Origin of the sequence: Massilia sp. TWP1-3-3 (assembly GCF_049897805.1) — a bacterium.
Lineage (GTDB): Bacteria > Pseudomonadota > Gammaproteobacteria > Burkholderiales > Burkholderiaceae_D > Telluria_A.
In genome coordinates this window covers 57672-286191 of sequence record NZ_JAFCWX010000002.1, presented here as the reverse complement: position 1 = coordinate 286191, position 228520 = coordinate 57672, and the positions used below count along the sequence as shown (strand labels likewise).

Below are 228520 nucleotides of genomic sequence, written 5' to 3'. Positions count from 1 at the left end.
GGAACGAGCCCAGGATCGAGCCGATGCCGCCGATGATGATCATGAACAGGATGCGAAACGACAGGTCCAGGTTGTAAGCCTCCGGTTCCACCGTTCCCAGGTAAGCGTAGGCGTACAGGGCGCCCGCCACGCCGCAGTAGAACGAACTGACCGCAAAGGCCAGCAGCTTGGTGCGCATCGGCCTAAAACCGATGACTTCGGCCGCCACGTCCATGTCGCGCACCGCCATCCACGAGCGGCCCACGTTCGAGCGCACCATGTTCTTGGCCAGCAGCGCCATGAGCGCCACGATGGCCAGTACCAGCAGGTATTTGCTGGCCGGCGAATCGAAGCTGTAACCAAGGATGACGATCTTTTGCGCCGTGATCACGCCCGAGCTGCTGTAGTTGGTCAGGTAGGGAATCTTGGTCAGGCACCAGAGAACGAAAAACTGGGTGGCCAGCGTGGAGGCGGCCAGGTAAAAGCCGCGGATGCGCAGCGACGGCAGGCCAAAGGCGATGCCCACCATGGCCGCCGCCAGGCCGCCCAGCACAAAGGCGAGCAGCATCGGAATGCCGGGCAGGCGCGCGATGAAGTTAAACGAGGCAAACGCGCCCACCGCCATGAAGGCGGCGCTGCCGAGCGAGAGCTGGCCCGCGTAGCCGGTCAGGATGTTCAGGCCGAGTGCGGCCAGCGCAAAGATCAGGAAGGGGATCAGGATGGCCGAGAGCAGATAAGGGGAGGCGAGCAAGGGCACTGCCACCAGCGCGGCGAGCAGCAGGGCGGCGAGGGCCACGCGGTCCTGGCGGATCGGGAAGACTTGCCCGTCGGCCTGGTAGCTGGTCTTGAATTGTCCGGCTTCACGGTAAAACATGGGTCAAATTCTCCGGATGATTTTTTCGCCGAACAGGCCCTCGGGCCTGACCAGCAGGAACAGCAGCGCCAGCACATACGGGAACCAGCCTTCGATGCCGCCGCCGACCATGGGGCCCAGGTACACTTCCGCCAGTTTTTCGGACGCACCGATGATCAGGCCGCCCACGATGGCGCCGGGAATCGAGGTAAAGCCGCCCAGGATCAGCACCGGCAGCGCTTTTAACGCAATGAAGGTGAGGGCGAACTGCACGCCATTGCGCGCGCCCCACAACAGGCCCGCCACCAGCGCCACCAGCCCGGCCACCGACCAGACCACGGCCCAGATCTGCTGCAGCGCAATGCCCACCGCCTGCGCGGCCTGGTGGTCGTCGGCGACGGCGCGCAGGGCGCGGCCCACCTTGGTTTTAGAAAACAGCAGCGCCAGCGCCGTGACCAGCAGCGCGCAGATACCGGCGGCGGTGACGTCGAACTGGGAGACGATGATGTTGTAGTGCTCGAGCAGGTAAGGGATCGGGATGTCTTCGATCGGCAGGTCGAGCTTGTGCACTTGCGAGCCCCACAGCAGCTGGGCCAGGCCTTCGATGAAAAACGCCAGGCCGATGGTGGCCATGAAGAGGGTGATTTCGGACTGGTTGACGAGCGGGCGCAGCACCACGCGTTCAATCGCCAGGCCAAGGGCGACCATCACGACCATGGTAATGGGGATGGCCAGCCAGATCGAGATGCCGAACTTGTCGATCATGCCCACGCAGGTGAGGGCGGCGAAGAACACCATCGCGCCCTGGGCGAAGTTGAAGACGCCGGAGGCCTTGTAGATCAGGACGAAACCGATCGCCACCAGCGCGTACATCACGCCGGAGAGGAGGCCACCGATTAACACTTCGAAGAAAAAGCTCATTGTTGATCCTGAACGGGAATGCGGAGCGTTTCGTCGGCAGGCAGCTTGCCGCCTGAAACCCCGACTCCACCTCCCAAATAAGCGTCAATCACATCCTGATTGCCCCGCACCTCGTCGGGCGTGCCATCCCCGATCTTGCGCCCGTAATCGAGCACCACCACCCGGTCTGATATATCCATCACCACCCCCATGTCATGCTCGATCAGTACGATGGTGGTCCCGAACTGGTCGTTCACATCCAGGATAAACCGGCACATATCCTGCTTTTCCTCGACATTCATTCCCGCCATCGGTTCGTCGAGCAGCAAGATATCCGGCTCGGCCGCCAGGGCCCGCCCCAGCTCCACGCGCTTTTGCAGCCCGTACGGCAGGCGGCCCACCGGCGTCTTGCGGATCGCTTGAATTTCCAGGAAATCGATGACCTGCTCGGCCTTTTCGCGGTGCGCGATTTCTTCGCGCCGGGCCGGGCCCCAGTACAGCGCCTGCATCAGAAAATTCGACTTCATCTTCAGGTTGCGGCCCGTCATGATGTTGTCCAACACCGTCATGCCCTTGAACAGGGCGATATTCTGGAAGGTGCGCGCAATGCCCGCCTTGGCCGCGCCGTAGCAATCCATATTGCGCCGCTGCTGGCCATGCAAGATGATGTTGCCCTTCTGCGGCCGGTAGACGCCATTGATCACGTTGAGCATCGAGCTCTTGCCCGCCCCGTTGGGCCCGATAATGGCGCGAATTTCATTGCGGCGCACGTCGAACGAAATATCGGTGAGCGCCTTGACGCCGCCAAACGAGAGCGAGATATTTTGCAGCTCGAGGATCACGTCACCGGTGACGCGTTCATTCATGTTCATCACGCCGCCCTCGCCACGGATGGATACGTGGTGGCGCCGCAGATGCGCAGCTCGGCGCTGACCAGTCCCACGCGCCCGTCTTCGAACTTGACCTGGGTGGCGATGAACTGGCTGGCCTTGTCTTCGTACAGCGCGTCGATCAGCACCTTGTACTTGACGGCGATGAACTGGCGCCGCACCTTGCGCGTGCGGGTCAGTTCGTCGTCGTCCGGATCGAGCTCCTTGTGCAGGATCAGGAAGCGGTGCACCTGCGTGCTCGCCACCAGCGGCTCGGCCGCCAGGTCCGCATTGACTTGCTCGATGCAGGTGCGAATGAGCTGGTACACCGCTTCGTGCGCTGCCAGTTCGGTATAGCTGGAGTAGCCGATATTGCGCCGCTCGGCCCAGTTGCCGACCGCTTCCATGTCGATGTTGATGAACGCGCAGACCTGTTCGCGGGCGTCGCCAAAGGCCACCGCCTCCTTGATGAAGGGGAAGAACTTCAGCTTGTTTTCAATATAGTTGGGCGCGAAGATGGCGCCCGTGTTCATCCGGCCCACGTCGGCGGCGCGGTCGATGATCTTGAGGTGGCCCTCGCCATCAAACACGCCGGCGTCGCCGGTATGAAAGTAGCCGTCCTGGTCGATCACTTCGCCCGTGGCGTCGGGCCGCTTGAAGTAGCCGGCCATGGTCGAAACCGAGCGCACCAGCACCTCGCCGTTGGCGGCCAGTTTCACCTCCACTCCCGGCGCCGGCAAGCCCACGCTGTCGAACTTGATGTTCCCGTCCGGCTGCAGGCATACGTAGGCGCAGGTTTCGGTGGAGCCGTACAGCTGCTTGAGATTGACCCCGATCGAGCGGTAAAAGCGGAACAGGTCGGGCCCGATGGCCGCGCCGGCGGTGTAGGCCACCCGCACCCGCGACAGGCCCAGCACGTTTTTCAAAGGGCCATACACCAGCAGGCGCCCCAGCGCATACAGCATGGCGTCGGCCACCGGCACTGGTTTACCGTCGAGGATGGCCGCGCCGCTGCGCTTGGCAACGGCCATGAAATAATGGAACATGCGGCGCTTGATGGCGCTCGCGTCTTCCATGCGGATCATCACCGTGGTCAGCATGTTCTCGAACACCCGCGGCGGCGCAAAATAATAGGTGGGGCCAATTTCGCGCAGGTCGATCAACACCGTGTCGCCCGACTCCGGGCAGTTGACCGTGAAGCCCGCCACCAGCGCCTGCGCTAGCGAAAACAGGCAGTCGCCCACCCACGCCATGGGCAGGTAGGACAGGATGTCTTCGTGGTCGGTCAGCTTGTCGAAGGCCACTGCGCCCGTGCCGGCCGCCAGCAGCGCGGCGTGCGACTGGCATACGCCCTTTGGTTTGCCCGTGGTGCCCGAGGTGTACAGGATGATGGCGATGTCGCTCCCTTGGCCGGCGGCGACGGCGGCGTCGAATGCGCCGGGATTGGCCAGGTCCCACGCGCGGCCCAGTTCCTGCAGGCGCACCAGCGAAACAAGCGATCCTGGCGACCCTGCGCCATAACGCCGCATGCCGCGTTCATCTTCATAAGCGATATGGGCAATGGCCGGGCACAGCGACTGCAGTTCGCGCAGCTTGTCGACCTGTTCCTGGTCCTCGACAACGGCAAAGGCGATCTCGGCGTCGTTCAGTACGTACGCCATGTCGGCGGCCGGCGCATCCTGGTACAGCGGGACCGGCACGCCGCCCAGGCACTGCGCGGCCAGCATCGCCCAGTAAAGGCGCGGGCGGTTGTCGCCGATGATGGCCAGGTTCATGCCGCGCTCAAAACCGAGCGCGGCCAGCCCGCAGGCCAGTTCGCGCACTTCGGCGCTCACCTGCGCCCAGCTCCAGGTCTGCCAGATGCCGAGGTGTTTTTCGCGGAAGGCCGGCCTGCGCGGGCGTACCCGGCCGTGCGCCAGCAGGCGTCGCGGAAAGGTGTCCTGTTGCATGCCGTCGTTTGTCTGCACCCGCTTCTCCTCTGATCTACCCTGGTGCCGGGCGATTGTGTGTGATGATATTAGCTTGCGTTTGATTCGCGCGTTGTCTTTTGAACGACAATTGCACCACTTTCGATGTTGCGCCGCACAATGACAGAGACCACACAGACCTTGATCGACCATCTACGTTCCACCATCTGGGCGCGTTGCTTGACCTGCCTCGAAATGGCGCGGGTCGAAAGAGATTGCGTCGAGCAGTTCGTGCCCAAGGGCGGCTTTGTCTGCAAACGCGGCGAGGTGCTTGACCACTGGACCGGCATCATTGACGGCCTGGTGAAGATCAACAATTGTTCGTCGGAAGGCAAGAGCGTCACCTTCGCCGGCGTGCCCGCCGGCGGCTGGTTCGGCGAGGGTTCGCAGCTCAAGGACGAGACGCGCAAGTACGACGTGGTGGCGCTGCGCGCCACGCGCGTGGCGCGCCTGCCGCGCGCCACGTTCGAGTGGCTGCTCGAGGTCAGCCTGCCGTTCAACCGTTTTTTGCTGATGCAGCTGAACGAACGGTTAAGCCAGTTCATCGGCCTGGTCGAAAACGACCGCACGCTGGACGTCGACACCCGCGTGGCGCGCTGCCTGGCGGCGATGTTCAACGCGCATCTGTATCCGGGCCTCGAAAAGGAAGTGCAAATTTCGCAGAAAGAGGTCGGGTATCTGTCGGGTGCGTCGCGCCAGCGCGCCAACCAGGCCTTGCAGCTGCTCGAGCGCGAAGGCTTGCTGCGGCGCGACTATGGCGCCATCCGCGTGTTCGACCTGGACGGGCTGCGCCACTTCCAGGCGTGAACGGCTCGCTTTTGGGGTTATGATTGAGGCGACGCCGCCATCCTAAATAATTTATGACTACCACTTCGCCAGACCGCGACGCCCGCCTTGCCGCATTGCGCGCCGCCATGCAACACGAACACATCGATGCGCTGATCGTTCCTTCGGCCGACCCGCACCTGTCCGAATACCTGCCCGGCCACTGGAAGGGGCGCGAGTATCTATCCGGCTTCACCGGCTCGGTCGGCACCTTTATCGCCACCGCCCATACGGCCGGGGTCTGGACCGACGGCCGCTACTGGACGCAGGCCGAGACCGAGCTGGCCGGCACCGACATCGCGCTGATGAAAATCCCGTCCGGCGCCAGCCTGCTGCACATCGACTGGCTCGCCTCGCACATGGCCCCGGGCCAGACGGTGGCGGTCGATGCGCGCGTGCTCGGCCTGGCCAGCGCGCGCTTGCTGGCCGACGCCATGGCCGCGCGCGGCATCACGCTGCGCACCGACATCGACCTGCTCGAGACGGTCTGGCAAGCGCGCCCGGGCCTGCCGGCCGAACCCGTGTACGAGCATGTGGCGCCGTACGCCGTCCTTGAGCGCGCCGCCAAACTGGCCGCCGTGCACGAAGCGCTCGTCGCGCTGCGCGCCACCCACCATTTCATCTCCACGCTGGACGACATCGCGTGGCTGTTCAACCTGCGCGGCAGCGACGTCACCTACAACCCGGTGTTTCTGGCCCACGCCCTGATCGGACCGCAGGGCGCAACGCTGTTTGTCGGCGACGGCAAGGTCAGCCCCGAGCTGCGCTTGCGCCTGATGGCCGACGGCGTCGAGGTTGCGTCCTACGCCGACGCGGTGGCCGCCTTGCAGCACCTGGCCGCCGGCGTAGTACTGCTGGTGGACCCGCGCCGCATCACTTCGGGCATGCGCGGCGCCGTGTCGGCCGAGGTCAGGGTGATCGAAGCGATCAATCCCAGCACGCTGGCCAAATCGACCAAGAGCGAGCCGGAAGCGGCCCACGTGCGCGCCACCATGGAGCAGGACGGCGCTGCCTTGTGCGAGTTTTTCGCCTGGCTGGAGTCGCAGCTGGCCGACCCGGAGCGCGCGCCGCTGACCGAAACGGCGATTGACGACCATATCACGGCGGCGCGCTCGCGCCGGCCCGGTTTTGTCAGCCCGAGCTTTGGCACCATCGCCGGCTTTAACGCCAACGGCGCCATCATGCATTACCGCGCCAACCCTGACACCTGCGCCGTGATCGAAGGCGACGGCCTGCTGCTGATCGACTCGGGCGGGCAGTACCTGGGCGGCACCACCGACATCACGCGCGTGGTGCCGGTGGGCGCCGTTACCAGCGCGCAGCGGCGCGACTTTACGCTGGTGCTCAAGGGCTTGATCGCGCTGTCGTCGACCCGCTTCCCGCGCGGCACCCGCTCCCCGGCGCTGGACGCGATCGCGCGCGCGCCGATCTGGTCGGCCGGCGTCGACTACGGCCACGGCACCGGCCACGGCGTGGGCTTTTTCCTGAATGTGCACGAAGGGCCGCAATCGATTTCGGCCACCACCATGCCCGAGGCGCACACCGCCATGGAACCGGGCATGATCACCTCGATCGAGCCGGGCATCTATCGCCCCGCGCGCTGGGGCATCCGGATCGAGAACCTGGTGCTCAACCGCAGCGCGGGTGAAGGGGAATTCGGCGAATTCCTGTACTTCGAAACGCTGACGCTGTGCCCGATCGACGCGCGCTGCCTCGACCTGGCGCTGCTGCGCGCGGACGAAATTGCCTGGCTCAACGACTACCACGCCGTGGTGCGCGCGCGCCTCGCGCCGCACGTGAGCGGATCGGCCGCAGCCTGGCTGGAATTGCGCACGAGGGCCATCTGATGTCGACCGCTCGTTCAACCCGCGCCAGCAACGCCGTCGACCGCCTGAAGGTTCGCAGCGGCAACGCCGGCTACTCGATGGCGCGCACCGGCGAAGGCTTGTTTTCCTTGTCCGAAGCGCCCGGCGAGCCGCCGCTGTGCGCGCCGCTCGAGCTCGACGAATTTGTCGCCTTTGTCAACAAGCTGGGGCCGCAGGTGGCGCGCCGCGTCAGCAAGTTCGACGTCGCGTTTGAAAAGCAGCTGGTCAAGAAAAAACCTGAATGACAGCTGTCGCTGGAGGAAACCCATGCTCACGTCCGACCTGATCGCGGCCTACTGGTCGACACCGGAAATCGTCACCAACCTGGTGATTTTGCTGCACCTGGCCGGGGCCCTGATGCTCGGCTTGTTGGTCGGCTACGAACGCTCGTATCACGGGCGCGCCGCGGGCATGCGCACCTACGGCCTGGTGTGCATGGCCTCGACCGCGCTGACCATCGTTGGCGGCTATCCCGGCTTCTGGTTCGGCGGCAGCGGCGCGGCCTTGATGACAGCGGCCGATCCGACCCGCATCATCCAGGGCATTGTCACCGGCATCGGGTTTCTGGGCGCTGGCGTGATCATGCGCGAAGGCTTCAATATCAGCGGGCTGACGACGGCAGCGTCGATCTGGACTTCGGCGGTGATCGGGATCCTGGTCGGCGTCGGCTTTTACCTGGCGGCGATGGGGCTGGCGTTTTTCTCGGCCATGGTCATGATTTATTTGTCCAAGATCGAAGCCTGGCTGCCGTCGCGCCATGCGGTGGCCATCACGATGCGCTTTAAAAAGGATTACGTGCCGCGTGAAGATGCGCTGCGCACGATCGCGCTGGCGCGCGGCTACGCGATTGCCGGCGGCTCGCTCTACATCAGCAGCGCCGCCGGCACGCAGGAATGGCGCTTCGTGGCGCTGGCGCTGTCCAAAAAGAGCGGAGCGTCGCTGGCCGAACTGGCCAAGGAACTGGCGGCGTTTGCCGGTATCGACAGCTTCCAGGTATCGCACGCCCGCAACTGATGTTGCGAACAATACCCACCGAGACCGCCATCATGACAGCACAGGACGTACTTGATTTCTGGTTTCTCCCGGCCGGCGACCCGGCCTTTGGCCAGCAGCGCGCCGTGTGGTTCCGCAAGGACGACGCCTTCGATGCCGCCATTGGCACGCGTTTCGGCGGCCTGATCGAACAGGCGCTGGCGGGCGGCCTGCGCGAGTGGGACGGGCAGGGGCCGGCCGGCACGCTGGCGCGCATTTTGGTGCTCGACCAGTTCACGCGCAATGCCTGGCGCGGCACCGCCGCCTCGTTTTCAGGCGACGCGCTGGCCTTGGCCGCGGCGCAGCAGATCGTCGACAGCGGCGCCGACCAGGCCTTGCTGCCGGTGCAGCGCTGGTTTGCCTACATGCCTTTCGAGCACGCCGAAGACGCGCGCATGCAGGAGCATTCGGTAGCGCTGTTCGAGGCGCTGGCGCAGCACAATGCAGGCTTTGAAGGCGTGCTCGATTACGCGCACCGCCACCGCGGCGTGATCGCACGTTTTGGCCGCTTCCCGCACCGCAATGCGATTCTCGGCCGCGCCAGCACGGACGACGAAGCCGCGTATCTGGCGCAGCCCGGCGCCGGCTTCTAATGGTGCCCACACTGAACATTGTCGGCGCCGGCAAGGTGGGGCGCGTGCTGGGCCGGCTGTTTGCCGCGAGCGGCGCTTTCAGCGTGCAAGATGTGCTCACGCGTTCGCAGGGCAGTGCTGGCGAGGCAACCAGGTTCATTGGCGCCGGGCGGGCGGTGGCGGGCCTGGACCAGATGCGCGCGGCCGACGCCTGGATGCTGGCCGTCACGGATGACCAGATTGGGCCTGTCTGCGACCAGCTGGTCGCTGCCGGCCTGCTTGGCGGCGGCGTGTTGTTTCACTGCAGCGGCGCCAAGTCATCGCTGGACCTGCAGCTGGCGGCGGAGGCCGGCGCGGCCACGGCCAGCGTGCACCCGGTGCGCAGCTTTGCCGATCCGGCGCAGGTGGCTGAACGTTTCGACGGTACCTTTTGCGGCATCGAAGGCGATGTGCGCGCGCTGGCGCTGCTTGGCCCCGCGCTGGCGGCCATCGGCGCGCGCGCGGTGCCGATCGATGCGGCGGCCAAGACGGTGTATCACGCGGCGTCGGTGTTTGCCTCCAATTATCTGGTGACGGTGATGGATGCGGCACTGCGCGCTTACCAGGCGGCGGGCATGTCCGAAGAGACGGCGCGCGCGCTGGCCGGGCCGCTTGCCACTGAGACGCTGGAGAACGTGCTGCGCATGGGGGCGGGCAGGGCGCTCACCGGCCCGATCGCACGCGGCGACATGGCGACCGTGGCGCGCCAGCAAAGCGCGCTCGATGGCTGGGATGGCGCGACCGGGGAGCTGTACCGGGCGCTGGCGCTGGCGACGGTGGACTTGGCGCGCCGTGCGTCGCCGGGCGTGTAGAGGCAATTCATTCGGGTTACTGCGTAGCGCGGCAATGCCGGGGCCAGGTGGATGCTGGCGTTGGCGCAATGCGCTGCGCTTTTGCGCCCGACGTTTCGCGATTGTCGGAAAATTAAAACAATTGCGCGGCGCTGTCTTGCACGTAGGAGGCATTGGTGTAGTTGCGCCCCCCGTGCTTGGCGCCGTACAGCGCGTCGTCGGCCCGCGTAAAAAAGCTGTTCTCGCTTTCGTTGTCGTGATACTGCGCCACGCCCAAGCTGATGGTGACCATGAATTTACCCCCCGGCAGGCCGAAATCGTGGTCGGCCACGCGCCGGCGCAGGTTTTCGGCCACGCCGATCGCGGCGCTCAGCTTGCAGTCGCTGAGCAGCACCAGGTATTCCTCGCCGCCCCAGCGCGTGACGGCGTCGCTCTCGCGCACCACGTCGAGCGCGATCTCGGCCACCTGCCGGATCACGGAGTCGCCCACCATGTGGCCAAAGGCGTCGTTGACGCCCTTGAAGTGGTCGATGTCGAACAGGATTGCCGACAGCGGCCGCCGGCTGCGCTTGCTCATCAACGTGGTCTGGCGAAACAGCACCGCCAGCGCCTGCCGGTTCAGCAGTCCAGTCAACGCGTCGGTGCTGGCCATCTTGTGCAGTGCGCGCTGGAAGCGGTTGACCGTCAATAGCGTCACCACCAGCACCAGCAGCATGACGCCGAAGCTGACGGCAAAGTTGATCGCGAAGATGCGCGTGAGCGGGTCGATGTTGCCGCTGACATTCTGTTCCACCACCAGGTACCACTTTAGTTCCGGCACGTAGCGCGAGTTGACCAGCACATCGGACTTGCCGTTGCGGTACGCCAGGCTGGTGGGCTCGGTGCGCCGGTTCAGGATGGCGGCGGCGATGTCGCGCATGCCGCTGCGGGTGGTCAGATGGCCTTCATCGACGGCCACGGCGGCGCCCGAGAGCACCACCTTGCCCGCGCCATCGACAAAATAAATGCTCGCGCCATAGCGCGCCTGGTAGCTCGAGAGTACTTGGTTGAGCGTTTCAAGCGTGACCGAGACGCCGGTTACGCCGACGAACTTGCCTTGCGCATCAAGCACGCGGTGGTTGATGAACAAGGTAGGCAAGCCCGAGTAGCGGGTCTCGACGTCGACGTTGGTTTCGAATTTCTCGCCTTTCATGGTTTTCATGCGGAAGAACCAGCGATCCAGCGCTCGCCCTTCCTGCAAGTCGTCGGGCGGCCCATAGGTGTGGTACAGCTTGCGGCTGGCGTCGGCCCCGATGAAACTGCCCACGATGGCGTACTTGCGCTTGATGCCGGACAGGTAGTCCAGGATGGCTGCCTCATCTTTTTCGCCGCTCCTCATCCAGTCGACCATGCGCGGATCCTGCGCCATCATGGACGAAATGAAGACGGGGTACAGGATGTCTTTCTGCAGCCCCGAATGGATGATGTCGCCCGTCAGCGGCAAGGCTTGCTCCGAGATGCTGTGTTCGATCGCTTGACGCGAGGCCATGTAGGCGGCAAACGAGGTCGTCAGGAAGCCGCCGACCAGTATCAGCGTGATCCAGCCCAGCAAGCGGTAATTCGCTGCAAACAGGCGCATGGCGGCCACTTCATGTTGAATTGACGTAAATCAAACTCCGAGTATGACCCAGAGCCAAATGTGGGGCAATGCAATGTTGCCGGATGTGTTGTTTAAATGCCTTGAGGAAATTATTTAACCTTGTCGAAACGCTTATCGCCGGATGAGCGCGAGCGCCACGGACGGGCAAAAAGATGCAAGGATGCATCGACAAACACAAAAATTCCCCATAAGCTAGGTCGCTTGCCATGCCTGCGCGACACTTGCCAAAATGGCAGGGTGCGCGGCCGAAGGCTTCACTGGGTAGGGGGAGACTGGTATGTTATTTCTGAAAAGCACGTCCGTGACCAAGGCGCCGGGCATCTATGAAGTGGACCTGGCCGCCAAGCCGCCCGGCAAGACCTTCGGCATTTTCATGGCCACCGATCCGTCCAATCCGCCCACCGCCATCATCGATGCGTTGTTGGGGATGGGATTTCACAATACCTATCAGCAGGCGTACACGCACAAGGACAAGGGCAAGGTGCTCGACATGCACTACCAGAAAAACGGCAGCGACCTGTTCAACGGCTGGAAGACGGAAGAGTGCGCCGCCAACCTGGCCGCGATCGAGGCCCTGTTTGCCACCATCGACATCAAGCTCACCCCCCGCGTGATGACCTTGGCCGAGGCCTACGCATAGTGCTTCAAGCTGCGTGGGTCAAGCTGCGTGGGTCAAGCTGCATGGGTCAAGCTGCATGGGTCAAGCTGCATGGATCAAGCAACATCGATGTGATACAGCGACCACGGGCAGCCGCCAAAGCGCTGCGCCAGCGGCCTGGCCGCCAGTTCGGGCACCCTGTCCGCATCCGGGATTGCCCATAGCGGCCCCAGGCCGCCGAGCGCCATCGGCTGACCATCCAGATGGGTGGCCACGATAAAGCGCTGCGCGCGCGCCTGCGCCACCGTCAGCGCCGCAACGTAGCCGTCGACCCCCCGCAACAGCAGCTGCACACCGCCGGCCGGGCGCGCGCCAGCGATGGCCAGCACATCGGTCAACAGCGGGCCGCGCAGCACGTGGACTTTGGCGTCGTATTCCAGCGTGGTGCGGTTTGTCGTGGCCGGCAGTGAGAGCAGGGACGCAAAATCAAAGGTGCGCGCCGCCGCAAATTGCACTTTTTGCTTGAACATCATCAGGTCGCGGGTGGGATCAACTGCGCCGCGGTTGGCGCGCGCGATGGCGCCGCTGACGGTCAGTAGAGCGGGTCCGGCCGTCGCGGGCGCCGATGCCGGGGCTGCGGCGGAAAAAGGTGCGCTCGCAGCGAGCGCGGCGCCCATGAACTGGCGTTTATCCATGAGAAAATAGGGTCCGGTTGACGTTTTCCCATGATAGCGCTTTCTTATGGACCTGTTTTCCCCAACTGCAGCCCTGACCCCCATTCCCCTGGAAGACGGCGAACTGTCGATGCTGACCCAACTGCCGCTCGGCCTGGATAATGCGGCCGTGATGGCGCGCCTCGTGGCCGAGACCGACTGGCGCGAAGAATCGATCACGCTGTGGGGCAAGCAATTCCTGCAGCCACGGCTGACCGCCTGGCACGGCGACGCGGGCTACGCCTATTCGGGATTGACCATGACGGCGTTGCCGTTTACACCGTTACTGGCGCACATCAGGCAAGCGGTAGAGGCTGCAACGGGACGGCGATTCAATAGCGTGCTGCTGAACTATTACCGGAACGAGCGCGACAGCATGGGCATGCACAGCGACGACGAAGCGGCGCTGGGACCGGCGCCGGCCATCGCGTCGCTCAGTTTCGGCGCCACGCGCACGTTCATCTTGCGCCACAAGGGCAGCAAACGCACCGTCAAGCTCGATTTGACCGACGGCTGCCTGCTGCTGATGGCCGGCGCCATCCAGGCCAACTGGTCGCACGGCATCAACAAGACTACCCGCTCACTGGGGCCACGGCTTAACCTCACTTTCCGCTTTATCTGCTAACTTCTGGCAATTTCTAATAATACATATGCATATATTTCTGACCGGAAAGTCATTTATTTGCGCTTTTCCTTACATTTGCTTACGTTTTTTACGGATTGAGCATGCCATTGCACTTTTGACGATGCTATCTTGGCTACCTCGCGATTCATTGTGAATTGCGGACCAGACGGTTTTAAAAAAAGGATCCGAACATGAAAAAGCTTATTTTTGCAGTACTGGCCGGCGTGGCCGCCATGAGCGCAGCTCAGGCACAACAAATTTCCAGCCCGTACATTGGTCTTGGCGTTGCCAGTGCAGACCATGACTTCAAGATCGGCGCGGCCGGTTCGAGCAGCTCGGACGGCTGGAAAGCATCGGGCAAGATTTTCGGCGGTTTTGACGTGAACCCGATGTTCGGCGTCGAGGCAGGCTACACCGACGTGCGCAAGGCTGACCACACCTACACCATCGGCGCCACCACCGGTTCGGCCACCACGGAAGGCAGCCGCTCGTACCTGGCAGCCAAGGCAACTATGCCAATGAACGATGGGTTCTCGTTGTACGGCAAATTGGGCGTGGGATACAGCAAGACTAAGATGCGTTCCACCACGCTGGGCAATGCCAACGACAGCGACACCGAGGTGTACGCCGGCCTGGGTGGACAGTACAAGATCAGCGACAAGGTTGCGCTGTCTCTCGAGTATGAGCGCTATGGCAAGAACAAGGACTTTGGCGTGAAGGCGAACGCCGTCACCCTCGGCGCCCGTTACAGTTTCTAAGGTGTTGAAACGCTTTAGCTGAACGCTCTAGCCGAAACGCTCTAGCCGAGAAGCTCCTTGCCAGTCTAACTGGCGTCGTCAAAAAAAAGGCCCTGCGGGGCCTTTTTTGCGTGCGCGTCCGGGATCAATCCGGCGGCGGCGAAGCGATGCACCGACGACCAGGGCCAGTCGGCGGCAGCGGCGCATATGCCGTGGGCGACGGGGTTGGCATGGACATAGTCGACCAGCGCACGGTACTCGTCATCGGTGGCGATGCGGCGTGCGCGGTAGTGGCGCTCCCAGATGGCGTCGGTGGCGCGCGGTGCCCTGGCCTTGCGCACGGCCTTGGAAAAGGCAATCTTGACGGCGCGCCAGCGGCTGGCGCAATCATGGTCGCCCGGGGGCAGCGTCCAGATGGCGTGCGAATGATTGTGCAGCACGACCCAGGCGTCAACGTGGAAGGGCCGTTTGCTGCGCGCGAGCCGGATTGCTTCGCCAAAGGCGGAGATGTGTTCGGTCAGCAGGGCGCTGTCGGGGTCGGACAGGCGCACGGTGAACAAGTAGCTGTGGCCGGGAACGCGATTGTGGCGGTAAGTGCTCATGCCGGCCAGTGTGCCGGGAGAGTGGGGATGGGGCGCCGATTCGGTCAATCGGGTTGGGGGAACGAATCAGCCCCCGCAGCGTCCTCGCGTCGTCGCGAGGACGCGAGCAACTGCGCTGAACCCTTACACCGTCAGCGGCTTGTAGCGAATCCGCTTCGGCTTAGCGCCTTCTTCGCCCAGACGCTTCTTCTTGTCGGCTTCGTATTCCTGGTAGTTGCCGTCAAAGAAAGTCACCTGCGAATTGCCTTCAAACGCGAGGATGTGCGTGGCGATCCGGTCCAGGAACCAGCGATCGTGGGAGATCACCATCACGCTGCCTGCAAATTCAAGCAGCGCATCTTCCAGCGCCCGCAAGGTTTCCACGTCCAGGTCGTTGGACGGTTCATCGAGCAGTAAGACGTTGCCGCCCTGTAGCAAGGTCTTGGCCAGATGCAGACGGCCGCGCTCGCCGCCGGACAGGTTACCCACGATTTTCTGCTGGTCCGATCCCTTGAAGTTGAAGCGGCCCAGGTAGGCGCGCGAGGGCATGTCGAAGCGGCCCACGGTCAGCATGTCGGCGCCGCCCGCAACATCGTCGAACACGGTCTTGGTATTGGTCAGGTCGTCGCGCGTCTGGTCGACGATCGACACGCGCGCCGTCTGGCCGATCACCACCTCGCCGCTGTCAGGCTGCTCTTTGCCCGTAATCATCTTGAACAAGGTCGATTTACCGGCGCCGTTCGGGCCGATGATGCCCACGATCGCGCCCGGTGGAATGACGAATGACAGGTTGTCGATCAGCAGGCGGTCGCCAAACGCTTTCGATACATTCTTGAATTCGATGACGTCATTGCCCAGGCGCTCTGCCACGGGAATGAAGATCTCGGACGTTTCGTTGCGCTTCTGGTACTCGTGCTCGGACATTTCGTTAAAGCGCGCCAGGCGGGCCTTGCTCTTGGCCTGGCGGCCCTTGGGATTCTGGCGCACCCACTCCAACTCCTTGGCGATGGTTTTCTGGCGCGACGATTCCGTCGCTTCTTCCTGCTTGAGGCGCGCGCCCTTTTGCTCGAGCCACGAGCTGTAGTTGCCCTTCCATGGAATGCCATGGCCGCGGTCCAGTTCCAGGATCCATTCGGCAGCGTTGTCGAGGAAGTAGCGATCGTGGGTGATGCCCACCACGGTGCCCGGAAAGCGCAGCAAAAATTGCTCGAGCCAGTCCACCGACTCGGCATCGAGGTGGTTGGTCGGCTCGTCGAGCAGCAGCATGTCGGGCTTGGAGAGCAGCAGGCGGCACAGCGCCACGCGGCGCTTTTCGCCACCCGACAAGATGCCGACCTTGGCGTCCCACGGCGGCAGGCGCAGCGCGTCGGCGGCCATTTCCAGCTGCAGGTTCAGGTTGCCGCCGTCGGAGGTCGAGATGATCGCTTCCAGGCGCGCCTGTTCTTCGGCGAGCGCGTCAAAGTCGGCGTCTTCGTCGGCATAGGCGGCGTACACGGCTTCGAGCTTGGCTTGTGCTTCGAACACTTCGCCCAGGCCCGATTCCACGATCTGGCGCACCGTCATTTCCGGATCGAGTTCGGGTTCCTGCGGCAGGTAGCCAATGTTCAGGCCCGGCATTGGCACGGCTTCGCCCTGGATGTCGGTGTCGATGCCAGCCATGATCTTGAGCAAGGTCGATTTGCCGGAGCCGTTCAAGCCCAGCACGCCAATCTTGGCGCCGGGGAAGAAGGACAGGGAAATGTCCTTCAGGATCTGGCGTTTAGGTGGGACGATTTTGCCCACTTTGTTCATGGTGTAGACGTAATTGGCCATTAAGGACTCTCGGGGATTAAACGGAAGGTCAACAGGATACAATAAATGGGCCGTCGATTGGCCTTTTCACCTCGATTTCACTGCGGCAGCCCATTTCCGGCAGGTCCTGGGCGCCGGCAAAACGATGGGCTTGCCGAAAGGTGGAAGTTTCCAATAATAAATATTGCTCGCTTGACAGATGAACCCGTGGCATGATCGATGCATTCAAAAAAGCATGGAGTGCGCGATGATCATCTGGGGTAAGAAAGCCGTGTATCGCCACCTGGGCTATGTGGCGGATTTCTGTCCGATTTGCCTTTGCGCCGCGCCGTTTTCGCTGGAACGGGTCGGTATGGCCGGGCACATCTATTACATTACCGCCGGCGAGGGCGACCTGGTGGGGTACCAGCGTAACTGCCTCGCTTGCAATGTGCTGCTGAACGCCGTCCCGGATCGCTACGCCACGTTCGCGAAAAAAGTCGAGCCAATGCCCGAGCTGATCAGGCAAACCTTCCCCAGGCTGGCCGAGTTCCACAAGGATCGCCTGGTGCTCGAACACCAGGTCCGCACTGCGCTGTCGACCATTGCGGAGGACACGCGCCGCAGCCTGATCATGGAGCCTTTCCAACTCCTCGCGCCCAAGGTCGTCACTTACTTCGCCGCCACCCACTTTGAAATGGGCCGCACCTTCATGCGGCGCGAAATTGTTCCCGTGCTGGCCAAAACGCTCGCGCGGCTGCGCCCGACCGAGCAGGAACTGCAAGCCGTGCTGACCAGGCTGGCGCAGATGCGCGAAGTCATCGGCTCGCGGCTCAAGCTGGCCGACCTGATGGCGGGACTGGACAGCGTCCGCGCGCACACCCCGGCCGGCGGCGGAACGGTGTTCGGCACGCGCGACAGCGCAAATCCTTATGCTCACGCCGGCGCGACCATGCGGGCGCCGGGAATGCGCGCCGGCGGCGCTTTGCTGCCGTATGAAAAGGCAGCGCGCATTTTCACCGTGCTGGCCTGGATAGAGGTGGCCGGAATCGTTTTGCTGGGAGGTGGCGAACTGTTTTCAGGCAAGCCGCTGAGCCACGAGTTAATGTGGGTCATGGCTGTCCTGACCGGCGTGACCGGGGCGATGTTTTATGCAAGCGCGGAAATCAAGCGCCATACCAAACTCGGGCGCATCCTTGGCATTGTCCTTGGCTCCCTTCTGCTGTTTTGGTTTCCCATTGGAACGATCATTGGGGCCAGCGCCTTGTGGTATCTGATCAAAGGCTGGGGCGACGAGGAAAGCGCGGCACAGACGGCGTAAACCAGGCGACCAGCGCGCGACAAGTTCTCAGCCATCGCGCTTTCCTTGCGGCGTCTTAATTTTTGCCGAGAGTAAGGCAAGCTCAGGCTACAATGCTGTTATTGCTTCTTTTGCATCATTGCTTGGGAGCGCAACCGGCACCTGTGGAGTCGCAATGAGAATGTCCTGGAAACTGTGCGTGCTGCTGCTGGCGAGCACCCCTGCCGTCGCGCAAACGATTGTCGCGCCGGGCGGCGGCTGGAATCGCAGGGGCCTGGTCGACAAGACCGATGACGCCACGCTGGCCTACCCGTATTCGCCGATCGACCGCGGCGCCCAAACCAAGCGCAACATGATCAAGGGGAAGATCGCGGCGGCCGGCGGCAAACGGCTGCACCAGCTGATCGTCAACGGCAATCCGCTGCCGTTGCAGACCGATGCGCAGGGCAACTATGCACGGCCGTACCGTTTCGGCGCCGGCTCCAACAGCGTGGAGATGCGCTCGCCGGACGGCAAGTCGCTCAGCCGCGTGCAATTTTACGAAACCGACCAGACCCAGCCCAAGCCGGCAATCCGCATCATTTGCGCGTGGGACGACGTCGAGGCCGAAATCGACATGCACATCATCACCCCTGACGGCCAGCACGCGTATTTTGGCCATCCGGTGCTGACCAACGGCGGCGGGCTCGACGTCGACAGCGTCGACGGACCGGGGCCGGAAATGTTCACCATGGCGTCGCCCCAGCGCGGCGCTTACCACGTGTATATCAATTACTGGGGCAAGCTGGGCGCCAACGGTTACCACTTCGATGAAACCAACCGCAACATGCAGATCATCACGGCGCGCCTGACGATGGTGTTCAACGAAAACACGGCGCGCGAAAAACGCGAAACGCTGGTGCTGCCGCTGCGCAGCATTGGGGACTTAATGCTGGTGAAGTCCTTCGTCTACTGATACGCATTGCTGCTCGGGTCTACGCGAATCGGTTCAGGATATTGCCGTCGTATTGCTCGGGCCACGCGCCCTCTACCTGGTTGGCTTTGAGGATGATGCGCTCGATAATCAGCGCCGCAGTTCCGGAGACCTCGGCCGGCTTGATGTAGCCTTTCGCAACAAAATGCTGGCACAAGTCTTTCAGCTTCATCGCCGGTCCTCCCTCATAGCTTACCTGGGTATCTTCTTCGTCCTTGAACAGCTCGTCGAGCGTCTTGATGCGTTTTTCCGACCAGTAAATATTCGGCGCGTCAGCCTCGCCGGGCAGCGCTTTCTTGAAAATCTTCTCGTTCCTTACCGTCGGATTGGCCGTGGGGATGCCCTCCGCGTTTTTGGTCTGCAATTTCTCGAGCTGCGTCATCAACATGTCTTCGCCGCCAGCCACCATGAAAGCCGGATAGATGCCATCGTTTTTCTTGCGAAACGGTGCCTTGATCGAGACAAATTGCTGGATCGGTGCGAACGGGCTTGGGCTCGGTTGGGCGCTCGCACCGGCAAAGTCGATCGTGCTGTTCCTGGCAGGCAGATCTTTCTTTTTAACCGAGAGGGCTTGTTGCTGTTCGTTCAGTACTTCACCGGGAACACTTTTTCCTTTCGGCAGGTCCCGGGTATAGGTGCCGGTGAGCTGCTCGGACGTGGAAGGAATCTTCGCTTCCCGCTTGGGAAAGCCGACTCCGTAGCCGATGACAGGTTTTTTTTGCGTCCGGTGCAATTCTAGAACTTTGTTCGTGACATCCGACGAGCTCGGTCTCGTCATTTCCGTGGCCACCACGTCCTGATCCATCATGATCAACCGTTGCGGCGCATATGGCAGGCAATCGGCATACGACAACACGGCAGCGCGCGCAGCGCCAAAGCCCGTCAGCTGGCCCCCGTCCCACCCGACCAAAAACAGGTTGCGGTACTGGCCAAATTGCGCGCTCAAGGTTTTGCGGTAAGTGTTGTAGTCGCTATTGTGGACGAACAGATAAACCGGTTCGTTGCGCGCGGTAGCGGGATGCCAGGCCAGCGTATAGCCACGGGCTTGCTCAAATTCTTGCTTGATCCGCTGGGCATTGCCGCCACTGAGCACGAAGATGGGAACGTTATGCGGCCTGAGGTTTCGCTCGCGCATCTGGTCGTGTCGAAACGAAAACCAGGCCGCCGTATCCAGCATGTCGTTGCGAACGAGCGCGAGTCGCTGGCAACTTGCGATCCGTCGTTCGACGATGGCCAGCATTTCCGCCTTCTCGCCCAGCGGCGTTACCTTGGGAAACATGACCGGCGTATACTTCGATGCCGGACGTGTTTTCTCGTTCATCCAGGCTGGGTTTTGTTTCAGTGAGATCGCCATCTTGTCTCCCGCAGACGTGACTTGCTTCGTGACGCGCGACATGCCGTGGTGCGCGAATCCACAGTCGCGACGCTGATCCCTGAAACAGCCTGGTCAGCGTGGCATGCGGGAAACGGTGGCCTTGATAGGGTGGTTTTGGCAACCTTTCTCCGCTATCGGCAATGATGCGCTTTCATCAATGTGCTGTCAACGCAAGATCTTGCTGCGGGGATTTGTCTGCTAGCGCGATCAAATTCAACGATTGCAACGGCCTTTTCAGCGCGCCGTTTCAGCGACCGGCTGCAGCTGCGGCGCCTTGCGCCTGCCCATCAAGAGCCCCTCTGACGCATACAGCGCCAGCGCGCCCCAGATCAGCGCAAAGCCGACCAGCCGCGCCGCGGTAAAAGCTTCGTGGAACATGAAAATTCCCAGGCTTAGCTGGATGGTCGGCCCGATATACTGCAGCAGACCCAGCACCGACAGGGGAATCTTGCGCGCGCCCGAGGCAAACAACAGCAGCGGGATCGCCGTAATGGGCCCTGACGCCACCAGCAACCAGCGTGTGGTGTTCGACGTGGTCGTGATAAAACTGTTCTGGTCGTGCAGCGTCAGCCACACCAGGTAGGCCAGCGCGAACGGAAACAAGACCATGGTTTCAAACGACAAGCCCTCCAGCGCACCGAGCTTGGCCGTTTTGCGCATCAGTCCGTAGCCGCCGAACGACGCTGCCAGCGCCAGCGCAATCCACGGCATGTGGCCCGCCTGCCAGGTCAGCCACAGCACGCCGAGGGCAGCGATGCCGATGGCCGCCCACTGTCCCTTGCGCAGGCGCTCCTTGAGCACCAAATAGCCGAGCATGACGTTGACCAGGGGATTGATGAAGTAGCCCAGGCTGGCGTCGATCACGTGGCCATTGTTGACGGCCCAGATATACAACAGCCAGTTTCCGCTCAGCAGCACCGAGCTGACGGCAAAGCTGGCCATGACGCGCGGCGCGCGGCGCAGTTCGCTCAGCCACTTCCACTGGTGGCGTACGGTCAGGATGATGGTCAAAAACAACAGCGACCACAGCACGCGGTGGATCAGGATTTGCAGCGGCGAAACGTCGCTGATGGCGTGAAAATACAGTGGAAACAGGCCCCAGCAGAGAAACGCCAGGCCAGCAGAGATGACGCCGGTGCGCATGATAAGCATTCAATCATTCATTGGACAAACATTATGGCCTCTTTGCACGCGCTTTGCTGGCGTCTCCTGGAAATGGGACTTCCCCAATGAAAGTGGTAAAGTCCTGACATTATTTATCCCACTGGACCAACTGGTGTCGTTAACGCAACGGAATTGCGCTTGCTTTTTAGCTTGCCCTATTCTATTGTGCAACGCACCAAAACTAGCATATGGTGCGACCTTGACCTCTGAACACAAGAAAAGCAGCCTGGCGGCGATGACCTTGTCCGCCGTCGGCATCGTCTATGGCGACATCGGCACCAGCCCGCTCTACACGCTGAAAGCCATTTTCGATCCCGAACATGGCCTGGCGCTCAATACGCCCAATCTGCTGGGCGTGATTTCCCTTATTTTCTGGGCGCTGACGCTGATCGTGTCGCTCAAATACGTCACGCTGGTACTGCGGGCCGACAACCGCGGCGAGGGCGGCATCATGGCACTGATGGCGCTGGCCTTGAATTCGGTGACCAAGAACTCGAGCTGGTATCTGCCGTTGATGGTGGTCGGCGTCTTTGGGGCCACCATGTTTTACGGCGACAGCGTGATCACGCCGGCCATTTCCGTGCTCGGCGCGATCGAGGGTCTGGAAGTGGCCGCGCCGGGCATGAAATCGTACGTGGTGCCAATCACCATCGCCGTGCTGATCGCGCTCTATTCCTTGCAGCGGCGCGGCACGGCCGGCATCGGCCGCTGGTTCGGCCCGGTCATGCTGATCTGGTTCATCGCGCTGGCCGTGATGGGGGTGATGCATATCATCAAGGCGCCGCAGATCGTCGCCGCCCTCAATCCGTGGCATGCCTTGCGCTTCATGATTGAAAATAAATTCACTGCCTTTGTTGCGCTGGGCGCCGTCGTGCTGGCCATCACCGGCGCCGAAGCGCTGTATGCCGACATGGGTCACTTTGGCAAAAAACCGATCCGCGCCGCCTGGTTCATGGTCGCCTTTCCCGCGCTGGCGCTCAATTACCTGGGCCAGGGCGCCTTGCTGATCAACGACCCGGCCGCCATCAGCAACCCCTTCTTCAACCAGGTCGGCGGCTGGGCCATCTATCCGCTGGTCGTGCTTTCCACCATGGCAGCCGTGATCGCCTCGCAGGCAACCATCTCGGGCACCTTTTCGATGACCAAGCAAGCCATCGCGCTGGGCCTGTTGCCGCGCATGCGCGTGCTGCACACGTCGGAAAGCGAAATCGGCCAGATTTACATCCCGGCCGTCAACTGGCTGCAATTGTCGATCGTGCTGCTGGCCGTGCTCATTTTCCAGTCATCGGACAATCTGGCCGGCGCCTACGGCATCGCGGTCACCGCAACCATGTTCTGCACCACGGTCCTGACGTTTTTCGTTACGCGCTACCGCTGGAACCTGCCGCTGGCGCTGTGCTTTGGCGCGACCGGGTTTTTCATGATTATGGACATTGCGCTGTTCTCGTCGACTTCGCTCAAGCTGTTCCACGGCGGCTGGTTCCCGCTGCTGCTCGGCGCCATCCTGTTTACCGCGATGATGACGTGGAAGCGCGGGCGCCAGCTGGTGTTCGAGAACCTGCAAAAGCACGCCATTCCGCTTGAAGAATTCCTGCAGTCGCTGTTCGTGGCCCCGCCCACGCGCGTCTACGGCACCGCCATTTTCCTGCGCGGCGAGAGCGACGGCGTACCGCATGCCATGCTGCATAACCTTTCGCACAACAAGGTGCTCCATGAGCGCGTGGTGTTCCTGACGGTGCACATGGTCGAAGAGCCGTGGGTCGCGCCGGCCGAGCAGACCAAGGTCGTCACGCTGGGTCACAACTGCTACCAGATCAACGTCTTCTACGGTTTCAAGGACGAGCCGGACATTCCCAAGGTACTGTCGTATTGCGAGAAGGACGGCCTGGTGTTCGAGATGCTCGACACCTCGTTCTTCATCGCGCGCCAGACCGTCATCTCGACGCCGGGCGCGGGCATGGCGCCGTGGCGCGAGCACGTGTACGTGGCCATGTCGCGCAATGCCAGGGGCGCGGCCGACTACTACCAGATCCCGACCAACCGCGTCATCGAACTGGGAACCCAGGTAGAAATTTGAGACAAAGCTTATACACACTGCGCGTAGCCAGGGGAGTGGTTCATGGGTACACTGCCCAGGCGCTCGCTTTACAGCCACCCCTTCGCAGCCATCCATCCAAGGACACCCATGAAATTCAAGCTTTCCCTGATCGCCGCCATGCTCGCCGTCGCCACCTTGACCGCGTGCGGCGGCGGTTCGGATCCGGCCCCGGCGGCCCCTACCGTATTTAGCCCTGCCACGCTCTCCACCAACGATACCCTGGTGGGCAGCGGCGCCATCGCAGTTCCCGGCAAGACGGTCAAAGTCCATTACACCGGCTACCTGTACAACACCACCGTCGCGTCCTTCAAGGGCACCCAGTTCGAAACCTCAATCGGCGGTGTCCCGTACCAGTATCTGGTCGGTAAAACGGGCGCCGGCGGCGTGATCGCCGGCTTCGACCAGGGCGTCACCGGCATGAAAGTGGGCGGCAAGCGCACCGTGATGATTCCGGCCAGCCTGGCTTACGGCGCCACCGCCAGCGCCAAGATCCCGGCCAACTCCGGCCTGGTGTTTGACCTGGAGCTGGTCGAAGTCCAGTAAGCATCGCGTCAAGCACGCAGCGCCAGCGCCGGGGCGATCCGCATCGCCGCCAGCGTGTGGCGCGTGGTGGCCGCCAGCGCCACCAGTGCGGCAAACGCCAGCGCGCCGGCCAGCGGCCACCAGGCCATTGGCGCGCGCTCGACAAACCATAGCAGCTACGCGGCGCGACCGGCAAAGATCGGCAGCCGGGTTCTGGTGCGCTTGTTCGATCGTCACAGCGAGATCGGCAACCGGCACATCCCGGCCTTGCTGCGCACCAACCCGCGCGCGCAGCGCCCCGCCCCCCGCCCCGTCCTTGCGCTGGAACAAGCTTTACAGCTTCTTCCAGTAGTTCTGGTGAACTCCGCCAAAAATGAGTGTCTGACAAAGTAGGACAACCTCCTTTTAACAGACTCATAACAAGGAATCGCCATGCATGCATGCAACTGCCACAAGACGCTCGATGAGCTACCGTCTCAGACAAGGGAATTGCTCGACCAGGCGGATCTGAGACGACCGCTACTGATCGTAAGGGAAATTGGCCGCTTCATCCATAGGGGGCATGAGGCCCTCAAGCGTGACGAACTCTCTGCGGCGCTGGGCATCGATGGCGGCTCTGCCGATCGCCTCAGCGTTCAGCGAGAAATGGACCAGGCGCGCAGGTGCGTGACTGCCCTGTCGGTGGAGATGGCAAAAAAAAGTAATGAGCGGGAGGCGGCGGCCCAGTGGCACGCGAGGAATCGGGACGCGACCGAAGGCGCTCTGCGCGGGGTGCGCGACATGTTCGTCAATTCCTTACGCGAATCGGGCCTGCCTGCCCAGGACGCGCTTGAAGGGCTAGGCATCTGGGACGCCACGGTGAGCACCTTGCGTGACCGTGGCTTTGCAGCACTGCTTGGTACGATCGACACTCGTTGCCAGGAACTCGAAGCCGCCTTGCAGGAGGGAGAAGACTGGGGCCGAAAGCCTCATTCGCCGATTGAAACATGGCAGTGGATCGTTATCGCAATCATTCTCGTCATTGCCGTTGCCCTTGTTATCGTGTGCCTGATCTGGTTCGGATGTTCCTGGTTCTATTACATTTTTGTGGGCGCGTGCTTTGCCACCGGCGCCTTCGGCGGCTGGGCAGGGCTTTGCGCCGGTTTTGTCTTTTAGCCAAAATGTTTCGTAAGCTATGACGACGGTGACGACTCATTGACGCCGGACCTTTTCGGCAGCGATCGCGACGGTTGGCGACCAAGCGGCCAGGTCCCGGCAGATCGAACGTGACGTGAAAAACGAGTTCATCCGATAGGTTATGCACGCAGCGCCAGCGCCGGGGCGATCCGCATCGCCGCCAGCGTGTGGCGCGTGGTGGCCGCCAGCGCCACCAGTGCGGCAAACGCCAGCGCGCCGGCCAGCGGCCACCAGCCCATTGGCGCGCGCTCGACAAAGCCTGCCAGGTAGCGCTGCATGACCACCGCGGCCAGCGGCAAACCGAGCAGCGCCCCAGCGCCGATCAGCGCCGCATATTGCTTGCCCAGCAAGCGCGCAATGGCGCTGCGGCTGGCGCCATGCAGCTTGCGCAGCACGATCTCGCGCGCGCGTCGCTGCACGCTGTAAGCTGCCAGCACGTAGATCCCGAACGCGGCGATCAGCAGCGCCACCACGCTGGCCGCGCCCAGCAGCTTGGCCAGGCGCACGTCGTCGGCGTAGCCTTCCTCGAAATAGCTGGCCGCGCGCCGCAGCGCGAACAATTCGTTTGGAAACTGGCGCCGCCACAGCGGCTCAATGAGCGCCGCCAGCGCCGCGCTGCTCAAGCGCGAGCGGATCGTCAGCGCCTGTTCGGCGTCCGGCAGCGACATCGGATAAATCATCGGCTCGGCCGCGTCGCGCAGCGTCTGGTCGCGCACTTCAGGCACCACGCCGATGATGCGCATCTTGCCCCCGTCCAGGCCCTGGCCAAGCGCCTCCTGCGCCGATGCAAAGCCTAGTGCGCGCACCGCAGCGAGGCTGATGACGACGTTCCCGGTGCCGGGTTCGGACGGCTGGTCGATGGCCGGATCGAACACCCGGCCGTGCAGCGGCTTCACGCCGAACACCTTGAAAAAGCCGGTGCTGACCGGCTGGAAGCGCATCGGCACTTCGCGCCCTGCGCCCACCTTGATGGCGCCGGCCCACTTCATGACGCCGGTCGCGCCGATCGGCGAGGACGTTGCGGCCACGCCCTCCACGCCGCTCAGGCGCGCCAGCGCTTCGCGCATTGCCAGGCGCTGAGGGGCGGTGGCGTCGTCGGGAAGGCGCGCCACGTGCAGCGGCAGCGGATCGAAACCGGGATCCATGGCGGCGGCGAACGAGGCTTGCCACGCGATCGCCACGGCACTGCTGCTTAAGGCGATGGCGGCGCCAAACTGCAGCACGCTGAGCGACCGGCGCAGCCACAGGCCGCGCCGGTTTTCGGCGTTGCCGCGCCCGGCCAGCGCATCGACCGGGCGCAGGCGCAGGGCAATGCAGGCGGGATAGGCGCCGCTGGCCAGGCCAATGCCCAGGGCCAGCGCCAGCGCCCCCGCGCAGGCGCCCAGGCCCAGGGCGCCGCCGAGGTCGCGGTCGACCAGTGCCGAAAACAGCGGCAGCAGCAGCCACGCCAGCAGCAGACCGAGGGCGCCGGAGAGCAGCGCCACCACCACCGATTCGGCCAAAAACAAGCCGGTCAGGCGCCAGGCGCCGGCGCCGAGCATTTTGCGCATGCCGATCTCGCGGTCGCGCCGCAGCGTGCGCACCGTGGCCAGGTTGATGTAGTTGGCGCTTGCCAGCGCCAGGATCAGGAGCGCCACCGCGCCCAGCGCCAGCACGATACGGCGCTCGCCATGCGGTCCGTCCAGCCTGCCTTGCGCCATGCCGGCGTCGAAGTAGCTCTCGCGCACCGGGCGCAGGCGCACCTCGGCCACATGGCCCATGCGTTTCAGTTCATCTTGCCCGACCATGCTGGTCCAGGCAGAGCGGTCGAATTCGCCCTGTAGAAAGCCTTGCAGGTCGGCGGCGCTGCTGCCCGCTCTCAGGCGCACATAGATTTTGCCGCCGGTGCCGGTCCAGGCGTGGAGCATGGCGTCGCGCTTTTTTTGTGGCCACAAGGCGCTGGCGGTGCCGGCCAGCGTGCGGTAGGGCAGGGTGGTGTTGGAGGGGGGATCGGGCAACAGCGCCAGCACGCGATAGGGCAGGCCGTTGATGCGGATGACCTTGCCCACCACGCCAGCCGCGCTGCCAAGGACGGCCTGCGCTTGCGCGACGGTGAGGGCGACGGCGTCCGGCCGCGCCAGCGCCGCGGCCAGGTCGCCCTCGAGCGCGGCCACGCCGAACATGGCGGGAAAGGACGCGTCGACCAGGATCGCTTCGCCGCGCTGCCTGCGCGCGCCTTTGGCCGAGTTGTCGAACAATGCGTCGAACACCACGTCGAGCGGCACGGCGACGCTGACCTGGCTGGTCATGCCGCTGCGCAGCGCGCTGGCGGCCGCCGGCAACGGCATCGGCTCGCGCCACACGGGCGTGGGGAACAGATTGATACGGTGCTGCATGATGTGCACCTGGGCGGCGTCGGGCACCGCGCTGTCGTAGGAGTAGCAGTAACGCACGTAGGCAAGCAGCAGGAAGCAGACCGCAAAGCCGACCGCCAGGCCCGCGCTCACAACGGCCGAGTAGACCGGTTCGGCCAGCAGCAATCGCCAGCCAATTTTAAAATCATGCAGCGTCACGGCGCGCCTTTTTACGCCGCGCGCAGCGCGTCGACTATGATGCGCCCGTCGAGCAGGTGCAGCGTGCGCGAGGCTTGCGCCGCGTGCGATGGCGAGTGGGTCACCATCACCACGGTGGTGCCTTCGGCGTTGATGGTGCGCAGCAATCGCATGACTTCGTTGCCGTGCGCGGTGTCCAGGTTGCCGGTCGGTTCATCGGCCAGCAGCATGGCGGGACCGGCCACCAGCGCGCGCGCGATCGCCACGCGCTGCTGCTGGCCGCCCGACAGCTGCGACGGGCGGTGCTCGGCGCGGTGCGCGATGCCGAGTTTTTCCAGCATGGCGCGCACGCGGTCGCGCCGTTCGGCGGCCGGGGTGCCGGTGTATTCGAGCGCCAGTTCAACGTTCTCGAACACGGTCAGTTCCTCGATCAGGTTAAAGCTCTGGAAAATGAAGCCCACGCGGCCGCGCCGCAGCAGGTTCAGTTTCGCTTCGCTCCAGCCGGCCACGTTCTGGCCTTCGAACCAATATTCGCCGCTGTTGGGTACATCCAGCAAGCCTAACAGGCTGAGCAGGGTCGATTTTCCGCAGCCGGAAGGCCCGGTAATGGCGACATATTCGCCGGCATCGATCTCGAGGTCGATGCAGTCGAGCGCCGTGGTCTGCACTTCGCCTGCCACGTGGATTTTGGAAACGCCTACAAGTTTGAGCATGCTGATGGTCCTTTGGTTTATTTGGTAAGTTGCAGGCGTTCAGCCTTGCCGTAGGCGGCGTAGCTTGACACGATGACCTGGTCGCCGGGCGCGAGACCCGACAAAATTTCAATCTGGCTGTTGCTGCGCCGGCCCAGGCGCACGTTGCGGCGCTGCGCGTCCTGCCCATTGGCGGCCAGCACAAACACCCAGGCGCCGCCGGTGTCGTTGACAAAGGCGCCGTTGGGCAGCAGCAGCAGCGCGCCGGCCGGTTCCCCCAGCGTGATCTGCGCGTCCAGGCTCTGGCCGGGACTGAGCACGCCCGGCTGGCCCTTGGCAAACACCATCTCCACCGTGAAGCGGCCTTCCTTGATCTGCGGGTAGATGGTGCTGACCGTGACCGGCCAGGTGGCGTCGCCCTGCCTGACCGTGCCCTGGCGTCCGACAGCGACCCGGTTCAGGTAAAACTCGTCCACCTGCGCGGCCAGCTTGAAGCGATTCGGGTCGTCAATGCGGCCGATGTGCTGGTCGGTCTGGACGGTCTGGCCGACCTGCAGGCGAAAGCCGGTGAGCATGCCGGCTCCGGGTGCGCGCACGGCCAGCGCTTCGACGGTGGCGCCCACCAGCGCCAGCCCGGAACTAAGTTCCCGGGTGGCTTTTTCAAGCTGCGCCAGCGCGTCGCGCTTGACCTTGACTTCGGCGCTGCTGGCCTCGCGCTCAAGCGCCACCGCATGGCGCTGCTGGGCCACGCGGTCGTGCGACTCTTCCAGCGCAACGCTGGAAATGAAGCCATCGGCGGCAAGCTTGAGATTGCGCGCGTGCTGCTTGTCGCCCTGCGCCAGCGCGAATTCAAGCTCGGACAGGCGGCGCCGGTGTTCGCTCTGGCTCGCTTCCTGGGCCAGGCGCAGGTTCGACAGGTTGGAAATCTGCTGCGCGTGTTCGGCCTGGCGCGCCAGCAACTCCAGGTTGCGCTGCGGGTTCGACAGGCGAAACAGCAGTTCGCCCTTGGCGACCATGGCGCCGTCGCGGGCCACGACTTCCTCGACCCGGCCCGATTCGACCGAGTCGAGGATCACGGAATTAAGCGGCTCGGCGGTCGCGCGCACCACGATATCGTCGCGGAACACACCTTTTTCGACGGCGGCGATACGCGCATCCTGGCCGGCCACTTGCAGGCCGCGCGGCAGCAGGCTCCACAAGATGGCGCCGGCGATGGCCACGGAAACGATGGCGCTGCCGATGACGGCGTAGCGCTTGCCGCGCCGGCGCGGGATGTTCCGGTCCATGGCGGCGCCGCTGTTGGCGTGTTGTGGGGGTAGTCTGTCCATGCCGCTGGCATTGCAAGGGCCGTGCCATGGCAAAATTCAAGGGCTTGGGTGCGTTTTCAGGCACAACTGTCCGCTTGTGAACAGGTGCACTTGTTCACAAGCGGACAGTCCCATCTTGCCGGTCGCGGCGCCGGCCGCTGCTGCTAGAATACCGGCGCAATCCCGCTTCTCTAACCCATGCCTGCGATGGCCGACGCCGCCTACATCCTGATCCTCGACGACGACGCCGACGTTGCCTGCGCCGCGCAGATGCTGCTGCGCCGGCGGCACGGCACCGTCGCCACGCTGGACGGCCCGGCCGGCCTGCCGGCGCTGCTGGCGGCGCGCATGCCCGACGTGGTGCTGCTCGACCTGAACTTCACGCCGGGGCGGATTGACGGCGCCGAGGGCCTGGCCACGCTCGACCTGCTGCGCGCGCAAGCCAATGCGCCGGCGGTCATTGCGTTGACGGCCTATGCCGACATTCCACTGGCAGTGATTGCGCTTCAGCGCGGCGCCAGCGATTTCATTACCAAACCGTGGGACAACGCGCGCCTGGCGGCCGCCGTCGACAGCGCGCTGGCAAGGCGCAGCGCGGCGCGCCCGTCCGGCGCCACTGCGCCCTTGATGGGCGAATCGGCCGCCATGCGCGCTGTCAAGGCGATGGTGGCGAGCGTGGGGCCGACCGAAGCGAACGTCATGATCCTGGGCGAAAACGGCGTCGGCAAGGAGCTCGTCGCGCACGCCATCCACCAGGCGTCGCGCCGGGCCGGCGCCACCTTCATGGCAGTGGACATGGGCGCACTGCCCGAATCGACCTTCGAGAGCGAGTTGTTCGGCCACCGCAAGGGCGCCTTCACCGACGCCCGGGCCGACCGCGCCGGGCGCTTCCAGGCCGCGCGCGGCGGTTCGCTGTTCCTCGACGAGATTGGCAACATGCCGCTGGCCGGCCAGGCCAAGCTGCTCACGGCGCTGGAGCGGCGCGCGGTCACGCCGGTCGGGGCCGACCGCGCCGAAGCGGTCGACGTGCGCGTGATCAGCGCCACCAACCTTGACGAAGCACGCCTGTTCGACCCGGCCGTGTTCCGTCCCGACTTGCTGTTTCGCTTGAATACCATTGTGATCCGGGTGCCGCCGCTGCGCGAACGGCGCGACGACATTCCCGCGCTGCTGCGCCACTACCTGGCCGCCTACGAAGGCCAGTATGAGCGCGCCGCGCGCGTGTTGGAAGCGGGCGTGCTCGAACAGCTGTGCGCCTACGCGTGGCCGGGCAATGTGCGCGCACTGCGCCACGCCTGCGAGCGCGCGGTGATTCTTGGCGCCGGCGCCGGCTACGTGTTTGCCGATTTTGGCCTGGCCGCGGCGCCGCCCGTCGCTGCGCCCGGCTGCGGGCGCCGGCCGGCAAGCGCGGACGACTTCAAGCTCGGCGCGCTGGAACGCGACACGATTGCCGCAGCGCTCGCGCAAAGCTGCGGCAACATCAGCCAGGCCGCGCGCATGCTGGGCGTAAGCCGCGCGGCGCTGTACCGCAAGCTGGGCAAGCATGGCATCTGAGCGGGGCTTCAGGGCGCCCTCGCTGCTGCTGCTGGTGCTGCTGGCGCTGCTGGCGATGGCCGGCACGCTGGCGCTGGCCGCCGGCGCCGGCGCGCTGCGCGACTCGCCACGGCTGGCGGTGCTGTGCATGCTGGCCGCCGTGGCGCTGGCGCTGGTGGCCTGGCGCGCGGTGGCCGCGCTGGGCGCGCGCGGCGCTCGCCCCGCGGCCGGCAAATCGCCGGCGCTGGCGCTCGAGCAGCAAACCCTGCTCGACAATGCACTCGCGCTCGAAGCGCGCCTGGAGCACGCCCCGATTGCCCTGTTCCGGATTGACCTGGCGCCAGGCGCGACGGCGCTCGTCTGCGCGCTCAACGCCAATGCGCGCCGGCTGGTTGCGCCCGGGCGCGCCACCGACCCGGACGACTTGTACCGCCAGCTGATCGCGCAACCGGTTGACCGGCGCAGCATGATCGGCTTTGACACCGAGCGCGGCGTCGAGCGCGCGCTGGTGGCCGTGTCGGCGCTGTCGGTGCGCGGCAGCGCCCAGCGCCTGGTCGCGCTGATGCCGGTCGAGAGCGAGCTCGAAGCCGAGGCGCTGAACGCGTGGCGCCAGCTGGTGCATGTGCTGACCCATGAAATCATGAATTCGCTCACGCCCGTGGCCTCGCTCTCGCGCACCGCCTACGATTTGCTGGACGACTTGCGCGAGCACTTGCCGGCCGACGTCAACACCGACCTGGCGGTGGCGCTGGACGCGATCAGCCGGCGCGCCGGCAGCCTGGTCGAGTTCGTGGGCAGTTACCGCAGCCTGTCGAACGTGCCGCCGGCGCGCGCCGAGCTGCTGGCCTTGAGCGAACTGTTCGAACGGGTGGCGATCCTGGTGGCTCCCGCCTGGCGCGCGCGCGGCGGCAGCGCCAGCTTCTCGGTCGAGCCGGCGTCGTTGGTGCTGATGGTGGACGCCGGCCAGCTCGAACAGGCGCTCATCAACCTGCTTGGCAATGCCTTTGAGGCCACGGCCCAGGTAGCGGGGGCGCACGTGAACGTGAGCGCCCGCCTGGGCCGCGGCGCGCGCTTGCGCATCGACGTGGTGGACAACGGTCCGGGCGTGCCGGACGCGCTGATCGCGCATATTTTCACGCCCTTTTTTACGACCAAAAAGCAGGGCGGCGGCATCGGCCTGGCGATGGTGCGGCAGTTGATTCATTGTAATGGCGGTACCGTGCGGTACGCCAAATCCATCGGCCCCGGCGCGCGCTTTGTGATCACATTTTGACAACGTTGCCGTCGGCTGATCTTGCGCAGAAGCCGGCGCGGTGAATGGCACATCCTTTATGCTCCACGGGACAAAGGACCAGACCATGCTTTCGAAAAACACTATGCTGGCGCTGTTGCTGGCGCCCATGCTCGCCGCCGCGCTGCCCGCCGCCGCCGCGCCGCGCTATACCGTGACCGCTCTGCCCGAGGGCACCACCCCGCTCGGCATGAACAACCGCGGCCAGGTGGTCGGCGCGCTTGGCAGCGACGGCTTCCTGTGGTCCGGCGGCACCCTAGTCACACTGGGCAATATGGGCGGGACTTTTGGCCGGGCCACGGCCATCAATGACAGCGGCGTCGTGACCGGCTATGGCGACCGGGCCAATGGCGATGTGCAGGCGTTTCGCTACAGCGGCGGCGTGACAACGGCGCTCGACATCTTCGGCGCGCGCGGCAGTTACGCGATGGGGATCAGTAGCAATGGGCAGGTCGTGGGGCAGTATTTCGCGCAGGAGAGCGGCGCGTTTTCGACCATCGGCGGCGTGACGACCGATATTGGCGACCTGGGCGGCGGCTTCGCGGGCGCCAACGCGGTCAACAGTGCCGGCCACGTGGTCGGTTTTTCGGCATTGGACGACGCGCCCTTTCACGCGCACGCGTTTTTGTACGCGGACGGCGTGATGCAAGACCTGGGCGCCTTTCCGGACGCCAGCCTGAGCGAAGCGACGGCCATCAATGAATTCGATCAGGTCGTCGGGCAGGGCTGGGTGCAGGGACGGTTCCACGCTTTTTTGTACCAGGGCGGCGTGCTGCACGACCTGGGCACGCTGGGCGGGGGTGAAAGTTTTGCCTACGATATCAATGCCAGCGGGCAGATTGTCGGCTATTCGCAACTGGCCGGCGACGTCGATACCGCCGCATACCTGTGGGATGGCGTGTCCATGCTGGACTTGAACGCGCTGATCGATCCGGCCGGTGGCTGGACGCTGTTGCAGGCGAACGGGATCAACGACAGCGGTCAGATTGCGGCCTATGGCTGCCGCGGCGACGTGTGCGGCGCCGTGCTGCTCGATGTCGCGGCGGCGGTGCCCGAACCCGGGACCTTCGTGTTGTTGCTGATCGGACTGGGGATGCTGGGTTGGCGCCGGGTCCGTTAAACGCCGGCCACTGGGTTGCTCAAACGTCCACAATGGTGGCGGCGGGAAGGCGAGCGGAATTGCATAAATTCCAATATTTAAGCATAATATCGGAACTCTAAAAATGCACATCTGAAGGCTATTTCTCATATGAATAACGATACTGCTCTCTACGCGCAACTAACCGACATCTTGCGCGACGTATTCGATGACGACACCATAGTCGCCTCGCCTGAACTGACTGCCGCGCAGGTGGAGGGGTGGGACAGTATGGGCAATGTCCGCTTTTTCCTCGCCATCGAGCAAGAATTCAAGCTGCGGTTTAACGCCAGCGAGATCGGTGGCGTCAAAAACCTGGGCGAACTTGCCGCCTTGATCTTGAAAAAAAACGCCCCCCGCTAGGCTGCATCCTGCCCGCGGAACCCACGCGTCCTTGTGCGGCGCTAGCCAAGAGTTTCCCACGACATGAATCTGATCGACCTTCCCTGGCTGGCTGCGCCATCCACCTCTTTTCGCAGCGATGTCCAGGCGCTGCGCGCTGCATCGGGGGCCGATGCCAACGCCGATGCCAACGCTCTGCGGCGCCTGGCCACCGCGCGCCTGAACCTGACGCAATTAAACAGCCTGGCGCGCGCCATTCCCCAGCCTGACGATGCGCCAACTCTGCCGTGGATAAAGCTGGCAATCCTGTCGAATGCCACGGTCGACCTGTTGCCGCCGGCGCTGCGCGCCACCGCCCCACGCCACGACCTGTGGCTCGACGTGCAAACCGGCCACTTCGGCAGCTACGTGCAGGACGCAGTCGACCCGGCCTCGGTCATCAATGCGCGCGGCAACGACTTCGTGTTGCTCGCGCTGGACCACCGGGCGCTCGGCGTGCTGCTTTGCCCAGGCGCGCCGGAACAGGCCCAGGCCATTGTTCAGGCCGCGTTCGATACGATCGCCGGACTGGTCGAAGGTTTGCGCGGCGCCGGCGGCGCCACCGTCATCGTGCAGACGCTGCCGGCATTGCCCGAGACGCTGTTCGGCAGTTTTGAGATGCGCGTTCCCGGCACCGCCGCGTGGCTCATCGAGCGCATCAACACCATGCTGCGCGAAACGCCGATCGCGGGCACCTTGCTGTTCGACGTCGCCCATCTGGCCAACGCCGTGGGACTGTCGCACTGGCATGACTGCGCCTTGTGGTACACCGGAAAGTTCGCCTTTTCCCACGACGTGCTGCCCCTGTATGCCGATCACTTGTGCCGCCTGCTGATGGCGGCCCGCGGCAAGGCCAGGAAATGCCTGGTGCTCGACTTGGACAACACTTTGTGGGGCGGCGTCATCGGCGACGATGGCATGGCCAATATCGTGCTCGGCCAGGGCAACCCGGTGGGCGAAGCTTACCTGGCCGTTCAGGCTGCCGCGCTGGCCCTGCGCGCGCGCGGCATCGTGCTGGCGGTGTCGTCCAAGAACGATGAGGCGGTCGCGCGCCGCGTATTCAAGGAACACCCGGACATGCTGTTGCGCGAAGAGCATATCGCCGTCTTCCAGGCCAACTGGCAAGACAAGGCAAGCAACCTGCGCGCCATCGCCGAGGCCTTGAATATTGGCTTGGACGCGCTGGTTTTCCTGGATGACAATCCGGCCGAGCGCCAGCAGGTCAGGCTGGCCCTGCCGATGGTCGCGGTACCGGAAGTGCCTGAACAGCCCGAGGCCTTTGCCAGCATTTTGATGGCGGCCGGTTACTTTGAAACCGTCCAGTTCACCGCCGAGGACAGCGAACGCGCCAAACAGTACGAGGCGAACGCCGTGCGCCGCGCCGTACTGGGCGACGCCAGCAATCTGGAAGACTACCTGGGCTCGCTGGAAATGGTGGCCGAGATTTCTGCCTTTGACGACGTGGGCCGCGCCCGCATCGCGCAACTGATCAACAAGACCAACCAGTTCAACCTGACCACGGTGCGCCACAGCGAGGCCGATGTGGCCCTGATCCAGGACGATCCTGCCCGCCTTGGCCTGCAAGTGCGGCTGCGCGACCGGTTCGGCGACAACGGCATGATCGGCATCGTGATCTGCAGCTGCCAGGGCAATGACTGGAACATCGACACCTGGCTGATGAGCTGCCGGGTGCTCAATCGGCGCGTCGAACACGCCGTGCTCGACACGCTGGCCGGTCTTGCGCAGGCGCGCGGGGTGCAGCGCTTGATCGGCATCTACGCGAAAACCGAACGCAATCAGATGGTCAGCGAGCACTATCAGCGCCTCGGCTTCACGCTGGCCGACAGTAACGAGACGGGTTCGCGCTGGGCGCTTGAACTTGCCGCCTACCAGCCACTCCAGCCGCCCATCGAGATCCGCCTCGGTCCCACCTTGCTGGCGCACTGACGGGCGCGGCCCGCACTTTCATGCTCTTTAACTCGTATCTTTTCATTTTCGCGTTCTTGCCGGTGGCCGTCCTCGGTTACATGGCGGTCAACCTGCTGTCCTCGCGAAAACTCAGCCTCATGTGGCTGGTGCTGGTGTCCATTGTTTTTTATGGCATCTGGAATCCGGTCAGCCTGCTGATCATTGCGCCCTCGATCGTGCTCAACTACGTGGTGGCGCGGTGGATGCAGCACGCCATGCGCCGCAATACCGAAGCGGGCGACCGGCTGGCCAATGCGCTGGTGATTGCCGGACTGGTGTTCAATCTCTGCTTTCTCGGCTATTTCAAATACAAGAATTTCTTTTTCGATTCCTTGAATGAACTGGTCGGCACGCAATTGGTGCTGGCAGCCGTGATTTTGCCGCTCGGAATTTCTTTCATTACGTTTCAAAAAATTGCCTTCCTGGTCGACACGCGCGCCGGCGTGATTGAAAAGTTCGACCTGTTCGACTTTCTGGTCTTCGTATTTTTCTTTCCGCAACTAATTGCCGGTCCCATCGTGCACTACCGCGAAATGATGCCGCAGTTCGAGAATATCAAGTCGCGCATCGACCCGCATGACGTCGCCGTCGGCGCGGGCCTGTTTGCCATGGGCCTGTTCAAAAAGGTGGTGCTGGCGGACGGGGTGGCGGCCTATGCAACGCCCACGTTCGACGCCGCGCTGCGCGGCGAGCCCATCAGCTTTCTGGCTGCGTGGATGGGCGTGATGGCCTATACGTTTCAGATTTATTTCGACTTTTCCGGTTATTCGGACATGGCGATCGGCCTGGCGCGCCTGTTTGGCATCCGCCTGCCCTTCAATTTCAATTCGCCGCTCAAGTCGTCGAGCATCATCGAATTTTGGAGCCGCTGGCACGTGACGCTGACGCGTTTTCTTACGGCCTACGTCTACACCCCGGTCGTGATGCAGTTGACGCGCAGCCGGATGCGCTCCGGCAAACCGGTGTTGGGACGCAAGAAACCGACGGTGAGTGCCTTCGTCGCGCTGATCGCCGGGCCCACCGTCCTGACCATGTTCCTGTCCGGCTTCTGGCACGGCGCCGGCGCCACCTTCCTGGTGTGGGGCTTGCTGCACGGCGCGTATTTGGTCATCAACCATGCATGGCGCCAGTGGCGGCCAAGATGGAATGGCGCCGCCTACGACCGGATCATGAAGCCGCTCGGCTGGTTTCTCACGTTCGTGTCGGTGCTGGCGGCAATGGCGTTCTTTCGGGCCAAGACGGTTGCCGCTGCAATGGGCCTGATCGGCGGCATGGCCGGCTTGCATGGCATTTCCATCCCCCAGTCCATCCTGAACCGGGCCGGTTCCGTGGGACACATGCTCAGCACTGTTGGCATCGCGGGCGATCCAAGCTCAGGCAATACCTTCATGTATGCCTGCCTGTGGCTGGTCACCCTGTTTGCCATCGTGATGTTCCTGCCCAATTCGCTGGAAGTGTGGCGTCAGCATGAGAGCGCCTTGTATTTTGGCCCGGCGCCCGAAAAAGCTGTCCCTGTGCCTGGGCCTGTGGCCCGCGCCTTGGACTTCAAGGTGCAATGGAACAAACGTTGGGCCTTCACCAGCGCCATGCTGCTGGTCTTTGGCGTTCTCGGTCTCAATCGCGTGAGCGAGTTTTTATATTGGCAGTTCTGAACATGCGCCCTAGCCGTTTTAGCATCTTGATCCTTGTCTTTGCAATGGGCATTGCGGCGCTGGTCGCCGGCTTTAACATGGCGGTCGATCCCTACCTGTTTTTCGGCATGCCGCGCAAACCAGGCTTTAACCAGGTCAAGCCTGCGGTCGACACGCACGAACGGCTGATGAAAGCCTACGATGCACCGCGCAAGCTGGCGCGCACCGTGATCTTGGGCAGCTCGCGCACCGACATTGGCCTGGCGCCGCAACACGCGGTGTGGTCAAGCCAGTATCGGCCCGTGTACAACCTCAGTCTGGCGGGCAGCGGCTTGCGCAGCGGCCTGCTGTACCTGCGCCACCTGGTTGCGGCGCGGCCGGTGGCTGAGGCGCCCCGTACCGTGGTGGTGGGCCTGGACTTTGAAGCGTTTCTGTACAAGCCGCCCGCCCCCGGTGTGGCGCACCCGGTCGCGGTGCGCGGCGAGGTGGAGCAGCGCCTCCTGGTCCAGGACGACGGCAGCGCCAACCCCGAACGGGCCGTGCGTCGCCTCAAGGACTTTGGCGCCGCGGCCCTCTCGCTTGACGCGATCGCCGACAGCGTCGCCACCATCGCCGCCAATCGCCTGGCGGGCGGCACCGACATGGCGCCGGACGGCCATTTTTCGGAGGCCGGCTTCCGGGACACTACCGCCGCCGACGGCGTCGCCGCGCTGTTTGCGCAAAAAAACGCCGCGACTACGACGCAATTTTCAACCCCGCACCAAGTGCTCAGCGACGTGGCCGGGGGGCCGATTCGTGAGCTGCAAACCGTGCGCGACTTGCTCGCATTCGCCAAACAGCACCACATCACGGTGATGCTGGCAATCCAGCCGGCGCACGCCTCGCGCCTGAACCTGCTCACGCAAATGGGTTATTGGCCTGACTATGAACGGTGGAAACGCGATCTGACGCTGCTGGTGGACGCTGAACGCAGCGCCGACACAGAGGTGACGTTATGGGATTTTGGCGGCTACGAGCAATACGCGCGCGAACCGATTCCCGCTGACGGCGACCGCAAAACGCGCCTGGCCTGGTTTTGGGATCCGGTGCATTACACGAGCGCGCTCGGGGACCTGATGACCGGACGCATGCTGGCGGCGCCCGGCTCGCCCGACTTTGGCGTGGTGCTCACGCCGGCCAACCTGGAGCAGCGCCTGCTTCAGGTGCGCGAAAACCAGAAGCTTGCGGCCCCTGCGGGCACATGACGCGCACTGAAAAAACAGACACTAGCGCAGCATGTCGACGTGGATGATGCCATCCTCGTCATACGGCTCTGAAAACGTCACGAAGCCATACTGCGCATAAAACTTTTCAAGGTAGCGCTGGGCGCCGATCCGGATCCGGTGCCCGGGATGCTGGCGCTCGGCGAGGGCTATGCCTTGCGCGAGCAGCTCGCGCCCGATCCCCGTGCCGCGCGCCAGCGGCGCCGTCAGCACCCGTCCCAGCGACATTTCGACATACTTGGCGCCCGGCGCGAGCACGCGCAGGTAGGCCGCCAGAACGCGCTTGCCGTCGATGACGCGCCAGCCGAGCAGGTGATGGGCGTCCTGGTCCAGGCCGTCCAGGTCCGGATACAGGCAAGCTTGCTCCAGGATGAACACGTCCTGCCGCGTTTGCAGCACCTCGTACAAGGCTGCCGCCGGCAAGTCGGCAAAGGCACTCCACTGCCATTCGGTCATGCTGCTTTCCTTCATACCGCAGTCTCGAAACCTTCGAGCACATTGACGACATTGATGCCGATTTCCGCGACCGCGTAACCGCCTTCGAGCACAAAAGCCGTTGGCAGGCCAAGGTACGCGATGCGTTCGCCAATGCGCAAGAAATCCGCGCTTTGCAGTGTGAATTTTGACAGCGGATCGCCGGCGAAGGTATCGACCCCGAGCGAGACCACCAGCGCGTCCGGCGCAAAGCTCCCCAGCTTGATGCAGGCCGTCTCGAGCGCCGCGAACCACTGCGCCGTGCTGGCGCCATGCGGCAGCGGCAGGTTCATGTTGTAGCCAAGGCCGGCGCCAGCGCCGGTTTCGTCGGCGTGGCCAAGGTAAAACGGATACTCGCTGCGCGGGTCGGCGTGGATCGAGATGAACAGCACGTCGTCGCGCTGATAAAAGATGGACTGGGTGCCGTTGCCGTGATGGTAGTCGATGTCGAGGATGGCGACCTTTTTTGCGCCGTCGTCAAGCAAGTGCTGCGCCGCCAGCGCGGCGTTGTTCAGAAAGCAGTAGCCGCCGAAAAAATCGGCCCCGGCGTGGTGCCCGGGCGGGCGCGTGAGCGCAAAGGTGCTGCGCTGCCCGAGGTTGAGCGCATGCGCGGCATTGATGGCGCAGTCGGCGCCGGTCTTGGCGGCGATCCAGGTGCCGGCGGTGAGCGGCGTGCCCGAATCCATCGAGTACAGTCCCATGCGTGCGGCAAAATTGTCAGGCTCGATATCGTGCCGGTGGCCGCGGATCGGCCATACCGACGGGAACACATCGCGCTGTGCATTGGCCAGCTCGAGCGCGCACCATTGGCTCCACGCGCTGCGCAAAAAATGCAGGTAGCGCGGCGTGTGGATGCGTTCGAGCGAGGCCAGCGAAGCGCCGTGCGGCGTGACGACCTGGCCTAGGCCGCGGCGCTCGAATTCGGCCAGCACCATGTCGGCCCGTTCCGGCTTTTCGAAGCACGGCACCTGTTCGCCGCGAAACATCTCGTACTGGCCGCGGTGCTGGCCGTGGTGTTCGTTGTAAAAGGTGAGCACGGCCGTCCTTAATGTGTAGCGCGCATCACTCGCAGCACAGCGTGCTGGTGTTGTAGGCGCCCACGAAGTCGTCAAAGCTGCCGCCGGGGGCTTTTTCGATGGCGGCCTGTTCCGCTAGCGAAGCGGCGGCCATCTCGTCGAACATCGCTACTTCGGCGCTCATGAGCGGGCTTTCGCGAAAGTAGGCGGCATGCAGTTCGCTCTGGCGCAAACCGAAGGCGGCGGAGGAACCGAGTTCGCGCACTTCAGCGAGCACGCGCGCCGACGGCGTGAGCGCCGGATTGGCGATCTTGGCTGCCTGCGCCGCCATCGACGCGGCGTGCACGCCATCTTCGTTGTGCTGCTCGTCGAGCAGGGCGGCCACCGGCGCGATGCGCGCGAGCAGCTCGCCCGCCCACGCCTGCAGCGTGATTTCTTCGCCGCTCCTGGTCAGCGTCAGGCCCGGACAGCGCCCTTCCTTGACGGTGCGCGAGAAATTGCGCGCGTGGATGCGGCTTTCGTCGGCGTCGATCGCGGGGCTGTCGTCGAGCGCGCAAAACAGCAGGAAGGCATCCATGAAGCGCCCGGTTTCGACACTGATGCCGATCGGCTCGAACGGGTCGACGTCGAGGCAGCGCACTTCGATGTACTGCACGCCGCGCCGGCACAGCGCCTGCACCGGCCGCTCGCCGGTACGGATCACGCGCTTGGGGCGGATGGTCGAATAGTATTCGTTCTCGATCTGCAGCACGTTGGTCGAGAGCTGTATCCATTCGCCGTCGCGCTTGGTGCCGAGCGCCTCGTAGGCCGGGTAGGGCCGGTTGACCGCGTCCATCAGCGTGCTCACATAACTGTCGAGCGAATTCTCGTGGGGCGTCAAGCCCGACTGCGCATCGTTCTGGTAACCCAGGTCGCTCATGCGCAAGCTGGTGGCGTACGGCAGGTACAAGGTGTCGGCGGAGAGCGTTTCAAGCTTGTGTTCGCGCCCGCGCAAAAAGCCGGTGGACAGGGCGGGCGAAGCGCCGAACAGGTACATCAGCAGCCAGCTGTAGCGGCGAAAATTGCGGATGGTGGCGATGTAGTTTTCGGACTGGAAGTCGCGCAGCGGGCGGCGCCGTTCTTCGGAAACGCCTTCGTCGGCGGCGAACAGCTGCCACATTTTCTCGGGCAGCGAATAGTTGTAGTGGATGCCGGCGATGCACTGCATCGCTTTGCCGTAGCGTAGCGCCAGGCCGCGCCGGTACACGTGCTTGAGCATGCCGATGTTGGAGCTGCCGTACCAGGCAATGTCGATCTCTTCTTCGGACGGCAGCTCGCAGGGCATCGACTCGCTCCACAGCATTTCGTCTTTCATGCGCGCGTAGGCGAAGCGGTGGATCGCATCGAGCTTGTGCAGCGTGAGGCCGATATCGTTTTCGGCCGGGGTGATGAATTCGAGCAGGGCTTCGGCGTAGTCGGTGGTGATTTGCGGATGCGTCAGCGCCGAGCCGAGCGGCGCCGGATGGGGCGTGCGCGCCAGGGCGCCGTGGCGGTCCACGCGCAGCGTTTCGCGTTCGATGCCGCGCAGGCCTTGGCCGAGCAGGGCGCGGTGTGCGTCATCGTCGAGCAAGGCCAGGCGGCGGGTCAGTTGGTTCGACACGGTGAATCCTTTCTAGTACTGCCAAATAGGTGTGCTGCAATACAGTGTGTTGCAATAAGGGTGTAGCAAAAAATGTGCTGCAATCAGTGTGCTGCAACAGGTGTGCTGCGAGATTAACCGAAAAACGGCAACTGCGCCGGGGAGAGATGTTTTCTAGTTGATCGCCACTGCCGGTTTTTTGAGCAGGGCGGCCGCCAGCCACTGGTCGACCTGCTGTTCAAGAATCGGCAAGGGCAGCGGACCATTATCCAGCACGGCGCCGTGAAAGCGGCGCACGTCGAAACGCTCGCCCAAGGCCGCCTTGGCCTTGTCGCGCAAGGCGCGGATCTTGAGCTGCCCGACCTTGTAGCCGAGCGCCTGGCCCGGCCAGGCGATGTAGCGGTCCACCTCGAGCTCATTGTCGCTGGCCGCGTTGGCCGTGTGCGCGGCCATGTAGTCGAGCGCCTGCTGGCGCGTCCAGCCCTGCGCATGGATGCCGGTGTCGACCACCATGCGCACGGCGCGAAACAGTTCGGCGTTCAGGTGGCCGAAAGCGGAGAAGGGATCCTTGAAAAAACCCAGTTCGGGGCCGAGCGTTTCGGCGTACATGGCCCAGCCTTCGCCAAAGGCGGCGTTCCAGCCAAGGCGGCGGAAGGCGGGCAGATCGCCCAGCTCGCGCGCGCGCGCCACCTGCATGTGGTGGCCGGGCAGCGCCTCGTGCAGGGTCAGCGTTTCCATCTCCCACAGCGGGTGCGTGTCGAGGCGCGACGTGTTCACGACAAAGGCGGCCGGGCGGTCGGCGGTGCCGGCCTCGTACCACGCCGCGCCCATGTCTGCCGCGCCAAAGGCGCTGGCCGGCTTGACCAGCAGTTCCTGCGCCGGGACGCTGGAAAACAGCCGTGGCAGCGCATCGCCGGCGCGCACCATCAGGCGCCGGTAGCGCGTGAGCAGCACGTCGGGGGAGCTGGCGAACAGGCGAGCGTCCGTGCTGGCAAAGGCGGCAAATTCGGCGAAGGAACCTTTGAAGCCGGTGCGCCTGATTGCAGGCGGCATCAGGGCCTCGATGCGTGCCACTTCAGCCAGGCCGAGCTTGTGGATCTCGAGCGGCGTCAGTTCGCCCCCCGTGTACTGCGCGGCCAGGAAGGCATAATAATCCTGCCCGCCGGGCGAGGCGCTGGCGGCAATCGTGTCGCGCGCGGCCGGCAGGTACTCGGTGCGCATGAATTCTTCGAGTTCGCGCAAGGCCGGCATGACCTTGGTGCGCAGCGTGGCCGGGCCGCTGGCGGCGAGCGCGTCGCGCACTGGTTTGTCGATGGTGGCCGGGATCTGGCGAAACGGTTGGCCAAGCGCGCCGCTGACGGCCGTTTCGCGCAGCAGCTTGAGCGTGGCGGGCACGTTGCGCACGGTCGCCTTGGGCGCGACCCAGCCGGTGCGCATGCCTTCGCGCAGCTGCTCGGTGAGGCCGGCGATATGGGCGGGCAGGGCGTCGAGTCGGCCCAGGTAGTTGCGGTAGTCGGTTTCGGTGGCGAACGGCATCTGCGCGACCGTTTGCGCGAAATTGACGTGGATGCCCTGCTGGTTGCTCAGTGGCTCGGTCATGAAGGGCGCAAACGAGGCCGCGCGCAGCAACTGCTCTTTTTCGTAGATGAACAGCGTGAGCGAGAGGGCGGTTTGGGGGGCCAGCTTGTCGCGCTCGAACAGGCGGGCTTGCTCGAGCATCTTGCGCTGCCAGGCGATGGCGGCGCGGCTGGCCGCCAGCGTGGTGTCGGTCAGGAAGGCGTTGTAGCGGTAGTCGCCCACGGTGGTGGCGTATTCGGGCTGGTTTTGCATGCGCCACTGCCAGTCGGCATCGAACAGCGACTTGGCCTGCTGGTCGGCCTCGTTGCCCGCTAGTGCCAGCAGGGGCACGAGCAACACGACAGGTAGGGCGAACAGTAGGCGCATGTGCAGGCTCCGGGGCTGGGTAGCCATTTTAGCAAAAGCGGCGCGCGCGGGCCGCCCGCTTCGCTCAAGGAGCGCGGCCGCCGCTGGCGCGTTCGATGCCGGCCAGATCGCGCCAGCTTTGCACGTCGCTGTAGCCATGCTCCTGCAACAAGTGGCGCACTTGCGCAGCCTGGTCGTAGCCATGTTCCATCAGCAACCAGCCTTGCGGCGCCAGGTGGGCGGCGGCGCCGGCGGCGATGATGCGCAGCGCCGACAGGCCGTCGGCGCGGTCGGTGAGCGCGCCCAGCGGCTCGAAGCGCAGGTCGCCGTTGGACAGGTGGACGTCGCCGCTGGCGATGTAGGGTGGATTGGAGGCGATCAGGTCGAACGTTTCGCCTTGCACGCCGGCGAACCAGTCGCTTTGCAGCAGGCGCACGGCGGCGCCGTGGACCGCAGCGTTGGCGCGGGCGACGTCAAGCGCCGCTGCGCTGACGTCGAGCGCGCTGACGATGGCGTCGCGCCGCGTGTGCGCGATGGCGACCGCGATGGCGCCGCTGCCGGTGCCCATGTCGAGCGCGCGCCCCTGTGGTGGCAGGCGTTCGAGGACTAGTTCGACCAGCAGTTCGGTGTCCGGACGCGGGATCAGGACCGCGTTCGTGACCTGGAAATCGAGGCCGAAAAATTCACGCTTGCCCACGATGTAAGCGATCGGCTCGCCCTGCAGGCGCCGTTCGACCAGCGTTGACAGGGTGGCCGCTTCCGCTTCGCTCAGGGTGCCTTCGGACTGGGTGATCAAGCCCACGCGGGTGATGCCAAGCGCGTGGCACAGCAGGATGCGGTTTTCCAGCGCGCCGAGCGGCAGCGCCGTTTGCAAAGAGCCGATGGTGACGCCGGCGGCGATCATGCGCGCCGGCGCACCAGGGTGAACAGCAGGCCCGCGACCAGCAGGGCGAAGGCCACCGCCGACCATTGTGGGAGCGACAAGCCCACGATCAGGTCGCCGGCTGCTTCGCACAGGCCGTCGGCCTGGAACAGCCAGGGCATGGCGGTGGCGGTCGGGATCTTGTTGAGGAAGGTGGTGGTGGGGTCGATGCCGCATGAGAAGCCGGGATTGGCCAGCACGTAGAGGTGCTTGGCGACGGTGTAGGCGCCGCCAATGGCGCTGGCCAGCGACAGGACGAGCCAGGGTTTGTCGTTCCTGGTGAAGGCGGCGGTTAGCGCGAAGACGCCCGTGAAGAGGAAGGCGTAGCGCTGGATCACGCACAGGGGGCAGGGCAGCATCAGCTTCACGTGCTGGAAGTAGAGCGCGCCGCCGATCAGGGCGAAGCAGGCAAGGGCCATGGTGAGCAGGAGTTGGCGGTTATTTGGCATGGTTTCGCGTCCGGGTTCAGATTTGGTATTGTATTCGTACGGGCTTGATGCGGGCTTATTGCTGGCTTAAGTGGCTGCGCTTGGCGGAATGCGCTTCGCTTTTCCGCCCTACGGTATGGGCACGGTTGGCGGAATGCGCCGCCGATGCCACGAACCGTAGGGCGGAAAAGCGAAGCGCATTCCGCCGTGCGTCGCCGATACCTTTGACCGTAGGGTGCAACCCCAAGTGTCGCGCGCATTGCGCCATGCGCCGCCGAGTCCTCAATCGCCCAGCGCCGCCAGCAGCTCCGCCTGGTGCTCCGCGGCCAACGCATTGGTCAGCTCCGTCAAATCCCCATCCATGATGAAATCAAGTTTGTACAAGGTCAGGTTGATGCGGTGATCCGTCATTCGCCCTTGCGGGAAGTTATAGGTGCGAATGCGCTCGCTGCGGTCGCCCGAGCCGATCAGGCTTTTGCGCGTGGCCGCTTCCTTCGACTGCTGCTCGCGCAGCTGCACGTCCTTGATGCGCGCGGCCAGCACCTTGAGCGCCGACGCCTTGTTCTTGTGCTGGCTGCGGTCATCCTGGCATTCAACCACGATCCCCGTGGGCAGGTGGGTCAGGCGCACCGCCGAATCGGTCTTGTTGATGTGCTGTCCACCGGCGCCCGACGCGCGGAAGGTATCGATGCGCAGGTCGGCCGGATTGATGTTCACGTCCTCGACTTCATCGGCTTCCGGCATCACCGCCACCGTGCACGCCGACGTATGAATGCGCCCCTGTGTTTCAGTGGCCGGCACGCGCTGCACGCGGTGCCCGCCCGACTCGAACTTGAGCTTCGAATACACGCCGTTGCCCACCAGGCGCACGATCACTTCGCGGTAGCCGCCCAGGTCCGAGGCTGATTCGGAGACCATCTCCACCTGCCAGCGATTGCGCTCGGCGAAGCGGCTGTACATGCGCAGCAGGTCGCCGGCGAACAGCGCCGACTCGTCGCCGCCGGTGCCGGCGCGGATCTCCAGGAAGATGTTGCGCTCGTCGTTGACGTCCTTTGGCAGCAGCATTTTTTGCAGGTCGATTTCGAGCTGGGCCACGCGGCCCTTGGCGCCTTCGATTTCTTCTTGCGCGAACTCTTTCATGTCCGGGTCCGACAGCATCTCCTGCGCTTCATCGATGTCGGCCTGGGCCCGTCCGAAGTCCTGGTACAGGGCCACCAGCGGGCCGATCTCGGCATGCTCGCGCGTCATCTTGCGGTAGCTGTCCATGTTCGAGGTCGCGCCTTCGTGCATGAGCAGTTCGTCCAGTTCGACGAGTCGGTTGGCCAGTTGGTCCAGCTTGGCCAGCATGGATGGTTTCATAGGGTGCTCTGAAATAGGTGACGGGGATGACGAACCGCAGCCGCAATCGGGCGGCGCGGCGTTCTGAAACGGGGAAGGGCCGCTAACGGCGGCCGCGAAACAGCTGCGGCAGCAAGGACGCGAGGCGGGCGCGCTCGTCGCCCTGGGCGCGGTGCAGCGCTTGCTGCGGGCCGTGCAGGAACTTGGCGGTCAGGCCGCGCGAGAGGGCTTCGAGCACGGCTTCGACGTCGTCGCCGCGCGCCAGCATTTTTTTGGCGCGTTCCAGTTCGAACAGGCGCATCACTTCGCTGTTTTCCTGCAGGTCCTGGATCACGGGGACCATGGCGCGATCATCAATCCAGTGCATGAAGGACTGGACGCGCGTTTCAATGATGGCTTCGGCCTGGGCCACGGCGGCCTGGCGACTTTCGAGTCCGGTTTGCACCACGTTGCCCAGGTCGTCCACGGTGTACAGGAACACGTCGTCGAGGCGGCCAACTTCAGATTCGATATCGCGCGGCACGGCCAAATCGACCATGAACATCGGCTTGTGGCGGCGCGTCTTGATGGCGCGCTCGACCAGCCCCAGGCCCAAGAGCGGCAACGTGGAGGCGGTGCACGAGATGACGATGTCGAACTGCGCCAGCTGGTCCGGCAGCGCGGCCAGGCGGATCGCCCGGCCGTTGAAGCGGTGCGCGAGCGCTTCGCCGCGTTCCATGGTGCGGTTGGCGATGGTGATGCTTTTCGGGTTTTGCGCGGCAAAATGGGTGGCGCACAGTTCGATCATTTCGCCGGCGCCGATGAACAGCACGTGCTGCTCCGAGATCTTGTCGAAGATGCGTTGCGACAAGCGCACTGCGGCGGCCGCCATCGAGACGCTGTGGGCGCCGATTTCGGTGGTGCTGCGCACTTCCTTGGCCACTGAAAAGGTGCGCTGGAACAGCTGGTGCAAATAGGTGCCCATGCCGCCGGCTTCGTCGGCCACGCGCACGGCGTCTTTCATTTGCCCGAGGATCTGGGTTTCGCCCATGACCATGGAATCGAGCCCGGACGCGACGCGAAAGGCATGGCGCACCGCTTCGCCCTGGGGCAGCATGTACAGGTGGGGACGCAGTTCGGCGTAATTGAGCTTGTGGTAGTCGGCCAGGAAATGGGCCGAGGCGTCGATCGGGTTGTCGATCAGGCTGGCGGCGTACATTTCGGTACGGTTGCAGGTCGACAAAATCGCCGCTTCATCGCTGCCGCGCGGATCGATGCCGGCAAACCAGCCACGCGCAGCCCGTACCGCCTGACCGAGCTGGTCAGGACCGAACGCCAGTTGCTCGCGAAGCGAGACCGGTGCGGTGGTGTGATTGAGGCCGACGGCGAGCAGTTGCATGGCTATTCAGTGTACGGATGGGTGGCAACATTATACCGTGATAGGTCAAGCTATTCGGGGAAATGGGGAATGTTGGTGCAGTGGGGCAACTTCGAGCATCGTCACCGCGCCTTCCAGGATCAGATTGCGAACATATCCCGCTGCAGTTTTTGGGCGCAAAATTGAGCGCCAGCTGCCACCTCGCGCTTGGAGCGCTCACCGTTGTTGGCCAGCATGTCCTCATAGGTTCCGGCCACTGCGATGTTTTCCGGCTGATGCACGCAGACCCCCGAGGCAACGCTCTGCTTGGTCTTGTTGTCGATCAGCGTAGCGACGACAATGAAGGAGACGCGGTAGCGGGACGGCGCCGTCATGTAATTTGCCATGAGCAAATTGCGCGTCGACACTTGCAAGCTGTAGTCGGCGAGCGCTTGTCCCCGCGTTGCAATTTCAGCCAAGCTGCTCATCGGTTGCGACAGGACAGTGCTTGACGTTTTCGTGTTGTAGCGAGCGGCCAGCCTTTCTGCCAGCGTGGCCGAGATCGCCATGCCAGGGTCTTCAACATCAAAAGCCGCGGTGCCGCCCGCCTTGGCGCCACTTGCAGCTGCCGCAACCCCGCCAAGCAGGCCAAGCCCGACGACTGCAGCTGATGCCGGCGTGACCATCATCATCTTGATAGGAGGCGGAAACGCGCGCACGACGGTTTTGCCTTGCAAGGCACTAATACTGCCCTGATCGAGGGTTGGCATCGCGCAGCCTGCCAGCAGCGCAATGCAGGTACTTACGGCAACTGTTTTATGCATATGAACTCCGCTTGTCGTGGTGGTGTTGACCACGAGTATAGGCTTGCCGAGCAGAAATGCGTAGAAATGCGTGGAAATGAACAATTCGATGTGGGTAGTGACGCGATAAGCTATCGCTGCAAGAAATCCTTTAACGCCCGGAACTACGCGCCGAGTTTCTCGAGCCGGTAGCCGTAGCTGTACACCGGCACCAGCCTGAATCCGTTTTCAGGACGCAGCTGCAACTTGTTGCGTACACGCGATACGTGGGTATCCATGGTCCGGGACGGTACGACTGTCTCCCTGATCCACACCGCCTCATGAATATACGCGCGCGACAAGGGCCGGCCGATATTCCTGAAAAACAACAGTGCGAGGTAAAACTCCTTGTGCGTGACATCGATCACGGCGCCGTCCATCAGCAGGCGCCCGGGGCGAGTCTCGAAAATGTAGGGGCCGAACTGCAATTGTTCGGCGCCATTCTGGCTCGGGTACGCGCGCCGCAGCAAGGCTTGCACGCGCGCCACCAGTTCCCCGCGTCGCAGCGGCTTGATCATGTAGTCGTCCGCGCCCGCGTTGATGCCGGCGACGATGTCGTCCTCGGCGGAACTGCTGGTGAGGAACATCATCGGCGTTTGGGTCGACATTTTTTCCTTGGCCCGGCGCAGTACTTCGCCGCCGGTCAGGTCGGCGACCTGCCAGTCCAGGATCAGCATGTCGAAGCTGTCCTTGCGCAGGTGCGCCAGCATGTCCTTGCCGCTTTCATAGGTCTGGCAGCTGTGGCCAGCCGATGTCAATACCTGGCAGATGAGGTCTGCCTGGCTGCGGTCGTTGTCGAGGACGGCAATTCTCATGATGGCCAATGCTGTTGAATGTAAAACGCGTAGGTAAGACCAGACCTACAGTTATAACTGATTAGTTACTCAGAATATAACAGACTTTTACTAACTGACACGAGTGCAGCACTACAATTTACATTCAGCAACATCTTGCCTGCTGTGTTCTCGATTAATTGATTACACGTTACACTTTAAAAACTCGCAATTCAATGGCCTTTTTGCGTCTTTTAGGAAATTTATTTTAGAGAAGGAATGCAATGAACGTCGATTGGACTTTAATACCTGATACCCCGAAACATATCGAGGACACGCGCGAGCGTTGCCGTCGCCTGGTGCGCAGGCGCGCGGCCATCTCGGCCGGCGTGTCGGCGGTGCCGATTCCCGGCGTGGACGTGGTGTCGGACCTGACCTTGTTCAAAAAACTGGTCGATGACGTGAACAGCGCGTTCGGCCTCACGCCCGAGCAGATCGACCGCTTGCAGCCGAGCCACAAGCTGATTGCCTACAAGGTGGCGGTCGGCGTCGGTGGTGTGATGGTGGGCAAATTTGTCACCCGGGAACTACTGATGCAGATCTTCAAGCGCGTGGGGCTCAAGTACATGGCCAAGTCGGCCTCGCGCTTTGTGCCCATTGCCGGGCAGATTGCGTCGGCGGCGATCGGGTTTACGATGTTTCGCAAGCTCGGGTACGAGCATGTGGAGGCGTGCGCGCAGGTGGCCAATGAGTTGATTGTCGTGCGGCCGTCGTAACGCGTTCGTTCCGGGCGGCGCTTGGCGGAATGCGGCTTCGCCTTTTCCGCCCTACGCTTAGAGGTAAACGTAGGGCGGAAAAGCGTAGCGCATTCCGCCATGAGCCGCTCATCGTAGGGGCTCGGCGCCCCCGCGACAAAAGCGTAGCGCATTCCACCATGAGCCGCCATTAACGTGCGTCCGGCAACCCCACATTCAGGTCGTCGACGGTACGGCGCGCGAGGCACCGCGACAAAAGCGCAGCGCATTGCGCCATGCGCCGCCATGAACACCATTAAGCGTCCGGCAACACCACATTCACTTCCAAAACTTCAAGGTTGCCCTGCCGGTCAAGCGAGAGCTTGATGTCGTCGGCGCTGACCTTGGTGTACTTGGAAATCACCTCGATCAGCTCGCGGTGCAGCGCCGGCAAAAAGTCCGGGCCGCCGCGATGTCCGCGCTCGCGCGCGATGATGATCTGCAGCCGTTCCTTGGCCGCCGTTGCGCTCTTGGCTTGCTTGTTTGGGAACAGGAATGAGAGCAGCGCCATATCACTTCGCTCCAAAAATACGCTGCAGAAAGCCCGGTTTTTCGTAGTTGGTAAAGCGCAGCGGCAGCTCTTCGCCCAGGAAGCGCGAAATCACGTCCTCATACGCTTCGGCCACGTCGGTGCCCTTGAAGTGGATCGCCGGATTGCCCTGGTTCGATGCATGCAGCACCGACTCGGACTCGGGAATGATGCCGATCAGCGGAATACGCAGGATTTCCTGCACGTCCTGGTAGGACAGCATTTCGTCCGCTTCCACCCGTTTTGGCGAGTAGCGCGTGATCAACAGGTGTTCCTTGACCGGCTCGGCGCCGGTTTGCGCGCGGCGCGACTTGGCCTGAATGATGCCCAAGATGCGGTCCGAATCGCGCACCGACGACACTTCCGGATTGGTCACGATGATCGCTTCGTCGGCGAACGTCAAGGCCATCAGCGCGCCGTGCTCGATGCCGGCCGGCGAATCGCAGATGATATATTCGAAACCCATGTTGACCAGATCGTTGAGCACGCGCTCCACGCCTTCTTCGGACAGGGCGTCCTTGTCGCGCGTTTGCGAGGCCGGCAAAATGAACAGGTTGTCGCAGTGCTTGTCCTTGATCAGCGCCTGGTTCAGCGATGCTTCGCCGTTGATGACGTTGATGAGGTCATACACCACGCGCCGCTCGCAGCCCATGATCAAGTCCAGGTTGCGCAGGCCGACGTCAAAGTCGAGTACCGCAGTCTTGTGGCCGCGCATGGCCAGGCCAGTGGAAAAACTGGCGCTGGAAGTGGTTTTTCCGACGCCGCCCTTGCCGGACGTCACAACAATAATTCTTGCCACAGATAAATCCTTTATGAAATCTCGGATCAGGCGCGGTTAGCCGGACTGAGCGATAGTATATCGATCCGGCCGCCGATCAAGCGAATTTGCGCCGGCTGGCGAGCCAGCGTTGGCGGGAAGCCCTCGTCGAAGGTGCGGTAGACGCCGGCGATGGACACCAGCTCCGGCTGCATCGACAAAGCGAAAATGCGGGCATCGGCATTGCCGGAGGCGCCGGCCAGGGCGCGTCCGTTGAGGGCCGCGTAGATATGGATGCTGCCGTCGGCGATGACTTCGGCGCCATTGTTGACGGTCGCGGTAATGATCAGGTCGCAGCCGCGCGCATACACGCGCTGGCCGGCGCGCACCGGGGTGTCGATAATCATGGTGCCGGGGGTGAGCACGGCGGTGGCGGGCGCCGCCACCGGTGCGGACACCGCGGCTGGCGGGGCCGGGATCGGCGCCGGCGCTGCCATCAGGGCGGCCGGTGCTTCCGATTCTTCGCGCGGCTTGATGCCCGATACGCCGTCGTCGAGCGAGAGGCCGTGGGCGCGGATTGCATCGCCCATCAGGCTGGTGGCGCCGCGCACGGCGACCGCGTTCAGACGGTATTTTTTCAGGACCGCGACCAGCTTGTCCCACTCGATGACGGGCGCGATTTCGGCGATCGTGGTGACGTCGATCACGGCGAATTCGTCTTCGAAGAAATCGGCCACGCCGCCCGTCATTTGCTTGAGGGCCGCGTCGATTGCCAGCGGGTCGGCCGAGTACAAGATCGTGGAGATCGCGACGACGGTGGAGATCTTGATTTCGATGGGCAGTTGGGACGGGCTTTTGAGCATAAACGGATCGTGAGATATGGGCTAACATCGCCCAAAGTGGCGCAGAACTCGTGCATTCTACTTTGAAAATTGCTGGATGGGGAGTATCGGGATGAATGTTCCGCGAGGCAATAAATTCAGGCCTGGAAGAATGGTGTAAATGGTTTGCCTGGTTGGAAACGGAAGGAGCCGGGAACCGGTGCAGGGGGAGCTGGGAAGCGGGAAGGGCGGTCAGTGGGCTTGCATGAGCAGTATTTTTGGCAATGGCAGGAGTGGCGGCAGCAGCATCGCGAACATGCGCAATACCCACCCATCGTCCTCGCGTTCGCGAGGACGATGTAGTTAACTATTTCGATGTAGCGCCTTATTTCGATGCGAGCAATTATTTATTTGCGATTTGTACAGTGCGCATATCAAACACTGCTCAAACACGCATCCGGTGCGCTGCCGCCACCATGTTCGCCAGGGCCGTTTCCGTCTCCGCCCACCCGCGCGTTTTCAGCCCGCAATCGGGATTGACCCACAGCTGCGCCTTCGGTATCACCAGCGCCGCCTTGCGCAGCAGCCGCTCCATCTCGTCCACCCCCGGCACGCGTGGCGAATGAATGTCGTACACCCCCGGCCCGATCTCGTTCGGATACTGAAACTTGCCGAACCCGTCGAGCAATTCCATGTCCGAGCGGCTCGTTTCGATCGTGATCACGTCGGCGTCGAGCTCTGCGATCTGCGGCAAAATGTCGTTGAACTCGGCGTAGCACATATGGGTGTGGATCTGCGTCGCGTCGCGCGCAATGCTCGCCGTGATGCGAAACGCGCGCGTGGCCCACGCCAGGTACTCGTCCCAGCGCGCGCGCCGCAGCGGCAAACCCTCGCGCAGCGCCGGCTCGTCGATCTGGATGATGCCGATGCCGGCGCGCTCCAGGTCCCCCACCTCGGCGCGCATGGCCAGCGCGATCTGCAGCGCCGTCAGCGAGCGCGGCTGGTCGTCGCGCACGAACGACCATTGCAGGATCGTCACCGGCCCGGTCAGCATGCCCTTGACCGGCTTGTGCGTCACGCTTTGCGCATGTACGGTCCAGGCCACCGTCATCGGCCCCGGGCGCGCCACATCGCCAAAAATGACTGGTGGCTTGACGCAGCGCGATCCGTACGACTGCACCCAGCCAAAGCGGGTAAAGGCAAAGCCGTCCAGCTGCTCGCCGAAATACTCGACCATGTCGTTGCGCTCGGCCTCGCCGTGCACCAGCACATCGAGCCCCAGCGCTTCCTGGCGCTTGACGGCGTCGCTGATTTCGGCGCGCATCGCGCTGTCGTAATCGACGGCGCTGACCGTGCCGCCCTTCCAGCCGGCGCGCGCGGCGCGAATTGCCGCTGTCTGCGGGAACGAGCCAATGGTGGTCGTCGGAAAATCAGGCAGGCGCAGGCGCGCGCGCTGCACCGCCTGGCGCTGCGCAAAGGGCGAACGGCGGCGGTCGGCGTCAAGCCCGAGCGTGCCGAGCGCCTGCGCAACAGCATCGCTGTGGACGCGTTTGCTGCGCGCGCGGCTGGCGAGCGCTTCACGGGCGGCGCTCAAGGCTGTGGCCGCATCGGCGCCGTCGCCCGTCAGCGCCGCCTTCAGCGCGGCCAGTTCCTGCAGCTTTTCGTCGGCAAACGCCATCCACGACAGCAGCTCGGCGTCCAGATCGCTCTCGCCCGCCAGGCTGAACGGCACGTGCAGCAGCGAACACGACGGCGCGAGCCACAGTTGACCGCCGCGGCGCTCAAGCAGCGGCTGCAGCACGCTGATGGCCTGGTCCAGGTCGGTGCGCCAGATATTGCGCCCATCCACAATGCCAACCGACAGTATTTTGGGCACCGGCAACCAGTCGCACACGCTGACCAGCTCGTGGCGCGCGCGCACGCCGTCGACATGCAGGCCGGCCACCGGCAGGCGGCACGCCAGGCTCAGGTTTTCTTCCAATGGCGAAAAATACGTCGCCAGCATCAACTGCGCGCCGGACTGGCTCAGTTGCCAGTAGCACGGCTCAAAGGCGTTGCGCCAGCTGGCGGGCAAGTCCAGGCCCAGGATCGGCTCGTCGAGCTGCACCCAGTCGGCGCCCGCGTTTTTCAGTTGCGAGAGCAGCGCGCAGTAGGCGGGCAGCAGCTTGCCCAGCAGGTCGAGCCGGTCGCAGGCGCCATCCTTGGCCTTGCCCAGCCATAAGAAGGTCAGCGGCCCGATCAGCGCCACCTTGACCGCGTGGCCGAGGGCCCGCGCTTCGGCGACTTCGGCCAGCAGGCGCCGGGCGTCCAGCGTAAAGGTCGTGGCGCCGGAAAACTCGGGCACCAGGTAGTGATAATTGGTGTCGAACCATTTCGTCATGTCCAGCGCGTGGCCGCTGTGGGCGCGGCCGCAGCAATCCGAATCATGCTCGCGAGCGCCGCGCGCCATGGCAAAGTAACGCTCCAGGGCGGTGTCGCCGCCGTCAAAGCCAAAGCGCTCTGGCTCGCAGCCGAACAGCTGGATATGATTGGCCACTTGGTCGTAGAACGCAAAGTCACCCACGGTGACCAGCGCGAGGCCGGCTGCCGCCTGCTGCTGCCAGTGGCGCTGGCGCAGCAGGCGGCCCGTTTCTTCCAGTGCAGCGGCGTCGCTGGCGCCGCGCCAGAACGATTCGAGCGCTGTTTTCAGTTCGCGGCGCGCGCCGATGCGGGGAAAGCCGAGTGTGTGGGTGTGGATGGTAGGCATGGTGTCATTGGCATGTAGTTATCAATGACTAAAGTGTGGTGCAAACGGGCGTATAATCAAAACGAAAGTTTTTGTGCGTCACCATGAAAAGGATTAATACACCCGCATGCTTGAGCTTCGCCATCTCCGTACCTTGAGTGCCTTGCAGTCAGCCGGCAGCCTGGTGCGCGCCGCCCAGTTGCTGAACTTGACGCAGTCGGCGCTGTCGCATCAGATCAAGCTGATGGAAGAGCGCTACGGCGCCCCGCTGTTTGAGCGCAAATCCGTGCCGATCGCCTTTACCGCCACCGGCGCGCGCCTGCTGGCGCTGGCCGGCACCGTGCTGCCCGCAGTTGAGCAGGCCGAACGCGACGTGGCGCGCCTGTCGCAGGGCGACCAGGGCCAGTTGCGCGTGGCGCTGGAGTGCCACACCTGCTTTGACTGGCTGATGCCGGTGATGGATGCCTTCCGCCAGCGCTGGCCCGAGGTCGAGATCGACCTGGTGTCCGGCTTCCATAGCGACCCGGTCGAGTTGCTGCGCTCCGGCGAGGCCGACCTGGTCATCGGTTCGGCCTGTGGCCCCGGATTCACTGTATTCCCCTTGTTCCGCTTTGAAATCCTGGTGTTGCTGGCGCAAAAGCACCGCCTGGCCGCGCAGCGCCGCCTGGAGGCTGCCGACCTGGAAGGCGAAACCGTCATCACTTACCCGGTTCCTGAGGAGCGCATCGACCTGATCCGCGAAGTGCTGCGTCCAGCGGGCGTGCGCTTCGAGCGCCGCACGGCCGAACTGACGGTGGCCATTTTGCAGTTGGTAGCGAGCCGGCGCGGGGTGGCGGCGCTGCCCAACTGGGCCATCAAGAATTACGTCGACTACGATTACGTGCTGGCCAAGCCGATCGGCGCCAATGGCCTGTGGAGCGACGCTTTTGTTTCCGTGCCGCCCGCCCTGGCGTCCAAAGCCTTTGTTGCCGACTTCGTCAGCGTGATCCGCGAACAATGCGCGCGCACGCTCGACGGCATTCAATTGCTCAGTTAGGGGTTTCGCGCAAGCACTTTGCGCAATAAGCACGATCGTTCTTGAATGAATATGCTGATAAGATTGATTTTGATCAAACGTAGGGCGTGCGCTGAAACCTAATATAGCGGACTTTGTTGCGCGAGTTGGCGTCTAAGTCTGGTAGTCCGATAGAGGAACACATGTTTTCAGCAGCAGACATCACCCCGTTTTTCCCCCGGCCACCGTCGCAATCCGGCGCTGGCCTGAGGCGAGCGACCATGGCCCGGCCGACCCCGGATTGCCTGGCAACGCGAAATTGCAGCACCCAGGCAGTGCCGACGCAGTAACTTATTGTGTATGGCCGCCCGCCGCCCGTCCGGGCAGCAGGCGGCACAATTGAAACCACGCTGGCCCTGGCGGCCGGCACATCGGAGATTCACATGGAAGACGTCGTAATCGTGGCCGCTGGCCGTACCGCAGTTGGTAAATTTGGCGGTGCACTGGCAAAAATCCCTGCTGCCGAACTGGGCGCCCACGTCATCAAGCATTTGCTGGCAAAAATCGGCCTGGACGGCGCCAGCGTCAATGAAGTCATCATGGGCCAGGTGCTCACCGCCGGCGCCGGCCAGAACCCTGCGCGCCAGGCCGTCATCAAGGCGGGCTTGCCGGACATGGTTCCCGCCTTCACCGTCGGCAAGGTGTGCGGCAGCGGCCTGAAGGCCACCCACCTGGCCGCCCAGGCCATCAAGTGCGGCGACGCCGACATCATCATCGCCGGCGGCCAGGAAAACATGAGCGCCTCGCCGCACGTGCTGCCAGGTTCGCGCGACGGTTTCCGCATGGGCGAAGCCAAGCTGGTCGACACCATGATCGTCGACGGCCTGTGGGACGTCTACAACCAGTACCACATGGGCATCACGGCTGAAAACGTCGCGAAAAAATACGATGTGTCGCGCGCCGCGCAAGATGAATTCGCGCTGCAGTCGCAGCTCAAGGCCGAGGCCGCGCAAAAGGCTGGCAAATTCAAGGATGAAATCATTCCTCTGGAAATTCCGTCCAAAAAAGGCGCCATCGTCTTCGATACCGACGAGTATCCAAAGCATGGCAGCACGCTCGAGTCGCTCGCATCGCTGCGCCCGGCGTTCAACAAGGACGGCAGCGTCACGGCCGGCAACGCGTCGGGCTTGAACGACGGCGCCGCCGCCGTCATCATGATGTCCGCCTCCAAGGCCAAGGAACTGGGTTTGACGCCGCTGGCGCGCATCAAGGCGTACTCGTCGGCCGGGCTGGACCCGACCATCATGGGCATGGGCCCCGTGTCGGCCACCAAGCTGTGCCTGCAAAAGGCTGGCTGGAAGCACGAAGACGTGGACCTGATGGAAATTAACGAAGCGTTCGCCGCGCAAGCCATTGCCGTCAACAAGGAAATGGGCTGGGATACCAGCAAGATCAACGTCAACGGCGGCGCCATTGCGCTGGGCCACCCGATCGGCGCATCCGGCGCGCGCGTGCTAGTCACGCTGCTGCACGAAATGATTCGCCGCGATGCCAAGCGCGGGCTGGCCAGCCTGTGCATCGGCGGCGGCATGGGCGTGGCGCTGGCAGTCGAGCGCGATTGAACAAGCAACTTAGTGTAAAACTACAAGTAGTTTTGGTTGGCAATTGGTAGAAAACAACAGGAGAAGACAATGGCTAGAGTTGCATTAGTAACCGGCGGTATGGGCGGTTTGGGTGAAGCTGTCTGCATCAAGCTCGCGGCGCTGGGCTACAGGGTCGTGACGACCTACTCCCCTGGCAACACGAAGGTGGACAGCTGGCTGGCCACGACCAAGGACATGGGCTTCGACTTCAAGGCCTATGAGTGCGATGTGGCCGACTACGATTCGGCGCAGGCGTGCATCGCCAAGATCCAGGACGAAGTCGGCCTGGTCGACGTGCTGGTCAACAACGCCGGCATCACGCGCGACATGACGTTCAAAAAAATGGACAAGCCGAACTGGGACCTGGTCATGGCGACCAACCTCGATTCCGTGTTTAACATGACCAAGCCGGTATGCGATGGCATGGTTGAGCGCGGCTGGGGCCGGATCATCAATATTTCGTCGGTCAACGGGCAGAAGGGCGCCTTCGGCCAGACCAACTATTCCGCGGCCAAGGCCGGCATGCACGGCTTCACCAAGGCGCTGGCGCTGGAAGTGGCGCGCAAAGGCGTGACCGTCAACACCATTTCGCCAGGCTACATCGGCACCAAGATGGTCATGGAGATTCCGAAGGAAGTGTTGGACAGCAAGATCATCCCGCAAATTCCGATGGCGCGTTTGGGCAAGCCGGAAGAAGTTGCTGGTCTGGTCGCGTACTTGTCGTCCGATGAAGCCGCTTTCGTCACTGGCGCCAACATCGCCATCAACGGCGGGCAGCACATGTCGTAAATGGTCGATGGAATACGCGCGTATTCCATCATTCCACGTAGGGCGGAAAAGCTCCGGGCTCTGAGTTCCCCTCGCATTCCGCCATGCATGCGTCAACGCGACGCGAACATGGCGGAATGCGAGGGGAACTCAGAGCCCGGAGCTTTTCCGCCCTACGATTTCACGCCCTACTGTTCTATTCATCGGAGACCTGTTCTTGAACCTGATTTTTCGCACTGCGTCGGCGGCCGACATCCCCGCCATGTCGGCAATCCGCCTCGCCGTCACCGAAAACCGCCTCTCCGATCCATCGCGCATCACCCCGGCCATGTACCACGACTACCTCGACCGGCTCGGCAAGAGCTGGGTCTGCGAAGCTGACGGCGTCATCGCCGGCTTTGCCGCCGCCGACAAGACCGACGGCTCCATCTGGGCGCTGTTCGTCAGCCCCGGGCACGAAGGCCACGGCATCGGCAAGCGCCTGCTAGCGCTGATGGCCGATTACCTGTTTGTCCTCGGCCACGATAGAGCCGTCCTCACCACCAGCGCCGACACGCGCGCCGATACGTTTTACGCGTCACAGGGATGGGAACGTGGGAAAATGAAGAACGACGTCGACGTCCACTATTCTCTTTCCAAGCCGCGGGAGCCTTCCCATGTTCACCCTGCCTAAAGGCGGCCTTGCCCTCGCCGCCCTCGACGAACAATTGCTCCAGCCTGGCGTGAAAGGCTTGCCCATCACCGAGCCGCTGCGCCAGGGTGCGATCGGCGTGCAAGGCTGGAACATCCTGCGCGCCGACACCAGCTTCCCGGTCGCCGTCCTCAAGACATCTGCCCTGCGCCACAACCTCGACTGGATGCGCGAGTTTTGCGCCCGCTACGGCGTCATGCTTGCCCCGCACGGCAAAACTACAATGTGCCCGCAGCTGTTCGGCGCCCAGCTTGCCAACGGCGCCTGGGGCATGACGCTGGCCACCACCACCCAGGTGCTGCTGGCGCACCGCTTTGGCGTGCGCCGCGTGCTGCTGGCCAACCAGCTGGTGGCCAGGGCCGACATCGACAGCGTGCTGCGCCTGCTGCGCGAGGACCCCGATTTCGAGTGCTTTGCGCTGGCCGATTCGCCCGCCGGCGTGCAGCGCCTGGCAGCGGCCGTGGCCGCCCATCCGCTGCCAAGGCCGCTGTCGCTGCTGGTCGAAATGGGCATCGCCGGCAAGCGCGCCGGCTGCCGCAGCATGGACGACGCGATGGCCGTGGCGCGCGCGATCGCCGCCGCGCCGGGCCTGCAACTGGCCGGCATCGAGGGCTACGAAGGCTTGCTGGTTTCGCGTGAGCGCCGCGCCGACGTGCTGGCGGTCGACGCCTTTGTGGCGCAGCTGGTGGCGCTGCTGCGCGAGGCCGACAACGAACGTTTGTTCGGCGGCGACGCCATTGTGCTCTCGGCCGGCGGCTCGGCCTACTTCGACCTGGTCGCGCGCGGCTTTGCCGGCGTGCAGGGCGCTTCGCTGCCCGTCACGCCCATATTGCGCAGCGGCTGCTACCTGACCAGCGACCACGGTTCCTACCAGCGCCTGCTGGCTGAACTGGGCGAGCGCGAAGCGCTGGCCGATGGCCTGCAAGGCGCGCTGGAAGTGTGGAGCATGGTGCAGTCGCGCCCCGAACCGACGCTGGCCATTCTCACCATGGGCAAGCGCGACGCCTCGTATGATGTGGAGCTGCCCATCGGGCTGGTGTCGCACCGGCCCGGGCCCGGCCTGCCGCAAGCGCTGCCGGCCGGCTGCGCCATCGTCAAGATGAACGACCAGCACGCGTACCTGCAGCTCAGCGCCGGCCACGCCATCTGCGACACGCTGGCCGTGGGCGACCTGGTCGGCTGCGGCATTTCGCACCCGTGCACCACCTTCGACAAGTGGCCGCTGCTGCTCGCCGTCGACGACACCTACAACGTGCGCTATGGCGTGAACACCTTCTTTTAGTACGCTACAATTTGCGTCTGCCACCCTGTGAAAGAGTCCATGTCCGCCACCTTGCCCGCCCTGTTCGCGCCCATCGCACCGCTACGGCATGGCATGCTCGAGGTGGACGACGTGCATACCCTCTACTGGGAAGAAGTGGGCAACCCGGCCGGCATTCCGGTCGTGTTCCTGCATGGCGGGCCGGGCGCCGGGCTGTCGCCGCAGCACCGCCGCTTTTTCGATCCGCAACACTACCGCGTGATTTTGTTCGACCAGCGCGGCGCCGGCAAGTCCACGCCGCTGGGCGAGTGGCGCAACAACACCACCCAGCTACTGGTGCAAGACATTGAAACGCTGCGCGTCAAGTTCGGCGTCGAGCAGTGGCTGGTGTTCGGCGGCTCGTGGGGTTCGACGCTGGCGCTGGCTTACGGCCAGGCCCATCCCGAGCGCTGCCTGGGCTTCATCCTGCGCGGGATCTTCCTGTGCACCGCCGCTGAAATCGACTGGTTCCTGCACGGCGTGCGCTGGTTCTACCCGGAGCTGTACGACGAATTCGTGGCGCCCATTCCCGAAGCCGAGCGCGGCGACCTGCTCAAGGCCTACACCAGCCGCATGCTGTGCCACGACCCGGCCGTCTACTGGCCCGCCGCGCGCGCCTGGAGCCGCTTCGAGGGCCGCCGCGTGTTCCTGCTGCCCCAGCCCGAAGAATTGGCGTCCGACACGCTCGATCTGGGCGTGGGCCGGCTCGAATCGCACTACATGGCCAACCTTGCCTTCCTCGAAGAAGACCAACTGGTGCGCGACGTGGGCCGTATCGCGCACCTGCCGGCGGTGATCGTGCAGGGCCGCTACGACGTGATCTGCCCGCCGCTGTCGGCGTATCGGCTGCACCAGGCCTGGCCCGGCTCGCGGCTGAACATGATTGCCGACGCCGGCCATGGCGCGCTTGAAAAGGGCATTTCGGGCGCGCTGGTGGCGGCCACCGAGCAGTTCAGGCGCGGCCGCGCATTTGACTAACAAACCGCTTGCGGTGCGCCCTGATACACTAACGCCCTCATTGTTCAAACAGAGCCGCAGGCATTACCATGAATATCCAGATTAGCGATATCGGCCACGTGATCCAGCTGGCCATCGCTCCCGTTTTTTTGCTCACCGGCGTGTGCACCATGCTGATGGTACTGACCAACCGTCTGGCGCGCATCATCGACCGTACCCGCACGCTCGAAGACCGGCTCGACATCGCCTACCATGAAGCCTACATGGGGGAGCTGGACGTCCTCTACAGGCGCTGGCACCTGATCAACTTCGCCATTGCGCTGTCGACCGCTTGCGGGCTGGTGATCTGCCTTGTCATTGCGCTGCTGTTTTTGGGCGACACCACCAACCTGCCGCTGGACCGCTACATCGCGGCCCTGTTCGTGGGTGGCATGATCACGCTGATCGGCAGCTTTGTGTACCTGCTGCGCGAAATTTTCGTCGCCTCCAAGACCCAGCGTTCGCGCCGCCACGTGCGCGCCGCCAACTGAAAAAGACCGAGTACCTTATGCACGACTACAAACGACCACCCACACTGCACCGCTACGCGCCGCGCGCCGAACTCGAACTTGCGCTCACGGCCGGGCAGTTCCGCCTGGTCCCGACCAACAACTGCCTGACGCTGTCGTTCTCGCAGGTGTGGGACAAGGCGCTGTTCGATCTGCTCGCGCCGGCCGACTGCTGCCTGGTCATCCACAACAGCGAAGAATTCGGCGAGCGGCTGCACCGCGCGGTGCAGCGCACGCTTCCAAGCTGGGCGGGAATCGATGGCGCGGTCGAATACGGCGTGCGCGCCGCGCTCGGCGCCGCCTTCACCAAGACCAGCGCCGAAGCGCATGAGCAGGAGTGGCAGTTCGCCTGGCGCGCCATGGCGCCGCAAATGAGCCTCAATCCGGTCACGGTCAAGATCGGCAGCATCGAGAGCTTTGCAGAACTGCGCGAGCGCGACTTTTACGCCGCTTGAGCTTATTCCGGCGCCTGGTCGAGCCGCTCGAGTACTGCCTTCATCATGCGCTCGATGTCGCGCCGGATGATGTTTGAGCCGAGCATGCCGGGAACGTAAAACTTGGGCACCATCTTGCCCGTGTAGGCCACGCGCGTGCCGCCATCCGGCAGCGCGGTCAACTCCCAGCGGCAGGAATAAACTTTCATGTCGCCCGTCACCAGGCTGATGTCGATCGCCGACATCGGTTCCTCGGTCGCCTGCACCACCAGGTGAATCGGGCGCGTGAGGAACAGGAAGCGCGCCACCCCCGCCTGTTCGATAATGGCCCGGTTGCCGGTGCGCGACATCACCTTGTTCTTTTTCAGGTCGGGCACAAACTCCGGCATGGATTCGTAATCGGTAAGCACCTTCCAGACGTGCGCGGGAGAGGTTTTTACCGTGCCGCTGGCGGCCACCTCGAACACTTGCTCGCCCGCCGCGTCCACGCGCGTGACGAGGACCTCGGGCAGCACCGGCTGCGCCATGGCCGGCATGGCGAGGACGAACAGCAGGCAGAGAAGGGTACGAGTCAGCATGGCCTCAGACTACGGTAAAGGCCGCACGCTGACAAGCGCGTGGCGCAGCAAGCGTGCGCGCCCTGTTGTGACCTTATTGACATGCTTGTCATGAAGGTCACGCCGGCTGCCAGAGGCGGCAATAAATTAGAACCCTGTGTCTACAGAAGTAGGTTTTAATGCTGGATCGTCGATTCAACCTATAACTACAATGACCACACAAGCCTACCCCCACTTGCTCGCTCCCCTCGACCTGGGTTTTACCACCTTGCGCAATCGCGTCATCATGGGATCGATGCACACGGGCCTGGAAGACCGCTTCTTCAATTACGGCAAACTGGCCGAGTTCTATCGCGAGCGGGCCAAGGGCGGCGTGGGACTGATCGTCACCGGCGGCATCTCGCCCAACCGCCAGGGCTGGCTGCTGCCCTTCGGCGGCACGCTCAACTTCATCGGCGACGTCTATAACCATCGCCGCGTCACCAAGGCCGTGCACGAAGAAGGCGGCAAGATCCTGATGCAGATTTTGCACTCCGGCCGCTACGGCTACCAGCCGTTCGTGGTGTCGGCCTCCGGCGTCAAGTCGCCGATCTCCAAGTTCAAGCCGAAGGCGCTCACCGAAGCGGGCATCGAAACGACCATCAAGGATTACGCACGCTGCGCCAAGCTGGCAAAGATGGCCGGCTACGACGGCATTGAAGTGATGGGCAGCGAAGGCTACCTGCTCAACCAGTTCCTGTGCGGACGCACCAACCTGCGCCAGGATCGCTGGGGTGGCTCGATCGAGAACCGCATGCGCCTGCCGGTCGAAATCATCAAGCGGATCCGCAAGGCGGTGGGCAATGACTTCATCATCATGTACCGCCATTCGCTGCTCGATCTGGTCGAAGGCGGCAACACCTGGGAAGAAGTGGTCACGGTGGCGCATGCGCTCGAGCAGGCCGGCGTCACCATCCTCAATACCGGCATCGGCTGGCATGAGGCGCGCGTGCCAACCATTGTCACCTCGGTTCCGCGCGCGGCCTTTGCCAGCGTGGCGGGGCGCCTGCGGCGCGAAGTGAAAATTCCGGTAGTCGCCTCCAACCGCATCAACATGCCGTATGAAGCGAACGACATCATCGAACGCGGCGACGCCGACATGGTATCGATGGCGCGCCCCTTCCTGGCCGATGCCAATTTCGTCATCAAGGCCGCGCAAGGCCGCGCCGACGAAATCAACACCTGCATCGGCTGCAACCAGGCCTGCCTGGACCACACTTTTTCAAACAAGCGCGCCAGCTGCCTGGTCAACCCGCGCGCCTGCCACGAAACGGAGCTGGTGTACGCCAAGGCGGCCCGTGCGCGCAAGGTGGCCGTGGTCGGCGCCGGGCCTGCCGGCCTGTCGGCCGCCACCGTGGCGGCCGAATGCGGGCACCAGGTCACGCTGTTCGACTCGAGCGACAGCGTGGGCGGGCAGTTCAAAATCGCCATGCAAATCCCGGGCAAGGAGGAATTTAGCGAAACGATCCGCTACTTCAGCCGCAAGCTGGAGCTGACCGGGGTCGACGTTCGCCTGGGCCGGCGCGTCACGCGCGAAGAGCTGCTGGCCGGCGGGTATGACGACGTGATCGTCGCCACCGGCATCAAGGTGCGCATGCCGCCGATCGCGGGCATCGGGCATCCCAAGGTGCTGTCGTATATCGACGTGCTGCAAAAGAAGGTCGCGGTCGGCAAGCGCGTGGCCATCATCGGGGCCGGCGGGATCGGTTTTGACGTGGGCGAATACCTGCTGCACAATCCCGCCCACCCGCTGCCGGTGCCGGTGGCCGAATGGTGCGGCGAGTGGGGCGTGGACCTGAACGCCACCACCAGCGGCGGCCTGGTCAAGGCTGTGGATGCGGAACCTGTGCGCCAGATTTTCCTCATGCAGCGCAAGGCCAGCAAGCTGGGAGCGGGCCTGGGCAAGACATCGGGCTGGGTGCACCGCGCCACGCTCAATCGCAATGGCGTGGTAATGATGGCCGGGGTCACGTACGACAAGATTGATGACCAGGGCATCCATGTGACGGTGGGCGGCGAGGCGCGCCTGATCGTCGTCGACCATGTCGTCATCTGCGCCGGCCAGGACAGCCTGACCGAACTGATGCCGCCGGAAGGCACCACCGGCGGGCCGCGCTTTCACAAGATCGGCGGCGCCGCGCTGGCGGCCGAACTGGACGCCAAGCGCGCCATCAAGGAAGGTGCGCAGCTGGCGGTGAGCTTGTAGATTGCGCTGGGGGCACGAGAACGATGTAACTCGGCTGCCTGGCTTTACCCGCGGTTTTTTCGGGACTGGGCGTAGGTCGGATTGCGCTTACGCTTATCCGACCTACGCTCCTCACGACTTGCAGGCGCCTCACCAACCCAATTTACTTCTTGCGTACCACAACGCAGCCAATCGAATACCCCGCCCCGAACGAGCAGATTACCCCGTGCGCGCCGGCCGGCATGTCGTCCTGGTACTTGTGAAAGGCGATGATGGATCCGGCCGACGAGGTGTTGGCATAGGTATCGAGAATCACCGGTGCCTCGGACGGCGCGGCGTCGCGCCCGAGCAGCATGCGCGTGATCAGCAAATTCATGTTCAGGTTGGCCTGGTGCAGCCAGTAGCGCGACACCTGCTCGATCTGCAGTCCGGCCTTGGTGACCGTGTCGCGAATCATCTCGGCGGCCATCGGACACACTTCCTTGAACACCTTGCGGCCCTGCTGGCGAAACAGCTTGTCCGGCTTGCCCACGCCCGCTTCGTCGAAACGGTTCATGAAGCCGAAGTTGTTGCGGATATTGTTGGAAAATTTGGTCTTGAGCTTCGATTCGAGGATCTCGAACTGGTGCGCGCTGGTGGCCGTGTCGGCCGCCTCGATGACGATCGCGGTGCAGGCGTCGCCAAAAATGAAGTGGCTGTCGCGGTCGCGAAAGTTCAAGTGGCCGCTGGTGATCTCGGGATTGAGCACCAGCACCGCGCGCGCCTGCCCGCTTTGCACCGCCGCCATCGCGGTCTGGATGCCGAAGGTGGCCGAGGAACAGGCCACGTTCATGTCAAAGCCGTAGCCGTCGATGCCCAGCGCGTCCTGCACTTCGACCGCCATGGCCGGGTAGGCGCGCTGCAGGTTGCTGCAGGCAACGAGCACCATGTCGATGTCGGCCGCCGTGCGGCCGGCCCGTGCCAGCGCTTCGCGCGCCGCCGCCACGCACATTTCAGCCTGCAGCGACAAGACCTCGTCGCCCCGCTCTGCAATGCGCGCCGTCATGCGGGCCGGGTCCAGGATGCCGCTCTTTTCCATCACGTAGCGCGACTTGATGCCCGACGCTTTTTCAATGAAGCCGGCGCTCGAGCCTTCGATCGCGGCCAGTTCTCCGGCCGCGATGGCCACCGCATTGTCGGCATTATAGTGTTCGGCGTAAGCGTTAAAGGCGACGACCAATTCTTCGTTCGAGATCGAATCGGCTGGCGTGAAAAGGCCAGTGCCACTAATGACGACTTGTTTCATAGCAAACTTTCAAATGGGATAAAGCCGGGCTGCCCCGGCACACCTGATTCTACACAATGGCGGGGGCAGGGCGGCAAAAGCGGCGCTATAAGGGCTTAAGGTTTGAGCGGCGCCTTGTCGACGTGGGCGATGGCGCCGCGCGCAGCGCCGTGCGAGAGCTGCATTGGCAAGCCCTTGAGGTGGTTGATTGCCTGGCGCAGCTGGAAGTCGTCGGCGCTGCCGTATTCGAGCACCTTGCGCCCGCGCTCGGCGGCCACGACGCGCATCTGTTCTTCGAGTTCGTCGTTGGCGTTTTTCGCCTCTTCCTTGTCGCGATCATTGGACAAGTGTTTTTCAAGGTCCGCTTCGCGCATGCGCAAGCCGTTCATGCCGTCGCCGTCGGCGTTTTCATCGACCAGAAAGTCGGGCACGATGCCCTTGGCCTGGATCGAGCGCCCCAGCGGGGTGTAGTAGCGCGCCGTGGTCAGCTTGACGGCGGTGTCGTTCGAGATCGGCCGGATGGTCTGCACCGAGCCCTTGCCGAAAGTGCGGCTGCCGATGATGGCGGCGCGCTTGTAGTCCTGCAGCGCGCCGGCCACGATTTCGGACGCCGAGGCCGAACCGGTATTGACCAGCACCACCATCGGGATTTTTTTCAGCGCCGCCGGCAGGCGCGCCAGCGCATCGCTGTCGCTGCGCAGCGCATAGTGTTCCGGGGTGCCGTAAAAACGCTCCTTGGAGCTGGCCAGCTGGCCGTTGGTGGAAACGATTTCCGCATCCTTGGGCAAAAACGCGGCCGACACGCCAATGGCGCCTTGCAGCAGGCCGCCGGGGTCGTTGCGCAGGTCCAGCACCAGACCCTTGAGCTGCGGGTCCTGCTTGTACAGCGCGCTGATCTTGGCCGCCATGTCGTCCAGCGTGGGTTCCTGGAACTGCGAGATGCGCAGCCACGCATAGCCCGGTTCGACGATGCCCCCCTTGACGCTTTTCTGGACGATCTGCTGGCGTACGATGGCAAACTCGAGCGGCGCCGGCGCATCCTTGCGCACGATCGTCAGCACCACCTCGGTATTTGGTTCGCCGCGCATTTTTTTCACGGCTTCGTCGATCGGCAGGCCCAGTACCGGCGTATTGTCGATGCGCGAAATCAGGTCGCCCGCCTTGATGCCGGCGCGGTAGGCCGGCGAATCCTCGATCGGGGTGACGATCTTGATGTAGCCCTCATCGCTGGGGCCAATTTCGATGCCCAGGCCGACAAACTTGCCCTCGGTGCCTTCGCGCAGCTCGCGGTAGGCTTTCTGGTCCAGGTAGGCCGAATGCGGGTCGAGCGAGGCGACCATGCCGGAAATGGCGTCGGTGAGCAGCTTTTTATCCTGCACCGATTCCACGTAGTCGCTCTTGATCAGGCCATACACGTCGGCCAGCTGGCGCAGCTCTTCCATCGGCATCTCGGAGCCGACCGGCTTTTGGGCGATCGCCGAAAACTGCATCGAGACCGCCATGCCGGCGATCAGGCCGATGCCGACCAGGCCGGAATTTTTCAGTGTGCTACCCATCGAATCACCTGCTCGCTGCCAGAAAGTTAAGTTTGCCCGCGCCAAGGGGTGGCGTTGAGTCGAGTATAAACCTGAATCCGGCACGCACGTGTCCAGCGCGCAACTGCCGCCATGCATATACATATGTCTGGCGTGGCAGAGTGTCTCTATTGCCCATCATTCCTGCCAGATTTTGCATCTGGCAGCGTAAAAAGCGCGTTCGCGCGAGCGCGCGCCTGAGGCATGGCGCTAGAATGTCGCGACTACAACTTTTCCAAGCGGCAGTCTGAGTTGCCGTGCACCAGCATCCAATCATTCATCAAGAGCATCGTACCCAAAAGGAACATTGTGAACCGCTACCTCCTCTCTACCCTGACCCTGAGCCTGATGACGGCCTTTGCCGGCGCCGCCGAACCGGTTGCCGCGGCGGCCAAGGCGCCGCTGTCGGGCATCGACAGCCAGCACATCGACCCGACCGTGCGCATCCAGGACGATTTTTTCTCGCACATCAACGGCAAGTGGATCAAGAACACGGAGATCCCGGCCGACAAGTCGAGCTGGGGTTCGTTCGGCAAGCTGGCCGACGACACCCAGCCGCAGGTACGCGCCATCATTGAAGCGGCGCAGGCCGACAAGACCCAGAAGGCCGGCTCCGAAGCGCGCAAGATCGGCGACCTGTACGCCAGCTACATGAACGAGAAAAAGCGCGACGCCGCCGGCTACAAGCCGCTCGGCAAAGAGCTGCAGCAAATCCGCGGCATGCGCGACAAAAAGGCAATTCCAGCCATGATCGCGCACCTGACCGAGATCGGCGTCTCGGCCCCTTACCTGGTCTACATCGAACAGGACGGGCGCGAGTCGACCCGCTACACGGCCAGCATCCGCCAGAGCGGCCTGGGACTGCCTGACCGCGACTACTACCTGAAAGCGGACGACGTCAAACTGGCCGACGCCAAGGCCAAGTACGAAACGCTGGTCGCCACCATGCTCGGCATGGTCGGGCGCAAGGGTGGCGCGGCCGCCGCCAAAGACATCATCGGCCTGGAAACCGAACTGGCCAAGGTCCAGTGGACCAAGGTCGAGAACCGCGATTCGGTCAAGGGCTACAACAAGCTTGCCCTGGCCAAGCTGGGCGAACTGACCCCGGGTTACGACTGGAAGTCGGCGCTGGCCGGCAGCGGCATCGGCGCCAAGGTCGACTACGTCATCGTCAACCAGCCGAGCTACCTGAAGGGCTTTAACGAGGTGCTGGCCAAGACCGACCTGGCAACCTGGAAGTCGTATTTCGAGTGGCAACTGGTGCGCGCCTATGCGCCTTACCTGTCCAAGCCTTTTGTCGATGCGCGGTTCGCGTTTTATGGCACCGCGTTGACCGGCGTGACCGAGAACCGGCCGCTGTGGAAGCGCGGCGTGAGCGTGGTCGAAGGCGCGATGGGCGAAGCGGTCGGCAAGCAGTACGTGCAGCGTCACTTCCCGGCCGAGCGCAAGGCGCGGATGGAAGTGCTGGTCAAGAACCTGCTGGCCGCCTATCGCCAGAGCATCGACACGCTCGACTGGATGAGCGCGGCGACCAAGAAGGAAGCGCAGGACAAGCTGGCCAAGTTCACGCCCAAGATCGGTTATCCGAACAAGTGGCGCGACTACAGCGGCCTGGCCGTCTCGCGCGACGACATCGTGGGCAACATGATGCGCGCCGAGCGCGCCGACTACAGGCGCGAAGTGGCCAAGCTGGGCAAACCGATCGACCGCGAAGAATGGGGTATGACGCCGCAGACGGTGAACGCCTACTACAACCCGGCGATGAATGAAATCGTGTTCCCGGCCTCGATCCTGCAGCCGCCGTTCTTTGACATGACGGCCGACGACGCGGTCAATTACGGCGCCATTGGCGCGGTGATCGGCCACGAGATCAGCCACGGCTTTGACGACGAAGGCAGCCAGTACGACGGCAACGGCAACCTGCGCGACTGGTGGACGGCCGAAGACCGCGCCAAGTTCAAGGCCAAGACCGACATGCTGGTCAAGCAGTACGGCGCCTACGAGCCGCTGCCTGGCTACAAGGTGAATGGCGAACTGACCCTGGGCGAAAACATCGGCGACAATTCGGGCGTGGCCATTGCGTACAAGGCGTACAAGCTGTCGCTGGGCGGGCAGCCGGCGCCGGTGATCCAGGGGCTCACGGGCGACCAGCGCTTCTTCATGGGTTTTGGCCAGGTATGGCGCATCAAGATGCGCGACGCCCAGCAGATCGTGCAGGTCAAGACCGACCCGCACGCCCCGGGCAAGTACCGCGCCAACGGCACCATGATGAACCAGCCGGCGTTTTACGAAGCGTTTGGCGTGAAGCCGGGCGACAAGATGTATCTGGCGCCGAAAGACCGGGCCATCATCTGGTAAGCAGCAATGAGTGACGAAAAGGCCGCGCAAGCGGCCTTTTTTCATACAGTTGTGATTGGGACATGGGGCCGCCCCCACATCGTCTTCGCGTGCGAGGGTGTAGTAAAACGCGTGGAAATCAGGACCGTAGGACCGTAGGACCGTAGGTCGGAAAAGCGTAGGCCTGGGCGGCCCCCTTTTCCGACAGGAGCCGTCGACGGCGCTTGTCGGAATGCGCTTTCGCTTTTCCGACCTACCACTTCTGCTACAGCCGCGTGCGCGAAGTCGATGTTGCAGGCAAAAAAATACCCCCCGCGAGGGAGGTATGAAAAAAGGGCCATGAACTCCCTTTGCTGTTCTGCAGTCCAAAGCCACACCCATCGGCTCCGGCAACATAGGCATTTTGGCACGCCATTCTTATGCCATCCTTAGGATGGCACCCGAAAGCGTGGCGCGGTTGCCGCTTGCCCCCGCGCGCACTTATACTGATCGAGCGCCGGGGTCGATCCGACAGGCGCGCCGTGCCGCGGCCACCGCCGCGTATTTACAAGCCTTACAAAGGACCACTGTGAAACGCTACCTCCTCTCTACCCTGACGCTCAGCCTCATCACCGCATTCGCCGGCGCCGCCGACGCGCCGCCCAAGGCCGCATTGTCGGGCATCGACAGCCAGTACATCGACCCGGCCGTGCGCATCCAGGACGATTTTTTCGATCACCTGAACGGCAAGTGGCTCAAGAACACCGACATCCCGGCCGACAAGGCGCGCTGGGGCGCATTCGACAAGCTGGCCGACGACACCCAGCCGCAAGTGCGCGCCATCATCGAAGCGGCGCAGGCCGACAAGAAAGCCAAGGCCGGCGTCGATGCGCGCAAGATCGGCGACCTGTACGCCAGCTACATGGATGAGAAAAAGCGCGAGCAGCTCGGCTACAAGCCGCTGGCGCGCGAACTGGCCGCCATTCGCGCCATGCGCGACAAAAAAGCCATTCCCGCCCTGATCGCGCACCTGGGAGAAATTGGCGTGACCACGCCGTACGCCGTGGGCGTCGAGCAGGACGGGCGCGAATCGACCCGCTATGCGGTGGGCGTGTACCAGAGCGGCCTGGGCCTGCCGGACCGCGACTATTACCTGAAAAAAGACGACGCCAAGATGGCCGACGCCAAGGCCAAGTACGAAATGCTGGTCGCTGCCATGCTGGGCAAAATCGGCCGCAAGGATGGCCGGGATGCTGCGCGCGCGATCGTGGCGCTGGAAACCGAACTGGCGCAAGCCCAATGGACCAAGGTCGAAAACCGCGATCCCGTCAAGCGCTACAACAAGGTGGCCATTGCCAAGCTGGGCGAGCTGACACCGGGCTACGACTGGAACGGCGCACTGGCCAAGGCGGGCGTGGCCAGCAAGACTGACTACGTGATCGTCAAGCAGCCCAGCTACCTGACGGCCTACAACAGCATGCTGGAAAAAACCGACCTGGCCACCTGGAAGTCGTACTTCGAGTGGCAGCTGGTGCGCCGCTTCGCGCCCTACCTGTCGAAGGACTTCGTGGACACCAGCTTTGCTTTTTACGGCACCACCTTGTCGGGCGTGACGGAGAACCGGCCGCTGTGGAAGCGCGGCGTGAGCGTGGTCGAAGGGGCGATGGGCGAAGCGGTCGGGCGCCAGTACGTGCAGCTGCATTTCCCGGCCGAGCGCAAGGCGCGCATGGAAGTGCTGGTGAAAAACGTGCTCGAAGCGTTCCGCCAAAGCATCGACACGCTCGACTGGATGGGCCCGGCCACCAAGCAGGAAGCGCAAGCCAAGCTGGCCAAGTTTTCGCCCAAAGTGGGCTACCCGAACAAGTGGCGCGACTACAGTGCGCTGAATATCGCACCGGGCGACCTGGTGGGCAACGTGATGCGCGCCTCCGCCTTCGAGTACCAGCGCGGCGTGGCCAAGCTGGGCACGCCGATCGACCGCGAAGAATGGGGCATGACGCCGCAGACCGTGAACGCTTACTACAACCCGGCCAAAAACGAAATCGTGTTCCCGGCCTCGATCCTGCAGCCGCCGTTCTTCGACATGGGCGCCGACGACGCGGTCAACTACGGCGGCATTGGCGCGGTGATCGGCCACGAGATCAGCCACGGCTTTGACGACTCGGGCAGCCAGTACGACGGCGACGGCAACCTGCGCGACTGGTGGACGCAAGACGACCGCGCCAAGTTCAAGGCCAAGGCCGACGTGCTCGTCAAGCAATACGGCGCCTTCGAGCCGCTCCCCGGCTACAAGCTGAACGGCGCACTGACGCTGGGCGAAAACATCGGCGACAATTCCGGGCTGGCGATTGCCTACAAGGCGTACAAGCTGTCGCTGGGCGGCAAGAGCGCACCCGTCATCGACGGCTTGACGGGCGACCAGCGTTTCTTCATGGGCTGGAACCAGGTGTGGCGCGCAAAGATCCGCGACGCCGAGCAGATCAGCCGCATCAAAACCGACACCCATTCTTCGGGCAAGGCGCGCGCCAACGGCACGGTGATGAACCAGCCGGCGTTCTACGAAGCGTTCGGGGTCAAGCAAGGCGACAAGATGTACCTGGCGCCGAGCGAGCGCGTGACGATCTGGTAATCGCCGCAGCGATTGCAAAAAAGGCCACGAAAGTGGCCTTTTTTGCGGGTGCGGCGCAAGTGAACCCATCGTCATCTCCGGTACAATATCTGCACATTTACCACTTGGAATGACTCGATGGAAAGCTTACTCTGGGCAATCGACCTGATCGCCGTCACTTACCTGTGCTACTGGGCGCTCAGGCAAGATAGCCTTCCCGAGGAAGCGCCGCAGCCGCCGGGCGCGCCCAAAGGCAAGAAGTAAGGCATGCGCGACATTTTCTTCCTGGGCATCTTGCCGCTGATGCTGTACGCCATGACGCGCCGCCCCTTCATCGCCCTCGGCATGTGGATCTGGACGGCGATGTTTTTTCCCAATGCCTGGTTGTACGGCTTTGGCAATGCGATCCGCTACAACGTGATTTTCACCGCGGTCGCCATCGGCGGCTACCTGATGACCAAGGACAAGCCGAAAGCCGTTTTCGGCAGCCTGGGCATGCTGATTTTCCTGTTTTTTGCCTGGACGACCCTGTCGACCATCATGACCGAGGGCGCGCCCGAAGTCGCCTGGGAATACTGGTTCCGCTTCCTCAAGATCGTGCTGCTGTTCCTGTTTGTGGTGCTGATCATCGACAAGAAGCTACATATCGACTTTTTCCTGTGGTGCGTGGTGATGTCGATCGGGTTTTTTGGCGGCCTCGAGGCGCTCAAATATATCGCCTCGGGCGGTGGCCACCACATCGAAGGCTTTGCCGGCCATGTGCTGGGCGACCGTAACGAACTCTCGCTCGCCTTCGTGATCACGCTGCCGATCTGTTTTTACCTGCTCCAGCAATATGGCGCCAAGGGCATCGTCATCCGGGTCGGCCTGCTGGGACTGATGGGCCTGCTCGTAACGGCGATTGTCGGCACCCAGTCGCGCGGCGGCTTTGTCGCCCTGATCGGCCTGGGAGCCTATTTTTTCGTCAAGAGCGATCGCAAGATATTGCTCGCCATTATGGTGTGCATCCTGGTGGCGGGCCTGTCCACCATGGTGTCCCAGGAGTGGGTCTCGCGCATGGACACCATCGGCGAGGCCAAGGAAGATGCCTCGTTCATGGGCCGGGTGGTGGCCTGGAAGCTCAGTTTCATCATGGCCGCCCACCATCCGTTTCTGGGCGGCGGCTTCAAGGCGCTGGAAAATCGCGCCGTGTGGGCCGAGCTGGCCCAGCACTTCTTCGACTTCTCGTTTTTCTACAGCGGGGACGCGCTGCCCAACGTGAATTTGCCGCGCGCGGCGCACAGCGTCTACTTCCAGGTGCTGGGCGACCATGGTTTTGTCGGCCTGGCCTTGTATCTTTCATTCCTGGCCCGTGCGTTCATCACCGCGCGCAAAGTCACCCGCACGGCGCGCAAGCACCCGGCCACGGCATGGATCGCCAACCTTGCCACCATGCTGCAGCTATCGCTGTTTACCTTCTGCCTGGGCGGCGCGGCGCTCAGCTTTGCCTATTTCGAGCTGATCTATGCCATTTGCGGCATCATCCTCGTGCTCGACACGCGCATCCTGCCGCGCGCCCTCAAGCTGGCCGCCGTCGCCGAGTCGGCCAAGGAACCAGCGCTGGCTGCGGCCCGGGCCTGAGTTTTTATTGCGCAAACAGCGCCGGGTTGGCGGCGACACAGGCGGCCCGTTCGCGCGCCATGCGTGCATTGTTGGCATCCAGATTGGCCGCAGTGAGCGCAAAACCGAACGTCTCGCCCTCGGGCGAGGGTGCGCCCCCGACCGCGCCCACGGGCGCGAGCATGCGGGCGAACATCAAGTGGCCGAGCGCTTCCTTGAAGTGCCCGCCCTCCCAGTACCATTCGGTGTTGGTGTTGCGGTCGCCCTTGGCGGGGATCGCCTCGCACTGGCGCGCGCCATAGCCGCTGAAGTCCCACAGGGCCACGCGCGCTGTCGGATGGTCGCGCTGCAGCGTTGCCAGGCGCTCGGCCAGCAGCGCCTTCCAGGCATCGAACAACGCCCGCTTGCCCGCTTTCTCGAGCAGGAACAGCAGCTGCGCATGGTAAGGGTAAATCACCAGGTCGATGCGCGCTTTGGCGCGCACCGCCTGTTCGAGCACGCCGCCGAGGGCATCCCACTCGCGCGAGCTGTGGCCGGCGTTCGACACCAGGGCGCCCGGCATGCGCTCGAAGCGCTCGGCATAGTCGGCCGCGCGCTGGCGAAACAGCGGATAGTAGCCTTCCTCGCGCGCCAGCTGGCGATACTCCCTGAGCGGGTTGAAGCCCTTGTCGCTCATGCTCAAGGCATCGGCTGCGCCCTGCATGCGCACCGTCTTGACGGCATCGATCACCGAGTCGACCGAGAACAGCGTGTCGAAGCGCCACGGCAACTCGGCCAGCAGGCCGCTCTGGCGCGCAGGCGGCGCCAGGGCAGCGGGCGCGGCCGGGTCCACGGGAAAGTCGAGGAAATCGACGCCAACGATGACATGTTTCGGATGCTGGCCGGCTGCAGCGAGCGCGCCGAGCTGTTCGCGCGCCGTGTGCAGGCGCGTGCCGGCCAGCGCCAGGTTGTAAGGCGACAGGCCGGTCGCGGCCACCAGCGGGTCGTCGGGGTTGAGTCCGATTTCCGCGCGCGAATTGCCCAGGATAAGCAGCTCGGCGTGCGCGGCGCGCGCGTTGGCGGTCTTGATTTCGTACTGGTAGCGCTGCGGCTGGGTCTTGTCGGCATTCAAGCCGGGCCGTTCGGGCATGCAGTACAGACGGTAGGGATCGATGGCGACGACCAATGCCGCGCAGGCCAGCGCGCCGCACAAGGTGGCGCCGCCGGCGATGGCCAGGAAGCGCCGGAATTGGCCAGGTGTTGCCATCGGTGACTCCATCAGAATTGGAAATAGAGAAATTCGGCGGGCCGGCTCAGCGACAGCAGGCTGGCCACACATAACGCGCCTATCCACAGGGCCCAGGCCGTCGACGCTCGCCAGTGCAGCGCGCGCCGCGCCAGGCCGAGCGGCGCGCTGGCCGCGTAGTCGAGCGCCGGATCGAAGCGGTCCATGATCTGTTGCGTGTTGGGGAACAGGAAGGCCAGACCCGCGCCCACGGTCACCCAGCTCCAGGTTTCCATGAAACGGCTGCCGCCGCCCAGGTAAAAGGTGACGCCGGCGCGCTCGAGCAGCGCCTGGCCTGTCCCCAGGTAGTTGCCGATCGATTCTGGCAGGCCGACGCCATAGACGCCAAACAAGCCCTGCACGATGGTGGCTGCGCGGCTAACGTCGGCCGCGCGGAAAAACACCCAGGCCACGCACACGGCGATAAAGGTCAGCGCCACCGACGCTGCGCGCATGCCGCGGTGCGAGCCGTCCAGGCCGAGGCGGGCGGCCACGCCGGCCCATGCATGGTTGAGCATTAGGTAGGCGCCGTGGAGGAAACCCCAGACCACGTAATTCCAGCCGGCGCCATGCCACAGGCCGCCGAGCACCATCGTGGTCATCAGGTTCAGGTAGCGGCGCGCGGGGCCGTGGCGGTTGCCGCCCAGGGCGATATACAGGTAGTCGCGCAAAAAGCGCGACAGCGTCATGTGCCAGCGGCGCCAGAATTCGATGATGTTGTGGGACTTGTAGGGCGAGTTGAAGTTGAGCGGCAAGCGGATGCCGAACAGGCGCGACAGCCCGATCGCCATGTCCGAGTAGCCGGAGAAGTCGAAATACAGCTGGAAGGTATAGGCCAGCACGCCACCCCAGGCCAGCAGCAGCGACGGGGTGTCGGCGCCATCGAAGAAAAAGCCGGCGTGCGGCGCCAGGTTGTCGGCGATGAGTACTTTCTTGGCCAGGCCGAGCGCAAAAATCGACAGGCCGACGGCCAGATTGGCGCTGGAGGGCCGGTAAGTCTGGTCGAGGTCGAACTGGGGCATCATTTCCTTGTGATGCAGCACGGGACCGGCAATCAAATGCGGGAAATAGGTGACGAACAACAGGTAGTGGACGAAGCGCACTTCGCTGACCTTGCCGCGGCTGGTGTCGACCAGGAAGGCGATCTGGGTAAAGGTGAAGAAGGAAATGCCGATCGGCAGCACTAGGTGGAGCAGCGGCAGCACCGGCAGGTAAGCCGCCGATACGCGGTTGACGCTGTCGATGAAAAAATCGGCATACTTGAAGTACGCCAGCAGCGCCAGGTCGAGCGTGACGGCCAGCGCCAGCAAGCGCGCGCGCGCGCTGCCCTGCGCAGCGCCGATGCGGGCGCCGGCCCAGTAATTGAACACGATCGAGCCCAGCAGCAGCGGAATGTAGGCCACGCTCCACCAGCCGTAAAAAAACAGCGAGGCGGCAGCCAGCCAGCCGGCGGCCCAGCCCTTGCCCACCCGCGCGAACGCAAAAAAGCCGATGAAAACCACGGGCAGGAACAGGAACAGGAAGCTGAAGGAATTAAAGAGCATGACGGTGCGCGGCAGCAGGAGGCGCCCGGGCAAGGCGGCGTCGGAAAAAGTCCAGACTCTACCAGAGTGCTTGCTTATACGAAAAACCTTGGACGGCAGCCGTGCGCGCCCCAAAAGCATCCAGGGGGCGCGATGTGCATCGGCCCCCTGGTGGGTACTGCTGTGGTGCCGGGGCTTGTGCCGGTCAGCGCGGCACGATCGCGAACTGCGGACCCAGACCGTAGTTTGGCTTGATGGTGCGTGCCATGAAAACGCTCCAGGCTGCGCTGCCCGGGCTGCCGCCGACGTCGGCGGCGTAGGCCAGGGCCGGCTGCAGGTTGGACGGGTAGCCGGTATGGACGCCCGCATAGCCGGTCATTTCACCCACCTTCAGTCCCAGCGACGTGGCCATTGCGCTGCTGTTGCAGGCCAGGGCGTTCTCTGCGGCGGTGTTGCTGGCTGCATAGGCCTGGCCGATTGTGGCATACAACGGCGTGGCCGACGTATCGCGCACTTTCAGGGCGTAGATGCCAGCCTTGATCCAGCAGAAATTCTGGCCCGTCATGCGCGAGATCGGGAACGTGGCTTTCCACTTGAGCAGCGGCAGCGCCCTGGTGTAACCGAGTTCGACGGCGTGGCCGATGGCGGAGGTGAAGAAGTCGTCCATCCACGGCGCCAGGCCGGTGCCATTGTTGTATTCGACTGCGTAGCCATTGCTCACCACGCCAAGCACATTGTCGCTGCCGGTCACATAGCGGGCGCTGTACCAGTCGATATTGTTTTGCAAGAAGCCTTCCAGTTGTTTCTTGAGCGGATCGGTATCGGGCGAAATATACGCCGCTTCAGCCAGCGTGCGCATGCTCCAGGCCTGGCCGCGGACCTGGTCCGACTTGAACAAGCCCTTGCCGAATTCCCGGTAACCCGGATTGCTTGAAAACGTATTCCACATGGCCCAGAACTGCAATTCTTCCAGGTAGTAATAGTCGCCGGTGACCAGATAGGGCAGGTAGGCAAAACCGGCCTGGTGCGACGAGTCGTGCATGTTCGGCGTGGCGCAGCCCGTTGCCGTGGCGCACACCGGGAAGGCTTCCCATTGCTTGGTGATGGGATTCGCCGTGTCCGGAGCATGGCCGAGCACCGTCATGTACGGGTAATCAGCCAGGCTGACGGGGCGGCCGGTGTTCTTGTCGCGGTAGTGTGCAGACCAGCTGCCGGCCAGGTCGGCGGTGGCCAGCGTGACGTCCTTGAGGCGCTTGTCCATGCTCAGCAAGTAAGTGGCGCTCCAGCCGGGCATGATGCCCAGATCGTCGCGGCCACCGGTGGTCGGCATGTAGGGATTGGCCAGGCCAACGGCCATTGGCTCGCTGCGGGCGGGCGTCAGCGCGGCTTTCCAGTCTGCCAGGCGCCCTTCGGTAAATTTTACGCTCTGGTCGTAATTGGGCACGGCCCGGGTGCTGATCAGGTACGCGGTGTTGTGCTCGATGTGAACCGCCGGCTCGGCGCCCCACCAGAACACCTTGCGCCAGCGCGCATGGTTCAAGTGGGTCAGACCAGGCTTGGCATACACGCTCTGGCCGCCCACCATGATCTGGGCGTCGTACAGGAAATTTTGCGGCTTCGGCTCGAACGCCCAGGCGTTTTCCACCGTCACGTCGACCCGTGCCTGGGCGGTGCCAAAGCCGCGGATGGCGAAACGGGCCGTCAGATGCGGGTGAACAGTGCCTTGCGCGGTGGTCAGCGGGCCGGACACCAGCCATTCATTGGCGACCGGTCCGGCCAGCCAGCTGGTGTACTTGCCCGAGCGCAGCAAGGCGTCGGCCGAGGCGCTGTAGCGCTGGCCGTCCAGGTCCGCATGCACGGCGGCCGTAAAGCCGGCCTGCAGCAGTGCGGCAGGGGTCGTGGCCGTGGCCGGCGCGGCGGCGTCGATTTTTTCCAGGTTCAAGGTGACGTTTTGGCCGGCGGCCAGGCGCGGCAGGCTGGCCGAGACGATCGCGTGGCGCACCGAACCGTCGGCATGGCGCGCCTTGACGTCGAGCTGCAGCGGCACGGCCGTGCCGTCGGCCAGCTTGCCGGCCAGCGTCTGAGCGGCGCCCAGATCGCCCACGGCAAACACTTGGCCGAAGGTGACGGCGACGTTGGACTGCTCAAGCGCCGTGGTGTTCTGGATTTTGACATTGGTCACAACCGGGCCCGTTTGGGCGACCGTGACAGGGGGCTTGCGCGGCGGCAACGGCGTGCCGGGATCGACCACGCTGGCGGCAAGCGGCGTGCTCTGGGCGGGCGTGGCGTTCAGCGCCGGCGCGCTGGCGCTGGACGGCTCGGCGGCAGGTGCCGGTGCCGCAGGGGCCAAGGTGGCATCCGTGCCGGCCGAAGCGCCGGTCGCGAGCACGGCTGGGGCAGAGGACTGCGCCGAGGCACCGCCACCGCCACCGCCACCGCAGGCGGTCAGGGCGGCGCTGGACAGCAACAGCATGAGCAAACGTGAAGTGGGGGTAGTAGTAGACATGGTGTGTATCCCGGCAGGCAAAGGTAAGGTCTAAAAAAATTCCGTAGACCAACTTTAACCCGTGCAAGATGTTGCCGTAGAGAATTTAGTTCTCTTGGGCAAAATAAATTCCGGAATACAACACAAAATTATCGCGATGGCAGCGAAATTGCCCGTCAAACAAGCAAAAATGCCGGTATTTTCTGCGATGTTGGCGACATTGTCATGCTTCTTGATACGAGACAAAATTGTTTTTAAGCTATGCACCTCTGCCGTTTTGATTGCAATAAAGACAGCAGAGATGACTTGCGCGCCATATTGCTTAACGCGGCACGATGGCAAATTGCGGACCTTCGCCGTAGTGCGGCTTGACTGAACGCCCCATGAATACGCTCCAGGCCGCTGCACCGCTGCTCCCGCCGACGTCGGCGGCGTACGCCAGCGCCGGCTGCAGATTGGACGGGTAGCCGGTATGAACACCCGCGTAACCGGTCATTTCGCCGACCTTTTGTCCCAGGGACGCCGCCATCGCGCTGCTGTTGCAGGCCAGGGTGTTGAACTGGGCATCGTTGCTGGCCCGGTAAGCCTGGCCGATGCTGGAATAAAACGGCACGCCCGACTTGTCGCGCACCTTGAGTGCGTAAATGCCCGCCTTGATCCAGCAAAACTGCTTGTCCGTCATGCGCGAAATGGGAAATTTGGCTTTCCATTTCAACAGGGGCAGCGCGTTTTTGTAGCCGAGATCGACAGTGTGTCCGATGGCCGACGTAAAGAAGTCGTCCATCCACGGTGCCAGGCCGGTCCCGTTGTTGTATTCGACTGCGTAGCCATTGGTCACCACGCCAAGCACATTGTCGCTGCCCGTCACATAACGGGCGTTGTACCAGTCGATGTTATTTTGCAAAAAGCTGTCCAGCTGTTTCTTGAGCGGGTCGGTATCGGGCGAAATATACGCCGCTTCAGCCAGCGTACGCATGCTCCAGGCTTGGCCGCGGACCTGGTCCGACTTGAACAAGCCCTTGCCGAATTCCCGGTACCCGGGATTGCTTGAAAACGTGTTCCACATGGCCCAGAACTGCAATTCTTCCAGGTAGTAATAGTCGCCCGTGACCAGGTAGGGCAGGTAGGCAAAACCGGCCTGGTGCGACGAATCGTGCATATTCGGCGTGGCGCAGCCCGTGGCGCTGGCGCACACCGGGAAGGCTTCCCATTTCTTGGTCAGCACGTTGAGGGTGTCGGCTTCATGGCCGAGCACCGTCATGGCAGGGTAGTCGGCCAGGCTGACGGGGCGCCCGGTTTGCTTGTCGCGGTAATGCGCAGACCAGCTGCCGGCCAGGTCGGCGGTGGCCAGCGTGACATCCTTGAGGCGCTTGTCCATGCTGAGCAGGTAGGTCGCGCTCCAGCCGGGCATGATGCCCAGGTCGTCGCGTCCACCCGTGGTGGGCATATACGGATTGGCCAGGCCGACGGCCATCGGTTCGCTGCGCGCGGACGTGAGCGCCGCCTCCCAGCCGGCCAGCCGCGCTTCGGAGAACTTGACGCTCTGGTCGTAATTGGGCACGGCGCGGGTGGCGATCAGGTAGGCAGTGTTGTGCTTGATGTGAAGCGCCGGTTCGGTACCCCACCAGAATACCTTGCGCCAGCGCGCATGGTTCAGGTGATTCAAGTTGTTCTTGGTGTACACACTGTGGCCGCCGACCATGACTTGGGCGTCGTACCGAAAATTTTGCGGGTTTGGCTCGAACGCCCAGTCGTTCTCCACCGTCACGTCCACACGCGCCTGCTTGTTGCCGTAGGCGCGGATGGCAAAGCGCGCGCTCAAGTGCGGGTGAGCCTTGCCGGCGCTGGTGGTCAGCGGGCCGGACAGCAGCCATTCGTTGGCCACCGGACCGGCCAGCCAGCTGGTGTATTTGCCCGAGCGCAGCAATGCGTCGGCCGAGGCGCTGTAGCGCTGGCCGTCCAGGTCGGCATGCACGGCGGCACTAAAACCTGCCTCCAGCAGCGCGGCGGGCGTGCCAGGGGCGACGGCAGCCCCGGCGCTGGTGCGTTCGAGCAGCAGCAGGCTGGTTTGCCCGCCACTCAGGCGGGCGAGCTTGGCCGACACGATCGCGTGGCGCACCGAACCGTCTGCATGGCGGGCTTTGACGTCGACCTGCAGCGCCAGCGCGCTGCCGTCGGCCAGCTTGCCCGTGATGCTCTGGCCGGCCGGTACTTGGCCGGGCGCAAACACTTGGCCGAAGGTCACGGCCACGCCGTTCTGGTCTTGCTTTTGCAGGTTTTGCAGGCGCACGTCGGTGATGCTGTTCGCATTCGCAGGCGGCATTACCGGCGGCGGCGTAACAGGCGCCGCTGGCGGCGGCGGAGTACCGGCCGGCGGCGCGCCACGGGGAGGCGGCGGCGCCAGCACGACCGGCGGTGGCGTCGTGGCGGGCGGCGTGCCCGCGGGTTGGGCAGCGCCGGCCACGGTCGAGGGCGGCAATTGCGCAGGGCGTCCCCCCGTTGCCGGCATTGAGACCATGGTCTGGGCCAGGATCACCGGCGCGGCTGCGGCGGGGTTGCCGGAGTCTGCACTTTTGCCGGACGCATCGTCACAGCCGGAGAGAACAGCGCTGCACAGCAGCATGGTGAGCAGGGCGGACAGCCCGGTGGGGGATTTTCGCATCATATTTCCATTCAGCATTTATAGAGTGGTTCACGACAGCAACCTCCATCGCGCCCCCCCATTTTTCTAAAAAAGTCGGCAGGAAATTTCACGCGTGCAGCTTGGCAGAGATCACAAACGTTTTATACAGACTTTGCTGGTAAAAGTCGCTATCTGTGTGCTAATTTCTTCCATTTAGCCAACTAATAACACCTGAAAATGTTTCTTCGCAGAAGATTTTTCATCGACGGAGGGTATTATAGTGTTGAAAAGCACAGAAAAGATACCGAAAAGATTTCACTCTACATATGGTTGAGCAGTGCGGCAGCCGCGCTGCAAGGTGATTCAAGGGGATATGCACGGGCGAAAAAAAACCGCCGGGAAGGCGGTTTTTGCGGCAGTGCAAGACTTACTTGGCGGCAGCGGCCATATGGTCGACTGCAGCCTTGACTTCGTCATCGGTCGCGCTCGAGCCGCCTTTTGGCGGCATCATGCCGACCTTGCCGGCAAAGCCCTTGATTGCATGCTCGTACAGAACTGGCGCGCCTTGCTTGATGCGCGGCGCCCAGGCGGCCTTGTCGCCGAATTTTGGCGCGTTGGCGACACCGCTGGCGTGACAGGCGGCGCAATTGGCGGTGTAGATTTTCGCGCCGTCAATGGCGGCGGTCTTGACTGGCTCGGCCGGGGCTGCTGCTGCCGGTGCTGCTGCTACCGGTGCTGCTGCGGCCGGTGCTTCGGTCGCTGCCGGCGTGGCGGCTGCGGCAGTTGCGGCGGTTGCATCAGGGGCTGCAGTGACTACCATGGCTGGCACCGCTGGCTCCTTGAACGTTGCGCCGGCTTTGTTAGCCATGAAGACCACGGCGCGCGCGACTTCCACATCGTCCAGGTCAGGGTTGCCGCCGCGGGCCGGCATGGCACGGATGCCTTCGATGGCGTGCTTGACCAACAAGTCGTAACCTTGGGCGATACGGGGGCCCCAGCTAGCGGCGTCGCCGAATTTCGGTGCGCCGGCGGCGCCTGATGCGTGGCAGGCCGCGCAGTTGGCGGTGTAGACCGCCTCGCCGGCGAGCAAGACCTTCGGTGCGTTGGCATCCTTGAGCATGAAGCCCTGGTCGGCCGCGGGACGCAGGCGCTCGGCGATCGCTTCCGGCGCCTGGCTATCGGTGCCGGCGCCAGTCAGGCGGCTCGTTGTTACGAACTCGACCAGCAGGATGATGCCGATAACGGTCACCAGGAAAAAGCCGGCCACGGCAGCGACGAGCTGCTTTGGGGTCCGGATTGCGGATTCGTGTTCGTTGTGTGCGTCGCTCATGATGTCCTTAGTGCTATTTTTCGAAACCTGCAGGCCGGTGGTAGCCGCACTGATTCATGCAAATACCCGCCAAACCCGCGATTATAGACCCAAAGCACCTCTTTTGGAACGCTATTCCACCTCGGTGCGACACTTTCCATGGACGCAGACACAGAAAAACTGTATCCTTCGCTTCACTTCAGACATTCCCCTCATGCGGCTGTAGCTCAGTGGATAGAGTATTGGCCTCCGAAGCCAAGGGTCGTGGGTTCGATCCCCGCCAGCCGCACCACAATTTCTCCTTTAAAATCAAGTGGGTACATCGTTTCGCGCTGTGCTTATTTGCATTTCATTTCCGCCGCTATTTTTCTAGGTAAGCGATAAGTAAGCACTTTCCGTGCGGACACACCTTGCGTGTGTTACTGCTGGCTGAGCGGTTGCATGCCCGTGCGGAAGGGGGCGCGATTTAGTCGTTCTTGCTATACGCTCAACAGACGTGTACCTTTCAGATAGCGCGCTTGATCGCGCTGGAACTGTAGCGGCTAGTGTCGCTGAGGAAGAAAAATGGACGACGACGAATACGAATTTTGGATAGATGCTTACACGCCCGAAACCATCCCAATGGAGCGGTTGGCGAAGTACCTTTCCGCGCTCTCGAAGATGCTTGGGCATACGTCGAGCGTTCACTTTGATCGGCTTGAAACGGGCAGTACCAAGACTCTAATGCTTGTGCAAGGTGAGGATGCGCCGAAGGTGTTTGGGCGCGTGGAGCATATCTCTACGGGGCAAGCAGCGAACGATGCTACGGCGGCTTACGACGAGGTGAATAATCTGCTGCGCGATGACGGCGCAATTGGCAGGCTGAGTAGGAAAACGCCTTACGCGCAAAGCTCAGCTCTAGTGTTGACGTTCATGGGTCGGGACTTACCGAAGCCTCCAACTTATGGGCCTTTTTCTGAGGAAGCCGTGGTAGAGGGTGAGCTAGTCAGAATCGGCGGCAAGGATAAGACCGCACATGCTCAAATTGTCGATCCTGAAGGTAAAACTTGGTCGGGCGAGATGGACAGAGATTTGGCGCGTGACATGGCCCAGTACCTCTACAAGGGAACCGTGTTGCGGGTGCGCGGGGATGCACGTTGGGAGCGGCTGGAAAACTCTTCTTGGCATCTGATGGCCTTCAAGATTAAAGGCTTCGATGTGCTTGCTGACGACACGTTAGACGAGGCGACACAACGGCTGCGTAGCCTTAAAAAAACAGATTGGGATAGCGTCGGTGACGTTGATGCGTTTATTACTGCCTCGCGCGGGGAAAGTGACGGGTTGCACTGATGGTCGTCTTTGATAATTCAATTCTGGTGCTTGCTTTTGACGAAAATGCCAATCCTCCGACTGACCCGGCGACCGACGAATTATTGACGGAATGTGCGGCGCGAGTGGATTACTTGATTAAGTCCTTGAGCAAGGCAAAAACGAGGGTGCTAATTCCTACGCCCGTAATGGCAGAGTATTTGGTTCGAGCTGGGGTGGACAGGGATAAGCGCCTAGCCGAACTCACAAGTTCGCGTGTCTTCGTCATCGCACCGTTCGATATTCGAGCCGCTGTGGAGTGTGCAGGCATTGAGGATGCAGATTACGCCAGACTTCGTGTAGTGCCGGAAAGTGAAGTAAAAGCAAAAGTGAAATTTGACCGGCAGATTATTGCTACGGCTATCGCACGCGGTGCCACTGTCATTTACACCGGGGATATTGGACTCGCTTCCCGCGCTAAGCGAAACAACATTGAAGTTGTGATGACGTGGGAGCTTCCTTTGCCGCCTGTCGATCCTCAGTTGAAATTTGAATACGGGGATGATTCAGAAGAGGGCGCGCAGCGTTCGTTAGCGGCTTCCCCTGAGTGGGGCAGCTACTAAAAAAATTCCTGGGACTTGGGTGCTACCGGGCAGGCCATTGCACAAAACGGGAAAGTATCTACAGGGCCGTATGTCCACCGCGTTATTTAACAGCGCGGGACAGTGGCCGCAATGGCGCTGGGCTGGCACTTGGCCCCGCTTTCTGGCAGTGACGCCGTGGCGGGGCTGTAATGGCTTAGGCTGCTGCCTTGAGGATACGGTAGACCGAGGCGATGCCGATAGAGCAGGCGGCGGCGATGTCCTGCTTGGTTACGCCCTTAGCGTGCAGGGATAAAACTTTAGCTGCCTGCGCCTGTGCTGTCGGGGCGCGGCCCGTGTACTTGCCTTCGGCCTTAGCGGCTGCGATGCCAACCTTCTGACGCTCTAGCATGTTCTCGCGCTCGAACTGGGCGATGCTTCCGAACAGGTTGAATGTCAGGCGTCCGTTTGGCGTGCTGGTGTCCACGTTCATATCCAGAATGCGAATGGATGCACCCGCAGCGGCAACGGCTGCTTCGATTTCGATCATGTGAATCATTGACCGGGCTACCCGTGACAGGCTGGTGAATACCAACACATCGCCCTTGGTCAGCTTGGCTAACACCTTAGCGAACTCAACGCGGTCAGCCATCTTGACGCTGCTGATTTGCTCTTGGTAGATAGTCTGGTCGGTGCAACCCGCTGCCTTGAGCTTGGCTACTTGGTCAGCCAGTCCGGCTACCTGTTCAACCGTCGATGTTCTTGCGTAGCCGTAGGTGGTCATGGTGAGAGCCTTTTACCAAGTGAATTCAGATGCAGTGATAATATCACTAGACTCTGGAGTCTACAAGACCGATGATAGGTTTTATCGCTGCTTCCGCACACTCTCTTTGTCCCCTGCCCATGTGATAGCATCGGCAAACACGTTCCGCACTGTTGTCGCAGTAATTGTTCCTGTCTCTGTGCTTAGGTGGGCGCAACAGTCCAGCACCCTAATTTTCACGAAATCTGATAGGAGACTCCATGAGTCGGCGCGACAATTTTTCCACGCGAAATGGCCATGGGCCTGACCTCAACACGCCGATCACGATGAGGAACGATGTGCCAGACGATTTGCGCGGATTCCTTGTTGACCTGGCCTATGAAAATGGAATCAAGCATGACGCCCTACGCTCGATGGTGTGCCGGCGACTTCGCGTAGCCCCGGACACTCGAAATAACTGGGGGCCGGACAACGTAGATCGTGAAATTAGAGATCTACTAGTGGCCTGCCCTTGGTTCGACATCTACGACCTTATTGAGGTTGTCGCTCTCCATCTCGAAACCGACAACTATCGGGAATACGGTGCTGATTTCGAGAACGAGATAAACGAATTTTTTATAGCGCGCGGCGTTGGCTGGAAGCTCGAAAAAGGCAAAATCGTTTTTCGCGGAGACGAAGGATTGGATCGCATCTTGGCCGTCGCGGCAACTACCGAAAATTTGAACGGATACTTGACGGCGTCCAATGAGTTGCATGAAGCGATAAAAGATCTTTCAAGAAGGCCGACTCCAGATGTCACGGGTGCGATTCAACACGCGATGGCCTCGCTTGAATGTGTTGCTCGTGATTTGACAGACAGCAAGGAGACGCTCGGTGCCTGGCTAAAGCGGAATCGAGAAGCGTTTCCGCCGCCGCTCGCAGATATCACGGATAAGTTGTGGGGGTATGCCTCAAATCACGGAAGACACTTAAAGGAAGCTGAGGCGGCCAAGCTGGAAGAAGCTGAGCTTATTTTGGGCATATGCGCGACCTTAGGGAGCTACCTTGCAAACAAAGGAAAAGCACTTGCAAACTTGCAAGGGAATGTCTTCCCGCCCGTTGGATGGCCTTCCTGAAGGCGTAGTATCGGAACGCTGTCGGTGACCCTGCGGCCCCGACAGTCATTAGCTGGGTTAGCCTGTGCCTGCAGCACAGTTCAACTCCATTCGACACAATTCAAGCGATCATCTGCAGGGCCTGCTCAAGCGCCTTTTCCTTAATCGCCGCACCCTGTCCAAACCAAGCTGACTCCAAGCGGTGATCTGAACTGACTGCTCGCCGTTGGTGGTCAACGAATTCGGTAACAGCGTTTAGTAGACCAAACGCGGTCCCTTTCGACGATGCGAGTTCCGCGCCTCTACCATGCCCTGTTGGCGCCGACACCAAATTGACCCAGGCGGTCGAAATTCGTTGACCCAGGGAATTCGCCCAAACGCAGGCGCCACGCTGCTCCCGGCGGCAGCGCCAGCGTCAGGAACAATCGGCGCTGTGGGTAAATTTGGTGTCGGCGCCAACAGCCAGGATGAAAGATTGGAGGCTGAAGTGACTGAATGGCTTGATGTTTGCATTTTGTCGTAAGATTCATCCATGGGGTGAATTCTGAAGCAAAAATCAAACATCCAAATTTTCATGTTTGCTTTATGTTGTAAAATTTAACCATGAGACCAAATTCTCGACATTCGTTACTCAAACTGCTCCTTCAAGGGTTGCATCACGGGCAACCCTTTGGATTGTCCGAGCTAGCGGGATATGGGGTATCTCCAGCCTTGGCCGCCAAGTATGCGAAGAACGGCTGGCTGGCGCGCTTGGAGCAGGGGACCTACGCATATCCCAACGACACCTTACAGCTCGACGACTGTCTGTTGTACTTGCAGAAGCGCAGCCCCGGCCTGCACGTCGGTGGAAAGACCGCACTTTCATGGCAAGGAATACGTCATAACGTTAGTTCTCGTTCAAGAATCCAATTGTGGGGAACCCAACGTCTCACGCTGCCAGATTGGTTCACTTCGCGTTTCCCAGCGCGCTACCACCAACGCGCATTGTTTGATGTAGACTTGCTCAGGCCGCTTCTCGACGACGAGGGATATGCACTGGTTTCGGACCATGCTGCCGGTCTGTACGTTTCGACCCGCGAACGCGCGCTGCTGGAAGTCTTGAACGAAGTCGGTGTTACGCAGGACTTGGAGGAAGCGACACACTTATTCGAGTCCTTTTCCAGCATGCGCCAGGAAGTGGTCGGCGCACTGTTGGCGGCATGCACTCGCATAAAAACTGTTCGTTTGTTTCTGCAGTTTGCGCAACAAACAAATGCCATTGATGTCGTTGCCCTGCGCGAGCGATTTAGCATGAAGCTTGGAAGCAACACGCGGTGGACGCGCCGTCTTCAGGACGGCACTCGCCTTACGATAAAGTAATCATGCTCGACGCCATTTATATCAACACTGTCCAATTGCTGTTGGACGTAATTCCGGACGTTTTCGTCGACTGAGGCAGAACCGCCTTCACTTGAGGTCCTGCTGGAAACGCGAAGCCGGCTGCGCCGCGACATGATGGAAAAATAAACGAGCCACCATCGCGAGTTCCTGGTCAGCCTGGCCGATGCCAATCCAGACTGGACCCTCTTGTCGAATCCGGATGTCCAGACGCTTCCGGCCCTGCGATGGAAGTTGGAGAATCTGACGCGGTTCAAGAAGAGCCAGGCAAAGAAGAGCGCAACCCAAGTCGCCGCGTTGAAGGCACTTCTGTCGGCCGAGAAAGACTCCGGCTAGAAGATGGGGAGAAATCTTGGGGAGAAATTGGGAGAAAACAGGGGTATTTTCATCCCATTGGTGCCCATTGTCGCCTTTTGTTGCATTATTGCCTTATTTGCCTTATGTTGCCGGTTGCTATACTCCGTAGAATCAAGGAGTTGCAGCAACAGCGCGGCTTCTCCATAGATGAGCGGCATGGCCTCCGAAGCCAAGGGGCGTGGGTTCGATCCCCGCCAGCCGCACCAGTTTTCTTCATCGCCATCTTCATTTTCTAGCTCGGCAGCGTAGCGTCGCGCTTTCGCGCCCCCAGTCCGCTGCGCACGCAACTCATGCCCTTTTGATAGCGAAACGCGCTCGTGCCTACCCGGTTAATGCTACAGTCCATGCTGTATTTTTTTCCTGTTCCGGATCACCGCGTGCAGGTAAACTTTTCAACCAGACAGGAGCGGCAATGACGGATGTGGCGGCGATACAGGAACAGGCGGCAGGCGCTGCCGATGCATTGATCAAGCAACTGGCGCCGGCGCTGCCCGACGTCCGTGCCCGCATCGCCGACTTCATCCGCGCCTGCGAACCGCTCGGCCCGCTCGACCATTACAAGGTGTTTCCCGCTCCCGCGCAAGCCATTGTCGCCGCCGTCGCCCAGACCCACGACAGCGCCACGCTGCGCCGCTTCCTGCGCGCCGTGCTTGCCAGCGCCGTGCTGCAGACCGTCAACGGCGCGCGCTTTCGCGCCTTGCCGCCCCGTACCGCCGCCAACCAGGCGCGCCACCTGCTGCGCATTGCCCAAGATGCCGACGCGCAAGCACCGTGGCTGGCGCTGGACCAGGACTTGTTCCAGAAAGAATTCGGGCTGGCCACGCTGCGCCTGTACGCGGCCGGCTCGCAGCTGGTCGACTACCGCTGCGGCGTGCCGCGCTCGACCGTGCTGGCCGAGGGCATGGCGCGCGCATTGCCCAAGCTGCTGACGATGGTAAAGCTGGGCGGCTTTCGCCCGTACTTCCAGATCCACACCCACAAGTTCAACCTCGACGCCTTCCATGAAGCCGGCTGGGAAGAGTGCTACCTGTGCTGCGCCGAGCTGTACGCTGTGCACCCGGAGGTGCTCGGCATGTACGGCAGCAGCTGGTTCTACGATCCGGCGCTGGCGACCATCAGCCCGCGCCTGGCTTACCTGCGCGATACGCCGGGCAATAACGGCGCCGCGCTGATGTTCGTCGTCAAGGGCGGCGACGCGATCAACAATGCCACCGCCACCTCCACCTCGCGCCGCCAGCTCTACGAGGAAGGCAAGTACGCCCCCACCAACTACATGCTGGTCTGGGGCCGGGATGCGCAGCGCGCCTGGGCCGCGCGCCGCCTCGCCGCTCAGGCTGGCTGAAGCGGATGCGCTTTGCGCAGCAACTCTGAAAAGCCGCTCATCTCCGCCTCAAAGTCCAGCATCGCGATGCTTTCGCCATCCAAAAAACGCGGCAGGTAGTGGCTTTGCGTGGCGCTGGCCTGCGTGATCAGGCCCGGCAGGCAGGTGGTGCCTGTAAGAACGCCCAGCCGTTCCAGCACGGGGGAAGCGGCCGCATCGAAATTGCCGCTCGGGTAGCAATAGTGGGTCGGCCTGGGCAGGCCGGCGCCGACGATCGTGTCGCTGCACTGGCGCAAGTCCGCTTCAAACGCGGCCGGGTCGCCCGCCGGGTACAGGTGGACGTGGCCGTGCAGCTCGACCGTGCAACCCTGTTCCGCCAGCGCCAGCAATTGCGCTTCTCTCATGTACTCGAAGCGGCGCGTGGACAGCGCCAGCGCGCTCGACGGCACCTTCAGGCAACTGGCGAGCTGCTCGAGCATGGCGTGTTTGGTGTCCCGCTGCGGCAAGCTGGCGTCGATTGCCGCAACAATGCGGTTGGCCGCCGCGTTGCGCTGCGCCGGGGTGCCCAGTTCGACGCTGCCGTCGGCGCTGCCCAGGCCGTGCAGCTGGACCGACTGCAGGCCCGACTTCCAGATCAGGTAGCGCACCGCCACCGAGGGAATCGCCCACCCTTCCAGGTAGTGGCTGGTGCACAGGTACAGCGACGATGGAATGCCCAGCTTGCCGAGCACCGGCACCAGTTCGCTGGCGGTGGAATACCAGCCGTCGTCAAAGGTGATGGCGGTGGTCAGCGCCGAGCGCGCCGCCGCCGGCCGGCGCGCGCTGGCGGCAGCTTCGGCCAGCGGCACCAGCGTGAAGCCCTTGCGCTTGAGCCATTGCATGCGCTGCGCCAGCATGGCCGAGGAACAAAATAGTTTGGGGTTGTAGCTGCTTTCGTCGCCCAGGCAGCCGCCGTGGTAGCACAGGATGCGCACCTTGGCCGCGGTCAGGCGGCGGCAGGCCGCAAACAGGCCGAGCGCGCGCGCCAGCCAGAATACCGTCAGTTTGATCTTGTTCATTGTCGTTCGCGGCAGGACGGCATGGCTGCTCGGGCAGCAAGGGTCCGGCGCGCGCAAAAAAGTGGTGGGTGGGAGCGCCACCGGCGCACGGGCGCCGGCGGCTCAGTATACCCGAGCGCCGCTAAAATGCTTTTTTGATCACGCCCGGCAAGGCTGCGGTGCTGCCGCCATCTTGCCTCAAGCGCTTTTGCTCTGGCGCGCCAACATCCAGCGACCCCATTTGTCGTGCGCGACCTGGGCCGCCATGCGGGGCAGGGCTTGCCACAGCGCGCCCTTGAGCAGCGTGTTGGCAGGCGCCAACGCCGGCAGCGACGCCGCCGCGTGCGCCAGGCCGCAAGCTTCGAAGCGGTCGTCATTGTCGTGCAGAAATTCGCACAATTGGACCAGGCGGCGCTGGGTCAGGTCGTGCCGCCGGTTCTGCTCGAACGTTTTGTCTTTGTTGTGCACGTATTCGAACGGATGGGTCAGCACCACCACCAGCGGAATGCCCGCCGCGCGCGCTTTTTCAAGCAGGCTGCGCGTTTCGGCAAAGCTGGAACCGGCAATGGTCAGCGATTTGATGTGGCGCTTGTTGCCTAGCGTCCAGTCGGAAAACGTCAGAACCGGAAATTCGCGCACCCCGTGCCGCTCGTGCTGGCCGCTGTACAGCGTGTAATGAGCGTCGCCGCTGTCGTAAATGGCCACCCCCACATTGGAACTGTAAGGAATGCCGGTCTGTGCCAGTGCCTGGTACAGGTTGTCGTCGTGTTGCAGGTTACCGCTGCGAAAGGCGAGCGGACGCGGTACGCCCCACTCGCTGAACGTGGCAATGCCTTGTTCGATCAGCGCTACCGAACTTGCCACGCTGCGCGCCTTGAAGTCATCGCGCCCGCGCATATTGCGCGACTGGTCCCACCAATCCGCATGCGCAAACAGCGACCAGCCGGGATGGGTATGGAGCTGCACTTCGTGGCCTTCGGCATGGATCTGGCGCGCGATCGGGCCCATGGGGTCGTTCTTGAACCAGAAACGGTGGACGGTCTCGACGAAAAACGTGGCTTGCACATGGTATTTGGCAAACGTTTTGAGCATGAATCCCAGGCCTTCGGACTTGCCGTCGACATTGCACCACACCAGCGGCTCGGCCACCGGACGCCGCTCGGGGTTCGTAAATGCACCAGCAATGCTAAATTCGGTATCGATGGTGATGCAAACACGCGTGCGCATGAGAAATTGGTAGAGAGAAATAATGATGAATGGTAGCACATCATTCTTTGCGCCGACACAAGGTGTGCGTACAAGATCAATATATTTTTAACAATGAAAATACACGTTTGATGCTGTGAACCTGGCAGGCTGCGAACCGGCAGCCATCGGGGCGGCATTAATTATTTGTTAAGCGAAAAGAGCAAATATGGTATCCTTGAAAACCTTGTGGACGCGGCAAACCGCCATGCGACGTTGATTTTGGATTCCTTATGCACAAGTTTGCCTCCCCCCCTCTCCGCCAGCACCCGCACCCAAGCGCAAGCGACGATTTGCCCGAACTTGCCCTGTCCATCGTTGTCCCGGTCTATAACTCCGCAGTCACGCTCGCGCAGTTGCATGAGCGCTTGAGCGCCGTTCTTGGTCCTCTCAGGCAGCCCTACGAAATCATCCTGATTGACGACGGCAGCCGCGATGGCTCCTGGGCCGCGCTCGAAGCATTGCGCCTGCGCGATCCGGTTCATGTCGTTGCCGTGCAGCTGATGCGCAACTATGGCCAGCACAATGCGCTCATGTGCGGGCTCGACATGGCGCGCGGCGCCGTCATCGTCACCATGGACGACGACTTGCAAAATCCCCCCGAGGAAATCCCGAAACTGTTGGCCGCCATCGGGCAAGGCGACCTCGACCTGGTGTACGGCTGCCCGGACGACCGCCAGCATGCGGGTTGGCGCAATCTTGGTTCGGCCATCGTCTGGCATTTCTATCGCACCGTGTTTCGTAATCCGGTCACGCCCACGCCGTTTCGCGCCATGCGCCACCAGCTGGCCAAGAGCGTCATGTTCTACAACCTGAACTTCACCTACCTCGACGGGCTGCTGGCCTGGTGCACCAGCCGCATCGGCGCCGTCGACGTTGCCCACCATGCGCGCGCGGAAGGCAAGTCGAATTATTCGGTCAGCAAATTGCTGGTCCTGGCGCTGAACCTGTACACCAATTTTTCGCTGCTGCCCTTGCAGCTGGTCAGCGCCATCGGCCTGCTGACCGCGTGCTCCGGCTTCGCGGTCGGCTTTTACTACCTGCTGCAGTATTTGGTGTCGAACATATCGGTGCCCGGTTTCGCCTCCACCATCATCGCCGTGCTGATACTGGGTGGGGTGCAGTTGCTGGCGCTGGGCGTCATTGGCGAGTATCTGGGCCGGCTGCACCTGAACGTCAACCGCAAGCCGCAGTTCGTGGTCCGGCAGCGCAAGGCAGGGGTGGCGGCGGCCGCCATGGCGGAAGTGGAGGCCGGACATGCATAAGCGGATCGACACCCCTGCGCGGATCGACACCCCTGCGCGGATCGACACCCCTGCGCTGATCGACACCCCTGCACGCGTCGTGCGCAGTGCTGAGGCGCGCACGCGCGTGCTGGCGATGGACGCCCGGCCCGGCTTTACGCTGCCAGCGCCGTCGATGGCGTTTCGCTGGGTCGGGGCGTAAGCGGTGGTGCTTACGCTGGTACAGCGCCAGCTGCTGCGCTACGCGGTGGTCGGTGTCGCCTCCAACCTGCTCTGTTACGCGCTCTACCTGGGCCTGACGTGGCTGGGCATGGATCCCAAGCTGGCCATGTCGATCCTGTACGGCCTGGGCGTGCTGCAGACCTTCTTTGCCAACAAGCAGTGGACGTTCGAGCACGGCGGCGCCAAAGGCGCCGTGTTCTACCGCTACTGCACCGCCTATGGCCTTGGCTACGTATTCAATCTGGCGGTGCTCTACCTGCTGGTTGACCGCATGGGCTACCCGCACCAGCTGATCCAGGCCGGCATGATCGTGGTGCTGGCCGCGTGCCTTTTTCTCGCTCAAAAATTCTGGGTATTTCGCGCCCCGGCGCACGCCGCCACTCTCAAGGAATCACCATGAAAATTCCCTTCAATAAGCCCTACATGACCGGCAAGGAACTGTGGAATATTTCGCAGGCCCACGCCAGCGGTCACCTGGCCGGCGACGGCGCTTTTACCAAAAAATGCAGCGCTTGGCTCGAGCAGCGCATCGGCTGCCAGAAAGCGCTGCTGACCCATTCGTGCACCGCGGCGCTTGAAATTGCCGCGATGCTGGCCGACCTGCAGCCGGGCGACGAAGTCATCATGCCGTCGTACACCTTCGTCTCGACCGCCAACGCCTTTGTGCTGCGCGGCGCCGTTCCCGTGTTCGTCGATATCCGCGCCGACACCATGAACATCGACGAGAACAAGATCGAGGCGGCCATCACGGCGCGCACCAAGGCCATCGTGCCGGTCCACTACGCGGGCGTGGCCTGCGAGATGGACGCCATCATGGACATCGCGCGCCGCCACGACCTGCTGGTCATCGAAGACGCGGCGCAAGGCATCATGTCGACCTACAAGGGGCGTCCGCTCGGTTCGATCGGGCACCTGGCGGCGCTGTCGTTCCACGAAACGAAAAACATCATCTCCGGCGAGGGCGGCGCCTTGCTGATCAACGATCCGCGCTTCATCGAGCGCGCCGAAGTCATCCGCGAAAAAGGCACCAACCGCAGCCAGTTCTTCCGCGGCCAGGTCGACAAATATACCTGGGTCGATGTCGGCTCGTCGTACCTGCCGGGCGAAATCGTGGCCGCCTTCCTGTGGGCGCAGATGGAGGAGGCCGATATCATCAACCGGCGCCGGCTCGAGATCTGGGCCAATTACCACCAGTGGTTCGCCAGCCTGGAAAAAGCGGGCAAGGTGGTGCGCCCGACCGTGCCGCGCGAATGCACGCACAACGCGCACATGTACTACCTGCTGCTGCCCGACCTGGCCACGCGCACGCGCGTGATCGCGCGCCTCAGGGAGCGCGGCATCCAGACGGTGTTCCATTACATTCCGCTGCATTCTTCGCCCGTGGGCCGCGAGCTTGGCCGCTCCGCCGACGACATGCGCCACACCGACGCCGCCGGCGAGCGCCTGCTGCGCCTGCCGCTGTGGATCGGGCTGGAAGAGCAGCAGGCCGAGGTGATCGCCGACATCATCGGCGCCATCGAGCAGCACTGACGGCGCCGGCGCCGCTGCCGGAACTGCAGGAACTGCCGTTCTTTTAGCCGCCCTGGCCCCCGCTCGGCTTCCATAATTGCAGCGTCACCGTCTTGACGTTGCGCCCGTCGCGCGCGGCGGGGTTGGCCAGCGTGACCGAGCCGGCCGGCACATGCGAAGCGGGGCCAAGGCGGCGCGCCAGCATCGCTTGCCAGCCGTCGATGCCGCGCGCCTTGTAGTCGGTGGTCAAGAGCCAGGCGCTGCGCAGGTGGGCGGCATCGATTTTCTCGATCGTCCGGGCCGAACCGGCCGTGCTGCCTTCAAAGCCCGCAACCAGCCATGGCGTGCCCAGCGGAACGGCGCCAAGCGCGTACACCACGCCGGGGCTGTCGGCAAAATCGAGCATGTCCTCGCCCGCGCGCATACCTGCGGCCTGCGCCATGGCGCCGAGCTGGCGCAGGCCGTCGGCGCTGCGCGGGTCAAGCAGCAGGGTGCCGGTTGCCACCGCGGCGGGACTGTTTTGCGCGCCCAGCGCGCTGTACTGGCGGTAGGTGTAGGCCGCATCGGTGAGCGCGAGCACTTGCGTGGTCAGCGCCGGTGCGCACAGCAGGCAAGCACTGGCCGCCAGCGCGCCGGCGTTGAGCAGGCCCTGGTGGTGCAGGCGGTACAGCAGCAGGAACACCGCGCACAGGGCGAACATCGAAGCAATCGCGCTATGGCGCAGGATGGGCATGTTGGTGCCGAAGGAAAACGCCAGCGGCAAGGTGAACAGCAACAGCAGCAGCGCGGGACGCGCGCGCTCGGTGCGCTGTTCCAGGCTCCACAGGCCCAGCGCCGCCAAGGCCAGCACCTGCAGCCAGATCGAACCGCGATGGTCTAGCGTGATCGCCAGCGCGGCCGCGCCCACCAGCAGCAGCGTCAATGCCGAGACGGCGCCCGCCGTGGCGGTGCCGAGCCGGCGCCGGATCAGGAAAAACAGCAGGCCCGCCGCCAGCAGCAAAAGCCCGCTGCGCATGAATTCGCGCTGCACGTCCCAGCTGACCGACTTGGCCAGCCACACGACGCCGTAGCCGCCGCGCATGCGGGTAATCTCGATGCCTTCGCGCAGCGACGCCAGCCAGCCAGGGAACTGGGCGGCGAGCAGGATAAAATTAATCGCAAAGCCGGCCGTGATCAATCCCGCCATCGCCAGCAGGCTGTTCCACTTCCAGGCGCGATTGACGGCGCCGTAGAACAGCAGATGCACCAGCAGCACCAGCAGCGCGCTGGTCGCTTTGGACAGAAAGCAGGCGCCCAGCGCCAGCCCATACAGCAGCGGCGCCAGACGCGGCGCCTTGCCTGCTGCCTGCTGCGCGATCGTGCGCAGCAGGCAGGCCGTCATGACGGCCATGGTGGCAAGCGAGAGCAGGTTGTAGGAGGGCGCGCGCAGCGTGGTCAGGAATCCGAAGTACAGCATCGAGGCCGCCATCGGCCCGGCCAGCCGGGCGCAGCGCTGCCAGCGCGTGGCGTCCTGCCGGGGCAGCGAAAAGCGCAGCACGGCATGCATCAGCAAGGCGCTGCTGGCCAGCACCAGCGCCAGCGACAGGATGCGGATGCCGGCAATGCTGTGGCCCATGGCGCGAAACGGCCACTCGAAATAGGCGCCAAAAAACGTGACGGTGCCGGTGAACTGGCGCCAATACAGAAAGTTGTGGAAGTAATAGGATTCGTCGGTGAAATCGAAGCCGCGCGGCGCCATCCAAACGTACAACGCCACTTGCACCAGCAGGATCAGCAGTGCGGGCAGGGCCCAGCGCGCCAGACCCGGCGCAGGGAGCCGGGAAGGGGCTGGCGTAGGGACTTGCGACGGGACGGGCGAAGGGAGCGGGCCGGAGCGTCGGGCAGGGGAATCGAGGATCATCGGGTCACTTTATACGGTGCGAATTGCAGTTCCGACATGATACAGAGCGCGCTTCGGTCGAGGCGTGTTTTTATCACAATTGCATGGCTATCTGTTACTCATACTGCCAATGTTTTGATATGATCTGCCCCGCGTCGCCTTACGATCCTCGCAACATGACGCGCGGGGTCAAGCACGTTGCACGTCTGTCAAGCGGAACGGCAGTCCCATCCGAAAAATGATAAAATCGCACTCCTCCGAGAGCCTCGCGCCTTCTCATTGCGCGCAGCGGCACTAACGGTCTCTAGGCGCGCTTGCCGGGGCCAGTGGTTGACAACAAGCCAGTTACAGCGCCTGCCTGGCGCGTGGACCGGACCGAAAGTTCATCCATGAATCTTGCTGCCCGGTACAGCGTTGTGCGGACGTACAGTGATGTTTTAACAATGCTCTTGCGGGTATGTTGTTTCTCCTGAACAAAATTAGTTGCTTCAATTGAGCGTCGCTTGTTGGTGTGATATATTCTAGTTGTTATAATTGCAAAAATTTTCTTATACGGATGCGAACATGAAATCAAATGACGTCGTTGCAGTAGTTGGACTGGGCTATGTTGGCATGCCGCTGGCAGTAGAGTTCGGAAAAAAGCGGACAACGATCGGATTTGATCTTTCGGCCAGCAAAATTGAAAGCTATCGCAATTTCATCGACCCGACGGGCGAGCTGTCGACCAGCGAATTGCGCGCCGCCTCCCAGCTGACGGTCGGCACCGACCCGGCGGCGCTGAGCGACGCCAAGTTCATCGTGGTGGCCGTGCCGACCCCGGTCGACATCGCCCACAACCCCGACTTCACGCCGCTGGCCGGCGCCAGCAAGACGGTCGGCCTGCACATGAAAAAGGGCGCCATCGTCATTTTCGAGTCCACCGTGTACCCGGGCGCGACCGAAGAAGTGTGCATCCCCATCCTCGAGCAGCATTCCGGCCTGAAATGGAAAGAAGACTTCCACGTCGGCTTTTCGCCTGAGCGCATCAACCCGGGCGACAAGGAACACACCTTGACCACGATTCTCAAGGTGGTCTCGGGCGACGACGCCGAAACGCTCGAGCTGGTGGCCGAACTGTACGAGTCGATCATCACCGCCGGCGTGCACCGCGCCTCGTCGATCAAGGTTGCCGAAGCTGCCAAGGTCATCGAAAACACCCAGCGCGACCTGAACATCGCCCTGATGAACGAACTGGCTATCATTTTCGACAAGATCGGCATCGACACGCTGGAAGTATTGAAAGCGGCCGGCACCAAGTGGAATTTCCTGCCGTTCCGTCCGGGCCTGGTGGGCGGCCACTGCATCGGCGTCGATCCTTACTACCTGACGCACAAGGCGGAAATGGTCGGCTACCACCCGCAAGTCATTCTGGCCGGCCGCCGCATCAATGACGGCATGGCCAAGTTCGTTGCCGAAAAAACCGTCAAGTCGATCATCGCCGCCGGTTTCCACGTCAAGGGCGCCAAGGTCAACGTCATCGGCCTGACCTTCAAGGAAAACTGCCCCGACCTGCGCAACTCCAAAGTGGCCGACATCGTCTACGAACTGCAATCGTACGGCGTGGACGTGCGCGTCTACGACCCGGTCGCGTCGAACGCCGAAGCGCAGCACGAATATGGCATCAAGCTCGACAGCTGGGAAGACTTGCCGCAGGCCGATGCCATCGTCGCCGCCGTGCCGCACAAGGAAATCCTGGCCCGTCCGCTGGCTGACCTGACCGCCAAGCTCAATCCGAACGGTTGCTTCATCGACGTCAAGTCGCAGTTCGACAAGGCGGCGCTGGTGGACGGCGGATTCTCCGTCTGGCGCTTGTAATAGTGCCCCTCCCTTTCGATTGCGTTGCCAGGAAAGTACCGACCAGTGAATAAGTTTGCCGAACTTCAATTGCATTTGCGCGACAACGCGTATCACTGGCTCGTGACCGGCGCCGCCGGCTTCATCGGTTCGAACCTGGTTGAAGCGCTGCTGCGGTTGAACCAGCGCGTCACCGGCCTGGACAACTTTGCCACCGGCCACCAGTACAATCTCGACGAAGTGCGCTGCCTGGTGGGCGACGCCGCCTGGCAGCGCTTTACCTTCATCGAAGGCGATATCCGCCAGTTCGCCGATTGCGCGCGCGCCTGCGAAGGGGTCGACTTCGTGCTGCACCAGGCGGCGCTGGGTTCCGTGTCGCGCTCGATCGCCGACCCGATCACCAGCAACGACGTCAATATCACGGGCTTTTTGAACATGATCACGGCGTCGCGCGACGCGAAAACGCGCCGCTTCGTCTACGCCGCTTCCAGCTCCACCTATGGCGACCATCCGGCCTTGCCCAAGGTCGAGTCCGTCATCGGCAATCCGCTCTCGCCGTACGCGGTCACCAAATACGTCAATGAACTGTTCGCCGATGTGTTTGCCCGTTGTTACGGGATTGAAGCGATCGGCCTGCGCTACTTCAACGTCTTCGGTCCGCGCCAGGACCCGCACGGCGCTTACGCCGCCGTGATTCCCCAGTGGATTGCCGCGCTGATTGAAAACCGCGACCTGTTCATCAATGGCGACGGCGAAACCAGCCGCGACTTCTGCTTTATCGACAATGTCGTGCAAGCCAATTTGCTGGCGGCCATGTCGCCGGCCGCGGCCGCCAACCAGGTCTACAACGTGGCGCTCAACGAGCGCACCAGCCTGAACGAACTGCACCAGATGATGTGCGCGCTGCTGCGCGAGCGCTATCCGCATGTCGAAGGGCACCGGCCCCATTTCAAGGATTTCCGCGCCGGCGACGTACGCCACTCGCAGGCCGACATTTCCAAGGCTGAAACGCTGCTCGGCTTTGCGCCCACGCACCGGATCGGCGAAGGCCTCGAACAGGCCCTGCAATGGTACATCGCGCACCTCGACCGGGCGCTCTAGTTCCAGGCAACAGTGGGCAGGGCGCCATGCGTCCCCCAGTAGGCATTAAGAATTGCGGAGGAAAGCGTGTTAAAGATTTCTAATCACTACGTCTCGAAGATAGTGTTTTTCCTATTGTTCGTCGAAGTGCTGGTACTGATCGGTTCGGCATACGCCGGCGCTGCCGTACGCGTGCTGAATATGGCCGAAGGCACCACGGCGCCGGAGTTTCCTCACTTTTTCCTGTCCGCACTCGCGTTTGCCTGCGCCATCATTTTTTCGATGAGCGCCATGGGCCTGTACCAGCTCAACTTTACCGAAGGCTTGCGCGACCCGTTTTTCCTCAAGCTGATGCCCGCCTTTGTGATGGGCTTCGTGATCCTCACGCTCATTTTCTACGTGCTGCCGGACCTGCAGATCGGGCGTGGTGTGCTGGCGGCCGTGTTTACGATTGCCGCAGGCGGCATCTTTTTGGCGCGCATGGTGTTTTTCAAGACGTCCGAATTGCGCTTCCTGGAAACGCGCATCATCTTTTTGGGCGGCGGGCCGCTGGCCAAGGAATGCTCGGACCTGGCCATTCATAACACCGGCTACCACCGCTACGACATTGCCGGCTATGTCGCCATTCCTTCCGAGGAATGCTGCGTGCCGCTGTCGCAGGTGCTCAAGGTGCGCGACGGCGAGTCGCTCTCGACGCTGGCCATGGCCCACAATGTCGAGGAAATCGTGGTGTCGGTGCAAAACCGGCGCGGCGGCTTCCCGATCAAGGAACTGCTCGACTGCAAGCTGCAAGGCATCAAGGTGACCGACGCCGCCAATTTTTTCGAGCGCGAAAGCTGCCAGATCCGCGTCGATTCGCTGCAGCCAAGCTGGCTGGTGTTTGGCGGCGGCTTTGACCAGAGTTTCATCCGTACCTTCATGAAGCGCGGCTTCGACCTGATCTGCAGCGGCGGCATCTTGCTGGTGGCGTTTCCCGTCATGGTCGTCACCGCCATCGTGATTTACCTGGAAGACCGTTCGCCCATCTTTTACCAGCAGGAGCGCGTGGGCCTGGACGGGCACAGCTTCAATGTGCTGAAATTTCGCAGCATGCGCAACGATGCCGAAAAAGGCGGCAAGCCGCAGTGGGCCGCGCAAAACGATCCGCGCGTCACGCGCATCGGGAACTTCATCCGCAAGACCCGGATCGACGAACTGCCGCAAATCCTGAACGTGTTCAAGGGCGAGATGAGCTTTGTCGGCCCGCGCCCGGAACGCCCATATTTCGTCGAGCAGTTGATTGAAGTGGTGCCTTACTACAACGTCCGCCACAGCATCAAGCCCGGCATTACCGGCTGGGCACAGGTGCGCTATGGCTACGGCGCTTCTGCGGACGATGCGTTGCAAAAACTTCAATATGACCTGTATTATGTGAAGAACAATAGTTTATTCCTGGACATCCTGATTCTGATTGATACGCTCAAGGTCGTACTGTTCCGCAGCGGTCGCTAGTCGGTCGCTAGTCGGTCGCTGGACGATTGCCAGACGTTCGCTAAATACAGGGACATTTTAATTTCCGCTGCGGTTCTGACGGATGGTGCACATTGAGCAGTATCGCTTCCTACAGCTACCTGGTAGCCGCCCTTGCATTCCTGGTCCTGTGCGTCATGCTGATGACGCGCTGGCGCAGCCGTACCCACGCCACCTCGGTCACCATCGCCGCCGTCGCCAGCCTGTTCTGGAGCGCCGCGCTGGCATGGCAAGCCGACCAGGGCGACTTGCCAGCCTGGTCGGCCTGGACCGATTCCTTTGAAGTGCTGCGCAACGGCGCCTGGTCCGCCTTTCTCATCGTCCTGATCGGCAGCTACCGTGACCCAGACAGCCGCCTGCCGCTCAAGCTGCAGGGCTGGGTGCTGGCGATCTTTTCCTTCTATGTGCTGTTCTTCCTGGGCACCGTGGCCGGGGTGTGGCACCTGACGTCGCTCAGCGAGACGGGCTTGATGCCGAGCGTGACGGCGCGCGTGGCGCTGGCCGTGCTGGGCATCGTGCTGGTCGAGCAGCTCTACCGCAACAAGTCGCTGCAGGAACGCTGGGCCGTCAAGTTTGCATGCCTGGGCATCGGCGCCATGTATGCGTACGATTTTTACCTGTTTTCCAACACCATGCTGTTCCACCAGGTGGACCCGGACATCTGGGCCGCGCGCGGCGTCATCAATGCGCTGACCGTGCCGCTGGTGGCCATGTCGATCGCCCGCAGCGCTTCCTGGTCGTCGGAACTGGCGCTGTCGCGGCGCGTGATGTTCCATACCGCCGCGCTGTTCGGCTCGGCCATCTACCTGCTGGCCATGGGCTCGGCCGGCTACTACCTGCGCTTTGTCGGCGGCAGCTGGGGCACGGTGATGCAGGTCGCGTTTTTGTTCGGGGCGCTGGTGCTGCTGGTGGTGATCCTGTTTTCAGGCACCTTCCGCTCGTGGCTGAAGGTCTTCATCAGCAAGCACTTTTACCGCTACAACTACGACTACCGCGAAGAATGGCTGCGCTTTACCCGCACCCTGTCCGAAAGCGGTCCGGGGCTGGGCGTGCGCACCATCCAGGCCGTGGGCGAACTGGTCGAAAGCCCGGGCGGGGTGCTGTTCATCCGCCGCGATTCGGGCCTGTACGAACCGCAATCGTACTGGCATGTGCCGGTCGAAAACATCAGCGAGCCGGCCGATTCGCCGTTTTGCCAGTTTTTGGAAAGCAAGCAGTGGGTGGTCGACCTGAACGAATACGCCGAGCGGCCCGAGCTATATGACGACATGCCGCTGCCCGCCTGGCTGACCAGGTTCGCCCGCCGCTCCTTGGTGGTGCCGCTGATCATGCAGGGCAAGCTGTTCGGCTTCATGCTCCTGATGCGCCCGCGCAGCCCGGTGGCGCTGAACTGGGAAGTGATCGACCTGCTGAAAATCGCCGGCAACCAGGCCGCCAGCTACCTCGCCCAGCAAGACGCGGCCACCGCGCTGATGGTGGCGCGCCAGTTCGAGTCGTTCAACCGCATGTCCACCTTTGTGGTGCACGACCTGAAAAACCTGGTCTCGCAATTGTCGCTGCTCATTCCGAACGCGGAAAAGCACCGCAACAATCCGGAGTTCCAGCGCGACATGCTCGACACCGTGACCCACTCGGTGCAAAAAATGAAGCTGCTGCTGCAAAAGTTGAGCCGCAGCGAGTCGCCCGTCCACATGGCCCCGCTGGCCATCGACAAGGTCTTGATCCAGGCGGTGGCGCTGAAGGCCGCGTTCGAGCCGCACCCGGTGCTGGAATTGCTCGATGCCGGCATGAAAGTGCTGGCCGACCGCGAACGGCTCGAGCGCGTGCTCGGCCACCTGATCCAGAACGCGATTGAAGCCACGCCCAAGGATGGGAAGGTGGCCATCAGCCTGCGCCGGCGCGACGACAACGTGCTCATTACCATTGCCGACACCGGCGAAGGGATGAGCGAGGAATTCATCCGCGAGCGCCTGTTCAAGCCGTTCGAATCGACCAAGTCGGCCGGCATGGGCATCGGTGTTTTCGAAAGCCAGGAGTACATTTCGGAATTGGGCGGTAAAATCGAGCTCGTCAGCGAAGTTGGCGCCGGTACCACCTTTTATGTAAGTTTGCCGCTCCATCAACACCAGGCGCAAACGCTCGATATTGCCGTCTGACGGCCAGAAAGACTGCTGTGACTACGACCAAACAAAAACTGCTCATCATCGAAGACGACCCGGGCCTGCAAAAGCAGCTGCGCTGGAGTTTCGACGCCTATGACGTACTCGTCGCGGGCGACCGCGAGAGCGCGCTGGCGCAGATCCGCCGCCACGAGCCGGCGGTGGTCACGATGGACCTGGGCTTGCCGCCCGACCCGGACGGCGCCACCGAAGGCCTGGCCACCTTGCAGCAAATCCTGGCGCTGGCGCCCGCCACGCGCGTGATTGTCTTGACCGGCAACCAGGACCACGCCAACGCCGTCAAGGCCATCGCGCTGGGCGCCTACGACTTTCACCAAAAGCCGTGCGACAGCGAAGTACTGGGCCTGGTGCTGCAGCGCGCGTTTTTTTTGCATGCGCTGCAAAAGGAAAACCAGCGCATGCTGGCGCAGCAGGCCGATTCGCCCATGGCCGGCCTGATCACGCGCGACGCCGGCATGCAAAAGGTGTGCCGCAACCTTGAACGGGTGGCGCCCACTACCGCGTCGGTCATGGTGCTGGGCGAATCGGGCACCGGCAAGGAAGTGCTGGCGCGCGCGCTGCACAACCTGTCGCCGCGCGCGAATAACCGCTTCATGGCGATCAACTGCGCCGCGATTCCCGAAAACCTGCTCGAGAGCGAATTGTTCGGCTACGAAAAAGGCGCCTACACGGGCGCGGCCAAGCAGACCAAGGGCAAGGTCGAACTGGCCAACGGCGGCACCTTCTTCCTCGATGAAGTGGGCGACTTGCCGATGGCGCTGCAGGCCAAGCTGCTGCGCTTTTTGCAGGAACGCGTGATCGAGCGCGTCGGCGGGCACGAGGAAATTCCGGTCGATGTGCGCATCGTTTGCGCGACGCACCAGAACCTCAAGGAGCTGACGGCGGCCGGGCGCTTTCGCGAAGACTTGTATTATCGCCTGTCCGAAATCGTGGTCACCATCCCGCCGCTGCGCGCGCGCCTGGGCGACGCGGCGCTGCTGGCGCACCACTTCAAGAACAAGTTCAGCGCCGCCGAATCGCGCTCCGGCCTGCATTTTTCTAGCGAAGCGATGACGGCGATCGAAACCTACGGCTGGCCGGGCAATGTGCGCGAAATGGAAAACTGCATCAAGCGCGCCGTGATCATGGCCGACGGCCCGGCAATTCAACCCGACGACCTGGGCCTGGCCGCCGCCGCTCCCGAAGACGAGCCGCTCAACCTGCGCCAGGTGCGCGACGAAGCCGAGTACAAGGCGCTGGTCAAGTCGCTGGCGCGGGTCGACGGCAATATCGTCAAGGCGTCCGAGCTGCTCGGCATCAGCCGCCCGACCATGTATGACCTGATGGCGCGCCATAACATCAAGAACGGCGACTAGCATGGCGCGGCGCGCGCTGCGGCTGCTGGCCGGCTGCGCCCTGATCGGCGTGCTCGCTGCCGGCGCCGGCGCGCTGTACCTGCAGGACAAGGGCATCACGCCGCGCGCGCTGGCGCCCTACATCGACAAGCGGACGTCCGGCCACAATCCAACCATCGAGGGTGTGGGCCAGTGGTCGGCCGCGGCGCTGGTGCGGCTCGACCGGGGCGAGTCCCGCCTACCCGTGGCCACCTTTGCGGCCATCGGCGCGCGCGCCGCGCTGCCCTTCGCCGGCGCAGCGGCGCAGCGGCGCATCGTGTCCACCAGCGACGAGGTAAGGCGCGCCATCGCGGCCGCGGCACCGGGCGACGTCATCACGCTGCTGCCGGGGCGCTACCAGTTCGCCGGCGCGCCGCTGTATGTCAGCCGGCCGGGCACCGCCGGCGCGCCCATCGTGCTGCGCGCCGAGCAGGCCGGCAGCGTCACGCTTGAATTCGCGCTGGTGGAAGGCTTTATTGTCAGCGCCCCGTACTGGCATTTTGAAAACCTGGCCATCCGCGGCGTCTGTCTCGAGCAGGCCCAGTGCGAGCATGCCTTTCACGTGGTCGGCGCGGCGCATCACTTTGAAGCGCGCAATAACACCATCACCGACTTTAACGCCCACTTCAAGATCAATGGCGACCAGCGCCTCTTTCCCGACCATGGTTTGATTGACGGCAATACGTTGCGCAACGCCAGCGCGCGCAGCACCAGCAGTCCGGTGACGCTGGTCGACCTGGTGGCGGCCAGCGGCTGGACGATCCGGCGCAACCTGATCGCCGACTTCATCAAGAGCGGAGGTGACCGCATCAGCTACGGCGGCTTCGTCAAGGGCGCCGGATCGGACAACGTATTTGAGCAAAACGTGGTGCTGTGCGAAGACCGGCTGCGCGGCGCGCCGGGGCAGCGGGTTGGCCTGTCGCTGGGAGGCGGGGGCACCGGCAGGCAGTACTGCCGCGACGGCAGGTGCATCACCGAGCAGGATCGCGCCATCGTGCGCGCCAACCTGATCGCCAGCTGTTCGGACGACGGCATTTATTTGAACAACGCGGCCGCCAGCGAACTGCTGCACAACACGCTGATCGATACCGGCGGCATTCAGGCGCGCTTTGCCGGCACCAGTGCCGACGTCGAGGGCAACCTGGTTGACGGCGACATCCGCAGCCGCGACGGCGCCTTGCTGCGCCTGAACGACAACCTGTCTACGCCGATCGCGCTGCTGTACACGGGTTACCATGCGCAGCGGCGGCTGTTTGCCGACGATTTTCAGTGGAAGCAGGCGCCGCCCCGGCGCGCCAAGGTCGACGAACTACCGCCGGACCTGTGCGGTGGAACGCGCCCGGCTGCGCCAAGCTACGGCGCATTTGAAGATATTAGCGCCTGCCAGAAGTAGATCTGACCGGTTCAGTAGAATTACATCGTCCTCGCGCACGAGGCTGTTGCAAAACGCTTTAGGACCAACTCGCCACTCAAAAATCGCAACATTTGGGATTCTGGAGACCTAAACAACATCGTCCTCGCGAAGGCGGGGACCCATAGAACGGATGCCAATCCCTCCCTTAAAATCAAGTAGTTACAGTAACCAGATTGATTCAAGGAGAACATGACTCGTCGGTTCTATGGGTCCCCGCGTGCGCGAGAACGATGTTGGTTGTGGTTTTCGAGTTACCAGGCGCATTCAATTCCAGGCGCGCAGCCACTCGGCCGTCCACTGCGCCACTTGGTCATGCCAGACGCGGCGCGAGCAGGTATGGTCGGCCTTGGGCAGCAGGCGCCGCGTGATGCGCGGCGCGGCCATCAGGCCGCTCCACTTGGGCGACTGCGCGACAGCGGCGAATTCCTGCGCCGTCAGGTCGGCCCCGCTCAGAATCACCAGCACCTTGCCGGTAAAACGGTCCAGCCCTTGATGCATGCGGTCCGGCAGAGCGTTCGAAGCCGGCGCCTTGCGCGCGCTACCCAGCAGGCCGGTAAACGAGCGCGCGGCGGCGCGCACGTCAAAGCGGCCACTGGCGATTTTTTTCCACAGCGCGCCTTGCAGCAGCCGGTCGCGGTAGTAGTGCTTGAGCGTGGCCTTGGCCGCGCCGCTGTCGGTGCGCACCCAGGGATTGAGCAGCACCAGGCCGGCCACGCGCGCGTCGCCCGCTGCGTACAGCGCCGCCGCCGACGCCGCGTCGCACAGGCCCCACAGCACCACTTCGCGCACCGCCGGCGCGGCGGCCAGGAAGGCGTCGATGGCGGCGCGCAGGTCGTCGCCCACGTTCTCGAAGTCGCGCATCTCGCCTTCGCTGTCGCCCATGCCGCGGTAATCGAAGCGCATCGCCGCAATGCCTTGTTCGGACAGGCTGCGCGCCAGCAGCGTGAACTGGCGATGGCTGCCGGCGCGATATTGCGGACCTCCAACGACGATCAGCACGCCGCGCTTGTGGGGCGCTGCGGGCAGGTTAACAACGCCATACAGCCAGTTGCCGGCGCAGGCAAACACCAGGGCGCGCTGTTCAGTCATGGGCCAACAAGCTGCAGGTGGCGGCAATCAGCTCGGGACACTCGGTGATTTCCTGGGTTGACCAGAAGGAGGTTGCTGCCACCTTGTGCAGCGCGGGCGCCGCGCCCAGGCGCGTCCATTCAGCGGCCACGCGCAGCGCCGCCGGCGTGATGGGCCGTTCGGCGGCGGCGACGATTTCGATCCAGTTTACGGGGCAACTCGGTAAAAACCGTATCACATCGAGCGCGTCAATTGCCTTTACAAGTTCCGGCGCCAGCACGTAACCGGCCACCTCGAACGCCTCGCCGGCCAACAGGCGCGCGCGCAGTTCTGCGGTGCCTTCGGACGCCCCGTCCAGCATGGCGCCGGCCACGCGCAGGCGCAAAAACTGGGTCATGAAGGCGGCGCCTTGCAGCACCGGCTGCCACAGCACCAGTTGCGCCACTGGCTGGGTGCGCGCGCAGTCGAGCGCCAGCAGCGCGCCCAGGCGCAAGCCCCACAGCCCGACCGGCATCTGCAGGCGTTCGCGCAGCCAGGCGCTGGCGGCCGCCACGTCGTCCTGCCAGCGTTCCCAGCGCGCGTCGGCAAATTCGCCGCCGCTGTCGCCGCAACCGTGCAGGTCAATCTGCAGCACGCCGTAACCAAGCGCTGCCAGCGCGCGCGCCTGCAGGGCCGCCATGCGGCGCGACTTGTTCATTTCTTCGGCAAACGGATGGATATAGACCAGCCCACCGCGGCACGCGCCCTGCGGCGCGTGGTACAGGCAAAAGCGTTCCCCGTCGAGGAAGAACGCTGCAGCCGGCGCGTGCTGCGGCATGCTCACCCGAGTTTTTGCGCCACGAACGCGGCCAGGCTGCCCAGCGTGTCGAACGTTTCGGCGCTGATTTCATCGTCCTGCACGGCGATGCCGAAAAGCTCTTCGAGCGCGGTAATCACGTTCACAACCGCCATGGAATCGAGTTCGGGAAGGCTGCCCAGCAGGCGCGTTTGCGCGTTCATTGCGTGGCCCTGTTCGCCCAGGTTCAGGATGTCGATCAGGATCTGCTTTACGTCGTCAAGGTACATGGTGTGCTTTCAAGGTGCGCGACTGCCAGCGCGCATGGAGACGGGCCAGGACCGGCCAGCGGTAATAATTGACATGGTATAGAGTGCGCACCTCATCCGTCCAGCGGGTGTGCCATTCCATCACCTTGCCATAGAATTCAAGGCGCGCAAAACGGCCTTCGTCGAACAGCTGGCGGCACGCTTCTTCGCGCATCAGCAGCGTTGGCGACAGGTTGCCCGGCACGCTCTCGTCATAGCTTGTTTTCAGCACGATGATCTGCGCGGCGTCTTCGATGCACAGGTCCATCGCCACCAGCCGCTCGCCAAACCAGTAGCGGTAAATGCTGCCTGCACCGCGCCGGCAAAAGCCTTCGAGCATGGCCTGGTAGTAGCGGCCCTGCGCATTGTCGGCGGCCACCGCAGTGCCGCCGCCGGCTTTCCAGCCCGCGCTCTCGAGCCGGCCATAGTCGGCCACGGCGGCGGCCACCTCGCCCGGCAAATGGCTCACCTGCAGCCGCAGCGCCACGCCTTCCTTGTCCAGCCGCGCGCGCTGTTTTTTCAGGTTGGCGCGCAGGTTCTTGCCGCGCCCATTCCAGTAATTTTCAAAACTGCCGGCCAGCGTGATTTTGGCGGTGTCGATGTAGCTTAGGGTGCGCAGCTTGCCGCCTTCGGCGGGGCGCGGCAGCAGGTCGGGATCGCACTGGGTCAGGCCAAACAGCAACGCCGGGCCGGGCAGGGCGGCGACCAGCGACGCCAGCAGCGGTTCGAGCGCCAGGCCGCTTTCCTGCAGCCACAGGCCAATCGGCGCCTGGGCCGGCTGGAACAGCGCCCAGCTGCCGCGCCCGCGCGCCTCGACCAGGGCCATGGCCACGGTTCGCCCGTCATGCGCGCAGCTGGCCAGGTATTGGCGGCCGGTGCCAAATTCGGTAATCAAGGGCTGCACGAATTCCACTGCCAGCATTGGGGAGGCCTGGCAGCGCGCGTGCAGCGCGGCCCACTCTGCAGGCAATTGCGCCGCCTTGACGAGCGACCATTTCATGCGGCGAGCGCGGCGCGGATCGCGACCGTCATCCACGCGACTTCGTCGGCGCGCAGCTCCTGGTGCACCGGGAAGGCAATCACCTGGCGCGACAGGGCCGCACTGTTGGCGCACATCTCGGCGCCCGGCCACAGCGTTTCGGCAAAGCGCGTCATGGGCACGCGGGCCGCGAGCAGGCGTTCAAACAGCGGCTGGGGCGCGTCTACCAGCAGCGGAAACAGCCACGGGCAGGCGCCGTCAGGCAGGGCGGCAAACAAGGGGCGGCAGCCGGGCAGGCCGACCAGCGCCTGCTGCAGCTGCAGGTAATTGGCGCGCCGGCGCGCGACAATGCGCGCGTGCGAAGCGTGCGCGATCACGGTGCGCGAAAACCACGATGCGCGCTTGTCCAGCCAGCGCGCATCGAACTCATAACTGCTGTCGGACGACGAGGGCGTCAGCGTGCCTGTGAGCGCGGGCGCGGCGCGCTGCTTGAGACGGCCCCACAGCGCCGCCTTGAGCTTGAGCGGCAGCCAAAGCAGCGCGTGCACCAGCGGCAGGCGGCCATACGCAAAGCTGTTTTCCAGCGCGTTCAGGCAGGCTTTCACTTCGAAACCCTTGCCCGCCGAGACCGTGGGCGGGGTGCGCAGAACGTGGCGCGCCGAGACCAGGCAGCCGCCTTCGTAGATGGGAAAAAACTTCATGCTGCTGGCAATGGCGTAGTCGCCCCAGTAGCCGGCCGGTTTGCCCTCATGCTCGCCAAAAAAACAGTGGGCGCAGTCTTCAAGCAGAAATAGTGCGTCCTTGTCGCACAGCGCGCGCAGCGCAGCCATGTTCTGGGCGATACCGAAGTAGTGGGTGACCATCAGTACCTTGACCGTCGCGTCGAGCCGGGCGGCGATGTCAGCCAGGTCAACCTGCGCATCCGGCCCGACCTTGTAAAAGACCACGCGCGCGCCGCAGGCCAGCACCGGCGGGATCATCGACATGCTGTGGTATGCGGGCACCAGCACCGTGTCGCCGGCGCCCACGTGCATTTCGCGCAGCGCCAGCGCAATGGCGATGCGCCCGCTGGTAACCATGCGCACGTCACCGGCGCCCAGCACCGAAGCGGCGGCCGGCCGGTGCGGCGCCCCGAAGGTGCCGCGCGCGAGCACGGGCGCAAGCGGGGCGCGGGGTTTGATATCATTCGGCGTGGGCATGGTGGAAGTATAAACGGTGCACCGCAAATCAACTGTTAAGATTGCAGCCCATTGCGGCGACATTACAAGGTTTTAATGAGCGAGCTGCTTCACGACTTTATCTTCCGCGCGGCCCGGCAATTTCCGGCCTCGGAGGCGCTCGTGCATGGCGCGCGCAAGCTCAATTACGTGCAGCTGGCGCAAGCGGTCGATGGCGCGGCGCGCTCTCTGCTGGGCGCCGGCGTCCAGCGCGCCGCCCGCGTGGCCGTGTACCTCGAAAAACGCATTGAAAACGTGGCCGCTTGTTTTGGCGCCGCTGCCGCCGGGGCCGTGTTCGTGCCGGTCAATCCGCTGCTCAAGGCAGCCCAGGTGGCCTATATTCTGGGCGACTGCAGCGTCAGTATTTTGCTTACTTCCTGCGAGCGCCTGCGCCTGCTCGCGCCGGTGCTGGCCGACTGCCCGAGCGTGCATACCGTGTTTGTGGTGGGCGACGGCGAGCCAATCGACATTCCCGGCATCGCGGTGCGCGCGTGGGAAGGCGCGCAGGCTGCAACCCTGCCCGCGCATGTTGTCATCGACACCGACATGGCGGCTATCCTCTACACCTCGGGCAGCACCGGCAACCCCAAGGGCGTGGTGCTTTCGCACCGCAATATGGTGGCCGGCGCCGTCAGCGTGGCCGGCTATTTGGGAATGACCGCGCGGGACCGCATCCTGGCGGTATTGCCCTTGAGCTTCGACTATGGCTTCAGCCAGCTGACCACCGCCTTTCACGTGGGCGCCTGCGTGGTGTTGATCAACCACCTGTTCGCGCGCGATATCGTCAAGGCCGTGGCCGACGAAGCCATCACCGGCCTGGCCGCCGTGCCGCCGCTGTGGATCCAGCTCTCGCAGCTGCCTTGGCCCCCCGCTTGCACGCTGCGCTACCTGACCAATTCGGGCGGGGCCATGCCGCGCGCCACCGTGGACGCGCTGCGGGCGGCCTTGCCAAACGCGAGCCTGTTCCTGATGTACGGACTGACCGAAGCGTTCCGCTCCACCTACCTGCCGCCGTCGGAACTGGATCGCCGGCCCGATTCCATGGGCCGCGCCATTCCCAACGCCGAAGTGCTGGTGGTGCGGCCTGATGGCACAGTGTGCGACGCCAACGAGGCGGGTGAGCTGGTGCACCGCGGCGCGCTGGTGGCGCTGGGCTACTGGAACGACCCGGCCAAGACGGCCGAACGGTTCCGGCCCGCGCCCGGCCAGCATCCCGCGCTGCCGCTGCCCGAAATTGCCGTCTGGTCGGGCGACACCGTGCGCCGCGACGAAGAAGGCTTTTTGTATTTCGTGGGGCGCGGCGACGACATGATCAAGGTGTCCGGTTACCGCATCAGCCCCACCGAAATCGAGGAAGCGATCCACGCCGCGCAACTGGTGGCCGAAGTGGCCGCCTTTGGCGTGGCCCACCCCGTGCTGGGCCAGGCGATCGTGGTGCTGGCGGTGGCGCGGGATAGCCAGGAGGTGAGTATTGCCGCGCTGCTCAAGGAGTGCCAGCGCCGCCTGCCGGCCTACATGGTGCCGGCCCATATCGAGATTCGCAGCGAGGCGTTTCCGCGCAACCCGAACGGCAAGATCGACCGCAAGCTGCTGCGCCAGACTTGTTCCACGCTTTTTGAAAGTCCCACCCCATGAACGGTCGCAATTTATGAGTGCGAAGCCGGTGCACGCGCCGCAAACCCAGTTCCCCGTCGTGGACGACTGCCTGCAGGTAGGCGGCATGCCGCTCACGCGCCTGGCGCAGCGCGTGGGCAGCACGCCGTTCTATGCCTATGACCGCTCGCTCCTGAGCGAGCGCGTGGCGCTGCTGCGCGCGGCCCTGCCGCCGGCGCTGGCGCTGCACTATTCGATCAAGGCCAACCCGATGCCGGCGCTGGTGCAGCACATGGCCGGCCTGGTCGACGGGCTCGATGTTGCGTCTGGGGGCGAAATGAAAGTCGCGCTCGACACCGGCATGGACCCGGCGCGGGTCAGTTTTGCCGGGCCCGGCAAATCCGAGGCGGAACTGGCGCAGGCGCTGGCCGCCGGCGTGTGCGTGAACCTGGAGTCGGCGCGCGAAATCGGCATCCTTGCGCGCCTGTCGCAAACGCTGGGTATGCAGGCGCGCGCCGTCTTGCGCGTCAATCCGGACTTCGAGCTGCGCTCGTCCGGCATGAAAATGGGCGGCGGCGCCAAGCAGTTTGGCATCGACGCTGAAGAAACTCCGGCAATGCTGAAACTGGCCGCCGGCGAAGGCATGGCGGTGCTGGGCCTGCAGATTTTCAGCGGCTCGCAAAGCTTGAAGGCCGACGCCATCATGGAAGCGCAGAGCCGCACCGTGGAACTGGCGCTGCGCCTGGCGGCCGACGCGCCGCAAGCGCTGCACCAGTTCAATATCGGCGGCGGCTTTGGCATCCCGTATTTTCCCGGCGAGCGCGCGCTGGAGCTGGCGCCAATCGGCGCGCACCTGGCGCAACTTCAACAGCAAGTACTGAGCGCGCTGCCGCAGGCGCAGCTGGCGATCGAACTTGGGCGCTTTTTGGTGGGCGAGGCGGGCGTCTACGTGGCGCGCGTGATCGACCGCAAGGTCTCGCGCGGGCAGGTGTTTTTGGTGACTGACGGCGGGCTGCACCACCACCTGGCGGCGTCGGGCAATTTTGGCCAGGTGATCCGTAAAAATTACCCGGTGGCGGTCGGCAACCGCATGGCCGCGCCAAGCGACGCCCCGGCCTACGTGGTCGGTCCCCTGTGCACCCCGCTCGACCTGCTGGCCGACAAAATGGACCTGGCCCACGCCGAGGTGGGCGACCTGATCGTCGTGTTCCAGTCGGGCGCCTACGGCTTGAGCGCGAGCCCGGTCAACTTCCTCAGCCACCCGGCCGCGCAGGAAGTGCTGGTCTGACGCTGCTGCTATAATTTGCGCTGCCAATTTCAGCACTTCCAGGACCATTCGCCGTGCACAGACCCACCATTTCGGTCATTATTCCGACTACCTGCGAAGCGCGCCGGTGGGACTCGCTGCAGCGGGCCATCGCCGGGATCCTGGCGCAGGAACAGGTTGACGCTGGCCTGGTCGTGGTCGTCAACGGCGAGCGTTTCGCGCCCGATTGCGTGGAGCTGCTGCGCGCCATGCAAGGCGTGCGCGTGCTGTACCAGGCCGAAGGCAGCGCGCCGCTGGCGCAGCGCCTGGGGCGGCAGGCGGTCGAGACGGATTTTTTCTGTTTTCTCGACGACGATGACGAGTATTTGCCGGGCGCGCTGTGGCGCCGCGTGCAACCGATGCTGGCCAGTCCGGAGATCGGCTTTACTGCCTCGAACGGCTACCGGCTCAAGAATGGGCAGGAAACGCTCGCCGTGCAGCGCGCCGACGCCGTGATGGCCAACCCGTTGGCCGCTTTATCATCTGAAAACTGGCTATCCTCGTGCGGCGGGCTGTTTCGCTCGGCGCAGGTGACGGCCAAGTATTTCGACAATCCGGCGCCGTTTTACGAGTGGACTTACCTGGCCTACAAGCTGGCGCGCGATTTTAAAATGGCATGGGTGGCCGAGCCGACTTTCCGCATTCACGATACGCCGGCGTCGCTGTCCAAGTCGGATGCGTTCCGGGCGTGCGAAGCGGATGTGTTGAAGCGCATCCTCGCACTTGGCTTGCCGGCGCCTGTTGCGCGCGAGGTGCAGGAAAAGCTGGGCCGCACCTATCACGACCTGTCGAGCGACAATATCGCGCTGGGCAGGCGCGGGCCGGCCTGGCGTTACCACATGATCAGCCTGGCGCACCGCGGCGGCTGGCGCTATCTTTTATATACGCGCAAGCTGTTGACGCCTCGTTAGAGGCTGTCGCCAACACGCAGAGGAGCGTAGGTCGGATAAGCGTCCGCGCAATCCGACGTGCGTCAACGCGACGCCTGTCGGATTGCGCGACGCTTATCCGACCTACGCTTCTTGCTCCTTTAGGACCGGGCACCCGGAGCCAGGCTAAGCTTGATACCAACCTTGCCCAGCACTTGTTCCAGCTTGAGCACGCAAAAATGCTCAGGCCCTTCCGGGGCGCCGGCCATGCGCCACAGCAGGTAGATCGCCGCGCCGTACACCAGCGCGCCAACCGCCACGCATAGCAGCAGGGCCAGCATGTAGTCGAGCGTCACCTGGCGCAGCGTGAAGGTGCTCTTGAGCAGCAGCACGACGCCCGCCATCAGCAGCCCCGCCAGCAGCGGGCGCACCAGCTTTTTCGCGAACTCGGTGCCCGACAGGTCCAGGCAGCGGGCAATCAGCATCTGGTTGACCGGCACCATGATGATGATGGTCCCCAGCGACGCCCAGGCCGCACCCAGCACGCCCCAGTAATACACCGATGGAATGAGCAGCACCAGCACCAGCACGGCTTGCACGGCGCCAATGATGGTGACCAGGCGCATATTGCCTTGCGCAAGATAGACGTAGCCAATGTTGGTCTGCACCGCCTGGATCACGCCATACACGGCCATGACTTGGATCACCGGCACCGCATCCATCCATTTCCAGCCGAGCACCGTGGGCACCAGCAAGTCGGCCACGGCCATGATGCCCAAGCCCGCAGGCACCGCAAACAGAGCGATCGAGGAAATCACTTTCAGGAAACTGTTGCGCAGCACCGCCAGGTCGGTAGCAGCCTTGGCGTAGCCGGGAAAGGCGGCGCGGTTGATGGGGGCGACCAGTTCCGTGGTGGGCATCGAGGAAATTTCCGCCGCGACGGAATACACGCCCAGCGTCTGCGAGCCGGCAATGCGGCCGATGCAAAATTGCGCGGCGTTGTTGCGGATAAAGGCCATCAGGTTGTTCAAGACCAGCCACTTGGAGCTGTGGAACAACTCGGTTTTCGCCGCCAGCGACAGGCGCGGCCGGTAGTCGCTCACGACATACGACATCACGAACGAGAGGATGGTACCGGCCAGCTGCCCGTACACCAGCGCCCAGTAGTTTTGCATGTACAAAGCAAGGGGAATGGTGACCAGCACCGTCGACAAGCGCTTGCTCAGCAAAAACTTGAATTCCTGGTCGAAGCGCATTTCGCGGCGGAAAATCACGGGCCCGATATTCGCCCAGCCTTGCACGGCAAAAGCAAACGCGAGCACGTAGACCACCACTTGCAGGCGCGGTTCGTGGTAAAAATTGGCTGCGGGTATTGCCAACAAGGCCAGGATGAAGGCGCAAGCGGTGGAAAACAAGGCCGTGAAGGTCCAGGCGGTGTCAAATTCGTTGCGCCCGGCATGCGGGTTGCTGATCAGGCTGACGTCAAAGCCGAAGGAAATGAGCAGTTCGAGCGCGCTGATCAGAATCATCGCCATGGCGACCAGGCCAAAGTCGGCCGGCGAGAGCATGCGCGCCAGCACCACGGTGCTCAGCAGCCCGATGACCTTGTCGGACATCTTGAAGGCAAGCATCCAGGCCGCGCCCCGCGCGATTTTTTTATCAATATCAGTCAATGGGAACGCTGCCTTTCGTAACCTGGTTGAGCACCTGCGCCAGCTGGCTGGCACGGTGCGTGCGCGAGGACGAGGCAATCAGCGCCTCGGTCGCGACATAGGCCTGGCCGGCGCGGATCTGGCCGAGCAGGCGTTCGAGCACCGGGACGATGGACGCGCTGCTGTCCATCTGCGCAATGGCGTCAAAGCCGGCCGTGCGCAGCACGCGCGCCGTCTCGCCGCTGGTGTCTACCAGCCCCAGAATTGGTTTGCGGGCGCGGAAGTATTCGTAGATCTTGGCCGGGATCTGGGTGTTGAAGGGCGTACCCTGGAACACGATCAGGCCGTCGGCGGCCAGCATTTCCTGCAGCGCTTCGCGGTACGGCACCGACGGCTCGACCTTAACGATGTCGCCCACCTGGTATTTGTCCACCAGCGCGCCCATGGCCGCTACGTCGCCCGGGGCGCGCAGCACCACGCGCAGCGATGCCGCACAGAGTTTGCCTTCGCCGCGCAGCGTGGCCAGCGCCGCCAGGAATGGCGACGGGTCGCGCCCGCCGTCATACAGCACGCCGCTGTGGATCAGCGTCAGGCGCTCGCCCGGCACGGTTGCCACCGGCACGGCGTCGCCGAAACCGTCTTCGTCGTAGCCGTTCTCGATGACCGAGAATTTTTCAGGGGGCAGGCTGGGGAAGCGTTCGCGGTACGAGACCATCGCGCTGTGCGTGGTAAACACGGCCGCGCTGCAGCGCGTGATGGTCTGGCGTTCGATCCAGCCATACACGGCGCGCTGCGGTTTGGACACCGGGTACGAGCTTTGCAGCATGGGGTCGCGAAAATCCGCCACCCACGGCAGGCCCGTCACGCGGTGCAGGGCCAGCGCGATCAGATGCGAGGTGGCGATCGGGAAGGTAGACCAGAGCACGTCCGGCTTGTAGGTACGGATCAGCGACAGGCCGGCCGGCACGGCCGCGAACCACCATGAGATCCAGCGGTCCGGCAAGGCCAGCGCTTCGGGGTAGCGGCCCTTGATGCCCAGGTGGCGCTTGGTGTCGAGCGCAAAGGCGCGCCGCACGACCAGGTTCTTGGGCACGCTGGCCAGCTGCGAGGCGTTTTTTTCGTTGTAGGCGCGCGGGCTGGCCGAGAGCACCATCGGTTCCCAGCCGTTGTGGCCCAGGTGGCGTGAAAACGACAGCGTGCGCTGGATGCCGCTGCTCGCCGCCTGCGGCGGGAAGTGGAAAGCGGTCAGTAAAACTCGGTGGGTCATCTGCGGTGTTCCGGGGTGCGGTGCCTGCCCGGCTTCGTGCGCGTCGGCGCGCCGGGTCGTGGTATGGATGTCGTAGTCGGGATAGCCGGCACTGGCCGGATGGCGCTCGTCCCAGCCCAGCCAGCGGATCAAACGCAGGCCGAACAAAAAAGGCGTCTTGTCCCACGGCCGGCTGCGCGGCAGCTGGAAGCGGTCGGCGCCGCTGGTTACCGCGCCAATGGCCGTGGTAAAGGCGGCCGAAAACCCGGCTTCCTTGGCCATTTGCGTGTGGCGCTGGTCGTAGTCCTTGCCGACCTTGCCGTTCGGGTAGGCGAACAGCTGGACCGGTTTGCCGATGATCGCTTCCAGTTCCTTTTTGCCGCCCGCGATTTCAAGGCGCGAACTGTCGTCGGTCAAGCTGGTGAGGATCGGATGCGAGATGGTGTGGGCGCCGATCTCGATGCCGGCGCGATCCAGGTTGACCACCATCTCGGGCGTGAGCATGAGGTCGTGGTCGAGGTCTTCGCCGACCAGTACTTCGAGCCGCTTGATCAGGTCCAGGCGCGCCTGCGGCGGCAGGTACTTGGATGCTTCGGTCAGCTTGCCGACGGTTTGCTGGCGGTCGCCCAGGCTGGCCAGAGAGTAAGCGCCCAGGCCCAGTTCGCGCAGGTCCAGCTGCCCGGCCGGCAGGTTCTGCACCGCTTCGATGATGCGGTCGTTCCACATATTGCCGCCACCGACATAGCCGCTGGTCACGAACACCGTGGCCGGCAGCTTAAATTGCTTCAAAATCGGCAGCGCCAGGTCGTGCACCGAGCGGTAGCCGTCGTCAAAGGTGATGCACACCGCGCGCGGCGGCATGCGCGCCGTGCCAAGCATGGCAATGGCCTCCGACAGCGGCAGCACATTGAAGCATTCGGCCAGCAGCTGCATTTGCCAGCGGAAGGTGGCCACGTCCGGTTCCGATTCGAGCAGCGGATCTTTTGCTTCCAGAATGCGGTGGTAATTGACCACGCACACGCGCCCCTTGCCCACGCCGCCCGGTGCGATTGCGTCGCCCAGCGTGCGGATCAGGCGCCGGCCGGCGCGCGCGCTGAAGGAATCACGCATAAGCGGCGGCCCCTTTGGCGGCGAGTATGGCGCGAAACAGCGCAAGCTGGCCGGCGGTGGTGTCGTCCCAGCTGAAACGCTCGGCATAGCGGCGCGTGGCGGCGCGGTCGGGGTAGTTGGCGCGCAGCGCGCGTACGGCCGCAGCCAGGCCTTGCGGCGTGCGCTCTTCCATCAGCAAGCCCGCTTCGGGTGCGGCCACCACTTCCGGCGTGCCCCACACGCGGCTGGCAATCACCGGCGTGCCGCACGCCATGGCTTCTAACAGGACGTTGGCCCAGCCTTCGCGTTCGGACGGCAGCACCAGCGCGTCGGCGGCGCCATAGTAGTCGCGCAGTTGCGACTGCGGCAGCGCGCCCAGCATGCTCAAACGGTCGCTCACTTTCAGCTCGCGCGCGAGCTGCTCGAGCATGCCGCGGTTGGGGCCATTGCCGGCGATGAGCAGGCGCACGTCCGGCAGTTCGGCCAGCGCGGCCACGGCCAGCTGCTGCGCCTTGACGGGCACCAGGTGGCCCACGGCCAGCAGCGTAAAACCGGGGAGGCCCAGGCGGGCGCGCACTGCTTCGCGCTCCACCGGCTGGAACAAGTTCAGGTCGACGCCATTGCGCAAGGACGTCACGCGCGCCGGATCGACGCCCAGCGCAATGACTTCGTCGCGCAGCGCGTGGCACACGGTGATCACGCCGGCGGCGCGCTTGGCGGCCCACATGATCATCTTGCGCGGCAGGGGAAAGCCGGGCAGCTGGGTAATGTCGGAGCCGCGCGCGGTGATCACCACCGGCTTGTTGAAGTATTTGCCCAGCATGGCCGCAGCCACGCCGTCCGGATAAAAATAGTGCGCGTCGATCAGGTCGAAGTCGAAGCCTTCGTCGAGCAGGCGCGCGACGCTGGCGCGCGCGCCGGCCGCCAGCAGCGCCGGCGCGATGTTCATGCCGATTTTGGGCAGCGTCAAGTAGCGCGGGTGCTGCGCGGCAATGCCACTGCGCGTTTCGCTGGCCGGCACCTTGCGAAACTCGGTGTAGTGGCCGGGGAACCAGGGCACGGGCGCCACCACGCGTGATTCGACCTGGCCGCTGGCGACCAGGTGGCGCAGGCGTGTTTCAACGAAAATCCCGTGGCCGGGCTTTTCCGTGTTGGGAAACAGCGTGCTGAACGTCAGGATCTTCATGCGGTGGGCAATCCCGTCAGGCCGCCATAGATTTTTTTGTAGCGCGCCACGCTGATGGGCCAGTTGCGCTCATTTTCCACAAAGGTGCGCCCGTTGGCGCGCAGCGCCGGCCAGCTCTCTTGCGCGGCCAGCAGCGCGCCCACGTTGTCGGCCAGCGACTGCGGGTCGTCCGCCTTGAACAGCACGCCGGTCTTGCCATGCTCGATCAATTCCAGGTGGCCGCCCACGTCGGACGCGGCCAGGACGCGGCCCTGGGCCATCGCTTCCAGTGGCTTTAATGGCGTGACCAGGTCGGTCAGGCGCATCGACAGGCGCGGGTAAACCAGCACGTCGAGCAGGTCGTAGTACTGCTGCACCTGCTCGTGCGGCACGCGGCCCGTGAAGACGACCTTGTCGGCGATGTTCAGTTCCGTCGCCAGCTGGCGCAGCTGCGCGTCCTGCGGGCCGCCGCCAACCAGCAGTACGCGCAGGTTTGGCAATGTGGCCAGCATGGCCGGCACGGCGCGCAGCAGCACGTCCAGGCCTTCATAGGCATAGAACGAGCCGATGAAGCCGATCAGGCGCATGTCCTGCAGGCCAAGCTTGTGCTTGAGCGCGAGGTCGGCCACGCCGCCCACGGCAAACTTGTCGATGTCGACCGCGTTCGGGATCACCGTCACCTTGTCGGCGGGGATGCCGCGCGCGACGATGTCGCGCCGCAGGCCTTCGCAGATAGTGGTCACGGCGCTGGCGTTTTTGAGGGCATAGGTTTCGAGCGCGCGCGTGAGCTTGTAGCGCAGGCCGTTTTCCTTGGCCGTGCCATGGTCGACGGCGGCGTCTTCCCAGAAAGCGCGCACTTCGTACACCACCGGGATACCGAATTTTTTACCGGCGCGCAGGGCGGCGATCGCGTTCAGGCTGGGCGAATGCGCGTGCAGCACGTCGGGCTTGATCTGCGGGATGATCTGGCACAGGCGCTGTTCCAGGCCGTCGATGACTTCCTTCTGGTTGAGCACCGGCAGCTTGGCCAGAAAGCCGTCGCTGCGCGGCGTGCGGTAAAAGTGCAGGCCGTCGACGTCTTCTTCCAGCGTGGGGTTCGCCCCGCCGCCCTGCTTGGAGCCGGTCACGTGGAACGTCTCCCAGCCGAGCGCCTGCTGCTCGCGCAAGATGGAGCGGGTGCGAAAGGTGTAGCCGCTGTGCAGCGGGATCGAGTGGTCCAGTACGTGCAGAATGCGCATCAGTGGCTCCCCGCCGCGGCCGATGCCCCGTTCTTGCGCAGGAAGGCTTCGAACATCAGTACTGACCACAGCGATACGGTGTGGTCCTTGGCGCCGGATTGGTGCTGATCGATCATTTGCTTGAGGTAGGTTTCGTTAAAAATGCCGGTTTCCAGCAGCGCCGGATTGAGGACGGCGCGGCGCATGGATTCGCGCAGCGGGCCGCGCAGCCAGGCGCCCAGCGGGATCGAAAAACCCATCTTTTTACGGTACAGGATGTCGTCCGACAGGTAGGGTTTCAGGGCCTGCTTGAACACGTGCTTGCCTTCGCCGTTGCGCAGCTTGGACGAGGAGGGCAGCCCCGACACCCATTCCACAAACTGATGGTCCAGCAGCGGCACCCGCACTTCAAGCGCGTGCGCCATGCTGGCGCGGTCGACCTTGGTCAGGATGTCGCCCGGCAGGTAGGTCTTCATGTCGATGTACTGGATGATCGAGAGCGGGTCGTCGGTCGGCGCATTGGCCGCGTGGCCGCGCATCACTTCAATCGCGCGGTAGCCCTGCAGGCGGGTGCGGAAGGCGTCCGAGAACAAATTGTCGCGCACGCGGTCAGCCTGGATCGACACGCCATGGAAGTAGCCCTCGACCAGGTCGCGCGCCAGCGCTTCAAAGGTGGTCTTGGCGCGGAACATCTGCGGCGCCCAGTCAGCTTTTGGATAGACTTTGCCGAGCATGCCAAACAGCGGTTTGCGCAACGTGAGCGGCATCATCGAGCGCACTTTTTCTTCGCCCATCGCAAAGCGGTGGCGGCGGTAGCCGGCAAAGTTTTCGTCGCCGCCGTCGCCTGACAGCGCCACCGTCACGCGCTTTCGTGCCAGTTCGCAGACCCGGTAGGTGGGAATGGCCGAACTGTCGGCATACGGCTCGTCGTACAGCGCGGCCAGGGTGTCGATCAGGCCATAGTCGTCGGTGTCGACGATTTCGCGCTGGTGGTTGGTATGGTATTGATCGGCCACCTGCTGCGCATACACCGACTCGTCGAAGCTGGTGTCGTTAAAGCCGATCGAGCACGTGTTGACCGGTTCGCGCGACAGGCCGGCCATCATCGCCACCACCGCGCTCGAATCGACGCCGCCCGACAAAAAGGCGCCTAGCGGTACGTCGGCGATCAGGTGGCTAGCCACCGCTTCGCGCAGGCGCACCACGAGTTCTTCTTCCATCTCTTCGTCGCGCATCGGTGCGTGCGGCGTGAACGGCACGTCCCAGTATTTTTTTGGCGGCGGCGCGGCCTGGCCGACTCTCAGCGTGAGCGTGTGGCCCGGCATGAGTTTGAGTGCACTGGTGAAGATGGTGCGCGGCTCGGGCACGTAACCGTAGGCGAAATAGTCTTCCACCGCGCGCGGATCGATCTCGCGCGACAGGTTCGGCAGGCACAGCAATGTTTTCAATTCGGAGCCGAAGGCGAGCATGCCGTCAGGCAGAAAAGCGTAGTGCATCGGCTTGATGCCGAGCCGGTCGCGCGCCATGAACAGCACTTGGGCATTGCGGTCCCAGATGGTGAAGGCGAACATGCCGCGCAGGCGCGGTACGCACGCTTCGCCCCACTGTTCCCATGCGTGGACGATGACTTCGGTGTCGCAATGGGTGCGGAAGGTGTGGCCGAGCGCTTGCAGTTCGACCATCAGCGCCTGGAAATTGTAGATCTCGCCGTTGAAGACGACCACCACGCTGTGGTCTTCGTTGAATAGCGGCTGCTGGCCCGACGCCAGGTCGATGATCGACAGGCGGCGGTGACCAAAGCCCAGGCCCGGCTCAAGATGCAGGCCGCCTTCGACCGGGCCGCGATGGAACTGCGACTCGTTCATCCGGTGCAGCGTGGCGCGATCAATCTCGCGCCCGCCGCGCATGTCAAATAATCCGACTATTCCGCACATGGTGTAATGGTTTCTTTCAGGTTCAATTTGGTTTTGCGTAGTGCATCGTACAGCGCCACATAGGCCTGCACCATGGCGCTCACGCTGTTGTGCGCTTCGATGCGTAAGCGCGCGGCAGCGCCGTGGCGCGCAGCCAGCGCGGCGTCGCCGGCGTAGCGCGCCAGTGCGGCGGCCATGGCGGCGCTGTCGCCGGCCGGCACCAGGGTGCCGGACACGCCATCGTCGATCAATTCGGGAATCCCGCCCACCGCCGTGGACACCACCGGCAGGCGGCACGCCATTGCTTCGAGCAGCGTGACCGGCGTGCCTTCGGCAATCGACGAGAGTGCAAACAGTGAAAAGCCGCGCATCAGGTCCGCAATGTCGCTGCGCGCGCCGGCCAGCTGCACCACGTCGCCGATGCCGGCAGCGGCCACTTGCGCCTCCAGCTTGGCGCGCAGCGGGCCGTCGCCGACGATCACCAGGCGCAATCGCTCATGCTGGGTTGGCAGCAGCGCGCGCAAGGCAATGAAGGCGTCGATCAGGCCGGCCTGGTTTTTCACATCCTGGATGCGGCCCACGGTGCCGATCACAAAATGCGCAGGCGCTGCAAGGTCAAGGGCGGGCCGAAAGTGCTCGGTATCGACGCCGTTGTTGATCAACTCGACCTTGGCGGGCGCAATGCCGACCACGACTTTCAGCCAGCGCTGCAGGTCGAGCGAGACCGGTACATAGCGGTCGACAAAAGGCGACATCAGGCGCCGCAGCAGGTTGTGCTTGCGGTTCAAGCCTTGCGGGTCGCCGGCGTCGCGGCCATGTTCGGCATGGATGCGGATCGGCACCCCGGCCAGCGCCGCCGTCACGCTGTATTCGATGGCCGACAGATTGTAGGTGTGCAGGATGGCCGGGCGCAGGCGGCGCAGCAGCTTGAACAGCGCCGCGTGCGTGCCCAGGCCCAGGCCCGGTGCCTTGTTCAGCGCGTACAGTTCCACGCCGGGCTGGGTGAGCTTGTCGGCAAAGGCGGTGTAGTCGGTCAGGCAGACGATCGCGTGCCGGTATTTGTGGGCCGGCATGCGGTTGATGCAGTCAACCAGCAGCGTCTCCAACCCGCCGAAATCGAGCCGGTAAATCAGGTGCACGACCAGGCTGGCCTGGCCGTCGGGGGATGCTTCCAGCTTTGCCCCCATCCTAGTGGCTCCTGGCGCTTGCCAGCGACGTTTCAATGGCCGGCAGGTTGGCCTCCAAAAAGGCGTGCAGCGCCTGGCGGGCGGGCTCGGGCTGCTCGCCGTACGGGGCCGACACCAGCACGGCAGCGCCGTCGTCGCTGCCAAACATCAGCTTGACCTTGGCCTGGCGCAGCTTGCCCAGGTAAGCGTTGGTGACCGGCTGGCCGTCGATCCAGAGCCAGTGCCAGACCAGGAAGTTACCCGTCGGACCCTGCATGCGCGATTCGTGCAGCACCAGGGTGCGCGCGCCGAACTGCTCGCTGCGCAGCGCGCCGCCGGCCTCGTGGAATGCATCCTTTTCACCGGCCATGCGGTTGCTCGAACTGATGACGGCCTTGTCGCGCGTCTGGTTGCGGTAGTACCGGACCTTGAGCGCGACCGGTGCCAGGCCGGCTTGGGCAAAGGCGCCGCTGTAGGTGTCGTCGGCCGGCAGGTAGAACGGCAGCCAGGTGTTAAAGGCCGGCGCCGCAGTCCAGGTTCCGGCGACGGCGATGGCGCCCAGCTTGGCCGGGTTCGGGTTGTGCGTGGCGGCGTCGTTGTACTTCACAAAAACAGGCCACAGCGCACACGCAGCCACCACGGCCAGCGCCATGTTGCGCAGCGCGCCGGGGCGGGTGGCGGGGGCGTGGGCGGCGGCGCTGAGGGCCTGCGCTTCGGCGTCGGTGTCCTGGCGCCAGTAGCTGCCGACCCAGAACATCAGGAACATCACCAGGCCAAAAAAGATCCAGCCGTAGATCAGGTGGTCCACGCCGGTAGCCAGCGCCATGTCGCTGTAGTGGCCGATCATGACGATCATGTAGGCGCGCAAGCCGTTGGCCAGGATCGGCATCAGGATCGACATGATGATGAACACTACCCGCCGCGTGGTGGAGCGGTAGGTCAGATAGGCGTACAGGCAGCCGATGGTGACCGAGGAAATCAGGTAGCGCACGCCGCTGCAGGCGGTCACCACCGACCAGCTGCCGGTGGGCAGCTCGAAGCGGGTGCCGTTGCGCAGCACGGGAATGCCGGTCGCCTGCACCGCCCAGACGGTAAAGTCGGCGGTAAATTCAATCAGCGGGCCGATGAAGATTTCACCGAACGGCACGGCGAACAGCAAAAACAGCAGCGGAAAGGCGAGCGACCAGGCCAGGCGGCGCCCGAACATGGCCAGCGCGATGACAGGGAACATGGCCACGAAAGCGTACTGCGCGACCACCTGCACTTCGCCCATGCGGGCCAGCATCCAGCCGGCGCCGACCAGCAGCAGCAGGCCGACGGCCGGCCACCATGGCGCGGGCGGCAGCGCCGCAAAATTGGCGCGCCGGCGCCACACCAGCCACAGGCTGATCGGGACGATGATGTAGCCGTGGGCAAAGGTCTCGGAACTGTTCCAGACCTCGACGATGGATTTGGCGGTTGCAAAATAGAACAGGAACGGCGCTAGGAAGGCGAGCGCGATCAGCAGCAGGGCCGTGGTCGGCAGGGCGCGGCTTGCGTCCTTGTCCCTGGCGGCGGTGTCGGTCATCAGCATTCGAGCCTCGCTTCGATGCGCGCAAGGTTGCTTGGCCAGCTGTACTGATGCTCGACCTTGGCGCGCGCGGCGGCGCCCAGGCTGGCGTCTGGCGTCTCGAGGCCGAGCAGGCCCGTGATGGTGGCAATAAACGCGTCGGCGCCGTCGGCCAGCAGCAGTTCACTGCCGGGCGTCGCTTCGATGCCTTCGAGCGCTTGCGGCGAGACGATCACGGGACGGGCCATGGCCATCGCTTCAAGTACCTTGTTCTGAATGCCGCGCGCAATGCGCAGCGGGGCCACGGCGATATCGGCGTGGTGGATGTACGGCCGCACGTCAGGCACGGTGCCGGTGACGATCACGCCTGCCTGCTGCGCGAGCGCCTGCACGGCGGCGGCCGGGCGCGCGCCGACGATGCAAAAGCGCAGCTTCGGCATGGCGGCGTGCAGCTTGGGGAAGACTTCGGCGGCGAACCACTGCACGGCGTCGATATTCGGCCAGTAATCCATGGCGCCGGTAAAAACCAGCACCCGTTCATCCTTGCCATAAGGGCGCTCGTACTGGCGCTCGGGCGAAAAATAGTCGGTGTCGACGCCATTATTGAAAAAGCCGATCTTGGCGTCGCTCTCGGGCGCCAGCGTGCGAAACAGGTCGGCCTCGGGGCTGGAGACGAACAGCGCGGCGTCGCACGTCTTGGCGACGTGGCGCTCGTAGGCCAGCAGGGCGTCGGCCTCGTGCCGGTACAGCCAGTTCATGGGCCAGGACTTCTTGCCGGCGTACTGGCGCCACTTGTCGGAGTCGACGTCGCACAGGTCGACCACGCGACGCGCCTGCGGATACTTTTCCGCGTACTGCGCCATGGGCGAGGAAAACACCATCACCCGGTCGATCTTGTGCTCGCCCATGGTGCGCGCGACCCAGGCGTGCATGCCGGCGTCGCGGTAAAAGTCATACGACAGCGAGCGGCCGGCGATCAGGCCGACCAGGCTGCGCAATCGCCCGCCCAGCCAGCCCAGCTTGGCGAAGTGGCTGGTGGTGCACATGGCCTTGACGGTCGGCACGTGCTGCCAGTCGTCGGGGTCGTCGACAAAGGTTGCCAGGTGCACTTTGTAGTGCTGCGCCAGGTGCTTGAGCAAGTGGTAGGAGCGGATCTTGTCGCCCTTGTTGGGCGGGTAGGGAATCCGGTGGAGCAGCAATAACAGGTTTTCCACGGAATCAGCCCAGGTTCCTGACGATGAACGGGCCAAGGAAATTGGCCAGCCCGATCGGCATTTTTTTCCACATCTTGATGAACAGCTGGTATTTCGGATTCAAGGGATTGTTGTCCGGCAGTTCAGGCGCCGCATACAGGCGGTATTCATACTCGAGCGGGGTGGGCGCAAAGCCCCAGTTCTTCTTGAAGTCGAAGGCGCCCGTGCCCAGCTTGCTGCGGCCAAAGTCGAAGATGCGCACGCCGCGCGCGGCGGCGGCCTGCATCAAGTTCCAATACATGAAGTCGTTGCCGGCGGTTTCGCGCGCGGCCGGCATGCCGCCGCCGTAGTAAGGCAGTACTTCGTCGCGGAAGTAAAAGCTCATCACGGCGCCGATCAATTGTTGTTCGCGAACGATGATGCGGATTTCACACTCGTCGCCAAACACTTCCTTGATGATGGAAAAGTATTTTTTTGGGAAAACCGGCGTGCCCAGGCGGTGAACGCTGCTCGCGTAGCAGGCAAAGAAACGGTCCACGCCCTGGTCGATTTTGCCCGTCAGGCCGAGCTTGATGCCCTTGCGCACCATGGCGCGCTGCTTGCGCGGAATGGCGTTCATGTTTTCTTCATCGTCGCCCGAGATTTCTTTGCGGAACGTGACGTACAAATCCTTGCGCAGCCACTTGCTGTCGTCGGCGTGGGCCGGCACCAGGTTGCGCATTTCAAGGTGGCCCACGCCCAGCTGGCGCGCGAGCTGGTCGGCGGCGTTGTCGAGCAGGGGACGGGCCGCATCGGCGGTGGCGACGATGCCGCCCAGTACGCAAAACGGCAGCGAGCCCAGCCAGTGGCCGAACATGCGGCTTTTCATTTGCGCCAGTGGCAAGATGCCGACGATGCGGCCGTCCTGCTCGGCGTAGTAAAACCAGGTCTTGTGGCCGTAGGTGCGCTCGATGATGGTTTGCCAGCCGGCGCGGTGGAAAAAAGTGGCGTCCGGCGTGGCCGCGACAAAGGCGTCCCAGCGCGCGTAGTCCTTCGGCTGCAGCAGGTGCAGCGTGGTGGTGGCGGTGGCAGTGTCAATCATGGTGCTCATGCTGTTACCTTCGCGGCGGGCGCGAGAAAAATGTTGTCCATGCGGTCCCAGGAAAAGTCGCGCGTCAAGGCCTTGATGCGCGCTTCGGTGCGGCCCAGGTTGACGTAATGGCGAAAGCGCGACTTGATGTCGACACCGTCCGGCCTTGGCTGGCCCGGGTCGAGTTCCCACGGGTGGAAATAGAAAATAGCCGACTCGTTTTCTTCGGCGTTGACCTTGCGCATCATCCAGCGCGACAAGGCGTACGGAAACAAACGGAAGTAGCCGCCGCCGCCGGCCGGGAGGTTGCGCTGGCCCAGCTTGACGGTGGTGATCGGAATTTCCAGCAAGCCATCGGCGCCGTTCGGATAAAACGCGAAGCGCGGCGCGTCAGGCATGCCGTAATGGTCGTGCTCGACGGGGTAGATACTTGAGCTGTACTGGTAGCCGGCGTCCAGCAGTGCGTCCAGCGCCCACAGGTTGGCGGTGCCGATCGAAAAGCTGGGCGCGCGGTAGCCGCGCACGCGCTGGCCGGTCAAGTCTTCCAGCAGCTTTTTGCTGCTGGTGATGTCTTGCGTGAATTCGGCCAGGTTCTGGTCGGACGCGCGCAGGTGGCCGTAGCCATGGCTGGCCACTTCATGGCCGGCGGCGGCGATCCGCTTGACCATCGCTGGATAGCGTTCGGCGATCCAGCCCAGCGTGAAAAAAGTGGCCAAGACGCCGCCGTCGGCCATCAGCGCCAAGATGCGTTCGATGTTCGCCTCGACCCGGCATTCGCGCGCAGGCCAGCTGGCGCGGTCGATGTGGGGCGCAAAGGCGGACACCTGGAAATAGTCTTCGACGTCGCACGTCATGGCGTTACGAATCGGCGCGCCAGGTGCGCGCAGTCGGGCAGGGGCTAAGATCATTATTCGTTATTGTGGTTAAGGGGCGTGTTGGCCCCGGCCGGTGTGGCCACGAGTTTTTTGAGGATGTTCAGGACGGACACCACCGACTTTTCCAGGCGCATCAGGCGCTCGTCCATCAGCGGGTTCGATTCCGCCGTCGCCACCGGCGCCTGCGCCGGAGCGACCGGGTTGGCGGCGTTGGCGGCATTGACGATGTCGGCCGGGGTGGTCGGCAGTTCAAATTCCTGGGCGATGTCGGCGATCACGGCATTGACTTCGGCTTCGTCGAACGCATGCAGCTCTTCCAGAAAGCCCATCAGCAGCAAACGGTCGCACAAGGTGTTGACCTTGCGCGGGATGCCGCCGCTATTGTGAAAAATTGCCGCGTGCGCCGCGCTTGAAAAGGCCGGGTCGCCTTTCCAGCCGACGGTGCTCAGGCGGTGTTCGATGTAGGCGCGCGTTTCCTCGGCGTCCATCGGGCCCAGATGGTAGCTGGCAATGACGCGCTGGCGCAGCTGCTGCATGCCGGGGCTGTGCAAGGTGGTGCGAAACTCCGGCTGGCCGATCAGAAAGGTTTGCAGCAGGCACTTGTCGTCGGTCTGGAAGTTCGACAGCATGCGCAGTTCTTCGACCGTGCCCGGTTTCAGGTTTTGCGCCTCGTCGACCACCAGCAGCGCGCGCTTGCCCTGCTCGTCGGACAGGCGCAGGAATTTTTCCAGGCGCGTGAGCAGGTCGGCCTTGCTGACGTTTTCGTAGGGCAGGCCAAAGGCCGACACCACCATGCGCAAGGTGTCGTCCGAGTCGAGGTGGGTATTGACGATGTGGGCGGCGACGATTTGCTCGGACGGCAAATTGTTGAACAGGTTGCGCACCAGCGTGGTCTTGCCCGCGCCTACTTCGCCGGTAATGACAATAAAGCCTTCGCCCTGCGACAGGCCATACTCGAGGTAAGCCATGGCGCGCTTGTGGCCCTTGCTTCCGAAAAAGAAGTGCGGGTCGGGGCGCAGCCGGAACGGTTTGGCCGAAAGGCCATAGAATGATTCATACATCGCGTAGTCGACTCCGCTATAACTGCATGTTGAGAGAAACCGACAACGCGTTTTCGGTGTATCTGGCGCCGGCCGTCAGACCCGAGACACCGCTCACGCGGCGCAGTTCGGCCGAGGCGGCGGTGTTGCGGCCGAGCTGGTGGCGCAGCGTCACGCGCGCCGCCCTGGAACGGGCCTTGAAACCGGTGGTGATCGATTCGTTGTCGGTAATGTCGGCCGCCAGGTTCAGGCTCGAGCGCGGCGACAGGCGATAGCTGGCGGTGGTGCTGAGGCCGACCTGGTTGACGTTGTCATTGATGGTGTCCACCGGGTTGCCCAGCAAAGCGCTGTCGACTCCGCGCACCGACAGCGCTTCGCGCCGCAGCTTGAACAAGGTGACCACGGCGGTGGTGCGCGCCGCGCGCAGCGACATGCTCGCGCGCAGCTGCTTTTGCAGCGAGTAGCGGTTGCTGAAGAAATTCACGTTGTTCAGGTAGCCGGGCGCAATCACTGGCGGCGGCGCGATCACCGGCGGGGCGTCGGGGGTGAACAGGCCGCCCAGGTCGGCCGCGGTGCTGCCGCCGGGTACGCCGCCGGGTACGCCGGGAAGCGGGATGACGGTGCCGGGGAACACGCTGCCGGCGCGCAGGAAGCTGGCGCGCGTGGTGATGACCGAGTCGTCATAGCTGATGTCCCACGAGGTGCGGCGGCTGCGGTGCAGCGCCCTGAACGAGCGGCTCGGGCCGTAATAGCGGTGGCCGGCGCTGGCTTCGACGCTGGTGCGCGCGCTTGGCGTCCAGCGCAAGCCGCCACTGCCCCCGCCCCCGCCATTGGCGCCGCCGACCGCTTCGTAATCGTAGTCGTCGTAAAAGCCGGCTGCGGTCACGGCCAGGGTCGGGCGCAGCTGGTAGCTCAGGTTCAGGCTGGCCATGCGGATGGTGCTGTCGTTGCGGACCCTGTCGTGAATTTTTTGTTCGGACGCGGCCAAGCTCCAGCCCAGGTCATCCCAGTGGCGGCCGCTGGCAAGGCGAGCCGAGAGCGTGTCGCCGGTGGTGCTGCCCAGGCCCGAATTGCCGGCATCGACCGAGTCGTGCAGGTAGCGCAGTTCGGAGCGGGCGATGCGTCCGAAGCGGTTCACGATGTAGGGGCTGACTTGCCAGGTGCGCACGTTGGCGCTGTTGGTGTTGGCGTACTCGTTGGACGACACTTGCGGGCCGAACGGGGAAATGCTTTGCAGGCGCATGCTGGCGCTGCCGTCGACAAATACCATGTCGTCGACCAGCTCGGCCTTGGCGGCCGCGTTCAGCTGGCTCGACGAACGGCGCGTGCCGTAGTCCGCGCCCGTGTGGGCGTACAGGTGCGCCTGGTACTGGCCGTTAAGCTTCAAGCGGCGGCCCTTGTGGCTGACCACCACGCCCGGCGAAATATCGGTCATGAACTGGCCGTGGGCGCGGTTCGACGGCTGCAGCGTGACGTTGTCGCTGTAGGTTTCGCGCACGTCCAGCGTGGGCACGATGTGCCAGTTGTTGTAGCTGGTCTTGGCGACGTCGAGCCCGGCAATGCCGCGCTGGATGCTGTCGAGATCGACCGCGCGCGCGGCGGGTGCGAAGCACATGGCCGAGAATGCCGATATAGCCGATATAGCCGACAGCGCCGACAGCGCCAGCGGACGTCCCCAGGCCAGTGCGACCGCGCGCGACAGCTTAGCCATAGTGGTAGTCATACGTTTCTTCCACGCCAGGAAATTCGCGCGTCTTGTTATAGATCAGATTGACGTTGGCCAAGCCGTCAAGCTGGCGCAGCGATTCCTTGACCGCGTGCTGGGTCGTGGTTTCGGCTTCGACCACGACCACGATCTGGCCCATGTGGCTGGCCAGCACGTGCGCTTCGCTCGTGAGCAGCAGCGGCGGCGAATCGAAAATGACGATCCGGTCCGGATAGCGGTTGGCGATTTCCGTCACAAAGGCGCTCATCGTCTGGCTGGCCAGCAGCTCGGTGGCGCGCGCATTGCTCGCGCCCGCCGGCAGGATGCTGAGCGTATCGACGTTGGTGCGCAGCATGACGTCGCCCATGTCAACTTTGTCGTCGAGCAAAATATCCATCAGACCGCGCTGGGCCGGCAGGCCGAGCACGCGCAACACGGAAGGGCGGGCCACGTCGGCGTCAACCAGCAGCACCGTGTGGTCCAGTTCCATGGCAATGCTCATGGCCAGGTTGATGGCGCAGTAGGTCTTGCCTTCGCCCGGCAGCGAGCTGGTAATCATGATCAGGTTGCCCGGCTTGTCGCCCGGCTGGCGCTCGGCAAAGGCTTTCTTGATCAGGGGACGCTTGATGATGCGAAAGTCTTCCAGCAGCGCCGTGCGCCCGCTGGCGGCGGTGACCATGCCGGAGTCGCGCATGTGCGCCAGATCGAGTTCGATCCGCTTGGCGCCCTGGCGCGGGGGCGCGGGCGCCTCGGCTGCGGGTGCGACGGGAACGGGCCCTGCTGGCGTTGCGGGAACGAACGCCGCTGGCGCTGCGGCCACCGCGGCGGCGCTCGCTGCTGCAACTGCCGTCTCGGGCGGCGCTGCCATCTCGCTGGCGGCCGCGCTGGCCAGGGCTGCGTGTTTCTGGTCCAGCGAACGCTGGGCTGCTTTTTCGATAATGCTCACAATATCCCCCGGTTACTTCGGTTAGACCAGAGGTCTGATGAGTATGGCCGCCATCACGGTGCCGTAGGCGCCGAACAGCCCGAACACCGCGGCCGCCAGGCCGTACAGGCGCTTTTTCTGGCGCGCTTTCTGGGCCGGCGTCCAGTTCATGCTGATCGAACCGAGAATCGGTACGCCCGTCACGTCGCGCAGCGCGGCCTGGCTGAGGAAGGTCGGACGGAATTGGCTCATCAGCAAGGCGACGCCCAGGCCGGCGCCCAGCGCCATCACAAACACGACCGAGAACAGGCGCGCGCGATTCGGGCCGACCGGCTTGGACGGCACGGTGGGCGGGTCGATCACGCGAAAGGTCAGCATGTCGGTGGCCGAACTCAGGTCGCCCGACAGCTTGGCCGATTCGCGCCGCTCCACCAGCTTCTGGTAATTTTCTTTGTTGACCGTATAGTCGCGGTTCAGTTGCGAGAGCTGGGCTTCGACTTCCGGCGCGGCCGTGCTCTGGGACTGCATGCGCGCCACGCGCGACTGGTATTCGGCGACGCGCGCGCGCAGCGAAGCCACGTGCGCTTCAGCTTCGGACAAGGAAATTTTCAAGGTTTGCAGCATCGGGCTGTAGCTCGCGCCCGGATCCGAACTTGGCACGCGGGTGCGCGCTTCTTCGCGCTTTTGCGCCTGCAACTGGGACAACAAGCGCTTGGCGCTGATGATGTCTGGGTGCGCTTCGGTGTATTGCATGTGCAGCGCGTCGAGGTTTTTGTTGACGGCCGCGATGCGTTCGTCGAGCTCGGGATTGGCCATCATGGCCGGCTTGCCCGGCGTGCCGCCGCCGCCGATCTGGCGTACGATCGCGTTGCGCGCCTGCTCGGCTTCGTTCATCTCAAGGCGTGCCTGGCTGAGCTGGTCGGTGGCGGCCACCACGCTGCTCGAATAATCGTTGCCGCCGCGCGGCAGCAAGCCCATGTTCTTGATCTTGAAATCCTTGAGCGCGTTTTCGGCCGCGCTCAGCTTTTCTTCATACGACTTGATTTGCTCGTCGATGAATTGCACGGCCTTTTCGGCATCCTGCTTCTTGCCGCCGAAACTGCCTTCGACGAAAATGGTCAAGAGCGAGCGCACCACTTCCTTGCCCAGCTTGGGGTTGGGGTTGTTGTAGGTGATGGTGTAGATGTCGTCGCGCTCGGTGCCGAGAATCTTGATGTTCTCGATCAGCTCGTCGATCTTCTTTTCTTTTTGCTTGGCGTTCTGGTTGGTCAGGTCCAGGTCGACCATGCCCATGACGCGCTCGACGTTGGGACGGCTGATCAGGGTGCGGCGCATGAACATGACCTGGGTGTCGAGGTTGGGCAGGGTGGTCATGCCGGCCAGCAGCGGCTTGAGCACGCTCTGGGTATCGACATACACGCGCGCCGACGCCTGGTAATCGTTGGGGAGCGAATACACAACGCCCCAGCCGACCAGGGCCACGACCCAGGAAATGGCAATCGCGTACCAACGGTACTTGCCAATCGCCTTTAAAAAAGTCAGTATTACGGCTGTCAGTTCTGCCATCTTGTCAATCTCGCCATCAAAGAATGCTGGAGCAGGCGCGTGCGCCCGGCTGGGTTGAAATACCGGCTATCATCGCCTGCACTGGGAAGCAATTGCAATTGCGCTGGAAAATTTCGGTAGAGCTTGCCTGCGATAACTTGCGCCATCCCATCTTGCTGCTAGGTTGCCGCGTGCTAAGTATTCAGGCGTTTCGCGCGTTGTTTAAATAGCAGCTTAAGTGTCGCATGATACAACAAGACGATGCTTTCGATTAATCCTAACGAATCTTCCCCAGCCTGCGGTCCAGCCCGAAAAACCACCTGGCAGCGACTCCGGCGAAGCCAAAATGCCAACATTGTATTGTCGTGCAACCAAAAGCGCCATATATAATGCAGAATCGACCAGAGACAAGCTCAGCTGGCGATCAATCAACTAGCGGTAAATGCTTCCGCCCCCAGCCCACTCAGGAGAATACGCCAATGCCACTTCGACTGCTGAGTTTGTGGTTGTTCTGTTGTGTTCCATGTTGTGTTCTTACATCCGCCGTCGCGGCCGATTTTCCGCACACCATTGCCAGCGTTAAAAAATCCCTGGTCGCGGTCGGCACTTCGCAGAAAACCCGCTCGCCCGCGGTGCGTTTTAACGGTACCGGCTTTGTCGTCGGCGACGGCTTGTCCGTCGTCACCAATGCGCACGTGCTCCCCGCCGCGCTGGACGGCGAAGCCTTCGAGACCTTGGGCATTGTCATTGCCCACGGCGAAGAATTTGAATTTCGCCAGGCGACGGTGGCGGCGGTTGACCGCGAACACGACCTGGCGCTGCTGGTGTTCGCGGGCGCGCCGCTGCCGGCGCTGCAGCTGGGCGAACCGGCCCAGATGGCCGAAGGCAGGGAGCTGGCGTTCACGGGCTTTCCGCTGGGCATGGTGCTGGGACTGCATCCGGTGACGCACCGCGCGCTGCTGTCGGCCATTACGCCGGTGGTCATGCCTTCGCTCACCTCAGGCAAGCTGGGCGCCGGCGCCATCGTCCAGCTCCAGCGCGCCCGCTTTCCCGTCTACCAGCTCGACGCCACGGCCTACCCCGGCAACAGCGGCTCGCCCCTGTACGACCCGGAGACGGGCATCGTGTATGGCGTCATCAATATGGTGTTCGTCAAGGGCTTAAAGGAGAGCGCCATTACCAGTCCGAGCGGCATCACTTACGCCGTGCCGGCGATGCATGCGCGTGAATTGATGCAACCCAAATCGGCGGCCGGGAAATAATTCTGCCGTGCGGTGAGGCGAAGAGCGCAGTGTTTGGTTTACAATAGCGCAGGATTTGCTATTGAAAAAACAATTGAATAATGGAAACTATTTCGTTCGGATGTAGTTTCAATGTACACAACACTCCGGCAGGGCTTAGCGCCGCTGTCGCAACGAGGACTGCCATGCATAACACGACCAACAACAAGATCAATGTGACTGCGTTTACTAGTTTTAATCCCACCATCAAACGCCTGGCCTGCATGGCGCTCGCCCTGTCGGCCCTGGTGCTGAGCGGCTGCGCGTCGCGCGCACCCATGGTCAATGCCGCCGACAACTCGACCGCGCCCCAGCACGATTACCTGATCGGCCCCGGCGACAGCATCAGCATCAATGTCTGGCGCAATCCCGAAGTGTCGATGGCGGTGCCGGTGCGCCCCGACGGCAAGATCACCACGCCGCTGGTCGAGGACTTGCAGGCGTCCGGCAAGACCGCCACTGAGCTGGCGCGCGACATTGAAAAGGCGCTCGGCAAGTACATCCAGCAACCGGTGGTGACGGTGATCGTGACCGGCTTTACCGGCACCTACGGCGAGCAGATCCGCGTGATCGGCCAGGCCGCCCGTCCGCAGGCGCTCGCCTACCGGCGCGACATGTCGCTGATGGATGTGCTGATCGCCGTTGGCGGCGTGACGGAGTTTGCCTCGGGCAACAAGGCGAGTGTCATCCGCAAGGTCGATGGCAAGCTGCAGAAAATGCCGGTGCGCTTGAACGACCTGATCAAGGAAGGCGATATCTCGGCGAACATGTCGATGCGCCCCGGTGATGTGCTTGTCATTCCAGAAAGTTTCTTTTAAGATTACACTCTCGCTGTCGGGCAACTTTACACTTGTCCGCGCCGGCGCCTTGGGTCAGTCTGCACAAGCTGGCCATCCTTTGCCGTAACTTGTTGATTTTAATCAGCTACTGCATGCGCCAGTGTTGTCATGGAATGAAGCTTGCTTACTTCCAGGAAAAATATTGCACCTGCCGTCAGGCAGTGTCTCGCTTTCATGCTTGCCGCGACGGCTTGCGCACTTGAGGAAATGCACCATGGTCAAACGCGATTCACCAGACGACAATGCGGGCGCGAACGCACAAGCCGACATTGCCGCGTTGACGCCGCAAGGCGCGGCGCGTCGCCGCGTGGCGGGATTGGGTGTATCGGGTGTCTTGATGACCGTCGCCAGCAGCGGCGCGATGGCCCAGGTGGTGTGCAAGTCGCCGTCGGGCGCGCTGTCGGGCAACTTGAACAGCCATGCGCCGGAATTGACCTGCGCCGGCGCCAAGCCCGATTGGTGGGCCAAGCATTTGCCGTCCAACGTCAAGGCCAATACCAAGTTCTACAAACTGTTTCCGACCAACGACAAGGTCGGCAACATGAATCTGTCCACCGTGCTGGCCGAGCGGGCCCATAACGGCACTGCCAGCGTACCGGCGCTGATCCTGGCGACCTGGTTCAACGTCACGGTGTCGCCGCCGAAGGTGACGGTCATGACGGCGCAAGCGGTCAAGGACATGTGGGCCAACTACGATCGCAACAATCCGTTTTATCGTCCGGGCAATGGCAGCCAGGTCTGGACCAGCGAACAGCTGGCCGACTACCTGCGTTCGACCCAATACTGATGACGCCGGCGGCGCGCGCCCGGTAGGGGCCGTCCATGCGCATGTGGCAACTCAGGCCCGGCCAAACCCTGCGCGCGCGCCGGTTTGGCGATGAAACCGTCCTTTTCAATGACCTCTCGGGCGACACCCACCTGCTGGGCGACAGCGCCATGCACCTGCTCGGATTGCTTCAGACGGCGCCCCGGTCGCAACAGCAAGAGCAATTGCTCGACGCGCTGTGCGACGTACTCGGGTGCGCGCGCGGCCCCGCCGTCGACGCCGATGCCGGCGCCGTGCTCGCACAGCTGGCGGCGCTGTCGCTCATTGAGCGCGCCTGATGGCCACCGTTTCGTCGCTGAGCGCCGCCGAACTGCGCGGCCGCCTCGCCGGCCCCGGCATCTACCTGCGGACGGGCAGCTTTGTCACGCTGCTGCGTTCGTCCGTGGCGCACGTGGCTGACGGCATCGGTCTCTTGTACGCCGACTATCCGCTGCAGGACGCGCCCGGCTTTGCCGATTTTCATGTCAACCTGGACCAGGCGGGCGGCCTGCGGCGCTGGTTCAGGCGCCAGGTTGTTTTCAAGAATGACGGCCACGCCCCGTTCAAGCCGCTGCCGCTGGACCAGGCCTTTCCCATGTTCGAATGGTCGATGAACTGGTGCGTGTCGAGCCGCGCGCACGACTGCCTGATCATCCACGCCGCCGTCATCGAACGCGACGGCGTGGCCGCGCTCTTGCCGGCCCCGCCCGGTTCGGGCAAGAGCACGCTGTGCGCGGCGCTGGTGCTGCGCGGCGGCTGGCGCTTGCTGTCCGATGAATTGACGCTGGTGCGCCTGAGCGATGGCTTGATCGAACCGCTGCCGCGCCCGGTCAGCCTGAAGAACGCGTCGATCGAGGTGATCCGCGCCTGGGCGCCAGAAGCTGTGTTCAGCCGCGCCGTGCACGACACCAACAAGGGCACCGTGGCCCACGTCAAGGCGCCGTCGGCCAGCGTGGCGCGCGCGCACGAGGCCGCCCGCGCCGGCCTGATCGTGTTTCCGCAGTATGTGGCCGGCTCGAGCGCCGTGCTCGAACCCATGGCCCGGGGGCGCGCTTTCATGCAGGTGGCCGACAACGCCTTTAACTACAGCACGCTGGGCGGCGCGGGTTTTGATGCGCTGGGCGAGCTGGTCGCCGGCAGCGCCAGCTACCGCTTCCGCTACGCCAGCCTGGACGAGGCCATCGACACCTTTGCGCGCCTGGCCGCGCTCGCTGCATGAGCGCGGTGATGGCCCCGCCGCTGCTGGTGACGGTGCTGCGCGCGCCAGGCAGCATGGCGCACCTGGCGCTGCCCGAGTGGGACTTGCTGCTGCGCCAGGCGCTGGCGGCCAACCTGACGGCCACGCTGTACTGCCTGGCGCTGGAGCATGGGTTGCTGGACGCCATCGCGCCCGCACCGCGCCGCCACCTGGCCTGGGCCGGTACGCTGGTCAAGCGGCACGGGGAGGGCGTGCGCTGGGAAGTGGACCGGATCGGCGCGGCGCTGGCCGCCATCGAGGTGCCGCTGTTGCTGCTCAAGGGGGCCGCTTATGTGATGGCGGACTTGCCGCCGGCGCAGGGGCGGCTGTTTTCGGACGTCGACATCCTGGTCCCAAGGGAAGACATCGACCTGGTGGAATCGACGCTGATGCTGGCCGGCTGGTTTTCGCAGCACCAGGATGCCTACGACCAGCGCTACTACCGGCTCTGGATGCATGAAATTCCGCCCATGCGGCACATGCAGCGCGCCAGCATGATCGACGTGCACCACGCGATTTTGCCGCTGACGGCGCGCGCGCGGCCGGACCCGGCCAAATTGCGCGCCGCCGCCGTTACGCTGGCAGGGCAGGGTGCAGTGAAGGTGCTGGCGCCGGTCGACATGGTGCTGCACAGCGCCACGCACTTGTTTTATGACGGGGAATTCGACAAGGGCTTGCGCGACCTGCTCGACCTGCACCGGCTGCTGCTGCACTTCGGGGCCGCGCCGGGTTTCTGGGAACTTCTGGCGGCGCGCGCGCACGAACTGCAATTGGGCCGGCCACTGTTTTATGCGCTGCGCTACTGCGCGCGCGTGCTGGAAACGCCGGTGCCGGCGGCCGTGGGCGCCGCGCTGGGGCCGGCCGCGCCGAATGCAGCCTTGCTGGCGCTGATGGACGCGCTGTTTTTGCGCGCCTTGATGCCGGCGCACCCGAGCTGCAGCGGCCCGCTCTCCGGTCTGGCACGCCGGCTGCTGTACGTACGCGGCAATTGGCTGCGCATGCCGCCGCTGCTGCTGGCGCGCCATTTGTTTCACAAGGCATTCATTTCGCCCAAGGACGGTTCCGGCTGAGACCCGTACCGTTGGCGAGGCCGTTAAAAAAAAGGTTGGCTACCGTGTCGGGAATGGCCGCAGGCGCCTGGGCGGCCCCCTTCTCCGATAGGAGTCGTCGACGGCGCTTGCCTCAGAACCGTACCGTTGGCGAGGCCGTTACAAAAGGGTTGGCTACCGTGTAGGTCGGAAAAGGCCGCAGGCCGCATTCCGACAGGAGCCGCCGACGGCGCTTGTCGGAATGCGGCCTTTGGCCTTTTCCGACCTACGGGACACTACGGGACACTACGGGACACAGTGTGCGCTGTTACGCCAAGCTTTACAGCTGCTTGAGCAGTGCGCGCGCTTCGTCCATCTGGGCGAACGGCTTGCCGTCGGCCAGTGCCTTGTCCAGTTCCTTGCGCGCGCGCGCCTTGTCGCCCGACTTGTTCAAGGCCCCCGCCAGGTGGTAACGGATGTCATTGGCCTGCGGCGCCTTGGCGGCCGCTTTTTCCAGCAGCGGCAAGCCGCGCTTGACGTCGCCCTGTTCCACCAGCATCCAGCCCAGCGTATCCATCAAGGCGGCATTGTCGGGCGCGATTTTATTGGCCTGTTCGGCGGTCGGCAGTGCGCGCGGATCTTTTTCCTGCTGGTAGGCCCAGGCCAGGTTGTTGAGCACCAGCGGGTTATCCGGGCTGCGCTTCAAGATGGCCTCGAAATTGGCGATCGCCGCCTTGTACTGCTTGGCCGCAAGCTGGGTTTCGGCCGCGTACAGCATCACGGCCGGCTCGCCCGGCTTGTCCTTCAGGTACTGGGTCAGCTGGACGTCCGCTTCCTTGGCCTTGCCGTTCTGGCGCAAGGCCTGGTTCACCTTGAGCATCAGCTGCGCCGACTTGGCCAGGCCGTAGGCTTGCTGGTAAGACTTGAGCGCCAGCTCCGGCTTTTTTTGCGCCTGCAGCAAGTCGCCTTCGACCGCGTAATATACGGCGCTGGACGGCTCTTCCTTCTGCAGGCGGTGCACCACGGCCAGCGCTTCGTCCGGCTTGCCGCGGCGCAGTTCCAGGTCGACCAGCGCCAGCTTGGCCTGGACGTTAGCCGGTTCGAGGGCGATGGCGCGCTTGATGTCGTCGGCGGCCAGCGCTTCATTTTTAAGCAGCATGTGCACCGACGCCAGGCGCAGCTGGGGCTTGGCCGACTTCGGCAGCAGCGCGGCCAGCTTGCTGTAGGTTTCGAGGGCGCCGGCGGCGTCATTGTTGGCCACCTGCGCCTGGCCGAGCATGTCGGCCAATTCCGGATTGGTCGGGTTGGCGACCTGCAGCTTGCGCACCAGCGTGAGCGCCTTGGCCTTGTCGCCGCTTTTCATGTAGTAGGCCGCCAGGCGCATGCCAGGCTCGGGCGTGTCCGGGTTTTCGGCGGCGGCGCGCTCGAGCCAGACCAGCGCTTGCGGCATGTTGCCTTGCGAGCCGGAAAGTTCGGCCAGCGCCGTCATGGCGGCGATATTCTTTTTGTCGAGCGCGACAAACGCTTCCAGGCGCTTGCGCGCGTCTTCAGGCTTTTTATCGGCCAAGTCCATCTGGGCCAGGTTGGAGACGGGCGCAAAGTAGCTCGGCTGCAGCTGGGCGGCGCGGGCAAAGGCGGTGCGCGCGGCCGGCATGTCGCTACGCGACAGGTGCACGCCGCCTTTCATGTTTTGGACCAGCGCGTTGTCGGGCTGTTCCTTTTCCAGCGCCAGCACGGCGGCCAGGGCCTTGTCGTACTGCTTCATGCCAAGCGCGGTGCGCACCAGCGTGATGCCGGCCGCCTGCGATTTAGGGTCGAGCGTGGTGGCCAGTTCCATCTCGGTGACGGCTTGCTCTTTCTGGCCCTGGGCCAACTTGCTCATGCCGAGCGAGGTGCGCAACGCCGCCGCCTTGGGCGCGAGCACGGCGGCGCGGGTGAAGTATTCCTCGGCCTTGCCGAACTCGCGCGCCTGCATGAACGATTCGCCGGCCAGCGCCAGCAGTTGCGGGTCTTCGGACGGCAGCTTGAGTGCCGGCGCCAGCGTGGCGGCGGCCTCGTCCGGGTGGGCCGCGCGCAGCTGGGTGGTGGCCAGCAGCTTGCGTGCGTACAAGGTGTCGGGGAATTTCTCGAGGTATTTCTTGAGGTGCTGTTCGGCCTGCTCAAGCTGCCCCAAGTTCAGTTCGATGGCGCCCGACAGCAGCACGCTGGGCATGTGTTCCGGCACGCTGCGCAGCACCTTTTGCACCGCTTCCAGCGCGACTTCGTTTTTGCCCTGCGTAAAGTCGAGCAAGGCTTGGGTGTAGGTGACGATCAAGCTGTTCGGGGTGGTCTTTTTGGCCGCGTCGATGTCGGCCTTGGCCAGGTCGAACTTGCCCATGCCAATTTCGAGGTACGCCTTTTCAAGGTGGGCGCTGCGGTGCGCCGGGCGCAGCGCGAGCACCTGGTCGTAGGCGGCGAGCGCGTCGGCCTGCTTGCCCTGGCGCGTGGCCAGCATGGCTTTGAACATCCACACGTCCGGGTTCTTGCCGTCCTTGGCCAGCGCCTGGGCGGCGTAGCGCTCGCCCGCCTCGGTATCTTTGATGGTGAACGCATGCGAGGCCAGGCCCAGCAGCGCGGCGCTGTCGTCCGGCTTGGCCTTGAGGACGGCCTCGAACGCTTCCTTGGCCTTGTCGGGCTGGTTCAGGGCCAGAAAAGCGTTGCCGCGCTGGACCAGCAACGGCGCGCCGGCGCTGGCGGCGGCGGCATCGGTTTCGGTGACCAGCTTCTGAAATTCGCCCTGCCCCAGCAGCGCCGTGGCCAGGCCCGGCAGCACTTGCGCCGCGGGCGCGCCCAGGCTGGCCGCCTTGCGCAATTCTTTTTCGGCCGAGGCGCTGTCGCCCATCTCGTTGTAGAGCGCGCCCAGCGACAGGCGGATCGTCGCATCTTCGGGGTTCTTGGCCGCCGCATTTTTCCACTGGATCAGCGCGGCCTTGTTATCGCCTTTTTGCTGGTAGCTCTTCGCTTCGCCAACCAGGGTGGCGGCCGAATCGGCACGGTGGCAGCCCCCCAGCGTGGCGAGCAGCACGGCGCTCGAGACCAGGGCAGCGGTGAGGGTCAGCTTGTGTGCGTTACGCGGCATGTTGCATCCTTGAATATGTAGCGGGAATCGGTCGAGCCAGCATAGTGACATGGGAGCTGGTTAAAAGGCAACAGCATACGCAGGCGTGCGCGTATGCACGCTGGGTTGGCGCTGGGTTGGCGCTGGGTTGGCGCTGGGCTAAGCCGCTAATCTGCTAATTCGCTACTCCGGCTTGCGCAGGCGGCCGAGCAAGGCTTCGACGCTTTCGCTGACCGGTAGCCCGTGGCGGCGCAGCAATTGCAGGTGCAGCACCAGGTTTTCGAGCACCAGCTTGGCCGACACCGCCAGCAGCGTGAGCAGGCGGTCTTCGGTGCTGAAGTTTTCCATGGCGCCGGCCATGTCGCACAGATGCGCAGCCACCAGCTGGCGCAATTCCTGTTCGCCGAAGGGCAGGTCGGCGAAATCGATGGGGTCTTCCGTTTCCACTTCCAGCATCAGGGCGGCGAGTTCTTCAGGTTTGATGGGCATGGCGCTCTCCGGTTTGCAAGGAACATCCGCGTTGGAATCTTGTTATGCCCCATTCTAGGGCAATCGGCGACAGGCTCGCCGATCCGCGCTAGAATCGGGCCATGGCGGGATTGATTTTTACGCAACAGTTAGCCCGCTTTACCGCCGTGCCGCAGGTTGACACTGTGGGGCCGACGCTGCGCGCGGGCCTGGAGAGCGCGTTTGCCGCCAATCCGTTGTTGCGCGGCTATGTGCTCGACGAACAGGGCCACTTGCGCGAAAACGTTGTTGTTTTCATCGATGGGCGTCGCTGCGCCGAACGGGTATTGCTGGCCGATGCGCTGGCCCCTGATTCCACCGTGTATATATTGCAGGCACTTTCCGGAGGCTGACATGGAGGCTGACATGAGCGATCGGGCATTCCTTTCGACCCGCAAGGGCTTGTTCGAACTGGTGCGCGGCAGCGCCGGCTAAGCTGTGGAAGCGCGCCATTTTCTGGGCGAACCGGTCGCGGTCGCGCTGTCCGACGGGCGCGACGGCGCGCTGTACGCGGCGCTCAACCTGGGTCATTTCGGGGTCAAGCTGCATCGCCGCGACGTGGGCGGCGCGTCCGGCAGCAACGCCGGCTGGACCGAGATTGCCACCCCCGCCTATCCTGTCAAACCGGACGACAGCGCCGACCCGCTCGAGTGGAAAAACAAGCAGATCTGGGCGCTGGCAGCGGGCGGGGCCGATCAGCCGGGCGTGCGGTGGGCAGGCACGCTGCCCGGTGGCCTGTTCAGGTCGAGCGACCGCGGCGACTCGTGGGAACTGGTGCGCGCACTGTGGGACGTGCCGCAGCGGGGCGAATGGTTCGGCGGCGGCTACCACGTGCCGGGCATTCACAGCATCAGCGTTGACCCGCGCAACAGCGCGCGCGTGCTGGTGGTTGTGTCGTGCGGGGGCGTGTGGCGCACCGAGGATGGCGGCGCGAGCTGGGTCGTGTCGTCCACCGGCATGCGGGCCGACTACATGCCGCCCGAGCTCAACGAGAACGAAGCGGTGCAGGATCCGCACCGCGTGGTGCGCTCGGCGGGCAGTCCCGACGTCTTGTGGTGCCAGCACCATACCGGCATCTGGCGCTCAAGCGACGGCGGTCGGCGCTGGGAAGAAACCACCGGCGTGCCGGTCTCCAACTTCGGCTTTGCCGTGGGCGGCCCATCCGCACGACGGCAACACGGCCTGGTTCGCGCCGGCCGAAGCGGACCAGCGCCGCATTCCCGTCGACTGCGCGCTGGCGGTGACGCGCACGCGCGACGGCGGGCGCAGCTTCGAGGTCTCGCGCGCCGGCTTGCCGCAGCAGCAATGCTACGACCTGGTGTACCGCCACGGCCTGGCCGTGTCCGGCGACGGCAACAGCTTGCTGATGGCCTCGACCACGGGTGGTGTGTGGGTGTCAAGCGACGCGGGCGAGAGCTGGCAGACGGTGTCGAGCATGATGCCGCCGGTGTATGCGGTCTGCTTCGCGGCGTCGAACTGAACGACACTGTGGTGGCGGCGCTACATGCGTCATTCTGGGGATTTTTCGCGGGCACGGGCGTTTTTGGCGCTTTGAAACCGGTTTGGGGTCATTTTTGCACCACAGCCGGGATTGCATGACGCTCATGGAAAACGGCGATGCCATTTGTTGGTGCGTGGCAACTTATTATGTGTTTGCCGTATATCCGATATTGAAACAATCAATGAAACATTAATGCTGCGGTGCGGTATCTTTTAAATCGTCTGCTGACCCCAGCGACGATTCTGGAGCATGTGCTCTTCGAATCTTATCCAGATTCCCAGGAGGTTTTATGTTGTCTACCAAGCCACGCGCCGCCCTCGCCACCGTCGTCGCCGTTTTCGCCGTCCTGTCCCTAAGCGCCACCGTGCCCGCCATGGCAGCGGGCAGCAGCGCGCCACGCATCAATCAAGCCGACTGCGAAGCGCCGTACTTTCCTGCTCGCTGGCACGATGACGCCGATGGCGCCAGCGTCGTGGTCGGCTACCTGATCGGCGCCGACGGCAAGGTCATCGACTCGAAAATCGTCCAGTCCAGCGGCGTGGCCCATATCGACCGCGCATCCGAACGCGCCGGCGCACGCTGCACCTTCGTGCCGGCCCAGGGCCGCACCGTTGAAGCGGCATGGACCAAAGTAAAATATGCATGGGTTGTCAACTGAGTGTCGCCGCTGTAACACCGGTCGGCTAGTCCCTGGCGGACCTTGACTGACCGGTGAGGGTGGGGCGTTGCTATAATTGCAGGCTATGTCCACATTGCCCATGCAAGCGACGCCATGAACTTGAAGAGCCTTGCCCGAAATCTCGGTATATCAAAGACCACCGTCAGCCGCGCTTTGAATGGCTATCCTGAAGTGAATGTGCTCACGCGCGAGCGTGTCATGGCCGCCGCCAAAGAGGCCGGTTACGAACCCAATCCCATGGCGCGCAGCCTGGCCGTGGGCCGCACCAATGTGTTCGGCATCATCTATCCGCTGCTGCCCAGCGACCTGGGCGATCCGATGTTCCTGGACGTGGTCGGCGGCATGTCGGCCGCGCTTGAAAAGTGCAAGATGAACCTGATCATTGCGCCCGTCTCCCAGCAAAATGAGTTGCCGTCTTACGAACAAATGGTGCGCGGGCGCCGCGTGGACGGCCTGGTGGTGAGCCGCACACTCGTCAACGATGAGCGCATTGCTTACCTGCTCAAGAAGAACTTTCCCTTTGTCGCCCACGGCCGCACCGAGGTCGACCAGCCCTACGCCTGGTTCGACTTCGACAACCAAGCGGGCATCACACTGGCTTGCCGCCACCTGCTGGCGCTGGGCCACCAGCGCATCGCCATGGTCAGCGCGCCGCTGGCCTTCAATTTCGCGCGCCAGCGGCGTGACGGTTTTCTGGACTGCATGCGCGCCGCCGGCCTGGCGGTCGATCCGGTCCACCTGGCCGACAACACGCTCGACCGCCGCTCCGGCTACCAGGCCATGCAGCAATTGTTGGCCAGCTCGCCCCGTCCCAGTGCCGTGATCGTCGACAACCATTTGTCCGGCGTGGGCGCGGTGCGCGCGCTGCTTGACGCCGGCATTGCCATCGGCGAGGAAATATCCGTCATCGTCTGGGGCAGCGTCGAAGATTCGCTGGTGGGCTCGAACGTCACCACCATCGACCAGCCCGACAGCGACAAGGCCGGCGCCCTAATGGTCGAGATGTTGCGCGCGGTGGTGGGCGGTGCCGATCCGGCCAGCCTGCACGTGCTGTGGCAACCGACGCTGCTGGCCGGGCAGACTGTGGGACCCTGCCCGCAGCGATTTTGTTGACCTCGCTGCTAACACTACTGCTGCCGCTGTTCTTGCTGACCGCGCTGGGCTGCGCGCTGGCCCGGACGCGCTTGCTGGCGCCCTCCTGGCAGGCGGACTTGACCGAGCTGACCGCCAAGGTGTTCATTCCCGCCTTGTTGTTCAGCGGCGCCAGCAAGAACGGCATTCCCGCCTCCATGTCGTGGCAAACCCTGGCCGCTTTTTTCATTCCCTTGCTGCTGCTGTTTTTGGCGGCCGCCTTCGGCCTGCGGCGCCAGCGCGCCGGCGCCGCGCGCGCGCTGGCGGCCACCTATTCAAATACCGTGTTTGTCGGCATTCCCGTGCTGGCCCGATCGTTCGGTCCCGACAGCCTGCAGTACGCCTTTCCCGTGATCGCTTTTCACAGCCTGGTCGCGTTTACCTTGTATTACCTGGCCGCTTCCCACGCGAGCGGCGCCGCCAAACTGTCCGCATCGCTATGGAACGTGGTCAGCAATCCGATTGTCGTGAGCCTGATGCTGGGACTGGCCTGCAATGGCGCCGGACTGGCGCCGGCCGCGCCGCTGGCGGCGGTCCTGGCGCTGCTGGCCGGCGCCGCGCTGCCGTGCGCCTTGCTGGCGCTGGGCGCCTCGCTGGCGACGTTTCGCGTCGATCACTGGCTGGAGACGGGCGCGACCGTGGCCGCCAAGCTGCTCCTGCTGCCGGCCTGCGTGCTGGGCATGGCGCTGCTGGCGTTTGGTCTGCCGCCGGCGGCGACCTCGGTGCTGGTCGTGATCGCCGCCTGCCCGGTGGGCGTGAACGCCGCCGCGCTGGTGCAGGCCGACGGCGAGGACGCGGGCGTGGTCAGCTCGGCCATTTTGCTCTCGAGCGTACTGTGCATGGCCACCCTGCCATTTTGGATCTGGATCGTAAGCGCCTTGTAGAAGGTAATTACCATCGATTACAATCAGTGACGGTAATTACTTGAAAGCGCGTTAAACCATGGTAAAGCCTGAACAAACCATCAGCTGGCACTACCCCCGTTCCGACCTGGCCGCCAGTTACCTGGACACGCTGCAGGCGGGCTTGATCTCGTCGATAGTGCTGTTTGCCCCGCGCCGCAAGGGCAAGACGGAGTTCGTGCTGGAAGACTTGCTGCCTGCGGCCGAGGCGGCAGGCTACCGCACCGTGTACTGCAGCATGTGGCAAAACCGGTCCGACCCGCTCGGCTCGCTGCTGCTGGCGCTGACCAACGCGGCCAAGCCCAAGACCTTCGGCGAGCGCTTGCAGGACCGCATCTTCCGGCCGCTGCGCAAGACGGCCATTGAATTGAATGCCGGCCCGCTTGGCAAGATCCGGGCCGAGGCAGAATTCAATGCCCGCGGCGTGGCCAATCAGGCGGCGCTGCAAAGCTTGCCTGAACTGGTGGACGCCGTCATCCATGCCTCCAAGGGCAAGGTCTTGATCGCGCTCGACGAAATCCAGCATCTGGCCAAGCCGGAATTTCAGGAACTGGTGGCGGCGCTGCGCACCACGCTTGACGTGCGCAAGAAGGTGGTCAAGACGGTGTTTACCGGTTCCTCGCGCAACCGGCTGCAAATGATGTTCAGCCAGATCAAGGCGCCGCTGTTTCAATTTAGCCAAAGCACGGATTTTCCTGACCTGGACGAGCGCTTCGTCGGCTTCATCATGGCCTCATTCCGGCAGGCCACCGGGCGCGAGGTGCCGCCGGACCAGGCGCAGGCCGCGTTCGCCGCCCTGAGCACTACGCCGGGACTGTTCCACGACGCTGTCGAGCGGCTCATGAAAACGGGCGGCACCGGCATCATGGAAATTGCCCAGCAGGTGCTGCTCGAGTCGCGTGACGCGTCCGGTTATGTGCAAAGGTTGATGGACATGCGCCCGCTTGACCGCGAAGTGATGCGCGCCGTGATCGCGCGCTTGCCGCTGTACACCGAAGATACGCGCCGCCAGCTGGCGCTGGCCGTGGGCATCGAGGGCGAACCGTTGACCACGCGCCAGGTGCAGATCGCAGTCGAACGGCTGGTTGCCGAACAGATTATTTATCAGGCCGGCAGGGGCGTCTACGAAATCGAGGATGACCAGCTTGCCGAGTGGCTGCGCGCCGCGCCCAGCCTGATCGGACAGGGTGATGCGGATGAACGCGCGTGATGTTGAGAAGCAACAAGCCGTTTTCCCAACACACGATTGGGAATCGCTTGCTAAAAATTCCTTCCGGAAATATCCTACATACATAGTTTTTACTAATTGAACTGAGCCCGTTTTCAGCGTTCCAGCGTGCTCGCCTTCGGCACGATGTCTGTGCGGAGGGGTTTTGGGAGGGCGCCAGGAGGATTCTGTGGAACAACAGCCGGAACAAAATAGCGTGATTGCAACAAATGTTAGTGATGAGCTCGTAACAAACGCCCAACATTGCAAAGTTCAGGATACTATAACGACCACGCAATTCGAGGACGTGATCGTGAACCAGGACTTCTACGGCATCCGGCTGACAGATACAGCCGAGGGCCGCAATTCGGCCAGCATGCTGGTCAGCAAGATGTATGCTTGGCGCGGCTATGCCGGGACGCATCACTTCAATGATGACCCCAACCGCATCACGCTGACCGCGACGGACAAGGGCGATGCCATTGGCACGCTGACGCTGGGCATCGATTCGTCTGCCGGACTGAACGCGGACAATGTTTTTGGAGAAGAACTCGATGCATTTCGCGCCAGCGGCGCCAAGCTCTGCGAATTCACCAAGCTGGCCTTCGACACCTCGGTGCGCTCCAAGACTTCGCTTGCCAACCTGTTCCACCTTGCCGTCATTTACGCGCGCGATATCCACAACTGCACCGACATTGTGATCGAAGTCAATCCGCGCCACCGCCGATTTTACGAGCAAATGCTGGGCTTTCAACGTTTTAGCGGCATCAAGACGAATGCCACTGTCAACGCCCCGGCCTTCCTGCTCAAGGTCAACCTGGAATTTGTCACCGAGCAGATCCAGAAGTATGGCGGCACCTGGGACCGCGACCATGGCGCGCGCTCGTTCTACACCTACTTTTTCTCGCCACGCGAAGAAATTGGTATCATCCAGCGCCTGCAGCGCGTGGACCGGCGCCAGGAAGAAACGGCCTGAACTGTGATGCCGCTGGCCCTGGGTTCGTGATATTATTTTTCAATGGGAATAACGCAACCACAACACAGCGCCGACGGCGCTGACACCAGCGCGCCGTCGGCCGGCGCGTTCGATTATCAACAGGCATTTTCCCGCAATATCGGCTGGGTCACGCCCGACGAGCAGCAAGTGCTGCGCAACAAGCGCGTGGCGATTGCCGGCGGCGGCGGCGTGGGCGGGGTGCACCTGCTGACGCTGGCGCGGCTGGGGATTTCCAAGTTCCACATCGCCGACTTCGACAAGTTCGACATTGCCAATTTCAACCGCCAGGTGGGCGCCAACATGAGCACGCTGGGGCAGCCCAAAGTGGATGTGCTGGCCCGTATGGCCCGCGACATCAATCCCGAAATCGAGATCAAGGTCTTCCCGAGCGGCATAGACACGGCCAATCTGCCGGCCTTCCTGGAAGGGGTCGACCTGTACGTCGACGGCCTGGACTTTTTCGCGTTTGCGATCCGCCAGCAAACCTTTGCCCTGTGCGCCAAACTGGGCATTCCAGCCACCACGGTCGCCCCGCTGGGCATGGGCGCCGCACTGATCAATTTCATGCCGGGCCAGATGACGTTCGAGGAGTATTTCCAATGGGGTAATTTGCCCGACCTGGACAAGGCGATCCGCTTCGTGGTCGGGCTCGCGCCGGCCGGCCTGCACCGGCCTTACCTGGTAGTACCGTCGGCCGTCAATTTCCACGAGCGGCGCGGGCCGTCGACCTTCATGGCGTGCCAGCTGTGCGCCGGCATTGCCGGCACCGAGGCGCTGAAAATCCTGCTGGGCCGCGGCGACGTGCTGGCGGCCCCGCGCGGCTTGCAGTTCGACGCCTATCGCAACACGCTGGCGCGCACCTGGCGCCCGGGCGGCAACCGCAATCCCTTGCACCGGCTGGCGATCATGATCGGCAAGCGCCACATGGCGAAAGCGGCCCCATGAGTGCCCTGACGGTGATCGAACAGGTGCTCGACCTGGCGCGCTGGGCGCCCAGCGGCGACAATACGCAAGTCTGGCGCTTTGAATTGCTCGGGCCGCTGCATGTGGCCGTCCATTGCCACGATACACGCGAACACTGCGTCTATGACCTTGACGGCCATCCCAGCCAGCTGTCGTATGGCGCGCTGTTCGAGACGCTGGCCATTGCCGCCAGCGGCCACGGTTTGCGCGCCGACATTGCGCGCCGCACCGACAGCGCCGAGCAGCGCCCCGTGTTCGACGTGCGCCTGGTGCCGGACGCCGCCGTCAAGCCGAGCGCGCTGATCGGCGCCATTACGCGCCGCAGCGTGCAGCGCCGCCCGATGAGTACGCGCATGCTGACCGGGGCCGAGAAGGCGGCGCTGCAGGCGGCCGTGGGCGACGACTATGTGCTGACATGGATCGAAGGCATGGGTCCCAAGCTGCGCGCGGCGCGCCTGATGTTCAACAACGCCAAGTTGCGCCTGACCATGCCCGAAGCGTATGAAACCCACCGCAAGATTATCCATTGGGGCGTGACCCACAGCCCCGACCGGGTGCCCGACCAGGCCCTGGGGGTTGATGCGATGACCTTGAAGCTGATGCAATGGGCAATGGTCAGCTGGCAGCGGCTGGCCACGATGAACCGGTGGATGGGCACGGCCGCGCCGCGCCTGCAGATGGACTTTGTGCCGGGCATCGCTTGCGCGGCGCACTTCGTGATCAAGGCGAAACGCAAGCCGGGCAGCATCGACGATTATGTCGCCGCCGGGCGCGCGCTGCAGCGCTTTTGGCTGACCGTGACCGAACTCGGTTTGCAGATGCAGCCCGAAATGACGCCGCTCATTTTTTCCAAGTACGTGCGCGAGCAGACCGTCTTTACCAAGACCGCCAGCCTGCATGGCCTGGCGGCGCGGCTGGAACGCGATACGGCCGCGCTGGTGTTCACCGACGTTAATTTTCCCGTCTATATGGGGCGCGTGGGGGCGGGCAAGGCGCCAGCGGCGCGTTCCGCGCGCAAGCCGTTAAGCGAGCTGATGCTCCCTTGAAGTGCGCGGCTTGCCGGTGGAGACAAAAAAGCGGACTCTGGTCCGTTTTTTTCTGCAAACAAAAACAGAGCACTGGGGTCGCCGCTTTGTCTTCCCCCAAAATAAAAGAGCGAACCGAAGTTCGCTCTTTTATTTTGCTCAGCTTGTTAGCCAAGCTTGCTAGCCAAGTCGAAACTTAAGCTTGCTTGCGCTTGCGGCTGACAACACCGGCGCCCAGGATTGCCAAGCCAAACAGGGCCAGCGAACCTGGCTCTGGCACTTCGGCAAGCTTGAACTGACCGTTGTTGCTGACGAAAAAGTGGTTACCCGCCACGTTCGAGTAGGTACCAGCGCCGCAGCCTGGACCCGTGTAGTGCGAGAACTGGCAAGCAACTTCATTGACCAGGGTAGGGGTCAGACCTTTTGGACCGACGCCATTGGCGTTGGTAAATGCAAACGCCAGCAGATCTTCATTGGCCAGATCGCTACCGTTTTCACGGAAAAAGTAGCCGGCATGCAAGCCGCCCGGCGTGGTCGCCTTGGCGTTCACGGTGATCTGGCCGTTGCCGGTTGGGTTACCCGTGCCGTCTACCAGACCGCCGCCGCCTGGCATGACCTGGAATTGGGCGATTTGGGTGCCAGTGTTCGCGCCGAACACGCCAGCGGTGGTGCCGTAGGTTTTGGTCGTGTTGTGGTACATCGTGATCGTACCGCCAGCGAACTGGAAGCCGCCTGCGAATTGACCCGAGCCATACGCTTCGAAGGTTGCAGTAACGTAGCCGCCTGGGAAGGTATCGGTGAAGATATCGCCATTGCTATCAGCCTGGGAGATGTTGAACACTGCGTGCTCGACAAAGTTGAAGGTCGATGCGCTGGTGGCGTTCAGCTGGATGAAAGCGTTGCCGTTCACGTCCAGGTATTCGTTGATGGTCTGTGCGGTGGCGACGCCGGTACCCAGTGGGTTGAACTGCCAGTTGTTCAGAACGGTGCTAGCGCTTGCCGTGCCGACCATTGCCAGCGAGACTGCCGCAGCTGCTGCGAGTTTGGTAAAGAATTTCATGATCTTGTCCTTGAGAATTAATTAAATCGGGCTTTCGCCTACATAGCCTCATGTAGCAAGTCTTGTGCCCGATTAAGGAATTGCCCTAAAATCAATGACTTATATGATCTAGCGCAAACTCGAGGTAGCCCGGTGTAAAGTTTGTCGACAGACTAATTCCACGTGGAAATTTACTGGAATGGCGGAAATGCTTATGAAACTTCGGTCGCAAGGCGCATTCGCCGTAGGATGATCAAGTAATTTTATATAGGACAACACGCCGCAGCTGCATTCGCTGATCGTGTTGCGGGGGTTTCCATCTCGATGTGACATGTTCCCCCCGGGCCTTTCATATGAAAAACGCCACCTGTGATCAGCGACCCGCGCGAATGCAGCCCAATAAAGTGCAAGCGCGCTGCAAGGCTTACATATTCCTGCGGTACTGCCCGCCCACTTCAAACAGGGCCGTGGTGATTTGCCCCAGCGAACAAACCCGCACCGCATCCATCAATTTTTCGAACACATTGGCGTTGTCGATCGCCGCCTGCTGCAAGGCGGCCAGCGCTTGCGGCGCCTCGGCCGCATGCAATTGATGGAACTGTTCCAGGCGCGTCAACTGCGACTGCTTCTCGTCCTCGGTAGAACGGGCCAGCTCGATTTTTTGCGGCGTGTCGTTCGCCTTCGGATTGCGGAAGGTATTGACACCAATGATCGGCAGCGTGCCGTCATGTTTTTGGTGCTCGTAGAGCATCGACTCTTCCTGGATCTTGCCGCGCTGGTAGCCGGTCTCCATCGCGCCCAGCACGCCGCCGCGCTCGGCGATGCGTTCAAACTCTTGCAGCACCGCTTCTTCGACCAGGTCGGTCAATTCTTCGATGATGAACGCGCCCTGGTTTGGATTTTCGTTCTTGGCCAGGCCCCACTCGCGGTTGATGATCAACTGGATCGCCAATGCCCTGCGCACCGATTCATCGGTCGGCGTGGTGATCGCTTCATCGTACGCGTTGGTGTGCAGGCTGTTGCAGTTGTCGTAGATCGCGATCAGCGCCTGCAGCGTGGTGCGGATATCGTTGAAGTCGATCTCTTGCGCATGCAGCGAGCGGCCCGAGGTCTGGATGTGGTACTTGAGCTTCTGGCTGCGATCGTTCGCGCCGTACTTGTCGCGCATCGCAATGGCCCACAGGCGGCGCGCCACGCGGCCGAGCACCGCGTATTCCGGGTCCATGCCGTTACTGAAGAAAAACGACAGGTTCGGCGCGAAGTCGTCGATGTGCATGCCGCGCGCAAGGTAGGCTTCGACGAAGGTGAAGCCGTTCGAGAGCGTGAAGGCGAGCTGCGAAATCGGGTTCGCGCCCGCTTCGGCGATGTGGTACCCGGAGATCGACACCGAGTAGAAATTGCGCACCAGGTGGTGCACGAAATACTCCTGGATGTCGCCCATGACCTTGAGCGAAAACTCGGTGGAGAAGATGCAGGTGTTCTGGCCCTGGTCTTCTTTCAGGATGTCGGCCTGCACCGTGCCGCGCACATTGGACAGCACCCAGGCGCGGATCTTGGCCGTTTCATCGAGCGTCGGCTGGCGGCTGTTTTCGAGCACGAACTTGTCGATCTGCTGGTCGATCGCGGTGTTCATGAACATCGCCAGGATGGTCGGCGCCGGGCCGTTGATCGTCATCGAGACCGAGGTGCTCGGGCTGCACAGGTTAAAGCCGTCGTACAGCACTTTCATGTCGTCGAGCGTGGCGATCGAGACGCCCGAGTTGCCGACCTTGCCGTAGATGTCGGGGCGCAGCGCCGGGTCGGCGCCGTACAGCGTGACCGAGTCGAACGCGGTCGACAGGCGCTTGGCGTCCATCCCGGTCGAGACCAGCTTGAAGCGGCGGTTGGTGCGGAAGGCGTCGCCTTCGCCGGCGAACATGCGGGTCGGATCTTCCCCTTCGCGCTTGAAGGCGAACACGCCGGCGGTGAACGGGAACGAGCCGGGAACGTTTTCCAGCATCAAAAAGCGCAGCACTTCACCGTGGTCTTCATAGCGGGGCAGGGCGACCTTGCGAATTTTGGTGCCCGAGAGCGTCGTGAAAATCAGGCCCGTGCGAAGTTCTTTGTCGCGGATTTTGACCACATAGTCGTCGCCGCCGTAAGCGGCCTGCATGTCGGGCCACATTGCCAGCAGCTTTTTGGCGTTGGCGTCCAGCGCATGATCGCGCTCGGTGATCAGGTCGTCGAAGTCGGCGCTCTTGGCGGCGGCGACCAGCATGCGCTTGGTTTCAAGCAGTTGCTGGCGTTCGCGCGCGAGCTTGACTTGCCGGCTGGTCGTTTTGTGGTAGCCGCGCACGGTGTCGGCGATTTCGGCCAGATAGCGCGCACGCGCCGGCGGCACGATGACGTGCTTGCCGCTCGAATGGCGAATGTCGAGGTTGGCCAGCTTGCCGGCGCGCGTTTTCAAGCCGAATTCGGCCAATTTTGGCAGCAGGCCATGGTACAGGGCAGTGACGCCATCGTCGTTGAAGCGCGACGCCTGGGTGCCGTAGACCGGCATTTGTTCGGGCCGCACGGTCCACAGTTCGCGGTTGCGCTGGTACTGCTTGGCGACGTCGCGCAGCGCGTCTTGCGAACCCTTGCGGTCGAACTTGTTAATCGCGATGAAGTCGGCAAAATCGAGCATGTCGATTTTTTCCAGCTGCGAGGCGGCGCCGAATTCGGGCGTCATGACGTACATCGACACGTCCACGTGCGGCACGATGGCGGCGTCGCCCTGGCCGATGCCGGAGGTTTCAACGATGATCAGGTCGAAACCGGCCACCTTGCAGGCGGCAATCACGTCCGGCAGCGCGGCCGAAATTTCGGAACCCGCTTCGCGCGTGGCCAGCGAGCGCATGAATACGCGCGGGCCGAGCGCCCAGGGGTTGATCGCGTTCATGCGGATGCGGTCGCCCAGCAGCGCGCCGCCGGACTTGCGGCGCGACGGGTCGATCGAGATGACGGCGATATTGAGCGCGTCGCCCTGGTCGAGGCGGATGCGGCGGATCAGTTCATCGGTCAGCGACGACTTGCCGGCGCCGCCGGTGCCGGTGATGCCCAGCGTGGGCACCGGCAGGCCGGCGGCGGCGGCGACGAGCGCCTGGCGCAGCGCGGGCGCGGCCTTGTCGTTTTCCAGGGCCGTGATCAATTGGGCCAGCGGGCGGTGGCGCGAGGCCACGTCGCCCGTTTGCAAGGGCGCGAGCGTGGTTGGCGAATAGGTCGACAGGTCGATGTCGCAGGCCTGGATCATCGATTCGATCATGCCCACCAGGCCCATGCGCTGGCCGTCTTCGGGGCTGAAGATGCGCGTCACGCCATACGCGTGCAGGTCGGCGATTTCGTCGGGGACGATCACGCCGCCGCCGCCGCCGAACACCTTGATGTGCGCGCCGCCGCGCTCGGCCAGCAGGTCGATCATGTACTTGAAGTATTCGACGTGGCCGCCCTGGTAGCTGGAAATGGCAATGCCCTGCACGTCTTCGGCCAGCGCCGCGGTGACCACTTCGTCGACCGAGCGATTGTGGCCCAGGTGGACCACTTCGACGCCGTTCGACTGCAGGATGCGGCGCATGATGTTGATCGAGGCGTCATGGCCGTCGAACAGGGAGGCGGCGGTGACGAAGCGGACTTTGTTGGCCAGCTTCGGTTGCTCGGGCAGGTTCAGTTTGACGGCGGGGGTCAGATCGTTCATGGTCATCCTTGCTAATCGAACTTGTACGGTATATGACGTTTACGTTAACGTCAAGCAGAGCCGGTGGCTTTGGCCTGTGGAAAAGCGTAGCGCCTTCCAACAAAGGCGAGCGCCACGTTGACGCGGGGGAGCGGGATTGCCGGCGCTCTTTAAAAGAATTCGGCGGTGTCGTTCGAGGCGGCTGCTGCCAGCTGGCCGCTGGAGACCAGCTGGTCGTAGTGGCAAGCCTGGTTGCGCCCGTGGCTCTTGGCGTAGTACAGCGCCTGGTCGGCGCGGCCCAGGATATTCACGGGCGACTCGTACGGGCTGATCGCCACGAAGCCGACCGAGACCGTCACGCGGCCGACCTGCGGGAACACGTGCTGCTCGACGTTGGTGCGGAAGCGGTCGATGATCTTTTGCGCGTTGTCAAGCGTGGTCGAGCGCAGCAGCACGACGAATTCCTCGCCGCCGAAGCGAAAGACCCGGTCTTGCGAGCGAAACGAGGAGGTCATCAGGTTGGCGATCAGGATCAGTACTTCGTCGCCGTACAGGTGGCCGAACTTGTCGTTGACCAGCTTGAAATGGTCGACATCGACCACGGCCAGCCATTGCTTCTGTTCTTCGGTGTTCTGGCGCCGCTCGGGCTGGCCCGCCTGCGGCGCTTCGAGTTCGGCCACCGAGGCGTGCACCATCTTGCCGAGCTGATCGTCGAAAGTCTTGCGGTTCAACAGGCCCGTGAGCGAATCGCGCTCGCTGTAGTCGAGCAGGTTCTGGAAGTTGCGGTAGACGCTGACGATGCCGCCGATGATGTGGATGGTGTCGGGCTTGTAGGGCGTGGGGTGGACGATTTCAAGACAGGTATCGGCCTTGTCGCCGATCCAGATCGGTAGCCACAAGGTGTGGCGCCCGTCGGCGCCGACCGCTTCCGCGCTCGACGCGTGCTGCGCCAGGCACGCTTCGAGTACCGGCAGGGTGGCGATCGGGTCGCCCACGCAGGTGATGTCGATATGGTCTTCCATGCGGGCCGGCTCGCCCGCGCAGATGATGGCCCGGGAACGGATGAATTTGGCGCCGCGTACCGTGACAATGGTGAGCACGCGCGTCTGGGACGCGCCTGCCAATTCCTGCACCGCCGAGATCACCGAAATGTCGAGCATGGTGTGATCGCGGTGGCCAGTCATGTCCACCATGTGTTTCAGAAGGGAATCCATGTCGTTCTCAGAAATGTAATCTGCCAACCATCTGTCGCTTGAGAATAATGGGCGCTCCCATGTTCGCCGAAAAGTACGCCCGCAGGACCGGTTCTGACCGGTCGCGCGGGGCGCGCCCCGTAAAGCCTGTGCAGGATAATGGCTTTTTGCCTATTAGGCAATTATTGTGCAAGAAAATCTTGCATTCTCCCTGATTCTACCGTTGACGGTCGTCCTGCGGCACGGCGCCGCCAAAACTTTTTTATTTCCCTTCGCCAGCCCACGTCAAAAGCTGCCTTGGGAAAAAGTTGCGCATCGTCAATATAGATTGCAGGGCAGCGATTTATAGTGGTTTCAATGGCGCAGCAGTTGAAAAACAGCAGGCGTTTTTCGCGGCAGCGGCTGCGATCCGGGTTGCTGCCGGCGTCAGGGTTTGTCTCTTATCCACACTTAAGGAGTTTCAAATGAGCACATTTATCTCGGCAGTACGGACTTTCATTGCTGACGAAGAGGGCGTCACCGCTCTCGAGTACGGGATGATTGCCGCGCTGATCGCGGGAGTCATCGTGACGGCCGTCGGTTTGCTGGGCACCTCTGTTTCACAGACCTTCACGGACATTACAAAGGCGATGTCTGGGAAGACAACGTAAGTTAGCATCCGCCCTCGTCGCAGGGCCCTGCGCCGAGGGCTTTTTTTGTCTTCAAGACCGGGAAAGCTTGCCATGCACAACCAAACCGCACTCGAGCTGGTCCTGGTCGTCATCCTGCTGCTAGCCAGCGCGTTCGACCTGCACCAGCGGCGCATCCCCAACCGCCTGCTCGCGGGCGGCTTGCTGGTCGCCATGGTGCTCCATCTGTCGTCCGGCACCGCGTCCGCGCTGCTGACCACTTACCTGGCTGGCTTCGCGCTTGGCCTGCTGATGTTTCTTCCCCTCTATCTGCTCGGCGGCATGGCCGCCGGCGACGTCAAGCTGATGGGCACCGTGGGCGCCTTCCTCGGTCCCGCCTTGGTGTTCCAGGCCAGCTTGGCAACTTACTGCTGCGGCGGCGTACTGGCCGTGCTGATCGTGCTGTTCAAGGGCAGCGCGCGAACCGCGTTTGCCAATGTGCTGGCGCTGCTGTTGCCGGTGCTCATGCGCCTGCAAGGGGCGCAACTGGCGAGCGCTGCGGCGCCAGCGCCCAGCGTGGGCGGCATGCCATATGCGGTGGCCATTACGGCCGGTACCTTCGCCGTGATGTACCTGCGCCACACCTGAGTTTGCGGTTTGGCATTTCTTGCTTGGTGTCAAAGGGCGCCAGACACGCGTAGCTAGAATCAATTTTATGACCTCCAGAAACAGTGCACGGGAGTAGGAAAAAATGATCGATGCAGAACCGTCAGTCAACAGCAGCGCCGATGTGCAATACGGCACCTCGGCAGCGGATGAGGTCCGCATGCCGGCCCAGCCCAAGACGGTGCGCGAAACGGGCCTTGAGCGCGCGCTGATCGTCGAGCTGGTGGCCAAGTCGATGTTCGCCACCGGCAAAATTCATCTGCCGGTCCTCACCGGAAAACTGCGCCTGTCGATCAATGTGCTGCGCGAAGTGCTCGGCTTCATGCTTGCCGAGCAGCTCGTGGAAGTGGCCTCGCGCGGCGACTCCGACCTGGACGTCAACTATCAGCTGACCGGCAACGGCAAGCAGCGCGCCGCCGACTTTCTGGCGCGCTGCCGCTATGCCGGTCCGGCGCCCGTCACGCTGCAAGCGTACCGCGAACTGGTGCTGCGCCAGTCGAGCCGGCACAGCCCGTCGGGCCGCGTCAGCGCCGCCGACATGGCCGCCGCCTTCGCCGAAGACAGCATCGACCCGGGCGTGCGCGACCTGGTCGGCGCCGCGCTGCAGTCGAGCCGCTCGCTGCTGCTGCACGGCCCGTCCGGCAGCGGCAAGACGCAGCTGGCCCGCACCCTCGGCCAACTGCAGCGCGGCGCGGTGGCGGTGCCGCATGCGATCCTGGTCGACCAGGATATCGTGCTGGTCTACGATCCCTTGCTGCACATGCCACCCAGCGTGCCGGCGCGCCAGGGCGAGGACCGGCGCAGCGTGGACGCGCGCTGGGCCCTGTGCCAGCGGCCCCTGATCCAGGTGGGCGCCGAACTGACGCCCGACATGCTCGATCTGCGCTACGACGAGACGGGCGGCGTCTACCACGCGCCGCCGCATTTCATGGCCAACAACGGCATGCTGCTGATCGACGACCTCGGTCGCCAGCGCATCGCCCCGGCCGATCTGCTCAACCGCTGGAGCGCGCCACTCGACACCGGCGCCGACCACCTGACGCTCATTGGCGGGCACAAGATCGGGGTGCCGTTCGACGTCACGCTGGTGTTCGCCACCAATCTGGCGCCGCAGTCGCTGCTCGACGAAGCCTTGATGCGCCGCGTGGCCTGGAAAATCCCGGTCGGCGCGCTGAGCGAAACCCATTACCGCGCGCTGTTTCGGCGCCAGTGCCGCCTGACCCGGATCGCCTGCGACGACGCCGTGCTCGACTACCTCATTACCTGCCTGCACCCGTCCCACGGACGCGCGCTGCTGGCCAGCTACCCCCGTGAATTGCTCAGCCGTATTGCCGATTTCGCGAGCTTTGCAGGCGCCCAACCGCGCTTGACCTTGCCCGCGCTCGAACAAGCATGGACGAGCATGTTCGCAGGTTGTATCAGCGGCGCCCCGGCGCCTTCCCAGCCGTCCGTCAATTTTCTCGCCGTTTGCGGCGATCCCTTGCTTGAGAGAATCTCATGAAAAACAAGCGTGCTTTTGTAATGTTGGCCGTTGCGATCCTGTTCGGGGTCGCCGCTGTAGCGCTGGCCTGGACTTGGCTGCAAGCCCAGGCCAAAGTCAATTCGAACCGGGTGGTGGTCGCCACCACCGATGTCGGCCGCGGGCAACGGCTTGCGCCAGAAATGCTCAAGCTGGCTGAGCGGCCCGCCAAGGACATTCCAAAGGGAGTCTTTACCGACGCTACGCTGCTCTCCGAGCGCGTGCTCAAGGTCGGCGTGGTGCCCGGCGAAATCATTACCGAAGCCAAGCTCGCGCCGAGCGGCACGCTGGGTGGCATGTCAGCCTTGATCAGCGAAGGCAAGCGCGCCATCACCGTGCGCGTCAACGACGTGATCGGCGTGGCCGGCTTTGCGCTGCCGGGCAATTACGTCGACGTGATTGTGCATACCGAACGCGATCCGGCCCAGGGCGAAACCGCCCAGCGCGGCGCGCTGTCGGTGTCCAAGATCGTGCTCGAGCGGATCCTGGTGCTGGCCGTGGCGCAAGAAGTAAGCCGCGATGAGACCAAGCCCAAAGTGGTCAACGCCGTCACGCTCGAAGTGACGCCCGAGCAGGCCGAGAACCTCGACCTGGCGCGCGGCGTGGGCACGCTGTCGCTGGCGCTGCGCAACCAGGTCGACGCCACCTTGCCGAAAACGGCCGGCGCCACCAAGCACACGCTGCTCGACGAACTGGAGCTCATCGCCGCCACGCAAAAGCCGGCGCCCGCCATCAAGAAAGTGGTGGCGCGCGTCAAGCCGGCCGGCGTTGCCGCGGCGCCCGCGCCGGTCAAGCGGCGTGACTGCGTCAGCGTGCTGAACGGTCTGCAAACGTCGCAAGAATGCTTCTGATTTTTCATGCAATGACTTTTTCGGGATGAGCGCTATGAATACTCGCCACACTCACCATTCGCACCATTCGCACCACGCCAGCTTTGCCACCACGCCCCTGCAGCGCGCAGTCGGCCTGCTGCTCGCTCTTGCCTGCGGCGCCGCCGGCGCCGCTCCAGCCCCCGCCGCCAAGGCGCCGGCCGAGCGCGCCGACGCCGGACCGCGCTGCGTGGGCGAAGCTGCCCGCCCCGGCAAGATGACGCTGATCATGGGCAAGTCGAACTTGATGCGCCTGCCCGAGCCGGTGCGCCACCGCAGCGTGGGCAATGCCGCCGTGGCCCAGGCCATGCTGGTCGCGCCCGACACGCTGTACCTGCTCGGCGTGGACGTCGGCACCACCAATATGATCATCCAGGGCAAGAGCGGCGCGTGCAGCATGGTCGACATCATGGTGATCATGGATCCGGTGGCGATCGAGTCGGCGCTGGCGCTCGCGCTACCCGACGAAAAAGATATCAAGGTCACCAGCGCCAATGAAACCATCGTGCTGACAGGCAGCGTGTCGAGCGCCGACGCCCTGGTGCGCGCCGGCGAACTGGCGAATGCCTTCGTGACCGAGGAATCGCGTTCGCTGGCGCGCAAGGACGACGCCGCCGGCACTGCAGCGCCGGGCGGCGCTGCCACCGACAAGTCGACCAACAAGCCGCGCGTGATTAATATGCTGAGCGTGACGGCGCCGCAGCAGGTCATGCTGGAAGTGAAGATCGCCGAAGTATCCAAGACGCTGCTGGCGCGGCTGGAAGGCGGCGTCACCTGGCGCTTCAATTCGGGCAGCTGGGCCACCACGCTGCTGGCCAACTTCATCACGGGCACCGCCGGCGGCGTGATCGACAACACCAAGGCCAACGGCAACCGACTGCACGCCGAGGCGCAAAAGCAGGACAGCATGGTGCGCATCCTGGCCGAGCCGAACGTGATGGCCGTCAGCGGCCAGGAAGGCAGCTTCCTGGCGGGCGGGCGCATCTTCATCCCGGTGGCGCAGGAAAACAACCGCGTCACGCTCGAGGAAAAGGAATTTGGCGTGGGCTTGCGTTTCACTCCGACCGTCCTGGCGGGCGGTCGCATCAACTTGCGCGTGGCGCCGGAAGTGTCGGAAGTGTCGCGCGAAGGGATCGGCATTTCCGCCAACGGCATCAGCGGCGGCTCGGTGCTGCCATTGATCACCACGCGCCGCGCCAGCACCACTGTCCAGCTGTACGACGGCCAGAGTTTCGCCATCGGCGGGCTGATCAAGAATAATCTGGTGACCAGCATGAAAGGCTTGCCGGGGCTGGGCGAGGTGCCGCTGTTCGGCGCCCTGTTCCGCAGTTCGGACTACCAGAACGACCGCAGCGAACTGGTATTCGTCGTCACGGTCCACCTGGTCAAGCCGCTGCCGCCGAATTACTCGCTGCCCACCGACAAGTCGCCGGCGCCCACGCCCGCCCAATTGCTGATCATGGGCCAGCAAGAGGGCAGCGCCACGGCCGCTGGCGCCCCCGCAGCCGCAGCCGCTGCCGGGCGCAATGCGGGCGCCGCCAATTGGGTTCCGGCCCCGGTGGCCAAGAGCGCTGGCGTGCCGCCGCGCGAAACCGCGCACGGCTTCGAACTCAAATAACTGGAGATTACGATGAACACTCGCCTCACCACCCTGGCCGCGGCGCTGGCCCTGGCCTGCCTGTCGGGTTGCGCCCAGACCAGTCCCAACTTCGATAAAAACTTCGGCACCTCGCTGCGCGCCTCGCTCGCGGCGCAAGTGATCGACCCGGCTGCGGCGCGCTCGCCCAACCCGAACCCCGTGACTGGCCTTGACGGTCGCGCGGCGGCCGCCGCCAACCAGCACTACGAGGCATCTTTCGCCCATCCGGTCGAGCAGCGCTCGATGATTTCGGGGCAGGGAAAATGACAGCCGCGCGTTGTAGCTAACGGCCCTAGCAGGCCAAGCGCGCCTGTTGCCGGGGCGCCCGGCGTCCGCTCATGCGGGCGTTGGGGACCGGCGTTGTCCTCGCGCTTCCAGGCAGCCCCCAATTCGCCACCGTCACAGCGGTATCAGCCTGGCACAGCCGGCCAAGCCTGTGAGCGCCCAACAACGAGGATAGCCAATGAAAGCCCTACTCATCACCCGCGACAACGCACTGCACGCGGAAATCGCGTCGCAAGGCGCGGCGCGCGTGCCGCCGCTCAACCTGGCGGCCACCCGCGCCAATATGCGCGACGCACTGGACCGCCTGACTCCCGACGCGCCGGCACTGGTGATCATCGACGCCAATGACTTCGAGCCAAGCGACGCCGACATGCTCGAGCGCCTCTCCAAGCATTATCCGGATGCCAGCTTCATGCTGCTCACCCGCGAGCACCAGCAAGACCTGTTGATCCGCGCGATGCGCGCCGGCGTGCGCGAAGTGCTGCAGCTGCCGCTGATCCACCGCGCCTTCCACGAAGCGATGGACCGGATTGCCGCCACCGTCGGCGTGACCAGTGTGCGCGACGGCAAAGTGCTGGCCTTCATCTCGTGCAAGGGCGGCAGCGGCGCGACCTTCATCTCGACCAATTTCGGCTACGCGCTGGCCACGCTGGCCGACAAAAAAGTACTGCTGATCGACTTGCACGGCCAGTTCGGCGACGCCACCTTGTATGTGTCGGACCAGCGCCCGGCGATGACGCTGTCGGACGTGTGCAGCCAGATCGCGCGCATCGACGGCCCGTTTCTCGAATCGTGCCTGGTGCACGTGACGCCGGGCTTCGGGATCCTGGCCGCGGCCGACGACCCGGCGCACGCGGTGGAACTGAAACCGGAGCACATGGACGCCATCATGCGCGTGGCGCGCCAGCATTACGACTTCATCGTGCTCGACGTGGGCCGCCAGATCGACGCCATTTCGCTGCGCGCGCTCGACAGCGCCGACCATATCTATCCGGTGCTGCAACTGGGCTTGCCGGACATTCGCGACGGGCGCCGCCTGCTCGACATCTTCCGCTCGCTCGGCTACCCGATTGAAAACTCGCGCCTGATCGTCAATCGCTACGAAAAGGGCGGCAAGCTGCGCCTGCAAGACTTGCAAAGCGCGCTCGGCGCCGAGATCTTGCACACCATTCCGAATGACTACGTGACCGTCACCGATTCGGTGAACCAGGGCGTGCCCGTGCTGCGCCTGTCGCGCACCGCGCCCGTCTCGCGCAGCATGGCCGAGCTGGTCGAAGCGATCACGTCTCACCGCGTGCCGGAAAACAAAGGACTGTTCGACCGCCTGTTCGGGCGCGGCGACGGCGACCATTAAGTACTGGAGAACCTGATGACATTACGCGAACGCTTAAACGCCGCCGACGAAGCGCGGCCCGCCACTCCCGCCACGCTGGAATCGGCCAACCACGCCTACCAGGAACTGAAGAAGAACATGCACCAGATGATCCTCGACCGGATCGACCTGGAGCGCTTGAAGCGCTTGACCACCGAGCAGTTCAAGCACGAACTGGCGCTGCTGATCGCCCGCATCATCGAAGAAGAGCGCATCGTGCTGAACCAGCACGAGCGGCACAACCTGGTGCTCGACATCCAGCACGAGATGCTCGGCTTCGGCCCGCTCGAGCCGCTGTTGATCGATCCGACCGTCTCGGACATCTTGGTCAACACCTTCTCGCGCGTATACGTCGAACGCAAGGGCAAGCTGGAGCTGACCGACATCAGCTTTCATGACAACGCCCACCTGATGAAGATCATCGAAAAAATCGTCTCGCGGGTCGGACGCCGGGTCGACGAATCGAGCCCGATGGTCGACGCCCGCCTGCCCGACGGCTCGCGCGTGAATGCGATCATCCCGCCGCTGGCGGTGGACGGCCCGATCCTGTCGATCCGGCGCTTTTCAGCCACGCCGCTCACGTCCGAAAGCCTGCTCGCCTTTAAAAGCATGACGCCGCCCATGGTGCAGGTGCTGCAGGCGCTGGGCCACTCGAAGGTCAACATCCTGATCTCGGGCGGCACCGGCAGCGGCAAGACCACCTTGCTCAATCTGCTGTCGGGCTACATTCCCGCCAACGAGCGCATCATCACGATCGAGGACGCGGCCGAGCTGCAGATGCGCCAGCCGCACGTGGTGCGCCTTGAAACGCGCCCGCCCAACATCGAAGGCAAGGGCGAAGTGCCGCAACGCGCGCTGGTGAGAAATGCGCTGCGCATGCGCCCCGACCGCATCATCCTGGGCGAGGTACGCGGCGCCGAAGCGCTCGACATGCTGCAGGCGATGAATACCGGGCACGAAGGCTCGCTGGCGACGATTCACTCGAACTCCCCGCGCGACGCCCTGGCGCGGCTCGAGAACATGGTCGGCATGGCGGGCCTGAACTTGACTCCGCGCGCCACGCGCCAGCAGATCGCGTCGGCGGTGACGGTGGTGCTGCAGGTGACGCGCCTGACCGATGGCGCGCGCAAGCTGGTGTCGGTGCAGGAAATCACCGGCATGGAGGGCGACATCATCGCCATGCAGGAAATCTTCAAGTTCGAACAGACCGGCGTGGCTCAGGATGGCAAGGTGCTCGGCCAATTTTGCGCCACCGGCGTGCGGCCGCGCTTTGCCGACCGCCTGCGCCTGTTCGGCATGCCCGTGCCCGACAACGCGTTCGACCCCTCCCGCATCTACGAATAAACCGCCAGGAGACAATGATGGACGCAGTGTTCTATGGCTTTTCCGTGCTGCTGTTCGCAGCGGTCATCCTGCTGTTCGAGGGTGCCTATCTGTGGTGGTCCGGCACCCACGGCGGCGGCGCGCGGCGCATAACGCGCCGCTTGCGCCTGATGTCGGGCGGCATCGATGACCCGCGCGAACAGGTGTCCATCCTCAAGCAGCGCCGCTACAGCCGCGGCGAGTGGCTCGATGCCCTCTTGCAGCGCATGCGCCTGGCGCACGCGATCGACCGCGCGCTGCTGCAGTCCGGCCTGCGCTGGTCGGTGGCGCAGTTCATCGGCGCCACGCTCGGCGGGCTGCTGCTGGCACTGGTGGTGCTGCAACTGCGTCCGGCGCCGCTGCTGGCGAAGGTGGTGCTCAGCGTGCTGTTCATGAGCGTGCCATACATCTTGCTGCGGCGCGCCCGCAGCGCGCGCCTGATCAAGATTGAAGAGCAGTTGCCGGAAGCTGCCGACTTCCTGGCGCGCGCGATGCGCGCCGGCCACTCGTTTACCAACGTGCTGCAGATGGTCGGCACCGAGTTGCCCGAGCCGCTCTCGGGCGAGTTTCGCGCCGCGCACGAGGAAGTCAATTACGGCGTGCCGATGAATGAAGCGCTGTACAACCTGGCCGACCGGATTCCCCTGACCGATATGCGCTACCTCGTCATCGCCGTGGTCATCCAGCGCGAGTCGGGCGGCAACCTGGCGGAAATTCTCGGCAATATCAGCCATATCATCCGCGAGCGCCTGAAACTGATCGGCAAGGTGCGCGTACTGTCGGCCGAAGGGCGGATGTCGGCCTGGGTGCTGGGTTTGATGCCGTTTTGCATGATGCTGTTCATGATGATCGCCAACCCCAAATATGTCAGCGTGCTGTGGACCGACCCGATGGGCATCAAGATGCTGTGGTGGGGCGCGGCCATGATACTCATCGGCGTGCTCTGGATCCGCCGCCTGATCCACATCCGGGTTTAAGGAGAATGCCATGACCATGTCTACTATCCTGTTTTTGATCGTTATCTTCACGATCGTCGGCGCCGTCGCGCTGCTGGCGATGAAGCTGTTTTCGCCCGGCTACCTGCGCGGCCGGCTCGACGGTGTGCACGGGACGGCCGAGCCGGGCGCGCTCGAGAGCGACGGCTGGGTTGAAAAAGTGGTCAAGGTGGCCCAGCCTTTCAGCCGCCTGTCGCTGCCCGAGGAAGGCTGGGAGCGCTCCGCGCTGCGCACCCGCTTCATGAACGCCGGCTGGCGCAGCCCGGGCGCGGCGACGCTGTATTTCGGCGCCAAGACGGTCCTGGCGCTGGGACTGCCGGGCATTGTGGCGCTGCTCGTGATGCTGTACGCGCCGGGCATGCCGCCGCGCCGCTTCATGGTTCTGCTGCTGTGCACCGCCGCCTTCGGCTATTACATTCCCAACTTCGTGCTTGAACGCGTGGCGCGGCGCCGCGAGCGCGATATTTTCGAAACCATCCCCGACGCGCTCGACCTGCTCACCGTATGCGTCGAGGCCGGTCTGTCGCTCGAGCGCGCGCTGGTCAAGGTGGCCGGCGAAATCCATGTCAAGAGCATGGTGCTGGCGCAGGAACTGCAGCTGGTGCTGATGGAAATGCGGGCCGGCTTCACCAAGGAGCGGGCGCTGCGCAATTTCGCGCTGCGCAGCGGCGTGGAAGATGTCGACACGCTCGTCGCGATGCTGATCCAGTCCGAGCGCTTCGGCACCAGCATGGGCACCTCGCTGCGGGTGCACTCGGACAACCTGCGCACCAAGCGGCGCATGATGGCCGAGGAAGCGGCCGCAAAAATCGCCCTGAAACTGCTGTTCCCGCTGATCTTTTTCATCTTCCCGACGCTGCTCATCGTGCTGGTCGGTCCGGCCGGGATCCAGGTCGCACGCACCATGAGCAAGATTGCCGGCACCAACTGAAAAAGGAACCATCATGCAAACCATCCTGAAACGTCTTTCCCTGCTGGTTGCCGGTTCACTGCTGCTGGCGTGCGCCGGCACCACCTTGCGTCTGCCATCGGGCGAGCAAAGCGCGATCGACGCCGAACATGCCTACCTGGTGGGGCGCACCCATCACCTGGAACGGCATCCCGAACAGGCGCTGCGCTACTACCAGGCTGCGCTGCAGGCCGCGCCCATGCATGTGGATGCGCGCAACGGCCTGGCCTCGCTGTACGCCGAACAGGGTGAGCTGGACAAGGCGATCGCGCTGTGGGAGAGCTTGACCGACGCCGCCAGCGGCCCGGAAAGCGCGTACATGGTCAGCAACCTGGGCTACGCCTACTTCCTGCGCGGCGACCTGGCGTCGGCCCAGGCCGCGCTGGAAAAAGCCTGCCTGCTCGACCCGCTCAATTACCGCGCCTGGCACCACCTTGGCAATGTGCTGGGCAAGGCCGGGCAAAGCGAGCGCGCCGAAGCGATGTACCGCCAGGCCGCCGCTTTGCTGGGCCACGACTTCAAGGCTGATTATGCGCTCGCGCCGCGCGCCGGCGTGGCCGCGATCGACGAGGCGCTCAAGGCCGCCCGGGAAAAAGAAAAGGACAACGGCAATCCGGAAGGCTGGGCCCAGACCGAAGTGCGCCAGACCGAAGGCGGCGTGTTCATCTTGCGCCGGGTCGAGGCGGACGGCGCCGTCAAGCTGGCGGCGGCGCCTTCCGCGCGCGCCATGCTCGAAATTCGCAATGGCAATGGCGTGGGCGGCATGGCGCGCAAGCTGGCGCGCACCATGAACGAAGGCAGCACGCGCGTGGTGCGGCTGACCAACCAAAAAGGCTTTGGCGTGCTGCGCTCGCGCGTCGAGTATAGCGTGGCGTTCAAAAACACCGCCTTGCGCCTGGCCGAGCGGGTCGGGGCCATGCAGCTGGTGCAGGTGGAGAGCGTGGGCGGCGCCGACATCCGGCTGGTCATCGGGCGCGACATGAAGGAGACCGACGCCCCCGTGCTGGCCACGGCGCGCAATGCAGCGCCTGAACAGGGTTAACATCGCAAGCCTGTTCGTTTGGCGCAGATCAAATGCGGACTGGCTTCTGACCCGAAAATAGGACGGACCAACCAGATAAGGGGAGTCCATCATGAGGATCGCACACCGTATCAGCACCGTCCTTTCCAGCTTGCTCGTAGTCACGCTGGTCGCTTGCGCGCCGAGCAGCAAACACGCCAGCACCGGCGAATACATCGACGACACCATGATCACGGGCAAGGTCAAGGCCGCCCTGGTGGCCGATCCCGACCTCAAGGCCACGGAAATCAACGTGGAAACCTACAAGGGAACGGTGCAGCTGAGCGGGTTTGTCAGCGCGCCCGAACATATTCCCAAGGCGGTGCAGCTGACGCGCGGCATCGAAGGCGTCAAGAACGTCAAGAACGACATCGCCGTCAAGCGCTAGCGCCGCGCGCAGCAAAAAGCCGCCTGTTATCGGGCGGCTTTAGTTGTTGGGCGGGTAGATTTATTCCCAGGAAATGCTGCCCATCCCCTTGGCGTCGGCAGTGCGCGTTGCCGGCTTGCCGTACACGGTGGCCGAACCCATGCCGCTCAGCTTGACCTTGGCGCCGTTCTTGGCGTAAACGCTGGCACTGCCCAGGCCCGACATGTCCAGTTCGACCGTGTCGGCCACGAGTTTCTGTGCGTCGAGTCCACCCACGCCGCCCAGGTCGGCGCGCAGCAGCTTGCTGGTGCCGCTGATCTCGATGTGGCCGGCGCCGCGCAGCTTGATATCGACCTGATCGGCATTGCCCGACTTGAGCGTCATGCTTCCCACGCCGCCCAGGCGCGCCGTCAGGTTCTGGTAGGTACTGTCGACGTTGACGGAGCCGGCGCCATCGAGCGACAGCTTCAGTTCTTTGCCGGTAAACCCTCTCACGTCGGTGGCGCCCACGCCGTGCGACACCAGTTCATTCAAGTTTGGCACGGTCAGTTCGGCGCGCACATCGTATTTTTTGTTGTTGCCGATATGCCAGCTGCGGGTGCCTTCGGAATCGATATTGAGCGTGTCGCCGTTTTGGGTGACGATCACTTTCGCAATGTTATCCTTGTCGCCGATCAAGACCAGGGAAGGCGTGGCCCCCTGCGTGATGTGCAGGTTGATGACGCCGCCCAGCTGCACTTTCGCCACGCGCGCATTGATGCCGCGTTTCTGCGCGATGCGCTCGTCAGCCAACGCACTGCCCGCTGTTGCGCACAGTGTTGCCGCCATGACCGCCATGCCGAATAACTTGTTCATCCTGATTCCCCGGTGTTGTGTCGTCAATGTCTGGCGCGAATTAGTTGCCGAGCTGCGCTTTTTCAGCGGCGCTCAAACGCTTGGCGGTGACGGTGATGACCATCATCTCGGGCACGGTGCCGACCTTGACGACTTCAACGGGCGCCGGCTTGTGGGCAGATGAGGACGCGGTCGCCAGGCCCGTCATCGAGACGACGGCGACGGCTGCGACGAAGATCAATTCCATGTTTTTTGCGATGTTCATTGTGAGTTCCTCTGTGTATTAGTTCGTTTGCTTGAGTGAACTATAAACAGGGGCCACCCCGTGAGCGAGCGCATTGCGACGGAATGCGCATATGGCGGAATAGAATACGCATGCGGGAGATGACGGCGCCGGCGCGGCAAGAGCTGACTCAGAAGCGGAATACCTGATACTTGTCGCAAGTAAAGGCTGCCTGCTGGCTGGCAACCGAACGCCAGAGCACGCTGGCGCCGGGTCGCGTCACCCACCACGCGATGCCGATCTGCTTGCCCAGGGCCGATGCCTGATCCCAGGTCGCAGCGGAGCGGATATCGGCAATTGCTTGCAGTCGTTTGGCCATCGGCGGGCGCATCCCGCCATACTTGATCACATAGGGCTTGCGAGCGCTCAAGGCTGTCAGGATGAGCTTGGGGTCATTGCCTGCGTCCTGGACGATATCGCTGGCCAAGCTGTGGGCCTTGATAAAATCAGCCGATCGCATCAGGCAGTCAGAAAAGGCGGGGTGCGCGACATTCCAAATTGGCATGGTCTGTATCCGGCTACCGAAGTCGCCTGGGATGACCAGCGTGACAACGAGCACGACCCAGCCCCAGCGGGCGGCACTGGACTTGCCCGGCGGCGCGTCGCCAAAGCGCAGGCGATACGCGCCTGATGTCGCCCAGAGCACCAGCACGAAGTAAGCCCAGACGAATGGCCTGTGCAGCAGTTCCTCCGGCATGCCGACATGACGGTCGTCCAGGGCGAGCCCGGTGGCCATGACCAGAAAGGTTCCGGCGACCAGGATCGGGAAAAGCCACACGACGGGTTCGAACTCCCGACGCAAGCGCTTGAGCAGGAATCCATACGCAACAGGAAAGAAGCCGAACGTAATGACGAGCAGCATGAGTGCGAACATGATGCCGTGCCCACTGGTCACAGGAAGACTATCGGAGAAGAGCGTTTTTACCAGACCCGGACGCTGCATGTTGAGGATCGACTGAGAAAATGTCGAGAGGCTGGACCCGTCAAGCCGAATCACTGGTACGCTCGCCAATTGCTGCGAGATATTGACGACGGCTATAAAGACCGTGGTGAACAGTGCCGCGATAGCACAGCGCTGCCACAGGAACAATCCCGCGAAAAACAATGCCGGAAAAAGCAAAACCAGCAAGGCAATGGCGACGAATATTTGCGCTTTGAAGACCAAGGTGACAAGTAAAAACGTATAGCTGGCGAAAATAAGCCCTATTCTTCGGCTACGGCATGCTTCCATCATCAACAGGAACGACAGTGCCGCACTAGCCACGCCATAGCCGCTTGCCGGTGCTACCTGTTGCAACCAGTGATAACTCATGAATGGGTTGCCAAAACCTTGTTGCGCGGCATCGGGCAAGATGAGAACTGCGAGCGCTCCAACCCCTGCGCCCCAGTTGCCGAACACTGGGGCGGCAAGCGCATACGCAGCGAAAAAAGTCAGCAATATACTGACCGGAACCAGGAAACTTGCGTAGGCAACCCACGCCGAGCTATCAGCGGCACTGACCATCAGTGCGGGGACTACATAACTTGCGAAATGATAAGGGTGAGCAACAACCCCCGCCATGCGCACGTCATAAATTGTCGACGCGCCGGTCGATCCCGCGAAAGCGGTGATTTGACTCAGATGGTAGAAAACGTCCTGCCAGGCCGGGACGATGGTGACAGAATGAGCGCTACTGATGGGACTGAACAAATCCCTGCACCACAGGGTTGTCGCCAGCAGGGCAAGGGCGATAAACGTTGATTCTGCCGCACTGCCACCGGACAACGCCTTCGTCCAGCGACCTCGACGGACGAAAATCCAGATAGCGATGGCAGCAATTGCAATGATCGCCGCGTCAGTGAGCAAACCGAAGCGAAGTACAAGCGCCAATACATAGAGCAGTACGATTCCCGTTAGGACACCGCTGAGCAATCTGAACGACAAGTTGTCAAAGGTCTCCTTGTCGTTGAGCATCACCTTGAGCAGTATGTCCCCCAACAGAAAAGCGACGATCACTGCGGTCAGCAAACCAATGGCAACTGCCAGGTTTGCTGATCTGGCGGTGAAAACATGCCATCCCATCAAAGAGACGTACACGTATAGCAATCCCAGCCATTTCCCCCGCAGGTGTACAGAGAACTTTCCCAGTGAATTCATTTTTCGTTTAGTCAGGTCGAGATGCTGGTTGCTCTGGTGTCGCGCCGAGCATGGCCGGGCCCGTTCCTGGCGTCTGGGTCGGTATAGCACGCACAATCGTGTGAGTGGTAGCGCCGGGTGGTGCCGCAACCAGTGTACACGGCAGCAATGGACGCCAGTGTGCATTGAACACCAGGCAAGGCGACGCAGTCAAAAAAAATGCCTCAGGTGAAGTTCACCTGAGGCATTGCTTGCGCGCTAATTTTTGGTGCCGACTGCCGGTTTCGAACTGGCCACCTGATGATTACAAATCAACTGCTCTACCAAATGAGCTAAGTCGGCGAAACTTTTACACGCCCGGATTATACGCTATTTGATACGCGTCAGTGTCGGTCGGCCGGACTTTTTCGGCGGTTCGTTGTTGTCGTCTGGCGCGCTCGAGAGCTTGGCTGGAACGCTTTCCGGCACGCTGCTGGGTACCGATGCCAGCGAGGGCGCCGTACTTAACGGGCTGTCGGCAGGCGCGGCGGCAGCCGCCTCGGCGGCGCTGCCCGAGACTTCAAACGCCATGCCCTGGCCGTTTTCATTGGCGTAGATCGCGAGCACATTGTGCACTGGCACGTAAATCTCGCGTGAAACGCCCCCAAAGCGGGCATGAAAGGCAACCGCGTCATTGTCCATCTTCAAGCCCGAGGTGGCGCCAAAGCTGATGTTGAGCACGATTTCGCCCTTCTTGACGTATTCCATGGGAACGGTGGTGCCGGCGTCGACCTTGACGGCCAGGTAGGGCGTAAAGCCGCTGTCGGTGCACCATTCGTAGATGGCGCGCAGCATGTAGGGCTTGGTTGAGATATCAGGCATGTTCTTTGAGTAGTTGAAACGCGTTGCACGCCAGTTTACTGCGATTTGCACGGTGACGTGCCAACTGGCGTGCAACGGAACTGCGGGACCTGCAGGAACTAAGGCAAGCTGCGGAGAGCGTTGCGCTTAACGGCGCATGACCTTTTCCGATGGCGTCAACGCTTCGATGTAGGCAGGGCGCGAGAAAATGCGCTCGGCGTACTTCATCAGCGGCGCAGCCGTCTTCGACAGTTCGATGCCATAGTGATCCAGACGCCACAGCAATGGCGCGACCGCAACGTCCAGCATGGAAAACTCGTCGCCCAGCATGTACTTGTTCTTGAGGAACAGCGGCGCAAGCGTGGTCAGGCGGTCGCGGATTTCGGCGCGGGCCTTGTCGTGGCTTTTGTCGTTGGCCTTGGCGCGCTCGGACTCGAGAACGTGCACATGGACGAACAGTTCTTTTTCGAAATTGAACAGCATCAGGCGGGCACGCGCGCGCATCAGCGGGTCGGCCGGCATCAGTTGCGGATGCGGGAAGCGCTCATCGATGTATTCGTTGATGATGTTCGATTCGTACAGAATCAGTTCGCGCTCGACCAGGATCGGCACCTGGCCGTACGGGTTCATCGTCGAAATGTCTTCTGGCTTGTTGAACAGATCCACATCGCGCACTTCGAAGTCCATGCCTTTTTCAAACAGGACCAGGCGGCAGCGTTGGGAAAACGGGCACGTTGTGCCGGAGTAGAGAACCATCATTGTTATAGTTCCTTAGAAACAAAGGGGGTGAAGCCACAAGTGGATCACCCCGAAATGATTGCCCGCCAGGCGGGCAATGAAAGACTTACATACGTAGCTACTTGATGACCGGGCCTTGCTTACTTAACGTCTTTCCAGTACGACTTGCTCAGCAGCCAGGCGAACAGGACGAAGAAGGACATCAGGAACAAGACCCAGACGCCGAGTTTCTTGCGCGTGGCAGCAGCAGGCTCGGCCATCCACCCCATGTAGTTCACCAGGTCGGCCGTTGCTTCGTCGAACTGAAGCTGCGTCATGGTGCCAGGGGTGACTTGCTCGAAACCGCCGAACACATGCACCATCTTGCCATGTTCGTGCGGATCAGCTTGCTCGACCATCTTGACGGTGCGCACACCTTGCATCTGCCACATGACGTGCGGCATGGCCACGTTCGGCACCACCAGGTTGTTCCAGCCGGTCGGACGGGTGTCGTCCTGGTAGAACGTGCGCAGGTAGGTGTACAGGTAGTCGGCGCCGGTGCCCGACGGCGAGGCCTTGGCGCGGGCGATCACCGACAGGTCGGGCGGCACGACGCCGAACCAGACCTTGGCATCTTCCGGACGCAGCGCGGTGGTCATCATGCCGCCCACTTTATCTTGCGTGAACAACAGGTTTTCCCTGATTTGCGCTTCGTCCAGGCCGAGGTCGCGCAACCGGTTGTAGCGCATCGAAGAAGCCGAGTGGCAGTTCAGGCAATGGTTGACGAACAGCTTGGCGCCGTTCTGCAGCGACGACATGCTGGCGCGCGCCGGCGCCTTGTCCAGCGGGTGGCCGCCGGAGTTGGCGAATGCCAGGCCCGGCAGCAATGCCAGGATAGCGATCAGTTTTTGAGCAAAATTCATGTAAAGGTCCTTTTTCGCTTGTTGATGTCGTCGATTAGTGCGGATGGAACGTCACACGTTTCGGCACCGGCTTGAAGGTGCCCATCGAGCTCCACCAAGGCATCAACATAAAGAAGCTGAAGTACAACAGCGTGCAGACCTGCGAAATGAGCGTGTACGCTTCGGTCGGCGCCTGGGTGCCCAAAAAGCCGAGCAGCACAAAGCTGACAAAGAACACCAGGTACACATACTTGTGCCAGTCTGGACGGTAGCGGATCGACTTCACCGGCGACTGGTCCAGCCATGGCATCGCGGCCAGGATCATGACGGAGCCGCCAAAGAACACAACGCCCCACAGCTTCGCTTCCGAGAACTGCGGCAGCATCGCCACGATCACCAGCAGCGCGAAGACCGCGATGCCAGCCTTGACCACGAACGACAGGCGCGTTTTGAGCCAGATGAAGGCGACATAAGCGGCGATAGCTGCCATCAGCACGTAGATGAAGTCAGCCGTTACGGCACGCAATACCGAGTAGAACGGCGTGAAATACCAGGTCGGCGCAATGTGCGGCGGCGTTTTCATCGAATCGGCAGGGATGAAGTTGTTGTATTCCAGGAAGTAGCCGCCCATTTCAGGCGCAAAGAAGACCACTGCGCTAAAGATCAGCAAGAACACAGACACGCCGAACAAGTCGTGCACCGAGTAGTAAGGATGCGAAGGAATGGCGTCCACCGGATGGCCGTCGGCGCCCAGGTTTTCTTTCACTTCAATACCGTCAGGATTGTTCGAACCGACTTCGTGCAGCGCGATCAAGTGCGCGGCAACCAGGCCCAGCAGAACGAGCGGAATGGCGATCACGTGGAACGCAAAGAAGCGGTTCAGCGTGGCGTCGCCGACGACGTAGTCGCCGCGGATCCACAGCGACAGGTCAGGGCCGACCAGCGGAATGGCGCCGAACAGGTTGACAATCACTTGCGCGCCCCAGTACGACATCTGGCCCCAAGGCAGTAGGTAGCCAAAGAACGCTTCGGCCATCAGGGCCAGGAAAATCGCAAAGCCGAACAGCCAGATCAGTTCGCGTGGCTTGCGGTACGAGCCGTACAGCAGGCCGCGCGTCATGTGCAGGTAAATCACGATGAAGAACGCCGACGCGCCGGTCGAGTGCATATAGCGCACCAGCCAGCCGCCCGGCACTTCGCGCATGATGTATTCAACCGAGCTGAAGGCCAGGTTGGAATCAGGCTTGTAGTGCATCGTCAGGAAAATACCGGTGACGATCTGCAACACCAGAATCAGCATCGCCAGCGAGCCGAAGAGATACCAGAAGTTGAAGTTTTTAGGCGCGTAGTACTTGCCCCACTGATCATTCCACAGCTTGGTCAGCGGAAAACGGTCGTCGACCCAGCCCAGCGCTTTTTCAGCGACGGGGGCGTTGGCCGGTAATTTGGTTTCTTTGAAAGCGGCCATGATTATGCCTCGCCTTTCTCGTCTTTACCGATGAGGATTTTATTCTCGCTCAGGTACATGTATGGCGGAACGTCGAGGTTGGTCGGCGCAGGCTTGTTCTGGTACACGCGGGCCGCCAGGTCGAAGGTCGAGCCGTGGCATGGGCACAAAAAGCCGCCCTTCCAGTCGTTGGGCAGGTTCGGCTGTTCGCCTTCGGCAAAGCGCGACGTCGGCGAGCAGCCCAGGTGCGAGCAAATGCCAACGACGACCAGCACTTCCGGATGTTCCTTGCGCGAACGCGTCTGGTTCTTTGCGTACTCGGGCATGGCCAGCTGGTATACCTTGTCAGATTTCGGGTCGGCCAGCTGCGCTTCGGTTTTCGGCAGGCTTGCCATCATTTCCGGCGTGCGCTTCAGGATCCACACGGGCTTGCCGCGCCATTCGACTACTTTCATGCCGCCCGGCTGCAAATCGGAGATATCCGCTTCCACCGGCGCGCCGGCAGCTTTCGCCCGTTCCGACGGCTGGAAGGTGCCTACCAGTACTCCCGCCGTGCCCAAACCTATCGCTCCACCAGCGACGGCTGTCGCGCCGAGCAAACCGCGGCGGCCTGAATCGACCTGCTTTTCGTTACCCATACCAACCCCAATCAGTCAAAATGCGAAATCTTAAAAAGCCACTTAGAGCTTCTAGCAACCTTAAATTATAAGGGAAGCGGCTGGCGAAATGAAGAAATAATGTTGCCGAGCGCCCTGATCAGGTCCTTTTGCCCCACTTTCAGTCGCTTTAGAGGGCGGAACATGGCCGGCTTGCCACACATCGAAAAAAGCGCCTGCGCCAGGAACCGCGCGTGGGTGTTTGGTTTCTAAGCTGTTCAGGTATGATTGTGATCACATTTTTCAATAAGCGATGGGTAAATCATGGGCATGATGGGCGAGTTCAGGCAGTTCGCGATGAAGGGCAACGTGGTCGACCTGGCCGTGGGCGTCATCATCGGGGGCGCGTTCGGCAAGATTGTCGACTCGCTGGTGGCGGACGTCATCATGCCGCCCATCAGCCGACTGTTTGGCGGGCTCGACTTTGCCAGCTACTATCTGCCCCTGAAAGGGCAGGGCATGGGCTTGCCGCTGGCCGAGGCGCGCAAGCTGGGCGCCGTGCTGGCATACGGCAACTTCCTGACGGTGCTGCTCAATTTCATCATTCTCGCGTTCGTCATTTTCCAGATGATCCGCCTGATGAACCGCTTGCGCCGCACCGAACCGGCGCCGGCGGTGGTCGTGATCACGCCCGAAGAAATCGTCTTGCTGCGGGAAATTCGCGATGCGCTGAAAAAAGCGTGAATTACGCTTGACCAACGCTTCACCAACGCTTCACCAATATAAGGCTCGCTTCCCATGCGACGCTACTGGCTGTTGTTTGCGCAAACGGTGACGGTGGCCTTGGCGCTGTATTTTGTGGCGGCGACGCTACGGCCCGAGTGGCTGCGCGCTGGCGGCCATTTCTCGCGCGTTGGCACGGTGGCCGATTCGGTGGCGGTGCTGCAGTCCCCGCGCCTGCCGGCGCTGGCGGGCAGCTACCGCCTGGCGGCAGGGCGCGCCATGCCGGCCGTGGTCAACATCCTCACCAGCAAGTCGCTGGGCCAGAACCATCCGCTGCTCAAGGATCCGTTCTTTCGCCGCTTCTTCGGCGAGCGCGTCCCGCAAGACGAGCAGCAATCGAGCCTGGGCTCGGGCGTCATCGTCAGTCCCGACGGCTATATCCTGACCAACAACCACGTCATCGAAGCGGCTGACGAAATCCGCGTCGTGCTGGCTGACGGGCGCAAGGCCCCGGCCAAGGTGGTGGGGACCGACCCCGAAACCGACCTGGCCGTGATCCGCATCGACGAGCGCAGCCTGCCCGTGATGGTGCTGGGACACTCCGACCAGGCGCGCGTGGGCGACGTGGTGCTGGCCATCGGCAACCCGTTCGGGGTGGGGCAGACGGTGACCATGGGTATCATTTCCGCTCTCGGGCGCAACAACTTGCACATCAACCATTTCGAAGACTTCATCCAGACCGACGCCGCCATCAATTTCGGCAACTCGGGCGGCGCGCTGATCGATGCCGACGGTAATCTGTTAGGCATCAATTCGGCGATTTACTCGCAGACCGGCGGCTCGGTCGGCATCGGCTTTGCCATTCCCGTGAGCACCGCCAAGGCCGTGATGGAAGCGATCATCAAGGATGGCCAGGTGGTGCGCGGCTGGATCGGCATCGAGACCCAGGACATCACGCCGGAACTGGCCGAGAGCTTCAGCCTGGCGCGCGACAAGGGCGCCATCATCGCCGGCGTGGTGCGCAACGGCCCGGCCGACCGTGCGGGCATGAAGCCGGGCGACATCTTGCTGACGGTGGCGGGCAAGCCGGTCGCGAGCACCAGCGAGACGCTCAAGTTGATTGCCCAGCTCATTCCTGGCCAGAAAGCTACAATGACGCTGATGCGCAAGAACCGCGAAACGGCGGTCGAAGTGAGCATCGCCAAGCGCCCCCGCGCCGAGTAAACATTTATAAATGGAATTCCAAGTATGCACTTGCGCGACTTGACGCAATTTTTAACCGAGCTGGCCGACAACAACAACCGCCCCTGGTTCATCCACAACAAACCACGCTACGATATTTTGCGCGAAGAGTTCGAGACCGTGGTCACCGAGCTGATCGCCGCCATCGCCACGTTCGACCGGCAAGTAGTGGCGTGCAATCCCAAAAAAGCCATGTTTCGCATCAACCGCGACGTGCGTTTTGCCAACGACAAGCGGCCCTACAAGACGCGTTTTTCAGCCGGCATCACGCCGAACGATTTGCGCCGGCCCAGTGCGGGCGGCGGGCCCACCTATTATTTCCATATCGAAGGCGACGGCACGCTGGGCATCGGCGCGGGCGAGTACATGCCGCCGGCCGAGCGCTTGAAAGCGATCCGCGAGCAGATCGTCAACGATGCGACAGGTTTTGCCAAACTGATCAAAAATAAGTCCCTGCGCGCGACCTTTGGCGAACTGGAAACCGAGCATAAACTGCTACGGCCGCCCAAGGGGTATGACCCCGAGCATCCGCACATTGAATACCTGAAACTGAAAGGGTTCTTTTTGTGGACCGAGGTCAAGCTCACGCTGAACGCACCTGAGGAACTGGTGCCGCAGTTGGCGCGCGCCTACAAGGATGCCTATGCGCTCGTGGCCTGGCTAAGGGCTGTCGAAGTCGCACCCACCGAAGACTGACAGGAGATTGTATGGCTTTGCAACATGCCGCCTCTGGCGAACTGATACGCCTGCAACGCAGCGACGACGATATCGCCCATTTCACGTCCGTAGCGCTGGCCAAGACCGCGCATATGGAGTTGATCCGGCTGGTGCTGCCCAAAGAACGCGACATGCCGGTGCACAAGGTTGACGGCGAGATGAGCTTGTTGTGCCTGCAGGGCGAACTTGTGTGCGATGCGCATGGGGCCTCGACCGTGCTCAGGCCTGGGGAAATGCTGTATTTGCTGGGCGGCGTGCCGCACGCGGTGCGCGCGAATGAAGACGCGGTGGCGCTGCTGACGATTTTACTCAATCCGCGCTGAGGCGGTGATGGCGGTGCGGTGGTCCCAATGAGCCGGGTCTATCCCCACATTGTCCTCGCGTACGAGGGTGTAGTAAAAGCGATGGCTACCGCGTAGGTCGGAAAAGCGTAGCGCATTCCGACAGGCGCCGACGGGACGCGAGCATGTCGGAATGCGCTGCGCTTTTCCGACGGTTCTCGGCAACGCGAAGTATCCGCGCACCGAGCTTTTACTGCCGTGGTGGATCCGTGCGTGCGCGTCCGGTTTACGCCAGGACGGTGGAACAGGCCACAGCTCGCCTTCCAACAGGCGCCACCCTGATCACGCCAACTCATCCCTCGGATCGCGCGCCAGCAATTGCGCCAGCATCGCCTGCGGCGTATCCCCGTCAAACAACACCCCCGCCACCGCATTGGTAATCGGCATATCCACCCCAAGAGATCGCGCCAGCTCGCGCACCGCCTTGGCACACGGCACGCCTTCCGCCACATGCCCCAGCTCGGCCACGATGGTCTCCAGCGCCTGCCCCTTGGCCAGTGCCAAGCCCACCTTGCGGTTGCGCGACAAGTCCCCCGTGCACGTGAGAATCAAATCCCCCATCCCCGTCAGCCCCATGAAGGTGCTGCTGGACCCACCCAAGGCCGTTCCCAGTCGCACGATTTCCGCCAGCCCGCGCGTGATCAGTGCGGCCCTGGCATTCAAGCCCAGCCCCAGCCCGTCGGCCACGCCGGTGGCGATCGCCAGCACATTCTTGACCGCGCCGCCCACTTCCACGCCCACCAGGTCGTCACACGAATACACGCGAATATTACCGCCGTGAACCGCCGCCACAACGCGCTCGCGCAGCGCTTCGGAGCTTGACGCCACCGTCAGCGCGCACGGCAGTCCGCGCGCCACTTCCTGCGCGAATGACGGCCCGGACAGCGCCGCGCCCGGCACGCTCTCGCCCAGCACTTGCTGCACCACCTGGTGCGGCAGCAGGCCGGTGCCGCCTTCAAAACCCTTGCACAGCCACACGATATTGGCAATTGGCCGGCCCTTGAGCTGCTCGAGCAGCGGGCGCAGGCCGGCTACCGGACAGGCGGCAATGAGCAGCGGCGCGCAAGATCGGTCCACGTTGGCGCCGTCCAGGTGCGCCAGTGCGGCGTCAAAGTCGCCCGTCACGCGCAAGCCGTCAGGAAAGGCAAAGCCGGGCAGGTAATGCGTATTTTCGCGCGCGGCGTCGATCGCTTGCATGGCAGCGCTGTCGCGCCCCCAGATCAGCACGTCGTTGCGCTCGGCCAGTGCCAGCGCGACCGCGGTTCCCCAGGCGCCGGCGCCCAGCACGGTGATCTTGCGTAAGTTTTTCTTATGCATGGAGTGTCCCGGGTCAGATGCCCCAGACCTCCGTCGCCTTGATGTAACCGATGATGCCATCCTTGTGGCGCACCTTGACCCAGCTCGACGCTTGCGGGTCAGCCAGTTCGAGCAGCACGCCCTTGTCGGCCATCATCAACGCAATGCCGCTGTCGTCCGCCGTCGGGCGCACCTTGGCGCCGGACACGCGCACCACCACATTGCGCTTGGCGCTCAGCAGTTTTAGCTCGGTCCACGCCATGTCGCCGCTGGCGTCGCGCACCTTGACCCATTCGCCGTAGCTCAGCACCACCTCGACCGGCATGCCGCGCGGGGCGATGAACAGCTTGCCGCCGCGCAGCGAAGGGGCGTCATACAGGATGGCCGGGGTCGCGCCCACGGTCTTGAAATCGAATGCTTGTGCAGTCGCCGCCGCGAGCAATAACGCTGCGCTGACTAAAAAACGGGGGAATGTCATGGTGGCCTTCGCCGATGGTTGCAGGGTGGACAGGATTCTGCCCACCCCTGATGCTGCAATTACTTAATTACTGAATGACTTAGTGTGCTGCGGTGTCTGCCGGCGCTGCGGCCGCTGCATCAGCGAGGGCTTGGCGGCGCTGCTGGTAGAACACTTCAAAATTGATTTCAGCCAGGTGCACTGGCGGGAAGCCGGCGCGGGTGATGATGTCGGCGATGTTGCCGCGCAGGTAAGGGTAGACGATGTTCGGGCAACCGATTCCCAGCAGTGGATCCATCTGGTCCGCAGGAATGTTGCGCGCTTCAAAGATACCGGCTTGCTTGCCTTCGACCAGGAACGCGACCTTGTCCTTGACCTTGGCGGTCACGGTGATCGTCACGGTCGACTCGTAGATGCCGTCGGCGATGGCTTCGGCGCCCACGTCGAGCGACACTTCGATGGTCGGCGCTTCTTGCTCGAGGAAGATGGCTGGGGAATTCGGTTGCTCCAGCGACATGTCTTTCAGGTAGACGCGTTGGATTTGAAATACTGGTTGCAAGGTTTCGTCAGACATGGAACGCTTTCGTTGAGAAATAAAAAGAACGGCGAGCCGCCGTTCCAGATGTGCTTGAATTCAAACGCGACGGCAATTGTATCAAAACCAACCCACCTGAAAAGTGTTTTAAGCAATCCATCCGGGTGCTTTTCGCTGCGTTGCGCTCATGTGGGGCTTAAACGGCGTTTAACAAGGGGTCGAGGCGTCCGGCCTGGTCCAGCGCGTACAGGTCGTCAAAGCCGCCCACATGGGTGTCGCCCACAAAAATTTGCGGCACGGTGCGCCGGCCCGACTTTTGCATCATGATCGTTTTTTGCTCGGCATCGAGGTCGACCCGGATCTTTTCAATCTCGACGCCTTTGGCTTCAAGCAGGCGCTCGGCGCGCACGCAGTACGGGCACGAGGCCGTGTGATACATCACAACATGGGCTGTCATGGGGAAATCCTTTCTTACTTGACTGTGGGCAGGCTTGCGGCTTGCCAGGCGGCGAGGCCACCATCGAGGGCGAGTGCATCTTCAAATCCGGCGGCCTGCAGCAGGCGCACAGCCTTGTCGGCCCGCGCGCCACTCTGGCACACGACAACAATGCTCTTGCTTTTGGACTTGTCCAATTCGCCGATACGTTTGTCGAAGTCTGCCAGTGGAATGTTTTTCGCGTCGCGCAAATGGCCAGCGGCAAATTCTTCCGGGGTACGAATGTCGACCAGAACATGCTTGCCGCGGTTGATAATCTGCACCACTTCGGTCGCAGAAGCACGCTTGCCGCGTGGCATGAGGGCCGGCAGCAGCAGCGCGCCACCCGACATGACGGCAATGCCGATGAGCAACAAGTTGTCTAGAATAAATTTCACGGAATTCCAATAGTTAATGGTTTAAGACAAGGCAATGCGGGCATTATAAAATAGAAGACGGCTCTCGATTAAAATCTTACCTCCGGCATCCTTCCGATCCCACCAACTCCTGGAAAACATTACATGTACAAAATTGTCTTCATGCGCCATGGCGAATCCACCTGGAACCTCGAAAATCGCTTTACGGGCTGGACCGATGTCGATCTGACCGAAAAGGGTGTACGCGAAGCAAAAAGCGCAGGGCAAGTCTTGAAAGAAGCCGGTTTTACCTTCGACGTGGCCTATACGTCGGTGCTCAAGCGCGCCATCCGCACGCTGTGGCTGGCGCTGGACGAGATGGACATGATGTGGCTGCCCGTCAAGAACGACTGGCGCTTGAATGAGCGCCACTATGGCGCCCTGCAAGGCTTGGACAAGGGCGAAACCGCCGCCAAGTATGGCGACGCGCAAGTGCTGGTATGGCGCCGCAGTTACGACACGCCGCCGCCGCCTTTGGCAGCCGATGATGAGCGCACTTCGTTCAAGGACCCGCGCTACGCCGGCGTGCCGCAGGACAGTATTCCGCTCACCGAATGCCTGAAGGATACCGTGGCGCGCGTGATGCCGGTGTGGGATGAAGAAATTGCCCCGGCCATCCGCGCCGGCAAGAAAATTTTGATCTCGGCCCACGGCAACAGCCTGCGCGCGCTGATCAAAATGCTCGACGGTATTTCGGACGAAGACATCGTGGGCTTGAACATTCCCAACGGCCAGCCGCTGGTCTACGAGCTCGACGCTGACTTGAAGCCGATCCGCCATTACTACCTGGGCGACCAGGACGCCATCGCCGCCGCCGTGGCCGCCGTGGCCAACCAGGGAAAGGCCAAGTAAGCTTTGTCTTTCCCATTGTCGACCCGCTGGGTCAAGCAGTTCGGCGCCGGCAGCGTGCTTTGCATGCTGCTGGCCGCCGCCGTGGGAATCGCGCATGCCGCCCCCAAAAAACCGACCGAACGCACCAAGCAGAAAGCGGCGGCCGAAGCCACGCGCGCTGAAATCGCGCAAAAACTGGCCCGCATGAAAAGCGAGCTGGTCAAAACCGAAGATCAAAAGGAAGACGCGGCCGACACCCTGGCCAAGTCCGAGGAAGCCATTTCCGACGCCAACCGCCAACTGCGCGAACTGGCCGAAGAGCAAGTGGAAACAGGCCACAAGCTGACCAGCCTCGGCGCCGAACAAGAACGCCTGACCGGCGTGGTGACCGCCCAGAAAAAGCAACTGTCCGCCTTGCTGCGCGAGCAGTATGTGGCGGGCAATGAAGACCGCATCAAGCTCTTGCTCTCGGGCGACAACCCGAACCGCATCAGCCGCGATTTGCAACGCATGTCCTACGTGTCGCAAGCCCAGGCGCGCCTGCTGGCCTCGCTCCGGCAAAACCTGGCCCAGGTCGAACTGAACCAGCAAAAAGAACAGAATGCCAAGGCTGAGCTCGATGAGATCGCCGAAGAGGAGCGCGACCAGAAAGTCGTGCTGGAGCAGGAAAAGGCGCACCGCGCCGCCTTGCTCGGCACGCTGTCGAAAAAACTCGTGGCCCAGCGCAAGGAAATCGGCACGCTCGAGCGCGACGAACAGCGCATGGCCGGCCTGGTCGACAAATTGTCGCGCCTGATCAAGGAACAGGCCGAAGCCGCCGCCGCCGAAAAACGCCGCCTGGAAGCGGTGGCCGCCGCCAGGGCCCGCGCCGCTGCCGAAGCCGCGCAGCTGGCCCGCGCGCGCGCCGAGGCGGAACGCGAGCGCCTGGCGCGCGTTGCTGCCGCCGCCACCGCCGCCGCGGCCAAGCCGCCCGTCAAGGGTGCGCCGCCGCTGCCTGTGCCAAAACCGCCCAAACCGTTCAAGCCCGACCCGATCGACGACGTCGAGCCACCCGTGCGCGTGGTCCAGACGCCGCCCAAACCGGATCCGGCGGCGGCCCGGCCGGCCGACATCGCGCTCGCCCCTGCCGCCCCGGATGGCGCATTTGAAAGCCTCAAGGGCCGCATGCGCGCCCCGGTCAGCGGGCAACTGGCGGCCCGGTTCGGCGCCAAGCGCGACGGCGGCCCCAGCTGGAAAGGCGTGTTCATCAAGGCGCCGGAAGGCAGCGAAGTGAAGGCCGTGGCCGCCGGACGCGTGGTGTTCGCGGCCTGGATGCGCGGCTTTGGCAACCTCATCATTGTCGACCATGGCAGCGAATACCTGTCCATCTACGGCAGCAACCAGTCGCTGCTGCGGCGCGTGGGCGACGCCGTCAAGGGCGGCGAACCGATTGCCAGCGCGGGAAACACGGGCGGGGGCGAAGATTCGGGGCTATACTTTGAACTCAGGCACCGCGGTGCGGCCTTCAATCCGGCGTCCTGGATCAGCTTTTAAAGGGTAGGCATGAATGTCAAGAATATCGGCCTGATCGGCGTGGGCATGGTGGCCGGCTTTGCCGCGTCGCTGCAGTTTTCAGCCATGGCGCAAAAGGGCGACGCCAACGCGCCGCTGCCGCTGGACGAACTGCGCCAGTTGGCCGACGTCTATGGCCTGATCAAGTCCGACTATGTGGAACCGGTCGAAGACAAAAAGCTGCTCTCGCAAGCCATTTCCGGCATGGTCGCCTCGCTCGACCCGCATTCGGTCTATCTCGACAAAAAAGCCTACCGCGAAATGAAGGAAAGCATGCAGGGCCGCTTCGTGGGCCTGGGGATCGAGGTGGCCATGGAAGACGGCTACGTCAAGATCGTCAGTCCCATCGAAGACTCGCCGGCGTTTCGGGCCGGGATCAAGCCGGGCGACCTGATCACCCGCATCGACAGCACGCCCATCAAGGGTTTGTCGCTGGACGAAGCGATCAAGAAAATGCGTGGCCTGCCCAAGTCCAAAGTGGTGCTGACCATCGCCCGCAAAGGCGAAGACAAGCCCTGGATCGTGCCGCTGGTGCGCGAAGAAATCCGGGTCCAGAGCGTCAAGGGCAAGATCGTCGAGCCGGGCTACGGCTGGCTGCGCATCAGCCAGTTCCAGGAACTCACGCTCGATGAAATGAGCAAGAAGATCAACGCCCTGTACGCCCAGGAGCCCGCGCTCAAGGGCCTGGTGCTCGACTTGCGCAACGACCCGGGCGGCTTGCTGCCGGGCGCGGTGGGCGTGTCGGCCGCGTTTCTGCCGTACGACAAGGAGATCGTCTCCACCGTCGGCCAGCTGAAAACCTCGAACGAAAAATTGTACGGCCGGCGCGAGTTTTACGCGCCGCGCGCCGGCGCCGATCCGCTCGCGCGCCTGCCGGCCGCGCTCAAGAACGTGCCGATCGTGGTGCTGGTCAATGGCGGCTCGGCCTCGGCCTCCGAAATTGTCGCCGGCGCACTGCAAGACTATAAACGCGCCATCGTGATGGGCACCCAAACCTTCGGCAAGGGCTCGGTGCAGACCTTGCGCCAGCTGTCCGAAGACACCGCCGTCAAGCTGACCACGGCGCGCTACTTCACGCCGTCGGGCCGCTCGATCCAGGCCAAGGGCATCGTGCCCGACCTGATGGTCGATGAAACGGCCGACGGCGACGGCTTGAACAGCCTGCGCGTGCGCGAGTCCGACCTTGAAAAACACCTGTCCGACGGCAGCGGCAAGGAGCCCGACCCGGCCCTCAAGGCCAAGCGCGACGAGATGGAAGAAGAGCAGCGCGCGCTGGCCATGTCCAAGTCGCGCAAACCGCTCGACTTTGGCAGCAGCACCGACTTCCAGTTGGCGCAGGCGCTCAATCACCTCAAGGGCTTGCCGGTCAAGCTGTCCAAGGTGGAAACCGTGCTGGCCAAGGACGACAAGTCGGCCCTGCCCAAGCTTGACGTCAAGCCGCCCGAACTGAAGGCTGCGCCAAAAGCCAAATGAAGCCGGGGCTGAGCGACCAGGGGCTGAGTGACCAAGGGCTGAGTGACCAAGGGCTGAGCGATCAACAGCTGCTGCGCTATTCGCGCCACATCCTGCTCGACGAGATCGGCATCGAAGGCCAGCAGCGCCTGCAGGACGCCAGCGCGCTGGTAATCGGCGCTGGCGGCCTGGGGTCGGCCGCCGCCATGTACCTGGCCTCGGCCGGGGTCGGGCGCATCGTGCTGGTCGACGACGACGAGGTCGACCTCACCAACCTGCAGCGCCAGATCATGCACACCACGGACCGCGTGGGCCAGGCCAAGGTCGACTCCGGCCGCGCCGCGCTGCTGCAAATTAATCCCGACATCGACGTCGTCGCCCTGCGCGAGCGGGCCGATGCGGCGCGTTTGGCCCAGCTGGCAGAAGGCAGCAGCGTGGTGCTCGACTGCTGCGACAACTTCGCCACGCGCCACGCCGTCAACCGCGCCATCGTGGCCGCGCGCGTGCCGCTGGTGTCGGGCGCGGCGATCCGCTTCGACGGCCAGATCAGCGTGTTCGACCCGCGCCTGCCGGATGCCCCGTGCTACGCCTGCCTGTTTCCGCCAAATGGCGGTTTTCAAGACGCCGCCTGCAGCAGCATGGGCGTGTTCGCGCCGCTGGTGGGCATGATCGGCGCGATGCAGGCGGCCGAAGCGCTCAAAATCATCATGCAGGTGGGCGTTTCGCTGGCCGGGCGCCTGCTGCTGCTCGACGCTCGCGCAATGGAGTGGACCAGTATCGGCGTGGCGCGCAATCCCGCGTGCCCGGTGTGTTCGCCTTGCCAATGACGCTCGCCAATTTGCCATTGAGCGACGCCGACGCGCGCTGCTTGCTAAGCGCACTACAGGACGCGGGCGACGTCCACACGGAAAGCGACTTCATATCCTGGAGCAGCGAAACGCTTCAGGCTGTTCTACCGCACGAGATGATGCATTGCTATTTGGGAATGATGAACAATGGCGCCTGACGCCGCTAAAATGGCTTAAGAAACGCTATCCCGCGTCGTGCATGCGCCAGTTCGAGGATGCGCAAGGCACGATCATGACGCCTTTCATGCGCCTTTCATGCGCCTGTCCGGCGCCATGGGCACCGTGCAATTGTTCGAGCCCGATCGCGACACCGTACTCTTCACGCTGGAGCTGCAGCAATTCCATCACCATGAGCTAAGCAATATCGCCGCCCACGCCCAGTCCTGCGCCATCACGGGGCTGACCAGCTACTTCAGCTTTTCCCAGATGCCCGAACCCTTGAGCGCCAGGCATGCCAGCGTGCTTGCCCTCTTGGTGCCGCACATGCACGCCGCGCTGAACCGTATCGTTGGCGCCGAGCAGGAACAGATCGCGGCAGCGCCGGACAGTGTTGCGAGCAATTTGACGCCGCGCGAAAGGGAAGTGCTCGACTGAATCATGGAGGGCAAGACCAACTGGGAAATTTCGAAAAGAGTGGGCTGCAGTGCGAGCACCATCAAGACCCATCTGCAGCATATTTATGCCAAGCTCGGCGTGACGGGCCGGGCCAAGGCGGCCGCGCTGTGGGCTTGCCGCGCAGCAGCGCCGAGGCGCCCCGGCCTTCGCCATGCAGACGGAGCTTCTTTAGCGTCATTGATAACGCGGCCGGGTTTGCCATAAACCGTGCAAGCCGTTTTGTCAATCCGCCTGTCAGCGGCTAGCCTGGTGCCGCCCAACCGCCTTACGATTGCGCGCAGCATTTCCTCCATCTCAGCACGCGTCATGCCATCGCACCGGCATGGGCGCGGCCCTTGCCAGCGAGCACACACAGCCATGCATCAATCTGCCAATCCCTGGGTCCAGACCCTGAGCGCCTACCAGCCGGGCAAGAGTGCAGCCGTGGACGGCCTGGCGCGGCGCCCCGTCAAGCTGTCGAGCAATGAAAACCCCCGGGGCGGCGCGGCGCGCATCGCGCACTTGCTGGCCAGCCAATCCGATTGCGACATCGGCCGCTATCCCGACGACGCCAGTGCGCTGCTGCGCGCCGCGCTGGCCGGGCAGCTCGGTCTGGCGCTCGACAATGTGCTGGTCGGCAGCGGCTCGTCGGACATCCTGTCGATGGTGGCCAAGACCTTTCTCGCGCCGGGCCGGGTAGCGTTGATTTCTTCCTGTACTTTTTCCCTCTACCGCGTGATCGCCCAGGCTGTCGGCGCCGATATCAAAGTGGTGCCTCCCGACGATTACGGGCACGATCTGGATGCATTGGTGCGCGCCGCAGCGTCATCGCACTTGGTGCTGATCGACAATCCCTGCAATCCAAGCGGGCGCTATCTTCCGTATGCAAGCCTGGCCCGCTTCCTGGCCGGGCTGCGGTCCGATTTGCCCGTGGTGATCGATGAAGCGTATTTTGAATATGCCACCCAGTCCGACTATGCCAGCTGCATCGACCTCATCGAGCGGCATCCGAACCTGCTGGTGGTGCGCACCTTCTCCAAGGCCCACGGGCTGGCCGGCGCGCGCCTTGGCTACTGCATCGGCCATCCACAACTGATCGGCCTGGTCAACCGGATGCGCGCGCCCTTCAACGTCAGCGTGCTGGCCAGCCAGCTAGGCATTGCCGCACTTTCTATCCCAGAGCTGCGCCAGCAATGCGGCCGAGCGCGCGCGCCTGGCCGCCGCGCTGGCCGCAATGGGCATCATTGCAGTGGAGTCGGCTGCCAACTTCCTGTTCCTCCCGGTGCGCCGCGACGCGGCCCAACTGGCCCAGTTGCTTGAAGGCCATGGCGTGCTGGTACGTGCGCTGGCCGACCATCCACAGCACTTGCGCGTGACAATCGGCCTGCCGGACGAAAATGCGCGCTTCCTGGAAGCGATGGCCGGCGTGCTGGCTGCGTAACACTGCTGCCCCCCGGAATGCGCCAAGCGTTCAGGATCTGTTGCAAATGGCCATTGCGTTGTGCAATGCGCTCTTGAAAAGCCGAACGGAGGGCTGCGGCCCTTCTGCGGCGGTGCGCGAATGGCATAATTCCCCCGCTGCCGCGCACGTCTGACGTGCCTCAACTCGCGCCGCCGCCAAAACACGTGCCCCTGCCGCCCCGCAGCGCCTTACAATTGCCTTACAATTGTTATTTCCTGGCGTTGGCCCGGCTGCGCCTTTCGGCCTTATACTCTGCGTTCAACTATTTAGACTACTGATCAACTATGCACATCGTCTCGCACCGCCGCTCCATGCGCAGCACCAACTTGCTGCAGCGCGGCTTCACCCTTATTGAAATCATGGTCGTGGTCGTCATCATCGGCATTCTGGGCGCGCTGGTCGTGCCCAAGCTGATGGACAAGCCGCACCAGGCGCGCGTTACCGCGGCCAAGAGCGACATCGGCCAATTGATGCAGGCCCTCAAGCTCTACAAGCTGGACAACCAGCGCTACCCCACCACCGAGCAAGGCTTGCAGGCGCTGATCGCCAAGCCCACCAGCGGCCCGGCCGCCAACGGGTGGAAGGGCGGCGGCTACGTCGACAAACTGCCAAAAGATCCATGGGGCAACCCGTTCCAGTACATGGCGCCCGGCCTGCACGGCGAGATCGACCTGTTCTCGCTGGGCGCGGACGGCCAGCCTGGCGGCGCCGGCGACGACGCCGACATCAATTCGTGGGATTAAGCTGGCCTTGAGCCGGGAGCGCATGTGAAGGCAGTCACGAAGGCAGCCACCGAGGCAGGCACTAAGGCAGGCACTGCGCCAAGCCGCGCCATCCGCGGCTTTACGCTGGTCGAGCTGATGGTTGTGCTGGCCATCATCGGGATCACGCTCGGCATGGTCTCCTTCAATGCCATGCCCAGCCCGCGCCAGAACCTGCAGGGCGAGGCCCGCCGCATCGCGCTGCTCCTGCAGCTGGCGCGCGACGAAGCCATCGTGCGCAACCGCCTGGTTGCCTTTGAAGCGGACGGCGAGGCCTACCGCTTTTTGGTGCGCAACGAGGGCAGCTGGGATCCCGTCACCCGCGACGATTTGCTGCGCGAGCGCCCCTTCAAGGGCGGCCCGGTCAGGCTGCTGATCGATCCGGCGTCGGCCGGCAGCGGCAACCCGATGCGCATCACCTTCGGGCGCGAACCGGTCGACAAACCGTTCGTGCTGACCATGGCCATCGGCGAGGACAGCGTCGCCATCCGCGCCGACGGCATCGGCCACTTTGTCGTCGAATGAAGCGAACCATGAAACTGCCTATGCGTCCTTCACGTCCTTCACGTGGCTTCACCCTGCTCGAAGTGCTCGTTGCGCTCGTCATCGTCGGCACCGCGCTGGGCGCCTCGCTGCGCGCGGTCGGCAGCTTGACCTCGAACAGCGCGGGCTTGCGCGCCACCATGATGGCCACCTGGTCGGCCGAGAACCGCCAGGTCCAGATTCGGCTGGACAAGGTCTATCCGCAACTGGGCAAGCGCACCACCGAATGCCCGCAGGGCTACCTCAAGCTGGTGTGCCAGGAAGAGATCCTGCCCACGCCCAATCCCCGCTTTCGCCGCGCCGAGGTCAGCGTCTACGACCTGGCCGACCCGAATCGCCGCATCATCAAGCTGGTGCAGCTGGTGCCGCAGCCATGACGCGCCAGGCGAACCGGCGCGGCTTTACGCTGATCGAACTGCTCGTTGCCATCAGCATCCTGGCCATCGTCGCGGTGCTGGGCTGGCGCGGGCTCGATTCCATCGTGCGCGCCCGCATTGCGCTGTCGGCCGAAATCGAATCGACGCGCGGCATGCAGCTCGCCTTTGCCCAGATGCAGAGCGACGCCGAACATATCGCCTCGCCCGCCACGCTGCAAAGCCGCACCGCACTGCTGGCCGACATTGAAAGCATGTCGCTGGTGCGCATGATCGAACTGGAAAACGAGCCCACGCGCCTCGCGGTGGTGACTTACCGCGTGCACGACGGCGTGCTTGACCGGCGCGAATCGGCCGCCACGCGCGACCTGATGCAGCTCGACGTTCTGTGGAAGGCCGCCACCACCAAGCTCGACACGGCCCAGCCGGTGGTGCTGCAGTCCGGCGTGAACCGGATGATGGTGCAGACTTTCGTCGGAGGGCGCTGGGTCATGCCGGGCCCGGCCGGCGGCAACGGCGGCGCCAACGTGCCGCCGACCGGCCTGCAGGTCGGCTTCGAGCTCAAGGACGTGCCTTCGCTGATGGTCAAGAACTTCCTGCTGGGAGGGGCATGATGCGCGCTTTCCCGACTGCTCAAAAGCGCCAGCGCGGCGTGGCGATCATCACCGCGCTGCTGCTCACCACGCTGGCGGTGACGATTGTCGCCAGCCTGTTCTGGATGCAGCAGGTGCAGGTGCGCTCGATGGAAAACCAGCGCCTGCAACTGCAGACCAAGTGGATTTTGCGCGGCGGGATCGATTTTTCACGCATGTTGCTGCGCGAGGAAGGCTTGCAGCGGCCCGCGTACACATCGCTGCTATCGATCTGGAACACCCCGCTCGAAGAAACCAAGCTGGACGACTACGTCGAAAAAGAGCGTCTCGAGAGCGAAAAATCCGACGCCACGCTGCAAGGGCGCGTTCTGGACGCCACGGCGCGTTACAATCTCAACAATTTGGCGCAAGGCACCCAGATTGATCTTGCCCAGGTGGCGCTGTACAAGCGCCTGCTCGAAAACGTGCAAGTCAATCCAACGCTGGCGCAAAAGACCGCGCAGGCGGTGGCCGACGGCTCGCCGCCGGGACCGGTGACGTCCGGCGCGTCCCAGCCGGCGGCGCGCTCCATTGTGCCGCTCGGTCTTACGCGGATCGAAGACTTGCTGGCCATTCCCGGCTACACGCTGGCCGACGTCAACAAGCTGCGTGAAGTGGCGGTGGTGCTGCCGGCCGGGGGCACCACGATCAATGTGAATACGGCGCCGGCCGAAGTGATTTCGGCGCTGGTCAGTGGCTTTTCGGTGGCGCAGGCGAACGCGCTGGTGGCGCGCCGCAAGCAGGCGGACTACCGCACGCCGGCCGATTTTACGGCGCAGCTGTTCGGGGTGCCGCAGACGAATTACCCGTCTCAAACGCTGTATGACGTCAAGAGCGAGTGGTTCCTGGTGCGCTCGCGCGTGCGCCTGGACCGCGCCGCGCTGGACGCCGAATCGCTGATCAACCGCCAGCTGACGGCGCCCAATGCGACCATCATCGAGTGGGTCAGGCAAAACTAGGTTCGTGACTTGGTACGGAGGGCAGGAACGGCAAGACTGAACGGCAAGACTGAGCGGCAAGAATAAGAGCGGCAAAACCAAGAACGAAAGCGAGACTGTTTGACTACTTTATATATCCGCCTCCCAGCCCGCGCCGACAGCGAAGGCGCACTTGCGCGCTTTGCGCTGGTGGCCGACGGCGGCGCCGTGATGCAGCAGGGCGCAGGCGCGCTGCGCAGCATGGGCGACGTGGTCGCCGCCAGCCGCCGCGTGGTGCTGCTGCTGGCCGCGCCCGACGTCACGCTGCTGCACGTCAAAACGCCGCCGCTGTCGGCGGCGCGCCTGAAGGCGGCGCTCCCCAATCTGGTCGAAGAACAGGTGCTGGGCGACCCGGAAGACTGCGTGCTGGTGGCCGCTCCCGCCCAGCTGGACGACGGCATGCGCACCGTGGCCGTGGCGCAGCGCGCCTGGCTCGAGGCGATCGTCAAGGGCTTGCTGGCGATGGGCGCGCGCAGCGTGTCCGCCTTGCCCTCGCAACTGTGCCTGCCGCTCGCGCCCGGCAACGTTTCGGGCGCGATCGACGCCAACGGCATCACGCTGCGCCATGGCCTGTACGCCGGCCTGGGTTTGGCGGTGGCGGGCACGCCGGCCATGGCGCTGCAAACGGCGCGCGCGCTGGCCGGCGACTCGCCGCTCAATTTGTACGTTGAAACTGAAGAACTGGGCGAATACCAGGCGCTGGTGGCCGAAGCGGGCCCCGGCATCCACGTCGAAGCCGAACACTGGGCGCACTGGATCGCCGGCTCGAAAAGCACCCACCTGGACCTGGTGCCCGGTCTGGGCGCGGCCGGCGCCCAGGTGCGCGACTGGAAGAAATGGCGCTGGCCGTTGCGCATTGCGCTGCTTGCCGTCGTGGTCAACCTGATCGGCCTGAACGTGCAGTACATGCGCCTGAAGCGCGAAGCGCAGGCTATTACGCTGGGCATGACCCAGACCTTCAAGGCCGCGTTCCCGAAAGAGACCGTCATCAGCAGCGACCCGGCAGCGCAGATGCGCCAGAATATCACCCGCGCCAAGGCCGCTGCCGGCCAGGTCACGCCGGACGAATTCACGTGGCTGGCGGCAGCCTTTGGCGAAGCGGCGCGCAACTTGCCGCGTCCCCCCGAACTGGCCTCGATGGCTTACCGCGAGCACGTCTTGACGGTCAAGGTCAAACCCGGCGCGGCGGACCCGGCCAGCGCGCAGACGCTGCGCCAGGTGCTGGCCGCGCGCAAGCTGGCGCTGGACGACTCGGTCGCCGGCGTATGGACAATTCGCAATGCAGGAGCAAGCAAATGAGCGCAGTGAGCGCAATGGCGCAATTTCGCGAGCAGGTCACGCTCTACTGGCTGGCGCGCACCGAGCAGGAACGCAAGTATCTCACCATCGGCGGCGCCACCATCGTAGGCGCGCTGGTCTACATGCTGTTCATCGCGCCCCCGGTCGAAGGGCGCGCCAGGCTCAATGCGCAACTGCCGGCCATGCGCGTGGAAGCATCCAAAATGCAGGCGCTGGCGCTCGAAGCGGGCGAACTTGCGCGCCAGCCGGTGCTGCAGGTCACGCCCATGACGCGCGAAACGCTCACCGCCAGCCTGACGGCGCGCTCGCTCGCGCCCACCTCGCTGGTGATGTCCGGCGAATTTGCCAAGATCCAGTTCAACGGCGTCGCCTTTGCAGGCTTGTATAGCTGGATCGACGCGCAGCGGCGTGAAAACCGGATCGACGTGCAGGAAATCGCCGTGACCGCCGGCGCCGGCGCCGGCGCCACCGCCGGCCAGGTCGACGCCGCCGTCACGCTGCACCAGATTACCGGTGAAGCGTCCCGATGAAGCGCGCTGTGCTATGGTTGCTGGCGATTGCCGCTGCCGTTGCGCTGACGGTGCTGGTGTTTTTGCCGGCCACGTGGCTGGGAACCATCGTCGAAGACCAGACCGGCGGTCGTTTGACGCTGGGCGACGCGCAAGGTACGCTGTGGCGCGGTTCGGCCTTCGTGGGCGGCGCGGCCGGGGCCAACGGTGCTGTCACGCCGCTGCTGCCGGGGCGTTTCAGCTGGACGCTCTCGCCCATGCTGCTGCTCGGCCAGGTCGACATGACGCTGGCCAATCCGGAAGCGCTGTCGCAGGCGGTCAACCTGACGGGCAGCTGGTCGGAGTGGCAAGTCAGTCCCGCCGCGCTGCTGCTGCCGGCCGAACGCTTGGTGGGCCTCGGTTCGCCGATGAACACGCTGGCGCCGAGCGGGCGCATGAAGCTCTCGTGGAGCACGCTGGCGCTGGCGCGCGCGGCCAATACCGTGGCCGTGAATGGCCGCACGCTGCTGTCGCTGGAAGACATGGGTTCGCGCATGGCGCCCATCAAGCCGCTGGGCAGTTATGAAATGATCATGGACTGGCGCGCTCAGCAGGCGCAGTTAAGTTTGAGAACGGTGCGCGGTGCGCTGCTGTTATCGGGAACCGGAACGCTCGACCAGGGGCGTTTTCGCTTTTCCGGACAGGCGCAGGCAGCCGATGGATATGAAGACACGCTGGGCAATCTCCTGAATTTACTGGGCCAGCGCCGAATGGTGGGCGGCAAAAAAATTACTGCGTTAGAGTTCAAATGATGAAGACAACTACAATGACAATCCACTCCCCACGGCTGCGCCGTGCCGCTCTTGCCGTCATGCTGTGCTGCTCGGTGGCCGGCGCCCCCAGCCCCGTCTGGGCCGCCCCTGAAGACCAGGCCGCGCTCAACTTCGTGGGCGCCGACATCGAATCGGTGATCAAGGCGGTCGGCCACTACACCGGCATGACTTTCATCATCGACCCGCGCGTCAAGGGTACCTTGACGCTGGTGTCGGAAAAGTCGATCAGCAAGGCGCAAGCCTTCAATCTGCTCACTTCCGCGCTGCGCCTGCAAGGCTACGCGGTGGTCACCGGCGACGGCTATGCCAAGGTGGTGCCGGAAGCGGAAGCCAAGCTGCAAGCCTCGCCCACCCAGGTGGGCATTGGCGGGGGCGGGGCGCGCGGCGACCAGGTCGCCACCCAGATCTACCACCTCAATTACGAGTCGGCGGCCAACCTGACGGCGGTGCTGCGCCCCCTCATTTCGCCGAACAACTCGATCATGGCCAACCCGGGCAACAACAGCCTGGTGATCACCGACTATGCCGACAACTTGCGTCGCCTGACCAAGATCATCGCCGCGCTCGACGCGCCGATCGCGGCCGACGTCGACATCGTGCCGGTGCGTTACGGGATCGCGTCCGACATGGCCACCCTGATCGAAAAACTGCTGCAGCCGGCGCCGGGCGGCGACTCCGGCCGCGTTTCGGTCGTGGCCGACCCGCGCACCAATTCGCTGGTGGTGCGCGCCCCGTCGCGCGCGCGCGCCAACCTGGCCAAATCGCTGATCGCCAAGCTGGACCAGCCGACCTCGGAAGCGGGCAACGTGCACGTGGTGTACCTGAAAAACGCCGACGCCACCAAGCTGGCGGCAACGCTGCGGGCGGTGGTCTCGTCGGACTCGTCGGCGTTGCCGCAAACCCCGCAGGGCACAAGCGGGGGCAGCGTGCAGGCCACCGGCGGCGCCCAAGGCGGACAGGGCAACAATGGCAACCTGGGACCTGGCCCATCGACCATGAGCCAGCAGGGCAACGGCCAGCAGACGGGCGGCGGCGGCGGCGGCGGCGGCGCCGGCTGGATCCAGGCCGACGCCTCCACCAATACCTTGATCATCACCGCGCCCGACGCCATCTACCGCAACATGCGCGGCGTGATCGACATGCTCGACGTGCGCCGCGCGCAGGTGTACATCGAGTCGCTGATTGTCGAAGTCAACTCCGACAACGCGGCCGCCTTCGGTGTGCAGTGGGCTGGCCTGTCGGGCACCAGCAACAGCAAGTACCGCGTCGGCGCACTGCAGAATTTCGCCGGCGCCGGCACCAGCAACCTGCTGACGCTGGTCGGTTCGGCCACGCCGGCGCCTGCGGCCGGACTGACCATCGGCCTGTTCAAGATGATCAACGGTGAGCTGGGCCTGGGCGCGGTCGCCTCGGCGCTGGAAACCGGCGGCAATGCCAACATCCTGTCGACACCCAACATGCTCACGCTCGACAATGAACTGTCGACCATCAAGGTGGGCCAGAACGTGCCGATCATTAGCGGCCAGTTCACCACGCCTTCGGGCGGCCAGACCGCCAATCCGTTCCAGACCATCGACCGCAAAGACGTCGGCCTGTTGCTGAGGGTGCGTCCGCAGATTTCCGAAGGCGGCACGATCAAGATGGCGATCTACAACGAGACCTCGAACGTCGACGAGAGCACCCGCGCCTCGCCGTCGGGCGTGACGACGAATATCCGCGTGATCGAAAACAACGTGATCGCCGACGACGGCCAGATCATCGTGATTGGCGGCCTGATTCGCGACGACACCAGCGACAGCGAAGAAAAAGTGCGTGGCCTGGGCGACATCCCGATCCTTGGCAACCTGTTCAAATACCGCAACCGGACCCGTAAAAAGACCAACCTGATGATCTTCCTGCGCCCGGTGATCGTGCGCAGCAAGGAAGACAGCAACAGCATTTCGACCGACCGCTACGAGTACATGCGTTCGACCGGCCAGAAGGGTGCCGCGCCGCAGGATGCGATCGTGATGCCGGACTTCGGCACGCCGGTGCTGCCGCCGCTGGTGGGTGGCCAGCCGCCACGGGGCGGAGCCATGGCGCCGGTGCCGCCAAAACCGGCGCGCCCGGCTGTGCGTCCGGGCGCCGCGGTGCCGGTGGTGCCGGCGCCGGCCGCGGGCGCCCTGGCGCCGGGCGTCTACCGCGCCGTGCCCGCAGCCACCGTGCCGACCACCACGCTCCCGCCGGGCGTTTACCGCTCGGTCACCCCGGACCCTGCAGTCAAGAAGTAAGGCTAGCATCATGAGTAATCTTTTACCTTACGCTTTCGCGCGCGACTTCGGCGTGCTGGCGCGCGCCAGCGACGAGGCCGAACACACCGTTGAAGTGTGGGTCTCGGGCGCCACGGCGCCGGCGGCGATCGCGGAAGTCTCGCGCCGTTTCGGGCGCATTGCGCTGCGCTCCATGGAGCGCGCCGACCTGGAAGCGGCGATTGCCACGGCCTACGCCGGCGCCGGCGGCGACGCCTCGCAGGTAGCCGACGAATTCGACGCCGACCTTGATCTCACCAAGCTGCTGCAGGACGTACCGGCGATTGAAGACTTGCTCGAGTCGTCCGACGACGCGCCGGTGATCCGGATGATCAACGCGCTGCTCACGCAAGCGCTGCGCGAAGGCGCCTCCGACATTCACATCGAGCCGTTCGAGCAGACTTCCGTTGTGCGCTTTCGGATCGACGGTTCGCTGCGCGACGTGGTGCGCCCGCGCAAAGCCATCCACGCCTCCCTGATCTCGCGCATCAAGATCATGGCGCAGCTCGACATTGCCGAAAAACGCTTGCCGCAGGACGGGCGCATCACCTTGCGCGTGGGCGGCAAGGGCGTGGACGTGCGCGTCTCGACCCTGCCCACAGGGCATGGCGAGCGCGCCGTATTGCGTCTGCTCGACAAGGAAGCCGGTCGCCTGGACCTGTCGCACCTGGGCATGAGTCCGGACTTGCTGCCGCAGTTCGACACGCTGATCAAGCAGCCGCACGGCATCGTGCTGGTCACCGGCCCGACCGGCTCGGGCAAGACCACCACCCTGTATGCGGCGCTCTCGCGCCTGAATGCCTCGACCACGAACATCCTGACGGTCGAAGACCCGATCGAGTATGACTTGATCGGCGTGGGCCAGACCCAGGTCAACGCCCGCATCGACATGAGCTTTGCCAAGGCCCTGCGCGCCATTTTGCGCCAGGACCCGGACGTGATCATGATCGGCGAGATCCGCGACCTGGAAACGGCGCAGATCGCGGTCCAGGCGTCGCTCACCGGCCACCTGGTGCTCGCTACCTTGCACACCAACGACGCCGCCGCCGCCGTCACCCGCTTGCTCGACATGGGCATCGAACCGTTCCTGCTCTCGTCCTCCCTGCTCGGCGTGATGGCCCAGCGCCTGGTGCGCAAATTGTGCGTGCATTGCAAGACCAACGACGGCCACGTCTGGAATGCGGTGGGCTGCGACAAGTGCGGCTTTACCGGCTACCAGGGGCGGGTGGGGGTGTACGAGCTGCTCGAGACCACCGATGAGATCCGCGCCAAGATCCACAACCGCGCTTCCGAAGCGGACATCCGCCACGCGGCGCAACGGGTGGGCATGAAAACCATGCGCGAGGACGGCGAACGCTATCTGCGCGACGGCACCACCACGCAGGCCGAAGTGCTGCGCGTGACCAAGGACTAGGCCGACACCGATGCCAGCATTTCGCTACGAAGCCGTCGACAACGCCGGCGCCACCCACAAGGGGGTGGTCAATTCCGACAGCGCCCGGGCCGCGCGCGCCGACCTGCGCGTGCAGGGCCTCACGCCGCTGGCGGTGGAAGCCATCGCCGCCCAGGTTGACGAGCAGGGCGTGGCCAAGCGGCGCGGCTTTGGCGAGCGCCTCTCGCAAAACGAGCTGGCGCTGTTTACGCGCCAGCTGGCCAGCCTGCTCGAAGCCGGCCTGCCGCTCGAACAAGCTTTTACGGCATTGCTGGAACAGGCCGAGCGTCCGTATGTGCGCGACCTGATCGCCTCGATCCGGGCCGAAGTGATCGGCGGCGCGAGTTTCTCGGACGCCCTGTCGCGCTACCCGCGCGACTTTGCCGAGATCTTCCGCGCGCTGGTCGCTTCCGGCGAGCAGATCGGCCACCTGGCGCGCGTACTCACGCGCCTGGCCGACTATATCGAGCGGCGCAACGCGCTGGTGCAAAAGGTCAAGCTGGCGTTCACCTATCCGGCCATCGTGACGGTGGTGGCGTTTGCGATCGTGATTTTCCTGCTCACCTACGTGGTGCCGCAGATCGTTTCGGTGTTCACCAACACCAAGCAAAAACTGCCGCTGCTCACCATGATCATGCTGGGCGTATCGAACTTCGTACGCGCCTACGGCATCGTGATGGGCATTGCTATCGTGGGCGCCTTTGTCGCCTGGCGGCGTGCACTGCGCAACCCGGCCTTGAAGCGCCGCTACCATACCTGGCTGTTGACGGCGCCCATCTACGGCAAGTTCGAGCGCAGCCTGAACACGGCGCGCTTTGCCAGCACGCTGGCCATTACCACCGGTTCGGGCGTGCCGATCTTGCGCGCGCTCGACACCAGCCGCGACACGCTTTCGAACGTCGCCATGCGCGAACTGGTCGAGCAGGCCAGCGCCAGCGTGCGCGAGGGCGTGAGCCTGGCGCGCGCGCTGTCGGCGCAAAAGCATTTTCCGCCCATGCTGATCCACATGATCCGCGCCGGCGAGATCACCGGCGAACTGCCGGCGATGCTGGAACGGGCTGCCAATTCGCAGCAGCAAGACCTGGAACGGCGCACGCTGACCATTGCCGGCCTGCTCGAACCGGTGCTGATCCTGGCCATGGGCGTGGTGGTGCTGCTGATCGTGCTCGCCGTGCTTATGCCAATTATCGAAATCAATCAGCTGGTGCGCTAGCGGCTTGCCGGACAAGAAGAACAAGGAATTTTAATGAAGCGTATGCCCCTCATTTTCAGCCTGCTTGCCGTAATCGCGCTGTCCGCGTCGATTGCCTACTGGGTCATGGAACTGTACAAACCCAAGCAGCGCCCGCTGGCCGCGCTGGTGGAAGCGAGCCTGCCCGACCCGGCGCCCGACGCCGCCGCCACGCTGTTCGGCGGCCAGGCCGTGGCGGCCACGGTCAGCAACTACCGCTTGACGGGCGTGGTCGCGGCCGGGCGCGACAGCGCCGCCATCCTGGTGGCCGACGGCCAGCCGCCCAAGGCGCTCAAGGTAGGCAGCGAAGTTGCTCCCGGCGTCACCGTGCGCGAAGTGCATGCGCGCTACGTGATGCTGGCCGAGGGCGGCGTCATGAAGCGGATCGACCTGGCCACCGACGACAAGGCCGCCGCCAGCATGGGCATGCCGGGGGGCGACCCGAACCAGCAGCAACAACAGCAGCAGCAACAGCAGCAACAGCAGCAGCAGCAGCCGCAACCAATGCCGCAGCCCGAAGTGCAGAACAGTAACCAGCCGATGGAAGTGCCGACCAACCTGCCGGGCCAGATGCCGGCCGGGGTTCCGCCACCGCCGGCGCCCGTGCAGATGCCGGTGCCGACGCGCAACTACAGCAATCCGAATGCGGGCGGCCAGCCGCAGACGCAGTAAGCCTTGAAGACGCCTGCCTACCTGCCGGCATTGGCCGCCGTGCTGGCGCTGCTGCTGCACGCGCACGCGGCGCTGGCCCAAGCCCCGATCGCCACCCAAGACAAAGGCGTCGTCGTTGTGGCGGCGCCGGTGCGTCCGCGCGTGGCGCTGGTGCTTTCGGGCGGGGGCGCGCGCGGCTTTGCCCATATCGGCGTGCTGCGCGCGCTGCGGGAGCAGCGCATTCCGGTCGACATGGTGGTCGGCACCAGCATGGGCAGCGTGGTGGGCGGCGCCTACGCGGCCGGCGCCTCGATCGCCGACCTTGAAAAGATGGCGCGCCAGACCGACTGGGACCGCGTCGTGGCCGACCGCCCGTCGCGCGAGGACCTTGAATTTCGGCGCCGCGAAGAAGATGTGCTGCTGCCTTCACGCATCGAATTCGGCCTGAATGGCGAGGGCCTCTCGCTGCCGCCTTCGGCGGCCGGCAACGCCGCGCTTGAGCGCACCATCGCGCGCCTGCTGCCGGCCGGCACGCGCGACCGCCCGGTCAGCCAGTTGACGCTGCCATTTCGCTCGGTGGCGTCGGACCTGGTGACCGGCGCGCTGGTCGACCTGGTCGACACGCCGCTGTTTTTGACGATGCGCGCCTCGCTCGCCGTGCCCGGCGTGTTCGCGCCGGTGCGCGTGAATGGACGCCTGGTCGTCGATGGCGGCCTGGTACGCAACCTGCCGGTCGACCTGGCCATCAGGATGGGGGCTGACGTCATCATTGCGGTCAACGTGGGCACGCCGCTGGCTCCCGAAAAAAACCTGGGCAGCGCCTTTGGCGTGGCGCAGCAGATGATCAACATCCTCACCGAGCAGAACGTGCAGCGCTCGATCCGCGAACTGCGCGCGCAGGACGTGCTGATCGCGCCGCCGCTGGCGGGCATCGGCTTTCTGGAGTTTCGCAGCGTCGGCAGCGCCATCAAGGCGGGCGAACTGGCCGCGCGCGCGATGGCGCCGCGCCTGGCGCCGCTGGCGCTGCCGGAAGCCGAGTACGCGCTGTTCGAAAACACGCGCCTGGCGCCGCCGGCGCTGGCCGATACGCCTGTGGCGCTGGCGCGGGTGAAGGTTGAAAGCAGCGGCAAGATCAATCCGCGCGTGCTGGAAGTGCAGTCCGGCCTTGCCGCCGGCCAGAAGCTCACGCGCGAACAGGTGCGCGACGCGGCCGACGCGCTGTACGGCAGGGGCGACCTGGAGCGGGTTGAAGTGCAGATCGACGACGAAGCCGGCAAGCGCCAGGTGACGCTGCGCGCGACCGAGGCGGCATGGGCCAGCAGCCGCTTGCGGGTGGGGCTGGAGCTGGCCAGCGACTTTGACGACACCAACCGTTTTGCGCTCAAGTTCATGCATGTCAAAACCTCGCTCAACGCCTGGGGCGCGGAGCTGCGCACGGTGATGCAGGTGGGCGACCAGCGCGCTTTCGGCATGCAGTTTTACCAGCCGCTCGGTCCCGGCTCGCAGTGGTACGCGGCGCCGTCGATCGGTTACGGCTCCACCTCGTTCGATAACTTCACCGAGGGTCGGCGCAGCGCGCGCGTGGCCTACTCCGGGCGCACCGCGGCCATGATCTTGGGGCGCGAGCTGGGCAACTGGGGCGACTTGCAACTGGGTGTGCGGCGCAGCAACGAGAGCGTGCGCGCCGTCATTCCCGAGCTGGAAGTTGCGCAGGAGTTGCGCGCATCCGGGCTGACCCAGTCGCTGGAGTACCGGGTAGACACGCTTGACTCGCTCGGCTTTCCCAGCCGCGGCTACCTGGTCGACGCGAGCGTCGAGCGCGTCTCCGGCGACGGCAGCGATCTGGGCGCGCAGGCGCGCACCTCGCTGGTGGGAATGGGCGCGATCAGCACGCAGAATTGGGCCGGACACGTGTATGGCGAGTATGCGCACGCAAAATATGGCTTTTCGCCCGTTAGCCTGGGCGGCTTTTTGCGCTTGTCGGGTACGGTGCCGGACTCGATCCAGGGACGCAGCATCGCATTTGCCCGCATGGTGCTGGCGCGCCGCGTCGGGGCCTTGCCGGTCACGCTGGGCGGCACGGTGCGGGCCGGGTTCTCGCTGGAGGCGGGCGGCGGCTTTGACACCGGAACGGCCGTCAAGGGCAGCGGGATCAAGCAGGCTGTCAGTGCTTTCCTGTCGGTCGAGACCAGGTTCGGGCCGGCCTATGTGGGCGCGGGCTTGACCAAGGATGGCAACAAGACGGCGTATTTGTTCCTGGGGCCGATCTGGTAAACAGGCCGGCTGCATTGCGCGCTCATCCTCGTGCCGGCGTGCGAAAGTGTTGCAGAGCATTGCGTGGCTGCGCGCGATTCCCCTCTGTCGGTGGCGCCTGTCGGAATGCGCTGCGCTTTTCCGACCTACGCGGTCGCCGGCCCTTTTACGGCAGCCGCGTGCGTGCCGGCACTGTGCCGTGGGGTACTGGCCATATCAACAATGCGCTTTTTCCGGGCTGCCTACTTCCTGCGCAGTGCCGTAAAAGCTCCAAACTCCCATGACCTGAAGCCCAGCAGCAAGGTGACGCCTTCGCGTTCCGTGCTGTCGAGCCGCCGGTCGTTCTGGTGCAGCCGGGCCAGTTCGCCGGCCAGCTGCTGGATCTTCTGGATCAGCTCTTGCGCGCTGGACGCCGACAGCCGCGCCGGCAGGCACATGAGCATTTCGCCGGCGCCGTCGAAGCGTCCGCCGAAATAGTCGCCCACCACATGTTCGCGCACATACTGCTGCACCGGGCCGTCGGCGATCCAGCGGAACGCATTCGACACGCGCATGCTGTAGCGGTTGCCGGGTTTGAGTTCGATCAGGCCCAGCCGGTCCAGTTCCACCATCAGGCCGATGCATTCCGGCTCGCTCATGCTGTAGGTTTCGATGATCTGGTCCAGCGTCCAGTGGCCAAGGCAGCAGATGGCCACCAGCAGCAGGCGCGGATTGGCCATCAGCGACTTTTCCTGGGCCGCGGTGAGGGTGTCGGCGTGGGGCCTGGCGTCGGCCGCGCGGCGCAGGATGTCTTCCATCGGGATGCCGGCCGCCTTGCAGATCTGGGCCAGGCGCGACAAGGCCATGTCCTTTTGGCCGAACATGCGCTTGACGCTCGATTCGCTCATGCCGATGCGTTCGGCCAGCGCCTTGTAGGTAATGCTCGCGGCGCGCAATTCGGCGCGCAGCACGGTTAATACTTGCTCGGGTGAGCTCATGGAAGCCTTTTTGGTGGAATGTAGCGTGAGACAGTACCGAATGTACCGAATATCGGTGCTTGGCACAAGGTAGTAGCCGATTTTGGCTGGAACGGCGAAACTAGGCACTGATGGCCAGAAAGCGGGAGCCCGACAGGGCTTCCGCTGGCGGCCCGCCGATCGTCCAGGCGACATCCCCGCAGCAGCAACTGCTCAGTACTGAACAAACTTCCCACACATTCAAGCAAGCGCGAACACAGCGTCCTCGCGAACGCGAGTTTTGCGATGATGACGGCTACACCCACATCGTCCTCGCGCACGCGGGGACCCATGGAACGGTTCAACTGAGCAACTGTTCTATGGGTCCCCGCGTGCGCGAGGACGATGTAACTCTGCTGCGCTGCGACCCATTCTGCTACAGCCGCGTGCGCGAGTAAGACGTTTAGCGATGCGCTGCTTACTCTTCCGGCTCCAGCTTGGCCTTCTTGAGTGCGCGCTTGGCTGCGGCGCGTTCCGGCCCGGGGCCCTTGGCGTGCGGCCCCGCGGCGCGCAGCTTGGCCGCCACCGCCACCGGATTGCGCGGCTTCGATACCGGCGCCGTCAGCCGCATCTTCTGGCGCGTTGCCAGCGCCTTGTTCGCCATCGGCTTGCCCTTACAGCACGTAGCGCGACAGGTCTTCGTCCACGGCCAGCTTGTCGAGCCGCTCGTTGACGTAGGCGGCGTCGATCGTGACGACCTGGCCGCTGCTCTCGCTGGCCGTAAACGACACTTCCTCGAGCAGCTTTTCCATCACCGTGTACAGGCGCCGCGCGCCGATGTTTTCGGTGCGCTCGTTGACCGAAAATGCAATTTCGGCCAGCCGCGTGATGCCGCCCGGGACGAAGTCGACCTTCACGTTCTCGGTCGCCAGCAGCGCCTCGTACTGGGTCGTCAGGCAGGCGTCGGTACTGGTCAGGATGCGCTCGAAGTCGGCAATCGACAACGATTCGAGCTCGACCCGGATCGGAAAGCGCCCCTGCAATTCGGGGATCAGGTCGCTCGGCTTGGCCAGGTGAAACGCGCCCGACGCGATGAACAAAATATGGTCGGTGCGAATCATGCCGTACTTGGTGTTGACGGTGGTGCCTTCCACCAGCGGCAGCAAATCGCGCTGCACGCCGGCGCGTGAGACGTCGGCGCCGCCAACTTCCGAGCGCGAAGCGATCTTGTCGATTTCGTCGAGGAACACGATGCCGTTTTGCTCGACATTGGCGATCGCCTTTTGCTTCATCTCATCTTCATTGATCAGCTTGGCCGCTTCTTCGTCGACCAGGAACTTCATCGCGTCCTTGATCTTGATCTTGCGCGGTTTTTTGCGCGCCCCGCCCATGCCCGAAAACATGGACTTGATCTGCTCGGTCATTTCTTCCATGCCCGGCGGGGCCATGATTTCCATCTGCGGGCCCGTCTCGGCGATGTCGAGCTCGATCTCGCGCTCGTCCAGCGCGCCTTCGCGCAGGCGCTTGCGGAAGGTCTGGCGAGTGGAGTCGCCTTCCTTGCCTTCCTTGGCGTCTGCGGTGGGGGCCGGCGTGGAAAAGCCAAAGTCGCGCGCCGGCGGCACCAGGATGTCGATCACGCGCTCTTCGGCCGCGTCTTCGGCCCGCTGGCGCACTTTTTTCATTTCGCTCGCGCGCGTCTGCTTGACGCCGATGTCGATCAGGTCGCGGATGATGGTGTCGACGTCGCGCCCGACGTAACCGACCTCGGTGAACTTGGTCGCCTCGATCTTGATGAAAGGCGCGTCCGCCAGACGCGCCAGGCGGCGCGCGATCTCGGTCTTGCCCACGCCCGTGGGGCCGATCATCAGGATGTTCTTGGGCGTGATCTCGTGGCGCAACGGTTCTGCCACTTGCTGGCGGCGCCAGCGGTTGCGCAGCGCAATGGCGACGGCGCGCTTGGCCTTGCCCTGGCCGACCACGTGCTTGTCCAGTTCAGCGACGATTTCAAGGGGCGTCATGCTCATGTTGGTATTGGTGGTCATTTGGCGTCGTCCAGCGTTTCAATAATGTGGGACAGATTGGTATAGATGCACAGCTGGCCGGCGATGGTCAGTGATTTTTTGACGATATCGAAGGGCGACAGTTCGGTATTTTCGTGCAGTGCCTTGGCGGCCGACTGGGCGTAGATGCCGCCCGAGCCGATGGCGCCGATGCCGTCTTCGGGCTCGAGCACGTCGCCGTTGCCGGTGATCACCAGCGTCGATTCATGGTCGGCCACGAGCAGCATGGCCTCGAGGCGGCGCAGCACGCGGTCGGTGCGCCAATCTTTGGCCAGTTCGACCGAGGCGCGCAGCAGGTTGCCCTGGTGTTTTTCAAGCTTGCCTTCGAAGCGGTCGAGCAGCGTAAAGGCATCGGCGGTGCCGCCCGCGAAACCGCACAGGACCTTGCCCTGGTACAGTTTGCGCACTTTGCGCGCGGTGCCCTTCATGACGATGTTGCCCAGCGTGACTTGACCGTCGCCGCCGAGCGCCACTTGGGCGCCGCGCCGTACGCAAAGGATGGTGGTGCCGTGAAATTGTTCCATATCTGCCTCGTAGTTATCTCCCCCAAAGGTTGGGGGCTGTAACGCAAATTGCAAGATAGCGGTGAACGGCGGTGAGCGCCGCGGGGTGGAAACTAAGACATTAATATTTGTGCGGGAACATCCGGGCGACTTCAGCGTAGCTCAAGAGTTTGAACAGTGCGGCGACCAGATGGTTCATGTCGCGAAACTCGATTTTTTTCTCGGCTGCGATCGGGCGCAGGCGGTTGAGCATGGCGCTGGCGGCGCCATAGTCGACCCGCGCCAGGCGCGAGCAATCGATCAGCAGCGTGGGCGCCTGCTCGGCATAGGCGTCGATGGCGTCGAACAGCGCATTGGCGCCGCTGTTGATCACGTTGGGCAACATGAAGCATTCGGTGCGGGTCGGCGCCGTGATGGTGCTGGTGGTGGCCACGTTCTGCGGCGTTTCAAACGAGGGCGGCGACACTTCAAAGGTGACGCAGTAATCCATCGCCATTTCTTCGAAATCTTTTTCGCGGTTCAACAGTTGCAGCAGCGCCAGCAGCAACAGCCATGGCGCTTCGCTGGCGTTGCGCTGGCCAATGGTGATGGTCGAGCGCACCAGGTCCGACAGTTCGGTGGCGCCGGCCACGATCAGCTCGCGCTCGCGCTTGCGCAGCGTGGTGAGGGCGTCGAGCATCAGCTGGCAGCCTTCGGGGGTGACGTCGGTAATGCGGCCAAATTCGAGGCGCAGCACATGGTTCTCGTCGGACAGAGTCAGCAGGCGCGCGAGGCGCGGCGCCACTTGCCCGTCGAGCACGCCGGCAAACACTTCGGTCGGGGTCACGCCGGCAAAACTGCTTTCCTCGACCCCGATCGGGGTCGGCGGCGCCCAGGTGGGGGGCGATGTTTCAAACTGGCTCGCGTAGTCGATGGCAACGTTGTCGAAATCGTCCTGGCGGCCCATGACCTGGTACAGGTCGAACAGCATCCACCACACGGTGCGGTCGGTACGGCCCACATCGCGCAGGCTTTCCTGCAGCATTTGTTCGGCCACGACCATCTGGTCATTGGCGAACATGATGGCAATTTCTTCGATGACGGGCGCGGTCTGGGCGAAGACCGGGGTGTCGAGCAGGCTGTTGTCGGACAGTAGTTCCGTGGTGGCCAGTTCCAGCATCGGCAGCGTGTCGCCGTCGTCTTCCTGGTTCTTGGCGCCGCGCGCGCGGCGCGGGCCGCTGCCCCAGGCCGGCTCGGGGGTGTTGAAAATGTCGTCGGCCATGGCCGATTCAATGGCGTCGATCTTGGCTGCAGTGGCGCGCGCGATTTCGCGCTGGCGCGCGCGTTCGGCGTCGCCGTCGAGAATCAGGCGTGACGGTTCGCCGCGCAGGCGCGACTCGGGCGGTGTCACGACACCGTCCGGCTTGTTATTTTTTCCCTTGAAGATGGAGAAAATTCCCACGTCATTCCCTGTTTCAATCTGGTACAGCCACGCCAGTGCGGTGCGCCTGACTGCCGGCGCCAGCCCTTACCTTAGCACGGTAGCACGCCGGCGGCGCGCAGTCACGCGGTCACGGCACAAAGCCCATCCCGCTAGTGTAGCCGATGGGCAAGCTTTACGTTCGCACGACTGCATCTTTGCAAACGAAAAAAGCATGCGGCGCAGGCGGCATGCTTTTCCTGGTGAGCGTCACGCGCAGTGATCAATCGCCGTACAGCTTCTGTTTCAGTTCGCGGCGCTGCTGTGCTTCGAGCGAGAGCGTGGCGGTGGGACGGGCGATCAGGCGCGGAATGCCGATCGGTTCGCCCGTTTCCTCGCACCAGCCGTAGTCGCCGCCGTCGATGGCGGCGATCGATTGCTGCACCTTTTTGAGCAGCTTGCGCTCGCGGTCGCGCGTGCGCAGTTCGAGTGCGTGCTCTTCTTCGATGGTGGCGCGGTCGGCCGGGTCGGGCACGAGCACGGTTTCGCGCAGGTGTTCGGTGGTTTCGCCGGCGTTCTTGAGCAGGTCTTTTTCAAGCTGCTGCAGGCGCGCCTTGAAAAACGCCAGCTGAGCCGGATTCATGTAATCCTTTTCGCCCATGGCCCGAATTTCATCTTCGGAAATGAGACGGCCTTCTGTGTTCACGGCGGGGGTCGATTTAGTTGTTTTGGTCATGACTTCACTTACCTTCGATACGACAGAGGTTTTCATTTTATCAGCTAACTCGGCCGTGACACCTCCAACTGCTCCGGTGCTCCCGCCTGTTTCGCCTGCCTTGACGGCTTGCTGTGCCACCGTCTTGTTCGCCTTCGCTTGCGCGGCCGCCGTTGCCGGCACCGCCTTCAATGCTGCTGCCTTCAGTGCTGGCGCAGGTACTGCCTTCGTTGTTGCCTCAGGTACTGCCTCAGGTGCTGCCTTCACCGCTGCCGGCGCTTTCGCCACCACCTTCGATGCCGCTTTTTTCGGAACTGCCTTTGCCGGCGCCGCCTTCGCAACCGGCTTGCTGCTTGTCGCCTTCGTTGCGTTTGGGGCCACTGCCTTGCTCGCCGACCGTGGTGCGGGCCGTGCTGCCGGCTTGGCTGGCGCCTTTGCGCTCGCCAGCGGCGCGGCCTTGATGGCCGGCGCCAGCACGGCGGCAATTTTCTTGGCCAATGCGGCCGCAACGGTTTTTACCACGCCCGGCTTGCGCGCGGCGCTCGCCATGCTGCCGCTGGCTGGTTTCTGTGCGGATTTCGCCACGGTTTCTTTCATGTTGCCATCCCGATGTCTTCCCCTCGCCACGATGGCGTGCCGGCAATTCAGTCGTCAAACAAGCGGCGCTGCACAGATTCAGGCGTGCATCACAAAACCGGGATAGTTTATACCAAACATTGCTCCAAACCTCGGATAAAGACGTCTTTCGGTAAATTTTTGCCAATAAAAACCATTTTGCTGCCACGTTCCTCGTTTTCGGCCCATTTGGCGCCGATGTCGGTGCCCATGATCTGGTGCACTCCCTGGAAGACGACCTTGCGGTCGGCGCCGTCCATCAGCAGCACGCCCTTGTAGCGCAGCATGCGCGGGCCAAACACCTGGACCACGCCACCGAGGAATTCATCGAGTTTGGCGGTGTCGAAAGGACGCGTGCTCTTGAACACGAAGGCGGCGATGTCGTCGCTGTGCTGGCTGGACGCCATGCCATCAGGGGCGTGCCCCGGCGTAGTGTGCTCGCCATGGACGTGCTCATGGCTGTGATCGCACGCGTCGGTATGCACGTGTTCGTGCTCGCCATGCGCGTGCGCTTCGTCGGCGGTCAGAAAGGCCGGGTCCAGTTCGAGCTTGTCGTTCAAGTTAAAGCCGCGGATGTCGAGCAGTTCGGACAGCGGCGCGCGGCCGAAGTCGACCTCGGTGATGGGCGCGCGCGGGTTCATGCGCTTCAAGCGCGTCTTGAGCGCGGCCAGCGCGGCGGCGTCGACCAGGTCGGTCTTGGAGATGAGCAGCTTGTCGGCAAAGCCGACCTGGCGCTGGGCTTCCTCGTATTCGTCAAGCTGGGCCATGGCGTGGCGCGCATCGACCACGGTCAGGATGGCGTCGAGCATGTAGTGGGCGCCCACTTCTTCATCGACAAAAAACGTTTGCGCGACCGGACCGGGATTGGCCAGGCCAGTCGTTTCGATCACGATGCGGTCGAACGCCAGTTCGCCGGCGGCGCGTTTTTGCGCCAGCGCCGACAGCGCCACGATCAGGTCGCCGCGCACGGTGCAGCAAATGCAGCCATTGTTCATTTCAACAATCTGTTCGCTGCTATCTTGCACCAGAATGTCGTTGTCGATGTTTTCCTGGCCGAATTCATTCTCGATGACGGCAATGCGCAAACCATGGTCCTCGCGCAGGATGCGGTTGAGGAGGGTGGTTTTGCCGGCGCCGAGAAAACCGGTCAGGATGGTGCTTGGGATCAATGCCATGGTGCTTTTCGTCTGTGGGCGTGAAATAACCGAGCGATTATGCCGCAATTTGGAAAATGCTTCCAATTGGCTGCTGATTGCTTGATACAGGTCAGGAGGGTGTTGTTAATTATGATGCCCGGGGAACGCTGAATCAGCGGGGGCGCGGTGCAAACGCTGGTCTTGACTATTTCGATTTTGCGCGCGGATGGGCTTGATCGTAGACGGCCGCCAAATGCTGGAAGTCGAGTGCCGTATAGACCTGCGTCGAGGTAATGCTCGCGTGCCCAAGCAAGTCTTGCACGGCCCGCAAATCGCCCGACGACTGCAGCAAGTGCGACGCGAACGAATGGCGCAGCACATGCGGATGCACATTGACGGGCGTGCCCACGCGCTGCGCATGCGCTTTCAGACGCAGCTGGATCACCCGCACCGACATGCGCGCCCCGCGCGCCGATACAAACAGCGCGGCGCTGCCGTCGGCCGGGGGCGGGCGCACCGCCAGCCAGGCCGCGATTGCCGCCAGCGCGTGGCTGCCCACGGGCACCTTGCGCATCTTGTTGCCCTTGCCCGTCACGATCACTTCGCGCTCGTCCAGGTCGATCCAGCCGAGCGAGGCGGACGCGCCGGGGAGCGCCTTGACATACGCCACATCGACCCCCGCCAGTTCCGACACCCGCAGCCCGCTCGAATAGAGCAGCTCGAACATGGCGCGATTGCACAGGTCGGCCGGCTCGGCGTTGGCGTGCGCATGCGCGTCGCTGGCGACCAGGTGCACCGCGTCGTCCACCGACAGCGCCTTGGGCAAGGTCTTGGGCCGCCTGGGCGCGCGCACCCCGTCGACCGGATTGGCGGCCAGCGCGGCGTGCTGCGCGAGCCAGTTGAAAAAGCCGCGCCAGCTCGACAGCTTGCGCGCGATCGAGCGCGCGCTCTGCGACTGGGCATGCAGCTTGGAAGTGATGCGGCGGATATCGGCGTGCTGCACGTCCTGCCAGGCCATGGGGCCGAGCAGCGCGGCCAGTTCGGCCAGGTCGCGCCCGTAGGCGGCCAGCGTGTGGGGCGAGAGCTGCCGCTGGGTGGCCAGCTGCGCCAGGTAGCGCGCGCTCAGTTCCGGCTCGCTCTGGTTCGGCGCGACCAGATCCGGGGCGACCAGGTTCCGGTCCGGCCCGGCGCTGTCGCCGTCCATGCAGCTTACGCGCGCAGGGCGGCCAGCGCCGCGCTGGCGGTCTCGCCAATGTGGATCAGGAAGTCAGTGGCCATGTGCGCGGTAAAGCGTTCCGGGTCGGACGAACCCATGATCAACAGGCCAAACGCACTGCCGTTGCTGCGCAGCGGCAAAATCACGGTCGAGACTACGCTGGCCGCGTCGTCCAGCCAGCGCACCGCTTCAAAGTCGTGGTTGCTGCCGCAGTAGGGCGCCAGCAGGCTGTTGGCGAACATGCGCGCGTCGTCCGACACGCCCTCGACATACCAGCTGCCTTCGTGCCCGGGAGCCAAATCCCACAGGCGCAAGGTTGCTTGCGGTACGGAAAACTGCGTGCGCAGGCCGCCGGCCACCGCTTCCGGCATGCCGCCGCCGGCGTGCGCGGCCAGCAAACCCTGGGTCCAGGCGTGGAACTTGTTGGCGATCGCCGCGTTGTCCTGGGCCAGATGGATCAGTTCGGACATGCGCAGCTCGAGCGCCTTGTATTTGTCGCGCATCACTTCCATCTGGCGTTCCTGCAGCGAGACGGCCTTGCCGGTCAAGGGGCTGGACAGGCGAACCTGGCCCAGCAGTCCAACGTGTTCTTCAAAAAAAGCAGGATGGTCGGCCAGATAAGCGGCGACCGCGGTGGAGTCCAGTGTTGCTGTCATTGGTATTTTGGGTTCGGTCTGTAAAGTAAGCGCAATTCTAACCGAGAGCGATCCGCCGCCCATAAAAAAAGACGCCCGCGGGCGTCTTTTTGCTGCCGCAGCAGGAACGATCAGAAGCGGTGACGCATGCCGATCAGGATCGAGTGGCTGTCGTCGCCCTTGACCTTGGTAAAGCCGCCTGGCGCGCCAGCGATGCCCGGCGTGTACTGGCCATCGTTCTGGTTCGAGATGTGCGCGAACGTTGCGTACACGTCGGTGCGCTTGGACAGATTGTAGTCGTAACCGATGGCGGCCAAGGTCGCGTCGCTGTTCGAACGGGTACGGTCGTTCTGGCGTGCAACCGATGCCATCAAGCGGCCGGCGCCGATCTTGTAGTGCATGCCGATCTGGGCGCTGTTGGCGTCGATCTGGGTGTTTTCAGTGATGCGGGCCACGAAGATGCCGCGCAGGGTGGCCTTGGTGGTGGCGTCAAGGATGAGGTAATTCGGCTGGGTGGCGATGCTGGTATCGTAGGTGGCGAAATAATCATTCAGCAAGGCCGAATGCAGGTTCTTCTGGTCATGGTAACCGGCGAAGAACTTGAAGTCGCCCATCGTGTACGAACCGCCCATGGTGGTGGTGGTCAGGCTTTTCTGGTCAGCCAGGTCGTAGCCCTGGTTGTGTGCGACGCCGACGTCCAGGCCGTTAGCCTTGTAGGTCAGGGCAGCGCCGTAGAACTTGTTGTAACGGCCGAGGTAGCCCGAGTTCTTAAAGCCGTACATCAGCGAACCGCCAAAGCCGCCCGGGGTGGCGATACGGTACTGGATCGATTTTTGCGAACGGATGTCGGCGCCCAGTGCCGAGAAGCCGGCGGTGCCGCCGGTGATGCCGCCCCACGCGCCGCCGGTGCCGTTTTCAAACGTGTCGGCAGCAGCGAATACTTCGTAGCCAGGGGTGTACATGCGGCCCAGCAAGATCGCGCCCACTGGCGTAACCAGGCCGACCATCGCGGTGCGGTCGAACAGGGCTTTTTCGCGGTTGACAGCGGTTTCGCCGGTCGCCTTCAAGCCAGTGGCCAGGCCGCCATTGATGTTCGCGCCCAGGGCTTCCATGCCGCGGCGCAGGTAGAAGCCGTCGTTGTTGGTGACCAGTGCAGGGGTCTGGGTGCCGGTGTCGAGTTCAACGCGCGCTTCGAGCTGGAAGATAGCCTTGAAACCGCCGCCGATGTCTTCGGTACCCTTGAAGCCCAGACGCGAACCGTCGGCGCCACCGCTAACGATCTTGGCTTTCTCGCCCTTGGTTTTCACAATGCCAGCATCGGCGATGCCGTAGATTTGAACGCTGGACTGAGCCAGCACGGGGGCGGCGAAACAGGTAGCGATGACACCAGCGATTAATTTTGTTTTCATTACGTCTCCAGGAGGAATTTGGGTAAAAACGAACGTGCGTACTAATTCGTTTGAATCAATATGCCATCGTTCATCGAGCTTGTACAGAAAGCCAAGACGATCATTGCGTGCGCGGTTGCGGAAATGACACAAACACTTGCAACAGTTGTCATTTTAGGAATGCGAGGTCCAGGTGTGGCAAAGGCGAAGCAGGGTGTCCCCTGGCTTCGCCCCGCCGGCCGTGCGCAAGGGGCGTGTGCCCCGTCCGCTTAGAACGAGTGGTTCACGCCCACTGCCAAGGTCGTGATGCTGGTCTTGGTGCTAGGCGCAACAGCTGGCGCACCTTTGCGTTTGGACGCGTCGGCGTACACGTAGGTGCGCTTGGACAGGCTGTACTCGTAACCGAGCGAGTACTGGCGAACCTTGTCGAGGCCGTCGGTGTGCTTGGAGCCGATACCGGCCAGGATCTTGCCTGCGCCGATGGTGTGGTTGGCGCCGACGACCCATGCCTTGGTGTTCTGGTTCAGGATGCGGGTGTGCTCCTGGTCCTGGCGCGTCATGGAGAACATCAGCTTGGTGACCGGGGCGATCATCACGTAGCCGGCGAACGACGACACGGTCGATTCGACAGCGTTGCGCTCGTTGGCCAGCATCAGGGCGCCAGGGCCGTTTTTGTAGGTGACCGAGATCGAGTACGGATTGGCCAGCGCGGCTGCGTTGGCGGCGTACTGCGGCAGCAGCGGGGTGCCGCGGCCGACGACGGCGACGGCGCCGTTCGATTCGCGCGAACCGATCGTGGTGTTCACCTGGAAGCCCATGTATTCAGGCGAGTTGTAGAACACGGCGTTCGAGAAACGGTTGGCCGAGTTGCCTGGCAGGCCGAGCGGGTCGGACGTGTAGCCGGCCACGTGGATGTCGGCCTGGAAGCCTTGTGGCGTCGGGATACCGTGGAACGGCTCGAAAGCGATGCTCGATTCCTGGTACGCGGTCAGGCCGCGGCCGATGCGGAAGGTCCCGAAACCGCCGGTCACGCCGACCCGGCTCTGGCCCTGGAATAAGGGACGCTGCACGCCGGCGGCATTGGTTTCGGTGGTGCCCGTGTCCGGCTCGTAGCGCATTTCCAGCTGAAAAATGGCTTTCAGGCCGTTGCCGAGGTCTTCGGTGCCTTTGAAGCCAAGCGTGTTGTTGGCGCGCTTGCCAATGGAGGAATCCTGGTCGGTGCGCTTGATGATGCCCGCATCGACGTTGCCGTAGATCTGAACCGACGATTGAGCCTGTGCAGAGCCAGCGATTGCGCCAAGGATTGCCAGAGCCAACAGTGATTTTTTCATGTAACTAATTCCTTAATAAGTAAATCGTTTAAATCCGCCGGCATTGAGTTCTTGAAAAGCCTGAATGCCCGGATAGGTAAAACCTTAAGTGCTTTGGTGTGCCAAAATTCACGAGTTGGTCAATTATGCGGGCTTGGATTGGTTGAAAGCCAATAAATCAACGTTGCGTGTTGTATTTTTGAAACTCTGAATCGGCCGCATTATTGGCTTTGCATCCGATGATTTACTTTCTTGCAAGCAAATTTCTGGAACGGCATTGCTGACGGGTTTGTGCAATATCAAGGAAAAGCCCATTTCACCTAATCAGCTTAGCTGTGTGACGTAGACTTTCAGACATAGTTCCGCCCGCTTCCATATTCCGGGTGCTGGTTTGATAAATACTCAGGCGCGGCGGACTGATCGTGTTACCCGGAAGTGTCTTTCTAGAATCAGGTGGTCGAACCAAGATGGCAAACCGTGAAGAACTAGGAATTATCCGCGGCGCCCGCGGTGGCCAGCCGGAAGCCCAGCTCGAACTGGGACGGCTGTATTTATATGGCAGCGCCGGCCTGCCCAAGAGTTTGCCGACCGCGCTGCACTGGCTGGACCGCGCCGCGCAGCAGGGTAGCGCGCAGGCTTGCGAGCTGATCGGCGCCCACATTCCCCTCGAACTGGCACTGCAAAGCGAGCGGCCGCTGGCGCAGTGGTACGAGCGCGCCTTCGATGCCGGCGTGGTGCGCGCCGGCATGGTGCTGGCCCAGCTGACGCTCGAGCAACAGGCCGGCGTGGCCGACCAGGCCCGGCGCGACAAGGCGCTGCGCGCGCTCGAGGCGGCCGCCCGCGCCGGCGTGCCCGACGCCAAATGGCTGTACGCGCGCTATCAAAATGGCGCCGAGTCGGCCCGCGCGACGGCCGCAGGCGCGCCCTGCGCTGGGGTGACGCTGGCCGTCACCGCGCCCCCCGAGCAGTGGCGCGCGCGCCCGTCGGCCGCCGCGGCGCCGCTTGCCACCGTCAGCCTCGCCCCGCTCGACGCGCTGTGGCTCGAGGGCGACCACGCCCGCTTTCTGGCGCGCGCCTTGCCGCTGGCGCGCGCCTTGCTGCGCACCGAGCACGGCACGCTGCGCCCGGCCGGTTGCCTGAGCCGCGCCGATGTCAGCCTGCTGTCGCGCTGCGCGCAGGCGCTCAGCCAAAGCGCTGGCGACACGCTGGCCAGCGCCGACGAAATCCGCCGTTTCTGGGAGCTGGCCGCCAACGAGCACGACCCGCAGGCGCAAATGGCGCTTGGGCTGTGGCATGCGCGCATGCTGGTCGACGGCCGGCGCGTGGCCGCCGGGCCAGGCTCGGCCAATTTCAAAAAAGCCATTCGCTGGCTGCTGCTGGCCGGCGAACAAGGTTTGGCCGAAGCCTGGTACGCACTGTCGCGCATCTATATCAAGCCGGAATTCTCCCAGCGCAACGTGGCCGATGCCCAGGTGTATCTGGAGCGGGCGGCCGGCATGGGCTATCGCGACGCCCAGCTCGAATGCGGCAACAATGCCTGGCGCGCCCGGCGCGAGCACGAAGGCAACGACGTGCGCGCCGTGTACTGGCTGCAAAAAGCGGCGGCCCAGGGCTGCGAGCAGGCCGCCGCCGCGCTGGCCAAGATCGCCCCGCGCGAGGCCAACGAGCCGTTTGCCGCCATCAGCGCCAGGGCGCCGGCGGCGCTGGCCACAACGTACCCGCTGCTGGCGGCGCGGCTGCGGCTGGCCGCGCTGTTTGGCCTGACGCGGGCCGAGGCGCTGCTGCTCGACGTGCGCGCGGCCGACCAGGGCCATTGCCTGGTGATCGACATTCGCGGCAGTTACGGGCGCAGCAAGCGGCGCCTGATCGCGATCGCTTGCGCGCAGGAGCGGCGCGCGCTCGACGAGATCGTGCAGCAGTTTGGCGGCCCCGATGGCGCCGCGGCGGGGGGCGAGGGCAATTACCGGCAGCGGCTGTACCGGCTCAAGACCGTGCTGCCCGAGGCGGCGTGCGAGGAAGGGGAGCATCAGGCTTACGATATGGCCGCGTAAAGAGTGTGCCTGGCCTCACGCAATAGCGCGCGCAGCGAAGGGCGGGCGCAATTGCATGACCGGGCCCGCCCTCCTTTGGCGCAGACCTTTCGACCGCCGTCGTCGCGTGCCGCCCCTCGCAGGCACGCGCCTGCTGGAGCGGCGTATTTTTCCCACACCTGCATCTGGCCATCTTGGAACACTTAAGATAAAATCAACGCAATGTCGCATGTAATTTATCTTTTGCATTTCCCTTAAGGTAATTCTAAGCATAGCGTTCCCAATACAGCTTGCTGCCGAGCCTTCTCCGTACGCCGCGACTTACGGCTGCCCGGATTTCGGACCCGTAATTGAAAAGGAAATAGTATGGTGCCGCCGCCATTTCGTTGTTCCGGAGACTCCTTCCTGAGCCCGGTGTGCAATAAGACACGCAAGGAGATTTTCGTCACCCCGATGTTCGACGAGCAGCTTGAGTTCGTCCATTCGAACGGCCAGATTCTGGGCGATGTGAAGTACTTGCTGATGTTGGAAGATGGTAGTACGGTCGAGGGAACGACAGACAAGAAGGGGCGGACCAAGCGCGTCCGAACGAAGAAGCCCGTAGCGATCAAGAAAGTCCAGCTCAGCGCTTCCGCGCCAAGGATCCCTTCGCGCACCGCGGCCGAGGCGTCAGCTGGAATACTTCATTCTTGTACAGTCCATTCTCCGGACGTGTTGCCGGCTTTCCTGACCTTCGAGCTGAATGGCATCAAGACCAATAGGTTCGAGATCGGCAAATCCGTGGTCCCTGTCAAAACGCCCGATGACGAGACACGACCGCTGACTGCGGGTGAGATCGCCATGGCGAAAGTGCTGTTCAAGGACTCGATTAACTACAAAAATGTAACAGTCCACAACGGGGACTTCATCCCGTTTGGCAAGCAGGATCAGGATACTGCGATTACGCCTTTCGGGTCCATCTATTTCCCCAAAAAGCATTTTGTAGAAGATTTTTCCGTGTCGGACGATCAAGATCGCCACTGGCTCATCCACGAATTGGTGCACGTTTGGCAGTTCCAGCATTTGTATCCCGTCTTTCACCGAGGAGTCATGCACTACGGCCTGGATTACAAATATAAGCTGGACGAAAAGAATCACCTGGGGGACTACAATATGGAAGCGCAAGGCGACCTGTTGGCGGACTATTGGGCATTGCTCGATGCCAAGGTCCGAGGAATACGCGTTACCTACATGGCCATGGGAATTTATGCAAATGATATTAAAATTTATGAAGCGGTCTTGCGGCATTTTCTCAAGAATCGTGACAGCTGGAGAAATTGGCCCGCTTTTTATTAGCTTACGCTATCTTTTTTGCTTGATGGGTGCTGCTCTGGCACTGACTTCCGCTTCGTGCGCAGCCACTTCAAGAGTCGGCAGCGCGGTGATTACCGAGGTGAATGGCCTGCCTTGCTTCAGTGTCCCGAACGATGCGGAGACCCGCAATGGGGTGCCTCTATTCACCGTGAGCGTTACGAAGCGCAACGCCCCTGGCGCTACGACGCTTCCAGAGCGAGTCTGGTTTTCCTGGATCGAGCCGAGGGGAAAATCAATCATCTTGAAACCTCCGAATTGCATTCGTTACGGCGTGGTGCCACCATTCGCGCAGCAAGAACTTTCGGTCCCCTTGCAGCCCTACAGCATTTACACTGCCGTGCTCCAGGCCGTGCCCGAGGGGTCTAACTTGCGGGGATATAAAGGGGAATTTTGCATGATTCCCGGTGCGGCAGACAAACTACGGGTGCAAGTAGTTCCTTGGGACGAAAAGGCCTCGAAATGGCGATACGATCTGTGCGCGCCAGGGGCAAAGTAGGGTCCTCCACTGCATGTACCGCTTCCTCGAGAACAGGCAGCGTCATCATCACTCAGGTCAATGGAACACCCTGCTTCGGCATCCCAAACAACGCGGAAACCCGCAACGGGTTGCCGCTATCGAGAAGCTCCGGGTTCAGGTGATTCCTTGGGATGAAAAAACATCCACATGGCGATATGACCTTTGTACGCCCAGCTCCAGGTAGGTGCACCATGGCGGGTAGGCGTGGAGCAAGATTTTTGATGGCAGGCACGGGGGCGAACAATTTCTGGTCGCCAAACTAGGCGCAAGGCACTTGGGGATGCACAGCACAGCCGGGTTAATCGGCTGCCCATATTGATGAACGTGCTTTGTGTTGCTATTTAAGTACTATTGAAAGCTATAAAAACTTGTTAATATAGGAAGTATGGTCCTGAGGAAAGCGAAGTCTGTTAACGCCAGACGAAGCAATCCTCGCGAATTGAACCCCTGCGATCCTGTCCACTTTGCCACGCGAAAATCCTCACATGACAGTTATGCGCACGACAACATCCCGCCGCCGCCAAATGGCGCCCACCTAATGGAAGCCCTGGCAAAACTCTCTTCACTCAGCTTGTTCGGCACCGGTCTGAGCCAGCATGCGCGGCTCGTCACCCTTGCCAGCTCGCAAGACCGTGCCTTGCCTGAATCTCTGATCGCGGAAAAGTTCAGCGGCCGCGAAGCCGTTAATGAATTGTTCGCGTTCGACCTCGACGCGCTCAGCGTGTCCACCGATCTGGACCTGAATCTGTTTATCGGCGAAGAACTGAGCATCGCACTGCTGCAGCCCGACGGCAGTCGCCGCGCGTGGCATGGCCTGTGCACGCAGGCTTCGTGGCTGGGCGCTGACGGCGGCGTGGCGCGCTATCGGTTGCATCTGGAGCCCGCACTGGCCCTGCTGCGGCATCGCCGCGACAGCTATATTTTCCAGGATAGGAACGCGCAAGAAATCGTCACTGAGCTGTTGACGGACTATCCGCAGGTGCGCTTTGAATTTGACGTAACGCAGCAATTGACGCAACGCGCGGTTTGCACCCAGTATCGCGAGAGTGACTTCGAATTCCTCACGCGACTGCTGGCATCCGAGGGTTTGAGCTGGCGCTTCGAACATGACCAAGCCGCAGGCGATGAGACCGGCAGCGATGGCCAAGCCAAGCATCGGGTCGTCATTTTCGACAGCAAGGCGAAAGCGCCTGCCACGCCCGGCGGCGAGGTGATCCGCTTTCACGGCGTGCGCGCTACCGATACTGACGACGCCATCGATGAATTTCGTGCGCGGCGCCAGGTGCAGGCCAACGCGGTCAGCATCAGCAGCTGGGACCCGCTGCAACTGTTGGCGCCAGCGGCCGAACACGCATCCAACCTGGACGCGGGCGAGCTGCCCGCACTGGCGCTCTACGACGGCAGCGGCGAACGGATCGCCACCAGCTCCGGCGTTGCCGATCCGCACAGCGCCTTGATGCTGCAGGCGCTGGAACTGGAGAACAAGCAGTTTGCGGGCGCCGGCGCGGTCAGGCGTCTGGCCGCCGGCCACACATTCGCGCTCACGCAGCACGAGCGCTATCCGGACGGCGCTTTCACCGTGCTGTCGGTCGAACATGAAGCGCGCAACAATTTCCAGTCGCAGATTGCCACCACCAGCGACGCCTTGCAAGGCGGCACCTACCGCAACACATTCACCTGCGTGCGCGATGTGGTGGCGATCCTGCCGCCCGCGATGGCGGCGCGGCAGGCCAGTACCGCGCTTGGGCCGCAGGCCGCGCTGGTCGTGGGGACGGGCGATGCGATTTCCACGACCACGCGCGATCACCAAGTGAAGGTGCAGTTTGCGTGGCAGCGTGGACAGGACGCCAACGCCGGCGGCATGGCGCACAACACCGATGCCAAGGGCGATGCCCCAGGCGACGAAACGTCGGGCACCTGGGTGCGCGTGGCCGAGGCGCTGGCGGGCCCGAACTGGGGATCGCAGTTCACGCCGCGCCTCGGCACCGAAGTATTGGTCGATTTCATTGAAGGCGACATGGACCGCCCGGTCGTGGTGGCCCAACTTTACTCAGGACAGGATGGGCCGCCGTTTGCCGCCGGTGTGAACGCAGGCGTGAACCACGCCGGTGTGCTGTCCGGCATTCACAGCCATAATTTTGATGGCGGCGGTTTCAATCAATGGCAGCTGGACGATACTCCGGGCCAGCTACGTACCCGCCTTGCCACCAGCACTGCGGCAACCCAGCTCAATCTCGGCTACCTGATTGCGCAGGCGCCCGCGTCTGCCCACCGTGGCGCCTATCGCGGCAGCGGCTTCGAACTGCGCACCGACGCCTGGGGCGTGGTGCGCGGCGGCGAAGGTGTGCTGCTGTCGACCACGGGTCGCTACCAGAACGGCAGCGGCGTGGTTTCGACCCAGCTCGACGTGGCCGAGGCGGTGTCGCGGACGAAAGGCGCGCAGGACTTGGGCGCGTGCCTGGGCGAGGCCGCCGCGCAGCAGCGGGCGCTGTTCAGCAAGGACGCGGCCAAGGCCCAGGCAGCGTTTATCGATCAGATCGATCCGGAAGCGCAGGGCAAGCATGGCGTTGCGGTTAACGGCCAGGAGGCGAGCAAAGCGAAGGATGGCGAACGTGAGCTCGACCCCGCCAAGCCCGTTGAAAAATTCGCCAAGCCAATCGTGCTAATGGAAGCGCCGTCCAATATCAACTGGGCCACGCCTGCATCGACCGTGATTTTCGCGGGCGAACACGTAAACTGGAGCAGCCAGTCCGACTTGCACTTGGCGGCGGCGCATACCGTGTCGTCCGTGGCGGCGAATGCGGTCAGCCTGTTCACCCATGCGGGCGGAATCCAGGCCATTGCCGGCAACGGCCCGGTCTCGCTGCAAGCGCATACCGATCAACTTGAAATTTTGGCCGATAAGGCGATCACGGTCATCTCGGTCAATGACAGTATCCAGATCAATGCCAGGGAAAAGATCGTGCTGCAGGCCGGGCAATCGTCAATCACGCTTGAGGGTGGCAATATCACGTTTGCGTGTACGGGGAACTTTACCGTCAAGGGTGGCCAGCACCTGTTCGATGCCGGCGCCAGGCAAGCTGCGGGGTTGGGGAAACTCCCTGATTCGCGTCTCAAACTGTTCGACGAAGCGTTCATCTTGAAGGACAAGCTTACCGGCGCGGTGCTGGCCTACCAGGTTTATCGCATCAAGCGCGCCGATGGGTCGTTCGAAGATGGCGTAACCGACGAAGCAGGGCACACTCACGTGGTCAGCGGGGCCGAGGCGGAGAGAATCGAGATCGACCTGGAACCGCAGGGCGCCTTGCCTCCAGCCTTCGACGAGCAAATCCAGTTCAAGAATGCGAGCGCGGCGCTGCTGGCCAACGTGAAGTATCAACTCAAGCTGGGGGATGGCACCGTCGTGGACGGCGTCACGGACGCTCAGGGCATGACGAGCCGGATCCCTGCGGACAAGCAACAGGCAATCGTGGAAGCGACGCTGCAGGCATCGGCTTTTGGAAGCTGCTGTGGCGGTGCAAAACAGGCACCGGACATGCTGACGGTGGACTTGCAAGGGGTGACGGTCAACGACGTGAAAGTAGGCAGCTCGGTTGCGGTGGTGCAATTGCCGGAAGGCAAGTCGCGCGGGCTGACGCCTGGCGAAATTAGCATGGCGCAAAGCATCTTTGGCATGTCGATCGACTACGCCAAGGTCAAAGTGCACAACGGCGAATACCTGTGGTTCGGTCTGCAGCCCGACGACACCGCAATGACGCCAAACGGAGAAATGTATTTCAATCCCGCGCGCTACCTGACCGACTTTTCGGAGACCGAATATGAGGGCATGATTTGGTTTATTCACGAAATGGCTCATGTGTGGCAGTATCAACTGGGCTATCCGGTCAAACTACGGGGCGCGCTGCGCCTCGGGCTCAGTTACAAATACGCGCTGGACGGGGACACCACGCTCGCCGATTTCAATATGGAAGCGCAAGGCAATGTGCTGGCCGACTACTGGGCCATGAAAAAATACGGCGCCAACGTACCATGGATTCATGAAGAGCAATACAAAGACGATTTCGTGCTGTTTGAAAAAGTATTGAAAACATTTATTGCCAACCCCGGCGACAAAACTAATCTTCCAGGCGGTTGATCATGATGCCACGCTCGACAAGTACAAAAAACCGTTGGCGCTTTCTGGCAGTGGCCGCGCTGAGCGCGGGCTGCACGTCATCAATGGCCACGTCACGCATGGGCTCGGCCGTGGTGACGGAGTCGAACGGCGTTCCGTGCTTCTCCATTCCGGTCAATGACGAAACCAGGCAAGGGCTGCCGCTGCGCGGTATTGCCGTTACTGAAATTCAGACGGGGGACTGGAACACATTGCCGGCCGAGCTGTGGCACTTCACGGCTGCCGATCCTGCATCACGTTTGCAGCTGCGCCCGACTGCATGCGTGCGCTATGGCGAGGCGCCAACGGCCAGCATCCAGCGTACTTTTAAACCGCTGATGCCCTATCGGGTGTACTACGTCATGGTCAATGCCCGCACTGATGACTCGAGCATGATCGCCTACGTGGCGAAGTTCTGCGTCAAACCGGCAGCTGCGGGAAAAAATATCGTGCAAACCATCTCGCCCGACGAGCGTGGCGGCGACCAGCGCTACGAGCTGTGTGCGCGGCCGTAATGCTTGCCAGCCCCTGCCGCCGGCATTGCCTTTGCGCTAACACCCGCTTGGGGCGGGGTACTGCCAGCGATTGGAAAAGCTCAGGCCCGGCTAGATCGTGATTTCGCCTTCAAACACCGTCACCGCCGGCCCGCTCAGGAACACGGCTGCATCGCCGCCGGCCCAGGCCACCGCCAATTCTCCCCCACGGGCAGTGACGCGCACGGGCGAATCGAGCAGGCCGCGCCGGATCCCGGCCACCACCGCCGCGCAGGAACCCGTGCCGCAGGCCAGCGTTTCGCCGGCGCCGCGCTCGTAGACGCGCAGCTTGATATGGCCGCGGTCGACTACCTGCATGAAGCCCGCATTGACCTTGCGCGCAAAGCGCGCATGCTGCTCGATGAGCGGTCCCACCGTCTCCACCGGCGCCAGGTCGACGTCGGCCACCACTTGCACCGCATGCGGATTGCCCATCGAAACGAGCGAAACGAAGGCCGTCCCTGCGCCCGCCAGCGCCAGCGCATACACGGTATCGATCCCCTCGGCCCGGCTTTCAATGGCGACATCATCGAACGGCAGATCGGCGGGAGCGAAATGGGGCGAACCCATCTCGACGGTGATCGCCCCATCGGCCTCGATGCGCGGGGTAATGATGCCCTTCATGGTCTGGACCCGGATGGCCGACTTGGTCGTCAATCCCTTGTCGGTGACGAACTTGACGAACGCGCGCGAGCCATTGCCGCACTGTTCGACTTCGCCGCCATCCTGGTTGAAAATGCGGTAGCGGAAATCGCAGTCGGCGCTGTCCGCCTTTTGCACCACCAAAATCTGGTCGGCGCCGATGCCGAAACGGCGGTCGCCCAACAACTTCCACTGGGCCGGAGAAAAATCGATCTGCTGGCTGATGGCGTCGATGACGATGAAGTCATTGCCGGCGCCGTGCATCTTGGTAAATTTAAGGTTCATCCGCTAAGTATAGCGAGATTTACGAACGGATATAAGGCGACGGCTCGCCGGGCGGGCGCGTCTTGAAGCGCTTGTGGGTCCAGAAATATTCTGCCGGCGCTTCGCGCACCCGCTCCTCGATAAAGGCATTCATGCGGCGTGCCGAGGCGACCATGTCCTCGCCCGGGAAGTCGTCCCAGGCCGGGTAAAACGTCACTTTCCAGCCGGCGTAACCAGGCAAGAAGGTGGCCACTACGGGAATGACGGCAGCGCCGGTGGCCGCCGCGATGCGTCCGGGCGCGGTCAGCGTGGCGGCGGGGATACCAAAAAACGGCACGAATTCGGCATCTTTGGCGCCGAAGTCCATATCGGGCAGCATAAAGTAGGGCAAGTGCTCGCGCATGGCCCGGATAATCGGCTTGACGCCTTCCTTGCGCGAAAACAGTTGCACCGGACGAAAGCGCGAGCGGCCCTGGCGCAGCACGTCGTCAAAGGCCTTGTTTTTTTGCGCCACATAAATCGAGCACAGGCTCGATTCGAGCATCACCGCCACGCCCGCCACGTCGAGCGAGACGAAATGCGGACACAGCAAAATGACGGGGCCGGCCTGCAGCTGCGCCAGCGGCACGCCCGGCTCGATGCGGATCAGGCGGCGCAGGCGCGCTTCGGGCGCCCACCACAAAATGGCGCGCTCCCACACGCTGCGCGAATAGGACTGGAAATGCTGGCGCGCCAGATTCACGCGCGCTTGTTCCGACAGTTCAGGCATGCACAGGCGCAAATTGGTCAGCGCAATGTGGCGCCGTTTCTTGAGCAGCATGAAGAGCAGGCTGCCGATGCCCGCGCCAAAGCGGCCCAGCACCGGCAGGGGCAACCAGTGCAGCAGCCACATCAGGCCAAGCAGCAGCCTCACGCGTTCACCTGTGGCGCGTCCTGCGGGCCGTCCACGCCGTCCGGCTGCTTGTAGCGGTTGTAGCTCCAGAAATACTGGGCCGGGCAGCGCGCGATCAATTGTTCCATGGCGCGGTTGATGATGGCGGCTTGCTCGGCGCCGCTGCCTTCGAGCTGGCCGTCGAACGGCACAAAGCGCACCGTGAAACCTTCGCCGCGGGGGAGGCGCTCGGCGTAGACCAGGATCACGGCGGCGTGACCTAACTGGGCCAGCTTGGCCGGCAGCGTCATCGTGTAGGCGCTGCGGCCAAAGTAAGGTGCCCATACGCCTTCGCCTTCCTGCGGCACCTGGTCCGGCAGCACGCCCACCGGTTCGCCGCGGCGCAGGCACTTGGCCAGAATGCGCACCCCGGCCAGCGTGGCCGGCGCCAGGTGCAGGTTGTGGCGCGCCCGTGCGCCTTCAATCAGCGGCTTCAAGGCAGCCTTTTTAGGCGGGCGGTACATGACGGTGAGCGGGGTGCGCAGTGCAATTTGCTGGGCCGTGATTTCAAAGCAGCCCAGGTGCGGGGTCAGGAACACGATGCCGCGCCCGCTGTCCAAGACCGACTGGACATGCTCCCAGTTCTCGTCGGTGGCATAGCGCGCCACCCGCTGCGGGTCGGCGCACCAGACGAACGGCAGCTCCACGATCGCCTTGCCCGATTCGGCAATCGCGCTGTGCAGGTGGAGGCCGAAGCCGGCGCCTTCCAGGTTGCTGCGCAGGCGCTTGCGGTAGGACGGCGAGGCCAGGTACACCAACCAGCCGAGCGCGGCGCCAAGAGCATGGAGGGCGCGCAAGGGCAGCTTTGACAACAAGCGGAACAGGAGTACTAGCATAAACAATCAGGTGTCGAATGGTCGGGAACAGGCGAGAAAGTAGTGGCGGGCAAATTCGTCACTTGCCTAACCAAAATTTCTCAAGGAGCGTAAAATACCACGTATGCAGGATCCGCCGAGTTAATAGACAACTTGCGAAGCGGAATATAAATGTCGCTAAAGCGTCGCAGGCAACCCGGTTACTGCGACTTCAATCTGACCAGTAACAGGAGCATTGCATGTCCAACGATTACCTTTTTACGTCCGAATCCGTCTCTGAAGGCCACCCCGACAAAGTCGCGGACCAGATTTCCGACGCCATCCTCGACGCCATCCTCACGCAAGACCCGACCGCCCGCGTGGCCGCCGAAACGCTGTGCAACACCGGCCTGGTGGTGCTGGCGGGCGAAATCACGACCCACGCCAACGTCGACTACATTCAAGTAGCGCGCGAAACCATCAAGCGCATCGGTTACGACAACACGGAATACGGCATCGACTACCGCGGCTGCGCCGTGATGGTGTGCTACGACAAGCAGTCGCCCGACATTGCCCAGGGCGTGGACGAAGGCGCCGGCATCGACCTTGACCAAGGCGCGGGCGACCAGGGCTTGATGTTCGGCTATGCCTGCGACGAGACGGCCGAGCTGATGCCCGCCGCCATCCACTACGCGCACCGGCTGGTCGAGCGCCAGTCGCAGCTGCGCAAGGATGGGCGCCTGCCGTGGCTGCGTCCGGACGCCAAGTCGCAAGTTACGCTGCGCTATGTGGACGGGCGCCCGGTTGGCGTCGACACTGTGGTGCTCTCGACACAGCACGCGCCGGAAGTGTCGCATGCCCAGATTGAAGAAGCGGTGATTGAAGAAATCATCAAGAAAGTACTGCCGCACGAGTGGCTCAAGGGCACGCGCTACCTGGTCAACCCGACCGGGCGCTTCGTCATTGGCGGCCCGCAGGGCGACTGCGGCCTGACCGGGCGCAAGATCATCGTCGACACCTACGGCGGCGCGGCGCCGCACGGCGGCGGTGCATTTTCGGGCAAGGACCCGTCCAAAGTGGACCGTTCGGCCGCCTACGCGGCCCGCTACGTGGCCAAGAACATCGTCGCCGCCGGCCTTGCGCGCCAGTGCCAGGTACAGGTGAGCTATGCGATCGGCGTGGCCAAGCCGATCAACATTACCGTCTACACGGAAGGCACGGGCGTCATCTCCGACGACAAGATCGCCGCCTTGGTCATGGAGCATTTCGATTTGCGTCCGAAAGGCATCGTCCAGATGCTCGACCTGCTGCGTCCGATATACCAAAAGACTGCGGCCTACGGCCACTTCGGCCGCGAAGAGCCCGAGTTCACCTGGGAGCGCACCGACAAGGTCGCGCTGCTGCGCGCCGAAGCTGGCCTGTCGTAACAAGCAAGTAGTTTCCTATGAACCGGGGTCAGACCACTGTTAAATGTGGTCTGACCCCGGTTTTTGTCGGGGTTGGTGCAACTGTTGCGGGAAGCTGGTATAGTTGTCAGTTCCGAGGAGCGTTGCGACGAAAATACATTTTTTCGCCAGGCTCGGAAATTCATCCGCAACTGCGCTCACGTTACTTTTTTCTAACTGAAAGGAGGGCGTGATGAACGCCGTACTCAAACCTCTGCAAGACTATCTGATCGCCGATATCTCCCTGGCCGCCT

202 protein-coding genes, 2 tRNA genes, 2 pseudogenes and 1 riboswitch (2 of these 207 only partly in view) are annotated in these 228520 nt (G+C 63.3%); of the genes and pseudogenes, 112 read left to right on the top strand and 94 right to left on the bottom strand.

The genetic code is table 11. The features are described from left to right. The 4 genes in view from ACP7D4_RS02995 to ACP7D4_RS02980 are tightly spaced (at most 3 nt apart) and all read right to left on the bottom strand, a layout consistent with a single transcriptional unit that may run on beyond the window. Positions 1–853, bottom strand: the 5' portion of a protein-coding gene (locus tag ACP7D4_RS02995) for a branched-chain amino acid ABC transporter permease (RefSeq protein WP_426207738.1). Its footprint begins 206 nt before the window's first position; only the first 853 of its 1059 coding nucleotides appear in the window; its start codon is at positions 851–853; its stop codon lies off the left edge, out of view. A gap of 3 nt (positions 854–856) precedes the next feature. Then, positions 857–1753, bottom strand: coding sequence for a branched-chain amino acid ABC transporter permease (locus ACP7D4_RS02990; RefSeq protein WP_426207737.1), 897 nt, complete (start codon positions 1751–1753; stop codon positions 857–859). Continuing rightward, complete coding sequence (locus ACP7D4_RS02985) at positions 1750–2604, bottom strand: ABC transporter ATP-binding protein (protein ID WP_426207736.1); 855 nt, start codon at positions 2602–2604, stop codon at positions 1750–1752. Before ACP7D4_RS02985 ends, ACP7D4_RS02990 begins: the two co-directional genes overlap by 4 nt. Beyond that, positions 2604–4550: an AMP-dependent synthetase/ligase gene (locus ACP7D4_RS02980; protein WP_426105899.1), complete on the bottom strand. Its 1947-nt coding sequence runs from the start codon at positions 4548–4550 to the stop codon at positions 2604–2606. The genes ACP7D4_RS02985 and ACP7D4_RS02980 overlap by 1 nt, the downstream gene beginning before the upstream one ends. Positions 4551–4688: 138 nt before the next feature. On the opposite strand from ACP7D4_RS02980, the gene ACP7D4_RS02975 reads away from it, so the two are divergent. The 6 genes from ACP7D4_RS02975 to ACP7D4_RS02950 are packed head-to-tail and all read left to right on the top strand — an operon-like array spanning position 4689 to position 9713. After that, the gene (locus ACP7D4_RS02975) at positions 4689–5375 is read left to right on the top strand and encodes a Crp/Fnr family transcriptional regulator (RefSeq protein ID WP_426207735.1); all 687 of its coding nucleotides are present in this window, start codon (positions 4689–4691) and stop codon (positions 5373–5375) included. A 53-nt stretch (positions 5376–5428) separates the two neighbouring features. Next, positions 5429–7240, top strand: coding sequence for a M24 family metallopeptidase (locus ACP7D4_RS02970; protein ID WP_426105788.1), 1812 nt, complete (start codon positions 5429–5431; stop codon positions 7238–7240). Next, the gene (locus tag ACP7D4_RS02965; protein ID WP_426105786.1) at positions 7240–7503 is read left to right on the top strand and encodes a hypothetical protein; all 264 of its coding nucleotides are present in this window, start codon (positions 7240–7242) and stop codon (positions 7501–7503) included. Before ACP7D4_RS02970 ends, ACP7D4_RS02965 begins: the two co-directional genes overlap by 1 nt. Positions 7504–7525: 22 nt before the next feature. After that, on the top strand, positions 7526–8272 hold the full coding sequence (locus ACP7D4_RS02960) for an MgtC/SapB family protein (protein ID WP_426105784.1): 747 nt from the start codon (positions 7526–7528) through the stop codon (positions 8270–8272). A 32-nt stretch (positions 8273–8304) separates the two neighbouring features. Next, a complete protein-coding gene (locus ACP7D4_RS02955; protein WP_426207734.1) occupies positions 8305–8883 on the top strand; it encodes a DUF924 family protein in 579 nt (192 codons plus the stop codon). Beyond that, positions 8883–9713 (top strand): Rossmann-like and DUF2520 domain-containing protein, encoded by an 831-nt coding sequence (locus ACP7D4_RS02950; RefSeq protein ID WP_426207733.1) that lies wholly within the window; start codon positions 8883–8885, stop codon positions 9711–9713. Before ACP7D4_RS02955 ends, ACP7D4_RS02950 begins: the two co-directional genes overlap by 1 nt. 112 nt (positions 9714–9825) lie before the next feature. Here ACP7D4_RS02950 and ACP7D4_RS02945 read toward each other — a convergent pair whose 3' ends face one another. Next, entirely contained in the window at positions 9826–11310 is a 1485-nt protein-coding gene (locus ACP7D4_RS02945) for a sensor domain-containing diguanylate cyclase (RefSeq protein ID WP_426207732.1), read from the bottom strand. A gap of 298 nt (positions 11311–11608) precedes the next feature. On the opposite strand from ACP7D4_RS02945, the gene ACP7D4_RS02940 reads away from it, so the two are divergent. Next, positions 11609–11971 carry a hypothetical protein gene (locus ACP7D4_RS02940; protein WP_426105777.1) on the top strand — a complete coding sequence of 121 codons (363 nt, stop codon included), beginning with the start codon at positions 11609–11611 and terminating at the stop codon, positions 11969–11971. A 74-nt stretch (positions 11972–12045) separates the two neighbouring features. On the opposite strand, the gene ACP7D4_RS02935 is transcribed toward ACP7D4_RS02940, so the two are convergent. Then, on the bottom strand, positions 12046–12624 hold the full coding sequence (locus ACP7D4_RS02935) for a molybdopterin-dependent oxidoreductase (protein WP_426207731.1): 579 nt from the start codon (positions 12622–12624) through the stop codon (positions 12046–12048). Between the two features lie 46 nt (positions 12625–12670). Here ACP7D4_RS02935 and ACP7D4_RS02930 point away from each other — a divergent pair, with 46 nt between their 5' ends. Both ACP7D4_RS02930 and ACP7D4_RS02925 read left to right on the top strand, forming a co-directional pair. Continuing rightward, entirely contained in the window at positions 12671–13267 is a 597-nt protein-coding gene (locus tag ACP7D4_RS02930; RefSeq protein WP_426105774.1) for an alpha-ketoglutarate-dependent dioxygenase AlkB family protein, read from the top strand. Positions 13268–13458: 191 nt separating this feature from the next. Then, positions 13459–14025: a porin family protein gene (locus tag ACP7D4_RS02925; RefSeq protein ID WP_426207730.1), complete on the top strand. Its 567-nt coding sequence runs from the start codon at positions 13459–13461 to the stop codon at positions 14023–14025. A gap of 65 nt (positions 14026–14090) precedes the next feature. Here ACP7D4_RS02925 and ACP7D4_RS02920 read toward each other — a convergent pair whose 3' ends face one another. Both ACP7D4_RS02920 and ettA read right to left on the bottom strand, forming a co-directional pair. Continuing rightward, entirely contained in the window at positions 14091–14606 is a 516-nt protein-coding gene (locus ACP7D4_RS02920) for an REP-associated tyrosine transposase (RefSeq protein WP_426207729.1), read from the bottom strand. A 123-nt stretch (positions 14607–14729) separates the two neighbouring features. Beyond that, positions 14730–16397, bottom strand: coding sequence for an energy-dependent translational throttle protein EttA (gene ettA, locus ACP7D4_RS02915; protein ID WP_426105770.1), 1668 nt, complete (start codon positions 16395–16397; stop codon positions 14730–14732). 226 nt (positions 16398–16623) lie between these two features. Between ettA and ACP7D4_RS02910 the strand changes: the two genes are divergently transcribed. Together ACP7D4_RS02910 and ACP7D4_RS02905 are read left to right on the top strand one after the other, a co-directional pair. Then, positions 16624–17676 (top strand): hypothetical protein, encoded by a 1053-nt coding sequence (locus ACP7D4_RS02910; RefSeq protein ID WP_426105768.1) that lies wholly within the window; start codon positions 16624–16626, stop codon positions 17674–17676. A gap of 154 nt (positions 17677–17830) precedes the next feature. Then, positions 17831–18610 carry a YfaP family protein gene (locus ACP7D4_RS02905; protein ID WP_426207728.1) on the top strand — a complete coding sequence of 260 codons (780 nt, stop codon included), beginning with the start codon at positions 17831–17833 and terminating at the stop codon, positions 18608–18610. A 19-nt stretch (positions 18611–18629) separates the two neighbouring features. Here ACP7D4_RS02905 and ACP7D4_RS02900 read toward each other — a convergent pair whose 3' ends face one another. Both ACP7D4_RS02900 and rarD read right to left on the bottom strand, forming a co-directional pair. After that, on the bottom strand, positions 18630–19982 hold the full coding sequence (locus ACP7D4_RS02900; RefSeq protein ID WP_426207727.1) for a hypothetical protein: 1353 nt from the start codon (positions 19980–19982) through the stop codon (positions 18630–18632). Between the two features lie 255 nt (positions 19983–20237). Next, positions 20238–21146 (bottom strand): EamA family transporter RarD, encoded by a 909-nt coding sequence (rarD, locus tag ACP7D4_RS02895; RefSeq protein ID WP_426207772.1) that lies wholly within the window; start codon positions 21144–21146, stop codon positions 20238–20240. Between the two features lie 220 nt (positions 21147–21366). Here rarD and ACP7D4_RS02890 point away from each other — a divergent pair, with 220 nt between their 5' ends. The 3 genes from ACP7D4_RS02890 (at position 21367) to ACP7D4_RS02880 (ending at position 24942) form a co-directional block, all read left to right on the top strand. Further along, positions 21367–23244, top strand: coding sequence for a potassium transporter Kup (locus tag ACP7D4_RS02890; protein WP_426106524.1), 1878 nt, complete (start codon positions 21367–21369; stop codon positions 23242–23244). Between the two features lie 108 nt (positions 23245–23352). Next, the gene (locus ACP7D4_RS02885) at positions 23353–23808 is read left to right on the top strand and encodes an FKBP-type peptidyl-prolyl cis-trans isomerase (RefSeq protein WP_426207726.1); all 456 of its coding nucleotides are present in this window, start codon (positions 23353–23355) and stop codon (positions 23806–23808) included. Between the two features lie 411 nt (positions 23809–24219). Then, on the top strand, positions 24220–24942 hold the full coding sequence (locus ACP7D4_RS02880) for a hypothetical protein (RefSeq protein ID WP_426207725.1): 723 nt from the start codon (positions 24220–24222) through the stop codon (positions 24940–24942). A gap of 140 nt (positions 24943–25082) precedes the next feature. On the opposite strand, the gene ACP7D4_RS02875 is transcribed toward ACP7D4_RS02880, so the two are convergent. From ACP7D4_RS02875 to ACP7D4_RS02865, 3 genes are read right to left on the bottom strand one after another with little or no spacing between them, the layout of a single operon-like run. Continuing rightward, on the bottom strand, positions 25083–27515 hold the full coding sequence (locus tag ACP7D4_RS02875; protein ID WP_426207724.1) for an ABC transporter permease: 2433 nt from the start codon (positions 27513–27515) through the stop codon (positions 25083–25085). A gap of 11 nt (positions 27516–27526) precedes the next feature. Next, the gene (locus ACP7D4_RS02870) at positions 27527–28207 is read right to left on the bottom strand and encodes an ABC transporter ATP-binding protein (RefSeq protein ID WP_426207723.1); all 681 of its coding nucleotides are present in this window, start codon (positions 28205–28207) and stop codon (positions 27527–27529) included. A gap of 17 nt (positions 28208–28224) precedes the next feature. Continuing rightward, on the bottom strand, positions 28225–29514 hold the full coding sequence (locus tag ACP7D4_RS02865; RefSeq protein ID WP_426207722.1) for an efflux RND transporter periplasmic adaptor subunit: 1290 nt from the start codon (positions 29512–29514) through the stop codon (positions 28225–28227). Between the two features lie 177 nt (positions 29515–29691). Here ACP7D4_RS02865 and ACP7D4_RS02860 point away from each other — a divergent pair, with 177 nt between their 5' ends. From ACP7D4_RS02860 to ACP7D4_RS02830, 7 genes are all read left to right on the top strand, one after another. Next, complete coding sequence (locus ACP7D4_RS02860; RefSeq protein WP_426207721.1) at positions 29692–31047, top strand: sigma-54-dependent transcriptional regulator; 1356 nt, start codon at positions 29692–29694, stop codon at positions 31045–31047. Then, positions 31037–32299, top strand: coding sequence for a sensor histidine kinase (locus tag ACP7D4_RS02855; RefSeq protein ID WP_426207720.1), 1263 nt, complete (start codon positions 31037–31039; stop codon positions 32297–32299). Before ACP7D4_RS02860 ends, ACP7D4_RS02855 begins: the two co-directional genes overlap by 11 nt. 85 nt (positions 32300–32384) lie before the next feature. Continuing rightward, positions 32385–33437 carry a PEP-CTERM sorting domain-containing protein gene (locus ACP7D4_RS02850; protein ID WP_426207719.1) on the top strand — a complete coding sequence of 351 codons (1053 nt, stop codon included), beginning with the start codon at positions 32385–32387 and terminating at the stop codon, positions 33435–33437. A gap of 129 nt (positions 33438–33566) precedes the next feature. Further along, entirely contained in the window at positions 33567–33818 is a 252-nt protein-coding gene (locus tag ACP7D4_RS02845; RefSeq protein WP_426106536.1) for an acyl carrier protein, read from the top strand. 63 nt (positions 33819–33881) lie between these two features. Next, on the top strand, positions 33882–35783 hold the full coding sequence (locus ACP7D4_RS02840; RefSeq protein ID WP_426207718.1) for an HAD-IIIC family phosphatase: 1902 nt from the start codon (positions 33882–33884) through the stop codon (positions 35781–35783). A 20-nt stretch (positions 35784–35803) separates the two neighbouring features. Next, positions 35804–37456, top strand: a complete 1653-nt coding sequence (locus ACP7D4_RS02835) for an MBOAT family O-acyltransferase (protein WP_426207717.1) — start codon at positions 35804–35806, stop codon at positions 37454–37456. A 26-nt stretch (positions 37457–37482) separates the two neighbouring features. Next, positions 37483–38679: a hypothetical protein gene (locus tag ACP7D4_RS02830; RefSeq protein ID WP_426207716.1), complete on the top strand. Its 1197-nt coding sequence runs from the start codon at positions 37483–37485 to the stop codon at positions 38677–38679. 21 nt (positions 38680–38700) lie between these two features. Here the strand turns inward: ACP7D4_RS02830 and ACP7D4_RS02825 are convergent, their stop codons facing one another. From ACP7D4_RS02825 to ACP7D4_RS02780, 10 genes are all read right to left on the bottom strand, one after another. Next, the gene (locus tag ACP7D4_RS02825; protein ID WP_426207715.1) at positions 38701–39153 is read right to left on the bottom strand and encodes a GNAT family N-acetyltransferase; all 453 of its coding nucleotides are present in this window, start codon (positions 39151–39153) and stop codon (positions 38701–38703) included. An 11-nt stretch (positions 39154–39164) separates the two neighbouring features. After that, positions 39165–40208 carry a histone deacetylase family protein gene (locus ACP7D4_RS02820; RefSeq protein WP_426207714.1) on the bottom strand — a complete coding sequence of 348 codons (1044 nt, stop codon included), beginning with the start codon at positions 40206–40208 and terminating at the stop codon, positions 39165–39167. A 25-nt stretch (positions 40209–40233) separates the two neighbouring features. Further along, positions 40234–41826 (bottom strand): glutamate--cysteine ligase, encoded by a 1593-nt coding sequence (gshA, locus tag ACP7D4_RS02815; protein ID WP_426207713.1) that lies wholly within the window; start codon positions 41824–41826, stop codon positions 40234–40236. 153 nt (positions 41827–41979) lie between these two features. Continuing rightward, positions 41980–43749, bottom strand: a complete 1770-nt coding sequence (locus ACP7D4_RS02810; RefSeq protein ID WP_426207712.1) for a DUF885 domain-containing protein — start codon at positions 43747–43749, stop codon at positions 41980–41982. A 64-nt stretch (positions 43750–43813) separates the two neighbouring features. Beyond that, a complete protein-coding gene (prmC, locus tag ACP7D4_RS02805; RefSeq protein ID WP_426207711.1) occupies positions 43814–44632 on the bottom strand; it encodes a peptide chain release factor N(5)-glutamine methyltransferase in 819 nt (272 codons plus the stop codon). Further along, entirely contained in the window at positions 44629–45099 is a 471-nt protein-coding gene (locus ACP7D4_RS02800) for a disulfide bond formation protein B (protein WP_426106547.1), read from the bottom strand. Before ACP7D4_RS02800 ends, prmC begins: the two co-directional genes overlap by 4 nt. A gap of 261 nt (positions 45100–45360) precedes the next feature. Continuing rightward, a complete protein-coding gene (prfA, locus tag ACP7D4_RS02795) occupies positions 45361–46437 on the bottom strand; it encodes a peptide chain release factor 1 (protein ID WP_426207710.1) in 1077 nt (358 codons plus the stop codon). An 82-nt stretch (positions 46438–46519) separates the two neighbouring features. Next, a complete protein-coding gene (gene hemA, locus ACP7D4_RS02790) occupies positions 46520–47794 on the bottom strand; it encodes a glutamyl-tRNA reductase (protein WP_426106550.1) in 1275 nt (424 codons plus the stop codon). 119 nt (positions 47795–47913) lie between these two features. Next, positions 47914–48660: a hypothetical protein gene (locus ACP7D4_RS02785; RefSeq protein WP_426207709.1), complete on the bottom strand. Its 747-nt coding sequence runs from the start codon at positions 48658–48660 to the stop codon at positions 47914–47916. 59 nt (positions 48661–48719) lie between these two features. Beyond that, the gene (locus ACP7D4_RS02780) at positions 48720–49409 is read right to left on the bottom strand and encodes a response regulator transcription factor (RefSeq protein WP_426207708.1); all 690 of its coding nucleotides are present in this window, start codon (positions 49407–49409) and stop codon (positions 48720–48722) included. A 242-nt stretch (positions 49410–49651) separates the two neighbouring features. On the opposite strand from ACP7D4_RS02780, the gene ACP7D4_RS02775 reads away from it, so the two are divergent. Beyond that, positions 49652–50143: a hypothetical protein gene (locus ACP7D4_RS02775; RefSeq protein WP_426106555.1), complete on the top strand. Its 492-nt coding sequence runs from the start codon at positions 49652–49654 to the stop codon at positions 50141–50143. A 274-nt stretch (positions 50144–50417) separates the two neighbouring features. Here the strand turns inward: ACP7D4_RS02775 and minE are convergent, their stop codons facing one another. From minE to metE, 4 genes are all read right to left on the bottom strand, one after another. Continuing rightward, positions 50418–50672: a cell division topological specificity factor MinE gene (gene minE / locus ACP7D4_RS02770; RefSeq protein ID WP_426106557.1), complete on the bottom strand. Its 255-nt coding sequence runs from the start codon at positions 50670–50672 to the stop codon at positions 50418–50420. A 1-nt stretch (position 50673) separates the two neighbouring features. Further along, entirely contained in the window at positions 50674–51489 is an 816-nt protein-coding gene (minD, locus tag ACP7D4_RS02765; protein ID WP_426106558.1) for a septum site-determining protein MinD, read from the bottom strand. Between the two features lie 26 nt (positions 51490–51515). After that, on the bottom strand, positions 51516–52310 hold the full coding sequence (minC, locus tag ACP7D4_RS02760; RefSeq protein WP_426207707.1) for a septum site-determining protein MinC: 795 nt from the start codon (positions 52308–52310) through the stop codon (positions 51516–51518). 403 nt (positions 52311–52713) lie between these two features. Beyond that, positions 52714–55014, bottom strand: coding sequence for a 5-methyltetrahydropteroyltriglutamate--homocysteine S-methyltransferase (metE, locus tag ACP7D4_RS02755; RefSeq protein ID WP_426207706.1), 2301 nt, complete (start codon positions 55012–55014; stop codon positions 52714–52716). 106 nt (positions 55015–55120) lie between these two features. Between metE and ACP7D4_RS02750 the strand changes: the two genes are divergently transcribed. The 8 genes from ACP7D4_RS02750 to ACP7D4_RS02715 all read left to right on the top strand — a co-directional run bounded on the left by ACP7D4_RS02750 (position 55121) and on the right by ACP7D4_RS02715 (position 62349). After that, complete coding sequence (locus ACP7D4_RS02750) at positions 55121–56029, top strand: LysR substrate-binding domain-containing protein (protein WP_426106561.1); 909 nt, start codon at positions 55121–55123, stop codon at positions 56027–56029. 401 nt (positions 56030–56430) lie between these two features. Next, entirely contained in the window at positions 56431–57609 is a 1179-nt protein-coding gene (locus ACP7D4_RS02745; RefSeq protein ID WP_426207705.1) for an acetyl-CoA C-acetyltransferase, read from the top strand. A gap of 69 nt (positions 57610–57678) precedes the next feature. Further along, complete coding sequence (gene phbB, locus ACP7D4_RS02740; protein WP_426106565.1) at positions 57679–58419, top strand: acetoacetyl-CoA reductase; 741 nt, start codon at positions 57679–57681, stop codon at positions 58417–58419. A gap of 196 nt (positions 58420–58615) precedes the next feature. Continuing rightward, complete coding sequence (locus ACP7D4_RS02735) at positions 58616–59071, top strand: GNAT family N-acetyltransferase (RefSeq protein WP_426106566.1); 456 nt, start codon at positions 58616–58618, stop codon at positions 59069–59071. Next, positions 59055–60371 (top strand): amino acid deaminase, encoded by a 1317-nt coding sequence (locus tag ACP7D4_RS02730; protein ID WP_426106567.1) that lies wholly within the window; start codon positions 59055–59057, stop codon positions 60369–60371. Before ACP7D4_RS02735 ends, ACP7D4_RS02730 begins: the two co-directional genes overlap by 17 nt. A gap of 39 nt (positions 60372–60410) precedes the next feature. After that, complete coding sequence (gene pip / locus ACP7D4_RS02725) at positions 60411–61367, top strand: prolyl aminopeptidase (protein ID WP_426106568.1); 957 nt, start codon at positions 60411–60413, stop codon at positions 61365–61367. Between the two features lie 68 nt (positions 61368–61435). Continuing rightward, a complete protein-coding gene (locus ACP7D4_RS02720; protein ID WP_426106569.1) occupies positions 61436–61876 on the top strand; it encodes a DUF2721 domain-containing protein in 441 nt (146 codons plus the stop codon). Positions 61877–61893: 17 nt separating this feature from the next. Next, positions 61894–62349, top strand: coding sequence for a hypothetical protein (locus tag ACP7D4_RS02715; RefSeq protein ID WP_426106571.1), 456 nt, complete (start codon positions 61894–61896; stop codon positions 62347–62349). Between the two features lie 2 nt (positions 62350–62351). On the opposite strand, the gene ACP7D4_RS02710 is transcribed toward ACP7D4_RS02715, so the two are convergent. Further along, complete coding sequence (locus ACP7D4_RS02710; protein WP_426207704.1) at positions 62352–62906, bottom strand: SRPBCC family protein; 555 nt, start codon at positions 62904–62906, stop codon at positions 62352–62354. A 190-nt stretch (positions 62907–63096) separates the two neighbouring features. Between ACP7D4_RS02710 and ACP7D4_RS02705 the strand changes: the two genes are divergently transcribed. Then, positions 63097–65130 (top strand): FAD-dependent oxidoreductase, encoded by a 2034-nt coding sequence (locus tag ACP7D4_RS02705; RefSeq protein ID WP_426106574.1) that lies wholly within the window; start codon positions 63097–63099, stop codon positions 65128–65130. Positions 65131–65272: 142 nt separating this feature from the next. Here ACP7D4_RS02705 and ACP7D4_RS02700 read toward each other — a convergent pair whose 3' ends face one another. Both ACP7D4_RS02700 and ACP7D4_RS02695 read right to left on the bottom strand, forming a co-directional pair. Then, the gene (locus tag ACP7D4_RS02700; RefSeq protein ID WP_426106575.1) at positions 65273–66394 is read right to left on the bottom strand and encodes a beta-ketoacyl-ACP synthase III; all 1122 of its coding nucleotides are present in this window, start codon (positions 66392–66394) and stop codon (positions 65273–65275) included. A gap of 95 nt (positions 66395–66489) precedes the next feature. Further along, positions 66490–67929 (bottom strand): S41 family peptidase, encoded by a 1440-nt coding sequence (locus ACP7D4_RS02695; RefSeq protein WP_426207703.1) that lies wholly within the window; start codon positions 67927–67929, stop codon positions 66490–66492. Positions 67930–68256: 327 nt separating this feature from the next. Between ACP7D4_RS02695 and ACP7D4_RS02690 the strand changes: the two genes are divergently transcribed. From ACP7D4_RS02690 to ACP7D4_RS02675, 4 genes are all read left to right on the top strand, one after another. Next, a complete protein-coding gene (locus ACP7D4_RS02690; protein ID WP_426207702.1) occupies positions 68257–70305 on the top strand; it encodes a M13 family metallopeptidase in 2049 nt (682 codons plus the stop codon). 547 nt (positions 70306–70852) lie between these two features. After that, positions 70853–72892, top strand: a complete 2040-nt coding sequence (locus ACP7D4_RS02685; protein ID WP_426207701.1) for a M13 family metallopeptidase — start codon at positions 70853–70855, stop codon at positions 72890–72892. 117 nt (positions 72893–73009) lie between these two features. After that, the gene (locus tag ACP7D4_RS02680; RefSeq protein WP_426106581.1) at positions 73010–73135 is read left to right on the top strand and encodes a hypothetical protein; all 126 of its coding nucleotides are present in this window, start codon (positions 73010–73012) and stop codon (positions 73133–73135) included. 3 nt (positions 73136–73138) lie between these two features. After that, positions 73139–74491 carry a putative O-glycosylation ligase, exosortase A system-associated gene (locus ACP7D4_RS02675; RefSeq protein ID WP_426106583.1) on the top strand — a complete coding sequence of 451 codons (1353 nt, stop codon included), beginning with the start codon at positions 73139–73141 and terminating at the stop codon, positions 74489–74491. Between the two features lie 4 nt (positions 74492–74495). Here ACP7D4_RS02675 and ACP7D4_RS02670 read toward each other — a convergent pair whose 3' ends face one another. The 5 genes from ACP7D4_RS02670 to ACP7D4_RS02650 all read right to left on the bottom strand — a co-directional run bounded on the left by ACP7D4_RS02670 (position 74496) and on the right by ACP7D4_RS02650 (position 83695). Next, the gene (locus ACP7D4_RS02670) at positions 74496–75716 is read right to left on the bottom strand and encodes a hypothetical protein (RefSeq protein WP_426207700.1); all 1221 of its coding nucleotides are present in this window, start codon (positions 75714–75716) and stop codon (positions 74496–74498) included. A gap of 11 nt (positions 75717–75727) precedes the next feature. Continuing rightward, complete coding sequence (locus ACP7D4_RS02665; RefSeq protein WP_426207699.1) at positions 75728–77311, bottom strand: MBOAT family O-acyltransferase; 1584 nt, start codon at positions 77309–77311, stop codon at positions 75728–75730. A gap of 151 nt (positions 77312–77462) precedes the next feature. After that, complete coding sequence (locus tag ACP7D4_RS02660) at positions 77463–79763, bottom strand: hypothetical protein (RefSeq protein WP_426207698.1); 2301 nt, start codon at positions 79761–79763, stop codon at positions 77463–77465. 301 nt (positions 79764–80064) lie between these two features. Continuing rightward, positions 80065–82404, bottom strand: coding sequence for a hypothetical protein (locus tag ACP7D4_RS02655; protein ID WP_426207697.1), 2340 nt, complete (start codon positions 82402–82404; stop codon positions 80065–80067). Between the two features lie 388 nt (positions 82405–82792). Next, positions 82793–83695 (bottom strand): c-type cytochrome, encoded by a 903-nt coding sequence (locus ACP7D4_RS02650; RefSeq protein ID WP_426207696.1) that lies wholly within the window; start codon positions 83693–83695, stop codon positions 82793–82795. Positions 83696–83890: 195 nt separating this feature from the next. Between ACP7D4_RS02650 and ACP7D4_RS02645 the strand changes: the two genes are divergently transcribed. From ACP7D4_RS02645 to ACP7D4_RS02635, 3 genes are all read left to right on the top strand, one after another. Further along, positions 83891–83966: transfer RNA gene (locus tag ACP7D4_RS02645), tRNA-Arg, on the top strand. A 272-nt stretch (positions 83967–84238) separates the two neighbouring features. Then, positions 84239–85003, top strand: a complete 765-nt coding sequence (locus tag ACP7D4_RS02640) for a hypothetical protein (RefSeq protein WP_426207695.1) — start codon at positions 84239–84241, stop codon at positions 85001–85003. Next, on the top strand, positions 85003–85584 hold the full coding sequence (locus ACP7D4_RS02635; protein WP_426207694.1) for a type II toxin-antitoxin system VapC family toxin: 582 nt from the start codon (positions 85003–85005) through the stop codon (positions 85582–85584). Before ACP7D4_RS02640 ends, ACP7D4_RS02635 begins: the two co-directional genes overlap by 1 nt. Before the next feature lie 175 nt (positions 85585–85759). Here the strand turns inward: ACP7D4_RS02635 and ACP7D4_RS02630 are convergent, their stop codons facing one another. Then, entirely contained in the window at positions 85760–86326 is a 567-nt protein-coding gene (locus ACP7D4_RS02630) for a recombinase family protein (RefSeq protein ID WP_426207693.1), read from the bottom strand. 239 nt (positions 86327–86565) lie between these two features. Between ACP7D4_RS02630 and ACP7D4_RS02625 the strand changes: the two genes are divergently transcribed. After that, positions 86566–87420 (top strand): AbiJ-NTD4 domain-containing protein, encoded by an 855-nt coding sequence (locus ACP7D4_RS02625; protein ID WP_426207692.1) that lies wholly within the window; start codon positions 86566–86568, stop codon positions 87418–87420. 100 nt (positions 87421–87520) lie between these two features. Here the strand turns inward: ACP7D4_RS02625 and ACP7D4_RS02620 are convergent, their stop codons facing one another. Then, a complete protein-coding gene (locus ACP7D4_RS02620) occupies positions 87521–87763 on the bottom strand; it encodes a DUF932 domain-containing protein (protein WP_426207771.1) in 243 nt (80 codons plus the stop codon). A 239-nt stretch (positions 87764–88002) separates the two neighbouring features. On the opposite strand from ACP7D4_RS02620, the gene ACP7D4_RS02615 reads away from it, so the two are divergent. Continuing rightward, positions 88003–88758: a type IV toxin-antitoxin system AbiEi family antitoxin domain-containing protein gene (locus ACP7D4_RS02615; RefSeq protein ID WP_426207691.1), complete on the top strand. Its 756-nt coding sequence runs from the start codon at positions 88003–88005 to the stop codon at positions 88756–88758. A 350-nt stretch (positions 88759–89108) separates the two neighbouring features. On the opposite strand, the gene ACP7D4_RS02610 is transcribed toward ACP7D4_RS02615, so the two are convergent. After that, the gene (locus ACP7D4_RS02610) at positions 89109–89420 is read right to left on the bottom strand and encodes a hypothetical protein (protein ID WP_426207690.1); all 312 of its coding nucleotides are present in this window, start codon (positions 89418–89420) and stop codon (positions 89109–89111) included. A gap of 125 nt (positions 89421–89545) precedes the next feature. Here ACP7D4_RS02610 and ACP7D4_RS02605 point away from each other — a divergent pair, with 125 nt between their 5' ends. After that, positions 89546–90475, top strand: a complete 930-nt coding sequence (locus tag ACP7D4_RS02605) for a hypothetical protein (RefSeq protein ID WP_426207689.1) — start codon at positions 89546–89548, stop codon at positions 90473–90475. Here the strand turns inward: ACP7D4_RS02605 and ACP7D4_RS02600 are convergent. Then, positions 90463–91512 carry a polysaccharide deacetylase family protein gene (locus ACP7D4_RS02600; RefSeq protein ID WP_426207688.1) on the bottom strand — a complete coding sequence of 350 codons (1050 nt, stop codon included), beginning with the start codon at positions 91510–91512 and terminating at the stop codon, positions 90463–90465. The genes ACP7D4_RS02605 and ACP7D4_RS02600 overlap by 13 nt on opposite strands. A 177-nt stretch (positions 91513–91689) precedes the next feature. After that, the gene (locus ACP7D4_RS02595) at positions 91690–92718 is read right to left on the bottom strand and encodes a polysaccharide deacetylase family protein (protein ID WP_426207687.1); all 1029 of its coding nucleotides are present in this window, start codon (positions 92716–92718) and stop codon (positions 91690–91692) included. Between the two features lie 251 nt (positions 92719–92969). Here ACP7D4_RS02595 and ACP7D4_RS02590 point away from each other — a divergent pair, with 251 nt between their 5' ends. From ACP7D4_RS02590 to rffA, 4 genes are read left to right on the top strand one after another with little or no spacing between them, the layout of a single operon-like run. Next, the gene (locus ACP7D4_RS02590) at positions 92970–94001 is read left to right on the top strand and encodes a glycosyltransferase family 2 protein (RefSeq protein WP_426207686.1); all 1032 of its coding nucleotides are present in this window, start codon (positions 92970–92972) and stop codon (positions 93999–94001) included. Next, the gene (locus ACP7D4_RS02585; RefSeq protein WP_426207685.1) at positions 93994–94182 is read left to right on the top strand and encodes a hypothetical protein; all 189 of its coding nucleotides are present in this window, start codon (positions 93994–93996) and stop codon (positions 94180–94182) included. The genes ACP7D4_RS02590 and ACP7D4_RS02585 overlap by 8 nt, the downstream gene beginning before the upstream one ends. Positions 94183–94188: 6 nt before the next feature. After that, positions 94189–94602, top strand: a complete 414-nt coding sequence (locus ACP7D4_RS02580) for a GtrA family protein (RefSeq protein ID WP_426207684.1) — start codon at positions 94189–94191, stop codon at positions 94600–94602. After that, positions 94599–95732: a dTDP-4-amino-4,6-dideoxygalactose transaminase gene (gene rffA / locus ACP7D4_RS02575; protein ID WP_426207683.1), complete on the top strand. Its 1134-nt coding sequence runs from the start codon at positions 94599–94601 to the stop codon at positions 95730–95732. Before ACP7D4_RS02580 ends, rffA begins: the two co-directional genes overlap by 4 nt. Positions 95733–95775: 43 nt before the next feature. Here rffA and ACP7D4_RS02570 read toward each other — a convergent pair whose 3' ends face one another. Next, complete coding sequence (locus ACP7D4_RS02570; RefSeq protein ID WP_426207682.1) at positions 95776–97611, bottom strand: hypothetical protein; 1836 nt, start codon at positions 97609–97611, stop codon at positions 95776–95778. Between the two features lie 543 nt (positions 97612–98154). Here ACP7D4_RS02570 and ACP7D4_RS02565 point away from each other — a divergent pair. From ACP7D4_RS02565 to ACP7D4_RS02540, 6 genes are all read left to right on the top strand, one after another. Further along, on the top strand, positions 98155–99444 hold the full coding sequence (locus ACP7D4_RS02565; RefSeq protein WP_426101870.1) for a nucleotide sugar dehydrogenase: 1290 nt from the start codon (positions 98155–98157) through the stop codon (positions 99442–99444). A gap of 45 nt (positions 99445–99489) precedes the next feature. After that, a complete protein-coding gene (locus tag ACP7D4_RS02560; protein WP_426101868.1) occupies positions 99490–100524 on the top strand; it encodes an SDR family oxidoreductase in 1035 nt (344 codons plus the stop codon). 66 nt (positions 100525–100590) lie between these two features. Beyond that, positions 100591–101994 carry a TIGR03013 family XrtA/PEP-CTERM system glycosyltransferase gene (locus tag ACP7D4_RS02555; RefSeq protein ID WP_426101866.1) on the top strand — a complete coding sequence of 468 codons (1404 nt, stop codon included), beginning with the start codon at positions 100591–100593 and terminating at the stop codon, positions 101992–101994. A gap of 92 nt (positions 101995–102086) precedes the next feature. Continuing rightward, positions 102087–104168, top strand: a complete 2082-nt coding sequence (gene prsK / locus ACP7D4_RS02550; RefSeq protein WP_426207681.1) for an XrtA/PEP-CTERM system histidine kinase PrsK — start codon at positions 102087–102089, stop codon at positions 104166–104168. Positions 104169–104185: 17 nt separating this feature from the next. Then, positions 104186–105547 (top strand): PEP-CTERM-box response regulator transcription factor, encoded by a 1362-nt coding sequence (prsR, locus tag ACP7D4_RS02545; protein ID WP_426101862.1) that lies wholly within the window; start codon positions 104186–104188, stop codon positions 105545–105547. Position 105548: 1 nt separating this feature from the next. Further along, the gene (locus tag ACP7D4_RS02540) at positions 105549–106958 is read left to right on the top strand and encodes a right-handed parallel beta-helix repeat-containing protein (RefSeq protein ID WP_426207680.1); all 1410 of its coding nucleotides are present in this window, start codon (positions 105549–105551) and stop codon (positions 106956–106958) included. A gap of 285 nt (positions 106959–107243) precedes the next feature. Here the strand turns inward: ACP7D4_RS02540 and ACP7D4_RS02535 are convergent, their stop codons facing one another. The 5 genes from ACP7D4_RS02535 to ACP7D4_RS02515 are packed head-to-tail and all read right to left on the bottom strand — an operon-like array spanning position 107244 to position 111308. Continuing rightward, positions 107244–108068: a hydrolase 1, exosortase A system-associated gene (locus ACP7D4_RS02535; protein WP_426101858.1), complete on the bottom strand. Its 825-nt coding sequence runs from the start codon at positions 108066–108068 to the stop codon at positions 107244–107246. Then, the gene (locus ACP7D4_RS02530) at positions 108061–108864 is read right to left on the bottom strand and encodes a hydrolase 2, exosortase A system-associated (RefSeq protein WP_426101856.1); all 804 of its coding nucleotides are present in this window, start codon (positions 108862–108864) and stop codon (positions 108061–108063) included. Before ACP7D4_RS02530 ends, ACP7D4_RS02535 begins: the two co-directional genes overlap by 8 nt. Before the next feature lie 2 nt (positions 108865–108866). After that, positions 108867–109112, bottom strand: coding sequence for an acyl carrier protein (locus ACP7D4_RS02525; protein WP_426207679.1), 246 nt, complete (start codon positions 109110–109112; stop codon positions 108867–108869). Then, positions 109102–110130: a GNAT family N-acetyltransferase gene (locus ACP7D4_RS02520; protein ID WP_426207678.1), complete on the bottom strand. Its 1029-nt coding sequence runs from the start codon at positions 110128–110130 to the stop codon at positions 109102–109104. Before ACP7D4_RS02520 ends, ACP7D4_RS02525 begins: the two co-directional genes overlap by 11 nt. After that, positions 110127–111308 (bottom strand): DegT/DnrJ/EryC1/StrS family aminotransferase, encoded by a 1182-nt coding sequence (locus ACP7D4_RS02515; protein ID WP_426207677.1) that lies wholly within the window; start codon positions 111306–111308, stop codon positions 110127–110129. Before ACP7D4_RS02515 ends, ACP7D4_RS02520 begins: the two co-directional genes overlap by 4 nt. A 75-nt stretch (positions 111309–111383) precedes the next feature. Between ACP7D4_RS02515 and ACP7D4_RS02510 the strand changes: the two genes are divergently transcribed. The 3 genes from ACP7D4_RS02510 to ACP7D4_RS02500 are packed head-to-tail and all read left to right on the top strand — an operon-like array spanning position 111384 to position 115136. Continuing rightward, entirely contained in the window at positions 111384–112961 is a 1578-nt protein-coding gene (locus tag ACP7D4_RS02510) for an acyl-CoA ligase (AMP-forming), exosortase A system-associated (protein ID WP_426207676.1), read from the top strand. Positions 112962–112974: 13 nt separating this feature from the next. Further along, positions 112975–114207, top strand: coding sequence for a pyridoxal-dependent decarboxylase, exosortase A system-associated (locus tag ACP7D4_RS02505; protein WP_426101846.1), 1233 nt, complete (start codon positions 112975–112977; stop codon positions 114205–114207). 53 nt (positions 114208–114260) lie between these two features. Beyond that, positions 114261–115136: a glycosyltransferase gene (locus ACP7D4_RS02500; protein WP_426207675.1), complete on the top strand. Its 876-nt coding sequence runs from the start codon at positions 114261–114263 to the stop codon at positions 115134–115136. A gap of 119 nt (positions 115137–115255) precedes the next feature. Here the strand turns inward: ACP7D4_RS02500 and ACP7D4_RS02495 are convergent, their stop codons facing one another. Genes ACP7D4_RS02495 through ACP7D4_RS02430 form a run of 14 tightly spaced genes read right to left on the bottom strand, consistent with a single transcriptional unit; the run spans position 115256 to position 134464 of the window. Beyond that, positions 115256–116767: a lipopolysaccharide biosynthesis protein gene (locus ACP7D4_RS02495; RefSeq protein ID WP_426101842.1), complete on the bottom strand. Its 1512-nt coding sequence runs from the start codon at positions 116765–116767 to the stop codon at positions 115256–115258. Next, positions 116760–119102, bottom strand: a complete 2343-nt coding sequence (locus tag ACP7D4_RS02490; protein ID WP_426101840.1) for a polysaccharide deacetylase family protein — start codon at positions 119100–119102, stop codon at positions 116760–116762. Before ACP7D4_RS02490 ends, ACP7D4_RS02495 begins: the two co-directional genes overlap by 8 nt. After that, entirely contained in the window at positions 119095–120267 is a 1173-nt protein-coding gene (locus tag ACP7D4_RS02485) for a glycosyltransferase family 4 protein (RefSeq protein ID WP_426207674.1), read from the bottom strand. Before ACP7D4_RS02485 ends, ACP7D4_RS02490 begins: the two co-directional genes overlap by 8 nt. Beyond that, positions 120264–121484 (bottom strand): TIGR04063 family PEP-CTERM/XrtA system glycosyltransferase, encoded by a 1221-nt coding sequence (locus ACP7D4_RS02480; protein ID WP_426207673.1) that lies wholly within the window; start codon positions 121482–121484, stop codon positions 120264–120266. Before ACP7D4_RS02480 ends, ACP7D4_RS02485 begins: the two co-directional genes overlap by 4 nt. Next, positions 121484–123397 (bottom strand): XrtA/PEP-CTERM system amidotransferase, encoded by a 1914-nt coding sequence (locus ACP7D4_RS02475; protein WP_426207672.1) that lies wholly within the window; start codon positions 123395–123397, stop codon positions 121484–121486. The genes ACP7D4_RS02480 and ACP7D4_RS02475 overlap by 1 nt, the downstream gene beginning before the upstream one ends. Continuing rightward, positions 123385–124563: a TIGR03088 family PEP-CTERM/XrtA system glycosyltransferase gene (locus ACP7D4_RS02470; RefSeq protein WP_426101832.1), complete on the bottom strand. Its 1179-nt coding sequence runs from the start codon at positions 124561–124563 to the stop codon at positions 123385–123387. The genes ACP7D4_RS02475 and ACP7D4_RS02470 overlap by 13 nt, the downstream gene beginning before the upstream one ends. A gap of 1 nt (position 124564) precedes the next feature. Beyond that, positions 124565–126115, bottom strand: coding sequence for an exosortase A (gene xrtA, locus ACP7D4_RS02465; RefSeq protein ID WP_426207671.1), 1551 nt, complete (start codon positions 126113–126115; stop codon positions 124565–124567). Then, positions 126109–127305, bottom strand: a complete 1197-nt coding sequence (locus ACP7D4_RS02460) for a TIGR03087 family PEP-CTERM/XrtA system glycosyltransferase (RefSeq protein WP_426207670.1) — start codon at positions 127303–127305, stop codon at positions 126109–126111. The genes xrtA and ACP7D4_RS02460 overlap by 7 nt, the downstream gene beginning before the upstream one ends. Before the next feature lie 4 nt (positions 127306–127309). Then, the gene (locus tag ACP7D4_RS02455; RefSeq protein ID WP_426207669.1) at positions 127310–128374 is read right to left on the bottom strand and encodes a FemAB family XrtA/PEP-CTERM system-associated protein; all 1065 of its coding nucleotides are present in this window, start codon (positions 128372–128374) and stop codon (positions 127310–127312) included. Beyond that, positions 128371–129261, bottom strand: coding sequence for an XrtA system polysaccharide deacetylase (locus ACP7D4_RS02450; RefSeq protein WP_426101824.1), 891 nt, complete (start codon positions 129259–129261; stop codon positions 128371–128373). Before ACP7D4_RS02450 ends, ACP7D4_RS02455 begins: the two co-directional genes overlap by 4 nt. Continuing rightward, on the bottom strand, positions 129261–130289 hold the full coding sequence (locus tag ACP7D4_RS02445) for an XrtA/PEP-CTERM system-associated ATPase (protein WP_426207668.1): 1029 nt from the start codon (positions 130287–130289) through the stop codon (positions 129261–129263). Before ACP7D4_RS02445 ends, ACP7D4_RS02450 begins: the two co-directional genes overlap by 1 nt. Before the next feature lie 16 nt (positions 130290–130305). After that, positions 130306–131991 (bottom strand): TIGR03016 family PEP-CTERM system-associated outer membrane protein, encoded by a 1686-nt coding sequence (locus ACP7D4_RS02440; protein ID WP_426207667.1) that lies wholly within the window; start codon positions 131989–131991, stop codon positions 130306–130308. Beyond that, positions 131972–132919 carry an XrtA-associated tyrosine autokinase gene (locus tag ACP7D4_RS02435; protein ID WP_426101818.1) on the bottom strand — a complete coding sequence of 316 codons (948 nt, stop codon included), beginning with the start codon at positions 132917–132919 and terminating at the stop codon, positions 131972–131974. The genes ACP7D4_RS02440 and ACP7D4_RS02435 overlap by 20 nt, the downstream gene beginning before the upstream one ends. Before the next feature lie 21 nt (positions 132920–132940). Further along, positions 132941–134464: an XrtA system polysaccharide chain length determinant gene (locus ACP7D4_RS02430; RefSeq protein ID WP_426207666.1), complete on the bottom strand. Its 1524-nt coding sequence runs from the start codon at positions 134462–134464 to the stop codon at positions 132941–132943. Positions 134465–135075: 611 nt separating this feature from the next. Here ACP7D4_RS02430 and ACP7D4_RS02425 point away from each other — a divergent pair. From ACP7D4_RS02425 to ACP7D4_RS02400, 6 genes are all read left to right on the top strand, one after another. Beyond that, the gene (locus tag ACP7D4_RS02425) at positions 135076–135705 is read left to right on the top strand and encodes a S1 family peptidase (protein ID WP_426101814.1); all 630 of its coding nucleotides are present in this window, start codon (positions 135076–135078) and stop codon (positions 135703–135705) included. A gap of 242 nt (positions 135706–135947) precedes the next feature. After that, positions 135948–136541 carry an XrtA/PEP-CTERM system exopolysaccharide export protein gene (locus ACP7D4_RS02420; protein WP_426101899.1) on the top strand — a complete coding sequence of 198 codons (594 nt, stop codon included), beginning with the start codon at positions 135948–135950 and terminating at the stop codon, positions 136539–136541. A gap of 235 nt (positions 136542–136776) precedes the next feature. Beyond that, the gene (locus ACP7D4_RS02415) at positions 136777–137349 is read left to right on the top strand and encodes a hypothetical protein (protein WP_426101812.1); all 573 of its coding nucleotides are present in this window, start codon (positions 136777–136779) and stop codon (positions 137347–137349) included. A gap of 35 nt (positions 137350–137384) precedes the next feature. Beyond that, a complete protein-coding gene (locus ACP7D4_RS02410) occupies positions 137385–137666 on the top strand; it encodes an HPr-rel-A system PqqD family peptide chaperone (protein WP_426101810.1) in 282 nt (93 codons plus the stop codon). Further along, the gene (locus ACP7D4_RS02405) at positions 137666–138586 is read left to right on the top strand and encodes an HprK-related kinase A (RefSeq protein ID WP_426207665.1); all 921 of its coding nucleotides are present in this window, start codon (positions 137666–137668) and stop codon (positions 138584–138586) included. The genes ACP7D4_RS02410 and ACP7D4_RS02405 overlap by 1 nt, the downstream gene beginning before the upstream one ends. Next, a complete protein-coding gene (locus ACP7D4_RS02400; protein ID WP_426207664.1) occupies positions 138583–139674 on the top strand; it encodes a nucleotidyltransferase domain-containing protein in 1092 nt (363 codons plus the stop codon). The genes ACP7D4_RS02405 and ACP7D4_RS02400 overlap by 4 nt, the downstream gene beginning before the upstream one ends. Positions 139675–139972: 298 nt before the next feature. Here ACP7D4_RS02400 and prsT read toward each other — a convergent pair whose 3' ends face one another. Together prsT and ACP7D4_RS02390 are read right to left on the bottom strand one after the other, a co-directional pair. Continuing rightward, the gene (prsT, locus tag ACP7D4_RS02395) at positions 139973–142750 is read right to left on the bottom strand and encodes an XrtA/PEP-CTERM system TPR-repeat protein PrsT (protein WP_426207663.1); all 2778 of its coding nucleotides are present in this window, start codon (positions 142748–142750) and stop codon (positions 139973–139975) included. Positions 142751–142912: 162 nt separating this feature from the next. After that, on the bottom strand, positions 142913–143218 hold the full coding sequence (locus tag ACP7D4_RS02390; protein ID WP_426101802.1) for a hypothetical protein: 306 nt from the start codon (positions 143216–143218) through the stop codon (positions 142913–142915). A 101-nt stretch (positions 143219–143319) separates the two neighbouring features. Between ACP7D4_RS02390 and ACP7D4_RS02385 the strand changes: the two genes are divergently transcribed. The 9 genes and pseudogenes from ACP7D4_RS02385 to ACP7D4_RS02345 all read left to right on the top strand — a co-directional run bounded on the left by ACP7D4_RS02385 (position 143320) and on the right by ACP7D4_RS02345 (position 151662). Beyond that, positions 143320–143589 carry a MoaD/ThiS family protein gene (locus ACP7D4_RS02385; RefSeq protein WP_426207662.1) on the top strand — a complete coding sequence of 90 codons (270 nt, stop codon included), beginning with the start codon at positions 143320–143322 and terminating at the stop codon, positions 143587–143589. 13 nt (positions 143590–143602) lie between these two features. After that, positions 143603–144716 (top strand): annotated as a pseudogene (locus ACP7D4_RS02380) (WD40/YVTN/BNR-like repeat-containing protein). Between the two features lie 310 nt (positions 144717–145026). After that, entirely contained in the window at positions 145027–145395 is a 369-nt protein-coding gene (locus ACP7D4_RS02375) for a TonB family protein (protein WP_426101798.1), read from the top strand. 114 nt (positions 145396–145509) lie between these two features. Beyond that, positions 145510–146529: a substrate-binding domain-containing protein gene (locus ACP7D4_RS02370; RefSeq protein ID WP_426207661.1), complete on the top strand. Its 1020-nt coding sequence runs from the start codon at positions 145510–145512 to the stop codon at positions 146527–146529. Next, positions 146526–147431, top strand: a complete 906-nt coding sequence (locus ACP7D4_RS02365; protein ID WP_426101794.1) for an AEC family transporter — start codon at positions 146526–146528, stop codon at positions 147429–147431. The genes ACP7D4_RS02370 and ACP7D4_RS02365 overlap by 4 nt, the downstream gene beginning before the upstream one ends. A gap of 58 nt (positions 147432–147489) precedes the next feature. Continuing rightward, positions 147490–148659 (top strand): hypothetical protein, encoded by a 1170-nt coding sequence (locus tag ACP7D4_RS02360; protein WP_426207660.1) that lies wholly within the window; start codon positions 147490–147492, stop codon positions 148657–148659. A gap of 310 nt (positions 148660–148969) precedes the next feature. Next, positions 148970–149632, top strand: a complete 663-nt coding sequence (locus tag ACP7D4_RS02355) for an N-acyl amino acid synthase FeeM domain-containing protein (protein WP_426101790.1) — start codon at positions 148970–148972, stop codon at positions 149630–149632. 42 nt (positions 149633–149674) lie between these two features. Then, a complete protein-coding gene (locus ACP7D4_RS02350) occupies positions 149675–150598 on the top strand; it encodes a ThiF family adenylyltransferase (RefSeq protein WP_426207659.1) in 924 nt (307 codons plus the stop codon). Continuing rightward, positions 150595–151662 carry a molybdopterin biosynthesis protein MoeY gene (locus ACP7D4_RS02345; protein WP_426207658.1) on the top strand — a complete coding sequence of 356 codons (1068 nt, stop codon included), beginning with the start codon at positions 150595–150597 and terminating at the stop codon, positions 151660–151662. Before ACP7D4_RS02350 ends, ACP7D4_RS02345 begins: the two co-directional genes overlap by 4 nt. Positions 151663–151837: 175 nt before the next feature. Here the strand turns inward: ACP7D4_RS02345 and pepA are convergent, their stop codons facing one another. From pepA to ACP7D4_RS02330, 3 genes are all read right to left on the bottom strand, one after another. Continuing rightward, positions 151838–152701, bottom strand: coding sequence for a flocculation-associated PEP-CTERM protein PepA (pepA, locus tag ACP7D4_RS02340; RefSeq protein WP_426207657.1), 864 nt, complete (start codon positions 152699–152701; stop codon positions 151838–151840). Between the two features lie 403 nt (positions 152702–153104). Then, entirely contained in the window at positions 153105–156392 is a 3288-nt protein-coding gene (icmF, locus tag ACP7D4_RS02335; protein ID WP_426207656.1) for a fused isobutyryl-CoA mutase/GTPase IcmF, read from the bottom strand. A 149-nt stretch (positions 156393–156541) separates the two neighbouring features. Continuing rightward, the gene (locus tag ACP7D4_RS02330) at positions 156542–157585 is read right to left on the bottom strand and encodes a GGDEF domain-containing protein (protein WP_426101780.1); all 1044 of its coding nucleotides are present in this window, start codon (positions 157583–157585) and stop codon (positions 156542–156544) included. 287 nt (positions 157586–157872) lie between these two features. Between ACP7D4_RS02330 and ACP7D4_RS02325 the strand changes: the two genes are divergently transcribed. The 12 genes from ACP7D4_RS02325 to ACP7D4_RS02270 all read left to right on the top strand — a co-directional run bounded on the left by ACP7D4_RS02325 (position 157873) and on the right by ACP7D4_RS02270 (position 169276). Further along, positions 157873–158214 carry a Flp family type IVb pilin gene (locus tag ACP7D4_RS02325; RefSeq protein WP_426101778.1) on the top strand — a complete coding sequence of 114 codons (342 nt, stop codon included), beginning with the start codon at positions 157873–157875 and terminating at the stop codon, positions 158212–158214. Between the two features lie 72 nt (positions 158215–158286). Beyond that, positions 158287–158820: an A24 family peptidase gene (locus ACP7D4_RS02320; protein WP_426207655.1), complete on the top strand. Its 534-nt coding sequence runs from the start codon at positions 158287–158289 to the stop codon at positions 158818–158820. Between the two features lie 103 nt (positions 158821–158923). Beyond that, positions 158924–160339 (top strand): ATP-binding protein, encoded by a 1416-nt coding sequence (locus ACP7D4_RS02315; RefSeq protein ID WP_426207654.1) that lies wholly within the window; start codon positions 158924–158926, stop codon positions 160337–160339. Further along, the gene (cpaB, locus tag ACP7D4_RS02310; protein ID WP_426101772.1) at positions 160336–161208 is read left to right on the top strand and encodes a Flp pilus assembly protein CpaB; all 873 of its coding nucleotides are present in this window, start codon (positions 160336–160338) and stop codon (positions 161206–161208) included. Before ACP7D4_RS02315 ends, cpaB begins: the two co-directional genes overlap by 4 nt. A 34-nt stretch (positions 161209–161242) precedes the next feature. After that, positions 161243–162844, top strand: coding sequence for a type II and III secretion system protein family protein (locus tag ACP7D4_RS02305; protein WP_426101770.1), 1602 nt, complete (start codon positions 161243–161245; stop codon positions 162842–162844). A 12-nt stretch (positions 162845–162856) separates the two neighbouring features. Beyond that, a complete protein-coding gene (locus tag ACP7D4_RS02300) occupies positions 162857–163132 on the top strand; it encodes a hypothetical protein (protein ID WP_426101768.1) in 276 nt (91 codons plus the stop codon). A 196-nt stretch (positions 163133–163328) separates the two neighbouring features. Further along, complete coding sequence (locus tag ACP7D4_RS02295; protein ID WP_426101766.1) at positions 163329–164504, top strand: AAA family ATPase; 1176 nt, start codon at positions 163329–163331, stop codon at positions 164502–164504. Between the two features lie 15 nt (positions 164505–164519). Continuing rightward, positions 164520–165866, top strand: coding sequence for a CpaF family protein (locus ACP7D4_RS02290; protein ID WP_426101764.1), 1347 nt, complete (start codon positions 164520–164522; stop codon positions 165864–165866). A 17-nt stretch (positions 165867–165883) separates the two neighbouring features. Next, positions 165884–166861: a type II secretion system F family protein gene (locus ACP7D4_RS02285; protein WP_426207653.1), complete on the top strand. Its 978-nt coding sequence runs from the start codon at positions 165884–165886 to the stop codon at positions 166859–166861. A 10-nt stretch (positions 166862–166871) separates the two neighbouring features. Further along, positions 166872–167810 carry a type II secretion system F family protein gene (locus ACP7D4_RS02280; RefSeq protein WP_426101760.1) on the top strand — a complete coding sequence of 313 codons (939 nt, stop codon included), beginning with the start codon at positions 166872–166874 and terminating at the stop codon, positions 167808–167810. 13 nt (positions 167811–167823) lie between these two features. Next, entirely contained in the window at positions 167824–168870 is a 1047-nt protein-coding gene (locus ACP7D4_RS02275) for a tetratricopeptide repeat protein (RefSeq protein WP_426207652.1), read from the top strand. Between the two features lie 91 nt (positions 168871–168961). Then, positions 168962–169276 (top strand): BON domain-containing protein, encoded by a 315-nt coding sequence (locus tag ACP7D4_RS02270; RefSeq protein WP_426207651.1) that lies wholly within the window; start codon positions 168962–168964, stop codon positions 169274–169276. A gap of 60 nt (positions 169277–169336) precedes the next feature. Here ACP7D4_RS02270 and ACP7D4_RS02265 read toward each other — a convergent pair whose 3' ends face one another. The 9 genes from ACP7D4_RS02265 to petA all read right to left on the bottom strand — a co-directional run bounded on the left by ACP7D4_RS02265 (position 169337) and on the right by petA (position 177032). Further along, positions 169337–170110, bottom strand: coding sequence for a GIN domain-containing protein (locus ACP7D4_RS02265; protein ID WP_426101754.1), 774 nt, complete (start codon positions 170108–170110; stop codon positions 169337–169339). A gap of 40 nt (positions 170111–170150) precedes the next feature. Further along, entirely contained in the window at positions 170151–170354 is a 204-nt protein-coding gene (locus ACP7D4_RS02260; RefSeq protein WP_426101752.1) for a hypothetical protein, read from the bottom strand. A 148-nt stretch (positions 170355–170502) separates the two neighbouring features. After that, positions 170503–172509 (bottom strand): hypothetical protein, encoded by a 2007-nt coding sequence (locus ACP7D4_RS02255; RefSeq protein ID WP_426101750.1) that lies wholly within the window; start codon positions 172507–172509, stop codon positions 170503–170505. A gap of 245 nt (positions 172510–172754) precedes the next feature. Continuing rightward, a tRNA-Thr gene (locus ACP7D4_RS02250) sits at positions 172755–172830 on the bottom strand. A 27-nt stretch (positions 172831–172857) separates the two neighbouring features. Further along, positions 172858–173349 carry a ClpXP protease specificity-enhancing factor gene (locus ACP7D4_RS02245; protein WP_426101748.1) on the bottom strand — a complete coding sequence of 164 codons (492 nt, stop codon included), beginning with the start codon at positions 173347–173349 and terminating at the stop codon, positions 172858–172860. Positions 173350–173475: 126 nt separating this feature from the next. Beyond that, entirely contained in the window at positions 173476–174087 is a 612-nt protein-coding gene (locus ACP7D4_RS02240; RefSeq protein WP_054265664.1) for a glutathione S-transferase N-terminal domain-containing protein, read from the bottom strand. Between the two features lie 119 nt (positions 174088–174206). Further along, the gene (locus tag ACP7D4_RS02235) at positions 174207–174968 is read right to left on the bottom strand and encodes a cytochrome c1 (protein WP_426207650.1); all 762 of its coding nucleotides are present in this window, start codon (positions 174966–174968) and stop codon (positions 174207–174209) included. 34 nt (positions 174969–175002) lie between these two features. Further along, on the bottom strand, positions 175003–176415 hold the full coding sequence (locus tag ACP7D4_RS02230; protein WP_426101743.1) for a cytochrome b: 1413 nt from the start codon (positions 176413–176415) through the stop codon (positions 175003–175005). A gap of 2 nt (positions 176416–176417) precedes the next feature. After that, positions 176418–177032: a ubiquinol-cytochrome c reductase iron-sulfur subunit gene (petA, locus tag ACP7D4_RS02225; RefSeq protein ID WP_426101741.1), complete on the bottom strand. Its 615-nt coding sequence runs from the start codon at positions 177030–177032 to the stop codon at positions 176418–176420. A gap of 282 nt (positions 177033–177314) precedes the next feature. Here petA and mscL point away from each other — a divergent pair, with 282 nt between their 5' ends. The 4 genes from mscL to ACP7D4_RS02205 are packed head-to-tail and all read left to right on the top strand — an operon-like array spanning position 177315 to position 179995. Continuing rightward, positions 177315–177734 (top strand): large conductance mechanosensitive channel protein MscL, encoded by a 420-nt coding sequence (gene mscL, locus ACP7D4_RS02220; RefSeq protein WP_426101739.1) that lies wholly within the window; start codon positions 177315–177317, stop codon positions 177732–177734. A 54-nt stretch (positions 177735–177788) separates the two neighbouring features. After that, positions 177789–178937 carry a Do family serine endopeptidase gene (locus tag ACP7D4_RS02215; protein ID WP_426207649.1) on the top strand — a complete coding sequence of 383 codons (1149 nt, stop codon included), beginning with the start codon at positions 177789–177791 and terminating at the stop codon, positions 178935–178937. 24 nt (positions 178938–178961) lie between these two features. Then, entirely contained in the window at positions 178962–179651 is a 690-nt protein-coding gene (locus tag ACP7D4_RS02210; RefSeq protein ID WP_426101735.1) for a DUF2461 domain-containing protein, read from the top strand. A gap of 11 nt (positions 179652–179662) precedes the next feature. After that, a complete protein-coding gene (locus ACP7D4_RS02205; RefSeq protein ID WP_426101733.1) occupies positions 179663–179995 on the top strand; it encodes a cupin domain-containing protein in 333 nt (110 codons plus the stop codon). A gap of 300 nt (positions 179996–180295) precedes the next feature. On the opposite strand, the gene ACP7D4_RS02200 is transcribed toward ACP7D4_RS02205, so the two are convergent. From ACP7D4_RS02200 to ACP7D4_RS02180, 5 genes are all read right to left on the bottom strand, one after another. Further along, a complete protein-coding gene (locus tag ACP7D4_RS02200; protein ID WP_426207648.1) occupies positions 180296–181330 on the bottom strand; it encodes an NAD(P)H-dependent glycerol-3-phosphate dehydrogenase in 1035 nt (344 codons plus the stop codon). A gap of 13 nt (positions 181331–181343) precedes the next feature. Beyond that, on the bottom strand, positions 181344–181787 hold the full coding sequence (locus ACP7D4_RS02195; RefSeq protein WP_426101729.1) for an SH3 domain-containing protein: 444 nt from the start codon (positions 181785–181787) through the stop codon (positions 181344–181346). A 79-nt stretch (positions 181788–181866) separates the two neighbouring features. Then, positions 181867–182340, bottom strand: coding sequence for a protein-export chaperone SecB (gene secB, locus ACP7D4_RS02190; RefSeq protein ID WP_426101727.1), 474 nt, complete (start codon positions 182338–182340; stop codon positions 181867–181869). Positions 182341–182497: 157 nt separating this feature from the next. Continuing rightward, a complete protein-coding gene (gene grxC / locus ACP7D4_RS02185) occupies positions 182498–182758 on the bottom strand; it encodes a glutaredoxin 3 (RefSeq protein ID WP_426207647.1) in 261 nt (86 codons plus the stop codon). A 14-nt stretch (positions 182759–182772) separates the two neighbouring features. After that, positions 182773–183174 carry a rhodanese-like domain-containing protein gene (locus ACP7D4_RS02180; protein ID WP_426207646.1) on the bottom strand — a complete coding sequence of 134 codons (402 nt, stop codon included), beginning with the start codon at positions 183172–183174 and terminating at the stop codon, positions 182773–182775. Positions 183175–183297: 123 nt separating this feature from the next. Here ACP7D4_RS02180 and gpmA point away from each other — a divergent pair, with 123 nt between their 5' ends. The 20 genes and pseudogenes from gpmA to ACP7D4_RS02080 all read left to right on the top strand — a co-directional run bounded on the left by gpmA (position 183298) and on the right by ACP7D4_RS02080 (position 203713). Beyond that, the gene (gene gpmA / locus ACP7D4_RS02175) at positions 183298–184044 is read left to right on the top strand and encodes a 2,3-diphosphoglycerate-dependent phosphoglycerate mutase (protein ID WP_426101721.1); all 747 of its coding nucleotides are present in this window, start codon (positions 183298–183300) and stop codon (positions 184042–184044) included. Positions 184045–184107: 63 nt separating this feature from the next. Continuing rightward, positions 184108–185556 (top strand): murein hydrolase activator EnvC family protein, encoded by a 1449-nt coding sequence (locus ACP7D4_RS02170; RefSeq protein ID WP_426101897.1) that lies wholly within the window; start codon positions 184108–184110, stop codon positions 185554–185556. 9 nt (positions 185557–185565) lie between these two features. Further along, the gene (locus tag ACP7D4_RS02165; protein ID WP_426207645.1) at positions 185566–187047 is read left to right on the top strand and encodes a S41 family peptidase; all 1482 of its coding nucleotides are present in this window, start codon (positions 185566–185568) and stop codon (positions 187045–187047) included. A 53-nt stretch (positions 187048–187100) separates the two neighbouring features. Continuing rightward, positions 187101–187853, top strand: a complete 753-nt coding sequence (locus tag ACP7D4_RS02160) for a HesA/MoeB/ThiF family protein (RefSeq protein ID WP_426207770.1) — start codon at positions 187101–187103, stop codon at positions 187851–187853. A gap of 276 nt (positions 187854–188129) precedes the next feature. Further along, entirely contained in the window at positions 188130–188468 is a 339-nt protein-coding gene (locus ACP7D4_RS02155; RefSeq protein WP_426207644.1) for a hypothetical protein, read from the top strand. Positions 188469–188471: 3 nt separating this feature from the next. Beyond that, positions 188472–188693: a helix-turn-helix domain-containing protein gene (locus tag ACP7D4_RS02150; protein WP_426101715.1), complete on the top strand. Its 222-nt coding sequence runs from the start codon at positions 188472–188474 to the stop codon at positions 188691–188693. Positions 188694–188795: 102 nt separating this feature from the next. Beyond that, positions 188796–189909 (top strand): annotated as a pseudogene (hisC, locus tag ACP7D4_RS02145) (histidinol-phosphate transaminase). A gap of 305 nt (positions 189910–190214) precedes the next feature. Next, a complete protein-coding gene (gene gspG, locus ACP7D4_RS02140; protein ID WP_426101713.1) occupies positions 190215–190673 on the top strand; it encodes a type II secretion system major pseudopilin GspG in 459 nt (152 codons plus the stop codon). A 90-nt stretch (positions 190674–190763) separates the two neighbouring features. Continuing rightward, on the top strand, positions 190764–191216 hold the full coding sequence (locus ACP7D4_RS02135) for a GspH/FimT family pseudopilin (RefSeq protein ID WP_426101893.1): 453 nt from the start codon (positions 190764–190766) through the stop codon (positions 191214–191216). Positions 191217–191224: 8 nt separating this feature from the next. Further along, positions 191225–191611, top strand: a complete 387-nt coding sequence (gene gspI / locus ACP7D4_RS02130; RefSeq protein ID WP_426101711.1) for a type II secretion system minor pseudopilin GspI — start codon at positions 191225–191227, stop codon at positions 191609–191611. After that, positions 191608–192222, top strand: coding sequence for a PulJ/GspJ family protein (locus ACP7D4_RS02125; protein WP_426207643.1), 615 nt, complete (start codon positions 191608–191610; stop codon positions 192220–192222). The genes gspI and ACP7D4_RS02125 overlap by 4 nt, the downstream gene beginning before the upstream one ends. Further along, positions 192222–193199 (top strand): type II secretion system minor pseudopilin GspK, encoded by a 978-nt coding sequence (gene gspK / locus ACP7D4_RS02120; RefSeq protein WP_426207642.1) that lies wholly within the window; start codon positions 192222–192224, stop codon positions 193197–193199. The genes ACP7D4_RS02125 and gspK overlap by 1 nt, the downstream gene beginning before the upstream one ends. Positions 193200–193298: 99 nt before the next feature. Further along, complete coding sequence (gene gspL / locus ACP7D4_RS02115; protein WP_426101705.1) at positions 193299–194516, top strand: type II secretion system protein GspL; 1218 nt, start codon at positions 193299–193301, stop codon at positions 194514–194516. After that, positions 194513–195046, top strand: a complete 534-nt coding sequence (gene gspM, locus ACP7D4_RS02110) for a type II secretion system protein GspM (RefSeq protein ID WP_426207641.1) — start codon at positions 194513–194515, stop codon at positions 195044–195046. Before gspL ends, gspM begins: the two co-directional genes overlap by 4 nt. Continuing rightward, a complete protein-coding gene (gene gspN, locus ACP7D4_RS02105) occupies positions 195043–195816 on the top strand; it encodes a type II secretion system protein N (protein ID WP_426101701.1) in 774 nt (257 codons plus the stop codon). Before gspM ends, gspN begins: the two co-directional genes overlap by 4 nt. A gap of 14 nt (positions 195817–195830) precedes the next feature. Further along, on the top strand, positions 195831–198107 hold the full coding sequence (gene gspD, locus ACP7D4_RS02100) for a type II secretion system secretin GspD (protein WP_426207640.1): 2277 nt from the start codon (positions 195831–195833) through the stop codon (positions 198105–198107). Between the two features lie 10 nt (positions 198108–198117). Continuing rightward, on the top strand, positions 198118–199539 hold the full coding sequence (gspE, locus tag ACP7D4_RS02095) for a type II secretion system ATPase GspE (RefSeq protein ID WP_426207639.1): 1422 nt from the start codon (positions 198118–198120) through the stop codon (positions 199537–199539). Positions 199540–199549: 10 nt separating this feature from the next. Then, positions 199550–200770, top strand: a complete 1221-nt coding sequence (gspF, locus tag ACP7D4_RS02090) for a type II secretion system inner membrane protein GspF (RefSeq protein ID WP_426207638.1) — start codon at positions 199550–199552, stop codon at positions 200768–200770. 33 nt (positions 200771–200803) lie between these two features. After that, positions 200804–201460, top strand: a complete 657-nt coding sequence (locus ACP7D4_RS02085) for a type II secretion system protein N (RefSeq protein WP_426207637.1) — start codon at positions 200804–200806, stop codon at positions 201458–201460. A 3-nt stretch (positions 201461–201463) separates the two neighbouring features. Further along, positions 201464–203713: a patatin-like phospholipase family protein gene (locus ACP7D4_RS02080; RefSeq protein WP_426101691.1), complete on the top strand. Its 2250-nt coding sequence runs from the start codon at positions 201464–201466 to the stop codon at positions 203711–203713. A gap of 221 nt (positions 203714–203934) precedes the next feature. Here the strand turns inward: ACP7D4_RS02080 and ACP7D4_RS02075 are convergent, their stop codons facing one another. The 6 genes from ACP7D4_RS02075 to dksA form a co-directional block, all read right to left on the bottom strand. Continuing rightward, entirely contained in the window at positions 203935–204669 is a 735-nt protein-coding gene (locus tag ACP7D4_RS02075) for a helix-turn-helix domain-containing protein (RefSeq protein ID WP_426101689.1), read from the bottom strand. 436 nt (positions 204670–205105) lie between these two features. Continuing rightward, entirely contained in the window at positions 205106–205291 is a 186-nt protein-coding gene (locus tag ACP7D4_RS02070) for a hypothetical protein (protein WP_426101687.1), read from the bottom strand. A gap of 10 nt (positions 205292–205301) precedes the next feature. Continuing rightward, on the bottom strand, positions 205302–206651 hold the full coding sequence (hslU, locus tag ACP7D4_RS02065) for an ATP-dependent protease ATPase subunit HslU (RefSeq protein WP_426101891.1): 1350 nt from the start codon (positions 206649–206651) through the stop codon (positions 205302–205304). Between the two features lie 14 nt (positions 206652–206665). Next, the gene (gene hslV / locus ACP7D4_RS02060; RefSeq protein WP_426101686.1) at positions 206666–207211 is read right to left on the bottom strand and encodes an ATP-dependent protease subunit HslV; all 546 of its coding nucleotides are present in this window, start codon (positions 207209–207211) and stop codon (positions 206666–206668) included. A 100-nt stretch (positions 207212–207311) separates the two neighbouring features. Then, positions 207312–208631, bottom strand: coding sequence for an STAS domain-containing protein (locus tag ACP7D4_RS02055; RefSeq protein WP_426207636.1), 1320 nt, complete (start codon positions 208629–208631; stop codon positions 207312–207314). Between the two features lie 241 nt (positions 208632–208872). Further along, complete coding sequence (gene dksA / locus ACP7D4_RS02050) at positions 208873–209325, bottom strand: RNA polymerase-binding protein DksA (protein ID WP_426101682.1); 453 nt, start codon at positions 209323–209325, stop codon at positions 208873–208875. Between dksA and ACP7D4_RS02045 the strand changes: the two genes are divergently transcribed. Further along, positions 209324–210007 (top strand): hypothetical protein, encoded by a 684-nt coding sequence (locus ACP7D4_RS02045; protein ID WP_426207635.1) that lies wholly within the window; start codon positions 209324–209326, stop codon positions 210005–210007. The two genes, dksA and ACP7D4_RS02045, sit on opposite strands and share 2 nt — an antisense overlap. 1 nt (position 210008) lies before the next feature. On the opposite strand, the gene ACP7D4_RS02040 is transcribed toward ACP7D4_RS02045, so the two are convergent. From ACP7D4_RS02040 to ACP7D4_RS02020, 5 genes are all read right to left on the bottom strand, one after another. Then, positions 210009–211094 (bottom strand): CobW family GTP-binding protein, encoded by a 1086-nt coding sequence (locus ACP7D4_RS02040; RefSeq protein ID WP_426101678.1) that lies wholly within the window; start codon positions 211092–211094, stop codon positions 210009–210011. Positions 211095–211260: 166 nt separating this feature from the next. Further along, on the bottom strand, positions 211261–212259 hold the full coding sequence (gene xerC / locus ACP7D4_RS02035; protein WP_426207634.1) for a tyrosine recombinase XerC: 999 nt from the start codon (positions 212257–212259) through the stop codon (positions 211261–211263). A gap of 5 nt (positions 212260–212264) precedes the next feature. Then, positions 212265–212927 (bottom strand): DUF484 family protein, encoded by a 663-nt coding sequence (locus ACP7D4_RS02030; RefSeq protein ID WP_426101674.1) that lies wholly within the window; start codon positions 212925–212927, stop codon positions 212265–212267. Between the two features lie 110 nt (positions 212928–213037). Then, entirely contained in the window at positions 213038–214315 is a 1278-nt protein-coding gene (locus ACP7D4_RS02025; RefSeq protein ID WP_426101672.1) for a porin, read from the bottom strand. Positions 214316–214563: 248 nt separating this feature from the next. Then, positions 214564–215625, bottom strand: a complete 1062-nt coding sequence (locus tag ACP7D4_RS02020) for a porin (RefSeq protein WP_426101670.1) — start codon at positions 215623–215625, stop codon at positions 214564–214566. Between the two features lie 446 nt (positions 215626–216071). Here ACP7D4_RS02020 and ACP7D4_RS02015 point away from each other — a divergent pair, with 446 nt between their 5' ends. Together ACP7D4_RS02015 and ACP7D4_RS02010 are read left to right on the top strand one after the other, a co-directional pair. Then, on the top strand, positions 216072–217655 hold the full coding sequence (locus ACP7D4_RS02015) for a hypothetical protein (protein WP_426207633.1): 1584 nt from the start codon (positions 216072–216074) through the stop codon (positions 217653–217655). Between the two features lie 345 nt (positions 217656–218000). Then, a complete protein-coding gene (locus ACP7D4_RS02010; protein ID WP_426101666.1) occupies positions 218001–218969 on the top strand; it encodes a hypothetical protein in 969 nt (322 codons plus the stop codon). A 6-nt stretch (positions 218970–218975) separates the two neighbouring features. On the opposite strand, the gene ACP7D4_RS02005 is transcribed toward ACP7D4_RS02010, so the two are convergent. Then, positions 218976–219227 (bottom strand): hypothetical protein, encoded by a 252-nt coding sequence (locus tag ACP7D4_RS02005; RefSeq protein WP_426207632.1) that lies wholly within the window; start codon positions 219225–219227, stop codon positions 218976–218978. A gap of 815 nt (positions 219228–220042) precedes the next feature. On the opposite strand from ACP7D4_RS02005, the gene ACP7D4_RS02000 reads away from it, so the two are divergent. Together ACP7D4_RS02000 and ACP7D4_RS01995 are read left to right on the top strand one after the other, a co-directional pair. After that, on the top strand, positions 220043–223639 hold the full coding sequence (locus ACP7D4_RS02000) for a type VI secretion system Vgr family protein (protein WP_426207631.1): 3597 nt from the start codon (positions 220043–220045) through the stop codon (positions 223637–223639). A 98-nt stretch (positions 223640–223737) separates the two neighbouring features. Further along, on the top strand, positions 223738–224172 hold the full coding sequence (locus ACP7D4_RS01995; protein ID WP_426207630.1) for a hypothetical protein: 435 nt from the start codon (positions 223738–223740) through the stop codon (positions 224170–224172). A 90-nt stretch (positions 224173–224262) separates the two neighbouring features. Here the strand turns inward: ACP7D4_RS01995 and dapF are convergent, their stop codons facing one another. Genes dapF through ACP7D4_RS01980 form a run of 3 tightly spaced genes read right to left on the bottom strand, consistent with a single transcriptional unit; the run spans position 224263 to position 226863 of the window. After that, on the bottom strand, positions 224263–225117 hold the full coding sequence (gene dapF / locus ACP7D4_RS01990) for a diaminopimelate epimerase (RefSeq protein ID WP_426101660.1): 855 nt from the start codon (positions 225115–225117) through the stop codon (positions 224263–224265). Positions 225118–225136: 19 nt separating this feature from the next. After that, on the bottom strand, positions 225137–226009 hold the full coding sequence (locus tag ACP7D4_RS01985) for a lipid A biosynthesis acyltransferase (RefSeq protein ID WP_426101658.1): 873 nt from the start codon (positions 226007–226009) through the stop codon (positions 225137–225139). Further along, positions 226006–226863, bottom strand: a complete 858-nt coding sequence (locus ACP7D4_RS01980) for a lysophospholipid acyltransferase family protein (protein WP_426101656.1) — start codon at positions 226861–226863, stop codon at positions 226006–226008. Before ACP7D4_RS01980 ends, ACP7D4_RS01985 begins: the two co-directional genes overlap by 4 nt. A gap of 218 nt (positions 226864–227081) precedes the next feature. Here ACP7D4_RS01980 and metK point away from each other — a divergent pair, with 218 nt between their 5' ends. Together metK and ahcY are read left to right on the top strand one after the other, a co-directional pair. Next, the gene (gene metK, locus ACP7D4_RS01975; RefSeq protein ID WP_426101654.1) at positions 227082–228248 is read left to right on the top strand and encodes a methionine adenosyltransferase; all 1167 of its coding nucleotides are present in this window, start codon (positions 227082–227084) and stop codon (positions 228246–228248) included. A 108-nt stretch (positions 228249–228356) separates the two neighbouring features. Further along, positions 228357–228433: riboswitch (S-adenosyl-L-homocysteine riboswitch) on the top strand. Positions 228434–228459: 26 nt separating this feature from the next. Next, on the top strand, positions 228460–228520 hold the 5' portion of the coding sequence (ahcY, locus tag ACP7D4_RS01970; RefSeq protein ID WP_426101652.1) for an adenosylhomocysteinase. 1364 nt of this gene lie beyond the right edge of the window; 61 of the gene's 1425 nt are visible here — the first part of the coding sequence; the start codon lies at positions 228460–228462; its stop codon lies beyond the right edge, outside the window.

What these genes read in the sequence shown, in the direction of transcription:
- ACP7D4_RS02445 (WP_426207668.1), bottom strand. Translation starts at nt 130,289, where the DNA reads ATGTATGAATCATTCTATGGCCTTTCGGCCAAACCGTTCCGGCTGCGC.
- ACP7D4_RS02370 (WP_426207661.1), top strand. Translation starts at nt 145,510, where the DNA reads ATGAACTTGAAGAGCCTTGCCCGAAATCTCGGTATATCAAAGACCACC.
- ACP7D4_RS02965 (WP_426105786.1), top strand. Translation starts at nt 7,240, where the DNA reads ATGTCGACCGCTCGTTCAACCCGCGCCAGCAACGCCGTCGACCGCCTG.
- ACP7D4_RS02315 (WP_426207654.1), top strand. Translation starts at nt 158,924, where the DNA reads ATGATCGATGCAGAACCGTCAGTCAACAGCAGCGCCGATGTGCAATAC.
- hemA (WP_426106550.1), bottom strand. Translation starts at nt 47,794, where the DNA reads ATGCAACTGCTCGCCGTCGGCCTCAATCACACCACCGCACCGGTCTCG.
- ACP7D4_RS02025 (WP_426101672.1), bottom strand. Translation starts at nt 214,315, where the DNA reads ATGAAAACAAAATTAATCGCTGGTGTCATCGCTACCTGTTTCGCCGCC.
- ACP7D4_RS02400 (WP_426207664.1), top strand. Translation starts at nt 138,583, where the DNA reads ATGAGCGCGGTGATGGCCCCGCCGCTGCTGGTGACGGTGCTGCGCGCG.
- ACP7D4_RS02170 (WP_426101897.1), top strand. Translation starts at nt 184,108, where the DNA reads ATGCTGCTGGCCGCCGCCGTGGGAATCGCGCATGCCGCCCCCAAAAAA.
- minC (WP_426207707.1), bottom strand. Translation starts at nt 52,310, where the DNA reads ATGCTCAAAAGCCCGTCCCAACTGCCCATCGAAATCAAGATCTCCACC.
- ACP7D4_RS02920 (WP_426207729.1), bottom strand. Translation starts at nt 14,606, where the DNA reads ATGAGCACTTACCGCCACAATCGCGTTCCCGGCCACAGCTACTTGTTC.
- cpaB (WP_426101772.1), top strand. Translation starts at nt 160,336, where the DNA reads ATGAAAAACAAGCGTGCTTTTGTAATGTTGGCCGTTGCGATCCTGTTC.
- ACP7D4_RS02800 (WP_426106547.1), bottom strand. Translation starts at nt 45,099, where the DNA reads ATGCCAAATAACCGCCAACTCCTGCTCACCATGGCCCTTGCCTGCTTC.
- ACP7D4_RS02640 (WP_426207695.1), top strand. Translation starts at nt 84,239, where the DNA reads ATGGACGACGACGAATACGAATTTTGGATAGATGCTTACACGCCCGAA.
- ACP7D4_RS02360 (WP_426207660.1), top strand. Translation starts at nt 147,490, where the DNA reads ATGGTAAAGCCTGAACAAACCATCAGCTGGCACTACCCCCGTTCCGAC.
- ACP7D4_RS02210 (WP_426101735.1), top strand. Translation starts at nt 178,962, where the DNA reads ATGCACTTGCGCGACTTGACGCAATTTTTAACCGAGCTGGCCGACAAC.
- ACP7D4_RS02565 (WP_426101870.1), top strand. Translation starts at nt 98,155, where the DNA reads ATGAAATCAAATGACGTCGTTGCAGTAGTTGGACTGGGCTATGTTGGC.
- ACP7D4_RS02675 (WP_426106583.1), top strand. Translation starts at nt 73,139, where the DNA reads ATGCGCGACATTTTCTTCCTGGGCATCTTGCCGCTGATGCTGTACGCC.
- ACP7D4_RS02845 (WP_426106536.1), top strand. Translation starts at nt 33,567, where the DNA reads ATGAATAACGATACTGCTCTCTACGCGCAACTAACCGACATCTTGCGC.
- ACP7D4_RS02935 (WP_426207731.1), bottom strand. Translation starts at nt 12,624, where the DNA reads ATGGATAAACGCCAGTTCATGGGCGCCGCGCTCGCTGCGAGCGCACCT.
- gspM (WP_426207641.1), top strand. Translation starts at nt 194,513, where the DNA reads ATGAGCGCAGTGAGCGCAATGGCGCAATTTCGCGAGCAGGTCACGCTC.
- ACP7D4_RS02635 (WP_426207694.1), top strand. Translation starts at nt 85,003, where the DNA reads ATGGTCGTCTTTGATAATTCAATTCTGGTGCTTGCTTTTGACGAAAAT.
- hslV (WP_426101686.1), bottom strand. Translation starts at nt 207,211, where the DNA reads ATGGAACAATTTCACGGCACCACCATCCTTTGCGTACGGCGCGGCGCC.
- gspE (WP_426207639.1), top strand. Translation starts at nt 198,118, where the DNA reads ATGAGTAATCTTTTACCTTACGCTTTCGCGCGCGACTTCGGCGTGCTG.
- ACP7D4_RS02240 (WP_054265664.1), bottom strand. Translation starts at nt 174,087, where the DNA reads ATGATGGTTCTCTACTCCGGCACAACGTGCCCGTTTTCCCAACGCTGC.
- ACP7D4_RS02775 (WP_426106555.1), top strand. Translation starts at nt 49,652, where the DNA reads ATGAACGTCGATTGGACTTTAATACCTGATACCCCGAAACATATCGAG.
- ACP7D4_RS02780 (WP_426207708.1), bottom strand. Translation starts at nt 49,409, where the DNA reads ATGAGAATTGCCGTCCTCGACAACGACCGCAGCCAGGCAGACCTCATC.
- ACP7D4_RS02955 (WP_426207734.1), top strand. Translation starts at nt 8,305, where the DNA reads ATGACAGCACAGGACGTACTTGATTTCTGGTTTCTCCCGGCCGGCGAC.
- ACP7D4_RS02840 (WP_426207718.1), top strand. Translation starts at nt 33,882, where the DNA reads ATGAATCTGATCGACCTTCCCTGGCTGGCTGCGCCATCCACCTCTTTT.
- ACP7D4_RS02005 (WP_426207632.1), bottom strand. Translation starts at nt 219,227, where the DNA reads ATGATTGATTTTCCCCTCGGCTCGATCCAGGAAAACCAGACTCGCTCT.
- ACP7D4_RS02925 (WP_426207730.1), top strand. Translation starts at nt 13,459, where the DNA reads ATGAAAAAGCTTATTTTTGCAGTACTGGCCGGCGTGGCCGCCATGAGC.
- ACP7D4_RS02000 (WP_426207631.1), top strand. Translation starts at nt 220,043, where the DNA reads ATGGAAGCCCTGGCAAAACTCTCTTCACTCAGCTTGTTCGGCACCGGT.
- ACP7D4_RS02030 (WP_426101674.1), bottom strand. Translation starts at nt 212,927, where the DNA reads ATGACAGCAACACTGGACTCCACCGCGGTCGCCGCTTATCTGGCCGAC.
- gpmA (WP_426101721.1), top strand. Translation starts at nt 183,298, where the DNA reads ATGTACAAAATTGTCTTCATGCGCCATGGCGAATCCACCTGGAACCTC.
- ACP7D4_RS02660 (WP_426207698.1), bottom strand. Translation starts at nt 79,763, where the DNA reads ATGTCTACTACTACCCCCACTTCACGTTTGCTCATGCTGTTGCTGTCC.
- ACP7D4_RS02040 (WP_426101678.1), bottom strand. Translation starts at nt 211,094, where the DNA reads ATGGCATTGATCCCAAGCACCATCCTGACCGGTTTTCTCGGCGCCGGC.
- dksA (WP_426101682.1), bottom strand. Translation starts at nt 209,325, where the DNA reads ATGACCAAAACAACTAAATCGACCCCCGCCGTGAACACAGAAGGCCGT.
- secB (WP_426101727.1), bottom strand. Translation starts at nt 182,340, where the DNA reads ATGTCTGACGAAACCTTGCAACCAGTATTTCAAATCCAACGCGTCTAC.
- ACP7D4_RS02855 (WP_426207720.1), top strand. Translation starts at nt 31,037, where the DNA reads ATGGCATCTGAGCGGGGCTTCAGGGCGCCCTCGCTGCTGCTGCTGGTG.
- ACP7D4_RS02235 (WP_426207650.1), bottom strand. Translation starts at nt 174,968, where the DNA reads ATGAATTTTGCTCAAAAACTGATCGCTATCCTGGCATTGCTGCCGGGC.
- ACP7D4_RS02510 (WP_426207676.1), top strand. Translation starts at nt 111,384, where the DNA reads ATGAGCGAGCTGCTTCACGACTTTATCTTCCGCGCGGCCCGGCAATTT.
- rarD (WP_426207772.1), bottom strand. Translation starts at nt 21,146, where the DNA reads ATGCGCACCGGCGTCATCTCTGCTGGCCTGGCGTTTCTCTGCTGGGGC.
- ACP7D4_RS02440 (WP_426207667.1), bottom strand. Translation starts at nt 131,991, where the DNA reads ATGACTACCACTATGGCTAAGCTGTCGCGCGCGGTCGCACTGGCCTGG.
- ACP7D4_RS02165 (WP_426207645.1), top strand. Translation starts at nt 185,566, where the DNA reads ATGAATGTCAAGAATATCGGCCTGATCGGCGTGGGCATGGTGGCCGGC.
- ACP7D4_RS02585 (WP_426207685.1), top strand. Translation starts at nt 93,994, where the DNA reads ATGCATAAGCGGATCGACACCCCTGCGCGGATCGACACCCCTGCGCGG.
- ACP7D4_RS02655 (WP_426207697.1), bottom strand. Translation starts at nt 82,404, where the DNA reads ATGCGAAAATCCCCCACCGGGCTGTCCGCCCTGCTCACCATGCTGCTG.
- metE (WP_426207706.1), bottom strand. Translation starts at nt 55,014, where the DNA reads ATGCCTACCATCCACACCCACACACTCGGCTTTCCCCGCATCGGCGCG.
- pepA (WP_426207657.1), bottom strand. Translation starts at nt 152,701, where the DNA reads ATGAAATTCTTTACCAAACTCGCAGCAGCTGCGGCAGTCTCGCTGGCA.
- gspI (WP_426101711.1), top strand. Translation starts at nt 191,225, where the DNA reads ATGAAACTGCCTATGCGTCCTTCACGTCCTTCACGTGGCTTCACCCTG.
- ACP7D4_RS02350 (WP_426207659.1), top strand. Translation starts at nt 149,675, where the DNA reads ATGGGAATAACGCAACCACAACACAGCGCCGACGGCGCTGACACCAGC.
- ACP7D4_RS02490 (WP_426101840.1), bottom strand. Translation starts at nt 119,102, where the DNA reads ATGCGTGATTCCTTCAGCGCGCGCGCCGGCCGGCGCCTGATCCGCACG.
- ACP7D4_RS02625 (WP_426207692.1), top strand. Translation starts at nt 86,566, where the DNA reads ATGAGTCGGCGCGACAATTTTTCCACGCGAAATGGCCATGGGCCTGAC.
- ACP7D4_RS02245 (WP_426101748.1), bottom strand. Translation starts at nt 173,349, where the DNA reads ATGCCTGATATCTCAACCAAGCCCTACATGCTGCGCGCCATCTACGAA.
- ACP7D4_RS02475 (WP_426207672.1), bottom strand. Translation starts at nt 123,397, where the DNA reads ATGTGCGGAATAGTCGGATTATTTGACATGCGCGGCGGGCGCGAGATT.
- ACP7D4_RS02215 (WP_426207649.1), top strand. Translation starts at nt 177,789, where the DNA reads ATGCGACGCTACTGGCTGTTGTTTGCGCAAACGGTGACGGTGGCCTTG.
- ACP7D4_RS02715 (WP_426106571.1), top strand. Translation starts at nt 61,894, where the DNA reads ATGCACGACTACAAACGACCACCCACACTGCACCGCTACGCGCCGCGC.
- gspG (WP_426101713.1), top strand. Translation starts at nt 190,215, where the DNA reads ATGCACATCGTCTCGCACCGCCGCTCCATGCGCAGCACCAACTTGCTG.
- xerC (WP_426207634.1), bottom strand. Translation starts at nt 212,259, where the DNA reads ATGGACGGCGACAGCGCCGGGCCGGACCGGAACCTGGTCGCCCCGGAT.
- ACP7D4_RS02485 (WP_426207674.1), bottom strand. Translation starts at nt 120,267, where the DNA reads ATGAAGATCCTGACGTTCAGCACGCTGTTTCCCAACACGGAAAAGCCC.
- ACP7D4_RS02885 (WP_426207726.1), top strand. Translation starts at nt 23,353, where the DNA reads ATGAAATTCAAGCTTTCCCTGATCGCCGCCATGCTCGCCGTCGCCACC.
- ACP7D4_RS02745 (WP_426207705.1), top strand. Translation starts at nt 56,431, where the DNA reads ATGGAAGACGTCGTAATCGTGGCCGCTGGCCGTACCGCAGTTGGTAAA.
- xrtA (WP_426207671.1), bottom strand. Translation starts at nt 126,115, where the DNA reads ATGCTGATGACCGACACCGCCGCCAGGGACAAGGACGCAAGCCGCGCC.
- ACP7D4_RS02450 (WP_426101824.1), bottom strand. Translation starts at nt 129,261, where the DNA reads ATGATCTTAGCCCCTGCCCGACTGCGCGCACCTGGCGCGCCGATTCGT.
- ACP7D4_RS02255 (WP_426101750.1), bottom strand. Translation starts at nt 172,509, where the DNA reads ATGAATTCACTGGGAAAGTTCTCTGTACACCTGCGGGGGAAATGGCTG.
- ACP7D4_RS02200 (WP_426207648.1), bottom strand. Translation starts at nt 181,330, where the DNA reads ATGCATAAGAAAAACTTACGCAAGATCACCGTGCTGGGCGCCGGCGCC.
- ACP7D4_RS02525 (WP_426207679.1), bottom strand. Translation starts at nt 109,112, where the DNA reads ATGTACCTTGACGACGTAAAGCAGATCCTGATCGACATCCTGAACCTG.
- ACP7D4_RS02505 (WP_426101846.1), top strand. Translation starts at nt 112,975, where the DNA reads ATGAGTGCGAAGCCGGTGCACGCGCCGCAAACCCAGTTCCCCGTCGTG.
- ACP7D4_RS02405 (WP_426207665.1), top strand. Translation starts at nt 137,666, where the DNA reads ATGGCCACCGTTTCGTCGCTGAGCGCCGCCGAACTGCGCGGCCGCCTC.
- ACP7D4_RS02125 (WP_426207643.1), top strand. Translation starts at nt 191,608, where the DNA reads ATGACGCGCCAGGCGAACCGGCGCGGCTTTACGCTGATCGAACTGCTC.
- pip (WP_426106568.1), top strand. Translation starts at nt 60,411, where the DNA reads ATGTCCGCCACCTTGCCCGCCCTGTTCGCGCCCATCGCACCGCTACGG.
- ACP7D4_RS02305 (WP_426101770.1), top strand. Translation starts at nt 161,243, where the DNA reads ATGAATACTCGCCACACTCACCATTCGCACCATTCGCACCACGCCAGC.
- ACP7D4_RS02430 (WP_426207666.1), bottom strand. Translation starts at nt 134,464, where the DNA reads ATGGCAGAACTGACAGCCGTAATACTGACTTTTTTAAAGGCGATTGGC.
- ACP7D4_RS01980 (WP_426101656.1), bottom strand. Translation starts at nt 226,863, where the DNA reads ATGCTAGTACTCCTGTTCCGCTTGTTGTCAAAGCTGCCCTTGCGCGCC.
- ACP7D4_RS02945 (WP_426207732.1), bottom strand. Translation starts at nt 11,310, where the DNA reads ATGCGCCTGTTTGCAGCGAATTACCGCTTGCTGGGCTGGATCACGCTG.
- ACP7D4_RS02530 (WP_426101856.1), bottom strand. Translation starts at nt 108,864, where the DNA reads ATGCCGCAGCACGCGCCGGCTGCAGCGTTCTTCCTCGACGGGGAACGC.
- ACP7D4_RS02290 (WP_426101764.1), top strand. Translation starts at nt 164,520, where the DNA reads ATGACATTACGCGAACGCTTAAACGCCGCCGACGAAGCGCGGCCCGCC.
- ACP7D4_RS02670 (WP_426207700.1), bottom strand. Translation starts at nt 75,716, where the DNA reads ATGGCAACACCTGGCCAATTCCGGCGCTTCCTGGCCATCGCCGGCGGC.
- ACP7D4_RS02070 (WP_426101687.1), bottom strand. Translation starts at nt 205,291, where the DNA reads ATGGCGAACAAGGCGCTGGCAACGCGCCAGAAGATGCGGCTGACGGCG.
- ACP7D4_RS02630 (WP_426207693.1), bottom strand. Translation starts at nt 86,326, where the DNA reads ATGACCACCTACGGCTACGCAAGAACATCGACGGTTGAACAGGTAGCC.
- ACP7D4_RS02910 (WP_426105768.1), top strand. Translation starts at nt 16,624, where the DNA reads ATGATCATCTGGGGTAAGAAAGCCGTGTATCGCCACCTGGGCTATGTG.
- ACP7D4_RS02720 (WP_426106569.1), top strand. Translation starts at nt 61,436, where the DNA reads ATGAATATCCAGATTAGCGATATCGGCCACGTGATCCAGCTGGCCATC.
- ACP7D4_RS02515 (WP_426207677.1), bottom strand. Translation starts at nt 111,308, where the DNA reads ATGCCCACGCCGAATGATATCAAACCCCGCGCCCCGCTTGCGCCCGTG.
- ACP7D4_RS02605 (WP_426207689.1), top strand. Translation starts at nt 89,546, where the DNA reads ATGACGGATGTGGCGGCGATACAGGAACAGGCGGCAGGCGCTGCCGAT.
- ACP7D4_RS02870 (WP_426207723.1), bottom strand. Translation starts at nt 28,207, where the DNA reads ATGCTCAAACTTGTAGGCGTTTCCAAAATCCACGTGGCAGGCGAAGTG.
- ACP7D4_RS02390 (WP_426101802.1), bottom strand. Translation starts at nt 143,218, where the DNA reads ATGCCCATCAAACCTGAAGAACTCGCCGCCCTGATGCTGGAAGTGGAA.
- ACP7D4_RS01995 (WP_426207630.1), top strand. Translation starts at nt 223,738, where the DNA reads ATGGGCTCGGCCGTGGTGACGGAGTCGAACGGCGTTCCGTGCTTCTCC.
- ACP7D4_RS02825 (WP_426207715.1), bottom strand. Translation starts at nt 39,153, where the DNA reads ATGACCGAATGGCAGTGGAGTGCCTTTGCCGACTTGCCGGCGGCAGCC.
- mscL (WP_426101739.1), top strand. Translation starts at nt 177,315, where the DNA reads ATGGGCATGATGGGCGAGTTCAGGCAGTTCGCGATGAAGGGCAACGTG.
- ACP7D4_RS02590 (WP_426207686.1), top strand. Translation starts at nt 92,970, where the DNA reads ATGCACAAGTTTGCCTCCCCCCCTCTCCGCCAGCACCCGCACCCAAGC.
- ACP7D4_RS02880 (WP_426207725.1), top strand. Translation starts at nt 24,220, where the DNA reads ATGCATGCATGCAACTGCCACAAGACGCTCGATGAGCTACCGTCTCAG.
- ACP7D4_RS02950 (WP_426207733.1), top strand. Translation starts at nt 8,883, where the DNA reads ATGGTGCCCACACTGAACATTGTCGGCGCCGGCAAGGTGGGGCGCGTG.
- ACP7D4_RS02540 (WP_426207680.1), top strand. Translation starts at nt 105,549, where the DNA reads ATGGCGCGGCGCGCGCTGCGGCTGCTGGCCGGCTGCGCCCTGATCGGC.
- ACP7D4_RS02045 (WP_426207635.1), top strand. Translation starts at nt 209,324, where the DNA reads ATGACTTCACTTACCTTCGATACGACAGAGGTTTTCATTTTATCAGCT.
- gspD (WP_426207640.1), top strand. Translation starts at nt 195,831, where the DNA reads ATGACAATCCACTCCCCACGGCTGCGCCGTGCCGCTCTTGCCGTCATG.
- ACP7D4_RS02470 (WP_426101832.1), bottom strand. Translation starts at nt 124,563, where the DNA reads ATGGGGGCAAAGCTGGAAGCATCCCCCGACGGCCAGGCCAGCCTGGTC.
- petA (WP_426101741.1), bottom strand. Translation starts at nt 177,032, where the DNA reads ATGGGTAACGAAAAGCAGGTCGATTCAGGCCGCCGCGGTTTGCTCGGC.
- ACP7D4_RS02205 (WP_426101733.1), top strand. Translation starts at nt 179,663, where the DNA reads ATGGCTTTGCAACATGCCGCCTCTGGCGAACTGATACGCCTGCAACGC.
- ACP7D4_RS02940 (WP_426105777.1), top strand. Translation starts at nt 11,609, where the DNA reads ATGTTATTTCTGAAAAGCACGTCCGTGACCAAGGCGCCGGGCATCTAT.
- ACP7D4_RS02010 (WP_426101666.1), top strand. Translation starts at nt 218,001, where the DNA reads ATGGTGCCGCCGCCATTTCGTTGTTCCGGAGACTCCTTCCTGAGCCCG.
- ACP7D4_RS02850 (WP_426207719.1), top strand. Translation starts at nt 32,385, where the DNA reads ATGCTTTCGAAAAACACTATGCTGGCGCTGTTGCTGGCGCCCATGCTC.
- ACP7D4_RS02150 (WP_426101715.1), top strand. Translation starts at nt 188,472, where the DNA reads ATGGAGGGCAAGACCAACTGGGAAATTTCGAAAAGAGTGGGCTGCAGT.
- ACP7D4_RS02195 (WP_426101729.1), bottom strand. Translation starts at nt 181,787, where the DNA reads ATGACATTCCCCCGTTTTTTAGTCAGCGCAGCGTTATTGCTCGCGGCG.
- ACP7D4_RS02455 (WP_426207669.1), bottom strand. Translation starts at nt 128,374, where the DNA reads ATGAGCACCATGATTGACACTGCCACCGCCACCACCACGCTGCACCTG.
- ACP7D4_RS02985 (WP_426207736.1), bottom strand. Translation starts at nt 2,604, where the DNA reads ATGAACATGAATGAACGCGTCACCGGTGACGTGATCCTCGAGCTGCAA.
- ACP7D4_RS02415 (WP_426101812.1), top strand. Translation starts at nt 136,777, where the DNA reads ATGGTCAAACGCGATTCACCAGACGACAATGCGGGCGCGAACGCACAA.
- ACP7D4_RS02570 (WP_426207682.1), bottom strand. Translation starts at nt 97,611, where the DNA reads ATGATCCTCGATTCCCCTGCCCGACGCTCCGGCCCGCTCCCTTCGCCC.
- ACP7D4_RS02330 (WP_426101780.1), bottom strand. Translation starts at nt 157,585, where the DNA reads ATGGATTCCCTTCTGAAACACATGGTGGACATGACTGGCCACCGCGAT.
- gspF (WP_426207638.1), top strand. Translation starts at nt 199,550, where the DNA reads ATGCCAGCATTTCGCTACGAAGCCGTCGACAACGCCGGCGCCACCCAC.
- ACP7D4_RS02265 (WP_426101754.1), bottom strand. Translation starts at nt 170,110, where the DNA reads ATGAACAAGTTATTCGGCATGGCGGTCATGGCGGCAACACTGTGCGCA.
- gspN (WP_426101701.1), top strand. Translation starts at nt 195,043, where the DNA reads ATGAAGCGCGCTGTGCTATGGTTGCTGGCGATTGCCGCTGCCGTTGCG.
- prmC (WP_426207711.1), bottom strand. Translation starts at nt 44,632, where the DNA reads ATGATCGCCGCCGGCGTCACCATCGGCTCTTTGCAAACGGCGCTGCCG.
- ACP7D4_RS02650 (WP_426207696.1), bottom strand. Translation starts at nt 83,695, where the DNA reads ATGAGCGACGCACACAACGAACACGAATCCGCAATCCGGACCCCAAAG.
- ACP7D4_RS02860 (WP_426207721.1), top strand. Translation starts at nt 29,692, where the DNA reads ATGCCTGCGATGGCCGACGCCGCCTACATCCTGATCCTCGACGACGAC.
- ACP7D4_RS02385 (WP_426207662.1), top strand. Translation starts at nt 143,320, where the DNA reads ATGGCGGGATTGATTTTTACGCAACAGTTAGCCCGCTTTACCGCCGTG.
- ACP7D4_RS02810 (WP_426207712.1), bottom strand. Translation starts at nt 43,749, where the DNA reads ATGCGCCTACTGTTCGCCCTACCTGTCGTGTTGCTCGTGCCCCTGCTG.
- hslU (WP_426101891.1), bottom strand. Translation starts at nt 206,651, where the DNA reads ATGAGCATGACGCCCCTTGAAATCGTCGCTGAACTGGACAAGCACGTG.
- ACP7D4_RS02295 (WP_426101766.1), top strand. Translation starts at nt 163,329, where the DNA reads ATGAAAGCCCTACTCATCACCCGCGACAACGCACTGCACGCGGAAATC.
- dapF (WP_426101660.1), bottom strand. Translation starts at nt 225,117, where the DNA reads ATGAACCTTAAATTTACCAAGATGCACGGCGCCGGCAATGACTTCATC.
- ACP7D4_RS02975 (WP_426207735.1), top strand. Translation starts at nt 4,689, where the DNA reads ATGACAGAGACCACACAGACCTTGATCGACCATCTACGTTCCACCATC.
- ACP7D4_RS02905 (WP_426207728.1), top strand. Translation starts at nt 17,831, where the DNA reads ATGAGAATGTCCTGGAAACTGTGCGTGCTGCTGCTGGCGAGCACCCCT.
- ACP7D4_RS02970 (WP_426105788.1), top strand. Translation starts at nt 5,429, where the DNA reads ATGACTACCACTTCGCCAGACCGCGACGCCCGCCTTGCCGCATTGCGC.
- ACP7D4_RS02615 (WP_426207691.1), top strand. Translation starts at nt 88,003, where the DNA reads ATGAGACCAAATTCTCGACATTCGTTACTCAAACTGCTCCTTCAAGGG.
- ACP7D4_RS02345 (WP_426207658.1), top strand. Translation starts at nt 150,595, where the DNA reads ATGAGTGCCCTGACGGTGATCGAACAGGTGCTCGACCTGGCGCGCTGG.
- gspK (WP_426207642.1), top strand. Translation starts at nt 192,222, where the DNA reads ATGCGCGCTTTCCCGACTGCTCAAAAGCGCCAGCGCGGCGTGGCGATC.
- ACP7D4_RS02275 (WP_426207652.1), top strand. Translation starts at nt 167,824, where the DNA reads ATGCAAACCATCCTGAAACGTCTTTCCCTGCTGGTTGCCGGTTCACTG.
- prfA (WP_426207710.1), bottom strand. Translation starts at nt 46,437, where the DNA reads ATGAAACCATCCATGCTGGCCAAGCTGGACCAACTGGCCAACCGACTC.
- ACP7D4_RS02085 (WP_426207637.1), top strand. Translation starts at nt 200,804, where the DNA reads ATGAAGCGTATGCCCCTCATTTTCAGCCTGCTTGCCGTAATCGCGCTG.
- ACP7D4_RS02015 (WP_426207633.1), top strand. Translation starts at nt 216,072, where the DNA reads ATGGCAAACCGTGAAGAACTAGGAATTATCCGCGGCGCCCGCGGTGGC.
- minE (WP_426106557.1), bottom strand. Translation starts at nt 50,672, where the DNA reads ATGGCGCTGCTCTCATTCCTGTTCCCAAACAAGCAAGCCAAGAGCGCA.
- ACP7D4_RS02535 (WP_426101858.1), bottom strand. Translation starts at nt 108,068, where the DNA reads ATGACTGAACAGCGCGCCCTGGTGTTTGCCTGCGCCGGCAACTGGCTG.
- ettA (WP_426105770.1), bottom strand. Translation starts at nt 16,397, where the DNA reads ATGGCCAATTACGTCTACACCATGAACAAAGTGGGCAAAATCGTCCCA.
- prsT (WP_426207663.1), bottom strand. Translation starts at nt 142,750, where the DNA reads ATGCCGCGTAACGCACACAAGCTGACCCTCACCGCTGCCCTGGTCTCG.
- ACP7D4_RS02695 (WP_426207703.1), bottom strand. Translation starts at nt 67,929, where the DNA reads ATGGGTAGCACACTGAAAAATTCCGGCCTGGTCGGCATCGGCCTGATC.
- ACP7D4_RS02700 (WP_426106575.1), bottom strand. Translation starts at nt 66,394, where the DNA reads ATGAAACAAGTCGTCATTAGTGGCACTGGCCTTTTCACGCCAGCCGAT.
- ACP7D4_RS02480 (WP_426207673.1), bottom strand. Translation starts at nt 121,484, where the DNA reads ATGCGCATTCTGCACGTACTGGACCACTCGATCCCGCTGCACAGCGGC.
- ACP7D4_RS02710 (WP_426207704.1), bottom strand. Translation starts at nt 62,906, where the DNA reads ATGCTGACTCGTACCCTTCTCTGCCTGCTGTTCGTCCTCGCCATGCCG.
- ACP7D4_RS02410 (WP_426101810.1), top strand. Translation starts at nt 137,385, where the DNA reads ATGCGCATGTGGCAACTCAGGCCCGGCCAAACCCTGCGCGCGCGCCGG.
- icmF (WP_426207656.1), bottom strand. Translation starts at nt 156,392, where the DNA reads ATGAACGATCTGACCCCCGCCGTCAAACTGAACCTGCCCGAGCAACCG.
- ACP7D4_RS02960 (WP_426105784.1), top strand. Translation starts at nt 7,526, where the DNA reads ATGCTCACGTCCGACCTGATCGCGGCCTACTGGTCGACACCGGAAATC.
- grxC (WP_426207647.1), bottom strand. Translation starts at nt 182,758, where the DNA reads ATGACAGCCCATGTTGTGATGTATCACACGGCCTCGTGCCCGTACTGC.
- ACP7D4_RS02980 (WP_426105899.1), bottom strand. Translation starts at nt 4,550, where the DNA reads ATGCAACAGGACACCTTTCCGCGACGCCTGCTGGCGCACGGCCGGGTA.
- ACP7D4_RS02865 (WP_426207722.1), bottom strand. Translation starts at nt 29,514, where the DNA reads ATGGACAGACTACCCCCACAACACGCCAACAGCGGCGCCGCCATGGAC.
- ACP7D4_RS02990 (WP_426207737.1), bottom strand. Translation starts at nt 1,753, where the DNA reads ATGAGCTTTTTCTTCGAAGTGTTAATCGGTGGCCTCCTCTCCGGCGTG.
- ACP7D4_RS02730 (WP_426106567.1), top strand. Translation starts at nt 59,055, where the DNA reads ATGTTCACCCTGCCTAAAGGCGGCCTTGCCCTCGCCGCCCTCGACGAA.
- metK (WP_426101654.1), top strand. Translation starts at nt 227,082, where the DNA reads ATGTCCAACGATTACCTTTTTACGTCCGAATCCGTCTCTGAAGGCCAC.
- ACP7D4_RS02320 (WP_426207655.1), top strand. Translation starts at nt 158,287, where the DNA reads ATGCACAACCAAACCGCACTCGAGCTGGTCCTGGTCGTCATCCTGCTG.
- ACP7D4_RS02750 (WP_426106561.1), top strand. Translation starts at nt 55,121, where the DNA reads ATGCTTGAGCTTCGCCATCTCCGTACCTTGAGTGCCTTGCAGTCAGCC.
- rffA (WP_426207683.1), top strand. Translation starts at nt 94,599, where the DNA reads ATGAAAATTCCCTTCAATAAGCCCTACATGACCGGCAAGGAACTGTGG.
- ACP7D4_RS02280 (WP_426101760.1), top strand. Translation starts at nt 166,872, where the DNA reads ATGACCATGTCTACTATCCTGTTTTTGATCGTTATCTTCACGATCGTC.
- ACP7D4_RS02930 (WP_426105774.1), top strand. Translation starts at nt 12,671, where the DNA reads ATGGACCTGTTTTCCCCAACTGCAGCCCTGACCCCCATTCCCCTGGAA.
- ACP7D4_RS02900 (WP_426207727.1), bottom strand. Translation starts at nt 19,982, where the DNA reads ATGGCGATCTCACTGAAACAAAACCCAGCCTGGATGAACGAGAAAACA.
- ACP7D4_RS02600 (WP_426207688.1), bottom strand. Translation starts at nt 91,512, where the DNA reads ATGAACAAGATCAAACTGACGGTATTCTGGCTGGCGCGCGCGCTCGGC.
- ACP7D4_RS02420 (WP_426101899.1), top strand. Translation starts at nt 135,948, where the DNA reads ATGGCGCTCGCCCTGTCGGCCCTGGTGCTGAGCGGCTGCGCGTCGCGC.
- ACP7D4_RS02595 (WP_426207687.1), bottom strand. Translation starts at nt 92,718, where the DNA reads ATGCGCACGCGTGTTTGCATCACCATCGATACCGAATTTAGCATTGCT.
- ACP7D4_RS02270 (WP_426207651.1), top strand. Translation starts at nt 168,962, where the DNA reads ATGAGGATCGCACACCGTATCAGCACCGTCCTTTCCAGCTTGCTCGTA.
- ACP7D4_RS02260 (WP_426101752.1), bottom strand. Translation starts at nt 170,354, where the DNA reads ATGAACATCGCAAAAAACATGGAATTGATCTTCGTCGCAGCCGTCGCC.
- ACP7D4_RS02705 (WP_426106574.1), top strand. Translation starts at nt 63,097, where the DNA reads ATGACCACACAAGCCTACCCCCACTTGCTCGCTCCCCTCGACCTGGGT.
- phbB (WP_426106565.1), top strand. Translation starts at nt 57,679, where the DNA reads ATGGCTAGAGTTGCATTAGTAACCGGCGGTATGGGCGGTTTGGGTGAA.
- ACP7D4_RS02285 (WP_426207653.1), top strand. Translation starts at nt 165,884, where the DNA reads ATGGACGCAGTGTTCTATGGCTTTTCCGTGCTGCTGTTCGCAGCGGTC.
- ACP7D4_RS02155 (WP_426207644.1), top strand. Translation starts at nt 188,130, where the DNA reads ATGCGCCTGTCCGGCGCCATGGGCACCGTGCAATTGTTCGAGCCCGAT.
- ACP7D4_RS02300 (WP_426101768.1), top strand. Translation starts at nt 162,857, where the DNA reads ATGAACACTCGCCTCACCACCCTGGCCGCGGCGCTGGCCCTGGCCTGC.
- ACP7D4_RS02020 (WP_426101670.1), bottom strand. Translation starts at nt 215,625, where the DNA reads ATGAAAAAATCACTGTTGGCTCTGGCAATCCTTGGCGCAATCGCTGGC.
- ACP7D4_RS02375 (WP_426101798.1), top strand. Translation starts at nt 145,027, where the DNA reads ATGTTGTCTACCAAGCCACGCGCCGCCCTCGCCACCGTCGTCGCCGTT.
- ACP7D4_RS02835 (WP_426207717.1), top strand. Translation starts at nt 35,804, where the DNA reads ATGCTCTTTAACTCGTATCTTTTCATTTTCGCGTTCTTGCCGGTGGCC.
- ACP7D4_RS02230 (WP_426101743.1), bottom strand. Translation starts at nt 176,415, where the DNA reads ATGGCCGCTTTCAAAGAAACCAAATTACCGGCCAACGCCCCCGTCGCT.
- ACP7D4_RS02520 (WP_426207678.1), bottom strand. Translation starts at nt 110,130, where the DNA reads ATGAAATGGTCGCTCGTCAAGGCGGCGCAATTGCCTGCAGAGTGGGCC.
- ACP7D4_RS02075 (WP_426101689.1), bottom strand. Translation starts at nt 204,669, where the DNA reads ATGAGCTCACCCGAGCAAGTATTAACCGTGCTGCGCGCCGAATTGCGC.
- ACP7D4_RS02680 (WP_426106581.1), top strand. Translation starts at nt 73,010, where the DNA reads ATGGAAAGCTTACTCTGGGCAATCGACCTGATCGCCGTCACTTACCTG.